Origin of the sequence: Paenibacillus sp. P13VS, from assembly GCF_015143645.1 — a bacterium.
Classification (GTDB): Bacteria; Bacillota; Bacilli; order Paenibacillales; family Paenibacillaceae; genus Paenibacillus; species Paenibacillus xylanilyticus_A.
Genome location: NZ_WYEV01000005.1, coordinates 1 through 230,686 on the forward strand (window position 1 = coordinate 1; position 230,686 = coordinate 230,686).

Here is a 230,686-nt window from a genome sequence, read left to right on the forward strand (position 1 = left end):
TGGCCGATCACCCTCTCAGGTCGGCTACGCATCGTCGCCTTGGTGAGCCGTTACCTCACCAACTAGCTAATGCGCCGCAGGCCCATCCTCAAGTGACAGATTTCTCCGTCTTTCCAGCTTCCTTCAGGCGAAGGAAGCAAGTATTCGGTATTAGCTACCGTTTCCGGTAGTTGTCCCAAGCTTGAGGGTAGGTTGCCTACGTGTTACTCACCCGTCCGCCGCTAAGCATCAAGGAAGCAAGCTTCCTATCAACTCCGCTCGACTTGCATGTATTAGGCATGCCGCCAGCGTTCGTCCTGAGCCAGGATCAAACTCTCCAATAAAGTATTGAAAAGAGCGATTAGCTCATTTTGAATCTGACGATTCGTTGTAAATCATAAGTTACTTTCCATTTGTTCAGTTTTCAAGGAACTTGTTGTCCGTTTCTGTTGATCATTGTCAACCGGACAGGATATTTATTTTATCATGTTAACCAACTAACTGTCAACACTCTTTTTCGTCATCATTCAAACTCTTTCGACAATCACTCGTTTGAAGCGACAAGAAATAATATACCATGTCTGAATTTAGATAGCAAGCATTTTTTAATTTTTTTTTCAAAGAGCATTTAATATATATAAGCAGCCAAAAAGCCATAAACCTTTCTTCTCATTTGTAATAAAAAGGGCCTTACCTTTATAACGCACTCTAATGTAACAGTTTGATGTGAGTGATCCAAAGCTTCTATAATGAGGTATATACAATAAAGAGAAAGCAATGACATAGCATCATTAAATACGTTCTTTATTTTCACCGCTTACTACATAGGAAGATTTACTGCTTATAACTTTATTTGAGGTGATCACTCTTGGAACAGTGGCTAAAAAAACTTCGCAAAGGGTACGGCAAGAAACTCGTGTCTCTCCACTTCTGGAATGCCTGGATCGTAGTGATTCTCGCCGTAACGGGACTCATGCTAGTCGGTGGATTCTGGCGTGAACTACTCGGTATAGGGCGCGTATGGCTAAAATGGCTTCATATAATTGTCGGATTGGCTATGTTAGCCCCTGTTGTATATTACTTGATCCTGGCGAGTAAACACTGGAAACAGCTCCGGAACAAGCCTTGGCAAAAAGTAAATACGATCATCGTGCTTGTTCTGCTGGTTGGCTGGTTAATCTCAGGCATTGTATTGTGGCAATTCAAACTCGCGGGACCAAAGTGGTCCAATGCTGCGTTACTAACTCATGATTTGTTAACCTGGTTGGGTCTGCCCTATATTATCTACCATTCCATTACCCGTACCAAATGGTTAAAAGATTCAACACGCCGCACGGTGAGTGCTGCCACATCAACGAAAGACATCCGCGGTACTGCCGATTCATTGGGTACATCTGGAGAAAATACAGCTGCTGCTGCAATTTCAACTCCTAGATCGGATCGTACTGCTTCGACAAAATCACCTGACCAACCTCAGAAACCCGAACCTGTGTATACACGGCGCGCGTTTATTCGGTCTGCTGTAGGTGTGGGATTAGCCGTTACACTCGGCCCTACCTTTGTCTCCTGGGTGGGACGCAATCTCAGTATCGATAACAGCATCGACAGTATGCTGGAGAACGACCCCAATCGGATGAGTCCGCTGCCGCAACCTGCGGCTGCTTCTTCCCCTCCTATTGGAGGAGGAGCTGAAGGGCATTTCCGAGTATACACGGTTACGCCCATCCCTTCCTTCTCGAATGAGAATTGGTCATTCCGGATTGATGGACTTGTCGAACGGGCACAGGTCTGGAATTGGGAACAGTTCGTTAAGCTCACTCGCACCGTACAGGTCAGTGATTTCCATTGTGTAACGGGTTGGTCCGTATACAAAAACACCTGGGAAGGCATTCCCCTTAAACATCTGCTAACCCAAGCCGGAGTGAAGCCCGGTGCACACAGTGTAAAGTTTTACTCTGGTGATGGGGTATACACGGATGCCATTACGATGGATCAAGCTCAGATGGATGATATCATGGTGGCCGTCATGCATGACGGCAAACCCATCCCGGCAGATCTCGGGGGTCCGGTACGACTTGTCATTCCCCAGATGTATGCCTATAAGTCGGTAAAATGGTTGAATCGCATTGAACTCATCGACAGCGAACATATTGGTTACTGGGAGGAACGAGGATATGACAAGGATGCGTGGCTTACTGGCGCAGCTCAGCGCATTCCCAATATCAGTTCCTAACGTTCACCCCCAACGATGTAGAGTCTATGAATTGAAAAACATCCTACAGACGCATAGCAAAAACCCCCGATCCACCTAATGTGGTTAATCGGGGGTTTCTTCATTTCCAAGCTTATGGGTTAGCCCTGCTGATTCAAAAGACGAACGAGTTCATCCTCATCCTCAATGGTTGGGATGCCGAGATCATGCGCTTTGGCCAGCTTGCTGCCCGCCTTCTCTCCGGCAATGACAAGATCAGTCTTTTTCGAGACACTGCCTGTCACTTTCGCTCCGAGCGCTTCCAGTCTTTGCGTTGCCTCGTCACGTGTCAGTTGATGCAGTGTTCCGGTCAGCACGACCGTTTTACCACTAAAGAAGGAGTCTTCGACGATCACTGCTGGTGCCTCCGGTGCCTGTGCTTTCACGCCCAAGTCCAGCATCTTTTCGATGGCAGCCTGGGTAAATGGATCTGCGAAAAACGTTACAATACTCTCCGCCACAATGCCGCCTACGTCTGGAAGTTCAACAAGTTCCTCCACGGTTGCATTCATAATAGCATGCAGATCACGATAATGGTCGGCCAGCATACGTGTCGTTGATTTACCTGTATTCGGAATGCCCAGCGCGTACAGGAACGATGCAAGGTCACGATCCTTACTATGCTCCAGCGCAGCGAGAAGGTTATTGGCTTTCTTTTCACCAAACCGCTCCAGCTTCACCAGATCATCAAATTGCAATGTATACAGATCAGCAGGCTCACGCACACTTAGCTCATCATACAGCTGAATCGCCGTCTTCTCACTGAATGTCTCAATATCCATGGCATCACGGGAAGCAAAATGAGAAATTCTTGCGACAGTCTGCGGTTTACAAGCCAATTTGTTATTACAGAACAGATGCGCTCCGCGCTGCTCCAGTGGGAATCCGCAAGCCGGACACTGCTCTGGATATATGATCTCTTCCCCATCACTCTCTTCCGTCACTTTACCCAGGATTTCAGGGATGACGTCATTGGAGCGGCGGATAAAGACACGCGTGCCCAAGGCAAACTTCAGATTTTTACGCTCAATATCGCCCACATTGTTCAATGTACAGTTCGACACCGTTACTCCCGCCAGTTCGACCGGTTCCACACGTGCCAGCGGAGTTACTTTGCCGGTACGGCCCACATTCCAATCCACGGATTTGAGTACAGTAGTGGTCTCTTCTGCTTCGAACTTGTAGGCTACAGCCCAGCGTGGGAACTTGTCCGTATAACCCAGCACTTCACGTGTGCGCATGTCGGTGATTTTGATAACGGCCCCATCAATCAGATAGTCCAGCTGTCCCCGATTCTCCTGAATGGCGGCAAGCTGTTCCATCACATCATCAAATTCATGGAAGTACGTAATCGACGGGTTCACTTTGAAACGGTTCTCACGCAGAAAATCCATCATCTCTTGATGATTGGCAAATTCAATGTCATCCGAGTACCCTACATTGTAAAAATAGGCATTGAGCCTGCGCTCTGCCGTCGTTTTCGGATTCAGATTGCGCAGAGCTCCGGCAGCTGCGTTACGGGCGTTTTTGAGCGGCTCTGCTGCGGTTTCATTGTACCGATTCAGTACGGACAGATTCATGATGCCTTCGCCTTGTACTTCAATTGTACCGTCGGTATACGGAATTCGGAGCGGGACGGATTTTATCGTTCTAACCTGAGCCAAAATCCCTTCGCCAACCGTTCCGTTCCCGCGAGTAGAAGCCTGTACCAATTCACCATTAGTGTATGTCAGGTTCAAGGTGAGCCCATCAAACTTCAACTCAATAACGTAACCAGGTTCCGGTAAAGGGTTGCCTGGATTTTTGCTGTTGTAGTCATTCACGAGCTTCAGTACACGAGTATTCCAGCTCCGCAGCTGCTCGATGTTTTGGGCTTTGTCCAAGCTCCACAACGGAGACAGATGGCGATGCGGGGTAAACCCCTTCAGCAGTTCGCCACCGACACGCTGGGTTGGGGAATCAGGCAAAACCATCCCGCTCTCCTGTTCCAGGGTAACCAGTTCGTCATACAGGAGATCATATTCCTTGTCACTGATCTGCGGCTGATCCATCGTGTAGTACTGATAATTATGCTGGTTCAGCTCGGTAACGAGTTGCTCCATCCGGTGCATCGGGTCCATACAGGGCCATCCCTCCGTTAATTTAATCTATGTAGAACGAACGTCTGAGCAACTCAGCGTTCGTTCGTTAACATTTATTCTACTTTGGTTATAGGGGCAAAACCGGCAAGCAGGCGTTTCACACCGACCGGAGCCGGGAAGGCAATTTGCAGTTCCGTGTCATTCCCGGTACCTTTTACCGCAACAATGGTACCCGTACCCCATTTGCCATGCTGCACTTTATCTCCTGCTTTGAAGCCAGCTTCACTATTCGAAGCTGCCGGCTTGGAGGCAGATGAAGGCGTAGCATATGTTGGACGCGAGGTACTTGTGGTCACACGGGAAGTTGGCGTGGACGAAGTAGCCGAGGAGCCACTTCTGCTCTGCTGTTCAAAGAGCTTGGCCGCACTTCCACCACCAAAGTTACTTCCGCCACTGGATCCCAGCCCACGTCCGCCATAGGAACCACCTGCATTGGCACCACGACGGTAACGGTCACGGGCAATGGAAGTATCTTCTTTTAGCTCATCCGGAATTTCATCCAGGAAGCGCGAAGGCGGGTTCGCCGTTGTGCGTCCAAACAAGGTACGCATCTGGGCACAAGACAGGAAGAGCTGTTCTTCTGCACGCGTAATCCCTACATAAGCAAGTCTTCGTTCTTCCTCCAGCTCTTCATTATCCATAAAGGCCCGGCTGTGCGGGAAGACGCCTTCCTCCATACCCACGATAAACACGACAGGGAATTCCAGACCTTTGGCACTGTGCATCGTCATCAGGGTAACCGCGTCGCTCTGATCCTCTTCATCATCGTTCATGCTGTCGATATCTGCAATGAGTGCCAGATCGGTGAGGAACGAGACGAGCGTTTTGTCTTCATTATTTTTCTCAAATTCCATGGTCACGGAAAGGAACTCTTCAATGTTTTCCAGACGTGCACGGGATTCAAGTGTATTTTCGTTCTGCATCTCAAGCCGATATTGACTCATCTCCAGAATCTTCTCGGTCAGTTCGGTTACAGAAAGGTACTCTACCATCTGATGCAGTGCAGCAATCATGTCGTAGAACTCTACCAATGCGTTCCGCGTGCGGCCCGCAAAGCCGAGATCGTCCACAACCTGAAGCACACGGAATATGGAAACTCCACGTTCTCCTGCTGCAGCTGCCAGCTTCGCCACCGTTGTATCCCCGATGCTGCGTTTAGGAACATTAATGATCCGGGTGAGGCTGATATCGTCGTCAGGGTTAGACAGCAGGCGCAGATACGCCAGAATGTCCTTGATCTCTTTACGATCATAGAACTTGATGCCGCCGACAATCTGATACGGAATATCAGACTTAATCAGAATTTCCTCTATAACCCGGGACTGGGCGTTGGTACGGTACAAAATGGCATGGTTTTGATAGGATTTGCCGTTCTTCACGTTTTTACTAATCTCAGAGGTAACAAAATACCCCTCATCATGCTCGGAGTCTGCACGGTACACCTTAATCTTCGAACCGCCCTCCTTGTCCGTCCACAGCTTCTTCGGCTTACGTCCGGAGTTCAGGCCAATGACCTCATTCGCTGCATTCAGAATGTTGGACGTCGAACGGTAATTCTGTTCCAGCAAGATGGTCTGTGCCTCTGGATAGTCTTTCTCAAAGTTCAGGATATTGCTGATATCCGCTCCACGCCAGCGATAGATCGATTGGTCACTATCCCCTACGACGCATATCCGGTGATGACTGTCAGCCAGCATGCGGCACAGCATATACTGCGCACGGTTCGTATCCTGATACTCATCGACGTGGATGTATTGGAATTTCTTTTGGTAAAAGTCGAGGACTTCCGGCACTTCTTTGAACAGTTGAATGGTTGCCATAATGAGATCGTCGAAGTCGAGCGAATTGTTGGCTCTCAGACGTTTCTGGTACATTTTATATACCTTCGCCACAATGCCTTCAAAATAGTCGCCAGCCTGCTTCTCATACTGGTCAGGACCGATCAGTTCATTTTTCGCGGTACTCATCATGGCCTGAACAGCTTTGGGTTCGAATTTCTTGGTGTCGATATTCTGGTCTTTCATACAACTGCGAATAACGGATAACTGGTCGGATGAGTCCAAGATACTGAAGTTCGAAGTAAAACCAATGCGTTCAATGTCACGTCGCAGGATGCGCACACACATGGAGTGGAACGTGGATACCCAAATGTCGCGACCTTGGGAGCCACCAACGAGCTGGGATACCCGGTCCTGCATCTCACGAGCAGCTTTGTTCGTAAATGTAATCGCCAAAATGCCCCATGGAGGTGTCTTGCGTGTTGCGATTAGGTAAGCAATCCGGTGTGTCAGCACCCGGGTCTTACCACTGCCCGCTCCGGCCATAATCAGTAACGGTCCATCGGTTGCCTCGACGGCTTGCCGCTGAGGGGTGTTAAGCCGTGCCACGGCATCATGTATATTTACAGGTTGCATGCATGCATGCTCCTTTCGTTGGTTGATCGGTATAACAGCTCTAACAGTTACACTTGGACTTCGATTGCAGAACCATCTTCCGATCGTTGTTATCCCCGGATTTTTTTGATTCCCTTCTTCAAAGGGAAAATCCTGTGATAAACACGACCACTTCGTTTCTTCAGATTGCTTCTGCACTCTCCGTTTCTGTGTAAACATAAACTTGTATACGAATTGCTTATTTAGTAGGGCAAAGTTCTATTTTAACAGATCGTAAGGGGAAATTGGGGGAATGGTAAACTAAACCGATTAAACGGTTCCTTTTACAGCTTGTACCGTCTCAAGTGCCTTCTTCAAATTGCTGTACACAATGTTACCCACGACGACGGTGTCTGCAACTTCGGAAGCTTGTGCTGCTTTCTCAGGATTGTCGATTCCCCCGCCATAAATGAGATGTGCGCGATCCAGTTGTCTATATGTCTCGCCAACCAGTTCCATATCGCCAAACGTTCCGCTGTACTCCATATATACAATAGGAAGATTGAGCAGCCGCTCTGCAGCTTGGGCATACGCCACCGCCGCACCAGTTGTCAGCTCTGTGTCTGCTCCGGTCAAACGCGCTACGGTGGAGTCAGCATTCAGCACGATATACCCCTCTGCAATTAGTAGATCCCACGGTATGAGGTAACCAAAACGTTCGATGGCCTGCTGGTGATGCCCAATCATCCATTTGCTATCCGTGGCATTCAGCACCATCGGGATCAGATATCCGTCAAAACCAGGGACAACCGCCTCCAGATCGGATACTTCCAGCACACAGGGCAGCTCATAGCGACGCACGCGGGACATCAGGTCTACCGTGTTATCATAGGTGATTCCCGAAGATCCTCCAACGATAATAGCATCGGTCCCCGACATACATACCAGATCGAGTGCTTCATCCGTGATTTCCCGGTCCGGGTCGAGCTTAAATACGTGTCTCCACTGCTTAATCATGTCTATCAACGAACATTCCTCCAGAGGTTCTTCTGCATCCTAAAAAGCTTGTAAACTAAGTCTAAGTCAGCAGGCAGTGAGTGTCAATGTTCGCATAAAAAGGGGAACAAAAAATCACCGACTTTTCCCTGTAAAGTGCAGGAATCGGTCTGTGATTTTAGGAGAAATGAGTTATATCAAAATTAATCAAACAATGCTCGAGTAATAATGAAGGGCTACTTTTCTAAATGAATGAAATGTTGATTTTCCAATTATAAATGCTATGGCTTCCAGGCAAAACGTGTATTCATCTGATCCAGCTCTTCTTCCGTCAGCACATCTGAATAGACGCCATATACGCCCCACTTTTCATAGTTGGCCACCTGGTCGGTATCATTGATGGTATGCACGTAAGTAACAGCGCCCGCCTTCTTCAGCTTGGCGACGAAGTTCTGATTCACTTTATATTCCGGCATGGTTACGGCATCAATATCATTCTTTTCCACAAAATCAACGACCTGTCCTTCCGTATCCTGCGTTGCATAAAGGGTATAGATAATGGACGGGAACGCATAGATTTCTTTCACGGTTTCCAGCATGGGCTCATTATAAATCTGCACGACGATGCGACTCAGTACAGATGGATCTTTCTTTTTGGCAGCGTTCACGAGAGAAGATAGCACCTGCTGAATATCCTCATCTTTCTGCTCCTTCGTATCCGTTACGATATACATATCGGGATATTGCGACAGCACATTAATGATGCCATCCGCGTCCATGGGTTGGTAGATGCCCAATATTGGGGTGTTCATAAATTCATCGTGCGTAAGTGCCCCAGCCTGTTTGTCTTCAGGAAGCTCCTCTTCCTGTCCCAGCAGTTTGCTCATATTGGCGGTCCATTCATGTCTGGCTACAGCTACGCGATCGGAGGTGAGCATGAAGTCGATCTCAAACACTCTTGTGCCCTTCTCGTAATTGGCGATCATCGCTTCATAAGCGTTGGTATAAGGCTGATCACGGATACTGCCCATGGCGTGAGCAATCAGTCGATAGGCTGTAAATCCGTCGTGCTGTTCCTCACTTTGACTCTCATAGGCAAAAAACAGGGTCCCCACGGTAACAATCAGTAGTGTAATGACGGCAGCGATTCGTTTCATATGATGTTCACATCCTTTAGGAGTGATATTAGGGAGAGGAATTTTATAGCTAAATAGATATGACAGTGTATGTGCGGGATTTCCTTTTTGATAGCTAACTACCCGAATTAATGAGGTGTAAAACAAAAAAGCTGCCCGGAGGCAGCTGTTAAATGGTGGTATGATTGATTAATTTGTTGGATCTAATACGCATTCTTGAGACCATTTCGGATGGTTTCCCAGATGATTTTGATATCGAATAATAAAGACCAATTTTCAATATAAAAGATGTCCTGTTCAATCCGATCCTCGATGGAGGTATCTCCTCTTAACCCTTTACTCTGCGCCAATCCCGTAATTCCTGGGCGGACGTGATGTTTAATCATATACTTCGGAATTTCATCCCGGAATTGATTCACGTAGTACGGACGTTCCGGCCTTGGGCCAACCACACTCATATGACCCAGCAGCACGTTGAAGAATTGAGGCAACTCATCCAGGCTGGTGCGTCTTATAAATGTACCGAATGCCGTTCGACGCGGATCATCCTTCGTGGACCAACCGGTATCAACTACACCTTCAGGAATGACTTTCATAGAGCGGAATTTAAACATCATGAAGTTGCGTCGATTAAGTCCAACACGTTCCTGTTTGAAAATGACCGGTCCAGGCGACGTCAATCGTACACCTAGCGCCACGATGACCATTACCGGGGAGGTCAGGATGATTGCGACGAGAGAGAACAGAATATCGAACGCACGCTTCATCAATCGGTTTACGGCCATATCGAGCGGGATATCACGCACGTTAATCATCGGCATGCCGGCGAAGTTGTCGAAATGCGGACGGGCCGGAAGATAATCAAAGAAGTCTGGAATAATCAGCGTCCGTACGCCGGCCTTCTCGCACACCTCAATAATATGCGGATACTTGTCGTGGGCATCCAAAGGAAGCGCAAGAATGACTTCGTCGATTATACGAATCGACAGAATTTCTTCCAACTGGTTGATTTGTCCCCTGATCGGCTTGTAGCGTTGCTGTTCCTCTTGATCCCATTGACGATAATCATCGAGAAAACCATATACCTCGTACCCGAGATCAGGATAACTACGGAGGTTATCATAGAACCGTTTGCCTAAAGAACCTGCCCCAAGGATCAATACGAATTGACGGTTGAAGCCCTTTTTGCGTAGTCTTCTCAGTTGAAGCTTTACGATGTAACGGTAGATTAGTGTGAAAACAACGTTGCCGATCATGTACATGGCCAGATATGCACGAGAAATGTCGACTTCCTTGAAGAAGAACATTAAGCTCATCAGCATAAAAAAGGCGATCCCATGGACCTGAATCAGTTTCATGAATTCATCTACAAAACGTTTCTTCCGCTTCGGCATATATAAGGAAGACATCACACCCGCTATAATTGAAAGTCCCCCGTACACTAAGCTCCATGCAAAATACTTTTCGATTGGCAACGAACCATGGTTGATAAGCAGGTCACTTTCAAACTTCATCCACCAAGCCATTAAGAAGGAAAACTGTATCACCATGAAATCTGCCGCAATATACAGTTGGGTCAGAAATTGCTGATTACGACGAATCATGCTTTCACCTCGGAAGATGCCTCTGTCTCACGAACTTCCGCATGACCAGATGCTAATTCTTTTTGGGCAGCCGGTCTAATCAGCTTATTGCGTAGCAGAGACAATGAGAATTTTAATGAGATACCGAGCCATACGGCTGTGTTGGTCAAAATACCATAACGCTTGGCATAATGCTTACGGTGGAAAACCCACATCGCTCTATGAAATTCATAAATGATTTTCATAGGTTTACGCCGGGCACTCGCACCCTTGTAGTGCACAATATATGTACGCGGGTAATAATAAATGCCCCAGCCCGCTTCTTTGATGCGATAACACCAGTCGATATCTTCACCGTACATGAAGAAGGTTTCATCCAAGCCCCCCACTTGGTCGATAGCTTCACGCCGCACGAGCATGAACGCGCCGACAAGACAGTCTACCGGATACTCATCATCCGGGCTGAGATGTCCGAGCTGGTACTGGTTAAACTTCGGACGATCCGGGAATATGCGTGAGATACCAAATGCATAATAAAATGAGGCCGATGGGGTAGGAAAGCCTCGCTTGCATGCTTTATCCAAGGAGCCATCAGGAAGGATCACCTTGCAGCCGGATGCTCCCGTCTCTGGATGGCGGTCCATGAATCCAATCATGATTTCCAATGTGTCTGGTTGCACAATCGTGTCTGAATTGAGCAGCAAAATATAACGCCCCTTGGCGATTTCCATGCCCTGGTTGTTGGCTACGGCGAATCCCGTATTGTCGCGATTGGCAATCATACGAACCTCTGGATAAGCTCCTCCGATCGCTTCCACGGATCCATCGCGCGAAGCATTGTCAACAACAATGACTTCATATTGAACGAAAGTAAGAGATTCATACACCGATGCCAGACAGTCCAGTGTCAGCTGGCATGTATTGTAATTTACGATAATAATACTTACATCTGGAATGTAGGCGCTATTATTTTCCAATCCTCCTCGTAAGGGAACATCTGCTGTTTCAACCATATTGTAATACTCCTAACTTTGGAATGCTGTGTTTAACTATTGAAAGTATAGCATATTATGGGCAAATTTGTTGAAGGCATAACCAATCTATACCTTATACCTTCTTCAAGACGTATATGAGTTTAAGAACAAGGTTATCAAGGGACGCTTGACGGTAAAAGGGCATTTTGGAAGCATAACTGATACGTTTAACCCAAGAGCTGTCTAATTGTTTTAAAAAGTGCCGTATGTCCCTTTGTTGCTGAGCAGATAATTGATCTTTATGGATTTGTAAGAACATCTTTGCTTGTTTGCTTAATATAAAATGATTTTTACCATTCATGAAGCGATTCCATCTGTTCTTCCATTTCATGATAAAACCTTCGTTGCTTCCACCCAAAACGTTATTTTGATGTTGTCGATACAAAATCATCGGCTCTCCATCAAAGATGACCTCACCAAATGCACTAACATAAAAATAGATCCACCAATCATGCATAATAACCTGAGTTAGATCGGAGGGAATGTTTGCCTTAACTTGCTGAAAAGCAATTGGATTCAGTACCATAGTGCAGCCCACGCAGCAGTTTTCGACCATGGCATTATACATGCTTAACGGCTTAGGAGGGAGGGTCGGCCACACATTTAGGTTGTTCAGATCCTGATCTACCATTTGTGTAGAAGAACAATACATCAGTGGTATATTTGATTGCCTCAATTGAAGTTTAGTTACCGCCCTTATAAGTTTTTCCGGCTTCCACACATCATCCTGATCGCAAAATGCGTAATAATCATACACAGGCTCCGTTTGGCGCATCAGTTCAAAAAAACTCCCGATCACGCCCAAATTTTCACCTTTAATAACTCGGATTTGGTCCGGATGAGACTGGGCATATTCATTTAATTTTTGTACAGTTCCATCAGATGAGCCATCATCCCTAATAATAATCTGGACGTCAACTTCATGTTGTGCGAGAAGGCTTTCCATCTGTTCATCAATGTACTTTACTCCGTTATATGTAGAAAGCATAATGCATACTTTAGATTTATTCACGTGCCACCTCAAAATCTGACTTTTCTTTATTATATACGAAAACTCCCGCCCATAAGTAAGAGCGAGAGTTACATCGTGCTACTATGGCCGTTCCTATTTCGACGACAATGAACTAATAAATTCACGCAGGCCCTCCCGCCATGGGCGGATATCCGTCAAACCATTGGTTCGAATGGATAGATGATCCATTACCGAATTACGCGGCCTGGGAGCTGGTCTGGGGAACTGCTCTGTCGTACAAGGCTCCAATTTTGCTTGGATGGTAAACCCGTCAACATTTCGAGCTTCCGCAAAGATCGCTTCCGTGAATTCATACCATGTACAAGTACCACTGTTGGAGGCATGATATACCCCATACATTTCTGTTTGCATAAGCTCTAGGATAAATCCTGCCAAATCAACGGTAAACGTAGGTGACCCCTTTTGGTCATGTACTACCTGTAGCTTTGGTTTTCCCTGACCCAATTTCAGCATCGTTTTGACAAAGTTATTCCCGTAGAGGCCGTAAACCCAAGAAGTACGCACAACAAACCATTTGGAGGACAACGACTGTACGAGCAATTCCCCCGCCCGTTTGGACTTGCCATACACACTTTGCGGATTCGTGTTATCGTATTCCTGATAGGGAGATGACGAGTTGCCATCAAATACATAGTCCGTACTAATATAAATTAGTTTAGCTCCAGCTCTTTCTGCTGCTACAGCAACATTGCGTGTTCCAACCGCATTCACCTTATATGCACCATCGATATCTGTTTCCGCTGCATCAACGGCAGTATAAGCCGCACAATGAATGACCGCTTCAGGATGATAGGAGGAAATAACGTCATTACACTGTGCCTGATTAGTTATATCCATCTGATCCCGATCACAAGCAAGAACAGCATGCCCCTCCTTCTCCAAAAGAAGAACGACATCCCGTCCCAGTTGTCCGTTTGCTCCTGTAACCAAAACCTTCATTACTCCACGTCTCCCAATCGAGATCCATATTGCTTGGCATAGTACTGTTGATACACGCCAGACTGAATACGAGTCCACCAATCTTTGTTATCCAGATACCATTGGATAGTCTCCTTGATCCCGGTTTCAAACGTATGCTTTGGTTTCCAGCCTAGTTCAGACATTGTTTTGGCCGGATCAATGCCATATCTGCGGTCATGCCCAGGCCGGTCCTGTACATATTTAATCAAAGATTCAGGCTTGCCGAGTTGCTCCAAAATAGTTTTCACGATGTGCACGTTAGTTCGTTCATTGTTGCCGCCGATGTTGTACACTTCACCGTTACGTCCTTGATGAATCACCAAGTCAATGGCGCTGCAGTGGTCTTCAACATAGAGCCAATCTCGAATGTTTAATCCATCTCCATACACAGGCAAGGCTTCATCAGCAAGGGCCAGTGAAATCATCAGAGGAATCAGTTTTTCAGGGAACTGGTACGGACCGTAATTGTTGGAACATCGTGTGATATTTACCGGAAGGCCAAAGGTCTCATGGTATGCACGCACAAGCATATCCCCACCTGCTTTCGAGGCCGAATAGGGGCTGTTTGGCTGCAACGGTGTCTCTTCCGTAAATAGACCTGTTGGACCCAACGAACCATATACCTCATCCGTCGATACCTGAACAAACTTGGTTACATTGTGTTTTTTAGCAGCTTCAAGCAATGCTTGGGTACCGTTCACATTCGTTTGCACAAACACACCAGGCTCCAATATGCTGCGATCGACATGAGATTCGGCTGCAAAGTTAACGACAACGTCCACACCTTGGCCAATCAGGCGATCCATCTCGGCAGCATCTGTAATGTCTGCTTTGACAAAAGTATGTTTTTTGTTGCCTTCAAGTGATTTCAAGTTTTCCAGATTACCTGCATACGTCAGAGCATCTACATTAATAATTTCGTAATCAGGATGCCGCTCTAGTATATACATCACAAAATTACTTCCAATAAAACCGGCCCCGCCGGTAACGAGCAGTTTCATAGTGTTGGAACCTCCTAATTACTTCACTTCGAAATTGAAATTGATCTCCGCATCTTGAAGTAAAGGATGTCTTTGGTCCTTATCTGACAAAATCGGACTAGATGTAGGCCAATCAATTCCAAGAGCCGGGTCACTCCATAATATGCCGCGATCGTTCTCCGGGGAATAGTATTCGTCCACTTTGTACAAGACTTGGGTGTTTGGTACCAGAGTACAAAAGCCATGAGCAAATCCTTTGGGTACCAGTAACTGACGGTGATTATGTTCACTCAAGATGAAACCCTCCCACTGCCCGAAGGTAGGGGATCCTTGACGAATATCCACGATAACATCGTAAATCAAACCCGAAATAACCCGAATTAACTTCGTTTGTGCTTTGGGATTAAGTTGGTAATGCAATCCGCGCATCACACCAGGTTGAGCAGATAAGGATTGATTATCCTGAATAAAGTGGTAATTAATTCCTCGTTGATTCATGAGTTGTTCATTGTAACTTTCCATAAAAAAACCCCGGTGATCCCCGTGAACCATCGGTTCAATCAAACAGGCGCCATTCAGCTTGGAAGGAGTGATTTTCAATTATTCCGCATCCCTTCTCTTCTATAACTTTAACTTTCCGAACTCGTCTCCGAATACAATATCTCTCGCTAGCTCATTGGCCCGTGCCAATGAGGCGTGAGTACCTGCGTCTGTCCACCAACCCTTAAGTATATCGTAGGTAAGATTTCCTCGTTCAATGTACGCATTGTTTACGTCTGTGATTTCCAATTCGTCTCTTGCAGAAGGCTTTAATGTCTTGATGATCTTAAAGACTTCACTATCAAACATATATATGCCTGTTACCGCATATTTGCTTTTGGGTTTTTGAGGTTTTTCTTCAATAGATACAATGCGATCGCCATGTAACTCAGGCACTCCGAAGCGATGAGGATCGTTGACTTCTTGTATCAATATTTTTGCTCCGGACTTTTGCTCCCGGAAATTAGACACATACTCAGTAATATCGTCCTCAAACACGTTATCACCAAGAATGACCACCATCTGCTCATTACCTGTAAATTGTTCTGCCAATCCAAGTGCTTGAGCTATTCCTCCTGCTTCATCTTGCACTCGATAAGTGAATGAGACACCTATATCACTTCCACTACCTAGAAGATTAACAACGTCTCCCATATGTTCTTTGCCGGTAATCACCATGATGTCGGTAAGGCCAGCTTGTTTTAACTTATATGCAGAATGGAAGATCATTGGATACTTTCCTACAGGAAGCAGGTGTTTATTAGTTACCTTCGTTAAAGGAAAAAGGCGGGAGCCTGTCCCGCCAGCAAGAATTACGGCCTTCATGGGTACACCTCATTTTTAGAAAGTAAATAAAAAATTACCAAAATAACATATACAGTTAAGAAGAATACTCATATTAAAAAGAAGCCACTAAAATAACCCTATGAGATATTGGAATAAAGGCGCAATGTTCATTCAGCATTAGAGAAATTTACCACTTTTTTTAAAGAAGTTCTTTCCTTCTGAACCTAAGATACAATACAATAATTCCAATTATAATATTATAAGAATCTAATGATTTCTTCTTAAAAGTGTGAAAATAAACAATAACGCGAAAGATAATAGCCACACATTAGTGCCACTATCCACAAATAATTAGAGCCATCCAATTTAGGAAGCAAAATAAGCCACAAAAATTGTATCAGTTATTATTGAGAACGGATACATATCGAATGCAGATAATGATATATCTTTAGTAACCAACTTCATGAATTTATTTTTAAATATCTAGGTTATATAAAATTAAAAAGAACAAGGTTGTTTCAATTAACTGTTATTCCCAGAACCTTCTCATCCGGGGATTTTGTGTAGCAGTCTAGTTTAATTTATATAGAATAAGATAATGTGTAAGCTAAGTTATATAAATCAATTTCTTTTTCCACTGATTGAGCAACACTTGTTAGTAGCTCATCAGATAATTCTTTTTTTTCATCTAATAGTATAAATTCCTTGTATTGATTGGCAATTATAGAAATATCCAAATTCATTTCAGCATAGTTTCTTGCGTTATTAGCAAACTCCTCAATTAACTGTCGATCATTAGTTAATTTCAATAGTTCTTGATAAATTAAATTCACTTCTGTTTCCATAGAAAGATTTTCAGGTGACGGTATCTTGATACAGCAAGAATCTGGAACTTCTGAAAAACTACCTATGTCTGTTACAATCACACATTTCCTCTTAGCAAGTATTCTCATTAGGCTGGCTGAAGTTTCCCCATTATAGGGGTGTCGCAGATTTAAGCAAATGTCTGTGGCATCAATATACTGCTCAAAAGAAACCATATCAGTATAACCAGTAATAATAACCTTATCTCTTAAATTATTATTATTGATGAAAATATTCATTTCATTCTCAATACTTTCAGCTGGCTTTCCTACTAGGTATAATAAAAGGTTGTTATTATCATTTGAACATAATTTCTCGAAGGCCCTTAAAATAGGAATAATTCGTTTTGTTTCATGAATATGACCAAATGCCGAAATGATTTGTTTATTAGTAGGGATATTCAAAATACCACGGGCCAGCTTTTGATTCTCTAAATCATCTGTTTTTGCATAAAGAAAAATCTTTTCGACTTGTCTAGTGAGGGATTTCTGGAGAAGTTTCTTCTTAGCATAGTCACTATGAACTATAATCTTGTTAGCATAGTTAGTTACTACACCATTAATAATCATTTTGTACAATTGGACAGACTCTTTACCAGCAGTTAACTTTTCCACATAGTTGTCTATCAATTCCTTTTCAAAATCTTCGTATAAATATTTTTTGTATAACTGATAGTTATTTTTACCCACTGATAAATGATAAATTAATCCATGTAGATTATTATCATGTAGAACTAACGTCCCTCTATACCGCTGAATATAATCAATCATGTAAGTGTGAAACTCGCTGTTACCCATCTGATATACTGTATCTAAATACTTATCCTTGTTATTTTTATACTTATCATGAGAAAATACTTCTACATTCCCTTCAAATTCACAATCAATTTTATACCCACTATCAATGTATACATCTATATCTAAATATTTTGATAGCTCATTTAATATATCAACACTGTAATCAGCAATTCCTGATTGAAGTGGGGGGAGCGGAGTAAAAAAGGCTATTTTCTTTTTCTCAATTTTTTCAAATTTTTCATTGTTGATTATTTCTAATCTATTTATTGCTTCTATTGTACGTTCAGCAACGATATCCCAAGAAAACTTTTTCACTCGATTCAACCCTTGAATTCTAAGATCGTTTAGATCCGTCTGCTCCAAGATCTCGATTAATCCTCTAGTAATATCATTTATTTCAAAAGGATCCACTAAAACTGCCGCACCTTGAGCAATCTCTCCAAGACTAGAATTGTTCGAAGTTAAAATTGGAGTTCCACACGCCATAGCCTCAACAACCGGTAAACCGAATCCTTCATATTGCGAAGGAAATGCCATAATATACGCCATATTATAAAGTTTTATTAAGTGATCTAAAGGAACAAAATTTGTTAAAATAACCCTCCCATTAACACCATGTTTCTTTGCAATATTATAGTAACGCTCCTCTGAGGCGTCACTAAGTTTACAAGCCACAACTAATTGATACTTATCTATTAATTGCTTAGGCATCTTAGAATATGCCTTAATTAATTCAGCGATATTTTTACGGTCGTCATCTCCTCCAGTACACATAATGAACTCATCATGTATTCTATATCTATTTCTGATTTCACTGACATCTTCGTCAGATAAATCTACTTCTTTATACCATTCATCTGTTCCGGCATAAATGACTTCAATTTTATTTTCTTGAATATGGATGTATTTGACGAGGTCATTTTTAACACTTTGTGAAATAGCCAAGATTCTATCCGCTTGTTTAATTTTATCGATCCAGTTCATATACTGATTATAAAAATATTTATCTTTTAGATATCTTTCTTTAAATAAATAAGGAATAATATCGTAAACAGTTGCAATAACTTGAACATTGTGCAACCATTCTGGTTCATAAGACATATTAGAATCAAAAGGAGAAGTAATATAGAAAACCTCTATATTATGTTCCTTAATAAAATTTTTCACAATATTCCCGATAATCCCTTTATAAGCAGGTTTTTTCAACAGTAAGTTATCCGGACCCGGATAGAAATAAAACTCCTGGACATTTTCTGAATAATTCAAAATACTTTTAAGACTGACATCTTCGTAAAAATTCAAAAGGAAATATTTATTTTCTTTATCCGTCTCAAAAATTCTTTTAAACTGGCTAGCATTATAATTACCTATACCTCTGTTTTTGGAATCCGGGCTTAAAATCGCCAAGACATCAATTGCTATGTTCATTACTCTCTATTCCCTCACCTTCAAAAACTTTCTATCTATAAAAATTGAGTTTATTCCAGTAAATGCATATTCATCATATTCCATACCGTCCAAGAAACTTGCTAATTCTTTATTCTTTGTTTTGTAGCTTAACGTTGTCGCATAATCAACCATTTCAACAACAATTATTACTGGTCTATAATTGACATAATCAATAGATTGTAAGATTTCCAAATCTTTACCTTCAATATCAATAGATAGTATTACCGGAGCTTTACCTAAATATTGTTCTACAATTGTCCGATAATTCACCGTTTTAACTATCTTTATGTCCGTAATATCTAGATTAGGGTTTATCTCACGAAATTTCTGTGCCGCCTGTTCATCTGACGTGCTCAATCCGTCCCCATTCATAATATAAAATTTCACATTTTTCTCGGATTCAATATCAATAGCATAATTTAATATTAGATCGCGGTGACGATAAAACTTTAGCTCTGGGATAAGTTCAGGGTTAGCCTCTACTAAAATTCCTTTTGCTCCTTTTTTATAAAAGAAATACGTATTACTCAGTTCTTTGGCATGATTTGCTCCCATGTCTATATAGTCTACTTTTTCAAAAGGAATTCCCAATACGTGAACAATATATGCTAAGATGCTATCTTCTCCAGATTGAGCATAGGTTTGTTTAATAAATACTGAATTTGAATCATCTTGTAAAATTTCATTTTCATACAGTTTATTAATACTATCCTCAATAGTATCTATTCTCTCTGAGTTCATTGCAGGCATCTTTTCAAGTTCATTTAGCTGAGAATACAGTTTTAACTGCTCGTTCAACAACGAATTTATTTGACTTCTCTGTTCTGATACTATAGATAGCAACTGATTGTAGTTTTGGTCTTGTTGGCCCAGCTGCTCTAATATTTTTTTACATTGCTGCTCTTGTCCTTCAAATCGTTGAACATACTGGTTATCAAACTCATCCGTTTTTGACAAAAGCTCTGTGGATAATTCTGTTAATTTACCGATAGAAGAGGTTGTAGCATTGTTGAATTCAGTTTGTTGTAGACTGATGGGCTCGATATACCATTTCAAAAATTTCCTAACAACCTTTTTCCCAAAAACTATAACCGGGCCTATAAATTTCCGCGTTGAAAATAGATGCCTATAGGCTGGATTCTCTCTTGTTTTTAGCATCTGATTAATATGAATATGCAGTTCACTCATATGCTTTTGTTCTGTTTGTTCAAAGTCATACAGATTACTTTTTAAAGAAGAGAGGTTATCTTCACCCTTTTTTTCAAGTAATTTCTTAAAGATAACTTCATGTTCAATACTTTTAAACTTCATTTATTCTCCCCCCATCTATTAAATTTCCCACTCATGTTCAATCGACAACACGCCAACAGATTTATCATTTGAGACAACAGTAAAGTCCATATAGAATTTAATAAAATCTAAAGCTCTATGATCTTTATCTACTACCGCAACATTGAGTTTATATTTACCTGACAAAAGTTCGCATTTTTTCACAAAAAACCTTACTGTTCCTGTAGAACTCAAACTATTAATAGTTAATTTATCTATTTCAGTATTATTTCCATAAACAAGGTATTTGTCCGCAGTGTAAAAACCGATCCCAAAGATATATTCCTTTTGCGGAACATTAATTTTATAATCAATTTCAATGGTTAATGGATTACCTGCCAAAACAGTATTTGTACTTTCTTTTTGACTGTTCAGGATTCTAGCAGCAATAATCTCAACATCCTTTGAACCCCAGCGAACATCTTCCGAAAATTCCGAATTATCACTTGTTTCACTCGGAGCAGTACTTTCTGGACGTAACTCCTGATGCTCACTATTGAATTCTTCCTGACGTTGTTCAACAAATTTCTGATTCATATGTTGTGTATATAGATCAACTACTCGATCAGGCTCCCCGATCTCAATAATTTCTCCTTTATCCATCCAAACAACCCTATCACAAATTTTCTCTATTGTTCCTAAATCGTGAGCGACAATAACTATTGTTGCTCCGTTGTTTTTAAAACTTTCAATTTTATCAAAGCATTTTTTTTGAAAGTTAGTATCACCAACTGATAAAATTTCGTCAATTAACAAGATCTCTGGATCCACATTAATTGCAACCGAAAAAGCAAGCCTCATGTACATACCCGATGAGTATGTTCTTACAGGATTCTCTATAAAGTCACCGAGTTCTGAAAATTCTATTATATCATTCAATTTTTCATTAATTTCTTTTGTTGACAATCCAAAGATAGCAGCATTAGTGTATATGTTCTCTCTGCCAGTGAAATCCGGGTGGAAACCCGCTCCTAGTTCAATGAGACTAGATATCCTCCCATTTACTTCAATCCGACCTTGATCTGGGTATAAAATTTTTGTAATTAGTTTTAATAGTGTACTTTTGCCACACCCATTATGGCCTATTAACCCTATCGTTTCTCCCTTTTTAATATCTAAATTGACTTTGTTAACAGCAAGAAAGTCACTATAGTTGTTACTTCGAAGACGCAAAATCTTCTCTTTTAAAGAGAGAGGTTTGTCATGGTATATTTTAAACGCCTTACAAACATTTTCTATTGAGATTGCAATTTGTTTGGAATTACTCATTTTAAAGTTCCTCCGCAAAGGTCTTTTCACTTTTCTGAAAAACAAATATGCCTATTATAGCTAAGGCAACACTAACTACGAGAGAGTACATTAAGGAACTCCAATTCGGCTGAACCCCATATAACAAAATATTGCGGAATCCTTCAATTATAGGAACCATCGGATTGTAAGAAATCCATTTAGCAATCGCTTCAGGAAAAATACTGATATCAAAAACAATTGGTGTTAAATAAAACCATATCATAGTAACAATGGATACTATGTGTTCCAAGTCTCTGAATTTAACAAATAATGCAGATAAGGTTAGAGCTAGTCCTAAAGCCAGCAAAAACTCAATAAAAAGTATTACCGGCAGCCATACAACAGTTAGTTTCACTGAAACGCCAGTTAAAATTAGAGCTGGAAAAACAATTATTAATCCAAAAATATAATTCATTAAATTTGTACATACAACAGACAAGGGAAGGATTAATCTCGGGAAATATATTTTTTTTACCAAGTTTGCATTAGCTACGATACTTGTTGTGGAGCCTTGTATAGAAGATGTAAAAAAAATCCATGGCAATAATGCCACAAAAAGAAACATTGGGTAGTTTTCCTGATTGTTTCTTAATAGAAAAGGAAAGACAATTGAGTAAATAGCAAGTTGGAGCAGTGGATTTACAAATGTCCATAAAAAACCTAAAAAAGAGCCTTTATAACGAGATCTGAGCTCTTTTCGCACTATACTTACTAACATGGGACGATATGCAATTATCTCCTTAAAAACAGTTAACATTTCACTAAGCCACCTATTTTTAAAAGTTTACAATTCAGTTAACCAGTAATTATATATTTCAGACAAACTATCTTTCAATTTATAATTCGGACGCCACCTTGTAATTTTATTCAATTTTTCATATGAACCATAATAAATTGGAATGTCACTCGGTCTAAGTTTTGCAGGATCAACTTCTACCTTAATTTGTTTTTCAGAAAAAGATAGGAGATAATCCAAAATTTCCTGAATTGAAATAGAAGATCCAGAGCAAATATTATAGACCTCACCCGAGATACCTTTCTCATCAAGTAATCGGTAAGCATCGACAATATCTCTAACATCTGTAAAGTCACGTTTGCTACTAAGATCTCCGACCCTTATTACCGCTTCTCTTAAACCTAAGTTAATTTCGGCAATCTGCTTAGCAAAATCACTCGTCACAAATCCTATTTTCTGACCAGGACCTATATGATTAAACGGTCTTGCATGAACAATATCAACACCTAACTTATAATATACAGAAACGAGTTTACTAATTGATAACTTAGAAATCCCATATGGGTTCGACGGATTGGTGAAAGATTCCTCTGTAATAGGGTAACTAGAGACCGGCCCATATTCTTCAGAGGATCCAATTGATATTATTCTAATTTTCTCAACACCCTCATACTTACCAACCTCTTCAAACAAATTAATAGTTTCTATAAGATTTGATTGAAAAGTTTCCCCCACTTTTTCCCAAGATTTTTTCACTGAACTTTGTCCTGACAAGTGAAATATAACATCTGGATTTATTCCTCTAATAATAGCACTGATATTTTCCTTATTAGCTAAATCTAACGAGATCATTTGAACGCCGTTTACACAAGAAGAGGGGACATTACGTCCCCCACCCCAAACTTCATATCCATTTCTAAGTAGATTCTGACTTAAATAGTTCCCTACAAACCCTCGCGCACCGGTTATTAAGGCTTTTCTCATGAGTCACACCTACTCCTCTTTATTTAATTGTTAACTTTTTTAAGTCACTCTCAACCATCATTGTTACGAGTTGTTCAAAACCTACTTCAAGATCCCAACCCAACTTTTCCTTCGCCTTAGTACAATCACCAAGAAGTAAATCAACTTCAGCCGGACGAACGAACTTCGGATCCACTACTACGTAATCGCGCCAGTTTAGGCCAACGTGGCCAAAGGCTATTTCCACTAACTCCTGGACAGTATGTGTTTCACCTGTAGAGATCACAAAATCATCTGGTGTGTCTTGTTGCAGCATCAGCCACATTGCTTTTACATAATCACCAGCGAAGCCCCAATCACGTTTTGCATCCAAATTCCCCATGCGAAGTTCATTTTGAAGGCCTAATTTGATTCGAGCTGCTGCATCTGTTACTTTACGGGTCACGAACTCTACACCTCGACGCGGTGATTCATGGTTAAATAGAATTCCTGAACAGGCAAACATATCAAAGCTTTCCCGATAATTAACCGTGATCCAATGCCCGTACACTTTAGCTACGCCATAAGGACTTCTTGGATAGAATGGTGTTGTTTCTTTCTGTGGAGTTTCTATGACTTTACCAAACATTTCACTACTTGAGGCTTGATAAAATCTAGCATCCGGTTTAATCAAACGGACGGCTTCCAACATATTTGTTACGCCGATTGCCGTAGCTTGTCCAGTCAATACTGGTTGTTCCCATGAGGTTGCTACAAAGGATTGTGCCGCAAGATTATATACTTCATCTGGATTAGACTTTTTAATTGCCTGAATAAGTGATCCTTGATCGAGCAAATCTCCTTCGATAAATTCAATTTCATTTTTAATATGCTCTATGTTCTCCATAATGGGTACACTCGTTCTACGGCGAAGGCCATACACTTTATATCCTTTCTCAAGAAGTAATTCTGCCAAATATGAACCATCTTGTCCTGTGATTCCTGTAATCAATGCATTTTTAGTCATGTTTTTAAGTTCTCCTTTTGTTGTGCAGTTATCATATATCAAAAAATTAAGTAAAGCCTATAAATATTCTTCCATCTTCTGCATTCTTAACTCTTTTAGAAGCAACTTCACTTCCTGCGCCTTTTCCTTGGTACAAATTAATGTCACATCTTCAGTATCCACTATAATTAAATCCTCAATGCCAAGAGTAGCAATCAATTTACCATTGCTCTCAATAATACACCGCTTGGTATCCAAGTTGAGAATATTACCACGGATCACATTCCCGTTTTCGTCCAATTCATTAATTCGTTCAAGAGCTGTCCAGCTACCTACATCATCCCAGCCAAAAACACACGGGATCACATAGATGTTACTAACCTTTTCCATAATTCCGTAATCGATAGATTGATCTGGCATTTTCAAAAATTCTGAACGTATAATTTTATCACAATTCTCAGAATCGAGAACGGTCTTCATAGTTTCAAGAATGTCATGCATCTCTGGCATCAATTCTTGTATGTAGCTTCTAATCGTTTCGACTTTCCACACAAAAATGCCACTATTCCAATAGAAATTACCAGCTTCTAAATAGGATTGAGCTGTAGCCAGATCAGGCTTCTCGACAAACTTATTGACCTTATTAACGGGAAGTTCATTGATCAGCATAACCTGGTTACTACTTTCGATATAACCATAGCCTGTTTCAGGGTAAGTAGGCTGAATACCTAGTGTAACTAAACTCCCATTATCCTGAGCAACCTCAGTAGCAGTTTTTAATATGTTCACGAAGCCTTCTTCATTCTCAATGATGTGATCTGAAGGGATTACAATCATTGTGCTGTCTGGAAAGCGATCCTCAATAATAACAGATGCCAAACCGATACAAGGGGCTGTATTTCGCCCAATAGGCTCTATGATAATATTTTCAGATGGCAGCGTAGGAATTTGGGCTTTAATTAATTCTGCATATAATTCATTAGTGACTATAAATATACGAGACATATCAGTCAGTTTTTCAAGACGAGCAATGGATTGCTGTATCATAGATTTGTTACCAGAAATATTCAAAAATTGTTTTGGCAGATTAGTTCTACTCTTTGGCCAAAAGCGCTCCCCTTTTCCTCCAGCCATAATAACACATGTAATATTCATTTCATCCTCCAAATTTCCATATAGAAATATACTCTAATCTTTTCTGAATCAAGCCCCCGATGGTTTGTGGAGAGAAGTGCTGCTTAATGTACGCCTCTCCTTTTGACGATAATTGTTCATAATAGTTTCTATCATCATAAAGTTTACGCATATAATAACTTGCATGCTCTATATCAGGGTCAGCCCAATGTTGATATGCTTTGTACGGACCGAAGTCTTGTTTCAAATTCACTAGGGTGTAGCTCACTAAACATGAATTATCATGATTCATAAAATCTAAGTTGGATGACCACCCTGTTCCTATAACTGGTTTACCCAGATACATAGCCTCAGCAAGTCCTAGGCCAAATCCTTCGCTCCGGTGAAGAGAAATGTAACTGTCTGTTACAGAGATCAAAGCATTTGTATCATTTCTTGTAAGGGTCTCTTCAATCAGATAGATATTCTTGTTTTCCCCTATGATTTCATGCAGTTCGTCTAAATCTGTTTGTGCATAACCAACTCCGTTTACTTTTACTACAAGGCCTACCGACTGATCGTCCGGTAAAAAGGCGGTTTGAAACGCTCTAATCGAAGCTTTCGGATTTTTTCTTTCCTGATAGCTTTTCAAGTCATACATCGTTAGAAATAAAAATGCATTCTGCGGTAAATTATAGTAGGCCCGGTCTCTCATATGCTGTATGGGAACTTCAATACTATGTGGAATCTTCACTACGGGTACTGGGCTTTTTTGTGCAATGGAATCTGCAATAAACGTAGAAGGAACCCAAATTTCATTAACTAGGTTAAAGCTCTCCTTCCAGTCATCCGGAAAATCGGGCAGTTCCCAGTGCCAGTAACCAATGTTATAACGGTTTTTAAAAATCGAATTTCCATACTGTGAATAAACTTCGATCATCTGCTCAGCATTTATATGAAACAAATTAATATTATACTTGGGTTCAGCAATCTCTTTGTGGATCCATGTAGTATCGTTCATTCTGGCTGAGTTGGTCCCCGTAAAATTGATAATTCCAAAATGCATATTATCCACAGCGGTAATACTCCGCGCAGCTATTCTGCAGGATTCCCCAATTCCCATCTCGGCACGGGCATAACCCACAAGATTTATACCTGAGATGCTCTCTATAAAATGCGTCGATTCGTCATTTTTCTGCAAAGGGAAAGCTGTCTTAAGTAGTCTATGCTTAATCTGCTGTCTAACCTTAGGTGAAAAGAACTTAACACTCAATGGTTTTAATCTAACAGCAACCTTGAAAAGAATCTTATATATTAATGCTTTCAGCTCTGCCATTTGACATATACTCGTCCTTTATATTTTCATTTAGTTTCAAAGTAATACACTTCTACCATAAGCGTAATAGGACAACCTAAACGTTCTATGATAAAATATTGTCGTATCTACAAGAAAAGGAGAATCATACCTTGTCGAATCCAGTATACGGGAAATCTAATAAGACGTCGAGACAATTGAATAGTCACTCGACTACGCCACTGCTATGGACATTGACCATAGGACTCATCTTATTTTTACTCTGGTCCTCTTTCCAAGTTGCGTTATTTAATGGGCAATTGCTCCAATACGAGGGCCCCATTTATTGGGCAGTAGTAATTTCAACCCTCCTATTCGTTATTTGGGCAGCTGCCTCTTTCAAGCACATTAAACTAGAAACACAGCAAGATTGGCTTAAAATCGCGGTGATATTACTGCCACTCACCTACGTATTGTCACTCATAAGTGCAGCATCAAAATATCTGGCAGTTAACATGATTCTTATCCAATGTATTTATGCCATGATCTTTGTGATGACTATGTACCTACTAAAAAACAACAAAACCAATCATATCATACAATCTTCCTTAATAGGAATTGCATATGTAATTGTCGGATTTGGATTACTAAATTGGTTTGGTGCTTTTAGTTTTGCGGGCAAGCTAGTTGGGTGGTTCTCATCCGGAGTTGTGAATGGCGTCTATAATCAAACCATCTGGAACGATTCAAACGGTCCTCGACTTGCATCCGTGTTTCAGTATCCTAATACATACGCCGCATTTTTGATGGCTTTCTTGTTTATTACCGTCTTTAGTATGATTCGCGCGAAAAAAGTATACAGCCAAATACTACATGGATTCATGCTTGTACCGATCATTCTGTCCCTACTTTTGACACTTTCTCGGACCGGGCTTGTTATGCTTCCAATTGTATTTGTTATTCTGCTATTGATGTTGAAACCTGCTAAGCAAATCCTGTGTTTTATCTATTTGGGGATAGCTGCAATTGGTACACTGATAGTGTTAAATCCAATAAATACAGCAGGACTTGAATTGCAACAACAGTTCACCAACTCTCTTGCAGTTAAAGGTTGGTTGTATTTAATTGCTGCATCCATGATTGTGGCTCTCGTATGTTGGGTTATCCAGCGTTGGATTGCACCGCGACTGGAGAACGGGCTTCAATCCTGGTCTGCTCGAAAGGGCTCCAGTTTATGGATTCCTCTAGGGTCTGTTATTTTGACAGTCATTGTTGCTGTGCTTCTGCTTGGTACGAGTGTGCGGAACATTTTGCCCGATAGCATTAGCACACGACTTGAAAACATCAATTTTCAACAGCACAGTGTGCTCGAACGGATTACGTTTTATAAAGATGCCACAAAACTATTTGCGGACTATCCAATCATAGGTGCCGGGGGTGGAGCTTGGACCACCTTGTATGAAAAGTATCAGAACAATCCTTATGTCAGCGCTCAAGCTCACAACTTCTTCATGCAGTACCTCGTTGAGGTTGGAATCGTAGGATTTATTATTTTTATGGCATTTATACTCTTTGTTTTCTATCAATATGTGCGTAGCTATATAAAAAGGAATGAGGAAGAGCGCGAATCTCATTTTGTGTACTTCATCCTGTCCATGTCTATTCTGGTATTGAGTATCCTTGATTTCAATATGAGTTATGTCTTTATTGGGATTCTTGTTTTCCTTGGTCTCGGTGGAATGGCTGCTGCGATGGATCCTAAGCCACTGCGTCGATTAAAGCTTAGTGACTCCACAGCACGTGGAATCTACAGCGCGATTGCCGGAGTAACTGTAATTCTCCTACTCATTATATCTGTTCGTTTCCTGCAAGCTAACCATTACGCTTTCGAAGCAAAAGAGGTAGCTCAAGTTAGCCAGGACTTCCAGGAGATCAAAGCTCCACTCGATAAAGATCTTTCTATCCGGAGCACACATACAGATTCATTGCTGATGCTTTCTTCCCTTTATCAACAGGGCTATCAGCAAACCCAGGACGATCAGTTCTATACAGCTTCTGTACAATTGCTCCAAAACGGTCTCAAAGCTGAGCCATTTAATAAGAGCATGGTTAAGCAACTCATGAATTTATACGAACTGAAGGGCGATAGTGACCAAGCTTACGCTCTTCAAAAAGAGTACGCTACAAACTATATCTGGGATATGGATTGGTATGAGACGCTAATCAGCCGTTCGTTCGATCTCGGATATCAGGCACTGGGACAAGGCGATACAGCTAAGAAAGAATCCTACTTCACATCAGGTCTGGATGCTTACCAGCATGTTGTGGATGGTGTAGAACACCTGAAGACTCTCCCTGAAGGACAGCTTCAAGGACAGCCATTCGAGCTTACTCCAACAATGATTCTAAATGCAGGAAAAATGAAATACATGTCAAACGATTCTGCCGGAGCTGTAACGATTCTTAAAGGTGGAATTGCTGAGGATCTGTCCGATGCGACCAACCGCGAAATTGCTCGTTGGTACCTTGCCGCTCTGACGAAAGACGGACAACAGGATCAAGCTGTGTATGATAAGCTTATTGCTGTTGCACCGAATGAGGCCGACGAAATTAAACAGATTGCTGAACTGAACTTCTAATATAAAAATGTCCTAACGATTCTATTAATAAATCATTTCACACTAAAAAAGGTTTGCCCTAGATGGGCAAACCTTTTTTCTCTAATCCTTTAGAAAGTAAGCTAATTCGACGACACGATCTTCTTCAAGTAATCAAGCAAATCACCCCTTAGATCCGGGCGCTGCAGCGCATAATGAATGGTCGTCTCAATAAAGCCTAGCTTCTCCCCAACGTCATGACGCAGACCTTCAAAATGATAGGCAAGGATCTGCCGCTGGTCGTTCAAGCGGGACAAGGCATCCGTTAACTGAATTTCTCCGCCTACACCAGCAGATTGCTGACCAAGAATATCAAAAATATCGGGTGTAAGAATGTAACGTCCCATGATGGCTAAATTCGAAGGTGCATCTTCCGTCTTCGGTTTTTCGATTAAACGACGTGCACGAAATACACGATCATCCGTTGGAGAAACGACCTCTCCGTCCACGATTCCGTAACGGGATACTTCGCCCCAGTCGACCGGTTGTACCCCTACGATCGGGGATTGCAGCTCGTCATAGACTTCCATCATCTGCCCCAAACAAGGTTGCTTCGATTCCACAATGTCATCCCCGAGAAGGACAGCGAACGGTTCGTTCCCGATAAACTTGCGAGCGCACCAGATGGCATGGCCGAGGCCCTTCGGTTCTTTTTGCCGGATATAGTGGATATCTGCCATATCAGAAGGTTTGCGAACTTCGTTGAGCAAGTCCCACTTCTGTTTGCCTGCCAGATTCTGTTCCAGTTCAAACGAATAATCGAAATGGTCCTCGATGGCCCGCTTCCCTTTACCTGTAACGATAATGATATCTTCAATACCTGAAGCTACCGCTTCCTCGATAATGTACTGAATAGTTGGCTTGTCAACGATGGGCAGCATTTCCTTCGGCATGGCCTTGGTTGCAGGCAGAAACCGAGTACCCAGCCCGGCAGCCGGAATAATGGCTTTGCGGATTCTCAGCTGAACCCACTCCTTTGTTAGATAGAGTCATATTTTAATATATTTAATGATGGAAAACTCCAATATGATTGGACTTCATTATACCATCAACAGCTCCCGAATATCCTGCTCGGATAAGGTTGTTGATCCACCATCTCCCGGTTCGATCACTTCCGCAATCAGATCCTTCTTCCGCTGCTGCAGTTCCAGAATCTTCTCTTCAATCGTACCTTCCGTAATCAGACGAATAACCTGCACTACTTGCTTCTGCCCCATCCGGTGGGCACGACCAATGGCCTGTTCCTCCACAGCGGGGTTCCACCACAGATCATATAGAATAACAGTGTCAGCGCCCGTTAAGTTCAGTCCGGTACCGCCAGCTTTCATCGAGATCAGGAATAGCTCACCTTCCCCCTCGTTGAATCTGCGGCACATGTCGACACGGCTCTGAGTCGGTGTCTGCCCATCGAGATAGAACAGATTCCTTCCCTGTGCGGCCAATGTCTGCCGAATCAAGTTCAGCATGCTTGCAAACTGGGAGAAGATCAGAATCCGTTTGCCTGCTGCCAGACAATCCTGAACCGCTTCGAGCAGCTGCTCCATTTTGCCGGAGTCTCCCTGATAGCCCTCCACAAACAGAGCCGGGTGACAGCACAGCTGGCGTAAACGGGTGATGCCTGCGAGTATCTTGATCCGATTCTTCTGGAAACCGTTCTCTTCCATATCCTTGGAGGTCTCATCCTGAAGCTGGGAGAGGTAGGCGGCATACAGTTTCTTCTGCTCCACTGTTAACTCAGAGCGCTGTACCGTCTCAATACGATCCGGCAATTCCTCCAGTACGTCCTTCTTCAGGCGGCGGAGAATGAACGGACGAACCATCCGGGCAATGCGCTCAGGCGGCAGATCCCGGAATCTGCGATAGCTTGGAAACAGACCGGGGAATATGGCTTCGAAGATGGACCACAGCTCATCCAGCGAGTTCTCTACAGGCGTTCCTGTAAGCGCAAAGCGTCGCGGGGCCTGAATCTGCTTGACGGCCTGAGCCGTCTGGGAGGAAGAATTTTTAATCGCCTGAGCCTCGTCCAGGATAAGCGTATGAAAAGTTCTTCCCAGATACATATCCAGATCTCGACGCAGTAATGGATATGACGTTACGATGACATCCGCCTGATTCATGTCTGCCAGCATGTTGGTGCGCTCTTCCTTTTGCCCTGCAGCGATTAGAACGCGTAGATGCGGGGCAAAGCGCGCAAATTCATTTGCCCAGTTGTAGGTCAACGACGCAGGTGCAACGACAAGCACAGGGGGATGAGTCGCTCGGCTTCGAATGGTTAGGCCATCCTGCGATATTCCCGACGCATGGGAATTCCCCCCAAGCCCCACCAGAGACGCTTCATCCCAAGGCAATCCGGTTGCAGGGTCAACCCCTGAATAGGCGGCCTCTGAAGCACCCTCTCGCAAATTTTTCCCGTAACGCTCTGATCTTCCAACATCTCCGTCTAAAATCGGGCTCTCACTTAGTTCAGCCGTGATATACGCGATGCTTTGCAACGTTTTGCCAAGTCCCATATCATCTGCCAGGATCCCGCCAAAGCGATAAAAGGCGAGTGTGCGCAGCCACTGATATCCACTGGCCTGATAATCCCGCAGCACGGAAGCGAGTCCATTCGGCATTGCAAAATCCATCCGCTCGGGATCACGAAGGTCATCCAGGAAACGCTTCAGGGAACCTCCCCATTTCACATGTCCGGAAACCTCATCCCGACCCGGAAGCTGTAACGCTCGAACAGCTGGCAGCCGAATGTAGCTACCTGTGATATCGCCCGCTCCAAGTCCCAGCGAGTCCGCCATGTGGGCGAAGCTGTCAGCTCCTTCATTTTCAAGCGATAGAAAGACACCGCTACGCAAGCGGAAATACGGTTTCTTTTCCACAATGCTGCGCATGATTTCCTGAAGTTCCTGCTCGTTCACGCCTTCCATTTCAAACGAAATCTCCAGCCAGTCCAGACCTTTCCCGAGATCTGCCCGGACTTTGGGAGGGGTTGGGTAGGATTGCATCATGGCCTTTACGGCATTCGGGACATAGATGTCCACCTGTTTCTCCAATTCAGGCACCAAATGATACATCACATCATAGATGGCATCTTCCCGTTCACTTGCCCACACACTGCCTTCCCGTTCCAGGAAGGAACGATCCAGTCGCTCAATCAGATTCCGCTCGGCATGACGATCACGCACCAGGATAACCTTTTTCTCTTCTTCATCGATCAGATACTCCGCCAGCGGGTTAATCACCATTACACCATAATCAAATTCCAGACGCGCAGTGATCCGCTCCCGGTAAAAATCAATATAGAGTTTCGGTGCAAGCTCCGGCTCTGCAATTCGTTCACGTACCTGAGAGTCGATCGACAGATGTCCAAGCGTACGCAGTTCCGGCACCACATGCTGCACGAACTCATCGACTTGCTGAGATGAAATATCGATGCTTTCCTTAATCCCATATGAGGTGAGCGCCCTGCTCAAGTCTTCCAGACTGCGCATCTGCATCGGCTCCAGCATATGAAGTTGTCCTTCGACCACAGCAGCATCATAGGCCGGAAGAAGAATCAACTCGCGTAAACCCGAGATCTCGAGCTGGTACCCCTCATTGTCCCCCTGGGCAATCCGGTAAAACAGAGGCAGTGCACCTTCACCCAATGTGAGCGGCCCGTTCGCGAGACCCGTACCTTCCATCCGGCTGTCGGCCTGAAGCAGCAATTCCAGCAGCGGTTTCCACACCAGCGGCGCAATCAATATATCCCGTCCATCCGAAGCACCCAGATAACCGGAGATGGATTCACGATACGCTTCCTCGCTCTGCCTCATACGAATCAGCATGGATAGAATCTCCTGATCCTGAGGGCTGAAATAATGCATCGAAGGGTCATAGAAAAACAGTTTGGTAAATGACATCGGCTCGCCCTTCTCGACGCAGTTCAGGAATTGCTTCACCTTTTGCACGACGTATAGCCGCTTACTTCCGACCTTAAGCTCCAGTGCGAGCTTGGCTCCTCCTTTGTGAACCTGAACGAGCTTGCATATGAACTGAACCTGAAGCTCTTCCCGCAGCGATGAGCGGGTGACAGGTGCTGTATATTTACGTTCACCGGCATGTAAGGGACTGCGTTCCTTGGCAAACATGGACAGAATCTGGTCAGCTGTGCGGTACGAAGGCTTGTCTGCTGAACGTCCCCAGCCTGGAGCTGAACTTGGACGGCCTGCCTGGGCAAAATGGGCAACCGGTTGATGATCCGCATCAGAAACGGAATTAAGCCCGAAAGCCGAGGATCCATTCTTTTGTGCAAAAGAATGAGATGTTGTACTCGTACTGGAGTCCATATACCGTTTGGAACTTGAACCTTCGTGTCGTTCCGGATAGTCATTCCTAGCCGAGTCTAAGGTTGAAGAAGAGTTGGGACGCTCCCACTCCTTCTCTTCCACCAACGTACCTACTCTGGAACCGGAGCCTATACCAGAGCGAGAAGGATTCCCTGAGGTAGGTTTGGATGATTCCTGCAAAGTACCGGTACCGGCAGCATTAAGCTCCTGCTGCTCACCCCATTCATGAATCGCCAACAGAACCGCTGCGACATGCTTGCAATAGTCATAATACCGGCCATCGCCTGGACAAGTGCAATTTGCCTCAACTTCCCCTTTTTCGTCTAAATCCACCTTCACCTGATATCGTTCCGTGCCACGCACCATGGCTTCATAATAACGCTGATCGTCACTGACAACCAGATTGCTCACCCTGCCGGATTGGTTATAGGCTTCCCCTCGTTTGAATGCCGTGACCCCGCACAGCAATTTGATATCCATCATGGTGAATGGCGCCACGTATTTCGCCTCCTTATGCGTTCTGACGGGTATGAATAACTCCCAATCCACCTGTCCCTTTTACAGAAAAAACCCCAAGAGCTCCGTAAAGCAGAGATTGGGGTTGCTTCATGCTTGTAACCTGTTGCTTACTACTATACTTATCGTCCTAATAGATATAACCTACGATCCGTTTATTTCACCAATTGACCACGCGTAACGCCCAGTTGGTTGGTTGCTTTCAGTGTTTTCCACACTTGTGTACCGCTGATCTCGCCGCGAAGTGCACGGTTGTACAGATCAATAACCTCCATAACCTGCTCCGGCGTCTCTTCCAGGAACTCGACGCGGTAACGGGATACACCCAGGTCCATGAAGTTGGTCAGGTACTCGGCACCCGACTGTTCCACTGCGTTATAAACGGTATTACGGCAGCCTTCATCCACACGTACCGGGTGGGACATGCCAATCCGGTCTTGCAGGGATGCACGCTGTTCTTCACAAGGGCGTCCACAGTTCGTATAATCCGTTCCTTCACTCATAAACGTACAGTACACACAGTGCTCCGTATGGAACATCGGCAGATGCTGATGGATAACCACTTCGGTCTGGCTTGTACGGGAGTTACCCAACAGATCAACCATTTGTTGAATGTTCAGGTCATAAGATGGTGTGATCCAGTCACATCCTGCTTCCAGGAACAGTTCAACAGCCTTATGGTTGGCGATGTTCAATGAGAAGTCACCGATCAGTTCCGGATGATCCGCATCCGGGTTCTCCATCCGGTGGCGCAGGTAGAAGTACAGCGCACCTGTATTACGTACCAGCACAGCGTCCGGCTTCAGACGCAGGATGTTGTTGTGGTATCCGTTCTCGCCAGGCATGTGAATGCGCGGCGTTGCCAAGGCAATCTTGCGGCCAGCAGCATGTACGGCTTCCACGGCTGCCGGGAACTGCTTGATGAATTCGAAGTCGGCGTAGATCATGCCGACACCCGCTTCCAGCGCTGCCTCGACTTGAGGCAGGCTGCGGCAGAGCGCGGTCAGCTCCGCTTGACCGCGAGCCACTGGCGATGCCGGTTTAACCGCATCGCCGTAAACTTCTACCGCCCGTTTCACGTAGACGGGCGGTTTAGGGCGCTCGCCCGCGAGCTGTTCCACCGCCTGACGGCGAATGTTATTCAGCTCGCGCATCGGGATGATGACGTCACCGTGCAGGTTGACGTCAAGCTCTTCCAGCTGGAACACGGTGCCGCCCAGACGTCCGAATTGCTCCTCGAGCAATTCATAGGTCATTGGACGCTTCTGGGCGATGTCCAGTTCCATCTCGGAATCGATCCGGACGGTCGTGCCTTTCTGCACGTCTGTCCACCAAGTGCTGAGCGGCTGCCCAGGGCTGCCGATGACTTTTACTTTTACCGGGAATACACGGTATGGCTTCTCGGTCTCGAAGCTCTGACGCAGACGTTTGTCCAGCGCAGGGTCATTCGTTTTCCACACTTTGTCGCCAACCTTCACGCGGCGCAAGTCCACGTCACTACGACCTGGCACGATGTCCACGATCCAGCCTTCACCGGCTTCGCCTTCAATTTTCACGCCTTTACGACGTACATCGTATACCCGTCCGCCTTCTTCCTTCTGCGTTGGATCACCAGCGTCAAACACGATGCCGTCTCCACGCTTTACCGGTGCGTCCAGCTTCAACACAACACCGTCACGCAGAACTTGATCCACGCGTCCGAGGTAGACACCACGGCTTTTCGGGAATGTACCGTCAACCAGCTGTTTGTTGTTCGTACCGTCCAGGAAACCGTGTGTGAAGCCACGGGAGAAGCTTTGCTGCAGCTCACGGATTTCTTCCTTGCTTGGTGGCGTATTGTCACCGTCGAAGTAACGGTCAATGGCTTTGCGGTATTTGCTAACCACGTTTGCCACGTATTCCGGGGTTTTGAGACGACCTTCGATCTTGAAGGAAGTTACGCCTGCTTCGATCAGTTCCGGCATCAGGTCAATGGCAGCCAGGTCCTTCGGAGACAGCAGGTATGCGACATCACCCATCGGCTTATGCTCTCCGTCGATCATCAAGTCATATGGCAAACGGCAAGCCTGTGCACATTCACCGCGGTTGGCAGAACGTCCGCCCCACATCTCGGAGGTCAGACATTGTCCCGAATACGATACACACAGTGCACCATGCACGAATACTTCCATTGGAAGCTTCGCCTGTTCACCGATCTTCTGAATTTGCTTCAGGTTGTTCTCCCGTCCAAGCACGACACGTTCCATATCAAACGGCTTCGTAAACTCAACCGCTTCCGGTGATGTAATCGTCATTTGAGTGGAACCGTGAATCGGGAAATCCGGTGAGATCTCGCGAATCAGTTTCACCAAGCCCAGATCCTGTACGATCACGGCATCTACGCCAGCATCGACACATGCGTCGATCAGTTCCTTGGCATCCGCCAACTCATTTTCAAAAATCAATATATTAAAGGTCAAGAACCCTTTTACGCCATAACTGTGCAAAAACGCCATAATCTCCGGCAGTTCTTCCATGCGGAAATTGTTCGCGCGTGCCCGTGCATTAAACTTTTCGACTCCGAAGAAAATCGCATCCGCGCCGTTGGCCACCGCCGAACGCATACAATCCCAGTCACCTGCAGGTGCCAGAAGCTCGACGTCTTCTCTTCGTAATGTTGCTGTTTTCATGTAGATCCTCCCCATAACCGGCCTTCGCCGGATTTCATCCCTGTTTCCTCTTACGTTTAGCCTGTACCTTCATCCCGTATGCCTGCATTGTCACTGTATCGCTATATCTATACATTATGTCTGTATTGCCTAATTCCCAAGCCTACAGTCATCTTAATTTATCAGATCAGCAGTCATAACTCCTGAACTAAGATATTGTACCACTTCTGCACTCACTCTTCTACGCTTTCCTGAAAAAACCGTTTACCATTTTCATTTCCATCTGTTCAATTATAATTTTACACTTTACCACTCCGATTGCAGTACCATCTTCCGATCGCTGTTATCCCTGGATTTTTTTGATTCCCTTTATAAAGGGGAAAATCCAGGGATAACGGGGCTTATGCTTCCGATGCAGCTTTCTTTCAGAAAGCTTTCAGCTTCGCTTCTTCAGATTGGTTCTGCGCACTCTTCGTTCCGTGTAATATTGGATTCATTTGATTGAAATAGAAAAACCGGAAGGTCTCAGACCCTCCGGCATTAACTTTATTAGTTTGTAAAAGTAAATGATTTCACCGCTTTTTCCAGTGCTGCAGTCTGCGCATCCGTTTTGTTAGCATCATTCAGTCCCGTTGTGATCGTATACGTCATTCCATTCTGTTCAAAAACAATCTGCTGCCCGGTATACGGTACTCCGTTGTCCAGTTCATGATACGTGAAGGAGAACGCCGGAACACCAGCAATGGTCGTCTCCCCACTGTTCAGCAGCTTGAAGTTTTTCCGCGTTTTCGCGGCTTCCTCATAAGCTTCTCTCAGCTGGCTGACCGTCATTTCGACCGATTGATCCTCGTTCACGCCAATCGAGAACTGGCCACCTGTGAACGTATAAACAACGGGAGAATACTCGAACCGGTCATTATACGCTGTCCAGTAACGCGGAATGTCGACGCTATAATGGTACCGTTTGGACGTGCGTGTTAAAGTCTTCGTTTTATCGGTCAAATACGGATCTTCATCCAGTTGTCCGAAGTTATCGGAGACGGTATCAAAATCAATTACAACACTATTCATCACCCGCTCAAACCATTCCCGATCCTGAGTCTGCTCCTCAGGGAATGTGTATTCGGCGTAATAGCGATAACCGTTCTTCTGCAAAAGTACATCGAACTCCGTCTGCCATCCGTCACCGAAGTTATAACGGAACTCATTGACCTCCGCCGTTTCGCCAGAAACGTCTATGGTATACGAACGAATTGGTTCATAACTTTCAGGTGTGAACGTTTCTCGCATCCACTTGTCCAGTTGACTGCTCCAGTCTTTTACGGTTGCCCCAGCTGGGGCTGAAGTCACGCGCATTTGCAGAAATGCGCCATCCTTGGACTCATAAGTCATCTGAGTATTATCCATGGACCAACCAGCCGGGACACTCAGTTCGATGCCGTAATCGTCATTCCATGCGGAACGCATGCCATTATCGACGGTGGACAGATCCTTGATGGTCCGGTCCGATTGCACGTAGGTAGGCTGGAATGAGTTAAGGAACGCTGCACGTTTGTTCAGATCCTTGTAGTTCAGTGCATCGTAATCCGCCAGGTAAACATCATATTGACGACCATTATTAATGTACTGGCGCATCTCCCATAACATGCCGTCCATATCTTTAACCACGATTCGGGCATAAGGCGTTTTGCCTTTGGCAACGGATTCCCGGTCCAGCACCGTATCCCCCGACTGCTTGGCCTCCTGCACCAGCTGCTGCAGCATGTCATCCGAATCCAGAGCCACATCCTGATCGCTAACATACACCTCAAGGTAGTAGCTGCTGTCCGCCGAGCCAAACGTCATCATCCGCTCCTGCTCACCTGTTTGCAAAACCATCAGATCTGCCGGGTAATTAATGGACCAGCCGTAATAGCTGTTGCCAATTCTTGTTTTGCCTGCGTCGAGATCGATGCCGCCCTCATCTTCATCCACGGAATCATCTGTTTGCAATAATCGGATGACCACTTCCCCGGAACTGCTTGGAGCGAGCGTCGCTCCAATGCCGGCAGCTACCGGACGAAGCGGGACCATAAGCACGCCATTCACCATTTTGGGAGCGGCACCCATTTCCTTTTTGACCCCATCCACCCAGGCAATGGAGCTGCCAACCGTTAAGGTGATCGTATGCGGACCTTCCTTCACCTTGACAACATCATTTTTCTCGAGCCGAATTTCACTGCCAAATGCCTTCTTGAACACACCTACAGGCACCATCGTCACACCCTTAGCCTTATACGGTTTGGCGATCGCTTGCTTGCTGCCGTTGATGTAGGCGCTCGTACTTCCGGCTTGGATCCGCAGCTCATTCGTCGTATATTCAGCTGCCCATACAGGCATGACAGCACCCATGGTCAGCATCCCGGTCAACACCCCTGTGCTCAGCACACGTAAAAATGACTTCTTCATTCCGTTCCATCGTCCTCTCTGATCCGGGTCGTTCACCGGGCTTTATTGTTCTTCATCTACCGGAAACAGCTCTGTATCCTCATCTTGGATATCTGCACGATCCGCAAGCACCAATGTACGTGTGACAATATCACCATCGGATTGCATTAGCAGTTTCACCTTTTGCCCGGGTACATATTTCTTGAGCAGCTCATTAATATCCACAACGGAAGAGACACGCGTACCCGCTATGCTGTATAACACGTCTCCTTCCTGGATCTTGGCTTTCTTCGCTTCACTGGACAGCACGCCCGTGATCGTCAATGGATCATCCGTAGGCAGACCCACAATCGCAGACCAGCTCTCTTCGAGCTGCAGACCGAGGCTTGCCCGTTTGATTTTGCCGTATTCAAAAAACTGATTGATAATATATTGAACGGTATCTACAGGAATCGAAAATCCCATATTCTCGACACCCACCGCTGAAAACTTCATGGAATTAATGCCCACAACCTCCCCCTTGAGGTTAACGAGAGGTCCTCCGCTGTTCCCCGGGTTAATGGCTGTATCCGTCTGAATTAATCGATAGGTTGCCTCCACTCCGCGATTCAGGCCGCTAATGACCCCCACGGTTGCCGAGTTTCGCAGGGAGAAGGAGATGGGTGTACCAATAGCAACAACCGTCTCGCCGACTGAAGTTTGGGAAGCTTTGGCGAACGTCGCTGGTTTAAGCGATTTGGCATTAATTTTGATGAGAGCCAGGTCACTCAGTGGATCGCTGTATTTTTTCGTAATTTTATATGTATTACCATCGGTCGTCACAACCAAGGCGTTGCTTAGTCCATCCATCACGTGTGCGTTGGTCACAATCCAGCCATTGGAGCGTATAATCACACCGGTCCCATGAGCCAGGTTATAGCGGTCTGTCGTGACCCCTTCCTGCCCTGCATCCGCTTTGCCAATGATACCAACAACAGATGGTGACACCTTCTCGATGACTTTAGGAATGGCTTCATTCCCCTTGTACTGATAGGTTCCTGTTTTTGCATCATACTGGCCATTCCCACCCATGGACTTAACCAGATCAGCTGCACTGACATACACTTGTCCGTCAACAACTTTGGCCTTCATGCCAGCTGCCTGCTCTGCTGCCCCAGCCGTAGACGCAACACTCACCCCGAGTACAGCAGCCATACACACCGCCATGCATTTTTTTTCCAACGATCTCATCTTTTCACCTAACCCTCTCCATATATCCTCCGTTATGCGACATCCTAGCATCCAACTCTATGGATTTCTTGTCTCTATCATCTGCTATACCGGTATCCTCCAATTTAACATACATATTCTTCCTGTACAAATGTTTTCAGTCCTACTTTTACTCGGAAAAACATGGCTTCACACATACCCACCAGTACACAAAAAAACACCCTCCGCCATGACCCAGGAAAGTGTTTTGTCTGTTTCCTCTACTATTTTCTGAACACCCTAACTAAACCAGTTCTTAATCATTGCATAGTCCGTCATTAGGAAGACAAGCAGACTGACTACTGCAAATCCGATCGCAAACAGATTCTTCTTCGGTGCTCGAAGAAGACGAACTACACCAATAAAAATAATGATTGTAAACAGAATGACAAAAATATCAAATGCATTAAAATTGGATGTACTCGCCGTGGCAGCTTCTGCAAACAGCATGGATAGACAGACCCCCTCACCATAGTTGAACAGCTAACGCATACCCTAATATCTTCCTCTATGTTATCTGTCCCCTGCTAGTAATGCAAGCCCTATCATCCAGAAAAATGAAAAAAATCCAGTTCAGACTCAGGTTGCTGTAATGCCTGCCCTACCTCATATGTAAACACTTTCAATGAAATAAACTATTATGCTAACTTCATTGAAAAAGGAATAACCCCTCTTTTGAATGGAGCAAGGCACTCATCGGAAAATAAATACCTCGCCCTTCATCAAAAGAAGGGTTATTGATTATAGAGATATCCACCCTAGTTAGCTAATCCACAATTTACGTTCCAGCTCGGCTTGTCGCCAAGACACAGATAAGTAAATGATATATGAATCTGAATCAAGTAGGGTGGATGGTCACTATGTTTTCATTTCATTTCAACGAACAATACTGTGCTACCTACTCCGTCAATTGCAGCGTTTTGCTTCGTTCCGTATCGCGTTCCAATACCGGTTTAAGGTACCTGCCTGTATACGAGGCTTCCACCTTAATAATATCCTCTGGTGTCCCTGTCGCCACAATCGTTCCGCCACCACTACCACCTTCAGGACCCAGATCCACGATATAATCAGCGGTTTTGATAACATCGAGATTATGCTCGATCACGAGTACCGATTCACCGGAATCCACCAGACGGTGGAGCACATTAAGCAGACGATCAATATCATCGACATGCAGACCTGTAGTAGGCTCGTCCAGAATGTAGATTGTTTTGCCTGTACTGCGACGATATAGCTCGGAAGCAAGCTTCACACGCTGTGCTTCACCACCAGACAAGGTCGTTGCAGGTTGACCAAGGTTAATATACCCCAGACCTACATCAAGCAATGTCTGCATTTTGCGATGAATCTTCGGAATGTTCTCGAAAAATTGTGTAGCATCTTCAACTGTCATTTCGAGTACATCTGCAATATTTTTGTTTTTATATTTAACTTCTAGGGTTTCCCGGTTGTACCGTTTCCCTTTGCAGACTTCACAAGGGACGTAGACATCGGGCAGGAAGTGCATCTCGATCTTGATAATTCCATCTCCGCGGCAAGCTTCACAGCGTCCACCCTTGATGTTGAAGCTGAACCGGCCCTTTTTGTAACCACGAACTTTTGCTTCATTTGTCTGTGCAAACAGATCACGGATATCATCAAAGACACCGGTGTACGTAGCCGGGTTGGAACGCGGTGTACGGCCGATTGGCGACTGGTCGATATCGATGACTTTATCAATATGTTCCAGACCCCGGATCTCTTTGTGCTGGCCGGGACGCACACGTGCACGGTTCAGATCCCGTGCGAGCGTTTTGTACAGAATTTCATTAATCAGTGTCGATTTACCTGATCCGGATACCCCTGTGACTGCAGTAAATACACCCACCGGAATTTTAACATTCAGATTCTTCAGATTATTTTCCTTGGCCCCGCGCACTTCCAACCACCGATCTCCTACGCTGCGGCGTTCCGTCCGTACAGGAATAAACTTGCGTCCGCTAAGGTACTGCCCCGTCAGCGAGTTCTCGTCATTCATGATCTCTTCCGGTGTACCCTGTGACATGACGGTACCGCCATGAATACCCGCGCCTGGGCCGATGTCGATAATGTAGTCGGCTGCCAGCATCGTGTCTTCATCATGCTCCACGACAATCAGCGTATTACCGATATCCCGCATGTGAGCAAGTGTGGAAATCAGACGATCATTATCCCGTTGATGCAGACCGATACTTGGCTCATCGAGAATGTACAGCACACCCATCAGACTGGAACCAATCTGGGTAGCGAGACGAATCCGCTGGGCTTCACCACCGGACAATGTTCCGGCAGCACGGCTCAAGGTCAGATAATCCAGACCGACATTGACCAGGAAGCCAAGACGGCTGTTAATTTCCTTCAGAATCAGTTTAGCAATGGCTTGTTCCTTCTCGGTAAGCTGCAGCGATTCGAAGAAACGTCCTGCTTCCCCGATGGACAGGCCGGTTACATATGCCATGTTGTGGTCATTGATGGTAACAGCCAAGCTTTCCCGTTTCAATCGGTTTCCTTTGCAGGTACCACAAGGCTTCGCACTCATGTACCCTTCAATAAACTCTCGGATCCCCTCGGATGCCGTCTCACGATAACGACGTTCCAGGTTATTAACGATTCCTTCAAAGGTCACCATGGCTTCCTTGCGCTGCCCAAAATCATTCTCGTAACGGAAACGGACCTTCTCCGAACCTGTACCATTCAACAGCTTGTTCATCTGATCCGCTGGCAGATCCTCTACAGGTACATCCTGTGGAATATTAAAGTGCTCGCATACTGACTTCAGGAACTGCGGATAATACGTGGACGTACCGCCTGTCCAGGCATCAAACGCACCTTCTTCAATCGTTTTGCTGCGATCCGGAACGAGCAGATCCGGGTCTACGATCATTTTCACACCCAGTCCATCACAATCAGGGCAAGCTCCGAACGGACTGTTGAAGGAGAACATCCGTGGCGCGAGTTCTTCAATACTGAACCCGCAAACCGGGCAAGCAAAGTTGGAACTGAAGCGAAGTTCTTCTTCACCCATGATATCTACTAGCAATTGTCCTCCGGATAGATTAAGTGCCGTTTCAATGGAATCAGCCAGACGTGCTTGTACATCTTCCTTCACTACGATCCGGTCTACGACCACTTCAATCGTGTGTTTTTTATTTTTCTCCAGCTGAATATCTTCTGACAAATCACGCAGTTCTCCATTCACCCGCACACGGACGAAGCCTTGCTTGGATACGTCGGCAAACACACTTTTGTGCTCGCCCTTACGGCCGGAGATAATCGGTGCCAAGATCTGCAACCGGGTGCGTTCCGGGTACTGCATTACGCGGTCTACCATCTGCTCTACGGTCTGGGATGTAATCTCTACACCATGGTCCGGACAGTGAGGATGTCCCACACGTGCAAACAACAAACGCAGGTAGTCATAGATCTCCGTAACCGTTCCTACCGTGGAACGCGGGTTGCGGCTTGTTGTTTTTTGGTCAATGGAAATGGCTGGTGACAGGCCCTCGATCGAGTCGACATCCGGTTTTTCCATCTGCCCGAGAAACTGGCGTGCATAAGCAGATAATGATTCCACATAACGCCGCTGTCCTTCTGCATAGATCGTATCAAAAGCCAGCGAGGACTTGCCTGAGCCACTCAGACCGGTCAATACGACAAAACGGTCACGCGGGATGGTAATATCAATGTTCTTTAGGTTGTGCGCTCGCGCACCTTTAATGACAATGTTCTCGCTCGCCAATGGTTATCCATCCTCTCAATAATGTAATTCCAACCTTTTTAAAAGGCTTTTCAAGCGTTTCGATCCCACCCAAACCCTCCCTTCCAAGGGAGGGCCCCATAGGGCGCAGCCCTCTGGACACCCGAAACAGGCTGTGCTTGGTGTGGGGTCGGGTCTTGCTATGTGAAGGTATGTCGTGTGCCCGCAGCTTCTTCCAGGATTCCGGCCTGCTGCCGGTCTCTTGGAAGGCTGCTCTACTGCGAGAGGGCGCTCACGGCTTCGCCCCGCTCGCGGTAAGTCGCCATTGCCTTTGGCTCGGCTCCACTGAACACCAAGACGCTCACGGCTCCGCCTCGCTCGCGGTATGTCGCCATTGCCTTTGGCTCGGCTCCACTAAACACCAAGCGCTCACTGCTTTGCCTCGCTCGCGGTAGGTCGCCATTGCCTTTGGCTCGGCTCCAATGAACACCAAGACGCTAACGGCCCTGCCTCGTTCGCGGTGGTCACCATTGCCTTTGGCTCGGCTCCCCTCTACACGACTTCCAAATGCTCTCCTATAAACCTTTTAACCAATTCAACATTTCTATCAGTATAGACCTGATTCCAGGTTTTCAACATGACTAATTATCGGTCATTCCTTGCCGGTTCTTTACTCAACAAGAGAACGGCCAACTGGCCGTTCTCTTGTTGCATATCTATTTATCAATTTACTCCGCTCGCAGCTCCAGCAACGCATCGCGAAGCTCTGCTGCACGCTCAAACTGCAAGTTCTTCGCGGCGTCTTTCATCTCAGCCTCAAGACGCTGAATAAGCGACTGCCGCTCCTTCTTCGACATCTTCTCGGCAGCGCCTGTAAGATACTCGTTCTTGGATTCGGCAACCTTGGTTGCCTCGATCACATCACGCACTTTTTTGCGGATCGTCTGAGGAGTAATTCCATGCTTCTCGTTATATGCTATTTGAATTTCACGACGTCGTTCGGTCTCTTTTATTGCTTTATCCATCGAATCGGTCACTTTATCTCCGTACAAAATAACCTTACCGTCGCTGTTCCGTGCCGCCCGGCCGATCGTTTGAATCAGGGAGCGTTCGGAACGAAGGAAACCTTCCTTGTCGGCATCCAGGATGGCAACAAGTGAAACCTCCGGTAAATCCAGACCTTCTCTGAGCAAGTTGATCCCGATAAGCACATGGAATGTTCCCAGCCTCAAATCACGCAGAATTGCCATACGTTCCAATGTCTTAATCTCAGAGTGCAGATAGCGCACCTTGATACCAATTTCCTTCAGGTAATCCGTCAGATCTTCGGACATCTTCTTCGTCAGCGTTGTAATAAGCACACGTTCGTCCTTGGCAATCCGATCATTAATCTCGCCGATCAAGTCATCGATCTGTCCCTTCGTTGGACGAAGTTCGATGACCGGATCAAGCAGACCGGTTGGACGAATAATCTGCTGCACCATCGTATCCGTATGCTCAATCTCATACGGTCCTGGCGTTGCCGATACGTAGATGATCTGGTTCATCTTCTCTTCAAACTCTTCGAATTTTAGCGGACGGTTATCCAGTGCTGACGGCAGGCGGAATCCGTGATCCACCAGAACAGTCTTCCGAGCCTGGTCACCGTTGTACATGGCACGGATCTGCGGCAGAGTCACGTGGGACTCATCGACAACGATCAGCATGTCGTCCGGGAAGTAATCCAGCAGCGTGTAAGGCGTATCACCTCGTTCACGGAATGTCAGCGGACCTGAATAGTTCTCGATCCCCGAACAGAATCCAACTTCCTTCATCATCTCGATATCGTAACGTGTACGCTGCTCCAGTCGCTGCGCCTCCAGCAGTTTGCCTTGTTCGCGCAGTACTTCAAGCCGCTCTTCCAGTTCACGCTCAATGTTGACAAGTGCAACCCGCATCGTTTCTTCCTGGGTTACGAAGTGAGATGCCGGGAAGATCGCAATATGATCGCGCTCACCGATCAGTTCTCCGGTTAACACGTCAATTTCCGTAATTTTCTCAATCTCGTCTCCGAAGAGCTCTACCCGAATGGCATGTTCACCCTTGGATGCCGGGAAAATCTCTACGACGTCGCCACGTACACGGAATGTTCCCCGTACGAAGTTGATGTCATTTCGCTGATATTGAATCTCAACCAATCGGGACAAGATCTGATTACGCGGCTTCTCCATGCCTACGCGCAGTGACAGCAACATGCTAGAGTAGTCATGCGGAGATCCCAAACCGTAGATACAGGACACACTCGCTACAATGATGACATCCCGGCGTTCAAACAGCGAACTGGTCGCGGCGTGACGCAGCTTGTCAATCTCCTCGTTGATGCTGGAGTCCTTCTCGATATACGTATCGGAAGACGGAATATATGCTTCTGGCTGATAGTAATCGTAGTAACTGACAAAATACTCAACCATGTTGTTTGGAAAGAATTCTTTAAATTCACTCGCAAGCTGTGCTGCCAGCGTTTTATTGTGGGCAATAATCAGCGTGGGACGTTGCAGCTTGGCAATCGTCTGCGCAATCGTGAAGGTTTTACCCGTTCCCGTTGCACCCAGCAGCGTCTGATATCTTTTCCCTTCCTGAACACCCTGCACCAGTTCTTCAATGGCAGCAGGCTGGTCACCTTGGGGAGAAAACTCGGACTCGATCTCGAACGTTTTGTCGCTCATTATAATATCGCTCATTGCCGTATCTCACCCTATCGTCTAAAATAATAGTCACTATATATTGTCGAAGTTCCCCGAATTTTCATATGGGAAAACTTATAGTAATAGGAATATTTGTTCCCGTATAATTATACCTCGTTCGTACATGTGATGCAAACGTGAAGTAAAGACAGGAGTGGGTTAATTTATGGATATTGCGACACTTATCGGCATTATTGCCGGGATTGCCGCAGTGATCAGCGGTTTTTTGTGGGAAGGCGGCCAATTGTCCGGCCTCGTGCAAAAAACAGCTGCTCTGATTGTATTCGGTGGAACAATTGCTGCAGTGGTTGCCAGCTTCCCGTCTCATCGGCTGCGCACCATTCCGGCAGCACTGCGCATGGCTTTTGGTCGGAATGACAATGATCCGCGCAAGTGGATGGAAGAATTGGTGGACATGTCCTCCATTGCCCGCCGTTCAGGTGTGCTTGCCCTGGAACGCCAGGTGATGGATCATCCGCATCCATTTCTGAAAGACGGTATCCAGATGGTTGTCGATGGCACCGATCAGGATGTAATCCGTCAGATCATGGAGCTGGAGATTGATTCCGTAGAACAGAAGCACGAGGGCTATGCCAAAATCTTCGAGTCCGCCGGAGGATACGCTCCAACCATGGGTATTATCGGTACAGTCATGGGACTGATTCAGGTTCTAGGCAGCCTGACGGATCCTACCGGACTGGGCCCGGCCATTGCGGTAGCCTTTACCGCAACCTTATACGGGGTAGCCAGTGCCAATCTTATCTTTCTGCCCATTGCCTCCAAAATTAAGTCCAGAGGTGCTGAAGATATTCAGATGATGGAGATGCTGCTTGAAGGTGTGCTCGCCATTCAGAATGGGGAGAATCCTCATCTTGTACGGAAACGGCTTGAGTCCTTCACGCTCACACATCGTCAAATCTCACGTCCTGTAATGAAGGAGGGATTGGATGAGTCGGCGCAGTAGAAGGCGCGGAAAACGTGAACCTGGTGACCATCGGGATCGATGGATGATTACCTATGCCGATCTCATTACGCTGCTGCTGATCTTTTTTGTCATCATGTACGCCATGAGCAATCTGGACTCCGGCAAATACGACGTGGTAACCCAATCACTGCAAAATACATTTAATCAATCTGATTCCATTCTTGACCTTGGCAATGGAGTTGATGAAACCGCAGGTCATACTATCACTGAAGTCCCTCCAACTGAGGTCCAGGGCGAAGATACAACATCTCCCGAAGAAGGTCAGCCACTAACTGAGCGGGAAGAACAGTTTCGATCCCAGGAAGAGGAGCTGCAGAATCTGTTCAATGTGATTACCCAGTATATCGAAGATAATAAACTGGAAAATCAGATTTTTGTAGCAGATAATCCGCAGGGGATCTCCATCACCCTGAGTGACCGCTTTCTGTTCGATCAGGGACAGGCCGCCCTCAAAAGTGACGCTGCACCTACACTCAGCAAGCTCGCAAGCCTGTTTCGTGACCTGAGCACTGTCGTCAGCATCGAGGGACACACCGACAATGTGCCTGTCGGCGCGAATTCCACATACAAAGATAACTGGGAGCTCTCCGGTGAGCGCGCACTGTCTGTACTGCGGTTTTTCCTGGACAAAGAAAATCTGGACCCTGACGGATTTCAATACGCAGGCTATGCAGACACACGTCCCACAGGTGATAATTCCACTGCAGCCGGCAGGCAAAAGAACCGCCGGGTCGAAATCACCGTACTGCGTCAGCTGCAACCCCAAACCTAAGTGCCAATCGGACGAGGCATCCCGTTACTTCACCAAAAAAGCACGTTCCTGCTGAACCGAATTCAGTAGAACGTGCTTTTGTGTCTTTATTTTACTGTAGGGACAAATTCAAATTCCAGTCCACTTTGTTATAAATGCTGTTCGATTGTACGAACAAATTCCGTACATAATTGATCTGACGCTGAACCAGCGGCTCGGCCGTTTGCTCCAACCAGTACAATCTGCCCGCCAGGAAAGCAACCGCGTACTCTTTCCACGAAGAATAAGCCGATTGCGCTTCAAGGGCCGCCTCCAAAATCAATTGTTCTGCTTCCACCTCAGTGATAAACCCGACATATGCACTCTTGCGACACAGGTTGGCGTATCTTCCCCAATCCCAGGCTGCGATGCCGGCAGGGGGCAGTTTGTACATATACGTTTTGACCACCAGATATTCATGATATCTCCCCGTTTCCGGATTAAGGGACTGAATGCACTTCCATTGATCGGCTTCCGATAATGCGTTCATAAAAGTCCTCATTTGTTCAAACGCAACCCGATGCCCGCCTTCCCGGATCCATTCCAAAGCCGACAGGAGTTCTTCCCTGTTATGAATACGCCATTCTTCCTCCAAAGAGGTACGGAATCGATCCTTTTCCTCTTCATTCTCATCATGCTCGTAATCGCTGCGTATATCCAGTCCATTCATCTCATCCATGATGGCGCTCATGCCCCGAAACCACAGCTGTTTGTCCGTAACACCCTGCACAGCCTGAGCCGCTCCTCTGTCCTGTCCCATGATCCTTGCCCTCCTCCCTACGTAAAATGTAAATCCATGACTTCATCTGGCTCCAGATGCTGAAGGGGTACAGTCGAAGGCCAAAGTTCATACGCCGGCTTGGATTTGCGAAGCTTTTTCAAAAAGGAAAATCCCCGTTCTGCCGCACGAGCAGCAATAGCGTTACGACGCACAACATAATCCGGGTGGTCTGGCTGACTGTGTATAGCCTCTTCGGCATAGGCGAGCGCCTGATCCCAATCATGTTTATCGTAATACACCATGCTCAGAGCACTGCACACATCGCCCCGCAGACCTGCACCGTAGGCTTTGCCCAGTTCAAGAATGGCTTGGTCCATATCTCCCGCATGATAGGCTGCAATCCCGGAATACAACCAGATATGAGGATCAATATCCTCCGGTTCTTCTCCGTCTACATATGCTTCCACATATGCTCGGACACTTGCCCAGTCTTGGACTTCAACCAGATATCGTGTAATGAACAGCAATCCCCACGTTTCGACCGTCTCCATGTTAGACATCATGTCCGCAAGTTTGTTCAAATGTGGCTCCTTGTCCTCCATATCAGACTCCATCACGCAAACGACCGCCATTTTAGCAAGCTCATATACGTTGGGATGTTCATTTAACCCGTTGACGTATGTATCGTGTGCCGGCATAAGCTGCCCCTGTAAACGCAGGATATCTCCTTCAATCAGAGGGCCGTCCTGGTCCCCCGGATTCTCGCTCCGGAATTGCCGGATATCGTGCAGCGCCTGTTCCATCTCCCCCAGTTTCGTTCGCGCAATGGCCAGATAATAATAAATGACCGCTTCATGCTCATGGACCAAAGAAGTTTCAAGGGATTGTACGGCCTCAGCATACTGCCCCAGTTTCAAATGTGCGAACCCTTTCCGGTACCAGGCATTTGCAAAATCATGCTCCTTAACCACAACAATCTCATAATCGGCAAGCGCTTCTTCATAACGTCCCATTCTAAAATAACAAAGTGCCCGCAGCGAATAATATTCATAGGGCTCGGGATTGAGCTCAATCGCCTGACCGGATAGTTCAATGGCAGGCTCAAGCTGATCTTCTCTTTGGTAAGCACTCGCCAGCAAATGCCTGACCTCGGCATGAGACGGATCCATTTCTGCTGCTCTACCTAGATCCTCTATGGCAGCCGAATTATTGTCCATGCGCAAATGCAGTTGCCCGCGTTCGAGCAATATCGCAAAGCTGCTGATTCCTTCTCTGCTCGCAGCAGCCTCAGCGTACTGAAGGGCTTCAATCCCTTCCTCGCCTTTGCCTATTCGAACAAAGCCCTGGGCCCAGAGCAGATATAATGCCGCATCCAACTCCTCGTTCACATTAATTTCGCCCAGATACTGAACAAGCTGCTCATCGTTCCACAGTTCAGCATACCCCTCGGCAGCCTCACGCTGCAGTGTGCGACGAACGACCGCATCCGCTTGCTGCTCAGCCGCTCTGATCTTTTGCTCAACCCGTTTCTGTTTCAGCTCCAGCAGCGTAATCTGCATCTCCAGATCATGAGGATACTGAGCGACGATCTGCTCAACCATGTGTAGTGCTGTCTCCAATTCCCCCTGCTCCTGATAGAACAAGGCCAATCCATTCAATGCATCCAGTTGATGAGGTTCGCGTTCCAGTACCTTGCCGTACAGCTGCTCAGCCTGCTCCCTCTGCCCGGCAGCATGCAGAAGTCTTGCGCTATGCAGCAGCCCGTCCACTGCATCTGGTTCGAGTGCAGCCAGCCTTTCAAACAATACCAGAGCGGCGTCTTCCTCCTTGTTCCATAGGCGGAATTTGGCGGCCAGCCGGATCAGGTCCGGGTCGTCCGGATAAAGTGCCATACCTGCATCAATGTGTGATGCGGCTTCCGCAATATCACCTCGAAGCATCAGTTGGAATGCAGTTTCACGCAGACGAATGAAGGTCTCATAGTCCACATCCCTGCCCGGATCAAACGTGTCATAGCGAAGCTCCCACGGACGCCCCAGTTCCATGCCAGGATAATCTGCGATTTCCTCCGGAAGCACCTCTTTCAGCTCTTCCCGCTGTTCCGTCCAGCCGAAGAAGTCATCCAACCGTCCCCAGACGGCTTTCGGTAAAAAAGGACGTTCATACAGCATCCGCAGCAATTCCGTTCCCGTATAAAATTTCACGTCCAGCTGCCATAGTTCCTCGCTCTGCAGCCAGTCTTCCCATACGGCGGAATCTGCCCGTTTGAATACATCCTCTACGATAGAACGTGCTCCTTCAAGCAAGTGGACTGTGTCATCCACGGAAGCTGCATCTTGAAGCGAATTGGCTGCTGTCTCAACAGGAGCATCCCAGTGATCCACCGTAAAGTAGACGGGACCCTCACCGGATTCGGAAGCAGCTTCTTGCAAAGGGCCTTCTGCCTGAACAGAGCGGAGCTCCATCTCGGACTGATTCTGTGCTTGCGGGCTGACCTGCTCCGCAAGCAGCTCCTGATCCGGCATCGGTTCTTTCGCAGCCTTCAGGGCCTGCTCGTAAGCTGACCGCAATTCCTGGAACCCCTCTGGATCGTCTTCCGGATGCGTACTTCGCAGCTGCTTCGCATACGCACGTCTAATGGCTCCGGTATCCTGCGTAGGCTCAAGCCCCAATCTTGTCCAGATGTCCATTCACATATCACTCCCGCACTCTTTCAATTTGATCCAGTACTTCCTTCAACTTTTCTGCTTCTTTCCTGATTTCACGGTCGTCCTGGCGTTTGAGCGTCTCTTCGAACTGCAGCATGGCCTCGGCTATAATCGTACGGTACTCGGCCAGTGATTCTTCATACATCCGTTCTCCGCGAGCCAGGAGCAATCGGTTCTCCATCCGATCCCGCGGATGGATCTTGATCGCTTCCAGCGCTTTGAATCGCTCGGCAATTTCCTCTTTGGACAAGTCACTTTCTTTGCCCTGTATGATCGCTACCTTTTTCTCCCCTGTCTCCACCGAAGACACTTCCACTTCCAGGATGCCGTTAATATCGTACGTGAAACGGATATCTACGGCCTGTTGCCCCGCGGGTGCAGGTGGTACCGAGATCGTCAGTTCGCCCAGCTTGACATTATTCTTCGCCAGCCGGCTCTCTCCCTGATATATATCCGCAGTAATGGATGCCTGATTGTTGTGCATGGTATAGTATCGCTCGACCTTACTAACGGGAATGACTGTATTCCGTTCAATGATCGGCGCAAACATGCCTGATTCGAAACGGCCATTACCAAGCGACATCGACACAGAGGTCCCCAGTGTATACGGGCATACGTCTGTCAGAATCACTTCCTCCAGATCGGCATGGCGTTCTTTCATTGCGGCCTGGATTCCCACACCGAGGGCTACAGCCTCATCCGGATGCAGATGGTTCGCAGGCAGTCTGCCGAACAATTTGCCTGTAAACGAATAAATAAGCGGCATACGCGTAGCCCCGCCTACCAGGATTACCGCATCCAGCTCATTGAGTTTGACTGAAGCATCGCGCAATGCACGCTCGACCGGTTTTTGCAATCGTGCCAGTAACGGTTTAGCCGCTTGATCAAATTTTGCACGGTCAACATGAAGTTCCTTTACTCCCTCTTCCAGCGTCAAGGACATCGTACCTTCTCGTCCATCAACAAGCGCACGTTTGCAAGATTCGGCCTGCTTCCAAAGGGCTGACTGTGCCTTGCCTGACAACGTATCCTGCTCAATCTGATGCTGCTCGGCAAACATGTCCGCCAGCAGTCTTGTGAAATCCTCGCCCCCCAGGAAGTTATCTCCGGCAACCGACTTCACTTCCATTATCTGATCAAACAGTTCCAGGACCGATACATCAAATGTACCGCCGCCCAGATCGAATACCAGGAATTTCGTCTCCGGCTGCTGCTGATGCAGACCGTATGCTATGGCCGCTGCTGTGGGCTCGCTGAGCAAGCGCTCGACCTTGAGACCGGCCAGTTCTCCTGCCCGCTGTGTGGCCTTGCGCTGGGCATCGTTGAAATACGCGGGTACGCTAATAACCGCTTCGGTCACGGACTCCCCCAAATAGGCTTCAGCATCCGCCTTCAGCGATTTTAATATAAAAGCCGATAATTCTTCCGGCAAAAAATGATATGTACCCAAATGAAATGTTCGCCCGGTCCCCATATACCTCTTGAAGACAGAAGCTGTCCGCTCGGGATGTGTTATCAGCCGCTCTTTGGCCACTTCACCAACGAGCATCTCCCCATTGTCGTCGACACTGACGACGGAAGGCGTCAGGCGGTTGCCGAGTGCATTTGGAATAATAACGGGTTCTCCGCCAGCCCAGCAGGATACCAGGCTGTTCGTTGTTCCCAGATCAATACCGATGATTGTCATGGAGTACTTACCCTCTTTCTGTTCAACATCTATAAAATGTACAGGACAATCCCACAGGCCTTGTTATATGCTGGCATATACAAGTACGGCATACCGGATGGACCTGTCTAATTCATTCCTTAACGAACAATTTATCATAGATTAACAACCTGAGGACATAGGTATAACTTCACTGATTTACCCAAAAGCAGGCACCACGAATCAGACCCTTGGCACCTTCCCTACCTGATTACAGCCCAAAAACCGGATACACAAATGTGCACCCGGCCGTTCGAATTTATGGAAGTCTTTCTAGTGATTAAATGAACCAATCCTGAATGGTCGCAGCACATTTCAATAGGTTATGCGTCCACACCTGGCTGATTAGGCCGGAGAATAACCGATCCGACCGTCAGCAATATGGCAGCCATGCCACACAGAATGAGCAGCGGCAGTTTGATGTCGGACAGCGTGCCGCCTGCAGAGATGGTTTCAACAGCTTGGATCGTCCATTTTTGCGGGACAAAGTTGGCCAGCTTTTGCATATAATCCGGCATAATCGACAGCGGCCAGAAGCACCCTCCGATCATGCAGGTTGGTGTGATAATAAGCGAATTCAGTACGTTTGCGTTTTTGGATTCACGGATCAATCCGGCCACCGTACTCGCAATCCCCATGGATACCAGCATAAATGCAGCCAGGATGAGGAAATGCACACCAAATGGAATACCTGCGTCATAGTGCAGCACCCACCTGCTGATCCCCAGCACAAGCACAATCTGAATCATGCCGATGGCAAAGCTGCCCAGGAAATTGCCGAGAGCAATTTCATATGCACGAACAGGAGCAGTGTACACTCTGGCCATCGTCCGCTGCCTGCGGTCTTCCATAATGACAGCTACTGCGCTGGTCAGCAGCCCCATCATGAACATGATTGTAAATCCGGTCACATTGTTCAGTCCTGGTTTGGGATACATCTGCAGGTCGGTAGCTTCACCGGAGACCTGATGTTCCGCCGTTTTCTGCAGCAGCTGTTCGAATGGCTCTTGAGTTGCTGCCGATTCTGCAATCTGTTCTTGATTTGATGCTGCACTCGTTGCCGCCATCACAACCTGGGCCGACTGATGAAGTCCGCCAGCCATCCCTTCCACTGCAGCCCGCAGCGTGTAGGAGCTCTCACTGACACGGAGTTCAACCAGCTCGATCGATACCTTCTTCCCTTGCAGCAAGTCATCCGTATAATGAGCAGGGATGATGATCCCCGCATTCCCCTTTTGCCGGGTAATGGCTTCTCGCAGTTCTGCCTCCGTGTTCATCGGCTTGAGCAGATATTCTTCCTTGCTCGCAAGTTCGTTCACAATCCATGCACCGGCTGCGCCCTGGTCCTCGTTTACATATGGAATAACGGCCCGCGTGGCTTGCTCGCTCCCAAATAACGCAACTGCTCCTGTGACAACAAGGCAGGGAAGCAGCAGGAATGCCATAAACCCCCGTTTGCGTCCTATGGTGCGTTTGATCATTAACCATGCAATATTCAGACTATTCATAGCGGTATCCCACCTTCCCGTAGATCACAGCTGCAATGGCAAGCAAGACGGCACTCACCACACCGAGCATGAGGATATTGTGCATAATCTCGCTCATCGATGCGTTCAGCATCATGCGCAGGAAACTTTGCAGAGCCCAGTGATTCACCGTAAATTCACCAATCCGCTGTACAAAATCAATGGCAATCGGGGTGAAGCCGCCGCTAATAAACGTCATGGCAATGATGATGCCCTGCATTAACGCACTTGCAGAAGCTGCACTTTTGCTTACGAGTGCCACAATTACACCAATCATCATTGAAGATATGGTGATCAGAACGCAGATCAGAACAATCAGCCAAGGATGTGACCCCCAATTCACGCCGTATAACCAATAGGTCATCAGAACAATAATCAGCGCCTGCATGAAGGCCAGGAGGCTGTTGCCCGCAATTTTTCCTGCAAAAATGACACCATTGCCTACGGGAGCAGCCTGCAGACGGGTTAAGGTTTTCTTGTCCCGCTCACTAAAAAGGCTGCTGCTCGTCGTCATGCCCGCGTATAACATAAACATGGCCAGCATGGATGCAGCATAATATTGAGAGGCACTGTATGAGGTACCTGCCGTCCCAGGATTGCTGACATTAACATAAGAGATATCGGCTGTGCCCTCATCAACCATGGATGTCACAGCCACGCTTGCTTCGGGTCCCAACACTTCCACTGTTGCCATATGCCTGTTCAGTTCATCCGTAAAGCGGGTAAACAACGTCTCACCTACGATGTTCAGTGTGCCGTCTTTCCCCAGAATCCATTGCAGCTTCGCCTCTTGCCCCTTCGCCATCCGTTCCTCCAGATCGGGCGGGATCAAGACTGCAAAATCGAGTTCACCTTGCCGGAGATCACGTTCGGCTTCCTCCTCCGACGTAAAATGCTGTACTTTCATCATGTCGGATACAGCCGGAGCCTCTACAAATGCGTTCAAGGCTTGCGTGACTGAACCTGAATTCGAACCTGTCTGAATCACTCCCACGCGTACCTGTCCAGGCACATTGTCCTTCCCCGTATCCATCGTACTGGATAACGCGGCTCCCAAAATAAAGATGAGCAGCAGCGGTAGAACAAACAGATTGAGGAGAACAGATCGGATTCTTAAAATCCGCCTTATTTCAAACATGCAAATATGCCAAATGTTCATCCATGCCACCTCCTAATCCCGCAGCGTTCGACCGGTCAGATTGAGGAACAATGTCTCCAGATCGGGCTCTTCAACCTGGAGCGACTGAATGGCAATCTCGTGTTTGCTGCAGATGAAAAGGATATCCTGTAGATCCTGCTGCGCCGAAGGCAGCGTAATGGTCAAGGTGTCTCCTGCCACTTCTACTGCACGCACACGCGGATGAAGCCTTAGTTCCTCAACGGCACCGGGGCCAATTCCCGAAGCGCTTAGCACGATTTTCTCCTCGGACGCTACCCGCTCTCTCAGCTCCGCTTCGGTGCCACAGGCAATGATGTGTCCCTGATCCATGATCGCCACCCGGTTACTGATTGCCGCGACTTCCTCCATGTAATGGCTTGTATAGATAATGGTTGATCCCATCTTGTTAAGCGTGCGCACAGATTCCAAAATATGATTTCTCGACTGAGGATCGATTCCTACCGTTGGCTCATCCATAATAATCAGATCCGGCCGGTGCGTAATGGCACATGCGATGTTCAGCCTGCGTTTCATCCCGCCAGAGAAAGTGGACGGGGCATCCTTCGCTTTATCCTGCAGCCCGACAAATTCGAGCGATTCCTGCACCCTCTCCTTCAACAGTTTCCCGCGCAGTCCGTATAGCCTAGCAAAAAAAGTGACATTCTCCGCAGCCGTCATCGCTTCATACAGCGCCAGATCCTGCGGCACAAGTCCTATCTTGCGTTTGACTTCAAGCGGTCGCTCCTTGACTGAGATGCCATTCAGCCGGATTTCACCCTGATCGATGCTGAGCAGACCTGCAATCATACTGATGGTGGTGCTTTTGCCTGCTCCGTTCGGTCCCAAGAGTCCAAATATCTCCCCCCGCTCCACACTCAGGTTCAAGTGATCGACCGAAAGCTTGCTGCCGTACCGTTTTACCACATGTTCCATTTCAAGAATAGCCATCGCTCATACACTCCTTTTCCATTCCAGCATCCGCCGCCAGATTTCATATCTGTATTGTACCGAATCCCATGGTCCCGCGAAGGTACGAAAGGTCATAAGATGGAGGTGACTTAAGTCATCTCCTTCATATCAAGCATGCTGTGCTATAATCAGGGGTGCATTACCCGTAATTTCCCATTCCATTTTTAAAAAGGATGTTTCTTACCTATGCCGATGCGTATACTGCAATACGGTTTAATTCTCGTTCCTGCGGTCCTGTACCTCTTGATGCTGCCCTTGGACCAGGAGGATTTATATACGCTCTTTATCATCATTGCGCTGGGACTCGCTGTCTGCAAGGACTTTGCCCGTTCTCGTTCTCGTGCTCGGTATGTGCTGCTCATCCTGGCTGAAATGCTCTGGAGCTGCTGGCTGATTGCTGTATACGGACCGTTCATGTTGTTCTTGTCCTTATCCATACTCTATGTGTATATGTATCGACTTGAAGGGACATCCCGCTGGTTGATGTTGGGAGCTCAGCTTGTCGCCACAAATATAGCGTTACACTGGCAATACGCTCCGCCTCAAGAGCTGCTTCCTTGGTTTGCCTCAGTTCCTACTGAATCTAAATTCCCCTTCCTGGAGGAGACAGCGGGAAAAGTGGTGGGAAACCTCATCCTTGTCCTTACCGCCGCACTCTCCTGGCAGGGTTCCAAAATGGCGAGCAGTCGCGGACAGCTGGAACAGGTATATGACGAACTTCGCAGTAAACATTACGAGCTTCAAGACGCTCGTGCACAACTGCTGCTATTCACGAAGCAGCTGGAGGGAGTAGCTCAGGAGGAAGAACGGACCCGGATTTCCAGGCAGCTTCATGACGATATCGGACACCGCCTCATTCGTACGAAAATGATGTCTGAGGCTGCCCTGTTGACCCTTCCTCTGGATACCGAACAAGGTACGGAAATGGTAAGACAAATACGTGATCAATTGGCAGCAAGCATGGATGACATGCGTGCTACCCTTCACAAACTGCGTTCCAGTTCGTATGTTTCCGAAGCCTACGCACTGGATCTTCTACTGGAAGAGGTAGGCAGGGAGACGGGGGTGAAAACGAGTTATGAAATCCGCGGCTCATCCCGTGAGCTGTATCCGAGCATGCAGATCGTCCTATATAAAAATGCCAAAGAAGCGCTAACCAATGCCCTGAGACATGGCAACGCCAGCACAATTACGGTGGAAGTGGAGTTCGGGGAACGTGAGGTCTGCATGTCCGTCAGCAATGATGGCGTAATCAAAGCGGAGCAGTCTGCGAAAGCACGGCCTGAGGGAGAGGGAGCACAATCGAACCGCAGCACAGCAGCAGATTCGGGCCCATCGGGAATGGGGCATGAAGGAATGCGACTTCGCACAGAATCCATTGGAGGCCGGCTCGAGATCCGGCAGGCTTACCCTTATACCGTAACTACACGTTTGCCCATGATGAAGAAGACTGATCTGATCTAAGAAAGAAAGGAAGTGATGATGCCCATGTCTGAACAAATGGAACCAAGTAACCATAACGAAGCTGAACAAATCCAGCCCATTCGGCTAATTCTCACGGATGATGACTCTTTTATTCGCGAGAGCCTGAAGGTCCTGCTCGGACTTGATCCCGGCATTATCGTCACAGGTACGGCCACCAATGGACGTGAGGCACTTGAACTGCTGGAGTCAGGAACCGCTGCGGACGTTGTATTGATGGATATCCGCATGCCGGACTGCAATGGCGTGGAGGGCACCCGAATCATCAAGTCCCGTTTTCCTGACATGCGTGTACTGATGCTGACGACATTTGACGACGACGAATATATTATCCAGGCTCTGCAGAACGGTGCTAGCGGTTATTTGCTCAAAAATGTAACTCCAGACCGAATTATTCAAGGCATCAAAACAGTACATAACGGTGATATGCTGATTCACCCCGATATTGCCCGCAAGCTTGCAGGGCTGCTTCGTCCGGCTGTGGCTCCCCAAACACATTCACATCAACCTCTTGATGCTTACGGTCTGACACGAATGGAACTGGCCGTTGCAGAAGCGATATCGGAGGGGCTGTCCAACAAGGAAATTGCGGCTAAACTATTCTTGAGTGAAGGTACGGTCAAAAACTATGTCACCGAAATTCTCGGAAAATTAAACCTGCGTGATCGGACACAGATCGCCATCTTTATGTTGAAGAATTAGATTCACATAGCACAAAGGGTACTTCCTCGCTTTCCGAGCGGTGAAGTACCCTTTATTGATTACATTTCTACTGATCCTTGTTCATTCATGCCCGGAGCCGGCAGCGCCAGCGGAGCGTCATCATTATGATTATTTTTGCGACGGGCAAACAATTTGAGAGTAATGATATGGAACAACGTCAGCGGACGCAGCTGTACTGCCCAAGCTTCATGGCTGACCGGAGCCATAAGCACCCCAAGCTGATGATGTTCACCTTCATAGATGGCCCGCTGCATAAATTTGCTCTCACCCTGATGGTTACGAACTTCCAGTTTGCAAAAGGCCGGATTCATCCGCAGTGCACGATGCAGTTCTTCGGGTGAATTTACCATCACACCGTTCACCTTATACAGCGTCTCTCCTGCTTCGATGCCCAGCTCTGCAGCAGGGCTATCCGGGATAATGCCAAGTACCTTTAAGCCGTGGACCGGATGCACATACACCGGACTGCGATGCTGTTCCTCGAACCCACTGTACCACACCAGAAATTCATGGCCGATAAATGCTGCCAGAGCAGCAACCACCATAAGTGGTGACCACCAAGCCGCCAAGAGACTGAGCACAAGCAGGCATGTCCCGTAGAGCAAGAGCCGCTTGGCGGATATTTGTACCTTTTGCCCAGGAAGCATACTTTGCGTAACTTCGCCGAATCCAAGCAGGATCGGAAGTGCCATTAACATATAGCCACCACCTGCATTCAAGAGAGGACTCCAGGCTAGTTCTGCTCCGCTCCCTGTTACGGGTACCAGAATCAGCATCGGAATCGGCCAGAAATGCTGCAGCTGGTATCCTCCAACCAGCTTGCCGCGCTTGCCTTCAAAGAGCAATGGCGAAGCCATGGATACCCCTTGCAAGCGAACAAGCATCGCTTCACCTAGATGCAGTAAGGCTGCCAGTACCAATAAGGCAGGCATGTCCAGCGCACGCAATGCCTCCGTGATACTGCCAAGCCATCCCTCCGGCTGCCAGCCTGAGGCCAGGTTCAGCCCAAACTGCACTACGCCAAGCAGCCCTGCCGCGTAGGCGAAACACAGATAGCGAATACGGAACAACGCCAGAATTAACGTTGCGGCCCATATGCAAATGACACTGGCAAGTGTAAGGTGCGCCCCGAGGAAGATGGATATTACCGAGACGATGATGCCAATGACGATACCTCCGAGTAAGGCACGGATCGTCTGGGTGATGGAGCTTTGCAGACGAACATGAAACAACCTACGTTCCTGTAATAATTGACGATGATAGATCAGTGCAATCAAAATGACCGCAATATAATAAAACGGCTGAGTAAACAACTGCAGCACTGCTTCCCCTAATGTTGTTAACCATGGCCAAGCCCATTCCATGATGGCCCGTCACCCCTCTCTTTCAGCCGGTTCAGAAAAAAAGAAGGCTGATAATCAGCCTTCTTAATGGCTTCGACACGACGGTCTAAATATCCTTCGAGACATTTTCGATCGCGCGCTTCAGCTGTGCATCATATTGAGGATTGGCAATACGTTCAATCAGAGCCGCTTCCAGTGATTCAGCGGTTTTCTCGTCGATCTCGCCGGTAACCTCAATGCCTTTCTGCTTCTGGAATGCTTTGACCGCTTCTTGCGTCTTCTGGTCATAGTATCCATCTACACGATCCGGCTTGAAGTCGAGTCCTCTCAGCATCGTCTGCGCACTTTTCACATCCGTGCTATTGCTGTCATATTTCAAAGGTAATTTCTCTTTGTTAATCGGTGCCACCGAGAAGTAATCCGGCTGGTTCACCGCTATATCCGGTTTGATGCCTTTTTCATGAATCCAGTCTCCATTCGGAGTCAGCCATTTCGCAATGGTGATTTTCAGCAGGCTGCCATCACCCATTTGCTTGTCATAGCTCGTCTGTACCGTGCCTTTACCAAAGGAGTTTTCGCCAACCAGCGTTGCGCCAGCCGACTGCTGCAATGCACCGGCCAAAATTTCCGAAGCACTTGCGCTTCCTTTGTTCATCAGTACTGTAATCGGGTACGACTTGCTGGAACCATTCGATTTGCTTTGCTCACGTTTGCCGTTTTTGTCCTCGACCTGCACGATCACTTTGCCTTTTGGAACAAACTGCTCGGCAATGTCGATAACGACTTGCAGTACGCCGCCCGGGTCATTACGTACGTCAATGACCAGACCCTTCATGTTCTGTTTCTCCAGATTGGCCAGCTCTTCCTTGAAGCGTTCTCCGGTATTCAGCGAGAATTGGGTGATGGTAATGACACCTACACCGTTATCCTCCATGTGAGCGTACACAGTCTCCAGATCAATATCATCACGCACAATGGTAAATTCAATCAATTCTGTAGAACCGGCACGCTTCACTTGCACCTTGGCTTCACTGCCCTTTGGACCTCTGATTTTGTTAACAGCCTTGTTTAATTCAAGGCCTTGCAGAGATTCGCCGTTCACAGACATGATCATATCTTTCGCCCGGATGCCTGCTTTCTCGGCAGGTGATCCTTTGATCGGGGATACGACAACGACGTTTCCATCCTGTGAGGATACCTCGGCCCCGATCCCGGTAAAGGATCCTTCAATGGACTCCTCAAACTGGGCAGCCGTTTCCTGTCCCATGTAGTTGGAGTATGGATCGCCAAGGGATTCCATCATGCCGTTGATCGCACCATCGATCAGCTTGGTCTTATCGACATCTTTATAATAGTTGCTTGAGATCAAATCCATTGCGGTTTCAATCTTCTTCAAATCGTTCTTCTGCTGCGTATTGCCGGTTACACTTGCCAGCAGGCCTTCACCCGAAGTGGTCTGATTGGCCACGCCGGGATAACTCATCAGTACCAGCGTAAGCAGGCTCCCTCCAAGGAGGGCCACAATGGCAAGCAGCAGCGCCGATCTTTTCTTCATCATCCGTTTGCTCACCGCCTTTAGTTTTGAAGCGTGTCAGATTCCATATGCCGAATCCATTCCCTGAACATGCCAGCTTAGTATATGTCTAGCTTGTACGGAATATGTCTTTTCCATTCCTTCAGAGTCAATCCATTACAGGTAATTCATTGGATTCACTGGCGTACCATTTTCACGAACTTCGAAGTGCAAGTGAGGTCCGGTTGAATTACCCGTGTTGCCTGACTCGGCAATAAGGTCGCCTTTGCTCACTGTATCTCCCTTGCTTACCTTAAATCCGCCTTCACGCAGGTGACCATACAATGTCCAGAGTCCGCCACCATGGTCTACGATAACGGTATAACCGTAACCACTGTACCACTCTGCCATGATAACGATACCGCCTGATGCCGCGTGAACTGAGGTTCCCACAGGTACAGCAAAATCGGTACCATTGTGCATCTTGCCTACTTCACCCGTAATAGGGTGTGTACGACGACCGAATGGCGAGGAAATGCGTCCGCCGGATACCGGTTTGGAGAAGATACCATTGCCCGCGGTATACACGGGTTCACTGCTGCCTGTGCTGACTTTCGTTGGCGCCTTCGCTGCTGCTGCAGCCCGAGCTGCTGCGGCTGCTTTTGCTTTGGCAGCGGCGGCTGCCTGCTGCTCACGAAGTTTGTTTTTTTCCTGAAGCAACGCTGAACGCTTGCTGGCGATCTGAATCAACACATCTTCCTGCTCCTGCGTCAGCTCTTCCGACTCTTCAATTTTAGCATCATAGGAAGCCAGAAGCACCTGCTTCTCCTGTTCCTTTTCATTTAACTGGGCTTTGCGTTGTTTCTTTTGTGCATATAGGCTTTTGGCTTCCGCATACTGCTTGTCCAGTTCAGCCTTTTTGTCGACAACGAGCTGCTTATCCTTTTTGTGCTCATCCAGCAGATGCTGATCCTGATCCACAATCGTTTTCAGCGAATCTGCACGTGTCAGGAAATCCGAGAAGCTTGTTGAAGACAGCAACACATCCAGATAGGATACGGCTCCATCGGTATACATCAGACGTACACGCGATTCCAGCAGTTTCTCCCTTGCGACAATGCGCTCCTCTGCAGCCTGGAGATCTTTTTTCGTCGTGCGAAGATCTTCTTCCGTGTTCTCAATTTCCAGGGAAACGTTCGCCAGTTCATCACTGACAACATTGATCTGCTCCATGACAACCTTCAGATAGGCGTTGGTTTTGTTCTTGTAATGCTGGGCTTCCTTCTTGTTGGAAGCAGCCTTTTTCTGTTCCTGTTTGGCCGCAGCCGCCTTGCTCTCCAGCTGGCTAATCTGTTGATCGATGTCACTAATGCTACTCTTGGCATATCCGTCCGAAGGTTGAAGCGTCAATCCGGCCAATAACGTAAAGGCCAGCAGCGAAGCTGTTTTTTTCAAAATGGTGATCCCCCATCCTATGAATTCACAAGAAAGCAACCTACACAGGTGGTGAACATCATGTTCTTATGCTTTCTTCCATCTAATTAAGAGTGCGTCTTCCCTACATATCGTCAAACAGCGTCCAATTGTGAACCTGCTTTGTCATTCTTTTTCGACAATTTCTGCAATTTCAGTAATAAAACCCTAAACCTTAAGTGACTTGCGAATGGACAGTGTACTTCCCAAAATACCTACCAGCACACCGAGTCCGATCAAAAGGGTTCCAAACAGCAACCAAATGTCGCTGAGCGGGATCAGGTTAAGCATCTGCATGAATACATCCTGACCAATGGTAGCCAGCAGTCGGCTGTAACCGAAGAACAAGACTGCTACCGTAATCATGGAACCGATGAATCCAATCAGCGCACCCTCAATAAAGAAAGGCCAGCGAATGAATGTATTCGTTGCACCGACGAGCTTCATGATGCCGATCTCCCGGCGACGGGCAAGAATCGTTACGCGAATCGTATTCGAGATCAGGAACATGGACATCAGAGCCAGTCCCCCGACAAAAATAAATCCGATATTTCGCACAAGGCGTGTAAATTTGAACAGCACTTCCACCGTTTCCTTGCCGTAGTTCACTTTCATGATCGGCTTCTCCGGGTGTTTTTCGTTCAGGGCTTCAATTTTTTGCGCCACAAAAGTGACGGTTTCCGGTTCAATGACCTCCACTTCAATGGTCTCCGGCAGCGGATTATTATCCACATCGAAACCGTCCAACACATTATTCGCACTGTCACCGAGACGTTCCCGGAACTCCTTGAGTCCCTCTTCCTTGGAGACAAAGCGAATCTCGCTTACTTCCGGCATGGCACTGATCTCCTGCTGCAGCGTATTGCGCAGACTCTCATCCACATTTAGCTCCAGAAACGTACTGATCTCCACCTGGCTGTCCACCTGGTTAGCCATGGAATTCACATTCAGCACGAGCAGCATAAATACCCCGAGAATGAGCAGTGACACGATGATCGACATGATGGATGCCACAGACATCCAGCCGTTGCGGAATACGTTTTTGAATCCCTCCCGCAAATGGCGCAAGAGAGTACTAAAATTCATAACCGTATTCCCCTCTCATCTGATCCCGTACAATCTGGCCACGCTCAATGGCGATAACCCGTTTACGCATCGTGTTCACGATATCCTTGTTATGGGTTGCCATGACAATCGTCGTTCCTCTGAAATTGATCTCGTCCAGCAGCTGCATAATGCCCCATGACGTCTCGGGATCAAGGTTACCCGTAGGCTCGTCCGCGATAATCACCGACGGATTGTTTACAATCGCGCGTGCGATGGCAATACGCTGCTGTTCCCCCCCGGACAATTGCGAAGGTTCACGATTCGCCTTGCTGCGCAGTCCCACCAGATCGAGCACTTCCATGACCCGTTTCTTGATGTGACGCTTCGGCGCCTCAATAACCTCCATGGCAAAAGCCACGTTCTCAAACGCCGTCATCTTGGGCAAGAGACGGAAGTCCTGAAACACTACACCGATGTTGCGGCGCACATAAGGAATCTTGCGTGGTTTCAACTTGCCGATATTAAATCCATTGATGGATATTTGTCCTTTGGTCGGAATTTCTTCTCTGTACATCAGTTTCATAAATGTTGATTTACCTGCGCCGGACGGACCGACGATATACACAAATTCATTGCGGTCGATCTTCACCGACACCCCTTGTAATGCGTGGGTCCCATTGGCGTAGGTCTTCCACACGTCCTGCATTTCTATCACATCATCACTTCCTGCTCACATAGTTAGCCATTATCATTTCGACACAATCCCGGCAATTCCTTTAAAAAGACCTGAAATTCATCAGGAGCAATCCATTTTACCCTTATTTCGATCCTCTGGGATGGAAACATATAAAATATATTGTAACAAATTTGTTACCTATTGAGTACCCGAAAGTTTTCATGCATTGGATCATATATATAGAAAGTGTTACGAAATGCGGAACATCAGAAGTGAAAAGGAGCGTACGGATATGAAAAAAATACACTTGACCGTCATTGTTGTGTTCTCGATTCTCTTTATCGGCTCCGCTTCCTACGGATTGTTGTATATGTATGTGAATCAGCCCGCTTTGCCGGGTAAGGTGCAGGTTGGCGGCTGGCAGGTCGGCGGCGTGAATCGGAGTGAGGCTCTTCGGGGACTGGATGAACGTTTGAAAAAGCTGGGGGACTGGCCTGTTACGCTGGAGGTGGATGAGCCCTCCCTGACGCTGAACATGACTGCGATTGAAGCCGGTGCAGATTACAGTGCAAACGCCTTTCTTACGGCGGTACATGAGCTGGACGAAGGGAATGTGTGGGAACGTGCGTATGCCCGTTATCATTTCGCGGAGGAATGGCCTCTGGAACACAGGTACAATATCCAAGCCCTTAGAACACGTTTGAGCCCTGAGTGGGAAAAGGAAACCTTCGGCACACCCGCAGACGCTGTCCGGCGGATCACCTCAAACGACAAGGTCCAGTACATCCCGGAGAAGGGCGTCCGGCGGATCGCCTGGGATGAAGTGGAGGCCAGGCTGCTGGCGAAGCTTCCCCATGATTTCACCGTGCTGGACAATGGGGATAAACCTGCCGCACTGTTTATTCAGCTGCCGCTATACACCCAGCAGCCTGAAGTCACGGTGGAGTCTTTACGCAAGGAAGGCATTGAGCGGAAGATCATCCAGTTCTCCACTGGGCTTGGCAGCAGCACGGAAGGACGCATACATAATGTCAGTGCAGCAGCACAATCCGTGAACGGCATGATTTTGGAGCCTGGGGGCATATTCGACTATGAAAAAATCATTCAACATGCCGAGAAGGAATACGGCTTCCGCGAAGCCCCGGTTATTGTTAGGGGGCGTCTCACCCCGGGGATTGGCGGAGGCATATGCCAGGTGTCCAGCACCGTATACAACGCAGCCTTGTTAACTGGACTTGATATTGTCGAGCGGCGTAACCATTCGATACCCGTCAAATATCTGCCGAAAGGACTGGACGCCACCTTTGCTTCGGGCGCTATCAATTTCCGTTTCAAGAACAATACGGGCAAATCCCTGCTGATCCTTGCTGAAGTGAATAACCACCAGTTAACCGTCAAATTTTTTGGTACTTTTCCCGAGAATGTCAGCTACGCACTCGAATCCCACACCATCGAAACGCTAAGCGCCCCTGTAAAGTATGTATCCAGCAATGTGCTGCCGGATGGTGCCCAGCAGGTTTTGCAAAACGGACAGCCTGGCTACATCGTGGAAACTGTACGTATCAAGAAAGTGGATGGCAAAGTGGTGGAGTCCAAAACCATTTCGCGAGATACCTACAAAGCTCAGGATCGCCTTATCGCACGTTCAGGTCATAGCAGCCTGCCAGATCCGGAGGAGCCTTCTGTTGTAGAGGACGGCGTGAGTGATACCAAACAGCCATAAGAGTTGTTGGACAAAGCAAAAGACACACCATTCCATTGCTCCCATTGGAGACAGAATGGTGTGTCTTTGTTGTTCACTTCATATTAATGCCCTGCTGTGTATTCTCCCTGTTCCTCGCCGATCACCATCTTTTCTTTTCCCATAAAGAAAGCAGCAATCAGAGCCAGAGCAGCCGGAATAGCCGCCCAGGCAAACAACTGCACGATCGAGGAGGATAACGCATGAGTGATGGCCTCCAGCACCTGAGGTGGAATGGCCTGTCTAAGCTCCGGAGAGAGCAAGGCGTGCGGGTCGCTCAGATTCAAGCCCTCCGGCATGCCGCCTGCTGGCACTCCGGCTCCTGCACCGCCCGCTTCTGCAGCCGGACCGGCCAGGGCATCGTTCATTTTGCGCGTAAATACCTGGCTCTGAACAATCCCAAAGATTGTAATCCCCATCGTCATACCAAGGGACCGCAAAAAGTTAAGCGTAGAACTTGCGGCACCCCGTCTCTGTGGTTCGAAGGCATTCATGGCCGCATTGCTGAGCACGGAGAACGAAGCTCCCACACCCAGACCAACGAGCACCATAAATACACGGATCGTCCATAGGGACGAGCTTTCGTCCAGTGTCGTCAGCAACCCAAGACCAAGAACCAGCAGCGCCAGTGTCGGGATCATAATGTTCCGATATTTGATCTTGGTCATCAGCACCCCGCCCATCGAAGCGGTGACGACTGACCCCAGCATCATGGGCAGCAGCACAAGACCCGAATTGGTCGCTTTACCCCCGAGTACACCCTGTATGAAGATGGGAATGTACACCGACGCCGTGATAAATGCCGCACCACTGAACATGGCAATGACATTACTGGACCAGTACACGCGGTTGCGGAACATGTTAAAGGATATAATCGGCTCCTTCGCTCTCGATTCGGCAAATACGAACAACAGCGCCAGCACTGCAAATCCGGCGAACAATCCGAGAATTTGCCACGAGTTCCAGGCATACGTTTTGCCACCCAATTCAAGGCCGAAGATCAAACACACAACAGCACCAATCAGCGTTACTGCACCCAGCCAGTCAATCTGCTGGGATTGATGCTGGTGAGATTCCTTGTAGAAAAAGGCAATAAACACAAACGCGATCAATCCGAGCGGCAGGTTAATATAAAACACCCATTCCCACGTGGCATACTGTGTGATGTATGCACCCAGCAGCGGTCCGAACACGCTGGATAATCCGAAGACAGCTCCAAACAATCCGCCCAGTTTGCCCCGTGCTTCCGGTGCAACCACGTCAAACATGATGGTAAACGCAATCGGCACCAAGGCACCTGCACCAATCCCCTGAATGGCTCTGTACATGGTCAACTCCACAATGGATGTTGCTGTGCCACATAACGCCGATCCAAGCATAAACACGATAATTCCGAATACAAAAAACTTCTTCCGTCCGTACATGTCGGACAATTTACCGAAGATCGGCATGCCTGCCATCTCGGCGACCATGTAAGCTGAAGTCACCCAAACAAATTTGTCGAGGCCACCCAGCTTCCCGACGATATCCCCCATCGCCGTTGCCACGATGGTGTTATCCATCGAAGCCATCAGTATGCTGAGCAGCAGCCCTGCCAGCACCAATCCAATACTGTTTTTACGTGCAACCATTGTACTCAATCTCTCCATTCACGCTCTATTCATATGACTGAAATAGTATATCCGAAAAGTCGCCCCCAATAATCAGTCCATGGACCGATTGCGCTGAACCAAAACTTCGGATTGTGAATGGATCTGCAGAGAAGAACGGTATTCAACTGTACCAATTCGGCAGCCTGGGCCAATTTTTATTTTATCTCCCCGGACAACCTCGGCTACCGTGTTCTCTAACTCAATGTCATCTCCTTCAATCATGTTTGCCTTAAGGATCGATTGATTATTCGAGAACAAGCCTTCAAGCAGCTTCCCCCGGCCGGTCTTCACAGAGATGATTGAACCGCCAATTTCCCTCGCTTCAGACGGACCCATAATCTTAAGTGTCATTTGTTCTGCGGTAAGCATACCTCCGACCGTGAAACGACCATTGAGTTTGAGATTCTCCGCCTGACAGTCACCCGGTAGATGAAACTCACCTACCACTTTCATTTTTTCAGCTTTTGCATGAAAGCCGGATACGCCACTCCCACTCTCATCTTCAGCGCCGACAGCTCGTTCTGTTAGAGTTAGCGTTCCCGTAATTTTAATATCGTCTGATTCAAGAGATCCGTAGATGACCGACGTGCCCGTACATTTGAATTGATCACAATATAAGTCATGATTAAAGGAGGAATCTCCTACAACCTTGACCTTGCCGTACACACCGCCAGCGGAGCTTCCTTCACCGATAATGCTGATGTCATTCCTCTTGTCTGATGGACTAACGTTATGGTTATTCAAGCCGCATCCCATTCCTTTCTATATCAATCCCACTTAAATCCGCTGACTGCTGCCCACCTTGGCATCTGGATCAATCTCAAGCTCGCCTGAGTATTCAACAAGTTTGATGCTGCAGCCACGGCCGATATATACTTTGCTTCCACGAACAATATCAGCCTCCATATCTTCCAATACGATCTCATCCCCTTCAATTAAGGATGTTTTGAAGGAGGGTGTACCGCCCAGACCGATACTTTTCCAAAAGCCACTTTGTTCCTTTCGACGAATATCAATACGTTCTCCGCCAATCTCTTTGGCTGAAGAAGATGTATGCAGCTTGATTTCAACGGATCCTGCATTCAGGAAGCCACTAATTTTGATGTTGCCCTGTACGTTCAGGGACTCACATTGTACATCGCCATCAATCGTGATCATGCCGCCAATATCGATGCGTTCTCCATCCACTCGCCCACGTACGGTACACTTGCCGTTTACTTCAAGCTCAGGACTACTGAGGTTTCCATGAATGGTTGTCAGGCCATCTACACGAACACGAGAGCTGTTCAGGGGTCCGTTCAGCGTGCACATGCCGTTGATGGTTGCACTTTCCGCACTTAAGGCTCCATGCATCTTCAACGTCCCATTCACACTCAAGGAGGTACAATCCAGATTGCCGTTTACTTTGGCCATGCCATCAATGGAAACCCGGTGAAAGGCTCCACCTGCTGTTTGACTCAAACCTGATACATTCAGGTCATTTCTCAAATGACGTTCTTCCATGCCCATTCTCCCCTTATCCCAATTTAAGTTTCAGCTCTTCCATAAACGTGCCCAGCGGAATTCTCAATACCACTTTGACGCCCTGATCAAAATAAAGCTCTGATCCTGAACCAACCAGCATGAATGTCGGTACGCCCATCTTGCGAATAAGCAGCAGCTCACTTGCTCTGTTTGCAAAACGATAATAGTGCTCAGACATGACATCTATCAGCAATGAGCCCTCCTGACGGGTGATATCCCCGCTGAGCAGCAGCTTCTCGAGGACATAGAGCATCATAATCTGCTCCAGAGCATACATGGGTTGTTCCCGTCCGGCCTCTTTTACCAGTTCAAGCGAAGGCAATGAAACAATGTTTCGGTCCATTAATTGCTCCGCAGACATTTCAACCTCACCCAGTGTGGGCGAAAATACGTCCGCCAGCTCATCCAGTGATAGTCCATCCTTCATATTGAGGATCTTATCGATACGTGTCAGCATCTGCTGTTTAGGAAAAAAAGTTTCCTGACCCGTGTATGAAGACTTCCGAATAAACCATTCCTCCGGAATAAGGTTTTTCCGCTTCCAGCGGTATAACTGACCATAGGAAATCCCCGTAAGGTCCAGCAAGTCTTTTTTGGAGATCAATTCATCCGTCATATATGCTCCCCCTTTGTGTTGATGCAAGTGTAACATAACATTGTTACGTTGTGAAGCCTAGAAATCATTTTGCTCAACATGAACCTCAATTAACCGCTAAATAGTTAACTTTTTATTGAACACTGCCTGACCTCGTTAACCATCACTTTCTTTTGCTATAAATGTTGTTGTTGCAATGGACGGGGTTTGGGTATAACCTGTGTGATAGAAACGAAGGAGCCATTAACTGTGACCGCATTCAACTCAGGCAGGACATTCAGTTAATGAATTCATGAAAGGGGTTACTTTGTAGAGATGGCACTCATTAAATGTGATTTTTACTCCGACACGCTAGGACTCAGCACGAGCATGCATGTTATTCTGCCACAGCAGACCCATAATCAGATTGGGATGGATAACGTTTCAGGCAAAGGACTTCATCCTACGCTGTATTTGCTGCATGGCCTATCGGATGATGATTCCATCTGGCTGCGCCGGACATCCATTGAACGTTATGTGGCAAACCTCGGAATCGCTGTTGTCATGCCGCAGGTGCATCGCAGCTTCTATACGGATATGGCCGAAGGTGGGCGTTACTGGACGTTCATCAGCGAAGAGCTGCCGGCCCTGGCACGCTCCTTCTTCCCGCTGTCTTCCAAACGGGAAGACAACTACGTTGCCGGCTTGTCCATGGGTGGTTACGGGGCATTCAAACTGGCCCTGCGCAAACCGGAGCAATATGCCGCAGCAGCAAGCTTATCGGGGGCTCTGGATATGGCTGCACATATGGATAACAAAATTCTCTCTGCACTGCAGCAGACCGAAATGGAGCGCATCTTCGGACCAGAGATCAAGGGTTCGGAGAATGACCTGCTTCATTTGCTAAAAGAAAGTCAGACAAGCCAAGGGCCACGTCCACTTCTCTATCAATGCTGCGGCACGGAAGATTTCTTGTATGAAGAGAACCAATCTTTCCGTGAGGCTTGCGCACAGACCGATTTTCAGTTGACCTATGAAGAAGAACCTGGCGGACATGACTGGGCATACTGGGATGAGAAGATTCAGAATGTGCTGCGGTGGCTGCCACTGCCTGAACGGAACTAAAGGGAAGCTTGGTGCAATGAAAGAAAGATTCCTATTGAAAGAGCGTTCATGTTCAACTTGATTTGTAATTAAAAAAACGAAAAAAGAAGCACACCATGGAGGAATCTCCACTGGCCTGCTTCTTTTTATATAATTCAACCTTTTGTACTGCCGGGACAGCCATGGCGTTAGCCGCGGCTTGTGATCCATTGCGCCGTAATTTCCAGCACCTTTTCACTGCGTGCGATGGCTTCAGCCACTTGTCCGGAAGCTGTGCCACCATATACGTTACGTGCGTTAACCACCGCTTCCGGTTGGAGCACATCGTAGATGCGATCATCAAACAGCGGGGAGAACTGACGGAACTCATCAATGCTCAGATCCAGCAAATACTTGCCGTTCTGGATGCAGTACAGCACCGTTTTACCGATGACTTCATGCGCCTGACGGAAAGGCAAGCCTTCGCCCACGAGGAAGTCGGCAATATCCGTAGCGTTGGAGAAGTCCTGGTTCACCGCTTGGCGCATCCGGTCCTTGTTCACTTTCATGGTTGCAATCATCGGTGCGAACAATTGCAGTGCACCTTCCAGCGTAGCAACGGTATCGAACATGCCTTCCTTGTCTTCCTGCATGTCTTTGTTGTATGCCAAAGGAAGAGATTTCAAGACGGTCAGCAAACCGATGAGGTTGCCGTATACACGTCCGGTTTTACCACGAACAAGCTCCGGAACATCCGGGTTCTTCTTCTGCGGCATAATGCTGCTGCCTGTGCAGAACGCATCGTCCAGCTCAACAAAACCAAACTCGGTACTGCTCCATAGCACCAGTTCTTCACTCAGACGGGACAGGTGAGTCATGATGAGGGAAGCAGCTGCCAGGAACTCCACGATAAAGTCACGATCACTAACCGCGTCCAGACTGTTCTCGTACACACCGTCGAAGCCGAGCTGCTCGGCCACGAAGTGGCGGTCAATCGGGAATGTTGTTCCTGCAAGTGCACCTGCACCCAGCGGCAGAACGTTAATCCGTTTGTAGCTGTCCATCAGACGCTCTGCATCCCGTTGGAACATGGAGACATACGCCATCAGGTGATGGGCGAACAGAATCGGTTGTGCACGTTGAAGATGGGTATAGCCTGGTACGATTGTATCCAGGTTGTCCTTGGCCTGTCCGATCAAAGCCTCCTGCAGCGCATGCAGCATACCGACAAAACCAACTACACGCTCACGCAGGTACAAATGCATGTCTGTTGCGACTTGGTCATTCCGGCTGCGACCTGTGTGCAATTTGCCACCGACAGGGCCAATGGTTTCGATCAGGTTTTTCTCAATGTTCATGTGGATGTCTTCATCCGAAACGGAGAATTCCACTTCGCCTGCACGGATTTTGTGCAGTACGGTAATCAAGCCTTCCTTAATCGTCTCCACATCTTCCGCAGGCAAAATACCGCATTTGCCCAGCATGGTTACATGGGCGAGACTGCCTTGAATGTCTTCCTCAGCCAAAGCTTTGTCAAAGTTGATTGATGCCGTGTATTCCTCAACCAGATGATTGGTTTGTTTGGTAAAACGTCCTCCCCACAGCTTGCTCACGGTGAGTTCTCCCCTTTCGTTCATGGACAAAGCCGCCCCTGCCCGATGTGCAAGAACGGCCTGCCCTGTAAAGTTATATTGGTCATGATATGAGGCTATTTTAAAGTATTATTTCTTGTTTTGTTCCACGCCGGAATTAACTTTCAGACGCAGGGCGTTCAGGCGGATAAAGCCGGTTGCATCTCCTTGATCATACGCTTGTGTCGGGTCAGCTTCCATCGTAGCGATGTCCGGGTTGTACAGGCTGACAGGGCTTTTCACGCCTGCGCCAATGATGTTGCCTTTGTACAGTTTTACACGTACGGTACCTGTTACGTTTTTCTGGCTTTCGCTTACCAGCGCTTGCAGTGCCAGACGTTCCGGTGCGAACCAGAAGCCGTTGTACACGAGTGTGCTGTAACGCGTGATCAGGCTATCACGCAGGTTCATCACTTCACGATCCATGGTGATGGATTCCATTTTACGATGTGCCGTAAACAGGATCGTTCCACCTGGTGTCTCATATACCCCGCGGCTCTTCATGCCAACAAAACGGTTCTCGACCATGTCGACACGGCCAATGCCGTGCTTGCCGCCCAGTTCGTTCAATTGTTCCATCACTTGAAGCGGGCTCAAACGCTCGCCATTCAGGGCTACGCAGTTGCCTTGTTCGAATTCCAGTTCAACGTATTCCGCTTGATCTGGTGCATCTTCCGGTGCATTGCTGAGCAGGAACATGTCTTTGTTCTCGTCTGTGCTTGGGTCAAACCAAGGATCTTCAAGCACACCGCTCTCATAGCTGATATGCAGCAGGTTACGGTCTGTAGAGTAAGGCTTAGCAGCAGATGCCGTTACCGGAATACCGTGTTTCTCTGCATAAGCAATCATCTCTGCGCGTCCTGGGAACTGGTTGCGGAATTCTTCCAAACGCCATGGCGCAATCACTTGAACGTCCGGTGTCAGCGCAGCTGCGTTCAATTCGAAACGAACCTGGTCATTTCCTTTGCCCGTAGCGCCGTGAGCGATCGCAGTAGCGCCTTCTGCACGAGCGATGTCGACCATGCGTTTAGCAATCAGCGGACGAGCGATACTTGTGCCGAGCAGGTATTGTCCTTCATACAGAGCACCCGCTTGGAACATCGGGTAGATAAAATCTTTCGCGAACTCGTCGCGCAGATCATCGATATATACTTTCGAAGCGCCGGTAGCGAGTGCTTTTTCCTCGAGGCCGTCCAGCTCATCCTTTTGTCCGATATCTGCAGTAAATGCGATAATCTCTGCATCATAGGTCTCTTTCAACCATTTCAAAATTACAGATGTGTCCAGCCCGCCGGAATAGGCGAGTACGATTTTTTCCTTAGCCATGTTCGTTGGTCCTCCCCAAATTCAATTGCCAATAAGTTAAACAAGCTATGCATCTGCTAAAAACTACGAGCCAGAAAACCCTCCGATCGCTCTTATTCCCAGTTCCATCGTTTCTTTTTATATAGATAGCCTTTTAGAATGTTACACTACAACACTCCGATTGCAGTACCATCTTCCGATCACTCTTATCCCCAGATTTTTTTGATCCTCCTCTAAAGGGGAAAATCCGGGGATAAAGGCGAACGCTCCGCTTCTTCAGATTGGTTCTGCACTCTCCGTTATCGTGTTATATTCAGGTTCAACTTATATAAATTTGAAAGACGTCCCAGGATAGATATAAATCGTTCATTTCTAAAGGTCATTTCTGTCTCTCCGTTTTTGCGAATGCACCAATTTATCTTATTTTAGAGTATAAATAGATGAATCTATCATCGCTAACCCTGCGCCTAAAATCAACTCATTTAGACAAACAGCGGCTATTCGCTCATTAACGCAGCCATCAAGGCCTTTTGTGCATGCAGCCGGTTCTCTGCCTGATCAAAGATCAGGGAGTTTGGTCCATCAATTACACCCGCACTTACTTCTTCCCCGCGGTGTGCCGGCAGACAATGCAGGAACATGTAATCTGGCTTCGCGCCTTTCATCAGTTCCTCATCAACCTGGTACGCGGCAAAGGCCTGCTCACGAATCTTCTGTTCCTCTTCAAAGCCCATGCTTGCCCATACATCGGTATAAACGATATCCGCATCCTTCACAGCTTCCTGAGCACTGTACGTCACAGTCACTTCAGAACCGCTTTCCTTCGCAATGCTGCGCGCCTGCTCTACCACGGCACTATCCGGCTCATACCCTTTTGGCGTTGCTACAGCAACATGCATGCCCATCTTCGCTGCCCCCAGCATGAGAGAGTGTGCCATGTTATTACCATCACCAACATAAGCCATTTTCAGGCCAGCCAGTTTGCCTTTGTGCTCCAGTACCGTTTGGAAGTCTGCCAGCACTTGGCATGGATGAGCAGCATCGCTCAGTCCATTGATGACCGGGATATCGGCATGCTCCGCCAATTCAGTTACATTATGGTGTCCAAAGGTACGAATCATGATGCCATCCAGGTAACGGGACAATACTTTAGCCGTATCATGAGTTGTTTCCCCTCGACCAAGCTGGATATCGTTTTTGCTCAGGAAGAGTGCGTGTCCACCCAGCTGGAACATGCCTACTTCGAAGGATACACGCGTACGTGTGGATGACTTTTCAAAAATAAGTCCAATCGTTTTGCCTTTCAGCGGCTGATAGGCTACGCCGTTTTTTTGCTTGCCTTTGATCTCAATGGCCAAGTCCAGCAAGTAGCGGATCTCTTCGGCTGTGTAATCGGTAAACTCAATAAAGTCACGGCCTCTAAGATCAATCTTCTGGATTTTCTCCGTTTGTTGTGCTGTCATGTGAATGTTGTCCTCCTTATATCCGGTTCCCTGCACCCGCTCGGGCAGAAGAGAGCAGCCGTGGCAGCCCATGCTCAGGCAGCCTATGGCGCTTACTTTAATCTTCCGCAGTTCTCCACGCGGCTACAGGGATTCATCATCTAGTTCTGCGCCAGGGCCATGAAAGACCCTAGTACAGCATGCTTTTCATTTTGTCAAAATGGATTGATTAGGCCTTCTTCGCTGCTACATGCTCTTCAATCAACGTTGCTACCAGGGATACCGCTTCATCGATCTCTTCCTTGCTCACATACAGATTCGGAAGCAGACGAATGACATTCGGCCCTGCGTTGACGAACAAGATGCCACGTTTCTGTCCAGCCAGAACGATGTCGCCTACCGGCTCTGCACATTCGATTCCGACCAGAAGTCCCAATCCGCGAACTTCCTTCACAAATGAATTGCCTGCCAAACGCTTCCGCAGCGAGCTCATCAGATAGTCACCCATCTCAGCAGCACGCTCCGGCAAGCGATCTTCCAACATCGTTTCAATCGTGGCAATCACTACGGACGAAGCTAGTGGCGTCCCCCCGAATGTCGTTGCATGGCTGCCTGGCGTAAACGCATCCCGCAGGAAACCTTTACCCAGCATCGCACCTACCGGGAAACCGCTGCCGATCCCTTTGGCCACCGTAAACACATCTGGCTCAATGCCATAGTGTTCATGTGCGAACAGCTTGCCTGTACGTCCCATTCCGGTCTGTACTTCGTCTACGATCAGCAAGAGACCATGCTCATCACACAGTTTCCGCACATGCTTGACGAATTCCGGTTCGACCGGATATACACCGCCTTCGGCTTGAACCATTTCCAGCATAATTGCTGCTGTTTTAGGACCAATTGCCGCTTCCAAAGCTGCAATATCATGCAAAGGAACGGTCACGAATCCCGCTGGCAATGGCAAAAATCCTTCTTTCACCTTATCCTGCCCTGTTGCTGTCAGTGTTGCGAGTGTCCGTCCGTGGAAGGACTGGGCAAACGTAATCACTTCATAACGGTCGTTCCCTTTCACCTTCTGGTGATAACGACGTGCGACCTTAATGGCTGCCTCATTGGCTTCCGCCCCACTGTTGCAGAAGAATACGGCATCAGCACATGTATTGGCTGTCAGCAAAGCTGCTGCTTTCTCCTGACCCGGAATTTGGAACAGGTTGGAAACATGCCACAGCTCATCGATCTGAGCTTTCAGCTTGGCTCCCACTTTCTCCGGTGCATGGCCAAGGCTCGTTACAGCGAGTCCGCACATGAAGTCGAGATAACGGTTGCCCTGATCATCCCATAACCAGCTGCCTTTACCCTTGACCAGACTGATTGGATAACGCGCATACGTTTGGAAAAGAGAGCTTTCCGTCTGTGCCGCTGCACCTGTTGCTGCTGCTCCCGCTACTGCTGTGCCAGAACCTGGCTGTTCATTGCCTTTTGCCATCACCTTTCACACTCCTATTCCTTTTTGTAAGTATACCGGTACTCATATAAGACAAACCAACCTACACAGAGCCACTCCGATTGCAGCACCATCTTCCGATCGCTGTTATCCCCGGATTTTTTGATCTAATTTTTTAGAGGTTAACATCCGGGTATAAACGCGAACGCGTTGCTTCTCCAGATTGGTTCTGCACTCCACGTTCTTGTGTAACGTTGCTATTCAACTTATATAAATCCGTACAGAATATTAATCTATCTGTTTTGAAATTCACCTTATTGCATGCGGATAATTCGGGTTCCGATCGTTTCACCCTTCAGCACGCGGCTCAGGATCTGTGGCTCGCTTCCGTCCACGATGATTACTTCACGTACTTTACCATGAATGCAGGCAATCGCTGCACGTACCTTAGGGATCATGCCGCCGTAGATTTCACCGGTCTGGATCATGTCCTCGATTTCCTGTACAGAGACCGATGGCAGTACTTTTTTCTCCCCGTTAACGGTCTTCATGATTCCAGGTACATCCGTCACAACGATCATCCGGCTTACACCAAGGTGGGAAGCTACCGCACCTGCGGCTGTATCTGCATTGATATTATACCGTTGTCCGTTTGCATCCACGCCCACCGGCGCAATCACAGGCATATATCCCATGTTCACTATGCCTTGAATGATTTCTGCTTGAACGCCTGTTACGTCTCCAACCCAGCCGATCTCTGCATGATTTGCCACAGGTTTGGCTTGGATCAGACCACCGTCTACGCCGGACAAGCCCAGCGCATGTCCTCCGACACGCTCTATCAGGCGTACGATCTGTTTGTTGATACTCCCGGCCAGCACCATCTCCACGACATCCAGCACAGGTTCCGTCGTTTTGCGGAGTCCATTCACGAACTCGGTTTCAATGCCCAGCTTCGCCAGATTCTCCGATATCGCCGGGCCTCCACCATGCACGATGACGGGCTGAGTTCCCTGGGACTGCAAGTCACGCAAATCCGCAAAAAAGGATTCTGGCAAAGCCGCGAGCGTGCTGCCTCCGCATTTCATGACAAACGTCTGCTTCTCTGCACCTTTTTCCACTCCGGCACTCTCATTTTGCAATGTTGAATTCATGAGGAGCACTCCTTTCGTGTTTGTGTTCTATATAAAAACAAACCTTTTACATTTGCCACTTCGATTGCATCACCATCTTCCGATCGCTGTTATCCCCAGATTTTTTTGATCCCTTTTTTAAAGGGTAAAATCCAGGGATAAAGGCGAGCGCTTCGCTTCTTCAGATTGGTCCTGCCCTCTCCGTTACCATGTAAAATTGCAATATTTAATATTGAATAACACAAGATAGTTTAAAGATCGTTTATTAAGTGCGGTATGCCGCGTTGATTCGTACATAGTCATAGGTCAGGTCACAGCCCCAGGCTGTAGCCTTTCCTTCGCCGTGGTGCAGATCCACCACAATGCGAACCGTATCGGTTTGCAAATAGGCCAGCGCAGCTTCTTCGTCGAATACAACTGGGCGGGACTGCTCAAGTACCGAGATATCTCCCAAACGGATATCCACGGTGTCCGGGTTAACTGGCTGTCCTGCACGCCCCACGGCTGCAATAATCCGTCCCCAGTTTGCGTCCGCACCGAACATCGCTGACTTCACCAGGCTGGAGCCGATAACCGTTTTGGCAATCGCCTGTGCCGATTCATCACTCACTCCACCCGTAACCTGCACCTCGACCAGCTTGGTTGCCCCTTCACCATCACGTGCAATTGCTTTGGCCAGCACTTCACACACATAAGTGAATCCTGCAGCAAAAGCGTCCCAGTCCGGATGGTCCTTGGTCAATTCTTCGTTCCCCGCCATCCCACTGGACATTGCAACCAGCATGTCGTTCGTGCTCGTATCTCCATCTACGGTGATCATGTTAAACGTATGGTTGGTCGCCTGGCGCAGCAAACTCTGCAGCGCTTCAGCGCCAATGACCGCATCACTCGTCATAAAAGCGAGCATCGTCGCCATGTTGGGATGGATCATGCCTGATCCCTTGGCTGCACCTGCAATCGTAACGTTCTTGCCGTTTACAACGACAGAAACGCAGGCTTCCTTTTTCACCAAATCGGTCGTCAGGATCGCTTGAGAGAATTGCTCCGCTTCATTGGCTCCCTGCCCCAAGCTTGCCGGCAATGCGCTGATGCCCGAATGTACTGCGTCCATTTTCAACAACTCACCGATCACACCAGTCGATGCCACAGCAACATCCTCTTCAGCTACACCAAGCTCACGTGCGGCTGCCGAACGCATCGCATATGCATCCTTTTCACCCTGCTGCCCGGTACAAGCATTGGCATTACCACTGTTAACCACAACAGCCTGAAGGCGTCCATTGCTCAAGCTCTCGCGAGTTACCTTCAGCGGTGCAGCCTGGAATACGTTCGTCGTATACACGGCCGCTGCCGTGGCTGGCACTTCACAACGGATCGCTCCGATATCGTTGCGTGATGTTTTTTTCAATCCGCAATGAAGTCCGCCAGCAGCGAACCCGCGCGGGGTTACAATCGTTCCGTTTTCCACTACGGTGTAAGCCTGTTGCTTCACATTTGTTCCCATATGTTATCCCCCGTGTGCGTTCGGCTGCATGCCGATTAACCGCCTGCTAATCCCGATTCCGATGGTCTCCTGAACGGTTCCGGAAGTGCATCTGCTTGCTCTCCCGTTCCCTTTCCTTACGGATATACCGGCGTCATGTTCAGCCCGAGGTTTTCCTCCCATCCCATCATCAAGTTCATATTTTGAATCGCTTGCCCGGAAGCACCCTTCACCAGGTTGTCGATGACCGATATGATTGTTAAGCGTCCGGTTCTTGGATCAACTGCAAATCCGATATCACAGTAGTTGGAGCCTTGCACTTCTTTGGTCGAAGGCCAGATTCCAGGTTCACGCACTCTCACAAAAGGTCGATTCTCATAATACTTACGGTACAGATCCACCAGGTCCCGATCACTGTGTTCTCCCACCAGGCTGGCGTACATCGTACTCATGATCCCACGTGTCATTGGCACCAGGTGCGTCGTAAATGTCACCGTTACCGGACTTCCGGTAATATTGCCGAGCACTTGCTCAATCTCAGGTATATGTTGATGTTTGTTGAGTTTATAGGCTTTAAAATTTTCGTTCATCTCTGCATAATGGTTCGTCAGACTCGTTCCCCGTCCAGCACCGGATACACCGGATTTGGCATCGATAATAATCGTGGATGGATCGATCCATCCTGCTTCCACTGCAGGAATAAGTCCAAGAAGGGTAGCTGTAGGATAACAGCCTGGGTTGGAAATAAAGTTTTTGCCTTTTACTTCATCCCCGTACACTTCGGCCATCCCGTATACAGCCTGTTCCAGCAGATCACTCGGCGGAGCCGGATGTTTATACCACTGTTCATACACGGCTCCATCCTTCAATCTGAAGTCACCAGACAAGTCAATTACTTTCAGCCCTGCTTCGAGCAGGCTTGGAACGAGCTTCGCGCTTACTCCGGATGGGGTAGCTGTGAATACCAGATCTGCACGTTCTGCAATCTCAGCTGGAACTACGCCATCCAGTGGCCTGCGAATCACATCCGTCAAATGCGGAAAACCATCTGCAATAGACTCTCCGCTGCTGGATGAAGAGATCACCGAAGTGATTTCAACCTGTGGATGGTTCTGAAAAAAACGAATCAGCTCCACCCCGCCGTAGCCGGTGGAACCGACAATTGCCACTCTCAATTTGTTACTCACTCTCGCTCCCCCAATCCTGTTGTATGCGATACTTATACGATGCTTACGCCCTCAAACGGCCCTCACACTGTAATTCCGTCGCTTCTATGCATATTTGTGTATTATTATACGACTCTAGTTATATAAATACAACACTCTACCATCAATTTCACATGGATTCTTATCAAATCCGAACATATCTTTCCAATATCTGCGGACGAACCCGAATACTTCTGCTAAAATACGTTTTATAGGAAACATTACATACCAAGGTCTTATTCATAACAAATTCTACACGAGGAAGGGTTTATGAATGGATTCACGTTGGTCATTACGAGACATGGGGGACTACAGTGCATATCGAATCCATTTTACTTATGATACTCCTGGGCCTGAATATTATCTTCGCTGCAGCAGTCGTGTTCTTCGAACGCAAGGATGCCAGTGCATCCTGGGCTTGGCTGCTTGTATTGAACTTTATTCCTGTGCTTGGGTTTGTACTTTATCTACTAACAGGTCAGAATCTGACCCGCTACCGGCTGTTCCAATGGAAAGAGAGAAAGAAGCTTGGTCTGGAGGAACGCATCGCCGCACAACTCGAACAGCTGCATGACAATCGGACGCCATTCAACAACAGAGCCACCGAAAGCAGCCAGGACATGATCTATATGAATCTGAAACAGAACGGTGCTCTCCTTACGGAAGACAATGCTGTAGAGATCATCACGGATGGAACGGACAAATTCCAACGGTTACTCGATGATATCGAAGCCGCGCAGGATCATGTTCACGTGCAATATTACATTTACCGGGGCGACCGGCTGGGTAAACGCATTCGGGATGCCCTGATCCGCAAAGCGCGGGAAGGCATCAAGGTTCGTCTGCTGTACGACGCGCTTGGTTCGCGGCGGGTGTCGAACCGCTTTTTCAAAGAATTGCGGGAAGCAGGCGGTTTGGTGGAAGTCTTTTTCCCATCGAAATTCAGTTTGATCAACCTGCGCATGAACTACCGCAACCACCGTAAAATCGTCATCATTGACGGTAACCTCGGTTATACCGGCGGATTTAATGTGGGTGATGAATACCTCGGGTTGAATTCCAAATTCGGTTATTGGCGTGATACTCATCTGCGTATTCAAGGCAATGCCGTTCATGCGCTTCAGACGCGCTTCCTTCTCGATTGGAATGAGGCATCCAAGCAGCATGACACCCCATATGTTCCTGAACATTTCCCGCATATTGAGGGTACAGGAACGACGGCGATGCAGATTGTCTCCAGTGGACCGGATGCAGAGACGGAGCACATCAAGAACAGTTATCTGAAGATGATTAATGGAGCCAAACATTCCATTCTGATTCAGACGCCTTACTTTATCCCGGATGCCAGTGTATTCGAAGCCATACGTCTCGCGTGCCTGTCAGGTATTGATGTGCGCATCATGATTCCCAATAAACCGGATCACGCCTTCGTATACTGGGCTACACTGTCTTACATTGGTGAACTGTTAAAAGTCGGAGCAAAAGTATTTATATACGATAACGGCTTTATCCATGCCAAAACGCTCATTATCGACAGCATGGTCGCATCGGTGGGTACCGCCAATATTGATTACCGCAGTTTCCGGTTGAACTTTGAAGTGAATGCCTTTATGTATGATGAGGTCATCGCCACGGCATTGGTCGATACCTTCGAGCATGACCTTAAGGTGTCCCGTGAGATGACGCAGGAGGAGTACAACAAGCGCAGCCTGAAGATTCGTTTCAAAGAAGCGATCTCCCGCTTACTTTCTCCAATTTTGTAACAGTAAAATAGGGTAATTTAAAACGTAAAAAGCAGGGACATCCTCCGCCATCTTTGGCTGGAATGGACATCCCTGCTTTTTTATTTTATAGCGAAACTTTAAGGTGCACTAACTGAAATAAATTATGCCTCGTCTCGCTTAAAGCCTTCGCCGAGCACTTCGTGCGCATTACTGATAATAACAAAAGCCTGCGGGTCCACAGACCGGATCAGTGCTTTCAGTCTCGGCACCTCATTTTGCCCAACCACGACCATTAATACAGTACGCTGGTCGTCCGTGTAACCACCCTTCGCCTCCAGCTTCGTTAATCCACGATCCAGATCGGCAAGGATGACTTTGGTGATCGGTTCCGTTTTGTTGGAGATAATGTATGCAACCTTCGAGTAACCAAGTCCCATCTCCACGGCATCAATGACTTTTCCGGTAACGTATAGCCCAATCAGTGCATAAAGTGACTGTTCCAACGACAATACAAACGCAGCCATAATAATAACCGTAGCATCCATGATCACGACGCAAAGAGAGTAACTAAGTCCACTGTATTTCTGTACGATTCTGGCGAGGATACTCATCCCACCTGTTGAACCTCTTCCCCGGTATACAATGCCGATGCCGAGCCCCACACCGATACCTCCATACAGAGAACCGAGCAAAGGATTCGTCGTGGGAATGGCCCAGTCTTTCGTCAGATATACAAACAGGGGCAGCACAATGCTTCCGAGCACCGAACGGATCCCGTACTGTTTCCCAATAAGCAGAAACCCTGCGATGAGAAGCGGAATATTGATGGCCCACTGCGTGTATGCGGGTTCAAGCCCCAGCCATTCCTTTCCGAGAATAGACAGCCCGGATACTCCACCTGAAGCGATCTGATTAGGTAATAAAAATAAGTTAAAGGCTACTGCAATGAGAAACGAACCAATAATAATGGATGCCGTATCTACTACGTTTCTCCAGGGTCCATTCAGAGGGATAAGGGTGGCTAACCTCTTTTTGCGGTTTGGAACGAAATGCTGATGCTCTTGCATGGTGGTCGTGCTCTCCTTTTATATGACTGATAAGTTGCTGAATTCTCTTCCCTATTTGGGCTCAAAAAAAAGCCCCTGTATACACCAGCATACGCCTACACGTATCCGGTCCATACAGGAACTTTGATTACTCGGTTTCTACTTTAATCTGGCTGCGCAAATAACCGTCGATGAATGCATCGAGGTCGCCGTCCATAACTGCACCTGTATTTCCTGTCTCTACGCTCGTACGGTGATCCTTTACCATACTATAGGGATGGAATACATAAGAGCGAATCTGGCTTCCCCATGAAATATCCGACTGATCGCCTCGGATTTCATCCAGCTGTTTTTGCTGCTCTTCAATTTTACGCTCATACAACTTGGAACGAAGCATCGTCATCGCACGCTCACGGTTCTTGATCTGTGAACGTTCGTTCTGACACGTTACCACCACTCCGGTAGGATTGTGTGTAATACGTACAGCAGAGTCGGTGGTATTGATGTGCTGTCCACCCGCGCCACTCGCACGATACGTATCGATCTTCAAATCCTCTGTCCGGATGTCCACTTCTACCGTATCGTCGATCTCTGGAACAACGTCACAGGATACGAAGGATGTGTGCCTGCGGCCCGATGAGTCAAAAGGAGAGATCCGCACCAATCGATGGACACCCTTCTCTGCTTTCAGATAACCATAAGCATTATGTCCCTTGATGGATAACGTAACACTCTTAATTCCTGCTTCATCACCTGGCAGATAATCGAGCACCTCTACCTTGAAGCCGCGTTTCTCAGCCCAGCGAGTGTACATCCGGAGCAGCATTTGTCCCCAGTCCTGTGACTCGGTACCGCCGGCACCCGGGTGAAGTTCAAGAATGGCATTCATTTTATCGTATGGTTGATTCAGCAGAAGTTGAAGTTCAAACTCTTCCAACTTACCTACGATGGCCGTAACGCTGCTCGCAACCTCGGCAGCCAGGTCTTCGTCGCCTTCTTCATCAGCCAGTTCAACCATCATTAGGGCATCATCGTAATCCTGCTGGAGTTTGGCGTATTGATCAACCGATCCCTTCACCGCATTCATCTCAGCAATCACCGACTGTGCCTTCTCATTGTCATCCCAGAAATCGGGAGCTGACATCTTCTCTTCAAAGTTCTCAATCATTTCCTGTTTGAGATCTAAGTCAAAGAGACCCCCTAAGGTTTGTTAGTTTCTTGCCTATTTCACGCAGGTCCTGCTTCACGCTTGGATCAATCATGTGCAATTCCTCTTTTCATTAAGATAAGCTCCCCGCAAACCGGGCACTTCACCAGATCGGGTGTCAGGTGCTTCACCTCGGTGTCCAGATTACCATTATAGCGGCAATTCTCTTCACCTGGATCATGGCTGCATAGTTATAACTATGCACCAATCACCGGTTATGCATCCTTCATTTGATCATTTGAAATGCCCGGCTGCAAGGAGCCGTTCATGTATTCTATAGGGTGTAAACGAAAATAGTTTAACTATTCTTGGCCGTGGCAGTGTTTATACTTTTTGCCGCTGCCGCATGGACAAGGATCATTGCGGCCGATCTGGTCGGAGACTTTTACCGGGCGCTTCTCAGCAGGTTCTCCGCTAGTCGAGATTTGGCTCTCTTCCACTACCGCCTGACGCTCCTGATTGCTCTCGATTTGAGCTCTCATCACATAGGTTGCCACTTCTTCCTGAATCGAAGCAATCATCTGATGGAACATTTCGAAGCCTTCAAATTGGTACTCACGCAGTGGATCTGTACCGCCGTATGCACGAAGGTGGATACCTTGACGCAGTTGATCCATCGCATCAATGTGGTCCATCCACTTGCTGTCGACTGCACGAAGCACAACGACTTTCTCGAACTCACGAACCATTTCTTCACCGATACGCTCTTCGCGTGCATTGTACTTCTTCTGCACTTTATCAAACAGGTACTCGATGATCTCTTCGGCTTCCTTGCCCCACAGTTCGTCTTTGGTGATCGCACCATCATCCAGCAATTTGCTGTTCATATAGTCCGCCACTTCCTGCAGCTCCCAGTTCTCTGGAATATCGTCACTGCAGTGTGCTTCAACAATACGTTCAATGGAAGGCTTGATCATATCCATAACGATCTGTTTGATATTTTCGGATTCAAGCACCTCGCGGCGCTGTTTATAAATAATTTCACGCTGTTGGTTCATGACATCATCATATTGAAGAACGACTTTACGTACGTCAAAGTTATTTCCTTCAACACGCTTCTGCGCCGACTCAACTGCACGGGTAATCATCCGGCTCTCAATCGGTTGGTCCTCTTCGAAGCCAAGACGCTCCATCATGTTCAGTACATTGTCTGCACCGAAACGTCTCATCAGCTCATCACCAAGTGACAGATAGAACTGTGTTGAACCCGGGTCACCCTGACGTCCTGCACGTCCACGCAGCTGGTTATCAATTCGGCGTGATTCGTGACGCTCTGTACCGATGATATGAAGACCGCCTACCTCGGCTACGCCTTCACCCAAGATAATATCCGTACCCCGTCCAGCCATGTTGGTTGCGATCGTTACCGCACCTGCTTGACCAGCACCTGAGATAATTTCTGCTTCTTCCGCATGGTACTTGGCATTCAGTACCTGGTGTTTGACACCACGGCGTTTCAACATGTCGGAAAGGCGCTCGGAATTCTCGATCGACACCGTACCCACCAGAACCGGTTGGTTTTTGCTGTGGCGTTCCACGATCTCCTCAACTACAGCTTTAAACTTGCCATCAATGCTCTTATATACGACATCCGCCATATCATCCCGTTTGTTCGGACGGTTGGTTGGAATTTGCAATACTTCGAGACCGTAGATTTTCTTAAACTCTTCTTCCTCGGTTTTCGCTGTACCTGTCATTCCCGCAAGCTTGCGGTACATCCGGAAATAGTTCTGGAATGTAATCGTCGCCAGCGTCATGCTCTCGTTCTGTACCTCGATGCCTTCCTTCGCTTCAATCGCCTGGTGCAAACCATCGCTATAACGACGTCCAGCCATCAGACGGCCCGTAAACTCATCGACGATCATGACTTCTTCTTCGCTGACTACGTAGTCGACGTCACGACGCATAATTACGTTTGCTTTCAGCGCCTGCACGATGTGATGGTTAAGGGTAACATTGGCGTGATCATACAGGTTTTCAATACCAAATGCTTTCTCCGCCTTAGCCACACCGCCTTCAGTCAGGGCAACGGATTTCACTTTGATATCTACTGTAAAATCTTCTTCCGGTGTCAGACGTTTCACGAAACGGTCTGCAGCATAGTACATATCCGTCGACTTCTGTGCTTGTCCCGAAATGATCAAAGGCGTACGAGCCTCATCGACCAGGATGGAATCCACTTCGTCAATGATACAGAAGAACAATGGACGTTGTACCATTTGCTCTTTGTAGAGCACCATGTTGTCACGCAGATAGTCAAATCCGAATTCATTATTCGTTCCGTACGTAATATCGCAAGCATATGCATGCTGTTTCAGCGCATGGTCCATACCGCTTAGGTTAACCCCAACCGTCATGCCCAGGAATTCGTAAATTTGTCCCATTTCCTGGCTGTCACGCTGTGCCAAATAGTCATTGACCGTAACGACGTGTACCCCTTTGGACATCAACGCATTCAGGTAGACCGGGAGGGTTCCCACCAGGGTTTTACCTTCACCTGTTTTCATCTCGGAGATGCGACCCTCATGCAAAGCAATACCACCAAGCATCTGTACGTCATAATGACGTTTGCCCAGAACACGGCGGGATGCTTCACGTACCGTTGCAAATGCTTCTGGCAGAAGCTCGTCCGTTGTTTCCCCTTTTTCGATACGGGCACGGAATTCCTCGGTTTTGGCTTTCAGTTGCTCATCAGACAAAGCCTGAAATTGTGGTTCCAGTTTATTGATCACATCGACCGTCTTCATCAGACGTTTAACATCACGTTCGTTCATGTCGCCGAAGATCTTTTTGACAAGTCCTAGCATGGTATACCCCTTTCGTGCAAAACAGAATAGACCCCCTGCTGCCGCCATGCGACACCATCGGATGGATGTACATCCACTTGCCCGGGGGTGACAAACGATATAAAACATTAATATGGATGAATCAACTCCAGGCTTGCCCAGGGTTACTCATGAAGCTGATTCGATATTCACAGGATTCACTCCTCGTATATAAGGGCAAATCCAAACCTTACGAATCATGTTCATGGTGCTGTGCCTGTCATTGATTATGATTACGATCATTCGTTGACAATTCCTCATCAGGACAATGATTCTCTTGCATAAATTGTAACAGTTTGTAAGGGTCGCCGCAACACGCCGCGGCACACTTCTTTGAACTTCTGAAGCCCCTTCGCACACGTTTAAGTGCAAAAAATCATAGCCGTTAGCGGAAGCCTTCTCTTTCGCTGCTATATTTTCAGATCATATGGTTAGAATAAGAAAATGTTAGTGGTAAATTTGGAACCAACTCTCAGCTTATTATGGCTATCATGAATCTTCGTTATTTACGCAGTAGGCGCGTAAATGTTCATTTTCTTGGTGCACAGCTATGCTCTTTCCTACTCTCTATTAGACGCAGCAGTATGGGAAATAGTTTCATTAAACTTGTTTGCACAAATTTTCCCCAGCGGCATCCATGCAGAAAAGAGCCCCATCCCATAGGGGACAGAGGCTCTTGTTAGTTTAATCATTAATTCATACAGGATACTAAAGTGTCCGGTCGTTCATTTTTTCGTAAGTAGTCACTTTCCCTTAATGGTTCATTCAGTTTCATCGTTCAAGGAGATTAACCTTGTTCAATCAAACCATATTTGCCATCGTTCCGTTTATACACGACGCTGACTTCTTCATTCTCAATGTTGGAGAATACGAAGAAATTGTGGCCGACCATGTTCATTTGGAGGATTGCCTCTTCCACGTCCATCGGTTTCAACATAAACCGCTTGGTCCGTACCACTTCAAAATCATCGTCATCTGTATCCACGTCCAGTTCAGCAGTAGCTACTGTACCTGTTGGATCTTCCACGAAGAGTGTTTTCAAACTGCCTTCCTGGCGGAACTTCCGGTTAACTTTCGTTTTGTGTTTACGGATCTGACGTTCCAGCTTGTCTACCACGGCGTCAATGGAAGCATACATGTCGTCGCTCTCATCCTCGGCCCGGAGCACAATGCCTTTCAAAGGGATCGTCACCTCAACCGTATGCAAGCCTCTCGTCGTGCTCAATGTAACAGCACCGTCAGAGTTAAGGGGTGCATCGAAATACTTCTCGAGTCTACTCAACTTTTTGTCGACATAATCTTTCAAAGCATCGGTAACCTCGATTTGTTGACCTCGAATACTTAAATTCATAGGGCACTCCTCCTTTTCCTTTGCGACTTCATTATAACACGAATGTAAGCGCCATGTAAAAACTCCCGGTGACCGAATCATGACATCTGTTCAAGCCACATCAGCCCACCTACGCGTAACGCCATATTTCGCGATATTTCATCATAATTAGGCGAAATCCTGTATTTACAAGATTTTAATATTAGGCGCTTGATGATGTAATTAACCGTTTTCGTCATCCCTCAATCTCGTGTGTAATATCTTAAAATGAATCTATTAGAAAAACAAAAAAAGACCCCGGAAAACCGGAGTCTATTGCTAGCGATAATTCAATTGGTAACCATCTAACCATATATGTAGGTCGGATTGTCCGGATGATTATAATTTGATTACGTTAGCGGCTTGAGGTCCACGTGCGCCTTCGACGATGTCGAATTCTACGGATTGACCTTCTTCCAAAGTTTTGAAGCCTTCGGATTGAATTGCGGAGAAGTGTACGAATACGTCGCCGCCATCTTCAGTCTCAATGAAACCGTAACCTTTTTCTGCGTTGAACCATTTTACTTTACCTTGCATGCACTAACATTCCCTTCGTCATCAAATGAAGTGAAGCTCTGGCCAAGGCCTTAGCCCACAATTCAGACTATACCATCCAGACTTATCCATTGTCAATTGGTAAAGAAAATGTTTTATTGGTATTATTTTGTAGAAAAATGTCACTTTTAAAATAAATATAATTTAACAGAGAAAACATTGTTAGAATATCTAAGGAAGACAGGGTACAAATTCTTCACCTTTTTGTACTTATTCCTATAGAATTCAAGTGGATTTAACCTCTTCACAGAGCAGATGGAACTCCTCTAATGTGTTGATAGGAAACAACTTCGGGGCAAATTCTTCAAGTTCCTGTTTACTATATTTTAGAAGTATATTTATTACGCTCGAAGAAATAGGTCCAAATCGTTTTTCGATATATAATAGTAACATATCTCTGATTGCCTTTACCTCAGATTGATATCTTATAATCTCACTCTCAATATCAATAGAAGATAAACTATCCGTATAAAATCCACCAACATTCATAGCCACATATTTCTTGACATGCTCCATATCATTAATTGTATGTAGCACAACCTCAACTCCAAGAGATTTTAATTTCCTTCCAAAATCGGAAGTATATCTATCAGGAAACATGGTTACAGCTCCTATAGGTTTACCTTCAACAAATCGAATAATCTCATCATCTGAAGATTGTGTTGCATATAATGAGTATATGTAATTAGGGAATGGGAATATCCCCTCAATAATTGAATACATTTCCTCCGAATAAATTTGTGGCACAATGCGCATAAGGACTTCGCACCTATTTGGTTCTGCAGCCGTAACGATTCTCTTAAATTGTTTTTTTATCGTTTCCGGCTCCAGATACTTGGTATCAGTTATGAGGTATACATCAGGAGTGCTAACCATGAGTTCGTAGATGTCTGTGATTGTAAGCGGAGTGTACTCATTTAACACCTTTAGTTCTTTAAATTGCTCCGACGACAAGGGCTGTTTCTCTTTTATTCCATCAGGTCGTTGTTGCATCAAATGACCATATAAGTAAGCCTGCCAATCAAGTCTGGCAACCAATTCCTGATCCGAAGTCAACTCTAAATCTATTTCAAAATTACGATGTCCTCTAACTTTGTAATTCCACTCTATCGCTTCTTTACAATTTGTATAATTAACCCCTTGGAATTTACCACCAGCACGACTTACAACGCTAAAATGGTTATTACTATATCTCAAATTGGGAGGTATCGCTTTAAATAAACTACCTTGCATGTATATTGTTGAGAACGTGTCGCAATTAGTCGTGGATATTTCGGTCACTTCTTTCCAACTCACAATATTCATACCACGAAGATTCATACTTTTTTCAACATCGTTAATCATTATGCTGCTATAATTACCTGCATTTGATCCGCCACTTTTTATCAGTATATTTTCACCACCTACTTGCCCCTCCCAACTTAATTCTTCAGGAGAGCATTCTTCATGCAACACCTCATAGCTAGCTTCATCAGTTTTGCGAGCCAACCATATATAGCTACAACGGAGCTTACTTTTATCAATTAATGTAATCCCTAATTTCTTAACTTCTTCTAAGGTTATCTCTTTAATTTGCTGGCTACCGTCATCTTTAATTGAAATTATAACATACGACCCGATTTCAACTTCCTCCAGATATTGTGGTAAAGATTTGCCTTGTGCAAGCTCAACATTATAATCATAGCGATTAAATTGAGGTATATAGATGCTTGAATAAAAAAATATAGGATTCCTATTCGTTTCTAGGTTCAGCATAGAAAAATTTCCAATCCATATTTTGTTTTTCCTATAAAACTCACTAATATATGCTGCATATGTTAAGCTAATCTGATTTTTAGTATAAACTGATGCCGGAATGTAAATTGCTCCATCATCCAAGTTCGAGAAGTCTAGTTCAACATTCACAATTCCGCCTCCTCTGGATATCCACAATATATTGTATTATCTTCATAAACACTAACAAATGTATCCACCCTATGAACTCTTTTGACTTTAGAATCCATCAGGTCATATACTACAACATTCATCCCGCGTAAATCAGGAGAATATTCCTTCCCCTCCACTCTTATACTTGAAACATTCCCACTGTTGTATCCCGCACTCTTAATTTCCAAATGAATCGGCACTGTAAACCCCTTGATTTTGTGACCTGGCTTGAGCGTCTTAGATATTACATTGTCAGAAACTTCTTCATAAAGACTAATATAATCTCGCTCCCCCTTCTTCCAGATCACGTTAATGTAACTCGAACGCAGATATTCACGAGTCAACTTATGAACACCGTAATTTGCAAGTTTTTCTTGCCATTTATGATTTAAAGCTTGAGAACCGTCGTCCTTGACGGATAGAAATATTAATGTAAACGGAGCAACCTCGCTGAGTATGTCTGTAAAACTTCTCCCTTTTACCACTTTGATATTATATCCTTTCTTCCAGAGTAACGGCATTAGAACAGGATCATCAAAGTGTATTGCAGGTCGTTCTACTTGAAAATCAAGATTACTTTCCTTAACCACAGTTACACCTTTACTCCTACAACCCCCCTCAAATTCCTTGTATCCCTCTGCAGCTCGATACCATCGTGGGTTGAAAACAATTTTAGACTCTAACTTGAGATCACCCTCTAACAATTCATACCAATCCGAAAAAATAGCTGGGTTACTCTGTACGGAGTTGTCATACACTACTAAAGGCTGTTCTTCTTTTTCATCTAAACTTATTGGAGTATGTTTTTTTTTACTTTTCACTGAAAAAGAGACCAGTAAGGAAATCCACATGAGAGCAAAGGCTGCAGCAATTATATTCAAATTAAGTAAAAGCATGATCCTTAACCCCCATCTACTGCTTCACTTTTAGTAGCCCTATACATTCCATTATTCACTGTTGTATTTGAATATGTGTCAGCACGAACCGATTTTAATATTTTTGATGTCTTCATATCTACAACCACAATATTCAAGCCACGCATATTTAAACTATAGGGAACACCATTAACATTGATTTCAGAGCGATTTCCAACAAGTGCCCCCTTACTAATAGCACTAAGATTAAAAGGAATATAGAATCCATTAAAGAACTGATTTTTATTCAAATGAAGTTCCAATGCCGTAATTGACCCTTCTTCAAAAAATGAAGTAAACCCCTTATTCTTATAGATCAGATTAATGTAGCTAAAGCGGTAATTAAGACCTTTTTTCAATTTTGATATTCCAAATTTTTCGACCTTGCTGTGATATGCCTCATTAATTTGATTAGAAGCATCATCCTTGGCAGTAACTACAATACAAACATCATCAGGCAAATTATCTAGGAAACTCTCCAATGAGATCGATAAGGCATGATCAACAAAATATCCTTTATCTCGTATAAGATCAATGTACTGAGGGTCTTCAAAAAAAATATCTTTAATATTATTTTCAAAATTGATTGTTGAGAAAAACTTAACATTACGATTTGTTTGTTTAAAATAATATTTCTCAAGGTTGTGCAGAACTGAAGGATTATCCTTTGTTTGTCTTGTATAGATCATTTCCAGGTTTCTGGACACTGGTATTATGATAGCTTCATGATCTGCGATGGATAAGAGTTCTTCTAATTTAGAATTGAGATCTATTACATACCCATCGTCACCCTCCTTCTCAGATTGGTTACCTATAAGAAGATCCCCTGTGATCAGATACTCTGACTTAATAATTTGTTGTTTGCTAAAATCAAATTGCTTTTCTTTTTCTCCAGATACCGGTAATATCATTCTGTTTATTTTACGATCAAAAAAGGTGCTTTCACTATAATTTCCAGAGGAAGAAGCGTAGCAGAAAAAATCCTTGGATACAAATGATCCCAAAGGAAACTGTATTAACGGGATTGTTCTGTTCGGAGATGATGTAAATAAACTTTCTCCCATTGCATAAGAGATTTCTGGTAGTCCCATTAAATGAAGCAAGGTTTGACTTATATCCAATGTGCTACCAATTTTAGGCGAAGAAAGATTTATGACCTGATCCGGATCGGCTGTTGATAAAATAAAAGGTACTTTAGCCGCTCTTTGTTGATTAACAGTCTTCAAAATGTTCATTTGCTCAAATTCTAAGATGTCAAATAACTCTGGGAGATTCTCCAGTGTTACTCCCTCATGATCCCCGTAAAAAGCAAACACTGTGTTTTTGTGTAACCCTTCCTTAACTAACTGATTATAAAAGTGCTCTAGTGCCCGATCAGTATAGTTGGCACTCTGATAATATCGAGACATGAAATTAGTCTGATCCTTTTCTAACTTCAGCCCCCAGTATTTCTGTTCCAATTCAAAAGGAAAATGTGAGGTTAAACTTATCATAAATGAGAAAAATGGTTCTTTCATGTTTTTAATTTTATCGACAGATTGTTTAAAAAAAGAACTGTCAGACATCCAGGTAGAGGCCCTTTCTGAAGAATTGAAATCCTCTTCTGCATAGAAGGAATCAAATCCGTGAGTTTTCATCATAATTCTTCGATTATAAAAATCGCCTTTAAACCCGTGAAGTGCCGCGGTCTCATAATTATTTTCCTTAAAAATATGTGCTAGACCACGGTACTTCTTATCAAAGTGTTTAAAATTAATAATCTCATTCTTCAATGGATATAACGAATGCAAAGCCGCAAACTCCGCATCGACAGTATGTCCCATAGCAAATTGGCTGTATACTTCTGTAAATTGTATATTTTCACGAGCCATGCGATTAAGAAATGGCGTTACTTCTTGACCGTTAACCTTGTGATGAATAAGGAACTGCTGGAATGATTCTAATTGTATAAGAATCACATTTTTACCCTTCCACTTTCCGAAAAACTCATCTTTTTGTCTTTCTTCCTTTTGTTGCGATTCTTCGAAATTCGTATCATGATCCTTTTCTTCTTCAAACATTTTAAATAGGTTTTCGTGCTGTTCCTTCCTCTTCTGCTCATTCAAATATGCGAAATAATAAGAAAAGAACACACCAAATAAGTAAGGATTAACTCTTCCTTCTTTAATCTCCCTGTATTTAAGACATGTAAGGATGATAAGTGAAACTAACACAATATTTATCGCCACAATGCTATAAACTGAAATAATAACTTCTGCCTTAAAAAATATGATACCTGTCGCAGTGATGACATAAACAAATAAAAGAATCAAATCAACAGATTTCATTAATCCTTTGAGTGCCTGAACTAACATATCTCCGCCTGCGGCAGTAGTTTTGTTCTTTGAGAAAAACTCCTTTATCTGGACCCAAGGAATCAGATGTCCGAAAAAACGAACATGAATTAAATTAATATAATAAAGCAAACTAAAAAATGAAATCACAACAAGCAGTGAAACCTTACTCAGTTGGTAAACAGATTCAGATAACAATCCTATCAGTAGGCTCATAAGTAGTATATGAACCCATGATAGAGTTTTGTGGCCTAACGCTTTATTAATCGTTAAATTCCAAGAAAAATGCCAAACAAACACTAAAACAGAAATGATCAAAGAGGACATATACATTCCCTTTCTCTAAACAAACTTCTTCACAACGTCTGGCTCAAAATAAACTTCAGCATCTAGAGGTAGCCACTGTATTCTTGCAAAATTAAGATCCAACTCCGGTTTTTGTCCCGATCTTATAAAGACTTTCATCCCTTGCTTCAAGCACTGTATAACATATGGAAACCATTTACTTTGTCTTACATTTGGACCGATTACAATCTCAATTATCTCATTTTTTGAATTACCTGCTGAATTATGATCCCATTCCACTCCTTGTTCCTGAAGCAACTCTTTAACTACATCTTTCCAACGTTTTTTCCAAATATCTTTATTAAACGCTTTGGAGACTTCAATAGCATTCTCACCAATTTTTTTCATTAGTTCAGGGTTATCCAAACAAGTTCTTACAGCTTTCTCAAGTGAAGCTTGGTCTGGGTGAATCAGCAACCCGTTATGATGGTCAATAATGATATCTGTGAGCCCACCTACCCGGGTAGCAATTACTGCATTCCCCGTTGCACAAGCTTCTAAACAAGATAGACTGGTACCTTCACTGTATAGGGTGGGGATCAATACAATATCTGCTTTCTTATACACAGCGTGCATATCCTCAGGTTCACTATGATAACAATATATTCTTCCCGTCCATTGCTCCATCTTGTCATATATTGCTTGCAAGTCTTCCGGAAATCCTTTTCCTACGAAATGAAACTCTGCATTAGGATAATCATTTAATATGTTATCAACGATAGCAAGAGTGATATATAAACCTCGTGGTCTATAAAGCCTTCGCGGATATACAATTCTTATTTTCCCATCTTCTTTCCTCTGCACCGGAAAGAATTCAGTTCGATCCACGTAATTAGGTATTGTTTCTATTTTTAAGGAGGTGCCATATGAAACGGTTTGGAACCAATTAGCTGTATTAGTATCCACTGATACAACTTTTTGCAGATCATTTGCACTCTGAATATATCTCTCATTAACATTCCAGAACTGAGTACCATTTTCAAACTGGCTATGCGGAGAGTCCCACGCAACCCCGTGACTGATCCCTATACTAGGATGTGCTATATTAGGATAGGATTGAAAAAAAGCAGAATAAATATTCAACATGGAATGCCCTTTAGCCATATAATCAAATCTCCGACTAAAAGATAAGAGATTTTCCATGGTGAATTCATCCATATCTAGCATTTCATGGCCTAAGCTATACACATCTATATCCTTGTATTTACGGTACCATGAAAAGTTTCCATATTGATAAATGTTCAGTTTCAACCCCAAATCTTCACACACCTCATGAAGGTCTACTAGATAGCGTTCCGCTCCACCTGAATAATAGTTTTCTCCTTTGTAATCCAAAAATGTAGCTGCAAATACATTAACTTGTGTTTTGTCATAAACCCTATTAGCAAGAACGGGTAGAAATGCTGGTATTTTCTCTAAAACATCCAAAACAGTCGACGTTCTTTGGTTCCACTGATTTTCTCGGGCAATCTTGCGCAAGTGATGGATTGCGTTCGATTCCATTCTCCAAAACGAGGGTTCCAAAGATACAAACTCATCCGTATTCACTAAAGTGATACCAGGTCCCTCGTACTGCAATACTTCCGCAATAGGGGTAGTAATAATAGGTTTACCTATTGCACAGTATTCAAAAAACTTTACAGGGGAAACCGCATTTGTAAGATCATTTACCAAAAAAGGTATAATCATTGCATCAAAAAATGTAGTATATTGCTTCAGTTCTGAATATGGTTTTGGTCCCAATAGATGTACATTTTCCGGAAATTCGATCTCAGTCAGGCCGCAATAACCAATCAAAATAATTTTAATGTTTTTCTGATTCGCCAATTTTGATATGAGTTCAACGTCAAACCATTCTTCAATTGCACCATAATAACCAATGATCTTGCTTGTTCCATCTATTAAAGGTGATAGATCTTCAGGCATAACATTTTTTTGATTTATTATAACAAAATCTTCAAAATTCACAGCGTTAGGTAGATACACTGCATCTTTGCGTTTAGAGACATATTCTGATAAGGCTTGTGCTGAGTACGTAACAATATCGGCTTCATATAGATTTTGATAATGTGCCGCTAACATACCTTTATCATAGAACGAGAAAAAATCAACCCGATCTAAAACGTCATACCAAATTGTTTTATGAGGCAAATGCTCAATCCAGGCATTTTGCATCAACCAAGAATTCAATACTAACACATGATACGTTTGTAGCGCTTGAAGCAGATGACCCTGATTGGATATAACATACATCCCCTCTTGCTCCTTATGTATGTCAATACTCTGCGATGTATCGCAAAAGAAACAAAGGTATCCTCGCTTAGCCAAATCCAACATCATTTGCTGTGGTCTTTGTACTGGATTCCAATGTACAGCATTAGGGTACACTACAATCCCAGTATATTCATATTTCTGTATAATCTTAATTATTTGAATTGCTTCTTCAGAGATGGGAGACTCAACAACTGTTTTATAATATTTATACTGCGCATTATACTCTGTATAATATAACAAATCATATTTTGCTAGCTCATAATTTTGAGTAGTCACTCTTTCATTCAGCTGCTCGATAGCTGCTTTCTTTTCAATGACCGTTATTTCACGGTTTAAAAATTCCGAATTCAAGCTTTCCAGTTTCATCTGCTGATTTTCTTTAATAAGTTCCATCTGCTGTAAAGCTGCTTGCACACTGTTAATTTCCTGACGAATGATTGAGTATGGTTTAGCACTGTTTTTATTTATCATGATTGAAGGACTCCCCAAAAATCATTTTAGTCAACACTTCATAGGATCCTTCACAAGGTTTCCATACCATTGAATCATTTCTTGAGAGAGTGTATCTCTTCCACCTTCGATTAGAGTACGTAACCATATCCGCAACTTCGAGCAACTCAAAATGTTTCATTTTGGAAGTTGCTTGTTCCCCCCACAATAAGTCGCCATCATTACATATGTCATACCAAATATACTTTTTGTCAATCAAATCTAGCAATGCTGTTTGCTGTACAGAATTCACCAATATTAGAGGTACGATGTCTATTGATTTTAACCAACTTAATAGTTGAACTTCGCTTTTATATGCATAGTTATTTTTTGAAATGCGCTCAACATCATTTTCTATATCCCTTTCAAAATGAAAACATACATACTCTCTCTCAGCCAAATCCTCCATTAGTTCACTAGCTCTCTTTATTTGGAAATCCAATCCATCCAATGAGATAAGGACCTTCATAAGTTTTTCATTTTCTAATCCAATTAGGTTAAAACATTCAGGGTCAACCGATTCGTATGCTGCTTGATAATAACTCTTTCTATTTAAATAATCATTTTCGAATGGAACCTGGGATCTAGCATTATTTAAAGAAATTTCCATACTATCAATCTGAACTTGTAATATCTGCAATTCCTGCATATAACCATTAATTTCCAGATCGATGTTGGTTAAATTCTCAAGAATCGCTTCCGTTTGCTTTTCTAGTTTAAAAATATCGAATGTCTTTTTTTTATATACAGATTTCAAATTTTCTAATTGAATCTCCAAATGTTCCTGATTTAAACGTTCATCTCTGATAGCATCAATATTCATTTGATTAATCAACTAACTTACCCCCTGGTTAAACAAAACTCAGATATATCCACTTTTTCTTCAACTTCTCATGTAACTCGTTCCAACCACCATGACTGCCCAATTCAATTTTGGACGAAAGAGATCCTTCATGAATTCTGTAGTAATAGAGGGGTTCGGAATGATAAATAATTTTACCTTGCAGTGCAATTCTGATAGCAAAATCTCTATCTTCTATCCCAAATAGTGATTCGTCAAAAACCCCTGACTTACGTAGTATTCTCGTTCTCCAAAAAAATGAAGGCCCACTATTCTGTAATCCATTAAGTTTATAGTAGGGTTCCTTTTTAGTACCAATAATGATTCCGTCCTCATCCACATGATAATATGAAGAGTAAGCAGCCACTGCCGTCGGCTCGCTCTCCAGTCTTAAAACCATTTTTTCTACCCATCTCGAGTGAGTGAAATTGTCAGCTGATGTCCATGCCATAATGGATCCAACAGCTTTAGTGATCCCGTAATTTATTGCGCTAGGAATTCCTGAATTATTCTTTATTCTAAAGTATTTAATTCTACTATCATATTTATATCTATCAACATATTTCTTGACATCATCAGTTGATCCATCGTCAATGATAATCAACTCCAAATTAACGTAACTTTGCGAGAGTATACTCCTAATGCTTTCAGACAAGTAATGGGTATCATTGTAAACAGGTAGAATGATACTCACCAAGTTATCTTTTTCAATAGCGGAGATATCCAAAGCGGTAGTGATATCTTCCCTCTTAAACAATAAAGCCCATTCTTGGAGATTTAAATAATCAAACATTAGTCCTAAAACTGATTTACCATTAGGAGAATCTTGGAACACCCCTAATATGGTTCGTACAACCGTGTCAATACCATCATCTTTGAATTGCATTTGGATTACCTCGACTAAACGATATGCGCACTCCAAGTTTTTAAACGAAGAAACTTCCAGACTTTGACGAAAGGACTTAATGGCTTGATCCACGTCACCTATTTGCCAATACAGCTCTCCTGTCTGTGCCCACCAATGAGTCTCCAGAATCTTTAGGTGCTTTGTCTCAATAATAGGATTCGATTCAAGCACGTCTGTTAATAATTGTATTGAGTCCTTTTTCATTTCATCAACCGTTACATTTTGCGCAAGCTTACTGTGTAGATAAATAAAATCAAAAACATCTTTATCTGTTAAATCATTATCTATCATGTCATAAACAATATTTGCTGCTTCATCAATTTGCTCCAGACAAATATAAGCAAGTGCTTTGAAAAATTGAGAGGATATCCAAAAATCCTCTTCACTAGCAGTTGATTGTTTAATTACTTCTTCATACCTCTGACACCCAAAGTTTGTCAACATTCTATTGAATCCAGACTCCATTGAGACTCTCTCAATATAATGCTTCTGTCGCTCTTTGGGGACCATGAGGGGTTTTTCTAAAGCAATCATGTTTTCGTGATAGTTATCTCCATTATACAAGGAGTTTTTTTCTACTCTAAAATCGTTATATTCAGTATGGCTTACATCCCATATACGTTTTTCCTGCCACGAACAGCCTACTCGTTCAGAAAATCTATTTATAACGACCTCATTTTTATAATTATTAATATGATGGGTAAATGTTTCTAAGTTAAAGTCTGATGTTAATCGTTCGTTAGCTTCCCATTTCCATAAGTACTGAGTGTTATTCTTTTTCACAAAACTGGAAACTGTTTTTTGCCAGTCCGCTTCATAAAAAGTTTGAATTTTATTTTCTCTCCATAACAACTTAATCTGTTGATCGACTTGGAATTTCTTATCACACCATACCCCAATATGATAATTTACATCTCTTAGCTTCTCCTTAATGTGAAGGACTAACTCTTCCCAATCATATTCTAGTTCAGGGTAAGTAATCAAAATTGACAGATTCATATCCTTTACCTCTTTCATAGATATACTCCCATTTAAATTTCTATAAGACTCTTGTCTTCGTTTATATATTTGTTTTCTTTGTGATATAAAATAGTCAGGAAACATTTGTTTTTCCTGTTTTACTGAATCAAACCATGAGTCATACCATTCTAGAGCTTCTTCCCAAAGTGACTGACTAAAGCATAATTCTCCAGCAATACAATACGGGTCCGAGTAATGAGGGAGTTCAGCAATACAACGTTCTATCATTTCCCGAGCTTCATTTGTTTTGTTTAAGTGTACGTTGGACATGATACTATAAAAGTAGGATTGTGCTCTACTGTATGTTCCAGTAAGTGGGATCAACTCCAAGGCCTTTGAAGCGTTCAGGAGACTCTGATTGTAATCACCAGAATTATAAGCCTCATTGGCTATGTATCTGAAAGTTAATGGATTAGAGGGGTTCTTAGTTAATTCATTTTTTAAAAGTGCCATATTTCTTTGATGCTTTCGCTCTTGAAATTCGGGAGAGTATCCAGAATGTATTACCCAAGCATATGGACAGTTTTGAACTGTTTTCTGAAAACCATCTTCTGCAACACAAATTATATTCTCATGTACGCTCCCTGTATATCGAAAGAACATTGGTGAAAACAATCTTTCCGCATGAGTAAGAGCCATCACTTCCTGTGGCTCTCCGGTTCGTATATGTCTTACTTCAAGCAAAAGTACATCCGTTGAATTAAAGAACTTGTCCTGTAACCAACCTTTAAAACTAACGTCATTTGACCAGACAAATTCTTCATCTGAATCTAACCATAAAACCCAGTTGTCATTTCGGACTAATTGAAGACAAAAATTTCTTGCTTCCGAAAAATCATCACACCAAGAAAAAGAATGAACTTCTGCTCCTAGTTCCGAAGCAATTAAAACCGTAGAATCATCCGAACCTGTATCTGCAACAATTACTCTATCTACATGATTTATCAAACTACTTATAGCCAGACCTATTGTATCTTCGTTATTCTTTGTAAGTATACAAGCAGAAATAAACATATGTTCCCCCTATATTTCAGGATCACCCCAAAGTCGCTACATATTGTAGCAACTTTGGGGTGATTAAATTAAATAGACGGGTCACTATTGGAGATTTTTTCTCCTTTGTTGAGCAAATCGTTAGCGGATTGTTTGTAAGCTTCAAATTTTTCATTTTTGATGAAACTGTCCGTAACTACTGCTACCTCTTTACGAGTTACCTGTTTTTTTGGGTTGAACTTGCCACTGTCAAGAGGAAGCAATTTAGCATCAATTGCAGCTTGTACATAAGCTCTCGCCCAAGGGCTAACACTGTCTTTATCAGAGAATGTGAGATTATCCCCTTTTCCAACAATGCTTGTTTGAGTAACACGCACCAAGATTACAGCTAGCTCTTCTTTAGTGATTATATCATTAGGTCTGAACTTGCCAGATGAACCTGTGATTACACCCAGTTTCTCCAAAGCATGGATGTATTTCAACCCCCAACTGTCAGAGCTTACATCCTTAAAGCTAATGTCAGGGTTGTCAGACAATTTGAGGTTTAGAGATCTAGCTAAAATCGCCGCTACTTGAATGCGAGTCAATTTACCATCCAGATTCATGTCCCCATTTTGGTTTCCAGTTAAAATCCCCTTGTTCATGAGTTCTTTAACTATAGTCTGAGTTACATCAGGTGCTACTTTTTCATCAGCAGCATATACAGATGCTTGCCCCGCCAAAGAAGTCGCCAAAAGAGTTGATGAAAGAACATACTTCGTGATTTTATCCTTTTTTCTTTGCAACATGCCATCCTCCCAAGTTCTACTATGTATGTTTGTGGAAACATCAAGGTAATCGTAACATATCCTCCTATAATATTCCTGTAAAAACGCAATTAAAATCCCAATTAGTTACATTAAATTTAAGGTTTTTTTAAGGTTGTTTAATTTTTGACAAATTGTAATATGAAATACGACAACTTCTGGAACTAAATAAAAAAACCATCGCTTGATTTGTATAGAATGAAGGTCCCCACGCCATATTCACACTAGAAAGATCCAGCATGAGTTACACATTTTTAGTACAATCGGGCAGCAAACCATAACTCCCTAAAAACAAGGAAAAAGTTCGAGGATTATGGCAATAGAGCTGGTAGTCGTATTTTAACCATTGTCGTGAGTTGGAGCGAATGGTTTCATTGCAACCTTATCAGCCTTTAGATGCCCTGAACCCTTATCAGGAAAGCCGTTAAACTCCTATCTACTCCGGTGAATGGTCAGACCCTCCAGTTACTTCCTTGATAAAAAAACTCTAGGCAACTCTTTTTTCCAGAACAAATTATAGAACGTTTGCGTATCGATGGCCCGCCTGCGATCACGGCCTCCCACAGGAACAGCCTCCCAGCCATCACTGACCGCGGAAAGGTGCTTGCATTCAATGCGAGTCTGGAGTTTATCATAACCTGCAGCTTATTTTTGCCCCGTATTCTTCCCGAAATCAAGCTCCGACGAAAATGCGAATGGGTTACTACGAGAGTTCTATCTCAAGGATAGTGATTTGGGCTCAATTAGTGTATGATATCTTACCAAATCGAATAACTTCTCTCTGTGAACGTTTGGCCTTAGTACTGAATATGTATCGACTTCTCTTATCTATAATGTCAGTTGCCCACCATGCTGATTGTTGCCTCCATACCCTAGTTCCCCCTACTTTATAAGGATATCTGTCTTCATATCTATTGGAATGAAGTTTTGATCTATAGTAGGTAAGATGTACAAAAAAAACCGTCCCCTTTCAAATGGTTGAGTGGTACTCCATTTTACCAAGGAACGGTTTTTTAGTTTTACAAATTGGAATAAAGGACTGCCTCTAGTCATTTTTTATGAATTATAGTAAAACCCCTTTTTTACAAGACGGATTGTAATATGAAGTTCGACACCCACTGGGAATAAATAAGAAATGGCCCATGACCGGATTCGTGTAAAATGAAGGTTCCTACACCACATTCACACAAGGAGAAGCCACCGTGAGCTACGCACATCTTAGCATAATCAAACGCAGCAAGCTGGAAATCCTTCACCGGCAAGGCAAAAGTTCACGCGCTATTGCAAAAGAGCTGGGTAGGCATCTTTCGACCATTTGCCGTGAACTCGGGCGCGCGGTTCCATCGCAACCCTAATTACTCCGAGAGTTCCACCCCAAGGGCACGGATTTCTCTCAAGTAGAAGATGAAGAACTCGCGCACTCACTGGATCCAATTAACCACTGGCCTCGAACATGCTTGGGTTGGAGAACCGCTCACGAATCTTTCACAGAGGAACTGTCGCACTTGGCTTGACAATCTGTCACAAGATATAAATATAAAACAAACAACTCACTGAAATTCCTGATTCATAATAAGCGATCTTCTCGATTCAAGTAAAACATGAGGGTTTCTTGGTGAAAATATTATTTCTTTTTGTCCATCAAAAAACTATCTGGCGTATAGCCGGACTCATAGGCATTTCGTTGTGTCTTAGCCTGTCCACGCTTATGGAGCCAGTCTTGAGCTTCCAATCGAAGAACATTCATACGCGCTACGATCTCGTTATCATTGCCCAGAAGTTGTTCTATCTCCATCTTTTCAGATAAACTTGCAGGTTGTGATGAAAACTCCTCTACGAGTCCGTCAATAATAACCTGACGTTCCTCAACAAAGGCTTCAAGGTTCTCATAATCGGCTTCATATAACTCTTCCATAATAGTGCTCGTTAGCCGCTGCAGCCGAGTCATATACGTCAATCTATCCATGAGCACTTTCCGTAGAAACAGGTGGCACTTCCTGTCCTGCAACAATTTTGGATGCTTGCAGCCACGTATCACGAAGCTCAGCCAAATATCCTACAGCCTCTTCAACCTTCGTTATATCTTTACGGATATTGGCTTCTACTAGCAGATAATTGGTGTACTCATACAGAGCGAACAAGTTTTTTGAAATATCATAGGAACGATCCAATGTACTCATAAGCTCACTTATGATTGTCTGTGCTTTCCCCAAATTAAGACTAGCTTTTTCATGATCCTTTTGTGTCAACCCTTCAATAGCCGTTCTTGCAAAACGAATCGCACCGTCATATAACATAATGACCAGTTGCGCAGGATTTGAAGTCTGAACGGAGGATTGACGGTATTTGTCATATGGAGATTTAATCAAAAGTCTCACCCTTTACTCTATTATTGAGAAGTCATACCTAAACTGCTAAGAAGACTGGACGACTGAGACTGGTATTTACTCATTGCTGTTTCCATAGCTGTAAATTGTTTGTAGTATCGTTCCTCAGCACTGGTTAATCGGGTTTGCATCTCTTTTATTTGCTTGTTATAGTTCTTTAGCCTTTTACCCATAACACTTTCTTCTTTGTAAATACTATTCAAATCTGTAGAAAACTTGTCTGTACCTGCCTTTAATGAAATTTTGTCTAAAGCCGCATTCACTTTATCGGCGAGTTTATCAAGAATACCCTCATTAGGCGCACTTAATGGTCCTTGTAGAATATCCACAATCTTTTGTGGATTATCGGCTATTGCTTCCTTAAGTTTCTTTTCATCTATTTTAAGTTTCCCGTTCTCATAGTACTTGCCTGTTGTGATCCCTATTGAACTTAGTGGACCTAATTGGCTAGTTATGGTTGAGCGCATTTCAGTTATTAAAGAACTCAGTATATCATCATTCTTGAATAGTCCACTTTTAGCCTTCTCAGTCCACTTTGTAATATCATCTTCTTTCATCTCTACCTTTTGCTCATCTGTTAACGGTAAAAAATCACGATATTTTTCTTCGGAGACCTTCGAGTTCAAAAACCCCAATAAATTGTTGTAATCCTCAACCAACGATTTAATTGAATCTAAGGCATTCTGAGAATCCACCTGTGTCTTAATTTTTGAAACAGGGTTGTCCACAGTACTTTTATTCAACAGAGTAAGTTGGACACCATTAACAGTAAAAATGTTACTGCTTTTCTCCATCAAAGTTCCGTTAATTTCAACTACTGCATTTACTCCTGGCTTAGTATTAACGAGTGTACCATCATTAAGCTCAACTTGTTTGATACCTTTAAAAACATCTAATAGTGTATTCTCTTCACTTCCCGTTCCAAGTGCCACCTTACCTTCTTGGCCACTTGTTTTCGAGCTAATAATCAATTTACCAGTAATCTCGTCAAAGCTGGCAATAACATTCGCTTTGCTATTACCATTAATAGTTGAAATAACTGTTGCAATGGAGGTCGCTCCGTTAAACAATGACTTACCTTCTTTATCTGTGAATTTCACTCCATTTACTGTAAAATTATATTCTTTAGCTTTATCAGCTTCTGTTACTGTAGTTGAACTACCACTAGCAACTAATTCGGCAAGTGTTGTTTTAGTAGTAACACCTTGTCCCACCCCGTTAGTTTCAACTGAAGCCTTAGTTGCTAATTGATTCACTTTCACTTCCATATCAATTCCAGTAGCATTAGCAAAGGCTTCTGCCTTAACAGCATCTGTATTGCCAGTAACTACAGCCTTGTGAACATTTAACGCAGAGGAGACCCCATACTTATCAATTAATTTACTTGTACGAAAGTCAACAAGCTTACTATTGAATTCGCGATAACTATCACGTGTCCACTGAAGTAACTGTTTTTGTTGGTTTAGTTTATCCAATGGAGCCTTCTTGGCAGTCATTAAGCTTTTTACCATACTATCAATATCCATACCTGAAAATCCGTTAATTCTCATTATCTCATCTCCTTATCTATAATATTTATATCTTTTCATCCACTATAATACCGGCGATCTCCATAAGATTTGCTACTAGATCCAGTGTTTTCTCAGGAGGTACTTCACGAATAATCTCTCCAGTCTCTCTGTTCAATACTTTAACCATGATATCATGAGTCTTTTCATGAATACTGATATCTAGTGTCGTTTGAGGGCCTTCAAGTGCCTTTACAGCACGTTCTATATTTTGAATTAACTGCTGCTGACCAAGAGTCAGTTGAACACCCTGCAATTCTTTATTTCTCATTTCTTTGGCATTCTTTATATTAGCAATCTGTGCCTCAGACCTCAAAGAACTATCAGCTTGTTGTACATTTGTGATGTTACTTTTAACCGAATTAGCTGCAGGCAAAGAAATTTGAAAGTTCATCTTTGGACAACCCCTGACTTTTCATTTAAATTATATATCGGTTTTTTCCAAATCCTTGATTAGAAAAATCCAAAAAAAGATTTTAATAAATCTATAACAAAAAAGCCCCGAGGCTTAAGCCTGGGACTTTTTTGTTATAGAAGTTAATCTTAACGAAGCAATTGCAGAACACCTTGTGGTTGTTGGTTAGCTTGCGCCAACATAGCTTGTGCAGCTTGTGCAAGAATGTTGTTCTTCGTTTGGCTCATCATTTCTTTAGCCATGTCTACGTCACGAACACGGGATTCAGCAGCTGAGAGGTTCTCGGAAGAAGCACCCAAGTTGTTGATTGTGTGTTCCAGACGGTTTTGGTAAGCACCCAATTTAGAACGTTCGCCAGATACTTTGCTCAATGCATTGTCAATGGTAGTAATAGAATCGCTAGCAGTTGTTGCATTGCTAACATCGATGTTATTAACTCCAAGTGCACCAGAACGCATATCTTGGATAGCAATATTAATTTTTTGGCCTGCATTAGCCCCAATTTGGAAATCAAGACTATTGTCAGCAACAGTTAATTCTACGGTGTCATTTGCAGCAGTTCCAGCCGTGTCAATTTTAGTTCCATCCAGTGCTCCACCAACAAATGTTACTACTGAACCATGTTTTGCATCTTCAATTGTTGCTGTCGAACCTGCAGGTGCACCAGTTACTACCGCATTCACCCCAAGAGTCTCATCACCAATAATAGAAGAAGCAGTACCTGTTGCTGTCAGTTTATAGCCAGATCCAAAGTCATTCGCAGCGAATGTAACTTTTGCACCAGCAACTGTAGCAGTGAAACCAATTTCTTTGGACTTTGCATTAATAGCAGCAGCAACATCAGAAGCTGAGGTATCCTTCGCAAAAGTAAAATCTACACCATTCAAAACTAAGTTTGTTTCTCCTACCGATGTTGCTGCAGTTACATCAGCACCATCATTGGCATAGGCAGATTTAGTAGCAGCTGTTCCAATTGTGATTCCGCCATAAGTCCCTCCAATTGCGTTAGCTCCAGTGGAGATAACTTTAGCAAGATCACCAGTACCTGTCTCAGCCGTCACCAAAGCATTTTTACCAGAGCGTCCATCCAAAAGTTTTTTTGTATTGAACTCAGTTGTATCACCGATTCTGTCGATCTCTTCTTTTAATTGTGTGATCTCTTTTTGAAGCTCAGCACGGTCGGAATCTGTATTAGTATCATTGGAAGATTGAACAGAAAGTTCACGCATACGTTGCAGGATGGAGTGAGTTTCGTTCAATGCACCCTCAGCAGTTTGAATCAAAGAGATACCATCTTGAGCATTACGGGAAGCTTGATCCAGACCACGGATTTGACCGCGCATTTTTTCGGAGATTGCCAAACCAGCAGCGTCGTCACCAGCACGGTTAATACGAAGACCGGAAGACAGTTTCTCGATATTTTTGTTTGTGTTAGCTGTGTTAGTGGACAGTTGACGATGAGTATTCATCGCTGCGATATTGTGGTTAATAATCATTTGATATTTCCTCCCTGAAGATAAGTTAGTTCCACATCCTTGTGGTAAACGCCGCGACATTAAGGTCGGCCGCCCTGCCGAAGCAGCGTCTAAATTATATATCGACGGAAGGTGAACAACTGTTTATAGCAAATTGGAATTTTTTTAATCTTTTTTTATTTCTGCACTTCTCAGTCTTTCCATAAAGGCTTCAATATCGGCTTCTAAAGGTGTAGCAGACTCACGATTAGCTTCTTGAATGGAAGCGTAAATCTCCTGCCTAAAAATATCAATATGCTTGGGTGCAGAGATCCCGATGCGAACTGTATCCCCCTCAACTGCGAGTACAGTTACCTCAATTTGATCCTGAATGATAATGGACTCGCCTTTTTTGCGTGATAATACTAGCATTTTAAACTCCACCCTTCGGAGATTTGGCATCTTCTTCTTTCCAGATGAGGTGACGAGTTTCATAAGGAGAGTTGTGAAGTACGATCTGCTTACCCAAACGTTGTTCCGGATTAAGCACAACAGGTGCGAGCAAATTCATTGTTGATTTATTCGTTTGGGAGTGGATCGTGACCATGGAATATACAGAAACTTGCTCCACGATTCCTAATTCTTCTTTATCTATCGCACCTAGCTCAAAACTATAATCCGGTACAAATACAAATGGACTCACCATTAAAAACGATAAATTTGGTTCTTTTAATGACTGTAAATAACTAAAAGGTGTACCGTCCCATGGAATGACAGCAAATTTCGTCTCTTCTTCAAATCCAGGTAATCCTTTGGGAAACTGATAAATATCTTCCTCTTTAATTTCCAGCTGTCCCCACATGCTTGTATGAATATTGATAATAAACGCCTCCTTGGCAAAGAATTTATGCAAAAAGAGCTATAGATGTCTAAGATCAAGACCGTCTATAGCTCTACTTTATAATAATTAGAATCCTACATCTATGGCAGGCGGAGTAAATTGAATTGATGCATACTGCTTCACATAGATATCAAGTTTCCCTCTTTGATACTCAATCTCAGGTCTATTCACAATGACGTTCATCTCCGATTCTGCAGGTTGGAAGCTTATATCCGGTGCCTGTGTTTCAACCCGAGTCTCTACATTATCGAACGAGGCTGGTGTCCTGATCTCTGGAAATGGTTTTGCTTGCCAATCTGAGCCAACAATATTTGCAACCGTATTGCCTGGTTTGTGTATGGCAGCCAATTGATTTCCTTGTTCAACTCGATCAGCCATATTCTGAAGAAAGAGCTGCTGAATACCTGAATATATTCTTGCATTCATATCAATCATATTGCCACCATTATAGGCTGAAAAAGCCTTGCTCTGATCCACACTCAGTCTAATTGGATGACTTTCCACCGTTAGCTTGGCAGGTCTGGTACTCAATTGGACGTCTGCTTTCGGCTGGCGAATGGAGAACTGGCCCGGATCAGAATCAATACTTAATAGAGATGGCGTTGTTCTAATCTGAACTATAGGAAGGGTCTTCAAAAGCTAGCTCCCCCTTTTTTTATCTTAGGAAGTCAACAAGAGATGGAGAAATAATTTTGGCACCCGCTGACAAGGAAGCATTATAAATATTTTCCTGAATTTTGGATTGCATGGATAATTCCGCATAATCCGCATCTTCAACCTTTGATTGGAGATCAGTCAAGTTAATACCCAAATCATCCAAACGACCCATCATCAAATCAACTCTATTCGTTTTGGCACCAATTTCGGAACGAATTGCTAACATTTTATCTGTTCGACTGTCAATGTTGTCAAGTTGGTCTGACAGTTCCTTCTGATTGCCATCCGTTAATGCTTTCATAATTGTATTCACAATCACAAACAGATTGTCATCTTCAGCACCTGTCCCAAATACTTCATTTCCGCTTACATTAATAGGTAACTGTACACTTTCGCCCACTATAAAATTGATTTTCCCCTTGTCCGTTACAACAGATGCTGCATTGGTTGTATCTAAAGAGCCGTCAGGATTAGTCGGGAAATCATACGGCTTAACATCATAGGTTTCACCGTTGAAAATATACTTACCATTCAATTTACTGTTAGAAATGTCGATTAATTGCTCTTTTAATTGTTTCACTTCTTCATTGATACTGTCCAGTGCAGATTGAGGGTTCGTTCCCGTCGATGCCTGTACTGTCAATTCACGCAGACGCTGAACTACACTTCCCGCTTGATTCATGACCGTATCGTTAAAATCAAGCCATGATACGGCACTATCTACGTTTTTCTGATACTGCTCATTAGATGACAGTTCCGCACGATAACGAAGGGAGTATGTGATTCCTACTGGATCATCTGAGGGTTTGTTGATTTTCCGGCCTGTCGCCAGCTGAGTTTGGGTATTGTTCATCTGCTGTGCATTACGGTTAAGATTCAACAGCAGTTGTGAACTCAACATATTATTGGTAATTCTCATGATCGTTTATGTCACCCCTTTCTATTATCTGCCTACTACGCCAGTAGAGTTAATCAATTTATCAAGCAGTTGGTCATATGTGGTCATAAAACGCGCTGATGCGCTATAGGCGTGCTGGAATTTAACCATATTGGTCATTTCTTCATCCAATGACACACCACTCACCGACTGGCGACGCGTGTCTACTTGCTCTACAAGAAACTCAGAGTTAGACGTCTGACGTGCAGCTTCTTGTGACTGGACCCCGAGTTGTCCCACAATTGCACTAAACTGTGCACCAATCGTTGCGTTACGTAAACCATCTGCTGATTTCATCGGTGTGTCCTTAAGGTTAGCAAGTAAAATGGCAAGTGTATTGTTCCCTTTGATTACAGTCTCTGTGCCAGACGCATCCGTAGTACGCAAAGAAGTAGCAATCTTGTTCGGATCAGCCAGAATTTCCGCATTCAATGAGATATTTCCAGCTGTAATCGCAGTCCCACCACCAGCTGCTGTAAAGAACGGCACTCCTGGTGAATTGGTTCCGTCCATGCTGTACCCAAGCTGATGCAGACCGTTCAATCCTTTGACCGTAACCTTCAGATCTGTAGTCAACGTCCGCGCCGCACCAGTATATGTAACACCATTGAGGACAGTATTATCTGGCAATACAGAACCCGCTGGAAGCGTAATCTCAATATCTCCGTTGGCAAGCGTGTTAGCCAGATCGTCCATTTGTTTCTGGTAGTCACTGACTAATGTATCTCTGGACTTAATCATGCCGTGGACTTCGCCGTTGGTAAGATTACCTGCCGTGTAAGCCGCATTGAGGTATGCCGGGTCAACGACCGCCTGAACCGCTCCACCTGTAACCAGAGCTTGTCCGTTCATTTGAATGGAGTATCCTTGTGGTGAATCGGTAACGGTAACATTCATAATTTTGGACAGCTTGTCCGCCATCAGGTCACGTTGGTCACGCAAATCGTTGGCATTGTCGCCTAGCGACTCGATTTTCACGATGGCACTGTTGAGGTTGGCAATATTACCAAGGTAGCCTTGAACTTCGTTCGCTTTCACAGCAATATTACTGTCCAGATCCTGACTGAGCGCACCCAGTTGGCGGCTGATCTGATTCATTGCATCTGTCAGAGCCAGAGTTGTCTCTTTTACGATTCGACGTGCCGTTACATCCTCGGGATTCTTGCTCAGATCGGACCAGGATTTATAGAAGTTATCCATAACTGTCCGAAATCCGGTATCGGATGGTTCATTCACAATAGCTTCAAGCTTCTCAAGCGTGTCTCGCTGAATGGACCAACTTCCGAAGTTGGTGTTTTCATTGCGGTATTGGTCATCCAGGAATTTCTCGCGCACACGGGTAATGGAGTCGAACTCCACCCCTGTTCCGAGTTGTCCTGGTGTTGTACTGTGCAGAAATGCAAACGGCTCCATCGGAATGGATGCCTGCATGTTTACCTTCTGGCGGGAGTACCCTTCCGTGTTGGCATTCGCCACGTTATGTCCTGTTGTGCTAAGCGCAGTCGTCTGTGTGAACAAGCTGCGTTTAGCGGTTTCGATTGAATGAAAAGTAGATGTCACCTTGTTTCCCCCTAATTAATCAGGCACGTGTATCAAAAAGCCCGATTCGCCCTGGATTACCGTTCTTATCAGCAGGATGCTGATATGTGGCATCCTGTTCCGGCCGAGAAGCAAATATGTCCATTGAGAGATCAATAAACATCAATGATTGCTCGATCAGTTTTTGATTCAATTGATTAATTTCTTTCAGTTCCTGCAATGTTCCCGCTAGCTTCTTCTGGACTTCAAGCAATCGCTGTTTATCAGCCGGATCAAAGATCAGCTTGGAGATCTCTGTGATATTCAGGTTAAGCATCGACTTAATGCCCCGCTCCTGAAGCAGTTCATGAACTGCACTCAATCGTTCACTCTCCAGTAGCTCCTGCTGTTTCATAAACTTGGATTCCTTATTCATTACAGCAATGAGTTGATCCACATCGTTTTTGACAATGACCTGTCTCTTGATCTCGCTGAGTGCCAGCATCTCGCGGTGACTTTGTTCCATTTGCTGCAAAACTGCAATTAATCTGTCCAGTGCTGCCATTACGTGATCACCTATTCCTTATCAAAAGACTTAAAATACGGTAGTAACTTGTCAGCAAGCTTGCTGCTGTCCACTTGGTAAGTTCCCGAACTTACCTGCTCTTTCAGTTCCTGTATCCGTTGTATACGTCCTGCATCCTGTGTACGACCTTGTTCCTCAAGCATCTTCATCGCCTCCGGAGAAATGGATACTTCGTCCTTACGGCGGCTCTTTTTGGCATCAGCCTGCTGATTGGATTCAACGTTCCTCTGATATGAATTGATTGCACCAATTCTACTCGGTTCATTGATTTTCATACGAATTGCACTTCCTTCCACCCTTAGGATTTTTCACATTATCTTTATGTTATCGAACGATTAGGATAATAAAAAAAACCGATAATCTTTAATAAGTTTATCGGTACGTTCCAAAACATTTGTTATAGCAAAACTTGTATTTAAGCCCTCGTTCCTATGAATCCCGTAGTTTGTCGAGAGCATTGTAGGTTCGTCCGCCTATATTTCCGTTATCCTTCTGACCTACTTCACGAGCTGCCCCAGCCAAATCTTTCGTCAAACGATTCCGGCAGGAGTCACACATATGTCCTTCACGAATTAGCGTTCCGCATACTTCACAAGGATACATCATATTCGGGGCGTTTTCGATGGAAATCCGTCCCTCCCGGATGAACTTGGTAATCTGTTTGATAGATACCTCTGTTGCATCGGATAATTCCTGTATATTTGCACCTTTTTGTTCACGCAGATAGTCTACGCAAACCTGATATTCTTGTTCTATTTCCTTAATACAATTCGAGCATACATCCCGAAAGTTCAACGCATATAATCTACCACAGCGAGGACAATTACCCAGATTCATCGCTTAAACGCCCCTCTCAAACTTCCACATTCCGAATGGATAATAACTATACATTACCTTATTTTCTCACATCAAGTCCATAGTCATATTACGAATACATCATGAGGAAAGTATGCATGTATGCGCAATTCAATACGCTCTTTAACTACATAAATAATGAATTAACTCGAAGCCAAACTCATTAGCTGTTAAATCACCTTTTTTTATTTGCAAACTAACTACTTGAGCGCAATCCTATTAAACTTAAAATATAGGACTACCAATATGGTCCATATGTCATTATTATTACTAGGTAAGAATTACTATTTATAGGCATTATAGATCACCTATATTGCTCAAGATGAGGAGATAGAGAGTCAGATGATTATAACTTCCTTGATCGTCGCAGCCACTTTATTGGTAGGAGGTACGTTAATCGTAACCTTCTGGAATGAAACCATTTCGTGGTTAAAGCGATCCATCCAAAAAGTTCAAGAATGGATTAAACGATCAATTTATGGGACCAAGCTGTTTTTGCGTAAACTGGGCAGTGGCTTCCAAGAGACATCGAAGCATTATGTGAAAGATCACAATGACCGCTGGAACGAAACGGTGACTACGCGGGAAGTATCAGCGGATGAAGTGCCGCCTGAAATACGGCAAATGGCGCACATGGGCGTGGAACGGGATATTACTAACGAGTTGGCAGCGAAGCTCCATACATAAATATGATGAGAGGAGGAATTCGGAATGGCTATCATACTGGGTATCATAGGCATTGTTTTAGGGATCGGACTCATTGTGTTTCTGATCAGTCTGGTCATTTCTCTAGTTAAGCTCGTGTTTGTTGCGCTGTATTACATTGTGAAATGGGCACTGATTATAGCAGTTCCTGTAGCAATTATTGCCTTCTTTATATATTTGTTTACTGTCATTGGTGCTTGGGCACTTCTAGTCATTGCTGCCTGCGTCTTAGCTATTTGGCTAATCCGATATCTGGGTCCTGAACCTTTGGAAATCCGCGTGACCCGGGTTTTCCACGAGAATGAGATCGCATCAATGGAAGATCTGCTCAACAAGGTAGAGGGCGCTCCTGGCAGACAGGCTCTTGTGAACGTACTGGAGCAATTACATCAACAGGGCAAAGTGGAAATCATAGAGTTCGGATTGGAAGGCAGCATGCTGTTCCGTTGGACTGAACAAAGGGATTATCCGCAGGGAGTCATCACTACACATTTTATCGTAGATTAATGAGTCTGCCTCAGCAAAAATAAAAGGAGTTGTACATATGGCCATCGGTAAGAGGGTAGATCAACAAGCAGTCCATACGGAGATTTCAGCAAGTTCAGGTTCGGAAGCAAGGCCTGAAACTAATGTTTCAAGGGAAAATCAAGAAAGCAGACAAGTGGAGAACACCCCCTTCTCTTTTATTCCTGTTCCTCCCAAATATAACTTCAACGATGTTATTTTGCCTGAGAAAACACTAGATTCGATTCGAAACGCTCTTGCAATTAAAGAAAAAGGAGATTTGGTCTTTGGGGATTGGGGTCTTTCGCAAACACACAAAGATGCCAGCAAGATCGGCATCAACCTGTACGGCCCCCCAGGCACAGGCAAAACGATGGTGGCACATGCAATTGCTAACCATTTGAATATGCCGCTGATGATTATCAACTATGCGGACATTGAGTCTAAATACGTGGGCGATACACCCAAAAACTTAACCAAAGCGTTTCAGACGGCCGAACAAACTGGCAGTGTGCTTTTTTTCGACGAAGCAGATGCCATTCTTAGCCGCAGAGTCACTAATATGAATAATGCTACAGATACGAGTGTGAATCAAACACGTTCTGTAATGCTGACCCTGCTTAACGATTACAAGAGTATTATTCTATTCGCAACCAATTACATATCCAATTTCGATCCTGCCTTCATGCGGCGCATATTGGCCCATATCGAGTTTGAACTGCCAGATGCCGAGGGTCGTGCCCGGTTGCTTCAGAAGCTGATTCCGCCGCAAATGCCTACTGACATTCGGATTGAAGAAGCTGCCCGACAATTTGATGGTATCTCGGGCAGTGACATTTCCAATGCCGTTCTGATGGCCGCATTCAAGGGTGCGAGCACTTCGGAACTTATTGTAAGACACGAACACTTAATCGAAGCGCTAAGCTCTATTAAGAAAAGTATCCAGGCCAACAACAATGTCACGATTGAAACCAGACCGGTTAGCGAAGCATATGTGAAGCAACAGCTTGGCAGTCAATTTATCCGAGGAGGTCAGAATTAATGATATTTACAGCATTGTTAATCGCAGCTGCAGCAGCAGCAACGGCAGGAGTTATCGCCGCATTTTGGGATGATATCAGAAAATGGCTGAATACGCTGGTCAAGAAAGTGATGAAGGCAGTCAAGGCTGCGGTCATTGGCGTGAAGGTCTTTGCCAAGAAAATAGCTGAAGGCTTTCAGGAAATTGCCAAGAGCTATCAACTGGACGAGGAAGGCAAATGGCATGAGACAACCATAACCAAAACCGTTCCGGAATCTGAGGTGCCGCCGGAAATTCTGGCAAAAGCGAAGAGAATGAACCAGGAAGTCGATATCTCGCAGGACCTCGAGAGAGAACTGAAGCTGGTAATCTAGAATAGCAAATAACGTTGAATAGATGGAGGCGGAAAGATGCAGGAGCCTGCGGCGAAGTCCCATAAAGGGATTATTGATCGATTTGAACTGTTAGAGAAGTATGTGCGGGAAGAAGTAGTGAAACGAGTATACGACAACACTAAAAAAAATTATACCATTGATGAACTTGCGCAATTATATGATAAATCAACGGATGACTTGATTCTGAACGCGGTACGCAGAGAAGGCCTCGTCTTTGTCGGCGGAAAGCTGTATATCGCGATTACAGAAGATGAGCTTGGTTATGTGGTCGGCGTGGAGGCTTATTTCAAGCGGCCTGACGGAGAATGGGTTGTCAAGAAAAACCAGTCGGCGGCAATGCCGCTGAATATCATGCTGCTGGACAGCATGAATGAACTTAAGCGGTTGAAGCAGATTGAATTTGAACTTACAGAACCGGAAGCAGGGGGCGGAATGCATGTTTAGTAAAGTGATTGCCATTGGGGGCGCGCTGCTTGCTGTTACTGTGACCTATGCACTTTTTAGAATAAAACGAGTGAGTCCTATCCTTCTGCATGAACTGGCAGATCGGTATTCCGAAGGAAGCGACAAAATCATTCTGGCCGAGATGGAACGCGGAGAATTAACGTTTATTTCGGGCCGTCTGACCTTTGATTATGTGCCGGATAGCCGCAGAATAGCTGTGAAAACAGAGTTTTATTTTCAAAACCTCAAGGGTGAATGGATCAAAAAAATGCATGATGAAGTATTGTCGAGCCGTGTACTAACCAAAGAAGCAATAAGCGAGCTGGTGGAGGTTCAGCGGGTCGTTTATGAGATCGACGCCCCCAAGCAGACGGCCGCAAACGTTGCGTACTAAGAGGAGGCAGAAATAATAGATGGAGCCCGCAATACTGACAACAGCAGGAATCTTGACGGAGAAGGCTGCTGAAACAACTGCCATGCAGGAGACAATACAAAAATCACTGGAAATCAGCTATAAAGCAGCGGAATGGAACGGTTCCGCAGAACTTGCACCAAGTCAGGAAACGATGGAGAAGCTAAACGGCCTGCTGGACAATGAAAAGTATCGGAAGCTAAGTGAATTTCGTGAGCTGTCTGAGGCTAACCCTGAGGCTGTTCAGGAGGCATATAACAATGTTCAGCTTAAGGGGCAGATGGGCGAAAGCCTTATGGAGGCGAAACTCTCGCAATATGGTGAGATGCGCTCCCAGATTCCTGTCCAGCTTGAGAATGCAGCTGGCGGGAACCGAATTGATCTGCAAATAATGGAGTCCAATGCTAACCTGAGGCAGATCGAGATGAATGTTCAGGGTGGCGAGATTACACTCGACCGTAATTATGACCTCATGAAAGGTGAATCCGCCTCCTTCGAAGTGAAGAATGGAGGACTTCCCTATCTCAGGTCCGAGTTGTTAAACGGAGAACTCCAGCAGCAGATCGCCGCAGGCAAGCAGATATCGGACCATTCGTTTGTTGTAATTAACGAGAATACAGCAAAAGCGCTGCTTCAAAACCCGGATCTGGCGGCCAAGGTGATTACGGAGATCGAGGAAGCAGGCGGCAAACTCATTGCAGGACTGCCATCCCAGAGTGTGCAGCTGGCGATATTTATGAGCTAAAGGAGAGCTGAAACAGTGAATGAGCAGATGATCATCCTCGTAATTAAAAGTAAAGATATAGAGCTCAAAAAACGATACAGTAAATTTAGAGAATACGCGTCATTGTCTGTGAGCAGGGAAATTTCCTTTGAAGAAAGAGTTGGCATCCTTGAGAGCATGGGCAACTGGGCCGAGAAAGTGCAGCAGCAAATTGCAGCGCTCTCCGAAGAAGGCGTATCCGTAGAACGCATTGAGGATTCGGTTATCAACCGGCTGCCTGCGGGAGAAGTTCGTGCGAAGCTTTCGAACGGTCTGTTTAACAAAGCTGATCTGCTGGACCTGATGCAGCATCAAGGGGATCAGCTTCCTGAAGAGTTCACCGATCTTTGCTGCAGCCTCGCGGATCAGCTTGGTCAAGACGAATACATCCTGTTCTGGAATATGGGGGAGCTGGAGGCACATGCCCTACTATCGCATTAGACAATTCGCTGTACAGGACACTCAAGAGAGCTATTATGTATACCAGGGAAAAGAAGAGATCGAGGTCCAACTGAACGAAGGATATTCGGCGGTCCGCGATATGCTCGATTACCTGCATTACGCCGGCACTGAAGGACAGTCGGGTTCGATCGTAATTTATTATCACGAAGAACAGCTGCATTATTATGTGCAAATGGACGAAGATGCAATGCAACCGGTACTGCAGCATTGGGTCCCACGTTGTGATTGGGTACAGGAAGTCTTTGTACCGGATACCTCTTTTGCCAAAGAAAAGATGACGCTTCGGGGTTCTGCTTCTCCGTTAGTATTAAAGGAACGCGAGGAGAACCTGCTGGATGAGCTGATTCGGGCCCTACCGCGTGAGACCTTCCTGCTTCAGATTAAGCTAGGTGCGGCAGACGATGATTCAATAGCGGGGCAGATTAGCCTATTGGAGCAGACGATCAATGATATGACACAGAAGGCAACGGTACAGATTGGAGAACAGAACAAGCTGTTTGATCAAATTAAGAAGACGTTGATGGGTGGAGACAACCGTTCCTATGAACTGGTGAATATTAATGTGAAGCAGCAAATGGACATTCTGGAAAATCACCTCTACACCTTGAATAGCCAGGGAGCGGTTTTCAGTTCGGCTGAGTTTACAATCTACGCCGGACAAGGGATTGCTTCGTTAATTGCCTCCAAAATGGAGACATTTACCCGACGTTCCGGTTCCCAGTCGCTCTACCGACTGCGTAGAACACAGGACGCCTCCCCCGTAGAGTTTTTGAACTATGTTAATGTCAATAACCTTGCGGCATTGATAGCGTTTCCAATGAAGCCAATTCCGGGCTTCCAACAAAATCGCAAGGTGATCTTCGGGGCGGATATCGCCGGGGACGCCGCTGATGACAAGAAAGCGATTAGCCTGGGACGTCTGATCCTTACGCACGAAACCAGAGTCCCTGTAAAACTCCCTTTGGCTGACCTGACGAGACATGCATTTGTGGCAGGAGTTACGGGTAGCGGCAAAACCAGTACGATCAAAAGTATACTGATGCAGGTATATAAGCAGAAGAAGCCCTTTTTGGTTTTGGAGCCTGCCAAGACGGAGTACAAATATCTGGATACGGCAATTCCTATGCTGAAAAGATATATCCTCGGCATTGAGGGGGCCTTCAGCCTAAAGATCAATCCTTTTGCCTTTCCTGAACATATTCACATCCAAACACACTTGGACCATTTGAAGTCGGTGTTTATCGCTGCATTTCCAATGTATGGGCCGATGCCGTATATCTTGGAGACAGCTTTTTATGATATTTACCGCCGTACAGGATGGGATTTCATTTCAGGACGGAATATTTATGAACTCGGTTTGCACAGGGATCAGCTGTTTCCTACACTGGAGGATTTAAATGGAGCTATTGATTCCGCTATCGAAGCAGCAGGTTATTCTGCGGAATTGTCCAGTGACCTTCGCGGCGCATTGAAGGTTCGGATCGGCAGTTTGTTGAGCGGTGCCAAAGGGAACATACTGAATTGCCGGAGTGGGATATCCATCAAAGAGCTGCTGCAGACACCGACCATCATTGAGCTGGAACATATCGGAGATGACCAGGAAAAAGTTTTCCTTATGGGGCTGCTGCTCATTTCAATCTATGAATACTATGTGTCCGAAGGTCTTCACAGCCAGGATCTGCAGCATCTGCTGGTAATCGAGGAGGCGCACCGGTTACTCGCAAATGTACAAGCCTCTGGCAATCAGGAGCAGGCTGACATGAAGGGCAAAGCGGTGGAAACCTTTAATAATATGCTCTCAGAGATCCGCACCTATGGTCAAGGCATGTTGGTTGCCGACCAGATTCCAAGCAAGCTCTCGCCGGATATTATCAAGAATACCAACCTCAAAATTGCCCACCGCCTGTTCGCCAAAGACGACCGTCAAGTTATCGGTGATTCCATCGGTCTCCAGGACAATGAAATGGATGAGTTGATCCGACTGAAGCAAGGAGAAGCGATTATCTTCCATGGCGATGTGGATACGGCCATGAAGGTGAAGGTTGACGTAGATGCGGCCACGCTGGCCTCCAACCGTAAGGATGTGCAGCGTCCGAATGTCACCTTGTTTAGTACGGAGGATTATCTGCTGCAGCAGGATGTTTTTATTGAGGATTGCTACAGGATGATTAATACCTGTCTGTTATTTCCTGAGTTGCAGTCCGCTGTAGAGCAGCGTTTGGCCGAGATGGCGGAAGAACGGTTTGGCCTGCTGCTGCAGTCTGCCAATCGGAATTACTGGTGGAGCAAGCTTTTGGAACGGTATTTCAGATCCAAGCTGTTTACCGAGCATATTCCGTATATAAAGCTTGTTCAATTAATCGAAGAAATAGAAGCAAGTACCGATCCGCTGGTCTATATGGTTCATAACATCAGAGGGCTGTTCCGAAGCAGAAGCATGGAACACCCGATGCATAAGTTCTCTGCGGTTTACGATAAATATCAGAGTTTTCGGTTCCTGCTGCCGATCAGCATTCAGGAGCTTATGAGCTTTATTGCCGCACAAAGTAAACCGGTGCACTATGAAAGTCTGCTGCTGGTCGATCAACTGCTGAAGAAAGCCAATTTGTCAGGACATATCCATACAGAGCTGATGAAGCCTGATCATCGCAAACAGTTGTGCTATGCAATGATGATTGCGGAATTTGGCGATCAGCTTGATCTGCTCGAGGTATTCTTCGGAGTAAAAAACTTAAGCCCCGAAGGATGGATCGAAAGACAAATATACTAAAATCCGAGACAGTTACTGTACAGCAAGCTTCCATCTTTCTTGTCTGCTGTAATTCATATAACTTAGGGCCCATGGTAAATTTTCGAATTCATCATGGACCCCTTTTTATTTATCCATTGAAGTTGAACCCATAATCTTAGCACTACACCGCTAAGATTGCAGTACCATCTTCCGATCACTGTTATTCCCGGATTTTTTGATTCCCTCCTGCAAAAGGAACATTGGGGAGGTAAACGAGACCACCCTGCTTCTCCAGACTAATTCTACACTCTTCGTTCTCTGTAAATGTTTAAGTTCATCTTATACAGTAAGATACTCAGCTCATGTTACAATGCCTAGGATCTTGCCAATGTTAGTGTATAGATCTCTATGGGAATATTGAGAGTCAAACCGGCATTTAAAATCACTCTCCCGCATGCATCCAGGGTGCTCCCTGTCGTATAAATATCATCGATTAGCAGCAATCGGAGTGGAGAAGAGTGTATTCTCAGACGATTAGGTGCTGCTTTTCCCATATAGATCTCCCTCAAGATATCCACTGTACCCCGGTTTATTGAAAAAGCCTCCTTCATGGTCTCGATCCGCTCACCGCGTGTCTTGAAGCTCTGCTTGGTGGTGTTGATGCGGCGCTGCAGCAGATCAACCACGGGTAGGCGGCAGGCTGCGGCGAGTCCGGCTGCGAGCCGCTCGGCCTGGTTGAAGCCGCGCTCGGCAAGGCGTTCGCTGCTGACGGGGACGTAAGTCACCGCGTCAGGCCGCCATCGCGGCTTAGGGCTTTGGAGCAGCGACTGCGTATAGCGTGTCGCTGCTTGGGGTTGGTCCCGCACAACTGTTGATGTGTGCGGGCTAGATGGTTGAACGCGCGCATAAGTTGTGGCGCGAGGGCTCGGTGGATGTATGCTGACATCCACCGGAGGTAAAGCAGAGGTGGCGGGATGAGCCACGGGAGCTTGGGTTTCTTTTGTCACACCCAAACTCAGTTCTTCACTCATGGCTTGAAAGGCTTGAATGAGAAGCGACGTTAACAGCGGCGCGTAGCGTTCATGGCCTCTGAATTTGTACATACCGATCCATTCTTTCATAAGGGCATTGTACTGGACGGCACTGCGGTTGCAGATGAACGAGCGGTTCTGCATATGTGGACGGATACAGTCCGGACAACCGACAGCTCGGCCACAGCGCTGACAGCGGATGGAGCGAATCCAAGGAATCTGCTCCACACAGCGCGTACAAATCCCTGGGTAGGTTGGAGATAGTACGGCACGGGTGCCACAGGTCAGGCAGGTTGAGCCAGGCGGGGCGAACAGGTTATGTATGCGATGGGCCAGTTGGTGAACAAAGTCGGTTATATCGTTAAATCGATTGAGCATTGCGCCGTAACCTCCTAGGGTGGAATGGATTTATGGTTGGTTCTGCTCGTGCAGGTAGCCCTTGCGATGTGCAATGGTGTTCATTTTCCGGATCTGTGCCACCGCCTTGACCTGAGATCGTGTGCGCCGGGAGGATGCAAAGACGACTCTGCCTGCCGGATCATCCATGGATCGCCCTGCTCTGCCCGCCATCTGTACCAGGGAAGCCTCATCGAAGAGCCCATTATCCGCATCCAAAATAAATACGTCGCTGCGTGGAATGGTCACTCCCCGCTCCAGAATGGTGGTCGTTACCAACAGACGGATGTCTCGTTCGCGGAATGCCATCACTTTGCTCGCCCGGTCCGTATCTTGGGATGATGTCCCTTCGATATGGATTTGGGGGAATATACGGCGCATCAGGTCAACAAATGCCTCAATCTGAGCAATGCGCGTTACAAATACAAACACCTGCGCTTCACGCTGCAGAGAGGTTTGGATGCTACTCTTCAAAGTGGCGGGAAGACTGCGCTTTTTAATGCATTCAGCAACAGTTGGCATCTTGATTAATTGAGGCACAGGCAAAGGATAGCGGTGAAAGCGTACCGGCACTCTGGCATGGGTGAGCTTACCCTGTGCCACTTCTTTTTGTAGCCGGGCTGGTGGGGTAGCAGACAAATATATGAAATTCCCATCGGACTTGCATGAAGCTGCTGCGGCATGAGCGAGCATGGGATCATTGTGATAAGGAAATGCGTCGAGCTCGTCGATAATAACCAGATCAAACCCTTGGTAAAAACGCATCAACTGGTGCGTGGTCGCGAGGGTGAGCTGTGCGTCTTTCCACCGTTCGGTGCTGCCTCCGTACAGGGTAGCCAGCGTAACGTCAGGGAAGGCTTTGGCCAGACGTGGCGCCAGCTCCAGCACCACGTCTCTCCGCGGCGTGGCGACAAGCGCTCTCCCTCCGCGCTCCACGGTGTGCTGGAGCAAGGGGAAGATCATTTCCGTCTTGCCGGCCCCGGTCACGGCCCACAGCAAGAAACGTCCCGGCCCGTCCTCTGCGGAGGTAGGGCGGGACAAATACGCCAGCGCCGCAGAAGCTGCCGCGCTCTGCGCTGCGCTTAGCCCCCACCGGGCAAGTACGCCGCCGGTGGGGAGAGCGGCCGTGCCCCGCACGGCCGCAGGCGCTGCACTGCGCAGCAGCAGCGCACAGGCACGGCTGCGCCCCAGCGCGAGGCAAGCCTCGCAGTAGGCGCACGCCGCCAGGCCGCAGGCAGCGCAGGGCACGCGCTGCCTGGCAACGCTGCCGCACCGGCGGCAGCGGGGCGCGCCATGCGCGCTCAGCCACGCGGGCCGGCGGCGCGTGGGCAGTTCCAGGGCGGCTGTGATGCTCAGCCGCCCGTGAAGGCGCTCGAGCTGCGCAGCCGCGCGCCAGGAGGCCAGCTGCGGGACGGTGTCCGCCAGCAGCGCCTCTGCCTCGGCCGCCAGCAATGGGCGGCCGCGAAGCCGCTCAGCCAGCACAGCCGCTCCCCGCTCCAGCTGAGCCCACGCATCGGCGGGATAAGCAGTAGCAATCCCGCCCAACCCAGCTCCCCTGGAGGCAGCAGCCATCCCACTTGTCCCAGGCCTATGTTCTGCGGCAGCTATCCCCGCTTCTCCCCCCAAACCTGCACCTTCTCTTCTGGCTGCTTGTTCTCCCGACAGCTTGTCATACTCCTCCACTTTACGGCGCATATATGCCAACCAATGTCCCTCATTCCACTGATCCATTCCGCGCTCCGGCTCAAAATGTTCAACCAGCCAAGACGCCTGACTTAGCGGCATCGCTTCATCCAACAACAACCAGCTCAGCACCTTCTGACCACTCGCTCCTTCCAACCACCAAGTGACATCCACCCGCAGATCCAAGGACAATAACATGTTCCACCTATCCCTTACTTGACATACATAAAGCGCAACTCTCATCCAATCCCCTCCCAAACTTAATAATTTCTAGAAACGCAAAAAAAGCACACGCTTACCCGGCTATCTGCCGGAGCATGTGCTTCATGTCCTGATTTCATCCAATGTCTTATCTTATTGTCTTTTTACTATATCAATTGCTCCAGTGCAGGACAAGCTTTGGGAAATTAAAATTCAGGTTTTAGGCCCATTTTACCAATTTAACGAATACCCCAAATCAATCTTATAAAATGCGAAACTTTTCCCAATCGGTACCGTCTATACTTTTAAGTTAAGATGTACGGTTTCAAATCGCTTCTTACTTCAAACTCGGCAGCCGGACATTCAAACAATAACCATAGATTGCATAAAAACCCATTTTTAATTTAACAGCAGACTTGGCTACAATGAACAAAAAAGATTACAGCTATGCTGTAATCTTCATGTGGATCTATGGAAACCAATTCGATTCAGGCTTTAAATAAAATTAATGCTCTGGCTCACGCAGATCAATCAATCGAAACGCACGATCTCCATTTGGTTTCTGACGTTCCATATCGGGTGGTACGGTTGCCAGGTATGAAGGCTCCATCCCCTGCTTGCGCATCAGCTTTTCAATAATCCGAACCGTTTCCGATTCCATTCGATCAGCAACAACTGTCAATGTGAAGCTCTTTCCACGGTAAAACAGCTCCCGGCAAAGTGCTCTTACAACGCCTTCGATCCGCTGTTCCTGATTCGAAGGAATGAGCAGAATCTGCTCGTAACCCTCGGGTTCCGGACGAGAAAGATGACGCTGGTGCATGGCATGAACGGCCACTGCCGCCAGGAAGTATATGAGCAGAATCATAGTCAAATGAGCAACCATGGCAACTGCACCTCCTCGGAAGGTCATGCTCACCCATGGCGAACATCCCTGTATACGACAGTATATGCCGTACTCCCGAAAGGGTTACACCTGCACATTGCAAGCGCCATATTTCTTTTGGCTGACATCCACCAAGGAAACGACAGGCCAGGTCATTCATCCATACTCATACCAAGCTTGAGCAATTGTTCCTCACGATTCCACACTCTGTTCCTATGCAGTGATAAAGTCCATTAACCCGCAGACCAATCCGGGCAATCGGGAAGGGTGCGAGTGAACAGATATCTATGATACCATTCTTATTTTATTAACAGGACATCTTATACTTGTATTAGAGCGTAACCCAACCATACTTGATCGAGTTGATAACGGCTTGTGTACGGTCGTCCACTTCCATCTTCTGCAGAATGCTGCTGACATGGTTTTTCACCGTTTTTTCACTGATGAACAGGAATTCACCAATCATTTTGTTACTCTTACCTTCAGCCATCAGACGAAGCACTTCTGCTTCACGACGAGTGAGCGGATTGTTATCGCCAGCGACAAATTTAACCCCAGCTTCTTTTGAAGCACCCTCGCTCATCGCACCTGTTTCATTAAGATACGTCATACGACGCAGCTGCATGATCAGTTTGCCAGTTACTTTAGGGTGAATGAACGCATGCCCCTCATGAACGGAACGAATCGCATTGATTAGGGATTCAGCTTCCATATCCTTCAGCAAGTATCCGTTGGCACCTTTACGCAAAGTCTCAAATACATAACTTTCATCATCATGAATGGATAGAATAATGACTTTAACGTCCGGGAACAGCTCACGCAGTTTCTCCGTCGCTTCAACCCCGTTCTCCACAGGCATGTTGATATCCATCAGAACGATATCCGGCTTCTCCTGGTTGCAGAATTCAAGCACCTGAATCCCATCGCCACATTCGCCGATGACCTCAATATCGTCCTCCATGTTCAAAATGCGTTTTAGCCCTTCACGGAACAGCTGATGATCGTCAGCCAAAAGAACTTTAATTGATGTATTACCAGTATCACGGTTTTCCATCCTGCTACTCCTTTCCCTTATCCACGTTTGTCGGGATATGAATCACGATTTTGGTTCCTTGATTTTCTGCGGATTCAATCTCTATTCTGCCTTCCAGCAGTTCAACCCGTTCTCTCATCCCAATCAGACCGAAATGGTTGTGATCCTTGCTTTTCTTCGCAAGAAGCTCCGGTTTGAAGCCAAGCCCATTGTCCTGAACGACAATTTTAACGAGCTGAGCCTGGTATGTAATTTCCACTACAACATGAGTGGGATAAGCATGCTTTGCAGCATTGGACAGACCCTCCTGCACGAGACGGTAGATTGCAGCCTCCATTGCAGAAGACAAGCGGTGTTCCTTGCCTCTTGTTTCAAAAATCGAGCGAATTTTTGTTTTTACTTCAAAATCCTGCACGTATTTCCGAAGCGTTGGAATCAATCCCAAGTCATCCAGTGCCATAGGACGCAAATTGAATATTACTTTTCTCATTTCTTCAAGACTGGAACGAACCTGGCCTTTCAAATCTATTATTTCGGCCTGGACCATCTTAAAATCCTGCTTAATAAGCATTCTTTCTACAATTTCCGTCCTAAGTACTAGATTAGCGAGCATCTGCGCAGGCCCGTCATGTATCTCACGAGCAATACGCTTCCGCTCTTCTTCCTGGGCCAAAATTATTTTCAAACCAATCATTTGTCGATTCTTGGCGGATTCAATGATCCGGGTCACTTGACCCAGCTCCCCCGACAAGTACTCCAGTACGACCCCCATCTGCGAACCAATCGTTTCGGCACGCTCCACAGAAGCCTCCACATTTTTGGCACGCTTCTGCAGATCATCCCGACGGGCCTTCAGATACATTTCCTTCTCACGATAAATCATCAGGTCCAGCTGCAACTGCGTCGCTTTCTCATACGCCTGCTTGATATCATGCTCGGAATAACGGACGAAGTCACGGCTAACCTCAGTCAGACGGATCCGGGAGCGGCGGTAGTTGAGCTCCAATTGATCTACTTTCTCGATCGTTTCCGCCGTCTCCTTCAGAACCGACTTCAACTCCTCATTTAGAGTTTTTAGCTCCTCACGGGTTGAGTCCATGATTTCGAACATTTGATATTTGCTGTTTTCCATGACTTGTATGGCGTTTTTAATGACGCGGTCTATGGCATCGGCTTGTAAATCCACGTTAGTTCGACTCCATTTCTATCGTTTCCGGTATATATCATACCATATCACGATGAGATGGTAACGGTCTTCGTTTTCTGTTCCCATTTTACAGTCAATCCAAGCTGCTCGGAAACGAGTCGAAGAGGGACTAAAGTCCTACCTCCGGATACATATGGGGCTACTGTTGCGCTCTGTCTTTTTCCATTCAAGATGAATTCTTTCTGTCCCACGACCAGATCAATCAGTTTCCCCCCGCGAATAACGGTGATCCGCTGATTTTTGCTATCCCAGCTTGCCTGTCCGCCAAAGGCATCCAGTACATGCTTGATTGGGACATATGTTGTACCGTTTTTCAGTACGGGTGCTGCATCAATTGCCTTTTTCGTTCCGTTCACGGTCATCGACTTCTGCCCAAGTACCAGGGAAGCTGTTCCTGTAGGCAGTCCCACTTCACTGGATTTCGATGGCATAGTGAAGGCAATGTTATCAAATCCAACGGTACCTGTCATGGCGCGCTCATCCTGACCCTCTTCTACATTGACTACATAGACACGTTTCAGCTTGGCTGGATAAGAAATATTCAGACCGCTCAGGTCCACGTTCACTTTTTTCCAACCGCTCCAGTCAATGGCCTTCGCAAGATCGGCATATACGGTTTTTCCATTGGCATCCGTAAACTCTGCTCGGAGCCAGTTCAGGCTCTTGTCACCCATTACATCCATCGACATGGACGTTGCGGCTGAAGATACTTCTCTGCCTGTTGTCCCGTTCAATTGGGCATATGCATACATTTTCCCTGTACCTGCAGTCATGTCGTAGCTCAGCTGAAGCACTTTGGAGCCAGCCTTTTCACCTGTACCCTCGGTTACGGCTGCTGAACCAGTTACGCCAGAGGCGTTCGTTGTAAAGTTGATCGGATAACTTACATTCTCGAAGTTCTCCCAGGTGGTTTCGCTGTCAGCAGCCGTAAGAACAACGACCGTACTGTAGCCGTCATAACGACCGATTGCATATCCAACCTGTGCTCCTGAATTTACAGAAGATACTGTTAATTGATCACCAGTCACTTTACCTTTGAATCCGATAAATTCCCATGTCAGCGAATCAGCCGGAACGGTTACACTTTGCCCATCTTTCGTCTTCGCAGTTACAGGGATCGACATGGTCGCTCCCGCTTTCAGCGAGCCAAGGCCAGAACCCGCAGTCAGAGAGGATAGCTCGCTTCCACCGAGCACCGTTACTTTAATGGTAGAAGATGCCCCGTTGCTTGTTGCTGTGAGCGTAGCCGTTCCTGGTTTAACCCCCTTGATCACACCATTACTTACGCTGACGATACCATTGTTGCTTGATTTCCAGGTCAGCTTGATGTCTCCGGTCGCAATCGGGTTGTAATACGTGTCATATCCTTTGGCTGAATACTTGCCCTCTTGTCCTATCAGCAGCGTTTGGCTGCCACTTACAGCGAAGCCTTTCAGCTTGCCTTCCGGAGCGGTAGAGAATACACCTAGCGTGTTTACGACCTGACGCTGCTCTGTGCCATATTCTGTGTTGAACGTGAGACTTGCATTTTCTTCCCCAAGCGGACGTGTCACCATGGTAGTGGAGCCGCCGCCGTCCAGGTTCATGCCTTTCCATACGCCGATACTGGTCATGAAGGATTGCATTTCAGTCAGCGACATGCCGCTGCTATTACTGTTTTTCTCTGCCGCAATAATATAGACATATCGACCATCCTGAGAATAGCCTACCGCAGTTCTCGCACGAATACCTCCAATACCGGAAGAGGCGATATCACGGGAGAACGTAGCTGCTTTACCTCCATTGACAAGGATGGTATGACCACCAATCATCATCTCGAGATTACTCGGATCAACCGATTGTCCGGTTGTTTTGGCTACGAGTTTGTAGTCCGCACTGAGCGTCTGTCCCACAGAGAGATGGGTCATAATCCAGGCAGCCGCTGTTCCGTGTGCACGCAAAATGTACCCGTCTTCCGGCACCGTCATGTTCAATGCTTTTTTGTCAGAAATTTGCGTAATGACGCCGTTCTGCACCAGCACCTCTGTCGGGGTGGTAGAAGGATCGTTCGGACGTTTGGTTGATGTCCAGGCTGATGTATAAATATACATCGAGTTGGCATGACTGTATTTGACCGAGCCTGACTCTACCGTGTAATCCTCCTTGTTCATTCCGCGCAGCGCAAACGTTGAACCGTCATCAGCCTTCACTGTACCGTCGAAGGAGTATTCATCGATCATTGGTTTGCCATCCTTAGTCACGGTGAGAGCATACATGCCCGTTAGTTCCGAAGGTGTGGAGATCAGAACCCCGTCAGAGACCTGTCCACCAATGGGAGCAAGCTCCCCGGATACGTTAAAATAATCACCGTTCACGGCAGCAACTGCACCATTTTCCTTGGCCATGCCGCCTGTGCTTTGTTTACTGTTTAAGTTGCCGCCCTTACCTGTCATCACATCGAGTTTCACATAAGGGTTTTGCAGATCTACCTGAATTACGTCTGCCAGCACATTCACTTTCGTGCCAGATCTTGTGGTTGTATATTTGTATTTCATGAGCTTCGCGCCGGAAGTCAGAATTTCCTCACTTAACTTGCTTGTACTTGTAGATGCTGCAGCAGCTACCGACTGCCACGTCGTTCCCGACCAGACCTGCTGCCCTGCTCCCAAGACCGGTGCAATCCAGATCACACCTGCCAGTGTCACAATTGCCCATTTCTTCGCCTTGCTGCCTTTAACGTCTTCCAGCTGTTTCCCGTGTTTCCCCAGCATGTTTGAAACGTCTCTCCCATCTTGTATATCAATCTTAGACATCACGTGTCCTGCCGCCAGATGGCAGAGAACAGCCAGATCCCTAGTATACTCTACTATTAATAGACTGCTTTTCGTGGAAAAAGTTACGCCCGCAGCCAACTTTGAGGGTATTCCGCACAAAAAAAGACCCCAAGCATGGCATGGAATTGCCACACTTAGAGTCACATGTTAAATCATAGATTATAGTTTATACTGCTACTAACTTGGAAAAAAAGAGAAAATCAATCCGATAAACTGTCACTCTCCATATTAACTAGATAGAACAGTCTAATCCGACTCGGATTACAGATAACCCAATTTGTTCAGGACACGTTTCAACATTACTGCTGCTTGTGCACGTGTTGCATTACCTTGTGGTACAAACGTCTTCGATGTCATTCCCTGAATAATGCCTTCCTGTACGGCCTTAGCAACAGAATCCTTGGATTGAATCTTGTTACTATCCTTAAACTTGGACAGTGTTGATGCTGCCGAAGTTTTGAGTACGGTTGGCTGACCTGCATAATCCAAAGCCCGAACCATCATAATGGCCATCTGCTCACGAGTCACGAGGCTATCCGGTTTGAAAGTACCGTCCGTATTACCAGTAACGATACCCGCTTTAGCCGCTGCACCAATATATGCACCTGATATATCACCATAACGAACATCCTTGAATTGTTGAGCACTAGCATAGTCGCCTGGCAACCCCAACCCTTTTGCCACTAAAGTAGCAAATTCTGCTCGTGTTATTTGCTGATCAGGAACATACAAGGTTCCATTTTGTCCATTGATAATCCATTTTGCAGACAACTCACCAATGACGTCCTTAGCCCAGTGTGAAGCAGTATCCCGATATGAAACGGGATGGGATGCAGCCACAATAGCCTGATTGCCTCTCAGTTGTCCTGTTATAATAACCGCTCCAGTTGCATTGGAGAAATGATGAGGAATATTAGCCAGAGCTGAAGTACCTTGATCAATGTAGACCAGACCCGTAGCCGGTCCCGTTGTCGTTGAAGGCAACCTGAGTGCAATTGAACTCTTCACCAGTTGTTCTGCACGCTGGCCACTGTAGCCATTATATGCTGATAGATAAACATCCGTAATGTCAGATACTCTTTGTGCTCCAGCAGATGCAAGCATACCGTCCATTGTACCGGAGACCGTTACAGGAACCGATTCGAGTTGAACATAAAAGTATGAAGAGCCCGAACCTGCATTCACGCTTTGAGAAATACTGGAAGGACTCAAATCCGACAAAGGCACTGACCACAGACGATCTCCATATTTCACCCCAATAAATGAAAAACGTTCACGGGAAGCGATTTCTGTTAGCTTGTCTATTGGAAATCCTACATAAGCTGATGCTTCTGTTGAAGGAACTTCAAATACGACCATTCGACTTGAATTGTTGCTTAAGCTTGCATATTGAAAAGCCTGATTTAGCTTGCTAGCATCCACATTAAACTGACGGGTAGAGCGACTATTGCGCGACTGGGCAGAAGTTGTTGTCGCTGCTTCCGTGCTCATGACATACATGGACTGGTTAAAAGCCGATGTGTCCGATACGGTTAGCCATGATGGCAGATTGCCACTTAAATTTCCAGTATTGGTAGTTGAACCTGTGCTTTGAGTCTGACTAATCGATAAAGGTCCAAATGCCTCAACAATGACGTTATCAAGCGTACGCAGCGGGATTATCCCTGGTGCATAACTTACCGTTCCTGATTGGCCGTTGGTGCCCGAGCTGGACAACTTCAGAGTTAGGGTTGTACCAGTTGATGCTGCAGAAACCACACTTACCTGTGAGCCCCCTAACTGTACACCGAATTGAGATGGGGTAAGCAGCGTCTGTGACTGTAGAGATTCTCTAAAAGTAATAGTTAGGGTATCCCCTTGCAATATAGCTGATTTCACCATACCATTACCAGCTGTGTAGCTTACAGGTGTTAAGTTGATATAACCAGCAGGATTCCCGTTTAGGTCTGTCAAACGCAATGCACCAGGTACATAAGAAAGTGTTACATTCTGGTTCGTACCTACGGCTGAAGCCAAAGTCAGCGTGACGGTTTCATCTTCAATATCCGTGTCGTTTACAAATAAAGGTTTACCATCTACAAGGACAGAATACTGGCTTTTTAACGGTTTGTTGGTTGTTCTAAGTGGCTCGTTATAACGAATCCATAGCTTGGAGCCACTTATTTCGGCACTCTGAAATTCAGGCGCCTTGGTATCGATGCTATTCCGAACATAGAAGCCGCTGAATCCCGCAAGAGCTTGTCCCCGACTGTCTTTTACAGGAGAAGAGCCAGGTGCATACGAAACACGAACCACTTCCCCATCAGTAATGGAACGGCTCAGATTCAATGTCACCATTGAACTATTAGTTAAGGATATGCTGTTAATTCCTACCGAAGACTGGTTTGCAGTCACACTAAATTGTGACACCGCATCACTGGAGTTGATATATACTGTCTCCGGGTAGTATAGATTAATTGTACTGTAATATACAGTACCTTCCCGTGGTTTGGACATGACGGAGTCCAGTGTATTTTCCACATCTCGTGCTGCGAACGAAGCAGCCGGGTTCAGGGAAGCATCCTGTATAGGACGCAGTCCAGGCGTATACCCAATCCGGACAACCTGCCCTACAGCTACACCTGTATCAAGTACGACATATACACTATCTCCTGATACATATGCAGTGCTGACATTACGTGCTTCCCCATTTACTGTTACGGTGAAGCTGCTATAAGCTGGATTCGCACTGAACAAACTTTCATCGTAAGTAAGTCTAATCGTATTGTTACTATACATCTTAACTGTTTTCAGAACCGGGGCCGTAGTATCTCTGCTAAGCGTCTTAAAGCCCCATGAACTGGTACCTGTCAATCCTGTAAAGAGGTTACCAGCCTTGTCCCTAAACACATTTGCCGGAATATCTACATAATAATTCGTGTTGCTTTCAAGAGCACTCTGCGGAACAATTCGCAGCTGTCTATTGTTTGAAGGGTTAATGGTTGTTGTTACAGCTACGGTTCCACCATTGGCCTTCCTCAACGTTGCATTGCCTGGATAATTGGTATCAAGCTCTTTATTAAATGTAACCGTTAGTTCTCCCGTCAAAGGTGCATTTGTCGTACCGTTCGTTGGGGAAACAGATGATACGGTGAGAGCCGTAGGATCCGAAATGACGCCAAAACCCCACTCGGTTCCTGTAATTCCACGGGTGTCGTTCCCCAGTTCATCCCATAAAAGACCTTCTGGCATAACAACATAATATGTGCTGCTGCTATTCCAGTTTTTTTCTGGATCAATCACAATGGAATTCGTCCCCAAACCATTAACACGTGGAGAACCTGCATTCACAGGTATTTCCTCATATAATGTAGTCCCTTGAAAAATCTGCAGTTTCCCAGCACCTGCAAAAACCTTTTTATCAAATGTCATCGTTATATTAGATGAAGGTGATACCTGCATTGCTGCATTCGCAGGAATCTTCTCTACCAATGATGCTGTGCCTACACCTTGTGTATGGAACGTCCATTCTTTGCTCAGTCCGTTGAAAACAGTATTATTCTCATCCGCGTATACAAATGAATTTTTATCAATTTGAACATAGTATGTTCCTCCTGGCAGAGGAGCATGATTAATCGTCACTTTTCTCCCTACATCCGGAACACTGGCGTCATCTGGTGTAATGCTAATATTACTTGATTCCGTTGGGTCCACTAAGATAGGTGGAATTACCTCCGTATCATCTGACACACGTTTTATTGATATGTATCCACTGGCAGTCCCCGCTGCTTTTCGAACAGGTTGGCCAAATTCGATCTCCAATGGGGCTGCTCCATTTACGTTCTTTTCCCCTGCCACAGGTAACGTTGCCGTGACCCCTAACGTAGTTAAGTCATCTGCTGCATAAGCAGTGTTTTCCACTCCAAGCAGACCTGTTAGCAAACCTTGGGCAGTTAATAGTACGATTAAAAGCCCGATTGTACTTTTCATGGCCATTCGTTTCAAACGCACCGATTCGTCCCCCTCATCTAATATTTCTTCTCCTGTCTCTAATGAACAGACCTCATTATGTATGTCGGTTAGAACAGACATTTTATTTAGCCAAAAGGGAATAAAAGGAATCTTATTTCGTTTATAAAACCTCCTACTTAGCCAACTACTTATGTACGCAAAAAAGCCCCTGATTCCTGATCGGAACCAAAGGCTTTGATCTATCGCAATGAAACTTACAGACCCGCTTGAGCTTTCAAAGCATCTGCTTTGTCCACTTGCTCCCAAGGTACATCCAAGTCAGTACGGCCGAAGTGACCGTAAGCAGCCGTTTGTTTGTAAATGGGGCGACGTAGATCCAACATACGGATGATGCCAGCCGGACGCAGATCGAAGTTGTTACGTACCAACTCAACCAGCTTCTCTTCGCTGACTTTGCCAGTTCCGTATGTATCCACGTTGATCGATACCGGGTTGGCTACACCAATCGCATAAGCGAGCTGGATTTCCACTTTGTCTGCAAGACCTGCAGCAACGAGGTTTTTCGCTACGTAGCGAGCCGCATAAGCAGCGGAACGGTCTACTTTTGTTGGATCTTTACCGGAGAAAGCACCACCACCGTGACGTGCATAACCGCCGTAAGTATCTACGATGATTTTACGTCCAGTCAGGCCTGCATCTCCTTGAGGTCCGCCAATAACGAAACGTCCTGTTGGGTTGATGAAATATTTAGTCTGCTCATCCAGCAATTCAGCTGGAACAACAGGCAGGATAACTTGTTCTTTAATGTCTTTTTGAATCTGCTCAAGGGTAATCTCTTCAGCGTGCTGAGTGGACACCACAATTGTATCGACACGAACGACTTTGTCGCCGTCGTATTCGATCGTTACTTGAGTTTTACCATCCGGACGGAGGTAATCCAGTGTACCGTTTTTACGTACCTCAGCGAGGCGGCGTGCAATACGGTGGGACAATGCGATTGGCAATGGCATGAGTTCTGGTGTTTCATTCGTTGCAAACCCGAACATCAGACCTTGGTCACCCGCACCGATGTTTTCTGTTTCGCGAGCGACTTGAGCCGGATCACGGTTCTCCAGTGCTGCGTTAACCCCTTGCGCGATATCCGCAGACTGCTCATTCAGAGAAGTCAGAACAGCACAAGTGTTGTAGTCAAAACCATATTTGGCACGTGTGTACCCGATTTCCTTAACCGTGTTACGTACAATGGCCGGAATGTCTACGTATTCAGAAGCTGAACTGATTTCACCGATGACAAGCACTAAGCCTGTAGCCACGGAAACTTCGCACGCTACGCGAGCGTTTGGATCATTCGCCAGAAACGCGTCCAATACGGCGTCCGAGATCTGGTCGCAAATCTTATCCGGATGTCCTTCGGTTACAGACTCCGATGTGAATAGATGTCGGCCTTTAACAGACATGAAGTTTCAACCTCCCATAACTAGTAGTATGGCGATTGCCCGAACAAAACATTTACGGTGATTCGTTCACTGTACCCTCGAAAGCTTTCCGGGCGGAATAAGGACGCAGGGTCCGCAGTTACGAAGATAAGGATTTTTCAGGTAATTGCCTTAACAAAAAATCAACCTTTTCCTCCTGGAAAAGGTTGCATACCTCAAATGCCATCTTATCGCATTTGTCAAGCCGTGTCAAACCATGTGGGATAAGGAAAAACCTTATAATAACTGCTTTTCTGCCTGACGAATCAGCCTTTTCGTGATCTCGCCACCAACCGATCCGTTCTCACGGGATGTCAGATGGCCCCAGCCTTTGTATTGACCATAGGAATGATCACTCACTGCGCCAAGCTCAGAACCAAACTCAGTATCAGCACCAGCAAGGGCACTTTGACCATACCCTACATTTAGACCAAATTCGGCAGCAATCTCATATTTCATCTGATCCAGCATCTGACGACTTTCCGGTACCACTCTGCGGTTACTTCTAGCCATGATTCCTGCACCTCCGTTAATTGGTTTTGTACAATTATAGAGTGAGCAGGAACCCTCATGGCTAGCCGTATAAATGTTTGTTAGAACTGGTTAATCTACACATATGAAATGAATAAAAATGCGAATAAATGCATAACCTATTTCAAAGTGTATCCGCCGCGAACCATAACCGTCAGGCTGTACTTGTTCCCATCCAATACCGTTATGCCCCGTCCATCCCTTGGAAAAGAGAGCAGGTGATTGGTCGGCGCTGCCTGTCCATTCGTCAGGTCAACCCCATCCGTCAGATCAGCTACACCGTTCGTACCTTCACTGACGATCACAGCCTTGCCGCTGCGTACGATGAACTCCGCGCCAGAAGCACCGATCAGCTGTTGACCCGGCTTCACGGTAACGATCTCTACCGCATCAGATGCTCCGGATACGACCGGTGGAAGCGAGGTGTCACCACCTGTACTGCCTGTCCCGGTAGATCCGCTATTACTGCCTGCGGAGCTTCCCGATCCGGCATTAGTCCCTCCGTTTAAAGCCTTTTGAATCTGTTGATCTACATAACTCTTCGTCACAACCGGATCATCCGCTGTGCCTGGTTGACTGGTTCCTGCACCGATAGCTGTGTTGCTGTATACAGACCCAACCCACACGCCAACACCAATAGCCAGCGCAGCCAGGGATACTTTCATATAAGGTTTCATTGCTTTGTTTCCTCCTCTGGTAATCTATCTATTATTTACTATAGAGAAAAATACCCAGTGCGACAAGCAAAACCTCGCTCCCATGGATTTGGAAGCGAGGTTCTCTAGTAGATTATACGAGATAAATGGTTCAAAACTTACCTAAAATCTTCTGGTTCTTCCTTTGGTAGCTTAGTCAGATCGTATCCATATCCCTGTTCAGCTAGGCGAATACGCTGTCCTTGGAATTGGTCATATACGGTTAAGCGATACGAACCACCACGCAATTTCTCGAAGAAGCTGTCTTCTATACTCCAGCTTAACGTTTGATTGGTACCAGCCTTCAGATCCGTTCCTATGGCCAGCTCTTTCTCGAATGTTTTACCAGCCTGATCAGTTAATGTAAGAATGAGTTTGTGTTCATTCTCACCCATCTCAATCTCTTCATTACGGGACAAGCTGTAATTCATCTCTACCTGAACTGAAGAACTGCCTGCCAGATATGCACGCACACTGTTCGCAGTGAATGTATATGGATACAGATCAATATTAGTTAATGTGCCCAATACATTAATAGACGTTGGCGGCACCTCAAAGGCTAGGGCATTCACATAGGCAGTTGCCTCACCTTCACCCGTAACAAACTTGCTATCCGCAATGCCCTCTCCCACAATCAGACGCATATCCGAGAATGTGCCTGATTTCGGAACCTTGGCCCAGAACGTAACAATCGACTTTTGCCCAGGTCCAGGCAATCGTTCAGATTGTTTGGCGGTTGCTCGGTAATATTGACCGTCCGAGGTTTTGAAGTATCCGACCAGCTTGCCAAGACCGCTCTGACGGAGCGATTTATTGGTCATCTCGAATTCGGTATACACAATATCTGATGAAGTGCCCGGATAACGAATGGTTCTTCGCACACCCATCTCCGTCTCTTTATCCGCTGTACCGGACGTATATGTCTTACCTGTGCCTACATAAGAAATCGGCTGAATCAGCCCTGATGTATTCAACGTAATCCATTCATTTGTTTCTTCTTCACTGACTTTCTCAATTAAACTTACTTCCAGTCGGCTCATACGAAGCTCAGAAGGAATCTTGGTTAACAGATAGGCTTCTGTCGTCATACCCGCTCCCAACAATTTGCCGCTCTGCGTGTAGATCAGCTTCTTGTCTCCATCAACTTGAGCGGAGTCAATGGTAAACATGGCTTCCAGCTCAGGTAACTGTACTGTTTTGGAGCCTGCATTACGGATGGTAACTTTGGCTGCGACAATATCACTGTCCAACCAAGGCAGACGCTGTAAAGACCCTAGAGAAACACCAAAGGTTCCTTTATTGTTTTTAATCACACTTTCTGTAGTTAACCCATCACCACTGGAAGCTGCTTGCGGGATGGCATAAACACCAACAGGGTAGGAAAATTCAAAGCTATTAGATGGAGTCGTTGATTCTGTGCTTTCGCTTTTATTCAGCGGACTCATCGCGTACAGCTTAATCTTGCTTGTATCTCCGTCTCCTTGAAGACTCGTATTAAGCTTGATCGTTTTAATATCTCCAGGATTCAGCTTAAGAGCATCCAATGCTTTTGTTTCTATTGGATACACAGTTCCATCTGCGGTACGGACCTCAAAAGTATATGTTGGTACTTTGATCGCTTTCTTACCTTCATTCTTAAGCACCAGCTGCATGTTGAGATCGTATGCTCCATCATCTACTCGGACCTTGGCAGACTCTAGAAGTGTGGACAACCGCTGTCCTTCAACCGATATGATATTCGGCTGATTCGCAGCCACCTCTACGTTCGTTTTACTGGCTTCTGGCAGTTGTAATGCAGCAACAGGTAGTACCGTTTTCTCCTCACCCTGTTCTTCAACTAGAAGGAGTTCCGATTTTTGCAGTTTAACTGAAGTTGGTAGTGATGCCATTAAGCTGAGGGCTTTATTCGCCTGAGCCTGAATGCTCACACTTGTACTATCCTTATCTGGAGTAAGCGGATAATTGGTTCCGCTCGGTGTACGCAAAATCCACTTGATGTTCGGGTTTTCAAGCAATTTATAACTAATATTGTTTAAATTCACACCAATTTTCACATACTGATTCTTATCTTCCCCTGGGAATACCTTAATACCAGCGACCTTTACCTTTACAGCTGAGTCACTAAGTCGAACGGTTTTCGTTTTCCCTACGGGTGTCGTAATACTATAGGAAGCGGGCACATTAAACTTACCCAGCGTTCGTTCATAATTCGCTTGACTGAAATCCCATTTAACGATCAGAAAATTCAGATCGCTCAGCTTAACTTCACGTCCAACTTTCATAACGTACGTTAGATCTACGGTAGATCCAGGGGCAACGGTTTTCTTCTCCTGATCCTTCGCAATCAGTTTAGGTGAGAAAAGCGTTCCGCCTTTTGTTTTCACTTTGCTCCAGTAATCCAGCATCACCGTTGGTGTGCTGTCATTATTTTTATAAGTCAATGTATACGTAACCACGTTGCCATCATCCTGAGACAGAATGTTCACATCCGTTAGTTTCACGGTGCTGCGTGAGGTTACTTTAACAGGGGATAAGTTACTTAGTGTATGTACAGCCTTGTTCGTTGTTGTTGCTTTCTTCGTTGAGGTGTTGTTTGAACTGTTGGCTGACGTTTTATTGGTTGTGCTCGCTGCCATCGCAATTCCAGCGGTTGAGCTAATCAACATGGCGCTGACGAGTAAACTTACAAACATTTTTCTTCGATTCACTTCCAAACCTCCCATAAGTTGCTTGTTGCACTTATAGTATAAACGTTTAATAGGGAGAGAAAGTTACGATGTTGTTGTGTTTTAATCTCCTGAATTAAGCCAATCGACTAACTAGATCCATAAATTAGTTCTTCGAAAAATAAAAAACCAACCCAACATAAATCATGTTGGGTTGGTTTAAAGAAATTAAGATTATTTCGCTCTTACACTTGCATAGAAGTTTTCAGCAGCATTATTAGCTTCGTCTGTTACGAACGAACCAGTGCTGTTGTTAACCAGTTCAACTTCTACCAATTGCTCAGGAGATACTGCTTTTTCAAGTGTCAAAGTCAACACATCACCAGAAGCAGTAGCATTTGTTACATTAACTTTAGTTCCATCTACAACTACAACGTAAGCAGCTGGTGTAAAGTTAGATTTCACATTTTCAGTGAATTTCAATGTAACTGTTCTACCAGTTGCAGAGATTGCATTTGAAGCACCGTTAGCATCTTTGGAGTCTTTAGCGAATACTGGTTTGATACCATCCAGTACAGGTGTGCCAGTAGCCAAAGCTTTAAGTTTGCGGCCAACAGAATCAGTAGATTTAATATCTTTTGACTCTACAGTCGCCAGAGTTAAGCCAGAGCTATAAGGGATAGCTGTATCTTTCACGAAAGTAAACTCAACAACTGATTTACCATCTACTACTGATTGGTTAGTAATATTGAAATCAGAGTCAGTACCAGTGAATTTAAAGTCAGCTTTATTCACAAATGTCAATTCGCCATCGAATTTAACTTCAACTTTGTTTTGAGCTTTTGCGTATACTGAATCTGTAACCACTCCAACTGTAGATTCGTTTTGGGAAGTGAACTTCACTGTACCACCATTAACGAAGTTACCATTTGTATCAGCAACGTTAACTACACGCAGATCAGTAGCTCCAGTCAGATTCACATCATCTTTAGAAACAGTCAACAATACTGTATTAGCATTGTACAATTGTACTGTAGTAGAAGATGCTGGGAAAGGCTTGTAAGTAGCGTTAGTCACAACATAATCATATTTGTTAACATCGAGTGCGTTACCGTTACCCGAAGTTGCTACAGGTCTATTGAATTGTACATATACTTGGTATTCGTTGTTCGCTGAATCATCATTGAACCATGCAGCATTTGCTTCCAACGCACCAGTTTGTGTAAGAGTGAATGGTACGGATTGAGGAATAATTGTGTTACCAATAGCTGCTTGGTCACGTACTCCGGAAACTTCAAGAGTGTAGTTACCAGCTGGCAATGTTCCACCAACAGAAGTAAGTACTACTTTAGTTTCATCAAGTTTGCCGTTTTTGTCTACAACGTATTTAGGAGCTACAGAAGGGTTACCTTTAGTAGTGAATCCTTTACCAGTGTAGATTTTACCAGCAGAGTCTTTCAGAACATAGTTATCAACTTTATTGTAGTCTTCAGTGCTGATTTTCTCGGAGAATTCAACAGTCAATTCTGTTTTACCATCAACAGCTTTAGATGTAACACCTGTAACTGTTGGACGAATTGTGTCAAGTTCTGGAGTCACTTTTGCGTTACGATCAGCAGAGTTATTGCTGTAATCTGTAACACCGTTCAGGTAAACTGTGGACTCACCCAAGCTCAGACGGTTTGCATCAGAGAATGTCAACGTTACAACGTTATCTTTGATGGATACAGTTGCACTCTTGTTGCTCGAAGTTTGGTAAGCGCTGGATACAGACTTAACTGGCTCATTAAATTCTACAACAACTTTCTTAAGATCGTTGGTAGTAATTTTAGTGATTTCTGGCGCAGTTGTATCTTCAGCGATTGTGAATTTAGTTTCAGCAGCTGCTGTGCTAAATCCAGCGAAATCTTTGATTCCGGAAACTGTCAAAGTATGTTCTCCAACAGGAAGATCAGTTGTAATGAATGCTACGTTAGGGTATGTGTATTTAACAAAACCAGAAATAGCATTTCCATTAACTTTGTAGTTAGCCAAGTTTGAAGCAGTTGCAGCTGTTACAGGCTCAGAGAACTCAACACGAAGTGCTTTTGTTCCAAGACCTTGAACAGATTTAACTTCTGGCAATTGAGTATCTACTGCAGTGAACTTAACTGTCTCATCGAAAGTTTTAGTTCCAGTAGCATTTTTAACACCTTTAACTACAAGGTTAGTGTCTCTTTGTTGTGGTAATTCTGTTGAAGTTTCTTCAACAAGAAGTGTTACTGATTTCTTGTCAGCAGACAAAGTTGCGGATTCGAATGTACGACCGCTCACAGTGTAGTTTGCAGTGTTTTCAGCTGTAGTAGCATCAACTTCACCATCAAACTTCACAACCAGTTCTTTGTAGTTGCTAGCAGTAGCACCTTCAATTTTTGTTGCTGCAGTTACTACATAAGTAACTTTCTCAGTGAACTCTTTATCTTTGTAAGTGAATTTCACTTCAGTTTCTTTGTTAGCTTCGAGAGCTTTATCCAAAGTTACTTTTACAGTTTCGCCGTCGCTGATTTTGAACTCAACTACTTTACCAGCTTCGGATACTGTGTAAGATTCTACTTTCAAGCTTTGAGCTTGATCGATAGAGTAAGCTGCACCTACCAACAATTCGCGGGAAGCGTTAGCGCCAAAGTTAGCGTTAGCGTCGATCAGACCAGCGTTGATCGCTGCTTGAACATAACCTTTAGCCCATGCTGCTGCGTTGTTGTTAGTTTCAGTTGGGATTTCCAGATCCAGTGCACGAGTCAGGATTGTAGCCATCTCAGCGATAGTTACTTTACCGTTGAAGTCGAAGATTTTCTTCTCAACGTTTTTACCTTCCATGATGCCTGCAGCTGTTACTGCTTCGATGTAAGGAGCAGCCCAGTTTTTAGCGTTGTAGTTTTTGTCGTTGTAAGAGTACACACCAGTGATCTCTTTCAAGCCGAGCAATTTAGTGATAACTTTTGCGAACTCAGCGCGAGTCATCTCTTTGTCCAGACCAGCTGTGCCATCTGGGTAACCGTTGAAGATACCTTTAGCTTTCAATGCATCAAATTGTTGTTGTGGTGTAACTGCTGTATCACCGAATGCTACAGATGCAAACATCGAGAATGCCATTGCTGTAGACAAAGCGACGGATAAAATTTTCTTCATAACCTTTTTTTCTCCTCCTTGGGCGTTCATAACATGGGAATTTTCTTTAATAGGGTCGCTCGTGTTCCTCATTCTATTGTCGCACCCCCTTTCCAGAGTCATGAGCAAGTTAATATAAATGATGTCTGTGAGCTTATCACAGAAACTTGTAAACTAGAATAATAATAGAACCATACGAAAATAGAGTAGTTTCCTAATCCTACCTTACGTATTATACAATGGGTCTCTCGTGCCGTAAAGCAATTTTTTCTAATAAATAGACAAGATTCTTCACGAGGTCAATCTTGGTAAGAGGACCAATGTTTTTGACTCTACATCTTAAACGCAGTAGATTTCAAAAAGTTGCGGATTCTTCAAAAAAAGTTTTGAACTAATTTATGTATTGATACAACGCGGGTCTGGGACAGTTCAAAACCATGTAATGTTGATCAAATCAATTGCGGTTAATGCTTATACTCTGTGTTTAATTTGATGGAGACGTTTATTTATACCCTTAATTTTCCTCCATGAAGCGACAATTTGTATGATATGTAAAAAAATAAAAAGCACCCCTATAGGGATGCCTTAAGTAATTCCTCGTTCTATGGCTTAACGAATTTTCATCGCAAGATCAATAATTTGAGCACGCATTTTAGGATCACTGTTCAATTTCAGATACATATCGTCAATGGCCAAACGGTTCTCCCGGTATGTTTTCTCATGCTTCATGGTGGTGTGAGACCATTCAATCAATTCATTCTCAGCCAGCACCAATTGGTTATATGCATCATGGAAGCCAGTCGTCTGTACGAGCCCTTCCATAACCTCTTGAGAGATGTCTTGCGTCTTGCGTGTATCTTCCAGCTTTTTCTCCAGAATGACTGCCTGCTTCTCGAACTGAGTCTTTGCCTTCATATAGCCCAACTGGGCCTTCGAATAAATCGGTTTCATTAGCTAACTTCACCCTCTAGATCATTGTGTATTTACCGTTATTGTATCTTAAACTCTAGCAAATTACAAAAATAGTTATTGGTAAAAAACATCTTTCTTCTATTATAAAAGTGTTCTTTTGCCGTTTCCTTTACAGTCAAAAAGACCCGCCCCTTTAGCACAAGGGACAGGTCCTTCCAATAATGCATAAATGGACTTGGATAAATTAGCTCAAGTTTTTAGGGAATACTTTGGTGCTTTTCTTGAGCAGTTCAACAGCAATTTTACCCGCTTCTGCACGAGTCAAATTACCTTTTGGATTGAAATTGTACTGTGGCTTCTTCTGGCCCGGAACCGTTACAGCGGCTCCTTCCATAATTTTGGCTTTAGATACAGCCACAATGGACGGTCCTGCATACGTTTCAATGCGTCCAGAATCTAGGAATGACTTCGCTAATGTAGCTTGCAGCTTACTATCATTGTTAGCAAGCTTCAATTTTAATGCGCGAGCAATCATTACTGCAGCCTGTTCACGTGTAAGCGGCTGATCCGGTCCGAATACTCCATCAGTAAGTCCAGTGACGATACCTGCTCTTGCCGCTGTTTCAATATGGTCGTAATCCCATGTCGCTGAACGTGCACCCGGCACCAGATCTGCGAAGGTTCGGTTGCTGTCAGAATTAATCGGAAGACTGAGCCCCTTAACCAACAAAGTAGCAAACTCACCACGTGTTGTTTGATCATCTGTTCCGAATTGTTCAAATCTCAGATTGTTCATGAACCCTTTGGAATAGAGCCCATTCAGGATATTACGTGCCCAGTTATGATTCGTAATATCATTGTAACCACGGTTCAATTTCATTACTTTGTAATATCCAAACTCATCAAACGGAACAGTTACTGTATGGCTCTTCGTATCTACTTCCCCACCAATGTTTTCCCACTGGCGCTTGTCTGTGTACCGGTACACTGTGATTGTCGAACCTGCTTCGTCGACCACATTAGGATCAAACGATAGCGTCAACTCACCACGGTTAGATGGTGTAATTTTACGTTCAACCGGTGTCTGAGGATTACCAAACAATCCTTCCAATGAATACGGAGCTAAACCATTCGTAGGCGCTTTGTATGTTGCTGAACCTGCGTCACCACTCTCACCCAACCCACCATTAATCCAGTAAATTTCTGAGATTAATCCAAAGTTTCTGGAGGCGGTGGTTGAGCCAAAATTAAGAGTGTACTCGTCCGGAATACTCCAAGAAGGCGCACCACTGTCTTCACCCGTCCCTGGGAATCCAATAATATTACCATAGTCATTGCGTCGCTCTACAATACCTGTCACTGAATCAGCAATACCAAACAATAACTTGGTATCCGGATAGTACTTTGTGATCCCTCTAGGGGTCGTACTCTGCATTACAGTTCCTTTGGGAAATGTCAGTTGCAGTCCTTTGTTAAACACAGTGTATTTGTTAGCCACCTTAGGTGCCATATATTGAGCATCCACACCAACAGTTCCCGTGTAAAATACATCTATGGTATCGGTGTTGCTTGCACCTGTACGGTTAATAGTAATTTTGATTTTGTTTGACTTGTCCTGTTTTAATCCTACATAGTCGTAGACAAAACGGTTTGGCCCCAGATCCGTGCGTTTGACAGCTGGCTCTTTACCAATGAGTACAGATGTTGCACCTTCGGCTTCAATGTCAAAATGTACAAAGTTTTTATTGACGACTATTTGATCACCCACCGTTGGCTGCGGAGCAAGAATACGATATGCACTTACTTCTCGCACAATTTCTAATTTTCGGGATGTTTTAGCTCCCAGTTCGTTTACTAGTTCTAAGGTGTATACGTATGTTCCTGGTGAATCTGAAGTCAGATCCTGAATTCGCATCATGAAGTCTTTTTGGTCCCCCGCAAACTCGTAAGTGTATCTGGTATCCGCAAAAGTTACTACAGGATTACCCACTGCAGTTGCCGGAATATCTACTGAAAGTATATTTTTCGTCCCCATGTTCAGGTTCAGCTTCGCGGCCCCGCTACCACGCAGAACGAGGTCATACTCCTTCAAGGAAGTTGTATACTTATTATCATTAAAAATAAATTCAGGTGTAAGATTGAAAATGTTTTTTACAACTTCACTCTCTCCACTATATACTTTTGGAGGGAATGTTGGACGGTCTTTTCCCACTGCAGGTTGAAAATTCACAACCGTCGACACGTTGTTGTCAACCACATATATCCGAAGTTCTTTTCTAACTTCACGGGCCTGTCCTGTATCGTCCTTTCCTGTACCCGTAAAGATAATTCGGTTTTCACCGTAGACCAGCGGTCCTTTATCAAGTGATATTGGAAGACTGAATTCAAATTCACCTGTATCTGTATCTAACCAGTCTGGAGTTTTGTTCTCTGCTGGTTCTGTCGAATACTCCTTAGCACCGTTCACTAGTACTTCAGCAACAAAATAGTCGCTTTTCAACGTATCGAAATCAATATATTGTCCTTTTACCAGCATGCTTTTTGATGCCGAGGAGTCTACATTGTATGTCTGTCCATCTGTCAGATTCTCAACATAGATGTAGTTCTTGGACGCATAAGAAATAGTTGCATCCATATATGCTGTGGATTTTTCATAATTGAAACGTACAGTCTGATTCCCGTTCTTCAATCCCTCAATTTTGTATACATATTGAAGTTTTTTCGTAGTTACGTCAGTAGGTACTGTATAAATGTATTTAACAGTTATTGAGCTAGTACCCAAAGGCAAATAGTTTGCCAATAATTTTTCCAAATCTGCTGGTGTACTATTAGTTTCGACTAGGATATAAAAATCTCCTGAATCCACTTTGGCATTGTTCAAAGGTTCTCCTGAAGGAACGTTTGCTTTATTATCTTCAGAATATCCTTTAAGATATTTCAGATTCGTAATTACCGTCTGACCTTCCATATATTGAAAGTCCATCGGTTTGCTTATTGTTTTCGTACCATAACTTACAGAAAGTGTATGATTTTGATCAATATCTACAACATTATTGGTCTTGGTAAAAGGCACTGCATCAATGTCAAATGACGCAAGCCAGTAAGAAGGGGTATTATCCTTCAAACTTGGAATAAACAGCTCTGTCACGTTGGACGGTGTTATCGTTTTGTCGTCTACTGCAATAACCGCACCATCTTTAAAACTTTTCTTGGTAACTTCATCATTTGGAACCAACATTTGTACGTGTACTTTGGCAGATTCCGCTTTCTCAGTAAATACGGGTTCTTTACCAAGCAAGCTTTGTGCATTATTTAGAGAGTCCAAAATATCAAGTTTAACAATGGGATTTTTCTCATCATAAAAATAAAGGGAATAATTAAATGTGAGTTTATCCGATCCATTCTCCACAATGAGTTTAAGATCATTCACGCCCGGATTCATTAAAAGCTGAGGTGAAAAGAAGCTACCATTTTGTAGTAAAGAGGTTCCTTCAACATTTCCTCCATTCACTTGAATAGTTACCTTCGTTGCGTTAACTGCCGTACCTTCGAGTGTGATCTCATCTTTGTTAATTACAATCTGAGTCCCCTCGTTCAATTCAAGGTTATCAGATCCACCTAGAACTTGAAGTCTCTCAACATAAGGCACTTTGTCGAATAGAACATAGAAAGTTTCGGATCGTTCATTCTGCCCTTGTGCTCCCGTGAAAGTAATCTGGTTCATCCCCGGATACAAGGTTACATTTGCCTTAAAACGATTATCAGGCTGATCCGGATCAATCGTCACTACAGCTGGAGCAACTCGAGCCGGATCCTTAATCCACTTTTTTTCAGTTTGATCATAATTCACCAACTGAATATTGGCTCCCAATGTTGATCCTGTAACTTTGGTGAATGTTCCTGTAATCAGTTGCTCCGCACTGGTTACTTTATATACTTTTTCTCTCGTGACCTGATTCGTACCTTCTAGGGTAAGATCAACCGTATTTCTAAGATCAGATACGTCCGGAGTAAAATAACTAGTCTGTTTGTCCGCCGCCGATGCGACTGGTGTCAAGCCTGCCGGTATCAACGATACGACCAGTGCCACCATCATAAGCCAAATCATCGGCTTCTTCGTACGCTGCATGCAATCATCTCTCCTCTTTTTAAGTCAGTTACCTCTTATATCGGTGCATAGGTTCCAATTATTTAGTAAAAACAGCAAAATAAACAAAAAAACCTTATCCACATTGGATAAGGTTTGGGGCTGGATAATATTCAAGAATTGCAGTAAACGAGCGTATCTATTTAGGATTTCGAGCGAGTCTCCGGATTAATTTTGACGCGCATGCGCATCAGGAAATTAATAACCGGTCGTCTGGTTTTACTTACAAGTCCAATGACTTCTGCACCAACCTGCAGGAAGAACATCATGATACAGATCACGACAAACGTTACCCAGTTGGCTTCGAACATGGCTGCTGATGATTGAATGATCGCTAGAACACCGAAGAATGCGGCAATGCCGTAGATGATCAGCACTGTCTGACGGTGGCTGAATCCAAGTTCACGCAGGCAGTGATGCAGGTGACCTTTGTCCGGTGAGAAAATCGGCTTCCGTTGTACAGCACGACGGATGATCGCGAAGAAGGTATCCGAGAGTGGTACACCGATAATGATCAGCGGCGTAATGAAGGACACGACTGCAATTTGTTTAAACCCGAGCATGGATAGCATCGCCAGAGAGAAACCAAGGAATAATGATCCCGTATCTCCCATGAAGATCTTGGCCGGGTGGAAGTTGAAGAACAAGAACCCGATAATGCTTCCCAGCAACACAAGGCACATCAAGGCGATCATCGTATTACCCATCAAGAAGGACATCACGGCAATCGTACCAATTGCAATACCGGATACACCGGCAGCAAGACCATCCAGACCGTCAATCAGGTTAATCGCATTCGTTACACCAACAATCCACAGAATCGTCAGCGGAATAGATACCCAAGCTTCCAGTGAGGAATACGAATCCTGAAAAGGAATGTTAACGAAATCCACTCGGATATTAAATCCGAATACGACTACAGCAGCAGCAACGAGCTGCCCAAGCAGCTTTACTTTGGCTGACAGTTCGAAGCGGTCATCCAGTGCGCCAATCAGAACGATAATGGATCCACCGATCAGAAAGGCACTGACAAAGCTCATATCTCTTGTTGTAAACCATGCAGATACAAATGGAAGAAGTGCAGCTACTGTAATTATAAAAGCAAGAAAGATTCCCAATCCACCGAGACGTGGCATGATCCGAGTGTGCACTTTACGCGCATTCGGTGTGTCCATTGCACCTATTCTAACCGCGAACTTTTTGACAAGCGGTGTCAGGGCAAGAGCCAGTCCCATCGACACGATAAATCCAATGATAAAGATCGCTACCATTTGAACATTCGACCCCCAATTATAATACCCATACGAAATTATAAATCCCCTGATCTCTTTTTTATATATAAAGAAATATTGTTAGCCATATTTAATGAATACACTTGCACTACAACGGAGAAGTCAGAAATAACCTGTAGAAGCGCAGCGTTCGCCTTTATCACCGGATTTTATCCATTGAGATGGATATCAAAAAAATCTGGGGATAAGAGCGATCGAAAGGTTGTTCTGACGTCGGAGTGACACGGTGCAAATAAAAGTTTGATTCATTCTTGGCACACATGTAATCCGGAATGAATTATACGCTGATCACACGCGAAACGCCAACCTCAATTTTTAGCAAAAACGTGCATTTTTCTCGTAATAGCCTGTATTTAACGGGCTTTAGTCACGTTTTCTTTGTCCTGGATCACTTTAATCGCGAATTTTGGAAGCGCAAGCATGCGACCTGCACGACTCGGTTCGCGGAGCAGTCGGTAGAACCACTCCAGTCTTAGCTTCTGGAACAGTTTTGGGGCACGTTTACTTTTGCCGGAAATGACATCAAAACTGCCGCCAACGCCCATGGTTACGGGAACCTGAAGCGCCTCCTTATACTTGTGAATCCAGGGCTCCTGCGTATCTGCGCCGCGTGCCACAAACAGCAGATCAGGTGCAGCTTCGCGTATGGAAGCCACCACTTCTTCGTCCTCAGCCGGGCCAAAATAACCGTCGCGATAGCCTACAATACGGATCGCCGGATATTGCTGTTGTAACCGAACTGCCGTTTCTTGAATCACCTCAGGGGTGGAACCGAGCAAATACACACCCCAGCGATAGTTTTCTCCAACCCGCAGCAATTCATGTAAAAGCTCAAATCCGGGTACTCGCTCCGCTACAGGATCCCCACAATAATTGGCAGCCCACACAACACCTGTACCATCCGGTACAATCAATTCAGCAGACTGCATCACTTGCATCATGGACGGATTCTCCAGTGCTGCCATCACCATGATCGGGTTCGCTGTAATGACCTGATGCGGCTTCTTCGACAACACGGCTTCCCGGAGAGTCTCCACCGTTTCTTTCATTGTCAGTTTGGAAAAAGGAATGCCATAGATCGAAACGGTAGGTATTGGTCCGGTCTGATTCATCTTTATCTCACCCTTTGCGGCCTAAATAGTTAATAATTTGCTGTGCAGGCACTCTGGCCTCCTGCTTCAGTTCGGTAATGCGATCTTCGTTTTCCTTCAACCACTGTGAACGTTGATCCAGAAGAGAGGCTACGCTCTTCGCCAGCTTGTCCCCATCGAGTGCAGTCGTGCTTCCTACGGGGTCACTATCCAGACGAAGCATGAACTGATCGATTTTGGGATCATATGAGATAGCCACAGGTGGCACATACTGCGATGCGGCATAGATCAAACTGTGCAGACGCATGCCAATAACAACATCACACTTGCTGACTTCCTCCAGCATGAGCTGTGGATCAGTCAGATTCGGAGTTATGCTGATCTCACTGCCTTTACTGGTGACGTCTCCGAGCATCTCCATAATAAAACGGGAGGCCTGTTCGTCTTTCGGCAAATGAAATGGCATAAAACGCAGATGCACTGCTTTTTTGGCACATAGCTTTTTCAGTCCCGAGGCAATCGCCGTCAGTTCCTTCCGATCAGACTCCCAGAAACGTACGGAAACACCGATGACCGGAAGCTTCGTATGTCCCGCAGATGAAACATCGCTCAATTGATCCGGCACAGTCCCCGTCGTAACATCCTTTTCTCTGCTACCCGCAGGCAAAGGCAATCCCATAACCGGGTCTGGCACCACATGAATCTGATTCCACTGCAGCCCAAGTCCGCGCAGATAATCAGCGGATTGTTCATCCCTCACCGATATATACTTACAACCCTTGAATACAGATCGGATCATTGGATTAAAGAATTTACGATTAACGGGCCCGATTCCCTGAGCATAAATAAACGTAGGTTTTTTCAGCCACTGGGCCAGCTTGATTACACCCAAATAGTAGGGAATGGATTTCAGTCCGGTCGCATCCTGCAGCAAACTCCCGCCGCCGCTGATCAATCCGTCACTTTCCTTGATCGCTTCGCGAACTTCCTTCAATTTCATACGATGAACGGAACGAACCCCATACATGGCGGTTGTCGACTCCGGATCGATGGAGAGCACGATCGGCTCAATGTTGACGCCAGATCTGTGACTCTCCTCTTCCAGTGCAGTCAGAATCGACTTAAGTACCGCTTCGTCTCCGCTATTGCGGAATCCGTAATATCCCGAGATGACTAACTTTTGAGAAGTGGTGACCATTTTTTCCAACATCCTTCCGCTACTTGCCACACACCCACAGCAATGATACCGAAGATTAAGCCGATTCCGAGTCCCATCACTCCGCGAATGAGAGATAATACAGCCGGTGTATGGATATGCGCAAACGTATCCACCATGGACAACTGTCCAATTGCTGCAATAATGAGTACAAAGATGACTTGACGATATTTTAAAGCGGCGAACACGCCAACGATAAACAGCGGGTGTCCCAGCACAAATTCTTTGAACCTTGGTCGTACGCCAAATGTATCTTCCAGCGTTGTACGCAGGAACATCTCAAATGGGGTTACTGAACCCGAGTTCCCTGTACGTGTCAAATAATAATATCCAGCTGCGGCTGCAACAACCGCCAGAACAACCATCAGTACATTAACCGGTGTACGCAGAATTCCTTTGAGCTGCTTAATGGAAATCGTACCCGATCCACGATAAAACAAGATATAAATAGCTACCAGTCCCATTGGAGCAAAGTGCAGCAGGCTCACGCCCCTGAACTGGTTAATGACCAAACTATACGTAATACTGTTGAGCAATGCGATCATAAACGGCACGGCAAGGAACGACAGAATGGACGTTCTTACATATAAGATCAACGTTTGTGCCAATCGACGACCCGCAGATGCATTCGGTTGACGCTGCTGCTGATAATTCACAGTTCTCACCGCAAGCACCATCGCGATGGTTGGTGCGGAGATCGCAACGAGCAAGGCAATCCCCTGCTCAAGCAAGGTCGGTTTCAGGAGGAACAAGCCCGCACTTCCAACCAAACCTAATACAAACACAAGCAAGGTCAATAGTGGTACGAAGTATGACACCATCAAGGTAATCATGGCAATTGCACCAACTAGCGCAACCAGCTTGGCATAACGCTGAATTGAAGATTCTTTTACTGTAAATGCCTCAGCCTGTCCAAGCTCGAATCCGCGCTTCTCCATGCGTTCAATGGCATGCCCTGGCTCACCCAGACTGTTAATCAGGTTCTCAATCGGATCCGTAATCATGGCTTTGGCCGTGTTCCGGCTAGGCCCTGCATTCAAATAGAGCATGCGGATGTTACGGTCTTTGGTAGCGAGCACAAAACGGTCCGCAATCACGTCTACATCCAGGTTAGCATCTCCCTCACTTAACGAATACAAACGAGCAACGTTGTAGTCCGTTTTGTAGGCAAGGGCTTCAAATCCGGATTGAGGTTTCTTCAGATTTTCAATCGCTGCAAGTCCAATGTCATGTTTGTTCAACAATTGTGCGAACTGATCGAGACTCTTCATCTCTGCATTATCATTGTACCCTTTCACTGCATCGCCATCAAACAGGATGCGTTTCACGCCATTCTCTTCGAAGAAGGTCAGCAGGCGCTCCATGGATTCCTGGCTGTATGGCACGCTATCCGCGATCCTTGGCAAAATGTAAAAGCCTTTATCACGCAGCATTTGGATGGCAACCGGATCCGGCTGCATCGGCTGCATGTTGGCATTCTCCGGAGGAGTCTGCAAAATCAAGCCGCTACGACCTTCAAATTCCCATGGTACCACCGGAATCTGACGATCCGCGAACGTTTGTTCAATGATGGGTGTATAGGTTTGGGCATTTTCTTCGGATGTGAACAACACATACGTGAAGTTCTCGTTAGGAGAAACCACGTTCTGCGTCAGGTTAGCAACATCCTGCCCGTTATATACTGTCAGTTTCCGTGACTTTCTAAGCTCATCCAGCGTACTTTCGAATACGGCCATCGTTGTGACGCCGGCATCTTTCAGACGAGTCAATTGCTCATTCATAAAATCCTGGGGATGGGCTTGATAAGCCGATATATCCAACAAACCTCTATAATTGAATACAAGCTCCACCTTTTTGGCGGACGATTCCGTCTGTACCCGATCACTGATGACAGGGATGGAAGCGATCAGTCCTATAATGACAACAAGCCACAGCCACTTCCGGGAAGCGGTATTCCAATAAAGCCATTTTTGACGCACTACATGTACCTCCTCAAGTGTTGGAACCAAATCCACGTTCAGCTCAAGTAATTCATTCAAATAATTAACGGGTATATACACAGCTTGTGTCAACAAGCCTTCGAATATCCGATCAATCTGCTTCTGACTCTGTAAAAATCACACCTAAAAGAAAAGCCCCTCCGCCAACCAACCTTACGGTGCGGAGAGGCTTTTAACCATTCGTGCTTCGTACAACAATCGTACTTATTGTGCGTCTACTCGCGACATTACCGTGGAAGCCAAACGTTCAATGCGGCCTTCCGCATCTTCCAGGCTCTCACCACGTACTGCGAAGTACACTTTGATCTTCGGCTCTGTACCGGAAGGACGCAGGCAGAACCATGATCCATCTGCTAAAATGAACTTCAGGACATTTTCCTTTGGCAAGCCATCCAGACCAAGAGAGTAATCGAGCACATCTTGTACTGCGATACCCGCTACTTCTTGTGGCGGATTGGAACGCCAATCCGTCATTTTCGCCTGGATTTGCGCTACGCCATCCTTGCCTTTCAACGTACGGGACTCCAGCTTCTCCAGGAAATACCCGAACTGGCTATAGAGCTCCTGCAGCACATCGTACAGTGTTTTACCTTGGTTTTTGTAATATGCAGCAGCTTCTGCAATGAGCATCGAAGCCAGGATGGCGTCTTTGTCACGGGCATAGCTGCCTGCCAGATAGCCATAACTCTCTTCATATCCGAACAAGAAGGTATGACTACCGGTTGCTTCGAACTGGTTCATTTTTTCACCGATATATTTGAAGCCTGTCAGGGTGTTCATCACTTCTGCACCGTAGTGCTCCGCAATGACTGCTCCCATCTCACTCGTTACAATCGTTTTGACGACTGCGCTGTTGCTTGGAAGCTTACCTGTCTCTTGCAGACGGCTCAGCACATAGTGCACCATGATCGCACCGGATTGGTTACCAGACAGTACGAAATACTTGCCATCATTGTCTTTCACAACTGCACCCATGCGGTCTGCATCCGGGTCCGTACCAATCAGAATGTCAGCACCTACGGATTCACCCAGTTTCATGGCAAGCGTGAAGGCTTCGCGTTCTTCCGGGTTAGGGGACTTCACGGTGGAGAATTCAGCATCTGGCTGTTCCTGTTCTGCCACAACATGTACCTGCTCAAAACCGATCTGCTCCAGCACACGACGAACCGGGATGTTTCCTGTGCCGTGCAGTGGCGTAAAGACGATTTTGAAGTCTCGGCCTACGCCTGATTGAATCAGGTCACGACTCAGACTCACGCTGGCAACTGTATCAACAAATGCCTGATCTTCCTCTTCACCCAGCCATACCAGCAGGCCTTGCGCTTCAGCTTCTTCTTGGGTCAGCTTTTTCACATCAGCAAGGGAAGGAACTTCCTGAATGTATTGGATGACTTTCTCTGCTTCGTGCGGTACCAGTTGGCCACCTTCGTGGTTGTACACTTTGTATCCGTTATACTCCGGTGGGTTATGACTTGCCGTTACCACAATACCGCCCGTCGCTTGCAAGTGACGCACACTGAATGACAGCTGCGGCGTAGGGCGCAGGGATGTGAACAGCTTGGCCACAATGCCGTTTCCGGCAAGAACCAACGCAGCATCCAGCGTAAATTCAGGCGAGTAGTGACGGGAGTCATGGGCAATAACCACAGAAGGTCTGCCCTCCTTGTCCCCATGCTGTTCGAGCAGATAACGTGCAAAACCTTGAGTCGCCCGACCAACAGTGTACTTGTTCATCCGGTTGCTTCCGGCGCCAATGACCCCGCGCAATCCACCTGTACCAAACTCCAGATTTCGATAGAAACGATCCTCCAGCTCTTTCGGCTGATCCTGCAAATCACGAAGCTCCTGTTTCGTCGCTTCATCAATCGAAGCATCCTCCAACCACTGCTGTAACGTCTGTGCTGCTGTTCCGCTTAACTGTTCCATTCCTATAAACCCCTTCCGTCTATATAAATTCAATGGTTTGCTGAGCTGCTTCAGCATTTTGCATCAATCCGTTATATACACACTCTGACTGATGCAAATGCTCATGGTTGTAATCAGCTTGGGTCAGACAGTGCAAACATGATTTCGCCTTCAGCGACGACTTTGTCTTCCACACGGGCTGTCGCTTTGCCTTTACCAATCGAACCCTTCAGACGTGTAATTTCCACTTCCAGCATCAACGTATCTCCGGGCACAACTTGTCCACGGAATCGGAAATTATCCAGTCCCGCCAAAAAGCCGATTTTGCCTTTATTGCTCTCCACGTTAAGAATCGCTGCTGCGCCTACTTGAGCCAGTGCTTCGGTGATCAACACCCCTGGCATTACCGGATATTCCGGGAAATGACCGATGAAGAACGGTTCGTTGATCGTTACATTTTTCAGACCAACGGCGCGTTTGCCATCCTCCATTTCTACAATCTTGTCCACCAGCAGAAACGGGGGACGGTGCGGGATAATGGCTTGAATCTGTTTGCTATCGAGCACAGTGTAATCTCCTCTCAAGGTCATTTATATGTTAATCATTCCCTACATAATTGCCTGTGTGCGCGGTGGCCGTTACGGTTACGGATCGTTCTTCCGATCGCTGTTGTCTCCAAATTTTCTCAATCCATTTTTTAAAGGTAAAAATTTGGAGACAAAGGCGAACGCTTCGCTTCTTCAGAATCGATTCCGTCCCCTCCACTACGTCGCTAAAACAAAACCATTATGCTAAATGCATTACATATAAATGTGGTTATTTTTTATTTGGTATGAAAAACGCATTTTCGGTTAACACTACTAATATCCTTCATGACTGCAGTAGTGAAGGTTGAGATAAGGGGTCTCTCTTCGCGATGACATTCGTCTTTCGCAGGGGAGGCCTCTTTTGACGTCAAACGTCATCCATCATTATACTGTTTTCAACGCGAAAAAGAAAACTCCTGCCTGCGCAGGAGTTTTCGCTATTTCACGATCATGAAGCGAACACCAGATCATATACATGTTTCCAGGTACTCCACTGGAACACGGAGCCAATATCCTGTTTGCCCAGTACCACATAACCAGCGACCATGCCGCCAGCGAGGGCAAGAACAAGCAAGACCGGGATCAGGAACCATCTGGCGACGCGCCATCCACTCTTTTTCTTCTTCTTGACTTCCTTCTCCTCCGGCTTGCTGTTCTGCTTCTGTGTATCTGTCATCGCATTCACCTTTATGCTCTTATAGTGTTGGCAAGACCTGCCATCGAATCACTTGATGTCAGTGCACGTGCTGCCAGCTGATAGGTCCGCTGTCCTTGCATCAATAGTGCCATCTCCTGTGTCAGATCCACGTTGGATTGCTCCAGAAAGCCCGCACGAATTGTAGCTACGGAATCACGTGTAGCCGCATTAGCGCCAAACACATCATCCTCGGTCAATCCGGCATCCAGACCAAACAGATTATCTGCGTATTGCACAAGTCCTTCCGGACGTTCGATGTCTACAAGCTGCAGCTGGGCTCCAATCGTTGCATTGGCTTCATTGCCGCGACGAATCAACAGATTACCTTTCTCATCGAAGGCCACTTTACTATTGTTCGGAGCCGTGATTCGGTTACCTTGACGATCCAGCGCGAAATAGCCTTCCCCATTAACCAACACCATCATCTGAGGTGCATTGGGGTTCGGGTTAGGTGTTGGATCAGGGACAAAATGGAATGCTCCCTGACGTGTCCACATTTTCTGACCATTCGCTTCAACGGCAAACATCGCGTTGCCTTCAATAGCCAAATCCGTTGGATTGCCTGTCTCATTCAGCGTCCCCTGAGACATATCCTTCGTCACGCTCGTCAAACGGGCACCAAATCCCAGATTATATCCCATTGGGGTGGAACGTCCATCGAGCTTATACTTGTCCGGTTGCTGCTGCACCCGGGTCAGTACATCCTCGAACGCCGCCTGCTTGCTTTTATAGCCTGCCGTATTCACGTTGGCAATATTATCGGAAATGACATCCAGACGTTGCTGTATCGCGGTCATCGAGACCTTCGCACTAATCATGGAATTATTCATTTAGTAATTCATCCTCTCTATTGCCGCGCGTTATACACGACCTACATCATTGACAGCTTTGTCCAAACTTCGATCATAGAACTGCACAACCTTCTGATTCGCTTCATACGCACGATAAGCGGCATTCATATCCACCGTAGCTTGAGAAGCATCCACATTCGATCCTTCCAGGTAGCCCTGACGGATCTGCACATTATCTCCCGCAGCCATCATTCGCGCTGTAGCACCTTCCTGGTCATACAGACTAAAATTACCGTCACCCTCACGAACCAGTTGGTTAGGCTGATCAATGACGCTGATTCCAAGCGTAACCCCCGTTGGTGCACCCGTGACCGCATCCACAAGACGGCCTTGCTCATCCACTTTAAATTGGTCCACTGAGCCTGTCAACACAACGGGCTGTCCATTATTATCCAAAACCTGCGCTCCCGTTGAGCTTAATAGTTCTCCCGTTCCGGTAACCTGGAAGTGACCATCACGTGTATATCTTGTATTACCTTCCGCATCCTGCACCGTAAAATACGCTTGAGGCTGGTAGATCACCGTGCCATCAGCTCGTACAAATTTGCCTGAACCGTCAAAAGCGACAGGTTGTCCCGTCTGCGGATCATTAACGGACAGATTGGACGAGATAGCAAAATCACTCTTTTGACCACTCTCCATAATCGCCCCCTGCAAATTCATGGACAAGCTCTCTTCCGCGAACACCCCTGTGTTCAGCCTGCCCAGCCGCTTCGTCGGAACATTGGCATCTCCACCGACCAACGTAATGAGCATTTCCGGGAATGAACGGCTTACGCTGTTCACCTGTTTATATCCCGTCGTGTTGGCATTAACAATATTTTGAGTCGCTGTGTCATGGCGGCGTTGCTGCGTAATCATTCCCGCGGTAGCGGTGTACAAACCTCTTAGCATGAATAAACCCCTCTCCTCAAGCGCTTGTCCTGCACTGCAGGATCAATGCTTGTCCATTCTAATGCCGAGCATAGGCGAACCTTTGATACTTATATCGGCAGATCAGAACTTTTTCTTAACCACTTGATCCAAATTATTGAGCATAATGCCTGTCCCTTTTACGACACAATGCATCGGATCCTCTGCAACCCATACCGGTACATGCAGTTCATTGGACAAAAGCTCGTCCAGACCATTAAGCAAAGCGCCTCCGCCTGTCAGCACGACACCCCGGTCAATAATATCCGCCGACAGCTCTGGGGGCGTCCGCTCCAATACCGATTTTGCTGCAACGATAATGGATTGCACGGAATCCCATAGCGCTTCCTGTACTTCACTTCCCGACACCGTTACCGTAACAGGCAAACCGGATACCATATCCCGTCCACGAATGTCCATCTCGGTTTGACGTCCAGCCGGGTTTACGGAACCAATCGCAATCTTCAGATCCTCGGCCGTGCGTTCACCGATCATGAGTTTGTACTTGGCTTTGATAAACTTGATAATCGCTTCGTCGAACTTGTCCCCTGCGACTTTAATAGAAGAGGCGGTGACTACGTCGCCCATAGACAGGACTGCAACGTCAGTCGTTCCGCCGCCGATATCCACGACCATATTGCCGCTCGGCTGAAAAATATCCATTCCTGCACCAATGGCTGCCGCTTTTGGCTCTTCTTCCAGAAATACTTCTTTGGCACCGCTGCGCTCCGCAGCCTCACGGATCGCCTTCTGCTCCACGGAAGTAATATTCGTCGGTGCACAGATCAGAATACGCGGGTGGCTGTACCAGCTTCTCGCCCCCACACGATTAATAAAATGTCTGAGCATCGCTTCCGTAATTTCGAAGTCCGCAATAACGCCGTCACGCAGCGGTCGGATGGCAACAATGTTACCCGGAGTACGCCCCACCATACGACGCGCTTCTTCCCCAACAGCAAGGACCCGCTTCGTATCGCTTTCAATGGTCACGACGGAAGGTTCATCGAGGACGACCCCACTTCCTTTCACGTGAATAAGCACGTTCGCCGTGCCAAGATCAATACCGATATCCTTGCTTAACATAAAAGAGCCCCCAAAGTGATATTATTTGGTCAGCGTATCCTGTGAAAAAGAGTCCCTTATCACGTCACCGCTCGTTCGACAAAGTGCAACATATATATGTAAAAATCGGGCTGATAAGATGTCATAATTCGATCCTGTACCAGCTTTTAACATATCATACTTCAGGGGAGGGATTCAATCCATGTGTGAGCTTTTTGGCCTACGTCTTTTCGCGATGGTTACGATTTAGCGGAAGCCAGAACTTCACGCTTTTTGCCGCTTGTTTTTTTGTATTTGATTTTCGTTGCTTCGCCGCCCCGCAAGTGGCGGATGGACTTGTGGTACTCCAGGATATGTTTCACCTGGTCAGCAAGATCAGGGTTGATTTCCGGCAGACGCTCCGTCAGGTCCTTATGCACCGTACTCTTTGACACGCCGAATTCTTTGGCAATGGTACGGACCGTATTCCTCGTCTCGACAATGCAGCGACCTATTTTTATGGTCCGTTCCTTGATGTAATCGTGCACGCTCCCGCCTCCCTACTGTGTGGATAGTTTGGTACATTATATGAGGAGCATGCCTATATATTCGCGGTTTAGAGGTGTGACAAGCTTCGGAGGTCCCAATAATTTCTGAAAAACACAAAAAAAGCAGAGGAGATTTCCCTCTGCCCTTTTCATTCTGCGTTAAAAATCATTTATTTTTCCGGAAGATATCCTTGCGGGTTAACGGGTTGACCGTCTTCGTATACTTCGAAGTGCAGGTGGTTGCCGAGCGTTTTTTCCAGTTCATTTACGCCAGCGGATGCAATTGCATCTCCCTGTTTCACTTCATCATCCTGTTTCACTTTGACGTCAGACAGGCTTTGGTATACGGTTTTGAGGTTATCACTGTGCGTGATTTCCACAACTTGACCCGTCAACGGATTTTGCTCCACCCGTGTCACTTTACCGCCGAGTGCTGCTTTTACTTCAAATGATTTGTTATCCCCACGCGCCAGGTCTACGCCTGTGTTTGGAATAAACGTATCGTTGTACTGCACCATTGCGGCTTCATGTTCTTCGGTAGAGCCTTCGTTCTCATAGAACGGTTTAACCACAGAGACTTCCGACGGACTTGCTACTGGCCAAGCAAAACTTTCCGACTGAGCGACAACTTCCACACTTTCTTCTCCACCAACTGCTGTTTCTTCTGTACCCGATGCTCCTGTTTCTACTACTCCACTAGCAGGATCGGAGTTCAGCGTTTTCTCGCCTGTACCCTGATAGACCCACACTAATGTTAGTATAATGCCTGCTGCTGCGATGTAGGCTGCCGGGAAGACCCAACGTTTGGACATTGCTCTTTTCCATGAAGAGGGCTGGCTGGCCGGTACTCCTTGAGTTGTTTTAGGAGTTTCTTCTTGGACTGTTTTTTTGTTTTGTTCATTCATCTTGATCACCTCAGTAACAAGTGTTACCGGGTGCAACTCTTTTATACACGGGCGACTCTAATTTTTTTCACGGAGGTTTCAGAGAGTGCTATACATTTCAAAATAAGTGATAGATACGTGCGCCGCTTCGGGGCCAGAAAACCTTTCGACCGCTGTTACTCCCAGATTTCTTCTACCACCTTCTTCAAAGGTGAAATCCGGGAGTAAAGGCGGACGCTTTGCTTCTACAGGTCTTTTCTGTCCCCTACGCTCTCCATACACTCTCACTTTCCGCATATATAGCCGAATCTCGAAAGCTCCAGAATGGGCGAGGGCTAGAGTGTTGATTGGGTTTAATATCCAATCTTATTGAAATATAGTGAACCTTTTTGAGATAGAGTTCTATGATGTTGGCACTCATGTGTGATGTCGTAGCATAGCATTTTAATTGGTTCAGATGAGGCGGGGTATGATTGAATGGCTCAATTATTAAATTGCTGATGTACAAATAATATTCATAACACTATTGTTTTGCCAGCATCTTCGATGCCTGTCCGAAGGAGATACCTGTATAGTAGTGTTTCAGGATCTGTGTCGCGGTGTGTCCCTCCTGCGCCATGCCATTCGCTCCCCACTGGCTCATACCCACGCCATGTCCGTATCCATAGGTCGTAATCTGAACCTCGTCACCCTCTGTCGTCCAGCTGAATTGACTGGATCTCAATCCAAGCAGCTTGCGCACCTCTGGTCCACTGAACGTTGAACCTGCGATCTGCATCTCCTTAATCCGGTGACCTTCTGTTGTAGACAGCACTTCCATCCATGAGCCACCTTCCTGGGCAGTGACCGGGATAGCACTGGCACTCAAATTCAGCTTCTGGAGAATTTCACTGCGCTGCATGGTGACGGTCTCCTTGAATCCCGGAGCTAACTTTTGGTCCCATGGACTTGCAACACTTTTCAAGTAGGGTACGACATTTCCCCATACATCCTCAGCGTTCTCCGTATAACCGTTACTTGTAGAAAAAAAGGACGCTGTAATCGCCTTACCCTGATATGTCATCACGGCGTCCCGGCTTTCGCGGATGGCCTGCTGTAACTTCTGCCATTCTTCCGCTTTCCCCAACCGTGTCCATTCCTTCTCCACCTGATCCGGCGGAATAAACACCTGATGACTGACCGTATCCGTTACATCTGCATCGCCTGAAGGTACACCGCTGGTATCGTGTGCTGCCAGCCTTCTGACGATAAAGGTACGTGCGGCAATGGCCTGTGCCTTCAGTGCCTCAAGCCTGAACTCGGCAGGCATCTCTGCAGCAACAACACCCGTCACGTACTCCTCAAGCGGAAGATTCATTGTTGTTCCCGTTGCCGACAGATACACTCTTACATTGGGTTCTGGGTATGTCACTGGCACAGCCGGGACTGGGACGGTGTTCGTTACACTGCCTGTTGATGGTGCAACAGGAATTGGCTTCACCGGATCACTTGCCCGGGGCCACACTAATATAGCAGGGATAAGGAGTGCCAGCGCCAGGAGCCCTGAAACAGCAGCAGCTGGTTGCCAGCGCCAGGATCCGCTTGACCACCTGCGTCCTCTTCCGAATGTCCTCATCCGGCGTCTCTTTACGGGACGGAACTGATCCAGTTCTATGACCGGTCCGCGGATTCCTCTTGACTCACGCTCAGACGGGTCTGATGCTCCTGTTGAGTTTGGATTGATTGTTCTTTTGGCCTCGGCAGCTGAACTTCTGGTACTCCTCGCCGCGAGCTTGTCTTTCTCCATTCCGGCATCCGAAGTCAGCTTGGACTCCTCCATCATTGGACGGGGGACAAGGGGCACCTTAACCTGTATACGAGCTTCTTTCATTTCGACATACCCTCCGTTGTACATAGGCCGTCATAGACCGGTCCTTTTGTTCAAATCCATAGTTTAGGGTATGAGCTGTTTCGATCTGATAGAACCTGATTTGAGAGAAAGACAGAGCTTTTGGTTCTTTTTAATGTTAGATTAACATTGCTCTGCTATAGTTGAAAAACCGCCGCTATACAGCCATTCTGGACTTGCTTACCCATGCACCGCATTCTCTATTGATGTTCTTTTATTCCATTGTATATATTCAAAACTTGGACCCACAGTTCTTCCATTAGGACCAGCTATTAATAGAATCAGGTACTGAATTATTGGCCATACTTTTAATAGTATCGTGTCAAAAAAGGGCATAAAAAAAAGCCAAGCCAGATGGCTTAGCTTTTTACTAAAAACATGATTTAAGCCCAAGTCGGTTGTACCTTGAACATCGGCACTTCTTCCTCAGCTTTTTCGGTTGCAGGCTTAGCTGCGTCCAGTTTCGGTTCTTCAACCGAAATACGGTAAATGTCGGCTCCCAGTCCATTCAGCTTTTCAGCCAAGTGAACGTAGCCACGGTCGATGTGATGAACACCGCCGACTTCAGTTGTGCCTTCAGCAACCAGACCCGCAATAATGAGTGCAGCACCCGCACGCAAATCGGTAGCTGTAACTTTGGCGCCCTTCAGTTTGGCATTACCTGTAATGATGGACGAACGGCCTTCCACTTTGATCTCCGCATTCATCAACTGGAATTCATCCACATGCATGAAGCGATTCTCAAACACCGTCTCTGTTACGACACTTGTTCCTTCTGATGCCAGCAAGAGCGCCATCATCTGGGACTGCATGTCAGTAGGAAATCCAGGGTATGGTAAAGTTTTCACATCTACTGCCTTGAGTGGACGGTCGGCAATGACACGTACCCCATTCTCATCTGGCAGGATGGTCACTCCCATCTCTTCCATCTTGGCAATAACCGAACCCAAATGATCGGAGATAGCACCTTCGATGTACACGTCGCCACCAGAAATTGCAGCAGCAGCCATGTAAGTACCCGCTTCTACCCGGTCAGGAATCACGGTGTGCTTCACTCCAGTGAGTTTCTCCACACCTTCGATACGAATAACTCCTGTACCCGCTCCACGGACTTTGGCACCCATTCCGTTAAGGAAGTTGGCCAGATCCACAATCTCAGGTTCTTTTGCTGCATTTTCCAGCACGGTTACACCGTCAGCCAGTGTTGCAGCCATCATAATATTTTGAGTAGCTCCGACAGAAGCTACATCCAGATAAATTTTTGCACCGCGCAACCGTCCTTGGCTGCGAGCTTCGATATAGCCTTGGCCCAAGCTGATCTCGGCACCCATGGCTTCAAAACCTTTCAAATGCTGATCAATCGGCCGTGTTCCGATGGCACATCCACCAGGAAGCGAAATTCTCGTATGACCCATACGCGTCAATAAAGGCCCCATGACCAGAAAAGACGCCCGCATTTTACTTACCCATTCATACGGGGCTTCACAGGAAGTAAGTTTTTCCGCATTCACAGTAATCACTTCGTCCCGGTATGTAACACCCGCTCCCAGCGATTCCAACACTTTGTTAATCGTCATCACATCGTCTAGAGGAGGTGCGTCAATAATAACGCTTTGTCCTTCTTCCCCTAGTAGAGAGGCAGCGATGATCGGAAGAACAGAATTTTTAGCGCCGCTAACTTTGACACTTCCGGTCAACCTTTTGCCACCGCGGACGATAAATTTGCTCATCATGGTTCCCTCCGCGCTTTTATTCCCTTTTCTTCATTCCGGAATACGTAAGCCCTCTGTGTTAGAAAGGACTGTTGCTGTGTGTGGAATTTCGACATTGCCCGGCAAAAAACGCCTGATGTCTGTTCAGAAAAGAATTGGTTTATAATCCAAAATTGATGATAACACTTGCCGTGCTGATTGCCTGCAAACTTGTAAATTAAGGCTTACAGGTCAGCAAAACATCAGGACAGACGGATTGGGATAATTTTTAGCCGGTAAATACCGGGGATCCCGTTTATAACCTAAGGTTAAAGTGAACAATAGTTAATTCCCTAACTTCCATCATAACATTTTTGAATTGTACGATACAAGCATTTTTACATAAAACATCTCAGTTCAACCAGTTATACGTCACACATTTTTCTTAATTGTTAACAGGTTGGCCATACTCTAATTGTTGACACAATCAATCGATGTTATTCGACAATCAGGCTTCATGAAGAACCTAACAGATGATTAACCAACCATCTCAACATTAAAACAAATGACGCAACATTTGGGTCCATGATAAATAATCAATAACGAACCCGGATACGGCATGACCCAGAATAATGGCAAGCAGCAAATGCAGCAATCTTCCCTGAGCGCCCTTCGGCTGTCTGATAATCAGATCAAGCTTCAGGTTTTGCAGTGCCCACCATGCGAGTGCTATACACAATAGCGAAACGACAATCGAAACTAACCCATTTGTGCTTAATGACTGGTTCAACTGATTCGTCAGATCAATATCCATATATTCATTACCTCCACATTTGTTGCAGCAACCAGCGCAATTTTGCTTGTCACCCTTAATTCAAACTCATAAGAATGATTTGTTCCAGCAGAACACAACTGATTCACCGCTGAAGTACCCCATATGGAGATCCTTCGTGTTGCCCACTCTTCGAGCAGCACCATCTGGCTGTGAATGATCATGGAATTCATCTTCGCAGCTGCATTCTCTGCTGACTCTATGGAATATAGGCTCTTTCATCATACATTGTCAATTACATTGATTTCCACTTTGAAAATATTTTAATTTTAAATCATCGGGATTTTGTGACTAAAACGACATAAAAGAGCGCTATTTCGATATCAAGCTTGTCATTTCCTCGGAAATAATTTGGTTTGAACTGGCCAAAAATGGGTCTATTAGTGGTAACTATCACCACTACTATAGTCCTATACTATATTCAATATCACACGAACGGTGATCGTTGTTTACAAAAATTAACGGAGAATCTACATAAAATCATCCAGTAAATTGCGATTACATTAAATAAATATGGAAGTCATTTCTGCAAAACACAGCAAAAAAGCCCGGCAGACCAAGCCGCCGGGCTTCCTTTAATCGTTTATTTGCCGTATACGTTGATCCGGTTAACCGCTTTTTGCAGAGCAATCTCTGCCCGGCGGTGATCAAAGTGGTCCTGGTTGCTTTGGCTGCTGAGACGGCGTTCTGCCCGTTCTTTCGCTGCACGCGCACGATCCACATCGATATCTTCCGGGAATTCGGCACTTTCTGCAAGAACAACAACCTTATCTTTGCGGACTTCGATAAAGCCGCCGCCAATAGCGACCTGCTTGTTCTCTTTTCCGTTTTTGATAATAATCGGTGCAATCTGCAATGGAGTAACCATAGGGATATGGCCTGGCAATATCCCCAGTTCCCCTTCTATACCACGAGCGATGATGCTATCTGCTTGCGACGAATAGACCAAACGCTCAGGCGTTACGATTTCCAACAAAAAGGTGCTCAATTCCATCCCTCCTGAAACTATCCGAAGGATAGCTCGCTTCATAAGGACAATCCTGGATTCAGATTATACCAGTGTTTTAGCTTTCTCCACTGCCTCTTCAATCGTACCCACGAAGAGGAATGCTGCTTCCGGCAGATCGTCATGCTTGCCTTCGAGAATCTCTTTAAAGCTGCGCACCGTTTCTTTAACCGGAACGTATTTACCCGGAATACCGTTAAATGCTTCAGCAACGTGGAAAGGCTGGGACAAGAAACGTTGAATTTTACGAGCACGGTAAACGAGCGCTCTGTCTTCTTCACTGAGCTCGTCCATACCCAGGATCGCAATGATATCCTGCAGTTCATTATAACGCGCCAAGATGCGTTTAACGCCTTGAGCTACGCTATAGTGTTCTTCACCTACAACTTCTGGTGCCAAGATCCGGGAGCTGGATGCGAGTGGATCTACCGCAGGGTAGATACCCATCTCGGAAATTTTACGCTCCAGGTTTGTTGTTGCATCCAAGTGAGCAAACGTTGTTGCAGGAGCCGGATCCGTATAGTCATCCGCAGGTACGTAGATCGCCTGGATAGATGTAACCGATCCTTTTTTCGTGGAAGTGATACGCTCTTGCAATTGACCCATTTCTGTTGCCAGCGTAGGCTGGTAACCTACCGCGGAAGGCATACGTCCGAGCAAGGCAGATACTTCTGAACCCGCTTGGGTGAAACGGAAGATGTTATCGATAAAGAGCAACACGTCACGGCCTTCTTCATCACGGAAATATTCCGCCATTGTCAGACCTGTGAGGGCAACACGAAGACGTGCGCCTGGAGGCTCGTTCATTTGTCCGAAGACCATTGCTGTTTTGTTGATAACGCCGGAATCACTCATCTCGTGATACAAGTCGTTACCTTCACGTGTACGCTCACCAACACCCGCGAATACGGAGATACCACCGTGCTCTTGCGCAATGTTGTTGATCAATTCTTGAATTGTAACGGTTTTACCTACACCGGCACCACCGAACAAACCGATTTTACCACCTTTGGCGTAAGGAGCCAGCAAGTCGATAACTTTGATACCGGTCTCCAGCATTTCTGCTTGAGTCGTCAGTTCATCGAATGCAGGAGCAGAGCGGTGAATCGGGTTTTTATGTTCAGCAGCAACAGCACCGCCAGTATCAATTGCTTCGCCAAGTACGTTAAATACACGACCCAGTGTCGCTTCCCCAACAGGTACAGAGATTGGAGCTCCTGTATCTACTGCTTCCATCCCACGTACGAGACCGTCCGTGGAGGACATCGCGATACAACGTACCCGGTTGTCACCCAGATGTTTCGAAGCTTCGAGTGTAAGACTTACACTTACGCCGCTTTCGGTTACTGTAGTGATCGTAATGGCATTGAGGATTTCCGGCAGACCGCCGCGTTCAAACTCGACGTCAACAACCGGACCCATGATGCTCACAACGCGTCCTTTGTTCATCTTAACGTTCCCCTCCTACAAGCCTGCTACTTTGACAAAAATAAAGTTCCGTTCGTTTATCTTTGCAGTGCAAGCCTTCATTAAATAAATAACGGTTAGCCTTGTGCTGCGTTGGCACCTGCCACAATTTCCGTAATCTCCTGCGTGATTGCTGCTTGACGGGCACGGTTGTAAGTCAATGACAAATCATTAATGAGCTTGGATGCATTTTTGGTTGCATTACCCATCGCCGTCATTTTCGCGCCTAACTCACTCGCCTTACCGTTCAGAAGCGCACCGTAGATCAATGTCTCCGCATAACGCGGAAGCAGAACCTCCAGTACAGCCTCGGCTGACGGCTCGTACTCGTAGCTTGCAGTTGGTCCATTCGCAGCAGATACCTCAGGTGTATCCATAGGAAGAAGACGTTCTACCGTAGGAATCTGGGTCAACGCATTTACAAAGCGGTTATAACAAATGTACAATTCATCAAATTCAGCCAGTTCAAATCCACGAACAGCTTCGTGTGCGATAGATTTGATATCTGCAAATGAAGGCGAATCCGACAGATCAGTTGTCGTGGAAGCCATCGCAATCTCACGGCGTCTGAAGTAATCGCGTCCCTTACGTCCGATTACGAACAACTCATAATCATTCTGTGAGTTATGGCGTTCTTTCAGTGTCTGATTAACCTGACGCAGAATATTCGCATTGTATCCACCTGCAAGTCCGCGGTCCGATGTAATGATCAGATAAGCTGTCTTTTTGACCGGACGGCTCTCTAGCATCGGATGCTGGATGCCTTGCGTGCTGGATGCAATACTAGCCACAACTTCTTTCAGTTTCTCCGAATAAGGACGGGCTGCCTCAGCTTTCTCCTGCGCTTTACGCAGTTTTGCAGCTGCAACCATCTCCATTGCTTTGGTGATCTGCTTGGTGCTCTGTACGCTTTTAATTTGCCGCTTAATTTCGCGCATGCCTTTTGCCATGATTTCACCACCTCAAAACTTTGGCGGAGCCAAAGTTACTTCGTAAGCATCAACACAAGTTTTGACGTAGTCAAAACTACTTCGTAAGCATTATCTTACTTTGAAAGCATCAAAGTTTTACATGCAGACATGCGGAATCGGTTAAACAACTCCGCAGCTGCAATCATCTATTTAGACAGAGACAGCGAAGCTCTTTCTGAACTTCTCGATTGCACCTTTCAGTGCATTTTCGTTGTCTGCAGTCAATTCTTTTGTATCACGGATGGACCCGAGAATTTCCGGATGGTTGCTCTCCATGAACGCAAGGAACTCACGCTCAAAGCGAGTAACGTCACCTGTTGGAATCTCATCCAGGAATCCTTTAACCGCTGTATACAAGCTCACAACCTGCTGTTCAACAGGCAGAGGCTGGTTTACACCCTGCTTCAGGATTTCCATCATGCGTGCACCACGGTTCAGGCGGGCCTGAGTCGCTTTGTCCAGATCGGAGCCGAACTGGGAGAACGCTTGAAGCTCACGATATTGAGCGAGGTCGAGACGCAGGGAACCTGCAACCTTTTTCATCGCTTTGATCTGAGCAGAACCACCGACACGGGATACGGAAATACCTACGTTGATCGCCGGGCGTTGTCCAGCATTAAACAAGTCGGCTTCAAGGAAGATTTGTCCGTCTGTGATCGAGATTACGTTCGTTGGAATGTAGGCGGATACGTCGGAAGCCTGTGTTTCAATGAATGGCAGAGCGGTTAAAGAACCACCACCAAGTTCATCATTCAGCTTCGCTGCACGCTCCAGCAAACGGGAGTGCAGATAGAATACGTCACCCGGATATGCCTCACGGCCCGGAGGACGACGAAGCAGCAAGGAGAGCTCACGGTATGCTGCCGCTTGTTTAGTCAAGTCATCATAGATAACGAGAACGTGCTCGCCTTTGTACATGAAGTACTCACCCATTGAACAACCGGAGTAAGGTGCAATGTACAAGAGCGGGGATGGATCAGATGCTGCTGCAGTTACAACGATTGTGTACTCCATTGCGCCTTTACGACGAAGAGTTTCCACAACTTGAGCAACCGTAGATTGCTTCTGACCGATAGCAACGTAGATACACTTCATGCCGCTGCCTTTTTGGTTCAGGATAGCATCGATCGCGATCGATGTTTTACCTGTTTGACGGTCACCGATGATCAACTCACGTTGTCCGCGACCGATTGGAACCATTGCGTCAATCGCTTTGATACCAGTTTGCATTGGCTCATGAACCGATTTACGATCCATAACGCCTGGTGCTTTACCTTCAACCGGACGGAATTCCGTTGTAGCGATTGGCCCTTTGCCATCCACAGGAATACCGAGCGGGTTCACAACGCGTCCAATCAATGCTTCGCCAACCGGCACTTGCATGATTTGACCTGTACGTTTTACTTGGTCGCCTTCACGGATGTCAGAGTAAGGTCCCAGGATAACGACACCGACATTGCTCTCTTCCACGTTCATGGCGAGGCCCATAACACCGCTTGGGAATTCAACCAACTCGTTGGACATGACATTCTCAAGTCCGTATACACGGGCGATACCGTCACCAACCTCAATAACCGTCCCGACTTCGACTACATCGATATCGTTCTTGTATTGTTCGATCTGGCTCTTAATTAATGTACTGATTTCTTCTGGTTTGATACTCAAGTGTCCTCACCCCAATCTACTGTACTCGTCTGTTAAAAGACTGCTCAAGACGTTCGAGCTTGCCAGCCAAGCTGCCGTCATAGATCGTATCGCCAATGGCGACTTTCAATCCGCCCAGCAGAGTCGAATCGACAATGTTCTCGATACGGATCTTTTTATTCACACGGCCTCCGAATTCACGGGCTACCGCTTCTTTTTCTTCATCATTCAATGCATAAGTCGAGTAAACACGGGCATCGGCAATGCCGAGCGAGTCGCCCTCGATCTTCAGATAATCACTCAAAAGAGCTTCCAGCAGTTCAACACGGCCACGCTCAATCAGGAGCAGAACCGTACGCAGAACAGGTTCGGACACTTTGCCTTCAAGGCTCGCTTGGAGCACGTTCCGTTTGGCTTCATCAGAGATGTTCGGAGATACGATGAACTTGATGATCTCAGCATCCTCAGTCAATCCACTGACAACCGCACGCAGCTCCTGTTCAACTTCAAGTACCTGCTGCTGCTGGAGAGCGACTTCGAACAATGCTTTCGCATAACGCTTGGCAACAATCGTATCGCGGCTCATTGTCGGCCCCCTACCTCATTGAGGTATTGGTTCACAAGCTCTTCTTGTGCTGGACCGTTCTCAACTTCTTTTTTGATCAATTTGGAAGCAATCTGAACGGAAGCTGTACCCAGTTCGCTGCGAAGCGCTGCAACTGCTTTGTTCTTCTCGCTTTCAATTTCACGTACCGCATCGTCTTTCAGACGATTAGCTTCAGCTTTTGCGTCAGCCAGAATTGACTCAGCCTGTTTGCCGCCCGTTTGTTTGGACTGTTCAATGATGTCGTGAGCTTCTTTGCGCGCTTGCTCCAGAGCTTGTTTTTGTTCCTCCACATAGGCAATGGCCTGTTCCCGAGTCTGAGCAGCCTCATTCATCTGCGTCAGCACGAGTTCGCGACGTTTTTCCATGATGGAGAACAAAGGACCGAAAGCATAACGGCTAAGCAGCCAATATAAAATTGCAAATGCGATAATCGCAAGAAGCGTATTTTCCCATACGAAACTCAATCTGTTCACTCCTTCCTGGAGGTATCCTTGAAACGTTCATCCGCATGAACGGACATTACCTAAAAAGAAGGCGCGGATGGCTATGGCCTTCCCCGCCAAACCTTATCAATTTAATTAAGCCGCACCGTAGAACATGAACGCGAGTACCACACCGATGATCGGCAATACCTCGATCAGACCTACCCCGATAAACATTGTTGTTTGAAGAGTGGATTTTGCTTCCGGTTGACGGGCAATTCCTTCTACTGTCTTGCTGATTACCATACCGTTACCGATACCTGCGCCAAACGCGCCCAGTCCTGCAACAATTGCTGCTGCGATTAATGCCATTGCTCCCATTTGTATATCCTCCTTAAAATTATAAATCAATTTTTTTATTGTTCAGCCTGGTGAAGAAATCTTCGTAGGGCTTGGAACTTAATGTTCGTCGTGCGTCTCGATGCTCTGTGAAATGTACACCATCATCAAGATTACAAAAACAAATGCCTGGATCGCGCCGATAAAGATACTAAAGCCTTGCCACACCATCAGCAACGGAATGGCAGCTATTGCGCCAAACACTTTAAACGTGGTCAGCTTCAGGATCGTTGCGATCAGTACCTCACCCGCGAAGATATTCGCGAATAGACGCATACCGTGAGTCAGCAGCTTGGATGCCGTTTCAATCAAGTTGATGGGCAAGAACAAGGCGAATGGCTGAAGGTAGTGCTTGAGATAACCTCTCGTGTTGCGGAACAATCCGAGTCCATGAGATACCATGAACGCAACAAGTGCTAGTCCCATCGTTACCGACAAGTCAGCGGTAGGTGATTTCCACCAAGCCAGCTCAACGTGTGGATGTGCTTCAGGATCTTTGGCATGCGCTTCTTCAAACGCATCGACCGCTGTAACGATCGGTTGATTGAACACCTGTGCCTGACTGACCTCTGTAACTTCCGTAACTGCCTGGAACGGAAGACCCAGCATGTTACCGACAAAGATGAACATAATCATGGAAAGTGCGAGAGAGATAAAATGTTTCCCTTTCTTCATATCCATCGTGCTGGAAATCAGATTGCGGACGAATTCGACTGCCCACTCCATAAAATTTTGCAGCTTGCCGGGGTTCTCAACGGACAATCTCCGTGTAGCCAGGACAGCAAAAATAAAAACGAGGGCACCTGTAACGACCAACATTAACACAACCGATAGATCCAGTCGAAATCCGCCAAGCATAATAATTGGAGCTTCATGCATATTTTTCTCACCCCTTTCTCGACTTGAAAGCTGCAGCACCTAACATCATTCTGCTCTGCGGGAATAGACGATCCCTATAATCAGTAAGGAAAATTGCGCAATGACCAGACCGCCTGCAACCGCATATGTATTGAAATACTGCGGAAAGCGCATCGATATATATATACCGAGCACTGCGAGTGCCGCTCTTGTCAAAAATCCCAGGTTCACACGCTTCAAGTTACCTTCTGCCGCATCATCTGACATTTTCCTTACTTTGTAGCCCAGGTAAAATGCATTGATCCAGCTAATTCCTGTACCCAGGGCCAGTCCCAAAGCAATTGTCTCCACACGTGGCATAAAGGCCGCTGCGAGAAAACAAATCATAAGAAAGTACATGATGGAAACAGTCATCCATCTGCGGTATCTGGTTAGTTCACTCATCACTTTCCCCCATGAATTTTTTCGCGATAAAGTAGATGCTCACTCCACCTGCCGCCAGAAAAAAGAGAACGCTTACGGCGATCCATATTCCGTTACCTCCAATGGTCTTGTCCAACCAGGAGCCAGCGTAATATCCGGCAACAGCGAGAACGGCAATCTCGATCCCAAAAGCTGTCACGAGCCCCATCGCTTTCCATACATTGTTGTCATGGTTACGGGATGAATTTGGTTTGTTCGAATCGGCCATTTTCCACGCCACCCTTGCAATCCCAGTTAATTTTACTGAATGATGAGAGCCTTTGTCAATTGAATGATTTTAGTGTTTTAAAGGGTAAAACGACGGGTTTACAGGCCCCCGGGAGCCCGTAAACCCGCGTAAACCGTACAGTTTAACTGTATGCTGTACCCTTTATGATTCAGTCAGAAAAAACGAATTATTTTTTGAATTTTCTGTGAAATGATTCCGGACGTTCACTATTTACGCCAAAATGGTGCAAAATCGCATTGACAATTCTTTCCGATGCATGTCCATCACCGTATGGATTGGCAGCTTGACTCATGCTTGCATACAGCGCATCATCCGTAAGCAGAGCTTTGGTCCGTTCATAAACACGTTCCTCATCCGTACCCACCAGCTCCAACGTTCCAGCCTCGATGCCTTCAGGACGCTCCGTTGTATCCCGCAGAACCAGCACGGGCACACCAAACGAAGGCGCTTCTTCCTGCAAACCGCCTGAATCGGTCAAAATCAAGTGAGTATGCGGATAAAAGTTATGCAAATCCACCACGTCTAGTGGATCAATTAATTGAATACGGGGGTGATTCCCCAAAATCGCGTGAGCCGGCTCCTTCACAGCAGGACTTGGATGCACCGGGTACACGATGGCAATATCTTCGAACTCGTCGGCAATCCGTTTGACGGCCTGGAAAATGTTGCGGTGAGGCTCGCCTTGGGATTCACGGCGGTGAGCTGTCATCAGCACAAGACGTTTGCCTTGTGCCCATTCAAGTACCGGATGTGTGTAATCCTGCCGTACTGTATATTGAAACACATCTGTTACCGTGTTGCCTGTGACATAGGTACTAGACTCCGGTTTATTTTCTTTGGCAAGGTTGGAGAACGACCAATCTGTCGGTGCAAAATGCAAGTCCGCAAGTACGCCGGTCAACTGGCGGTTCATTTCCTCCGGATACGGTGACAGCTTGTTCCACGTACGAAGACCTGCTTCCACATGGCCCACCTGAATCTGCTGCAGAAACGCTGCATAGCTGGCTACAAACGTAGTCAGCGTATCCCCGTGAACAAGCACGATGTCGGGTTTCGCTTCGCGCAGTACGGGCTCCAGGCCACCAAGCACACGAATCGTGATTTCATTCAGCGTTTGGCGATCTTTCATGACATCCAGATCATAGTCCGGTTGAATGTTAAACACTTCCAGAACCTGATCCAGCATTTGACGATGTTGTGCGGTCACACAGACGATGGATTCGATAGATTCGGGATGTTTCTGAAGTTCCAAAATAAGCGGAGCCATCTTAATGGCTTCCGGACGAACTCCGAATATCGTCATGACTTTAATTTTCTTGGACATTCAAACAAAGCCCCTTTTCTATTCAGCATGCAGCATGCTTATTTAGTGCCGTACAGACGGTCTCCTGCATCTCCCAATCCGGGAACGATATAACCGTGATCATCCAGACGATCATCCAGTGCAGCCACGTAGATGTCCACATCCGGGTGCGCGTCCTGAACTGCTTTTACACCTTCAGGAGCTGCTACAAGGTTCATCATTTTGATTTGGGTGCAGCCGCGTTTTTTGAGCACGTCAATCGCAGCAATGGCAGATCCGCCAGTTGCCAGCATTGGGTCGATAACAATCAGCTCACGCTCCGTAACGTCTGTAGGCAGCTTTGTGTAGTATTCAACAGGTTGCAGTGTTTCCGGGTCACGGAACAGACCAACATGTCCTACTTTTGCCGCAGGAAGCAGTTTAACAACGCCATCCAGCATACCCAGACCTGCGCGCAGGATTGGTACCAGACCAAGCATACGACCAGAGATGACCTTTCCTTGTGTTTCAGCTACAGGTGTTTGCACATCAATAGACTCGAGCGGAATCTCTCTTGTAATCTCGTACGCCATCAGCGTAGCCACTTCATCCACCAGTTCGCGGAAATCTTTCGTATTCGTACGCATGTCGCGTATAAACGTCAGTTTGTGTTGAATCAAGGGGTGATCACATATTACTAATTTTCCCATCTAATTTGTCCCTCCGGTAAGTTCTTCATGTACAGCATTACCAATAATGCCTAATTATCATTCATAGGCCCGATAAATCCTGTATATTATATCATCACCTACACCGAATTACACCATCAAAGGACATGTAATCATTACAGAAAACCGAATACTATAAAAATAGGACCGGAAACTTGGCATGTTCCGGTCCTTTTTACTCTAGTTGTACAATAATTCCATGTGCCTGTGGACTAGTATTTCAGATCTGTGTACAGCGGGAATTGGTCTGTCAGAGCCGTTACTTCCGCGCGGGCCTCATCCAGCTTCGCTGTATCTTTAGGATTTTTCAATGTTTTGGCAATGATTTTACCGATAGCAACCATGGCTTCTTCGTTCATGCCACGGGAAGTAGCTGCCGGAGTACCAATTCGAATGCCGCTCGTTACAAACGGACTTGTCGGATCAAATGGAATTGCATTTTTGTTCACGGTAATACCGATGGAATCGAGCACATGCTCAGCTTCCTTACCTGTGATGTTCACGCTGCGAGTGTCGATCAGCATCAAGTGGTTGTCTGTACCGCCGGATACAATGTTCAATCCTTCAGCAATCAGTGTTTCAGCCAAAACCTGAGCGTTCTTCACTACGTTTTGTGCATAAGTTTTGAACGAAGGCTGCAGGGCCTCACCCAGTGCTACCGCTTTGGAAGCAATAACGTGCATCAAAGGTCCACCTTGGGAACCTGGGAATACCGCTTTATCAATTGCAGCTGCCCAGGATTTGCGGCACAGGATCATACCGCCACGAGGTCCGCGCAGCGTTTTGTGTGTTGTCGTTGTTACGAAATGGGCATGAGGAACCGGGCTCGGATGCAATCCGGCAGCAACCAGTCCTGCAATGTGGGCCATGTCCACCATGAACAATGCACCTACATCGTTTGCGATAGAAGCGAGTTTTTCAAAATCAATCGTACGCGGGTATGCACTTGCGCCTGCAACAATCAGACGAGGACGGTGCTTGAACGCTGCTTTGCGCACTTCATCGTAATCGATCAGGAAAGTATCTTCCTGTACGCCATAGGCCACGAAATTGTAGAGCAAACCAGATGCATTCACTGGGCTACCGTGAGTCAAGTGTCCACCATGAGCAAGGTTCATGCCCAGCACCGTGTCACCAGGTTTCAACGCTGCAAGATATACTGCCATATTCGCTTGTGCTCCCGAGTGAGGCTGTACGTTTACGTGCTCAGCGCCAAACAGTTCCTTCGCGCGGTCACGTGCGATATCTTCCACAACATCCACATGCTCGCAGCCACCATAATAACGTTTGCCTGGGTATCCTTCAGCGTACTTGTTTGTCAGTACAGATCCAAGTGCCTCAATTACCGCTTCACTTACGATGTTCTCGGATGCAATCAGCTCAATGTTGTTCTGTTGGCGTTTCAACTCCAAATTCATCGCTTCAAGTACTGCAGGGTCATTCTTACGCAATTGTTCCATGTTTAAATTCCTCCCAGTATATTAGTGAAGTTATAAAGCAAAATTAAAAGGTTACACTCGCCACTCCGAACGCAGCACAATCTTCCGATCGCTGTTATCCCCAGATTTTTTGAATCCCCCTTTAAAGGGGAAATCCGGTGATAGCCTATGCTTCCGATGTAGCTTTCTTTCAGAAAGCTTTTAGGCGAGCACTTCGTTTCTCCAGATTTGTCCTGCAGTCTCCGTTTTCGTGTAAACATTAATTTCGCTTTATAGTAGGTTGAAGATTTAGTCGCAAAATGTCGAATCTGGTTGCTCTTCCATCTGATACACCGCACGTTCGCCGCCAATCAGCTTCGGACGGGTCAAGGCTGTCGTCACACGGGCTTCCCCAATGTAGCGAAGCGCTGTACGGAAGGGAACTGCCACATGCCGTAAGTGCATGCCAATCATGGTTTCCCCGATATCCACTCCCGCATGAGCCTGCACATGTTCAGCCAGGCAAGGATCACTCAGCGAGCGATAAGCTGCGGATGCCATGGAACCGCCTGCCTTGGGAACGGGCACGGCACCCACTTCAGTCAAACCAAGACGTGTGAGCAATGAACGCTCCATCACCAGTGCGCGATTCAAGTGTTCACAGCACTGGAACACAGGCTCGAAGCCGAATTCCTGCTGTACCTCGCGGATCCCTGCAAGAAGCTGCTGTGCTACATCAACGGCACCACTCGTACCGATCTTCTGGCCTGCAACCTCGCTTGTGCTTGTACCGATCACAACAATCTGTCCAGGTCCAAGCTTTCCGGCAAGTGCCAGTTCACGCAGAATGGATGCGGTCTGTTCCTGCAATCCGGGTTGTTCCGAATCTAACTCAATAGTCATCCTATCGCCTCCCGATAAAATCATGCCTGACTTCCTCACGGCAGCCCGCTCTTGTATTCATGCACGGCATCTCAGGTACTATTATAGCGAATAATCAGATGAAAGACGAAAAAAAGAGCAGTCTGCGGGTATCGCAGAATTGCTCTTTTGCCCAGGCGACCGGCCGTTTGTTCCGGTGCTCCATTGTGGTTGTGCCCACTTCGTCGCCAGTTACACCGGATCCCTGTTTTCCCCTTCATCATAAAACAACCCACGCTTAAAATCAACGGGTAATTTACACTACATGTTCGTTTTTGCATATAAAAATAAATTTGGAAATGGTTCATCACTGCCCAATTACATTGCCCTGCATAATCCCGGTTTATCCCAACTTGTCCAGAAGCCGATCCAATGCCGTCCTGATCTCTGCAGCAGCAATATTATAATCGTCACGACTGCCCCCGAATGGGTCGGATATATCAAAGCTTGGAATGCGCTGGCGGATCTCGATCACGCGCTCACGCTCTGATGCCAGAATCTCCTGACCGAGTGCACGCTTCAGTTCCAGTGTGGCGAACAGGCTGTCCAGTTCCTGAAGATCATTCAGAACCTGATCATCATTCTCCACATACTCTTTCAGCGTGTACGTCTTGTGTACCGAATCCGGAAAAACCTGCATGACATGCTGTTTATGGCTTCGCGTTAACGTAAGGACCAAATCCGCCCAGCCAATCAGGCTCGCGTCAAGCTGGGTAGATTGACCAGGCCCTTCCGCCTGGTGATCTCTTAATACAGCTTCGGCATGACGGGAAATCGGCATTCCCGATGCTGCCGCCACACCTGCAGAACGAACCTCTACCTGAATGCCCCGTTCCGCTGCGAGCTTGCGCAAAAGCCCCTCCGCCATGGGGCTGCGGCACGTATTTCCTGTACATACAAACAAAATATGTTTCATTGTGATAGCCTCCCCATTTCGCAAATGTTGTCGAATGATGCAATATTTTAATTTTAAATGATGAAAATTTAAAGAGTATCGTTATGACTGCTCAAGGGCTGCAACTGCTCCGCTCTATGACTATTAAAAAATAAACAACAGTCCAAACGCAAGCAGGATGGCTCCGCCAATCGCTTCACCATAATCACCAAGGTTCTGGCTCACTCGTCTTCCCAGCAGCAGACCCATGACGGACATGATTCCACCGCATGCACCAAAGGCAAGTACAGTCAGTACCAGATCACTGCTAAACATGCCGAGGGATACCCCAACGGAAAACGAATCCACACTCACACTGAGTGAAAATAAGATCACACCCAGCATGGAGCGATGGTCCACCAGCTTGGTGTCACCTTCACGAAATGCATTCAGAATCATGTGACCCCCAAGCAAAACGAGCAATCCGCCTGCAGCATACGTCGTGATGTCCCCAAGAAGTGAACTGACGTATTTCCCCGTGTACATACCGATCAGCGGCATGATCACATGGAACAGGGCCGTAACCAAGCTGATTCGCAGCACATCACGCAAACGAATGCCTTTCATGCCAATCCCAATGCCCAGCGAGAAGGCATCCAGCCCGAGGGCGACGGCCATAATCAAAATGGTTACCAACTGCCCCAGATGGGCAGACACATCCCACATTCCCATACCCCCAAGTCACGTAAAGGTTCTTGTACACGATATGCGGACAAGGACACAAACATGACGGGAGATAGAGAATGAATAGTCAGAGAGATGCAGGCAGGCGTGTCAAAAGGGGACTCTTCTAATCGGCAGGCCGTGGTTGGTGGTGCCTGCTGCCACGGCCTGCCGATCAGGTGGACCGGAGAGACGTCGTCAGCTCCGGTCATGGTGTTACTGGTCCCCAACCTGTATAAGTTGGTGACCAGCAGCCTTGAGCAGCCGATTCATGACGGCTGCGCCCAGCCCTTCGCGTGAGCAGGCTTCAGCCACAATGTATGTGGCGCCCTGCTCATCGCAGCTGCGCAGCGCGGCGTACAGCCGGCGCGCTGCTTCTTCAAGCTCGCTGGCATTGCCCAGCGAGAATACGGCATCGGCACGGTACTGCTCCGCGTGCTCGGCGAACGCCAGCACCGCGGTGCGCTCTCCGCGCTGCGCCGCCTCCGCGAGGGCGGCGCTGATCCAGGCCGCCACGGCTGGCGGCGGCCCCTCTACCACGCACAGCGCCCCTGTGGGCGCATAGTGCGTGTACTTCATGCCCGGCGAGCGCGGCGCCGGGCTGCCTTCGCCTTCGGACCCACCCGCGAGAATCGCCGGGTCCGTGGCGACATGGGCGGCAACGGCGGACAACTGTTCCGCCGTAATGCCGCCAGGGCGCAGGATGGTGACGGTACCGTCGTCACCGACCTGCACTACCGTGGACTCGACGCCCACACCCGTGGGGCCGCCGTCCACAATGCCGCCGATGCGGCCAGCCAGATCCTCGCTCACATGTGAAGCGAGCGTGGGGCTCGGCCGCCCGGAGCGGTTAGCGCTCGGCGCAGCCACTGGGCACGCCGCCGCTGCGAGCAGCTGCAGAGCAACCGGGTGATCCGGCATGCGGACACCCACCGTATCCAAGCCAGCCGTAACCCGCGGGGATACGGCACCTGGCTTAACAGGCAGCACAATGGTGAGCGGACCTGGCCAAAAGGCCTCAATCAGCGCTTCTGCCGCCTCATTCACTTCCGTAACCAGTGAATCCAGCTGATCGCGATGTGCAATATGCACAATGAGCGGATTGTCTGACGGGCGGCCTTTGGCTTCAAATATAGCCTCTACCGCGGCTGTACTGCGCGCATCCGCGCCCAAACCGTATACCGTCTCTGTCGGAAACGCAACGGTCTGGCCTTGACGAATGCAGGCAGCAGCAGCCTGCAAGTCAGCGAGCGCCTGCTGGTAGGCGCTCTTTTTTTTCTCATCGGATCCCTGTGCCTCAAGTTCACCCATAACCAAATTACCCACAACATGCAGCTCGTTCTCACTCATCAATGCTCTGACATCCCACACCGACGTAAGCAATCCTTCTGGTTTTCCCGAATCTTTGTTTCCTGTGTATTGCTCTTGTTCTCTACTCATATATCCCATCATCCCTAAACTTCAATAGGTTAGTAACCGCGGGGCCTCGACCTTGGCGGTAGCTGTCTTGCTTTCATTTCGAATACCTATAATTATAGCATATCTGTTCAACCTAAGAACGGGCTCGCTATCTCTCTTGTAAACCCCATCCGTTAAGCATGACAGCCATTCATTAAAAAATGGGGCAAAAGGGCAGCTTCCTGTATCGAAGTCGCCCTTCCCTATCATTCTCACAATATTAAGCAAACAACCCGGCTACCCAACCCCATAGTTTAACCGCCAGATCCACCAGGAAAAAACGGGCTTCCGGTGTTGCTCCCTGGACAGATGCTTCAGCATCTCCAGGCTCAGCAGCCGCTGCAGATACCGTAGACGGATTGGCCAGCGCATCCCCTGTGCTTGCATCAATGAAGCATAGCGGCGGAAACAGCACACACCACCAATTTTGACCCTTTCCTTCTCCCAGTGTTATACGCACTGCTTCATAATCACCTGCGGGATATACCGTGCCTCCGTATAGTTTGGTAGGGAACGGAACGACACCAAGCTCCACTTGATATGGATAGTCCAGTCCACGGCTGGCCAGCTCTTCTCCCACCCGATCTTCGATTTCAGACAAATGCTCACGAATGACATGGCGTGCATCATCCAGACTTTGCGGATTATCCAGCTCTGTAACCCAATCACTCATCTGGGCAACCACAGCATCCCGAATCTCGCGTTTCACCAGTTGGTCCCCTGGCGCATCCGAATTCGCTAGAATCCGCAAACGGATGGATTGCTCCGGAATTGCTGCAGCAGCTACAGCTGCATCCGTCTTCTGACCTTCCCACATCATAATAATCATCATAAGACAAACGATAATTAGTCCCATTTGTTTCACTGTTCTTCTGCTCATCCCGTTCTCCCCCTCGGCTCCCGTGATCATGTTCCCTGCAACTCTCTCATGTCTATCAGTATGCCCGGAAGAGACAGAAGTAAACCTAGCAAAAATCATGAATCTAGCAAATTCATTCTTTCATTTTAACGTGGTTGAGCCGGATTAAGAAAAGGCCGACCACATCTGTTACCGATGTGCATCAGCCTTGCTTAAGATCTATCAAACCTAACTGTTAATATATAACCCAATATATAACCCTATTCGATGATTACAACGCGCTCTTTTCTTTTCTCAGCAAATGCAGTAACCGGTCTGGCAAACCAGGCTTCTGCTCTCCAAGCAGCAGGTCGTCTTCCTCTTCATCTCCATATAATTTAATGCTCATGACCAGTCCGATACAAGCCATATTAATAAGCAATGAAGTCCCCCCATAACTGATGAACGGAAGGGTAATCCCTGTTAGTGGCATCAGTCCGAGGAACGCACCTATGTTTTCAAACACTTGGTATAAGAGCATGCCAATAATGCCTACAATAATGACCGGTCCCGCCCGATCCTTGCATTCCATACCAATGAGAACCATTCGGTGAATCAGAATGAAGTACAGCAGTAACAGCACCGACGCTCCTACAAAACCGAATTCCTCAGCAATAACGACAAAGATGGAATCCGAATAGGTATACGGCACGCGTCCACTTTGGACGGAGGTTCCCTGCAAATACCCTTTGCCGATAATGCCTCCGGAGCCTATAGCCAAGCCTGCGTTTTTGGTGTGCCATGTCGCCTTGGATGTGGCCTTTTCCGGTACGAGCCACGGATCTATCCGTTCCGCCCAGTGTTCACGGCCTACCTTCTCGAGAAAGGTAAAGATTTCATCATGATACGTCGTGTAGGCTTTGACGAAACCAAAGAAAGTTACGGCTACAATAACAAGGCCAATGATTGCGTGTTTTAGCTTGATATTACCGATCCACAATACCGCGGCCAAGATGACGACGTAACCCAGCGCGTTGCCCAAATCATTCTGAATCATGACGAGTGCAAACGGAACGAACGCCCAACATCCGATGGGAATGATATCTCTCCAGAACCCGAGTGTGTTTCGTTGGCGTCTCACAAGCAAATGTGCGAGAAATAGAATCAGGATCATCTTGAACAACTCCGCAGGTTGAAACGAAAGATTGTCCCCAAGCTTGATCCATCCATTGGCATTATTGATTGGTCCACCCACAAAGTTGACGAGAACAAGCAAAACGATGCCTAAGGCATACAGATAAAAAGCATATTTCACATACAGTTTGTAATTTACTAGTCCGATGCCCACTACTGCGACAAATCCGACAATATAAAACAACAAGGTTTTGATATGATGCCTGGCCAAAGTGGCATCCGTCTGCGTACCACTATAAATGACAAACACACTTGCAACCATCAGCAAAAACAATACAAACAGAATTACACCGTCCATCTTTTTCAGCATTCTCCACATCACTACAATCGTCCTCCCGGATACCTATACGCATTTTCCAAATTGACTTATAATTTCCATTGTATAAAATAGAGAGATAAATTGGAAATTTTAATCACCGCGTGGAGGATGGAGCCCAACTTACGAAAATTATTAGAGAAAATCCAGCAAAAGAAAAACCCTGGAAGCATCAGATCCAAATAGCTTGGATTGATCTTTCCAGGGTTCTATGACTCACTTGTTTTGTTTCCTGTACCTGATAAAAGGAATTACTGTTCCTGCTGGGACGGTTTCCTTCTGAACAACTTGAGGACAATATCCGTAATTCCCGGTTGTTCTGCAGAGCCCAAAATATCCTCGTTCTCTTCCGTATGAACCTTGATACTCATGACGATACCCATACTGATCATATTCAGTACAAGCGAGGTCCCCCCTGAACTGATAAAAGGCAGCGTGATCCCGGTCAGCGGCATTAAGCCGATGAACGGACCGATGTTGACAAAAATCTGGTAGAGCAGCATCGCTATAATACCGACGATGAGGTAAGGCCCTGCGCGATCTTTACATTCGAGAGCTATCAGGACCAGCCTGTGGATGAGAATAAAGTACAGCAGCAGCAGCACTGAAGCACCTACAAACCCAAACTCCTCCCCAATCTGCACAAAAATCGAGTCGGCATAAGCAAGCGGTACCCGATTGGATTGAATCGTTGTACCTTCCAGGTATCCTTTACCACTAATGCCACCAGAGCCAATCGCCAGCTTCGCGTTATAGGTCTGCCAGAGTACGTCTCTGGAGGTCTGATCCGGCACGAGCCATGGATCGAAGCGATCCGCCCAGTGAGAACGACCAATGTCCTTCAGGAATTTGACGATTTCATCATGATAGTGAATGTAAGCCTGTGTCCCCCCGACAAAAGCAGCCACAGCAATCATAAATCCAATGAGGGCATGGCTGAACTTGATATTGCCAATCCAGAGCAGTCCTACCAGAATGATCACATAGCTCAGTGCGTTCCCCAAGTCATTTTGCAGCAAGACGAGCAGCAAAGGTGGCAGTACGCAAAGTGAAACCGGTACGACATCACGTCCAAAATAAAGCGGTCGGTTCTTCTTTCGGGCCAGAAGGGCCGACAAGAACACAATGAGACAGAGCTTGAATAACTCTGCGGGCTGCAAACTGAAGCCAAAAATGGACAACCAGCCCTTGGCGCCGTAATATTCCTGACCTATAAACATAACCAGAATAAGCAGCACCATGCCTACTCCATAAATATATAAATAGTTTTTGATAATAACCTTGTAATTGATCATCGATATTCCAAAAAAGATCACGAAACCTAGAATATAAAAGATAACAGCGTTTCTCGTGAGCCCCTCCAGCTTCGGACGGCCAAAGGTCGTACTATAAATGGACAAAATACTGATGACCATCAGGATCAGTAAGATGAACACAATCGAGTAGTCTATCTTTTTGAATTTATGCAGCATGTAGTTATGTTCCCCCAAGCATTCAGCAATCTTCGGTATATCCCATTGTAGAGGATTTCGCGGCAAAAAGAAAACCCGCAGAACCTTACATTTTCGTCACCTGTTCCGAAGTACGAACACCCAGGACATGCCGCTCGATCCCGGCAAGGTCCGGAACAATGATAATTTCCGGCCAGTGTCCGGCGGATTCAAGCAATGCGGCGATGTCGCGAGCTTGTCCCTGACCGAGTTCAAAACCTATGACCTGCGGCGGCGCAGGCAGCAGTGCCAGCTGTTCCAGCATGACCCGGTACGGTGCCAGTCCGTCCGGACCGCCGTCCAGTGCCGTGCGCGGTTCATGATCGCGCACCTCAGGCTGCAGCCCGGCGATATCCGCCGCCGGGATATATGGCGGGTTGGACACCAGAATGTCCACCCGCACCCCTGCGAACGGGGCCAGCAGATCGCCTTCACGGAAGTCGATCTGTACCCCGTTCGCGGCCGCGTTCCGTGCGGCCACTTGCAGCGCCGCCGCCGAGATATCTCCGGCGCCGACCTGCCAGCGCGGGCGCTGCGAGGCGATCGTCACCGCGATCGCACCGCTGCCCGTGCCAATATCGACGGCGAGCGGAGCGCCGCCGGGAAACACGCGGTCGGCTTCGCGCAGCACAGCCTCGACCAGCAGCTCCGTCTCCGGCCGCGGAATCAGCACGGCCGGCGTGACCTCAAACGGCAGCCCATAGAATTCCTGGCTGCCGATGATATACTGCGCCGGCTCACCCGCAGCCTTGCGCGTGACGGCGTCCTCCCAGCGGCTGCGCAGCTCGCTGGGGAAGGGCTCCGGCTGCATCATGTAATACGCGGCGCCATAGACGCCGAGTACATGCTCCAGCAGCAGCCGGGCATTATTCTGCGGCTCGTACACGCCGCTCTTTTCCAAAAAAGAGGAAGCCTCCACGAAGGCTTCCCGACAGCTCTGTTCCGGCGTCATCACAAACTGCGCGCGGGTCACAGCATTATTCTCCTCTATCCATCATCTCCGTCTGCTCGGCAATCGTCAGCGCAGACAGGATTTCTTCAATCTCTCCGTTCATGACCTGATCCAATTTGTGCATGGTCAGACCAATGCGGTGATCGGTTACACGGCTTTGCGGGAAGTTGTACGTACGAATCCGCTCACTGCGGTCCCCTGTACCCACTTTACTCTTACGTTCCCCAGCAATTTTCGCTTCTTCTTCCTGGCGCATCATATCGAAGATCCGGGTACGCAATACTTGCAGCGCTTTTTCCTTGTTCGAGTTCTGCGATTTACCATCCTGACATGTCGCTACGATTCCGGTTGGAACGTGCGTTACCCGTACAGCAGATTTCGTTGTGTTAACCGACTGTCCGCCGGCACCGCTGGAACAGAACGTATCCACGCGAATGTCTTTGTCATGAATTTCAATATCGAAATCTTCAGCTTCTGGCATAACGGCAACCGTTGAAGTAGAAGTATGAATCCGTCCACCTGATTCGGTTGTCGGGATACGTTGTACACGGTGTGCACCACTCTCGTACTTCATTTTGCTGTATGCACCGCGGCCGTTGATGAGGAAAATAACCTCTTTGAATCCGCCGACATCATTCGTATTGGCATCCATCAATTCCACGCGCCAGCCTTGATTGTCGGCATAACGTGTGTACATGCGGTATAGATCCGCTGCAAACAATGCCGCTTCATCTCCACCCGCTGCTCCGCGAATTTCCACGATGACGTTTTTGTCGTCATTCGGGTCTTTCGGCAGCATGAGAACACGAATCAGTTCGTCCAGCTCTTTCTGACGGGCGCTGAGTTCTTCGATTTCCATTTTGACCATTTCACGCATCTCGTCATCCAGCTTCTCGCCTTGCATTTCTTTTGCTGCTTCGAGATCCTGACTCACCTGTTTGTACTCATTGTATGCTTCGTACGTCGGCTGCAGATCGGATTGCTCTTTGGAATACTCACGCAGCTTTTTGTTATCGCTTGCCACATCCGGGTCACAGAGCAGCTCGCTAAGCTTGTCATAACGGTCCGCCAATGCCTGTAATTTATCCAACATATATAGTCACCTCACGATTTATTTTTGGTAATGCGCTGCACGTCTTCTCTGGGCAGACGCTCCATGTTCATTATTTATATCATCTATTTTCATAACGCATAGGTTCTCAGTTCAACCGAAACCTGACCGTAACATTCATTAATGACCGACGCAACATCGCTACAACGTCATCAAATCCTTTACTTTTAAGTTATATAAAAGAACCCATGTACCTTACGCGGAGCTCTGCTTAAGTCTTACAAAAAGCGAGCTAAATTAACCTAGGTACACGACTCTTAATTATAGCATATTCTTCTCAACCTGAACAGATGCTTTTCCATCTGCCTACAGGTTCGCTTTAGATTATGGCATAAGTGACAATGGGCTTTATTCCATTATGTTACAATGTAACATCAACTACAACAAGCCATCTTCAAGCTGCTCAAGCACCAGGCTCCACCAGGATTTTTCATTCGATAAACTACCCGGATCCTGTTCGGCAAAGAATGCCCGGAGTTCGCTTATGGCCTCTTTCCGGCCGGAACCATGAATCTTTTTCTTTCCAGGTATGAGCTCTCCCCTTTGAAAAGCTGCCAGCTTGGCTTGGGCTTCTTCGAGTGTCATCACACTGGGCTCATGCACTTCCGAGAAATTCTCAATGAATTGAGCGTAACGCTGGAGAAATTCAAGAAACCGAAGCAGACTGGTGTTGATCAGCCCGTATTCCCCTGACGATGCATCTACCGAGTAAACTGCGCCCGTTCCTGTCTCCACACCGAGCAAGGCTGCCGTTTCCTCCCATTCATATCCGATCGGCAGAAGCGTAATGCAGCCACCTTCATGCTGTACTTGAATCAAGCCTCGTTCCGGCATGGACCGAAAATGGACACCCAGCAGATCGTTACCCTCATCGCGTAACTGAGGTAATCCCTTAACAAGAAGCAGATCACTAATCTCTTTCGGTAAATGCATCGCTCTCACATAGGCTTCATCATATGGAATACGAGTTACTGCATCCTCCATTGTCCATCCTCCCCCATGCCCTTTTCCTCTATTATATCCACACCGCGCAAACAATCCAGTATAAGCAGAACAAGCGGGTCGCCATCACAAGTCCTTCCCTGCTGTTCTCACCTACTCCCTCTAATCTGCCACTCTACCTTCATTCCAAATAAAAACCCTGCCATCTTCGGAGAAGACAGCAGGGCTGTTCATGTCTATCATGTACTGCTTGAATTGGTTATAAAATTATACGTTGAAACGGAAGTGCATAACATCTCCGTCATTGACAACATATTCTTTACCTTCCAAACGAAGCTGTCCGCGTTCTTTGGCACCGTTCATGGAACCAGCTGCAACCAGGTCTTCGTAGGAAACGACTTCTGCACGAATGAATCCGCGCTCGAAGTCCGTATGAATTACACCCGCTGCGCCCGGTGCTTTTGTACCCTTGCGGATCGTCCACGCACGAACTTCCTGTACACCTGCCGTGAAGTATGTGTACAGACCCAGCAGCTTGTAAGCAGCTTTGATCAACAGGTTCAGACCGGAATCCTCGATACCGAGCTCTTCCAGGAACATTTGTTTATCTTCGCCTTCCAGCTCGGAGATTTCTTCTTCGACTTTTGCACTGATCGGCACCACTTCTGCATTTTCAGCAGCCGCGAATTCTCTTACTTTTTGCACATAGGCATTGTTCGCCACATCACCGATCTCATCCTCGGCTACGTTAGCTGCGTACAGCACCGGCTTCAGGGTAAGCAGGTGCAGATCACGTACGATCAGACGCTCTTCGTCTGTCAATTCCATGCTGCGTGCCGGCTTATCTTCGTACAGAACTGCCTTCACTTTCTCCAGTACTTCCACTTCTTGAGCAGCCTGCTTGTTGCCGCCCTTCATGTTTTTCTTGGAGCGTTCGATTTTTTTCTCAACACTCTCGATATCCGCCAGGATCAGCTCCAGATTAATCGTCTGGATGTCGCTTACCGGGTCAATTTTGCCATCTACGTGAGTGATATTCTCATCAACAAAGCAGCGTACCACATGGACAATCGCATCCACTTCACGAATATGGGCAAGGAACTTGTTACCCAGACCTTCGCCTTTACTTGCGCCGCGTACAAGCCCTGCGATATCTACGAATTCAAACGCTGTAGGTACTGTCTTCTTCGGTACAACGAGTTCTGTCAATTTGTCCAAACGCTCGTCCGGTACTTCAACGATCCCCACGTTCGGGTCAATCGTACAGAACGGATAGTTTGCCGACTCGGCACCTGCTTGTGTAATTGCGTTAAACAGAGTGGATTTACCAACGTTAGGCAGGCCCACGATTCCAGCTTTCAAAGCCATGTATATGACAACTCCTCATTCATTACTTGTTCGGTATGGATAATCCTATACATTATATATGACAAACCCGGAGGCATCAAGGAACTTCGGGTTTCGTTTCTGCCTGGCTACCGTTTAAGTTCCTTGTACATCGTCAGATCCGTGATCTCGTACCCCATCTTGCGATACAAGCTGCTCGCCCGCACATTATGTCCAAACACATGCAAACCAATTCGATCCACCTGAAGACTGTGGGCCCTTTGTTCAAGTGCTTCCATCGTTTCGGTACCATACCCTTTGCCCCGATATGCTTCTTCCACAACAATATCGAGCAAGAAGGCTTCCTTACCCCGGCGATTGTCCGTAACGTTAAACCAGATGTACCCCACATTACCGTCCACTGGATGCACCAGGTTATAGATGTAGGCTCCAGGCGTATTCAGTCCTTCAGGCAAATAGCGATCATAAGATGCCTCAGCGAGCTCCTGCGCTTCTTCCTCCGCCCATGTCCCTGCTTCTACTTTCTCAACAGCAAAATCTGCAATGGAACGCTTACGAAAATCTGCAAATTCCTGTTCATTCATGGATACAAGCTCCATCGTATTCCCTCCCCGGTTCAAATTCCGTATTCGATTTTTCTAAGTCTTTATCTGAATGAAACAATTTATTATTCATCATACCTGAAGTGGAAAAAAATCTGCATAACTTTTATCAGACTTCCATTGTTTATTAACCATAACGAGAGGAGCAGATCTAAATGAACAGACGTCGCAAACGACCTTCAAGGAAAATCATCATTCTCTTGGCGGGTGTGGTTATCTTCATTGGGATCATTATAGGCATGGCGTATCCCACCATAGACCAATTCCGATCACTCAGGATCACCATCCATAATCAATCAGACTTCGATCTTACAAATGTTAATGCAAGCCTGGTCCAAGGTGAAGGCCCGGTTAACAGTGAAAGAGATGGCTCCGTGTACAAGCTGAAGAAGGATATTGCCAGCGGTAAAAAAGTAAAGTTCGCTCCTAGACTTAGTCCTTCCGGGGAATCATCCGTTCACCTGCAATTTACGGATAGCCAAGGGGAAATTCATACCAAAGTCGTCTGTGGTTATACGGAGTATCTATCCGGCAATACCTATGTCAACGTAACTAACGACAATATTACGGTAAAAGAAGAGTGTTGGTAATCCTTCTGTCTTTTTATAATAAAAAAGGGACTTCCCCAATGTCATCAGCATGAACATGACAGGATGCCCCTCTTCCGTATTAACGCCGCTCGACCAATCGCTCTGTCTGCTGCAAATCTTCGATTCGCCCGGCTCCGATACCGAACATGACCGTACGAAGTTCGAACTCCACCTGCTCGAGCCGCCCTTCCAGCGCTTCATCTGAAGCCACTGCGGATTCGAGCAGGGAACGGCCGAAACCGGCCAGGTCTGCACCCAGCGCAAGCGCTTTGGCTGCATCCACCCCATGATGAAGTCCGCCGCTGCCAATCAGTACTCCTTCTGGATTCAGTGCTCTGACTTCCCGGATGCACTCGGCAGTCGGAATGCCCCAATCGGCAAAAGCCTCGGCTGCTGCCCTGCGAACCGGGTTGTTGTTCCGGTATTTCTCCACCTGTACCCAGCTGGTGCCTCCTGCTCCGGCCACGTCGATAAATGCTGCACCTGCATCATACAGGCGCTGTGCTGTTATTCCATCAATGCCCCAGCCTACTTCCTTCACTCCAACGGGTACATCCAGCCTACGGCACAGATCTTCAATCCGGTTCAACAACCCGCTGAAGTCCGTATTGCCCTCCGGCTGGAAGATCTCCTGCAGACCGTTCAGATGCAGTACCAGCACATCCGCACCGGCGATCTCAACGGCACGCTGGAAGTCGGCCGTGTTGAAGCCGTAATTCAACTGCACTGCACCCAGGTTGGCAATCACCGGGATGTCAGGGGCCCAGCGCCGTACATCGAAGGTCGGCGCCAGTTCAGGTTGTTCCACTGCTGCCCGTATGGAACCTACTCCTAGCGCCCAGCCTCTGGCATTGGCCACGCGGGCAAGCCGCTCGTTAATGGCCCCGGTCGTTTGGCTTCCACCCGTCATTGAACTGATGAGCAGCGGTGTGCGAACCTCTTTTCCCAAGAACACCGTGTTCAGACTGACCTCATCAAAATTCAGTTCAGGCAGAGGGTTATGACGAAATACGTACCGCTCCATTCCGCTCGTGATCCCTTCTCCTGCCACATTCTCTTCCAGACAGAGGCGCACATGCTCCAGCTTCCGTTCCCCCGTAGCCACCTCGGGAAGCAGCCGCTTGCCGGCTCGCTCTTGTTCATTCATGATGAGACCTCCTTATGTGAGAAATTGTGCGGATGGACAGGGACCCCCTGCCGGTTCCGTTCAATTGAAATACTGCACTTGTTTGCTTATATTTGCTCATATGTAACGCACAATTCTGCATGTAAAAAAATTCCTATAGAGTCTTCGGTGATATCTTCCACGCATCAACTCTACCCAGTATACCGTTCCGGACATGCTAATGAAAGGGCGCACCCGTTCATCTCTGATGAATCATATGAGAACGGATGCAAGCTGCTCGCCCACCAGCTGCCCGGATAGCGTTACGATCGGCGTCCCGCCTCCCGGATGCGTCGTTCCACCCACGTACCATAACCCCTGTACATCCCTGCTTTTGTTTCCGGGGCGAGAGAAGGTCTGCCTCACTGAATTGGAGGATATCCCGTAGATCGACCCTTGATGCGCCAATGTATCGCGTTCAATATCCTGTGGCGTGTATCGTATTAATACATCGGATTGCCTTAATCCTGTAATTCCCCGCTCTGCAAGCTTATCTAGTACCAACTCGCCGTAGCGTTCGGTTTGCTCTTCCCAGTTCCATGCATCCGACAGATATGGGGCGTTCACCAATATAAACAGATTACTCGCTCCGGCCGGAGCCATACCTGCCTCCGAATAACCGGAATAACAGATATAGATGGTCGGATCCAGCGGCATCCTGCGTTCACGGAAAATATGTTCGAACTCCGGTTCATACCTATCCGGGAAAAAGACAGTATGGTGCAGCAGGGAGTCATACTGCTTCTGCACGCCAGCCAGTGTCACATAACCGGAAATGGACGGCTCATATTTGCGAATCCTGCCATCACTCATCTGCTTGCGATGTTCCGGTGCAAGCAGGAGACGGTTTACACTGAGCACATCCCCGTTGGCCACCACCTGATCGGCTTCATGGAATCCCTGATCCGTATCCACACCGATGACCTTGCCATGACGAACAATAATCTGCCGGACCTCGATGCCCGTCATGATCCGTACTCCTTTTTCCTCAGCAAGCTTCGCCATGGCTTTGATCAGCTCGTAGGTTCCGCCTTTTACACCATACACCCCTTCATCTGCTTCTACATGACCCATCATGGCGAAAATGGATGGTGCCTGATAAGGCGATGAGCCAACATAAGTCGCGTAACGACCGAACATCGCCAAGGTGTTGGGATGACTGAAATACGACCGCAGCAGCTGATTAAGCTTCACGGCCGGGCGCACGCGCAGCAAGCTGCGAAGCATCTGGAGATTGTACTTGTCTTTTGCGGTCAGCAGCAGTTTACCAAGAAAATGACGATCGGCTTCCGCATAAAGCGCTGCAGATTCATCCATGAATGCATCGTATCGCAGTGCATCTTCCGGACTGTATACTGCAATCTGTTCCTCCATCCATTCGCGCTTGCCGGACAGATCCACCACGGTACCGTCTGCAAATACATTGCGTGTTCGGGGCTCCAGCTCATACAGCTGGACGTAATCCTCCATTTTGGTACCTGCATGCTCAAAGACCGAGCGGAAGGTGGAAGGCATCGTAATCGTACTTGGACCGCGGTCAAAATGATATCCGTTTCGTTCCACTTGCTGCAGTTTGCCACCCACATGTGTCTGACGCTCCAGCATGGTTACCTGTATCCCTTGGGATGCAAGGCGAATGGCACAGGACAAGCCACCGAAGCCTGCGCCAATAATGACCACCTTTCTGCTCAACTATACCGCCTGCCTTTCCAAACGTATCCTTTTCCTGAGCGACCAGCCCGCCAGGATGCCATTCCAATACCAATCACGCAGGCCATGCTGACAGATTGCAGACATGCAAGCCACCAGGGTTGGCCTCCCGTTTGGTCTGCCACCCTTTTCACCCCCATGCCCAGCAGTGTGCCAATGAGTCCATACGTAATAGCTGCAGAGCTTCCTGACAGTAATCCGAACAGCAATCCAAGCGGAGGGACAAGGTACATTAGGGTATACATGACCAGGGTGCCCAGCAGGAGCACATCCCTGCGTCCCGTTCCTTCGTACATGTTCTTCTTATATCCGTTCCATACTTCGGTCCCATTCTGATACATCCGCGTGCTGACCAATTCATGCACATCCGCCAGCATAACCGGATGACCTGCACGCTTGACCGCCTTCGCCAGACTCATGTCATCCACCAGATCTCCCTGGATGGCTGCATGGCCACCGGAAGCTTCGTAGCTCGAACGATGAATCAGCAGGAAGGCTCCAGTCGCTGCTACAAATAGCGGACTTGATGATCTGCGTATCATGAAAATAGGAAGATGACTGATGATCGTGAATACCATCATCGGTACGACCAGCTTCTCCATCCAGGTCTTGGCCACCTGATAGGGAAACCCTGTCACCAGACCTCTTCCCAACTCACAGCCGGCAGCTACGGTCTGCCGAATAGCCTCTGGCTCAAGCCGTACATCCGCGTCAACGAACATAAACCACTCGCCTTTAGCCTCCTGAACCAGTTGGTGGCACGCATATGACTTGCCCATCCATCCAGCCGGCGGCTCTGCCCCATCAAGCAGTCGTACACGGGCATCCCGATTCGCAATCTCCTGAACCAAAGCCGCCGTTTCATCCTCGGAACGATCATTCAGTACCAGCACTTCCATCCGGTAGCCGGATGTGTTGCTTGCGAGCACACTCTCCAGGCATCCTTCAATATGTAGTCTTTCATTCCGAGCGGGAATCAGGACAGATACGAGCTTATCCTGGTGCAGCAGCCTGTCTGCAGGGAACGAACGAATTCCGGGAAGACAGGTCGCATTCCAGAGAGCAAAAATCAACTGCACACCGAGTGCAGTTGTCAATATGATCCATAATATTTCGGATGCACTCATGTTAACGGACCCCCCGCTTTCGTGCTGCATCGTATTTTTCACTTGTAGATCTTCCGTTACGAATCAGGGAAACTGCCCCCGGCAGACTCCCTTGTCCGATGCGAACCAGCTCAGACTTATGCTCGTCTAACTGTTGTTCCAGCACCCCGCCAAGTCTGGCTGCAATCTCTTCGCTCTTCCATACATGCCAGTCTTCCATTAGAGGCGCACCGGCGAGCATCGAAACCTCCGGCATATCATGCTGAACCATACCATGACACAGGGTCACAGGAACGGCTAGCGTCTGCGGGGAACGTCGAAGCAGTAAGCCGATGCCTGGGCGAAACCGAATGGGTCTTGCATCCTGATGCAGAATTTCACCCTGCGGAAAGATCCACACCCTTTTGCCGGATTGAAGCAGCCCTGTTGTGTACTGCATGGTCTTTCGGATCGCAGAAGCACTCTCCTTGTTGATGGAGTATGCGCCGAGCTTGCGAAAGAAGGCATACTGCTTCAGCTGCCTCTCTTCCATCATGACGTAATGGTCCCCCATTGAAGTACGGCGGGATGCATGATAGAGCAGCAATCCGTCCCACCAGGAGCTATGATTCATGAAATAGAGAACAGGCCGGTTCGGGTCAATGTTAGAGCCTGACACGCTGTCAAACTGTGGATCCAGTGTCCCCGATAGCGTGAACGAACGAAAGCGACGACGCAGCAAGTAATACTGATTGTATAAATAAAACATTCGGTTAAACGATTTTGACTTTGCGGCGGGGATCATAGAACCAGCTCCCTTCTGCTAGCAGCATGCCCACAAGCGCAATGATGAAACTGCCTGTGATGCCTTCTTTCCATGCGAGCAGACCGAATAGCAGGATGAACAGCTGGTAAAGCCACTTGGCCCGCAGCAGCGAACTGCGGTCAGCAGGCATGGCTGGAAGAAAGAGCGACAGGAACGCACCCATAATGAACCAACTGATGTAATTGGTCCAAGGGACGCCATAGAAGCCACCGGGGGCTTCCCAATGCCAGAAACCTCTGGCGTGCGCAACCGGATCCAGTACCAGATCCAGCAAAATGGCCCAGAAGCCGGTCTTGATTGCCCGAATCAGCTTGCCCTTCCAGGTCGAACCCCCGCCGCTTAACAGTGCAGAATTCCCGACGACGGCAATCCAGGCAAATCCCAGGGTAATCGGCACACTGAACAAGTGAACGCCGAAGAAGTCTGAATAGCCATATTCACCAAAGGGCCAATTCGTATGGACACCAATCCACTCTATTCCCATGCCACCCAGCCACAGAATGGCAGAAGACACCCACAGTCCTGGCTTCTTCCATATGACTGACTGGTCGGACATTCCATTTCTTCTTCGTCCCTGATAGATCAGTTCCACGACATAAAGTGCATAGAACACCAGAAACAGTCCGTTGGAAAATGATAATTGTTCAGGTACTCCAATGGTTAGCATTAGCGTGGCGCCAATGATGTACCATGCCCAATACAGACCCTGAATCATCAGGAGACCGCCGTACGGGAAGCCTGATAGGCGAGTACCGGATAACGTTTCACAATGGCTCCAAGCATCTCCAATTTCAGCTCATCGGTCACAAATGCCCGTTTGTTATACACGTCATAATCGTTACGTTCTACCGCATGCAGTATGGTGGAGTAGAAGGCTGCCGCCAGTTCAATGGCAAATGCACTTTCTGTAGGATAGGTCTCCAGCCGATCCATGCCAAGACGGAACCATTCGAGTGCTGAGGCTTTCAATTCCTGAATGATGGCTACAAACCGTTCGTCCACAATACCATCTGCCCAATCCTGTTCGGAGTACCCATGCTTTTCCATGATTTCGAGCGGAACATAACGGCGCGCTCTTGCCCGATCTTCCCCCACGTCACGAATAATGTTGACGATCTGCATGCCCTTGCCAAGAGCAATGCCGTTTACAGCCACTTCGGCACCATTGTCATCACGCAGCACAGGAAGCAGCATCTCCCCTACCGTTCCTGCTACAAGATAGCAGTAATGTTCCAGATCCTTCATCGTTGCATAATGAGTTACCTCCAGATCGGTCATCTGTCCATCCATCTGCCGGAAGAAAGGTCCTTTGTCCAGGTGGGGGAAGTTCGAGAATAACCATCTCAGTGCAGGCCAGATAAAATGACCTTCCGCCTCTTCCAGGTATTCAAAATGATCCCGAATCTCATGTATGGTATACATCGACTTCTCTGGTTCATCCACGCTGTCATCAATGATGCGGCAGAACGCATAGATCACATATACCGCTTCACGGCGCGGACTGGGCAAACCTCTGAAAGCCTGATAAAAAGAAGAAGATCCCTTCTGCATCAACTCTTCGCACCTGTTCAAAATCATTTCATTCATGTTCCCATCTCCTTCATGAGTAGATTGACGGCCATGCGTGCACTTTGCATTACGATTGGAACGCCACCGCCTGGATGCACCGATGCTCCTGCTGCGTACAATCCGCGTATCGTCGGAAACGGCTTCGGCTGCGGCCGATACACGCCTGATTGAAACAGAATTGGTGCAATACCGAAGCTTCCACCGCCGTAGAGTCCATCTCGCTCGGCATCTGCGGGTGTGCGTACTTTTTTCCATCTGATTGCTTCACGAAGTCCAGGGAAACCGCGTTGTTCTGCCTCCTCCAGCACCCGTTCTACCAGAGCCTCACTTTCTCTGGACCAGTCCACACCTTCTGCGTCTGGCACCGGAACAAGGAAATACAATACACTTTGACCGGCTGGCGCAGCGGAATCATCTACAGCTACCGGGTTAAATACATAAAATGAAGGCTGTTCAGGAATACGGCGCTGATTGAATACTTCCCGCAAGCTTCCATCAAGACTGGGTGGCAGGAAAAATTGATGCGTCGTTGCATCTTCCCAGGTCTTGTCGACCCCAACATAAATCAACACACAACCAGATGAGGGACGATAGGGTTTCTTTTTGCGCACTGCTTCCGGTATGCCGCCCAGTAGACCCGTCAGATGAGGGAAATCGCCATTATAGATAACTGCGTCCACATCTTCCGAACCTGCGGCTGTTTCAATACCTCGGCAAACTCCTTGTTCAATACGCAGTCCCGTTACTTCCGTATTCAGCACAACACGCCCTCCACGTGCGATCAGTTCGGATTCCAGAATCCCCGGTAATGCAGCATATCCGCCCTTCACCATCCAGATTCCATATTCATGCTCTGCATAAGGAAGAAGGGAATAGATTCCCGGAGTCCCGAACGGCGAACCGCCAATATACAGACTCTGAAGTGAATAGGCATCAACCAGTTCCTCATGATGAAAATAATCTCCCACAGCTTTACGTACGCTTTTGTGTGCACGAAGCCTGCCCATCAGGGACATGAGAGACGGTGTGAAGAAATCCCTTTTCCGCGGAAAAGCTCTTTCCAGGAAAGCCGACCGTCCTGCCGGGAACAGGGTATCCATGTCCTTCATGAATCTTGTGAATCCCCCGCTCTCTCCCGGGAATAAACGCTCGATCTCGTCAGCCTGCTGACCGCGATCCGTCATCTTGGTCATGACACGTCCGCTGCTGTAGTGAACCCTGTATAACGGATCACAGCGGAGCAGCTCCACTTTGGAGCGATCCACGCCAGCCTCTTCCAGAATGCCATGCAGCATGTCGGGCAGAAGTACGATGGTTGGACCCTGGTCAATCCGATATTCCCCGTTCTGCTCATAGCCGATGCGTCCGCCTACCCGGGAACCCCGTTCGTAAACGGTGACGTCCCAGCCCTGCCGGTTCAGCAGCAGTGCCGAGGTCAGCCCGCCAATGCCTGCTCCTACAATGGCTGCCCGCTTCATGAATGACCTCCAGCTTCAGCAGTCTTCACATAGGAAGACCGGTTCGAGCGGGTTTTGGCATCCTCTTCCTGGATCAGCCTGACACTAATTCGAGCAGACTCAAATATCGTAGGCAGTCCGCTGCCCGGATGGGTTCCACCGCCGACCAGCCATACCCCTTTAAGTTCTTCGAACTGGTTATGCGGACGCAGATACATCATCTGACCCAGATTGTGAGCCATGTTAAATGTCGCACCGCGGTACACATCCAGTTCATTTTCCCAGTCAAGCGGGGTAAACATCATGGACTCTTCAATGCGGCTCCGAATGTCTGCGAGCTCCGGAATCACTTCAAGCCGCTTCATCATCGCCTCGCGTACATTCTCCCGTTCCACATCCCAATCAATGTCCCCTGTAAGGTTCGGCGAGGGCATAAGCACATATAATGCAGATTTTCCTGCAGGTGCGAGTGTCGAATCGAGCTTGGAAGGGTTATGAATATATAGAGACGGGTCAGCGGACAACACTTTGTGCTTCGTGATCTCATCCACGTTCAATCGGTAATCTTCAGGAAAGTAGATCGAGTGATGCGGCAGATCAATCTCTCCGTCTACTCCCAGATAGAGCATTGCAGTAGAGCAGGAGTACTTCTTGCGTTTCATTTTTTCCGGCGTATATTTCTTAAGCACACCCGGTTCGAACAGATGATTCACCGCATGGGCAAAGTCTGCATTAACGACCACGTGATCCGCTTCAATGCGTTCTCCGTTCTCAAGCAGCAGGCCCTCCGCACGGCCATTGTTCACGATAACCTTCTTCACCGGGCAGGATGTATGTATACGTCCACCATATTCATTTACAATGTCAGCCATGCCCTGGAATACGCGATTTACACCGCCAATCGGATGAAACAGCCCATAATGGTGCTCAATGAATGACAGAATCGTGAATGTACCCGGACAATCCCAGGCAGACATGCCCAAATATTTGGATTGAAACGTAAAGGCCCAGCGCAAACGCTCGTCAGTAAAATAACGGGACAGGATGCCATAGACGGTATTGTTCACGTCCAGCTTCGGGAGAGCCGTTAGCGCATCCTTGCGCAGATAATCTGTCAGCTTGCCGAAAGGCCGGCGCAGCAAAGGCATGACTTTACCAAACTTGACTTCCTCATCCTGCATGAACCTCAGGTAATGTTCTTCGTTACCAGGGAACAATTTCTTGATCTGAGCAGCCGTATCTTCACGATTACGGGAAGGGGTGAACACCTTATCGCCGAAGTTCAGGGCATACAAGGGGGTCAGTTCCTTCAGCTCCACGTAATCGGACAGTTTGCGTCCTACCAACTCGAACATCTCTTCAAGCAGCCCGGGCATCATCAGAAACGTCGCGCCCCGGTCGAATCGGTATTCTCCGAGCTCCAGCCTGGCAGAGCGTCCACCAATGACCGGTTGTTTCTCATAAACGTCCACTTCATATCCCTGACCGGACAATAACATGGCCGCTGCAAGCCCGCCTGGACCCGCGCCAATTATAGCCGCACGTTTACGTTGCTGATTAGATATCATGCCACTCACCTTTCTTATGGTCCAAAACGCACTTATACCATTCTTAGTCTATTATTAAACCATTGAAGTATCACCGAAGCGGATTATAGCCAAAACGTTATACAAATATAATACAAATATTATACGAGCTTGTAAACATAAATATGACTCATGGGTCAAATAACTGCAAAAATGATCGTTAATATCAAGAAAAGACACCCCCTGACGCACTTGCGTCAAAGGATGCCTTTTCAATTATAACCAACACATTATTATGGGATAACATTCGCTCGTTAAACTCTTCGTCAGAGACAGTAATCGTCCGATGAACGGCTGCTTATCCCTGTGTTCGGGTTGGATTGTCTGTCAGATACTCGCGCTCAAGCCATGCCTGCCAGTCTGATGAATCCTCCGGCATGATCCACTCCGGATAAGCTGCATTCTCATTGCGCTCATAACCCTTGCCTCCAAGGATAAAGCGCATATGCGGAAACTCGGTCATAATGCGATCGACAAGCCGGTCACTCTGCTCGCTTAAGGCTGGGTTCGTAATGGAGAGACAGACCAGTTTGATCTTTTGCTCCCGGATTATGGGAAATACCCCTTCCTCGGGAGTATTGGCACCAAGATATAATACTTCGGCTCCATTTTTGCGCATAAACAACGAGAACAGCAGCAGTCCCACCTGATGATGCTCCCCCTCCGGACAGAGTGCCAGAACTTTGGGCAGATGCGGATAGATCGGGAACAGATGGAAAAACTGGTAGAACCGCTGTGAGATCAGCTGGGTCATAAAATGCTCCTGTGCGACTGATGCTCTGCCCTGCTCCCATGCATCCCCCACACGAATGAGAATAGGTACAAGCACATGGTAAAACATCGAATCATATCCATACATGGTAAACCCAAAATCAATCAAACCGTTGGCACGTTCACCTTGGAAATGGTAGAGCGAGTCGTATATCTGATCGGCCATGCGTAAGTAGGCCTCTTCCATTGTGGGAACAGGCGCAGTAAGTGGGGCCGGAATGACCGCTTCTGGCGGTGCTGCTTTATTTTCTTTTAACATGCGTACGGCTTCTGATATGTTGGTCTGATGCTGTTCAACCTGCTCCTTCAGCCAACGCAAATCTTCAACATTTTCATCCGTGTACAACCGATAACCCGATTCCGTCCGTTCAGGGGTTACCGCACTGTACCGATTCTCCCAAGCCCGGAGCGTAACCGTTGGAATGTCCAGCATGGCAGCGACTTGTTTGATGGAATACACTTGATTACCTACTCTCTTTTCTGAAATATCCCGACCGTCAATAGGTTAACGAATACTTCCTCCGCCCTTGTCAGGTATATGGAAATCCCAACATTCTACAAAAATAATACACTCATTATACACAACGGCCACACAACTGTCGATTGCATTCAGGCAAATCACATTTGGATAAAATACATTTCTCACTGTCCTTACGCAGCCTGCGTCAATGCTCATGACAGAGTGGTAATAGTAGTCAGCACGTTTACAGAAAGGGGATATGCCGTTGTTTAATACAAGGCGCTCATCATCAGAACACCAAACATCCAGACGTCGTTTTCCATACATACGAACAGCTCTTGGACTCCTTATTCTATGGCTTGTGGCCGTCATGTTATATCAAACCTATAAACCACTGCCCGCTGGCATTTCCTACGAAAGCCCAGAATATCGCGTAGACGAGGTCGCATTCCTTCATGATCTCACCTATCCGTCCGAAGACGGGCAGATGGAACACGAGCAGCAGATTTTTCAGCGCATGCTGCAGATTGTGGAGGAGGCGGAGCAATTTGTTGTGGTGGATATGTTCCTGTTCAACAACTATCAGCATAAGGGTCAGCACTTTCCGCCGGTTAGCGTAGAATTCACAGATGCTCTGGTCGCCAAAAAAAAGCAGCATCCGAACATGCAGATTCTGTTCATTACGGATGAAGTGAACACCAATTATAATTCGGCACCTAATGAACTGCTCGAACGAATGAAGCAGGCTGGCATTGAAGTTGTGATTACCAATGTGGATCCGCTCCGGGATTCGACGCCCGTATACTCGGCTGTGTGGCGTACGTTCTTCCAATGGTTTGGCCAGTCGGGAGATGGCTGGATTCCGAATCTGATGGCAAGCGATGGCCCGGACGTTACGATGCGCTCTTACCTTAAGCTGCTTAATGTAAAGGCCAATCACCGCAAGGTGGTGGTCAGTGAGAAAAAGGCAATTGTCTCCTCCGGCAACATCCATGATGCTAGTGCCTACCACTCCAATGTGGGGTTTGAAGTTACAGGACCCGTCATTGGAGATATCCTTCAATCGGAACAAGCCGTACTGGACATATCAGGGGGAGGTCAAGTTCCTTCCTACACAGCTCCTTCCACCGATCCAAACCAAGGCGATCTGCGCATCCGCTATCTGACCGAAGGAAAAGTGAATGATGCTGTACTGCATGAGATCAATCTGACGGAAAAAGGGGATACCTTATGGCTGGGCATGTTCTACATTGCTTCTCCAAAAGTACTGGACGCATTGCTTGATGCTTCCAAACGGTATGTAGATATCCGGCTTGTGCTTGATCCAAACGAGAATGCATTTGGTCAGGAGAAAATCGGTATCCCGAATCGGCCTGTAGCCGCCGAGCTGCATGATAAATCGGATGGCAAGATCCAAATCCGCTGGTACAACACAACCAAGGAGCAGTATCACACCAAAATGTTGTATATTTCCAAAGCCACCGGGGATCATATCGTGCTTGGTGGCTCAACCAACCTTACGCCCCGAAACATGAATGACTATAATCTTGAAAATGAACTATGGGTCGCTGCGCCTGCGGATAATGAGTTCAGTCGCAATGTGGCGGATTATTTTGAACTTGTGTGGAATAATGAGGATGCCGAGTTCACTCTGAACCTGGACGAATTCCAGGAGAAAACCACTTTCCTGAAGGGAATCCTCTATAAACTGCAGCTCATACTGGGATTTACTACGTTCTAAGCTGCCCTGAGCTGTATATTGGTCGCCTGTGAAATTTCTGCAGGCGGCTTTTTTGAATGGACTTGACATCTGATGTAAAATATGAAAATATGGTCTCCTAACGACCGTTAGGAAGGTGAATAAAATGACAGCACAATCCATACGTAATGCGGCCTTGTTCCACTTTGCCAGAGATGGATATGAAGGGGCATCCCTTCGGGCTATTGCTGACGATGTAGGAATTAAGAAACCATCCATATATGCTCATTTCAGCGGCAAGGAAGACTTGTTCCTCCAGGCACTGGCTCATGCTTTTCAAGAAGTAAAACGCCATACATTGGAATATTTCCGCGATCATGCCGAACTTCCCCTGGAAGACAGACTCAAGGGAGTGTTTCCCTGGTTCGAACAGGAATATAACGCCAGCCCTTCAACACGCTTGATGCTGCGCATGTCCTACTTCCCCCCTCCCGGACTGTACAACGAAGTCATGGACATCGCGCATCCATTTCTTGATGGCATGGAGCGATCACTGAACCGGCTCCTGCAGCGAGCGGTACGTCATGGAGAATTACCTTCCATTCCAACGGAACAAGCTGCCATTGCCTTTATGACCTCTCTCGACGGGATTACCGTGGAAATCATTTATGGGAGCTCACGTCGGTACAATAGACGTCTTGAGGCGGCATGGCCTGTCTTTTGGCATGGCATTCATCATTTGAACGAAGAGGCACAGAAGATCGTGCCGGAAGGAGAAGCATCATCATGAACCGCAACTGGTTATACGTATTTATCGGAGGCATCATCGAAATTGTCTGGGTAAGCGGACTGAAGCATGCCTCCAATCTATGGGAATGGGCGCTGACCGCTGCAGCTATTATCATCAGCTTCGCCCTGATCATCGCAGCCTCCAAGAGATTGCCGGTGGGCACGGTCTATGCCGTATTTACCGGAATCGGTACCGCAGGCACCGTGCTGGCGGAAATGCTGCTGTTCGGGGAGCCATTCCGTCTGGCCAAAATCCTGCTGATCGGACTGCTGCTCTGCGGCGTAATCGGACTGAAGCTCGTGACGGATCAACAAGAAGAAGCGAAAGAAGGTGTGGCATAATGGCATGGTTAGCAATTGTAGGCGCAGGCATCTGCGAGATTTTCGGCGTAATTGGAATCAATGGCGCTTCGACCAAAAAGGGCTGGCCTTATATCGTGCTAATGCTCATTTCCTTTGTATTCAGCTTCTCACTGCTGTCCTATGCGATGACCTCCATTCCGATGGGCACCGCTTACGCTGTCTGGACGGGCATTGGTACAGTCGGCAGCACACTTACGGGCATGTTCCTGTTCGGTGAGCGCAAGGAGGCCACAAGGCTGCTGTTCATTGCCATGATTCTGGTGGCTGCAGTCGGATTGAAGCTGATTACGTAAAGATTGTATTCATTTTGTAAAAACTAGGGCGACTTCCATCTGGAAGTCGTCTTTTTGGTATATCATGTAAATAGGCATATGTACTCTGTGAATGTGGAAAGGATGACTGGTATGAAGAAATGGTTGGTCCGTCTCAGCTCGCTTGCAGGCTATTCATTCCTAGCCCTCCTGGCTGCATTTTACCTGGCCGCACTGACAGTCATCATTATTCTGGCCATACATGCCTTCGGGAATGGAGCATAGTTCTTTACACGTTCTTACGTTTATCCACGGCAATGCTCACTTCCACCTCTCTCTCCTCCTTGAAAAACCGAACTGCTCTGATTGTTTAAATTTCCAATTCCCTCCCATTTGAATTCGCCCTTCCACTTCGTTTATACTTGTTTTGACCCTGAAGTCAATTCAAGAACTCATAAGTTCCGCAGATGAGGTGAAGGTATCGTAAATGAATCCAATTCATGAAATGAATGAGAAGAAAAAACTCATTATAACGACAGCTCTCAAGCTGTTTTCTGCCAAAGGTAGTGCTGCAACGTCCATGCAGGAAATTGCGGAGCTATGCGGCATGTCCAAGGGAAGCCTCTACCTGATTTTCAAATCCAAAGAGGAATTGGAAGCCAGTACGATGGAGTACTGCATCTATACCCTGCTGGATGAAATGTCACAGATTGAACATGAGGCTGGCCTCACATCACGAGAACGTCTGCACAAGCAGATTGAGACGCTGCTTCTTCATGTATCCGAATTAAAAGAATTCCTTCGGGTGCAGCTGCGCAGCATGATGATGGATGATGAGCAGCAGCATCCCAGCAGAAAATGCGACCCGCATCACAGGGATATGGAGATCCGAACCCTGCACTGGTTCAAGGATAAGCTGGAGGATCTGTACGGTCCCGAGATTGAGCCATATACTGTGGATCTTATTTTGCTGACGCACGGCCTTTTCCTGTCCTACATCAAGATCTGGTTTACGGAGATGCCTTCCCTTACCGTATCCAAAATGGCCACGAATCTGCTGCAAACGATGGATTATGCAGCGTACGGTTTGCTGGATCAGCGACCTGAGCCTTTGATTAGCTTGGAAAACTGGCCGGCATGGACCAGCGAATCCAAAACGGATTCCACCATGATGCGTCACCCCATTCACATCATCAAACAGATGCAGGATATCGTAACTACCGATCTGTCTGCAGGACAATCCCGAAACGATGCGCTAGAAACCATCGCCATTCTCAAGCAGGAAATGATGGAATTCACGCCGCGCCGGGCGATTATCCTGGGCATGATGCACAACCTGGAGAACATTCCAGCCATCGAATCGTTGCACTCCGAGCTTCAGCATATTCTGGATGCCATGTATAGCCGGTTCATCCAGGCTGACTCGTCAAACAAATAGAAACAGGGAGAACAGAGAGGAGAAGAGACCATCGTATGAAAGGAATCATTAATTTTTCACTGAACAACAAGTTTGCGATCTGGATTCTGACCATCATCATTTCCTTCGCTGGTTTGTACAGCGGACTGACGATGAAACAGGAAACCATCCCAAACATCAATGTGCCATTTCTAAGTGTCACGGCGATTGATCCCGGAGCGGCTCCAGAAGGTATCGTAGAGGATGTGACCAAGCCGCTGGAACAGACTCTGCGCAATGTGGAGGGAATCAAGACACTCACTTCCACATCCATGGAGAATGCGGCTTCCATCACACTGGAATTTGATTATGGAACAGATCTGAACAATGCTACTGCAGCTGTTCGCGAGGCGCTAAATGAAGTGCAGCTTCCGGACGGTGTACAGAAACCGACCATATCCAAATTCAGCATCAATTCATTCCCGGTTGTCTCACTGAGCTTGTCCGATAAGGATGGCGGAGATCTGGAGCAGTTGACCAGACTCGTTGAATCCGATATTCAGCCTGCACTCGAAGATATCGACGGTGTAGCCCAAGTTCAGGTTTCCGGTCAGTATGTCAAGGAAGTTCAACTGAAGTTCAACCAGGACAAAATGAATGAACTCGGCCTGACAGAAGATACCGTTAACGGCATCGTTCAAGGTTCCTCTGTCCGCGTTCCACTCGGATTGTTCGAACTGGACGAAGCACAAAAAGCCGTTGTGGTTGATGGTAACATCATTGATCTCGATGACCTGAAGAACCTTGCCATTCCTGTGGTACCTAGCGGCGCAGGTGCAGCAGCAGATCCATCTGCTCAAGCAGGCGGTGCTGCAGGCCAAGCAACAGCTCCGGATGCCGCACAGGGATCGACCCCGTCTGCCGCACCATCCGCGGGTGGAAATGCAAGTGCAGGCAGTGCTTCCGATGCAGCCAATGCCGCAGGAATTCCTACGGTGAAATTAAGCGAGATCGCGAACATTGAGGTTATCGGTCAGGCCGAATCCATTTCACGGACAGATGGCATGGAGTCCATCGGTATCTCCATCGTGAAATCTAATGACGCCAATACCGTGGATGTCGTGAATGCCGTTAAAGACAAAGCGGAGGAATTGCAGTCGCAATTCAAAAATGCCCAACTGACGGTATTGCTTGACCAAGGTAAGCCGATTCAGGATTCCGTCAATACGATGCTTGGCAAAGCGGTCTTTGGTGCCCTGTTTGCCATCCTGATCATCCTGTTGTTCCTGCGCAATATTCGTTCAACCATTATCTCGATTATCTCGATCCCGCTCTCCTTGCTCATGGCATTGACTGCGCTCCTGCTCATGGACATTACACTGAACATGATGACTCTGGGCGCCATGACCGTTGCCATTGGACGGGTCGTGGATGACTCGATTGTTGTTATCGAGAACATTTATCGCAGATTGACCCTTAAGGGAGAGAAACTGAAAGGCCGTGAACTGATCCGGGAAGCAACTCGTGAAATGTTCATTCCGATCCTCTCTTCCACCATTGTAACCATCGCCGTGTTCCTGCCACTGGCACTCGTTAGCGGTATGGTAGGCGAGCTCTTCATGCCATTTGCATTAACCATGGTATTCGCGCTGCTGGCATCCTTGCTCGTGGCTATCACCATCGTTCCGATGCTGGCTCATACCCTGTTCCGCAAAGGCCTGAAGAACAAGCAAAATCATGAGGAAAAACCAGGGAAGATGGCTGAGGGTTACAAACGCCTGCTGAACTGGACACTTTCGCACAAAATCATTACCGTCGGCATCGCCGTTGTCTTGCTCGTCGGCAGTTTGTTCCTGTATCCGTTCATCGGTGCAAGCTTCTTGCCAGAACAGCAGGACAAATATGTGACGATCACGTACAGCCCGGAAACCGGCTCCCTGCGTGAGGACGTTGAAAAAGAAGCGCTTGCTGCTGAAAAATATTTGCTGAAGCAGCCTGGCCTAGAGAAAATGCAGTATTCCATCGGCGGCAGCAATCCACTGAGCAGCATGGGTGGAGGAAGCTCGAACTCGGCACTCTTCTATATCGAATACAATGAAGATACCAAAGATTTCAGCCAAGTGAAGGAACAGCTTGTAGAAGGTTTGCGTAAAGAAGTTCCCGTAGGTACCTGGAGTGAGCTGGATATGTCCGGCGGTCTGGGAGGCAGCAGCCTGAGCATCTCCATCTACGGCGACAATGTGGAACAGCTTAAGCCTGTCACGGATGAAGTGTTCAAGCTGGTTGAAGCAGATACCGAAAACTTCGAAAAAGCTGACACCACACTCTCTGACACGTATGGTCAATATACCCTCGTTGCAGATCAGGAAAAGTTGAGCTCGCTCGGTCTGACTGCAGGACAGTTGGCTATGGCACTGAGCCCTGTACAGGAACGCCCGGTGCTGACGGAAGTGGATATTGATAACAAAACCTATAAAGTGTATGTCGAGACAGATCAGAAGACATTCGACAGCATCACTGACATTGAAAATGAGACCGTGACTTCTCCGCTCGGCATCCAAGTACCGATCAAGGATGTTGCAAACGTTGAAGAAGGCACTTCTCCGAACTCGATCATGCGCATTGACGGCAAAGTCGTTGCACAAGTTTCGGCTACCATCCTGGCTTCCGATGTGCAGAAGGCTTCACAAACCCTGCAGGATAACATCGACAAGCTGGACCTGCCCGATGGCGTTGAGGTGAAATTTGGCGGTACAACCGAGCAGATCAATGACACCTTTACCCAGCTCGGTCTTGCCATGCTGGCAGCCATCGCCATTGTATACTTTGTACTTGTCGTTACATTTGGCGGCGGTCTCGCACCATTCGCCATCCTGTTCTCCCTGCCGTTTACCGTTATTGGTATCATGGTAGGTCTGTTCCTGGCTGGCGGCACCATTGACGTCTCTGCCATGATGGGTGGACTGATGCTGATCGGGATCGTAGTTACCAATGCCATCGTCCTGATCGACCGTGTCATTCACATGGAGAAGGACGGCATGTCTACGCGTGAAGCCTTGCTTGAAGCAGGGGCAACACGTCTGCGTCCAATCCTGATGACTGCTCTTGCAACAATCGGCGCTTTGCTGCCACTCGTTACTGGACTGGAAGAAAGTGCGGGAATTATCTCGAAAGGCTTGGGTATTACCGTTATCGGCGGTCTGATCAGCTCTACGCTGCTCACCCTGGTTATTGTGCCGATCGTGTATGAATTCCTGATGAAATTCAAGAAGAAAAGAATCGAAGATTAAGCTGCTCAATTGAATTTCGGTTCATAAAGAGCAATACGGAATTATAAAAAACCTCCTGGTTCTCCATTGGAATGATTGACCATTTCAATGAGATCAGGAGGTTTTTTGGTTTGACCATTAAGGGGCACCTTCCCTAAATGTTAGGTAAAACGACACTAATCTGAACCTGGATTATTCCAGATTACAAAAAAAGGAGTCTAGTTTGTGATGTAAAACAAATCAGCGTTAGATTTCAGCCCATCACCGGTAAACAGACTTATAATATAGCTTAATTATGTAAGTTAACGGATTTTAGACAGGTCATCCAGCTCGTACATCACAACATAACAGACGCTCTTCAGAAACCTGCATCATGAGGCGGGATTGCAATCGGCATGCAATTGGGGAAGGACGGTGGTTGTATGGGGGAAACGACGCTCCAACTTCAGATGAGAGACATGTTGAAACGGCCTGTATTTCGCAAGGCAGAGGTACTGGCCAGTGAACGGGCACTGGAGAGGTATGTCCGTTGGGTCCATATTATGGAGGTACCGGATGTGGGCGATTTGTTAAATGGGGGAGAACTAGTACTGACTACCGGCATCGGCTGGCAGGCTGATGAGCAGCAGGGTTTGTCTTTTCTGCGGCAGTTAATTGCCCGTGGTGCGGCTGGACTCTGTATCGAACTGGGGACTCACACCAAGGCACAACTTGGAGCAATGAAGGAAATCGCAGCAGCAGATGACTTCCCACTGATCTGGTTCCATGAACAAGTCCGCTATATTGATATTACACAGGACCTGCACTTCGCCCTGATTCGCAGTCATCAGCGTATGCTCGCCGAACTCGACAATCTGACTACCTCGTTCAACCAGCTCCTGCTAAACGGAGACGGCGTACAGCCGCTGCTTCGCTTGTTATCACGCACAACCGGCTGCCCGGTTGCATTATACCCACTCGAGGGGGAAGCCAGCGCTGTTCCTTATTGTCCACCAGAACAATTGGAGAACCGCAGAATAGCTTGGTTAACCCAGCGCAACCATTCGCCTGAGTCAGGACAATCAAGCCATTCCCATCGTTTGGAGCAGCCCATGAATGCCTATACCCTGCCTGTTCAAGCGCTCGATTACACCTTCGCAGACCTGGTGCTCTTTCTCGAGAAACTTCCCGAAGACGAGCCCGAGTCACTGCGTCACAAACCTACTGATGAATTTGTCATTCAGGCACTGGAGCGCTGCGCGGCAGCTATTGCACAGGACTGGATGCGAACCAAATACATGGAGGAGAAGCGTCGTTACAAGGAAGATATGTGGGTCATCGACTGGCTGAACGGACATCACACGGCCAAGGAAATTCAAGAGTACCTGTTCGCCAGCCCCCAGCTTGCTGCCAGCAAAGGCACCGTCGTTTTGTTTGACAGTAATCCGAATTATACCGACAGCCTCAAGCTGCAGAAGCTGCTTATCCAGCGCAATATCGTCGCCCGCTCTGTATTCTCCAGGGAAGGGTTCTCCCTGTTCAGCACGGTATTGAATCATCAGATCATCCTGATCATCCTCGATCCTCAGCCAGGTCCTCAGCGCAAAAGCCAGCTCTGGCGCTGCATAGAGCAGCTACAGCAGCACGAAACGGACCAAACCCATCGTCTGTTCTCGGGTCTGCTGGGCATCGGTCACAGCTGTGCCGATTTGTCACGACTCAAGGACAGCCTGGATACGGCCAAGGAAACGCTGCGCATTCAAAAGGATACCGGACCCATGCAGCAGCCGTTTTACAGCAATCTCCATGGTTACCGCATCATCGCCGGGATGAAGCAGAGCGGTAATCTGGAGGATTTTATTGAGGAATACCTCGGCCCCGTCATCCGGCACGATGCAGAGAAAGGCGGCCAGCTGCTGCGCACACTCAAGCAATATTTCGTGCTGTGCTGCTCCAAACAGGAGACCGCTACTGCCCTATTCATTGTCAGACAGACCCTCTATCACCGGCTCGACAAAATCGAAGCTTTGCTCGGAGAAGACTATATCCTCCCCGAGAAACGCGTCGCCATTGAACTCGCCATCTACGCTTATGAATACGTTCATGGCCCAATTGCATAGATGGCAAGAGGACTATGCCCCCCGCTGTTCCTGAAGCTGCCGGATCAGAAAGTGGACGAACCACTTTCGTCCGGACGCTGTACCCACATGCTGCTCTTTCATTTCGCCCGGATGTTCAGGATGTTCCCATACGACACTGGCACCCTCCAGATGCTCTTGAACCGAATAGATTCGATATCCCAGCGCAACCATTCGTTCGATCGCCACTTTCTCCGCTTCAAATGCTTCATTCTCCAGCATTCGCCTCAACCTCCCGTCACTGTCGTAACCGCCTGCCGCCCAGGCATGGGGGCACCTGCATCGTATTTGGCACGCTTCACATACTGGCCCGATCCTGCCGCACCTGCAAACTGACGATCCTTAATGACATACTCCCCCCGGCACAGCACGGTAACGGGACATCCCTGTACCTGCATGCCTTCGAAGGCACTGTAATCCACATTCATATGATGTGTACTCGCCGATATCTCCCTGGAGATGGAGGGATCGAAAATAACGATGTCCGCATCAGTACCGACGGCAAGCGTTCCTTTCTGCGGAAACATCCCAAACAACTTGCTCGCCCGGGTAGAACACAGATCTACCCATTGATTCAATGAAATGCGTCCCTTGGCAACTCCCTCCGAATATAAAATGCTAAGCCGGTCCTCAATGACAGGCCCACCATTAGGAATTTTGCTAAAGTCATTCTTCCCCAGATCCTTCTGCCCCTTGAAATTAAAGGAGCAGTGATCGGACCCAATCGTCTGCAACTGGCCGCTCTTCAGTGCGTTCCACAACACCTCCTGATGGGAGGCTTCCCGCAGTGGCGGGGACCAGACATACTTCGCCCCTTCAAAATCAGGCTGATCCATGATGGACTGATCCAGCGTCAGATACTGCGGACATGTCTCGCCCCAAATCCGGTAACCCATGTCACGCATGCGTGCAATCTGCTCCACAGCTTCGGCACACGTCACATGCACAACATACAGCTGCGAATCCGCAAGGGCAGCCAGACGTGCAGCGCGTCCTGTCGCCTCTCCTTCCAGGATGGAAGGACGGGTAAGGGCGTGATGAATCGGCTCAGTCCGTCCTTCGGCGAGCGCCTGCTGCACAAGCAGATCGATGACATCGCCGTTCTCGGCATGCACCATGACCAGGGCACCGTACTCCTTGGCCTTTTGCAGCGTCTGATAGAGGATGCCATCATCCGCCTGGAACTGGTTTTTATAGGCCATGAACACTTTGAAGGAAGACACCCCTTCTTCCTCAATGACCTGCGGCAGTTCCTCCAATACCTGGTCATTCATCTCCCCGATCATCAGATGAAATCCATAGTCGATGGCAGCCTTCCCCTTGGCCTTCGCATGCCATTCCTTCAGGGATTCGGTGAGCGGTTTGCCTTTCTGAGTCAGACAGAAATCAAGGATTGTCGTTGTTCCGCCAAACGCTGCGGCTGCAGTTCCCGTTGCAAAATCATCCGCGGTCACTGTCCCGCCAAAAGGCATATCCAGATGTGTATGCGGATCAATACCGCCGGGAATGACATAACAGCCGGAGGCATCCACGATCTCCGTTCGGTCATCCGCCACCATGCCCATGCCAATCTGCGTGATTTTCCCGTTCTCGATGAGTATATCTGCTTCAAATGTGTCCGCTGCCGTGACCAATACGCCATTCTGAATCAGTTTGCGCCCACTCATGATATCGCCTCCTTGGTTGATTGATCTCGAATCGATTGCAGCACAGCAATCGCAGATTGACGTTCATTCCAGGTTAATGGAGTCTGTTCAGGTGTTACCTCGACCATTTCAATGGCCCCGTCCACCGGACATACAATCGAGCATAGGTTACATCCCACACAATCTTCCTCGACCACTTCCAGATAGGCGCCGGAAGGATCGGTCAGCATATCGATACACTGGTGCGATGTGTCCTCACAAGCGATATGGCACTTGTTGCAGTTAATACAGACATCACGGTTAATGCGGGCAACCACTTTGTAGTTGAGATCCAGATTACCCCAGTCCGAGTATCGGGGAACGGTCTGGCCCACAAGTTCCGCCACACTGCTCAGGCCCTTCTCATCCAAATAATCGTTCAGCCCGTCAATCATATCCTCCACGATGCGAAAACCATGATGCATCGCTGCCGTACATACTTGCACGCCTGTCGCTCCCATGAGCAAAAACTCCGCTGTATCCCGCCAATCGGATATGCCGCCAATTCCCGAGATGGGCACGCCCACTTCCGGATGGCGGGCACATTCGGCCACCATGTTGAGGGCAATCGGCTTCACCGCTGGTCCGCAATAGCCGCCATGGGCCCCTTTGCCGCCTACATGGGGAACGGTATTCCACGAATCCAGATCCACCCCCGCCAGAGAGTTAATGGTGTTGATAAGAGAAATGGCATCCGCACCCCCGCGCACTGCGGCCCGGGCTGTTGCCGTAATATCCGTAATATTCGGTGTCAGCTTCACGATCACGGGGGTCGTCGCGACTTCCTTCACCCACATCGTCTGCAGTTCCACCAGATCCGGCTGCTGACCGGAAGCCGCCCCCATGCCCCGTTCGGCCATTCCATGGGGACAGCCGAAGTTTAACTCCAGTCCGTCTACCCCGACGGCTTCCACCTTTTTGACAATTTCATGCCACTTCTCCCGCTTCGGTTCTACCATCAATGATGCAATGACCGCGCGATCCGGGAAGCGCTTCTTGGTTTCAGCGATCTCCCGCAGATTGACCTCCAGTGGACGATCGGAGATCAGCTCAATATTGTTGAAGCCCGCTACCCGCTGTCCGCCAAAATGTACAGCGGCAAAACGGGATGACGTGTTAATGATCGGTTCACCCAGCGTCTTCCACACCGCACCTCCCCAGCCTGCCTCGAAGGCACGCTGCACCTGATATCCCGTATTCGTCGGCGGCGCGGATGCCAGCCAAAATGGATTGGGTGATCGAATACCTGCCAGATTTATCGATAAGTCAGCCATAACGATCCCTCCTTGGTGTTGTTTGCATATATGGTCTTGCTCTGCACTCGGTGGCTTCATGGTCTGAACACCATACGAAGCACAAGCTCACCTCAAGCCGTCTCCTCCACCTGTCCAGGCAGTGCCTTCATCAGTGCGGCTGCAGCCAGCTTCCCCTGCTGGGCAGCCGAGACAACCATGGCCTCGCCTTGCCCCTGGCCGAAAATCACATCCCCTGCTGCATAGATCTGTGGATGAGACGTTCGGTAGGTCTGCTGCTCCACCTCAATAACGCCCCAGTGATGACGCAGACCGAAGGCTTCAATGAGAGGCAGCAGCCGGTTCTGTCCGATTGCCCGGACAACGGTGTCACATTCAATCACGAACTCTGTCCCTTCTTGGGGTACGGGTAATGCACGCCCGCCTCCTGGGGGCGTAACCAGCTCCATTTTCACACACTCCACAGCCCGGACTCGCCCATTCTCATCGCCAATAATGCGCTGCGGCATCGTAAACCAGCGAAACTCTACCCCTTCCTGTTTCGCAAACGCATATTCAAACGCATAGGCCGTCATCTGACCCTCTCCGCGCCGATAAAGCATCTGTACACGTTCTGCTCCCAGACGTACCGAGCAGGTGGCTGCATCCACTGCCGTGTTGCCCGCACCTATGACAGCTACTCTTAGACCATTCAATGCAGGCGGTACGCCCTGTTTCGTGGATTCCACCAGTTCGATGGCATCGTACACCCCTTCCAAGCTCTCTCCTTCGATCCCAAGCATCGGAACAGAACCCATACCACAAGCCAGAATGACAGCTTCATGCTGTTCCAGCAGTTGTTCAGGAGACAGATCCACGCCTATGCGTACACCGTACCGGATGTGTACTCCCAGCGCTTCAACCTGTTCCACTTCCCACAGGGACACTTCCTGGGGTAAACGAAAGGAGACGATCCCGTACGTATTTAATCCACCACCCTTGGGCTTCGCTTCATAGATCGTCACCTCGTACCCTGCACGGCCAAGCTCTCTGGCTGCGGACAAGCCGGCAGGCCCGGCGCCAACAACAGCGATGGAACGGCCATTGGAGGGGGCTGCCTGAAACAAAGGTTCATTGGCCTCCCGTGCCCAGTCCGTGGCATATCGCTGCAGATCACCGATGCGAATGGGCTTCGACGATTCGTTCAGTACACAGGCGCCTTCGCACAGTTCCTCGGTTGGACAGACTCTTGCACAGCTGGCTCCTACCGGATTGGCATCCATAATGGTTCGGGCCGAGCCTTTCAGATGACCTGTCGAGATTTTCCGAATAAACGAAGGGATATTGATGTCCGTTGGGCACGCCTTGATGCAAGGTGCATCGTAACAGTACAGACAGCGGTTGGATTCCTCCATCGCTTCCTTGCCTGTCATGGCGGGTTTCATCTCGGCAAAACGGCTCTCCCATCCATAATCGGATAACGCTGCTCCCGTGCTGTTTATCATGAACATGCACCTCCTAGGGATTGAATTAGGGTCCGGGTTCTTTTTTGAATACAACCTTTCAAATGCCAGTTACAGGTTAACCAGATGCTCATACGTCTCAGGGCGCCGATCCCGGTAGAATTGCCACACATTGCGCACTTCACGGATGATTTCGGTATCCATCTCGCCGATGACAATCTCATCCTGATCCCTGCTGCCCATGGCAACCATTCGTCCGCGCGGGTCCACCAGATACGACTGACCATAAAATTCACCCATATTCCAAGGCGCCTCCACGCCTACCCGGTTAATGGCAGCCACGTAATAGCCGTTGGCAACGGCGTGGGCAGGCTGTTCCAATTTCCACAGATATTCCGATGTACCCGCCACCGTAGCTGACGGATTGAACACAATCTCCGCTCCGGCGAGTCCGAGCAGTCGGGCTCCTTCCGGAAAGTGCCGATCGTAGCAGATGTACACGCCTACTCTGGCGTAAGCCGTATCAAATACCGGGTATCCCAGATTCCCGGGCCTGAAATAATACTTTTCCCAGAAGCCGTTCGTGCCCTCGCCTGCTTCCACATGCGGGATATGGTGCTTGCGGTACTTGCCAAGATAAGAGCCATCGGCATCAATGACGGCAGCCGTATTGTAATACGATGCAATGCCCTCTACCTCGTACACAGGCAAAATGATCACAACGCCAAGTTCCTTCGCAAGCGCCTGAAAACGCCTGGTTGTCGGTCCCTCCGGCACCGGTTCGGCAGATGCGTACCATTTGGGATTTTGTTCGGTGCAAAAGTAGGGTCCATAGAAGACCTCCTGCAGTCCGATAATCTGCGCTCCTCGTGCTGCAGCCTCACGGACCAGGGTGATATGCTTCTGAATGGCAGCCTCCTTGTGCTCTTCAACCGGTGCCGATCCTTCCACTTCATGCGAAGCCTGAATCAGGCCTATATTGATTTTCCCCATACGCCAGTAACGCCTCCTTCTACCCAGATTAGGATGTATTAGAGATGAATCCGATCGTTCATCGGTTCCTTTTTCATATCAGAAAAGGTGAATCAGCCCTCCGATTCATCGTCAGCATGCAGCTGCCCGCATATCTGCCGAATCGTGCGGTATAATACCTCCGTTCCCAGCGCAATGTCCTCCGGGGAGGAATACTCACTCGGATGATGGCTGATCCCATCCTTGCTGCGGACAAAAATCATGCCATAATCGCACACATAAGATAGCGCTAGTGCATCATGGAACGGACCACTCATGAGCTCCGGCAAGGACAAGTCCATCTCCTCTGCTGACGAGCGAATGGCTGCCTTAATTCGTTCCGCACAGTAGCGCGGTTCACTATTGGTATCTTCAGTCACGGAATAGGTAAGCCCATGCTGACCGCATACTTCAGCAAGCACATTCATCAGCCGGGCTTCAAGCTGGTTGCGGCGATCCATCTCCATATCGCGCAAGTCCAAGGTGAAGCTGACTTCTTCAGGGATGATGTTGCGCGAGTCGGGGAACACCCTCAGACTGCCCACCGTACCAACCGTGGGGGCAGCCGGATCTGCTCTAACCATGTCGTCAAACGCTGCAATGACTCTGGCACTGCCAACGAGCGCATCATGACGCATGGCCATCGGTACCGAACCGGCATGCCCTGCCATGCCCTTGATCGTAATCGTTAGCCATAATGGACCGGAGATACCTGTGACCAGTCCCACCGGGGCATCCAGCGATTCCAGCACAGGGCCCTGTTCAATGTGCAGCTCCAGATAGCTGCCGATGGAATCAGGTGCATAGACTCCTTCAGCGAAATTCTCTACCGAGCATCCGAAAGCTTCCAGAGCCTCCCGGCGAGTCACCCCGTTCCTGTCCTGCCGCTCCAGTTCTCCATCTTCCAACTGCCCGGTCATTCCCCGGGAGCCGAACAGGCCTTTGTTGAATCGGGAACCCTCTTCATCGCAAAAAGCAACAACCTCTATTGGCATCCGGGGCTGAATGCCATTCTCCATCAGGCACTGCACAGCTTCCAGGGCACCCAGGACACCAATGGCACCATCATATCGACCGCCATAAGGCTGTGAATCAATATGCGAGCCGATCATCAAAATGGGCTGCGCAGGATCAGCACCTTCCAGGCGGCCAATCAGATTCCCGAATGGATCCAGACGGGTCACCAGTCCGGCTTCTTCCATCCAGAGACGAACCTGGATAATGCCTTCCATATCTTCAGGGGTGAGGGCAAGCCGGCAAACGCCCGTCTCTCCGATTCGTCCAATACGGGACAATTGTTCAATTCGTTCATTCAACCGAAGATGGTTAATGCCTATTCCGGTTGTGGTCTGCATCTTCCCTCGCCTCCACATGGTTTATTTTTCAAACGAGTCATACAAGAGTCATTCCTGGAATTATCTATCCATCCACTATCCTGCCTCCACACTCCGCAGTGCCTTAAGCAAACTTTCCGCAATCAGCTCCAGCTCATCCTCCGTGGTGACAAAAGGCGGTGATATCGTCAAAATGTTGGCGAACCCGGGCACCGTGTCCCCGTTTTTACCAATAAGAATACCGTCCTTCTTACAACTGGCCAGCACATGTGCAACCTTCCCTGCATCTGCCGGGGAGCCGTCCGCTTCGATAAGCTCAATGCCACAGGCGAACCCAAACATTCGAACATCTCCGACCATGGGCAGCTCCTGCAGCGGCTCCAACTTCTCACGAAGGACTCGCCCCAGTTCATCCGCACGCTCCACCAGATTTTCACGCTCCAGGATTTCGATGTTGGCCAGTGCTACCCGGCAGGAGACCGGATTGCCGCCGAAGGTGTTCACATGGCGAAAGTGAGCATCTGGTCCGGGTTCCCGGAACGTATCGTACAGATCCGCTCGTACGGCTGTAGCCGATAACGGAGAGTACGCGCTTGTCATTCCCTTGGCCATGGTGACAATATCCGGCTGCACGCCGTAATTCTGGTGTCCGAACTTCTGTCCGGAACGACCGAACCCGCAGATCACTTCATCCACGATCAGCAGCACACCGTAACGCTCACAGATCTCCTGCACAGTGCGCATGTAGTCCGGAGGCGGGACAATCATACCGCCCCCCGTAATCACCGGCTCCATGATCACCGCAGCCACGGTCTCGGGGCCTTCCCAGCGAATAACCTCTTCATAGATGGTTGCACATTCGAGTCCGCACCCCTCCCTGTTCCGTCCAAACGGACAGCGATAGCAATATGGGGGTGGAACATGGGAGAAGCCCACACCCAGCGGCTCGTACTTGATCTTGCGGGCAGCTTGCCCGGTGGCACCGAGTGCGCCCATGGAGTTGCCGTGATAGGCCCGGTGACGGGAGATGAACTTGTGTCGGGTTGGCTCACCATTCTGGTGATGAAACTGACGGGCTATTTTGAACGCCACCTCATTGGCATCCGATCCCGAATTGGAGAAAAAGATTCGATAGTCCCCCTCCAGCCATTCGTTCAGCTTCTCTGCCAGCAAAATCGCCGGCTCGTGGCTCTGGGTCATCGGCACATAAGCGAGTGCTTTCATCTGCTCATATGCACTCTTTGCAATCTCCTCCCGTCCATGCCCCACATTCACGCACCATAACCCGGACATGGCATCCAGATACCGCGTTCCATCCTGATCCGTGATCCAGCTGCCTTCCCCGCTGACCGCAATCATTGGATGATCATTATGAGGCGAGATGTGATGCCACACATATTTGCGGTCTTTCTCCCGCCATTCTTCCTTGGTACCGCCAAGCGGCTGAGGTTGCTGATCCACGGAGCTCATTTGCCATCCTCCTTCGACTGCCTTATTTCACCGCTTCTTCGTAAATGCTCTTCTCCAGCGCTTCATCCAGATTGGCTGCCTTCTTGATCAATCCATAATTCAGTGCAATATCTGCTGTACGGGCAAACGATTCATCCACAAAGCTGCCCACCTGCTGCTCCGTAAATCCTTCCGGACGAATCAGCTTCGCAATCTCCTCCAGCATCGTAACCTGATGTTCACGGGTCGTACTGCCGTCGGTCACGTTGCTCATGACGATATCCACGGTTTCCTCCTGGTTGTCAATGGCATAGTTCCAGCCTTTTAGAATGGCACGGGTGACTTTAACGGCAAGATCGCGGTTGCCATCGACCCAGTCCTTCTTCGCGATCAATGTATCTTCCAGCATGCCTACGCCCGCTTCCTCAATGTTGAACACATCCAGATCGGACTCCTGTACGCCGCTCTCCAGCACAACGTGATATTCGTTATATATGGTTGCTGTCGCGACATCCACCTGGTCATTGAAAAACTGATCCATCGTAAACCCCTGCTTCACCAGCTCAATATCCTTCTTCGGATCAAGTCCGTTCTTCTCTATAAAAGCGAGGACCTGGAACTGCTGGCTGCCGAACCATGTGCTTACCTTTTTGCCTTTCATCTGGGCCGGATCAGTTATTCCTGCTGACTTCTTGGCGATCAGGCGATAGCTGCTCTTCTGTGAAATCTGGGCAAGGGAGACCAGCGGCAGACCGTTGTCACGGCTCACCAGCAGACTGTCTACCCCCGTGATGCCGACATCGGCTGCGCCGTTCACCACCTGCTGTTCAATGACGATATCCGGGCCACCCGGAATAATCTCTGCATCAATGCCTTCATCTTCAAAAAAACCTTGTTCCTTCGCGGCATAAATTCCGGCGAACTGGGCCTGCGGAACCCATTTAAGCTGAATTTTCACTTTCGTTAAGGACTGTTCTGCGTCTCCTCCTGAACTTGCAGCAGCAGGTTCGGCAGACGGCTCCGTCTTCGCGGAACATGCGGCCAGCAAGGCAACCGCGAGCATCAGCACAACGACCATCAAACCCGATTTCAACGTTTTGTACATATACAAAAAACCCCCTGTTTATATAAGAATTCAATCAGGTACTGCAGCGGATCTGTGGTATTCCCGCACGATGGTGAGGGTTATACGTTAGTGCGCACACGGTTCCATGGAATGAGCCGCTTCTCCGCCAGTACAACGGCTTCATAGAGCACGATGCCGAGAGCGGCAGCAATGACGATACAAGACCAGGCAAGTGGCATGTTGGCGAGCCGAATCTGATCCGACAGCAGATATCCAAGACCTTGGGAAGCGATAAAAAATTCACCCACAATGGCACCGATAATACTGGTGGACATGTTGATCTTCAGTCCGGCAAAGAGGGACGGCAAGGCGTGTGGCAAACGCAACTTCAAGAACACCTGCATACGGCTTGCAGCGAGTCCGTCCAGCAATTCACCGTACTGCGGCTGTATGGAAGTAAGCCCTTTGAACAGACTGACTGCCATGGCAGCCATCGTAATGACGGCCACTACGGCAATCCGTGACCAGATGCCGTCCCCAAACCAGTTGTTCATGATGGGCGCCAGTGCAACAATCGGCACTGCGTTAAGAGCCGACATCACCGCGATCCCTGCCTTGCCGCTGATCGGGAAGAACGAAGCACCTGCGGCTGCGACAGCCCCCAGAAGGGAACCCAGCAGGAAACCACCCAGCATTTCCGTTCCACTATATAGAGCATATCGGAAGAGCATTTCCGCGTTATCCCGGATGGATGCTGCAATGGCTGAAGGTACAGGAAGCTGGTAACTTTCCAGTGAGAATAATTGATGAAACAACCGGAACTGCCACATGGCGAGAAAACATAGGCCGGCCAGCCAGGGGAGCAAATGCAAAATGGTCCACTTTTTCCGCGCAGTACCGACTGGCCGTTCCTGTTCTGCTTGTCCCTGCTGCCCCTGAATCTCCGAGCTAGGGACCGAAGCAGCCATAGCTGAACCTGGCATAGACGCAGAGCTGGACACAGCAGCTGTTCCGTTCTCATCCCGGCTGCGGTTCACCATTACCCCTTCGCTCATACCGCGTTCCCTCCCTTCGCTCTGAATTCGGGCTGCCAAGGCGTTAACCACCGTTCGGCCAGGCTGATGACCAGATACGAGATTAGACCAATGCCGATGCTAAGCATAATCGTAGCCCAGAACATGCCGACTTGAGCACTGCCATAATACAAGGAACTGACCATCAGGACACCGAGTCCATCGGGTGCACCCATCAGTTCAACGACGATGGAAGAAGTGACCGCTAGCGGGGCAGCGATTTTCATGCCGGAGAACAGTCCTGGCAGAGCTGAAGGCAGCAGGCATTTGATATATCTGGCCGTCAGCGAGGCTCCGCACGAACGCATCAGCTCCAGATGCTCCGGTGCGGCGCTCTTTAACCCTTTTAGCGTGTGAATGACAATGGGGAAGAATGTAACATAAGCCGCCATGACGATCCTGGCCCACTCGGCATGATGAATAATGCCGTATACAATCGGTGCGAGACCGATAATTGGGATCATCTGCGAGGAGATAACATAGGGAGACAATGTCCGTTCCAGCCAGACGGCCGCACTCATTAGAAGCGCCAGCATCAGCCCCAGTACTGCTCCTCCCGCGAATCCAATCGCTGCATTGCCAAACGTCACTGCCCCCTGCTCAGCGAGAGTGCCCGAGTAGCGAACCAGTGCGGCGAGAACATCATGAAGGTAAGGCAGGCGAGATGCAGCCTGCTGCGGTGACATCCACATGTGGAGAATCCAAGCTATACCCTCCCACAGCAGCAATAGCGATAAAATCCAGATCACGATCCAGGATCGGTAATCCAGTTTAAGTGAGCGCAGGGACATGGCCCGGATCACGCTCCTCATGAAAACAATTGCGAATGGTCGTCAGCATGTGGTAGAAGTCTTCGGTCTCTCTCAGTTCATTGGTTCGATCCAAAGGCAGCGCCACAGAGTGAATGGAATGTACTTGCCCGGGATGTGCCGAGAGGACAATAATGCGATCTGACAGGAATACGGCTTCGGGGATACTATGCGTGACAAAGAGGAAGGTTTTGCCCGTGGACCGCTTGATCTCAAGCAGTTCCAGTTGAAGCTTCTCTTTCGTGAATTCATCCAGCGCAGAGAACGGCTCATCCATCAACAGCAGCGGCGGATCCAACGAGAGCGCACGGGCAATGGATACCCGCTGCTGCATGCCTCCACTGAGCTGCCAGGGATAGTGGTCAGCAAATCGCGTGAGCCCGACCATCTCAAGCAGTTCACTACTGATGCGGCGGCATTCTTTTTTGCTTGTGCCCAGGATCTCCAGCGGCAGCTCTACATTGTGACGTACCGTGCGCCAATCAAACAGGGCTGGCGTCTGGAATACGATACCGAATTGTCGCTGCAGGCGCGCCTTTTCAGGTTCCGAACCTGCAATGCGGACGCTGCCCGAAGTCGGCTGCAGCAGATCGGCGATGATCCTGAGCAATGTCGACTTGCCGCAGCCTGAGGGACCAAGCAGCGAGACGAATTCATTGGATTGGATATGGAACGACACATCAGACAGTGCGGTGACCTGTTTGGTTCCAGTACCAAAAACGACGGATACATGATCAATTTCAATGTGGCGATTTTCGGGGACGTTCATGGATGACATAGGCATTCTCCTTTTCGCGGGGGAAGTTAGGTTTCATTTCACACCAAGGCCGAATGGAAGGTTTGCGTTCACGAACGTAACAGGTTTTTCTGGTTAGGTAATACTATAAATCATTGGGCGGAGATTACATTATACAGACTGTTTTGAGTATGGGCCTGTTCATGTTACACAGTGTAAAATGAGAAAAATTCTCATTCGGAACGATGTCAGCCCATGGATGGTTTATCTGACACCACGTTATTCGATATGCATATATTGCCTGTATTTCAAAGTTCAATATAGCCGGCTAATTCGTGCATGTATATCGAACTGGGTACGGATTCCAGTACAATAAGACCTATAATATAGGTCCTTCGCATGCCTGTCCTTCTTAAAAAGCGCATGTTTCTTTGTATTTATTGAATAAATATTCGGAAAATTTGACATATACCCTCGTATTCTTGTCGTTTTTCTTGTATAACGTTTTATATGGAAAAGATAGGAATGCCCTACTTTTAGAAATGACAGAATCCATATCGTTTATCAGGAAAGGGCTTTGGTAAATAAGGCTTTCAACTTCAAAGATCGGAGTGGTCTGTATGTTTGATTGGCTTGGCTGGAAAAAAGGGTGGCCGTTATGGCGGTCGTATCGGTTGAACGCACATATCAAGAATGATGTGGAGCAGATTTTTGAAGGAATTGCCGAAACCAGGCGGCAGCTTTTACTGGATTGGGCAAACGAACAGTGGCGTCATATGGATCAATTCGTGCATCAGATCCAGTCAGCGGGACTTCTGGACACAGCACAGATCGTACAAAATAGCAGCAAATGGGATGCATGCTTCAAAGCAGCGTACATCCGGGCAGCAGATAGCACAGAGATTTTTATGTTGGACGAACAGAATCAGGTTGTATTTTCTACATATAAAAAACATATTGGACAGATCTATGAAGTTAACGAAGCTTCCATTGGACCAGGCTTGAAATATACCAGAGCAGATGCGGCCGGGAAAAGATGTCTCTATGGTCCCTATTCGGACCCAGTGACCTTGGAGATCGGGCCTCGCTCCTCCTCTTTTCACGATGATGTCACGCTCATGTTCATTGAACCCATGCTGCAGGAAGGACGCTACATCGGTTCACTGTGCTGCCGAATCCCCAATGATGTGCTCGGGGACTTGATCCAACGGGAGTCCGGACATGTCTATCCCGATTCGGGAGATAATTATCTCTTCATGGCCGAGTCGAAACTGCGCCCGCATCTGCAGCCAGGAACTGCTCTGTCTCGCAGCCGATTTGAGGATCATACATTTACACATGGCGAAAATCTCAAGGATGGTGTCACCACCAATTGGGGGATTGTATCCGTCAAAGAGCATACCGAACTGGAGTTGATGTTCACCGACCCTTCCACTGGGGAGCTGCATCCCGGCGTTGCTAATACCATTCGTAACGGGTCAAATCTGTTTGCAGCCTATCCAGGCTATTCCGATTACCGTCACATCTCGGTTATTGGCAAAGGCATCACCTTCCAGCTTCCCCACTGTCCCGATCGATGGGGCATGATGTGCGAAGGTGATCTGGAGGAAGTATACCGGGTACGCAGTATCGGCTGGCGTCAGTTCAAGCTGCACAGCCTGTTTATCGGTTTATCAGGCATTGGGGGAGCTGCCCTCGTATATGCCTTATCAGGAAGTGCATGGAGTGCAGCAGCTCTGGCGGCGTTTAATATCATTCTGGGTTTGGTCACAGCAGATCAGCTGCAGCGGAGACATCATCAACGTGTGCACGAGGACTTGCGGCGCATCAGCCGGTTTATACGGATTAACGCGGAGGGTCAGGGCGATCTGACCCAGCGGCTCGATACATCCGCTTTTGCACAGGATGAATCCGGTGAACTTGCAAAATGGATTAATAACATGATTGACTCGCTCGAGGGCATCATGCTCAAGGTTCAGGTTGCCACCGTGGATGTAATGAACAACCAGTATCAGATGCGCACTTCCACCGAAACGACCCAAGTTACGACCGAACGTGTCAATCATAAGATCGGATCCATGATCCACGGCATACGTGAACAGCTGGAGGATCTCGATCAAGCCAAGCTGGCTGCCGATCATATGCGTCTTACCCTGCAGCAGCTGGAGGCCTCGGCCACAGAACAGATTGATGTTGCTCGTCAGGAAGTGGAGCGCATTGGCGGCAAAATGACGCAGATCTCGGGCACCGTCAAGGATACCAACCGTACAATTCTTTCCTTTATGGAGACCATGCAGGACATTTACCGTGCACTGGCAGCCATTGATGAGATATCCGCTCAAACGAACCTGCTTGCGCTGAATGCATCCATTGAAGCAGCACGTGTCGGAGAACATGGCCGCGGTTTCGCTGTCGTTGCCGGGGAGATTCGCAAGCTGGCCGAGCTGTCCCGTTCCTCTACCGAGGACATCCATCAGATTCTGAACAATATCACTACCGCAGCCGATACCGCTGCCCGCTCCATTCATGAGGGAGATCAGGTACTGGCTGAAGGCAGCACACTGGTTCAAGCAGCTGCACAACTGCTGCAAAGTGCGTCTGCCGAAGATTCGCAAAGGACACAGGTCGTGGATCAGGTCGTTAGACTTATGGAAAATATCGCTGCCATCAGTCATAAAAACCGCTCCACGTCCGCAGAGGTGGAGACCGAGATGATGGCACTGCTCAGTGACATGATGCATGTTCAACAGTCTTCGCATAATGTGGAAGCCATCACGGTATTTCTGCAGCAAATCGTGGGTCAATTCCAGCTGACTCATCCCGAAAAAATTGCTGCCACCTGACGTTATCGTTGACGTGGATTGGAGAAATAGCTAAAATTTGATGCAACTGTTCTTTTGAATTTCGACATTGTCGTATCGTTCATTTTATAGAAGCTTTCCAATCTGAATCAATGAAAGGGTGGTCTGCATGGAAATGCTCCAGGATTCGTTTGGCAGGATCCATGACTACATCCGTATTTCCGTTACGGACCGCTGTAATTTGCGTTGTGTGTACTGCATGCCAGCCGAAGGCATGGAGTTCGCCCCGCATGATGAAATTATGAGCTACGAGGAAATCACCCAGGTGCTCAAGGTGCTCGCCCCGATGGGCATGCGCAAAGTTCGCCTGACTGGCGGTGAACCTCTGGTACGCAAGGATCTGCATAAACTTGTTGGCATGATCTCGGCCATCGACGGGATTGAGGATATTGCGCTGACAACCAATGCGCTCCTGCTGGATAAACAGGCCCAGGCACTGAAAGACGCTGGGTTAAACCGGATTAATATCAGTCTCGATTCCCTTCATGCGGACCGATTCTCCATGATTACCCGCGGAGGAGACGTCAACAAAGTGCTCAAGGGAATTGAAGCTGCAACGGCTGCCGGACTTGCGCCAATCAAGCTGAATGTGGTTCTGATGAAAGGCATCAATGATGACGAAATCAAGGATTTCATAGCGATGACGATCGATCAACCGCTGCATGTGCGTTTTATCGAATACATGCCAATCGGACATGCTTCGGATTCATGGCGCAAATCGTATCTCCCGCTGGAAACCGTCACCGATGTATGTGCGGAAGCCGGCTGGACCGTAGAGAGCACATCCGGACCGGCAGGCAATGGTCCTTCCCGCAACATGAAGATTGCTGGTTCACAGGGAACCTTCGGACTGATTCACCCGGTTAGCGATCACTTCTGTGATAATTGCAACCGGCTGCGCCTGACGGCAGACGGACACATCAAGGCCTGTCTGTACTGGTCGGATGAGTACAATGTTCGCCGCTATGTTGATGATCCGGATGCAATGGCTGCCCTCTTCCTCAAGGCACTTGGCACGAAGCCAAAGAACCATGAGATGGCACTGGCGCTCGAGAAAAAAATGCAAAGCCATACCCCAACCGTACGGCGCATGTCCCAGATCGGCGGGTAGGCCTTCTTTTGAACCGTATAATGGGTTCGAACAAATGAAGGAATTCTGTGAATGGTAAGTGAGCTTAACCAACGTTGTGCTACCAATACTAGCTTGTTATGAAGCTGCGAAGGAGATATCCTTTGCGGCTTTTTTTCATGAAATCCTAAGACGATGACTCTATAAAATAGGACTTCCTTTTTCCTTTCTGCTACTGAAATTGTTACAATAAGAAAAACTGAATATATATTTCTCTCTAGGTCTTCATAATCTCATTGATCTGGACGATGTATAGTCAAAGAAAAAATCAAACAAATATACCGCACTTAGGAGCTGACTGGATGAACATTGTTGAAGCCATGGTCGCAGCAAGTCCATATTTCAAAATCATGCTTAAGGGACAAAATCTGATGATTGCTGTAACCGACACCGAGAAATTCTGGTATTATGCACCAAGTGAAGATCTTGACCTCGGCATTAAGGCAGGTGACCCCATTTCACTTGAGGATCCGACATTACGCCGTGCCCTCATTAACGGTGAGACTTCTGCCAATCATATTGAAGCACAGCATTACGGAACAGCCCTTAATTCCACAGCTACGCCTCTACGCGATGAAGCGGGAAACATTGTGGGTACCCTGGCCATTGGTTTCTCCCTCAAAAACGAAGAGCAGCTTGGACATTTCACCGAATTAATCAGCAGCATCAGCGGCAGGCTGACAGACATGGTCCAAACTGTAGCGGCCCAATCCGAAGAGCTGACTGCCTCCTCTTCACAAATTCTGGACAATACCAAGGTCGCCGTTCAAAATGCAGCGGAAGTTAATAAAGTGGCCTCATTTATCCGGGAAGTCTCTGAACAAACCAATTTACTCGGCCTCAACGCGGCTATTGAAGCGGCACGAGCGGGTGAAGCGGGCGCAGGGTTCGGTGTAGTGGCCTCCGAAGTGCGCAAGCTGTCCACCGGAACGAAGGAAGCTACCGTGAATATCGAACGGTCCCTTCATGACGTTCAGCATTCCATCCGTCAGATGGAGCAGGAGATTGCATCCATCTCCCAGTCCAGCACGCAGCAGGCTGAACTCGTCACGGAATTTAGCGAGGTTATTGACCAGTTGAATAATGTGAGTGAGGAACTGAAGTCCTTTATTCAATCCATGATTCTGAAGACAGAATAACGATACACAAGCATGACCGGATGTTACGACTTGGCTGCAGCTCAGCTTGTAACACAATGTACCCCGCACGAGACCGTGCGGGGTTTTTCTGAGCAAAAATTCCCGGAACATTACATACGAATTAGTTTCCACAGCATCATGGCCGCCATCACGATCATCACCACTGCCGATAACCGGTTGAAGACCCGACTGATCCGTCCAGTGGTATCTGTTCTGCCCATCCACCTTCCAGCACTTGCGAGTCCAAGGAACCATACCCACGAAACTGCCGCTGCCGTGATGGCAAAAGCAATCCGGTCCATCCCTTCATACTCAAGTGAGCTGGTGCCAATGACAGCTACCGTATCCAGCAGTGCATGCGGATTAAGCAGGGATACGGAAGCGGCGAAGGCAATCTGCCGTCCTGCACCCATCGCGGATGCTGACCCACTCACGGTTCCGGATGACTTCCATATGCTCCATGCCATATACAGCAGAAATGCACTGCCGCCTGCATACAGCACACCGGAGAGCAGCGGCCACTGCAGCAAAATGAGGGACACTCCTCCGACCGCAGCTCCAATTAATAATGTATCGCTAATACCAGCAGTCACTACTGCCGGAAGTGCACGCAGTAAACTTCGCTGGCTCATCCCCTGGTTAAAAATAAACACGTTCTGCACGCCAAGTGGCAGGATCAGGCCAAACGCCAGTACCACGGCGTGAATAATTACACTCATTGTACATCCCCCTTGTATATTCTCTATATTAGAGGGGATGACTTTCCGTGTGACCAACCAATTGGATGGTAAGGAGACCAACCAAAATGATATAGTTGTCGGTATACCATTTTGGTCTATAAATTCGGTATACAACTAAATGCCTGAATCATCTTATCCCACTGGAGGCTAGCTCCGTATGAAGCATCCCGATCCAAGACAGGGCATTGACTGGAAACCTGATCCTGCAATCCCCCTGCCTTTATTCCGTCAGATTGAAATATATATCCGTGAAAAAATAACGACCGGAGAGTGGACCGCGGGCTACCGCCTGCCTTCCCAGCGTGTACTGGCTCAGTCCATGGGCGTCAACCGCAGTACACTGGTCGCAGCGCTCGACAACCTGATCGCTGCCGGCATGATTGAAGGCAGACGAGGCGGAGGAACCTATGTCTCCGGTTCCGGCTGGCATGCACTTGCCCACGGGACGCCGCCCAACTGGAATGAAGCTATTGAGGAAGGCTGGTATTACCCCAACCTTCCTGAAGTACAGCTCATTAACCGAGCTGAGTTCCAGCCTGGCATCATTCGGCTCGGTACCGGAGAACTTGCGCCTGAACTAATGCCGGAGGAGGCCTTCAATGACATCCTGCGTTCCCTCTCGGAACGCTCCCGTACGTTAAATTACCTTCAGCCTCAAGGCAGCCTGGAGCTCCGTGAGGCCTTGTCTGACTATTTGCTGACCTGCGGCATTCAGGCGTCTCCCAGTGCCATTCTAATTGTCTCGGGCTCGCTGCAGGCGCTGCATTTGATATCGGTGGGCCTGCTTCCCCGCGGGTCGGCTGTCCTGCTGGAGAAGCCCTCCTACCTCTATTCCATACATGCCTTTCAATCCGCAGGATTAAAAATGCATGGTGTTCCCATGGATGCAGGTGGAATACACATACCGCGTCTGGAAGATATGGTTGAGGGAGGCACTCATCAGGGACATCCTTCGCCGCTGCTCTACACCATACCGAGTTTTCACAATCCAACAGGTTCCGTCATGAGTGATACTCGCCGAAACGAGTTGATGTCTGCAGCTCGTGCCGGAGGCATATCCATTCTGGAGGATGCTGCCTACACGGACCTGTGGCTGGACACGCCCCCGCCGCTATCGTTAAAAGCGAAGGACACCGATGGCCGCGTGCTTCACATGGGCACACTGTCCAAGG

184 protein-coding genes, 1 rRNA gene and 1 riboswitch (1 of these 186 cut by a window edge) are annotated in these 230,686 nt (G+C 47.1%); of the genes, 33 read left to right on the forward strand and 152 right to left on the reverse strand.

The window, feature by feature from the left end; all coding sequences use genetic code 11:
- Positions 1-323: ribosomal RNA gene (locus GUA98_RS13895) — 16S ribosomal RNA — on the reverse strand; the annotation flags it as partial.
- 524 nt (positions 324-847) lie between these two features.
- Between GUA98_RS13895 and GUA98_RS13900 the strand changes: the two genes are divergently transcribed.
- Complete coding sequence (locus tag GUA98_RS13900; RefSeq protein WP_193723447.1) at positions 848-2,212, forward strand: molybdopterin-dependent oxidoreductase; 1,365 nt, start codon at positions 848-850, stop codon at positions 2,210-2,212.
- Positions 2,213-2,331: 119 nt separating this feature from the next.
- Here the strand turns inward: GUA98_RS13900 and ligA are convergent, their stop codons facing one another.
- The 19 genes from ligA to GUA98_RS13995 all read right to left on the reverse strand — a co-directional run bounded on the left by ligA (position 2,332) and on the right by GUA98_RS13995 (position 26,653).
- Entirely contained in the window at positions 2,332-4,350 is a 2,019-nt protein-coding gene (gene ligA, locus GUA98_RS13905; protein ID WP_193723448.1) for an NAD-dependent DNA ligase LigA, read from the reverse strand.
- A gap of 74 nt (positions 4,351-4,424) precedes the next feature.
- Positions 4,425-6,785: a DNA helicase PcrA gene (gene pcrA / locus GUA98_RS13910; protein ID WP_153980077.1), complete on the reverse strand. Its 2,361-nt coding sequence runs from the start codon at positions 6,783-6,785 to the stop codon at positions 4,425-4,427.
- Positions 6,786-7,073: 288 nt separating this feature from the next.
- A complete protein-coding gene (locus tag GUA98_RS13915; protein ID WP_193723449.1) occupies positions 7,074-7,769 on the reverse strand; it encodes a heptaprenylglyceryl phosphate synthase in 696 nt (231 codons plus the stop codon).
- Positions 7,770-8,020: 251 nt separating this feature from the next.
- Complete coding sequence (locus tag GUA98_RS13920; RefSeq protein WP_193723450.1) at positions 8,021-8,896, reverse strand: phosphatidylinositol-specific phospholipase C/glycerophosphodiester phosphodiesterase family protein; 876 nt, start codon at positions 8,894-8,896, stop codon at positions 8,021-8,023.
- 182 nt (positions 8,897-9,078) lie between these two features.
- The gene (locus GUA98_RS13925) at positions 9,079-10,479 is read right to left on the reverse strand and encodes an undecaprenyl-phosphate glucose phosphotransferase (RefSeq protein WP_193723451.1); all 1,401 of its coding nucleotides are present in this window, start codon (positions 10,477-10,479) and stop codon (positions 9,079-9,081) included.
- Complete coding sequence (locus GUA98_RS13930; RefSeq protein WP_193723452.1) at positions 10,476-11,471, reverse strand: glycosyltransferase family 2 protein; 996 nt, start codon at positions 11,469-11,471, stop codon at positions 10,476-10,478. Before GUA98_RS13930 ends, GUA98_RS13925 begins: the two co-directional genes overlap by 4 nt.
- Positions 11,472-11,565: 94 nt before the next feature.
- Positions 11,566-12,504 carry a glycosyltransferase family 2 protein gene (locus GUA98_RS13935; RefSeq protein ID WP_321573880.1) on the reverse strand — a complete coding sequence of 313 codons (939 nt, stop codon included), beginning with the start codon at positions 12,502-12,504 and terminating at the stop codon, positions 11,566-11,568.
- A 93-nt stretch (positions 12,505-12,597) separates the two neighbouring features.
- Entirely contained in the window at positions 12,598-13,464 is an 867-nt protein-coding gene (gene rfbD, locus GUA98_RS13940) for a dTDP-4-dehydrorhamnose reductase (protein WP_193723453.1), read from the reverse strand.
- The gene (rfbB, locus tag GUA98_RS13945; RefSeq protein WP_193723454.1) at positions 13,464-14,486 is read right to left on the reverse strand and encodes a dTDP-glucose 4,6-dehydratase; all 1,023 of its coding nucleotides are present in this window, start codon (positions 14,484-14,486) and stop codon (positions 13,464-13,466) included. Before rfbB ends, rfbD begins: the two co-directional genes overlap by 1 nt.
- A gap of 18 nt (positions 14,487-14,504) precedes the next feature.
- The gene (rfbC, locus tag GUA98_RS13950; RefSeq protein ID WP_193723455.1) at positions 14,505-15,065 is read right to left on the reverse strand and encodes a dTDP-4-dehydrorhamnose 3,5-epimerase; all 561 of its coding nucleotides are present in this window, start codon (positions 15,063-15,065) and stop codon (positions 14,505-14,507) included.
- A 21-nt stretch (positions 15,066-15,086) separates the two neighbouring features.
- Positions 15,087-15,830, reverse strand: a complete 744-nt coding sequence (locus GUA98_RS13955; protein ID WP_193723456.1) for a sugar phosphate nucleotidyltransferase — start codon at positions 15,828-15,830, stop codon at positions 15,087-15,089.
- 542 nt (positions 15,831-16,372) lie between these two features.
- The gene (locus GUA98_RS13960) at positions 16,373-18,880 is read right to left on the reverse strand and encodes a glycosyltransferase (protein ID WP_193723457.1); all 2,508 of its coding nucleotides are present in this window, start codon (positions 18,878-18,880) and stop codon (positions 16,373-16,375) included.
- Positions 18,881-18,886: 6 nt separating this feature from the next.
- Positions 18,887-20,212: an FkbM family methyltransferase gene (locus tag GUA98_RS13965; protein WP_193723458.1), complete on the reverse strand. Its 1,326-nt coding sequence runs from the start codon at positions 20,210-20,212 to the stop codon at positions 18,887-18,889.
- Positions 20,213-20,230: 18 nt separating this feature from the next.
- Entirely contained in the window at positions 20,231-21,499 is a 1,269-nt protein-coding gene (locus tag GUA98_RS13970; protein ID WP_193723459.1) for an ABC transporter ATP-binding protein, read from the reverse strand.
- Between the two features lies 1 nt (position 21,500).
- Positions 21,501-22,277, reverse strand: a complete 777-nt coding sequence (locus GUA98_RS13975) for an ABC transporter permease (protein ID WP_193723460.1) — start codon at positions 22,275-22,277, stop codon at positions 21,501-21,503.
- A gap of 27 nt (positions 22,278-22,304) precedes the next feature.
- Entirely contained in the window at positions 22,305-23,240 is a 936-nt protein-coding gene (locus tag GUA98_RS13980) for a GDP-mannose 4,6-dehydratase (RefSeq protein ID WP_193723461.1), read from the reverse strand.
- 19 nt (positions 23,241-23,259) lie between these two features.
- A complete protein-coding gene (gene gmd, locus GUA98_RS13985; RefSeq protein WP_193723462.1) occupies positions 23,260-24,225 on the reverse strand; it encodes a GDP-mannose 4,6-dehydratase in 966 nt (321 codons plus the stop codon).
- A 57-nt stretch (positions 24,226-24,282) separates the two neighbouring features.
- Positions 24,283-25,359, reverse strand: coding sequence for a mannose-1-phosphate guanylyltransferase (locus GUA98_RS13990; RefSeq protein ID WP_193723463.1), 1,077 nt, complete (start codon positions 25,357-25,359; stop codon positions 24,283-24,285).
- A 1-nt stretch (position 25,360) separates the two neighbouring features.
- On the reverse strand, positions 25,361-26,653 hold the full coding sequence (locus GUA98_RS13995) for a glycosyltransferase (RefSeq protein ID WP_193723464.1): 1,293 nt from the start codon (positions 26,651-26,653) through the stop codon (positions 25,361-25,363).
- Positions 26,654-26,784: 131 nt separating this feature from the next.
- Between GUA98_RS13995 and GUA98_RS14000 the strand changes: the two genes are divergently transcribed.
- On the forward strand, positions 26,785-29,250 hold the full coding sequence (locus tag GUA98_RS14000) for an O-antigen ligase family protein (RefSeq protein ID WP_193723465.1): 2,466 nt from the start codon (positions 26,785-26,787) through the stop codon (positions 29,248-29,250).
- A 101-nt stretch (positions 29,251-29,351) separates the two neighbouring features.
- Here GUA98_RS14000 and galU read toward each other — a convergent pair whose 3' ends face one another.
- From galU to uvrB, 8 genes are all read right to left on the reverse strand, one after another.
- Positions 29,352-30,230, reverse strand: a complete 879-nt coding sequence (gene galU, locus GUA98_RS14005; RefSeq protein WP_193723713.1) for a UTP--glucose-1-phosphate uridylyltransferase GalU — start codon at positions 30,228-30,230, stop codon at positions 29,352-29,354.
- 78 nt (positions 30,231-30,308) lie between these two features.
- A complete protein-coding gene (locus tag GUA98_RS14010) occupies positions 30,309-34,088 on the reverse strand; it encodes an SNF2 helicase associated domain-containing protein (RefSeq protein ID WP_193723466.1) in 3,780 nt (1,259 codons plus the stop codon).
- A gap of 173 nt (positions 34,089-34,261) precedes the next feature.
- Complete coding sequence (locus GUA98_RS14015) at positions 34,262-36,775, reverse strand: U32 family peptidase (RefSeq protein WP_183526814.1); 2,514 nt, start codon at positions 36,773-36,775, stop codon at positions 34,262-34,264.
- Between the two features lie 528 nt (positions 36,776-37,303).
- Positions 37,304-39,202: a stalk domain-containing protein gene (locus GUA98_RS14020; protein ID WP_193723467.1), complete on the reverse strand. Its 1,899-nt coding sequence runs from the start codon at positions 39,200-39,202 to the stop codon at positions 37,304-37,306.
- Positions 39,203-39,244: 42 nt separating this feature from the next.
- Positions 39,245-40,411, reverse strand: a complete 1,167-nt coding sequence (locus GUA98_RS14025) for a S1C family serine protease (RefSeq protein ID WP_193723468.1) — start codon at positions 40,409-40,411, stop codon at positions 39,245-39,247.
- A 258-nt stretch (positions 40,412-40,669) separates the two neighbouring features.
- Complete coding sequence (locus tag GUA98_RS14030; RefSeq protein ID WP_095291462.1) at positions 40,670-40,879, reverse strand: DUF2759 family protein; 210 nt, start codon at positions 40,877-40,879, stop codon at positions 40,670-40,672.
- A gap of 448 nt (positions 40,880-41,327) precedes the next feature.
- Positions 41,328-44,186, reverse strand: a complete 2,859-nt coding sequence (uvrA, locus tag GUA98_RS14035) for an excinuclease ABC subunit UvrA (protein WP_193723469.1) — start codon at positions 44,184-44,186, stop codon at positions 41,328-41,330.
- Between the two features lie 686 nt (positions 44,187-44,872).
- Positions 44,873-46,864: an excinuclease ABC subunit UvrB gene (uvrB, locus tag GUA98_RS14040; protein WP_095291456.1), complete on the reverse strand. Its 1,992-nt coding sequence runs from the start codon at positions 46,862-46,864 to the stop codon at positions 44,873-44,875.
- Positions 46,865-47,033: 169 nt separating this feature from the next.
- Here uvrB and GUA98_RS14045 point away from each other — a divergent pair, with 169 nt between their 5' ends.
- Together GUA98_RS14045 and GUA98_RS14050 are read left to right on the forward strand one after the other, a co-directional pair.
- Positions 47,034-47,831, forward strand: coding sequence for a flagellar motor protein (locus GUA98_RS14045; protein ID WP_095359886.1), 798 nt, complete (start codon positions 47,034-47,036; stop codon positions 47,829-47,831).
- Entirely contained in the window at positions 47,815-48,624 is an 810-nt protein-coding gene (locus tag GUA98_RS14050; RefSeq protein WP_127540965.1) for a flagellar motor protein MotB, read from the forward strand. The genes GUA98_RS14045 and GUA98_RS14050 overlap by 17 nt, the downstream gene beginning before the upstream one ends.
- Before the next feature lie 91 nt (positions 48,625-48,715).
- On the opposite strand, the gene GUA98_RS14055 is transcribed toward GUA98_RS14050, so the two are convergent.
- From GUA98_RS14055 to GUA98_RS14080, 6 genes are all read right to left on the reverse strand, one after another.
- Positions 48,716-49,402, reverse strand: a complete 687-nt coding sequence (locus tag GUA98_RS14055) for a DUF1266 domain-containing protein (RefSeq protein WP_193723470.1) — start codon at positions 49,400-49,402, stop codon at positions 48,716-48,718.
- 17 nt (positions 49,403-49,419) lie between these two features.
- On the reverse strand, positions 49,420-52,053 hold the full coding sequence (locus GUA98_RS14060) for a J domain-containing protein (RefSeq protein ID WP_193723471.1): 2,634 nt from the start codon (positions 52,051-52,053) through the stop codon (positions 49,420-49,422).
- A 7-nt stretch (positions 52,054-52,060) separates the two neighbouring features.
- Entirely contained in the window at positions 52,061-53,758 is a 1,698-nt protein-coding gene (locus GUA98_RS14065; protein ID WP_193723472.1) for a molecular chaperone HscC, read from the reverse strand.
- A gap of 341 nt (positions 53,759-54,099) precedes the next feature.
- Positions 54,100-55,284 (reverse strand): ABC transporter permease, encoded by a 1,185-nt coding sequence (locus GUA98_RS14070; RefSeq protein WP_193723473.1) that lies wholly within the window; start codon positions 55,282-55,284, stop codon positions 54,100-54,102.
- Complete coding sequence (locus tag GUA98_RS14075; RefSeq protein ID WP_193723474.1) at positions 55,277-56,461, reverse strand: ABC transporter permease; 1,185 nt, start codon at positions 56,459-56,461, stop codon at positions 55,277-55,279. The genes GUA98_RS14070 and GUA98_RS14075 overlap by 8 nt, the downstream gene beginning before the upstream one ends.
- Before the next feature lie 12 nt (positions 56,462-56,473).
- Positions 56,474-57,409, reverse strand: a complete 936-nt coding sequence (locus GUA98_RS14080) for an ABC transporter ATP-binding protein (RefSeq protein ID WP_227779661.1) — start codon at positions 57,407-57,409, stop codon at positions 56,474-56,476.
- 207 nt (positions 57,410-57,616) lie between these two features.
- Between GUA98_RS14080 and GUA98_RS14085 the strand changes: the two genes are divergently transcribed.
- The gene (locus GUA98_RS14085; RefSeq protein ID WP_193723475.1) at positions 57,617-58,894 is read left to right on the forward strand and encodes a sensor histidine kinase; all 1,278 of its coding nucleotides are present in this window, start codon (positions 57,617-57,619) and stop codon (positions 58,892-58,894) included.
- Between the two features lie 36 nt (positions 58,895-58,930).
- The gene (locus GUA98_RS14090) at positions 58,931-59,614 is read left to right on the forward strand and encodes a response regulator (protein ID WP_415753031.1); all 684 of its coding nucleotides are present in this window, start codon (positions 58,931-58,933) and stop codon (positions 59,612-59,614) included.
- A 59-nt stretch (positions 59,615-59,673) separates the two neighbouring features.
- Here the strand turns inward: GUA98_RS14090 and GUA98_RS14095 are convergent, their stop codons facing one another.
- The 5 genes from GUA98_RS14095 to ftsE form a co-directional block, all read right to left on the reverse strand.
- A complete protein-coding gene (locus GUA98_RS14095) occupies positions 59,674-60,999 on the reverse strand; it encodes a PDZ domain-containing protein (RefSeq protein WP_193723477.1) in 1,326 nt (441 codons plus the stop codon).
- An 85-nt stretch (positions 61,000-61,084) separates the two neighbouring features.
- Positions 61,085-62,536 carry a S41 family peptidase gene (locus GUA98_RS14100; RefSeq protein WP_127540983.1) on the reverse strand — a complete coding sequence of 484 codons (1,452 nt, stop codon included), beginning with the start codon at positions 62,534-62,536 and terminating at the stop codon, positions 61,085-61,087.
- Positions 62,537-62,668: 132 nt separating this feature from the next.
- The gene (locus GUA98_RS14105; RefSeq protein WP_127540985.1) at positions 62,669-63,946 is read right to left on the reverse strand and encodes a murein hydrolase activator EnvC family protein; all 1,278 of its coding nucleotides are present in this window, start codon (positions 63,944-63,946) and stop codon (positions 62,669-62,671) included.
- Positions 63,947-64,132: 186 nt separating this feature from the next.
- Complete coding sequence (gene ftsX / locus GUA98_RS14110) at positions 64,133-65,050, reverse strand: permease-like cell division protein FtsX (RefSeq protein WP_193723478.1); 918 nt, start codon at positions 65,048-65,050, stop codon at positions 64,133-64,135.
- Positions 65,040-65,726, reverse strand: coding sequence for a cell division ATP-binding protein FtsE (ftsE, locus tag GUA98_RS14115; RefSeq protein WP_095291427.1), 687 nt, complete (start codon positions 65,724-65,726; stop codon positions 65,040-65,042). The genes ftsX and ftsE overlap by 11 nt, the downstream gene beginning before the upstream one ends.
- A 253-nt stretch (positions 65,727-65,979) precedes the next feature.
- On the opposite strand from ftsE, the gene GUA98_RS14120 reads away from it, so the two are divergent.
- On the forward strand, positions 65,980-67,410 hold the full coding sequence (locus tag GUA98_RS14120; protein WP_193723479.1) for a VanW family protein: 1,431 nt from the start codon (positions 65,980-65,982) through the stop codon (positions 67,408-67,410).
- Between the two features lie 83 nt (positions 67,411-67,493).
- On the opposite strand, the gene GUA98_RS14125 is transcribed toward GUA98_RS14120, so the two are convergent.
- The 4 genes from GUA98_RS14125 to GUA98_RS14140 all read right to left on the reverse strand — a co-directional run bounded on the left by GUA98_RS14125 (position 67,494) and on the right by GUA98_RS14140 (position 71,220).
- A complete protein-coding gene (locus tag GUA98_RS14125) occupies positions 67,494-69,059 on the reverse strand; it encodes an MDR family MFS transporter (RefSeq protein ID WP_193723480.1) in 1,566 nt (521 codons plus the stop codon).
- A 72-nt stretch (positions 69,060-69,131) separates the two neighbouring features.
- Positions 69,132-69,824: a hypothetical protein gene (locus GUA98_RS14130; RefSeq protein WP_153980120.1), complete on the reverse strand. Its 693-nt coding sequence runs from the start codon at positions 69,822-69,824 to the stop codon at positions 69,132-69,134.
- A gap of 33 nt (positions 69,825-69,857) precedes the next feature.
- On the reverse strand, positions 69,858-70,583 hold the full coding sequence (locus GUA98_RS14135; protein WP_193723481.1) for a polymer-forming cytoskeletal protein: 726 nt from the start codon (positions 70,581-70,583) through the stop codon (positions 69,858-69,860).
- Positions 70,584-70,596: 13 nt separating this feature from the next.
- Complete coding sequence (locus tag GUA98_RS14140; RefSeq protein ID WP_193723482.1) at positions 70,597-71,220, reverse strand: YhbD family protein; 624 nt, start codon at positions 71,218-71,220, stop codon at positions 70,597-70,599.
- 294 nt (positions 71,221-71,514) lie between these two features.
- Between GUA98_RS14140 and GUA98_RS14145 the strand changes: the two genes are divergently transcribed.
- On the forward strand, positions 71,515-72,303 hold the full coding sequence (locus tag GUA98_RS14145) for an alpha/beta hydrolase (protein ID WP_193723483.1): 789 nt from the start codon (positions 71,515-71,517) through the stop codon (positions 72,301-72,303).
- A gap of 167 nt (positions 72,304-72,470) precedes the next feature.
- On the opposite strand, the gene argH is transcribed toward GUA98_RS14145, so the two are convergent.
- From argH to argC, 7 genes are all read right to left on the reverse strand, one after another.
- On the reverse strand, positions 72,471-73,874 hold the full coding sequence (gene argH, locus GUA98_RS14150; RefSeq protein WP_193723484.1) for an argininosuccinate lyase: 1,404 nt from the start codon (positions 73,872-73,874) through the stop codon (positions 72,471-72,473).
- 108 nt (positions 73,875-73,982) lie between these two features.
- Positions 73,983-75,218, reverse strand: coding sequence for an argininosuccinate synthase (locus GUA98_RS14155; RefSeq protein WP_095291411.1), 1,236 nt, complete (start codon positions 75,216-75,218; stop codon positions 73,983-73,985).
- 476 nt (positions 75,219-75,694) lie between these two features.
- Complete coding sequence (gene argF, locus GUA98_RS14160) at positions 75,695-76,660, reverse strand: ornithine carbamoyltransferase (protein WP_095291410.1); 966 nt, start codon at positions 76,658-76,660, stop codon at positions 75,695-75,697.
- 208 nt (positions 76,661-76,868) lie between these two features.
- The gene (locus GUA98_RS14165) at positions 76,869-78,125 is read right to left on the reverse strand and encodes an aspartate aminotransferase family protein (RefSeq protein WP_193723485.1); all 1,257 of its coding nucleotides are present in this window, start codon (positions 78,123-78,125) and stop codon (positions 76,869-76,871) included.
- A 272-nt stretch (positions 78,126-78,397) separates the two neighbouring features.
- Entirely contained in the window at positions 78,398-79,237 is an 840-nt protein-coding gene (argB, locus tag GUA98_RS14170; protein ID WP_153980127.1) for an acetylglutamate kinase, read from the reverse strand.
- A 244-nt stretch (positions 79,238-79,481) separates the two neighbouring features.
- Entirely contained in the window at positions 79,482-80,720 is a 1,239-nt protein-coding gene (gene argJ, locus GUA98_RS14175; protein WP_193723486.1) for a bifunctional glutamate N-acetyltransferase/amino-acid acetyltransferase ArgJ, read from the reverse strand.
- 116 nt (positions 80,721-80,836) lie between these two features.
- Positions 80,837-81,886, reverse strand: coding sequence for an N-acetyl-gamma-glutamyl-phosphate reductase (gene argC / locus GUA98_RS14180; protein ID WP_153980129.1), 1,050 nt, complete (start codon positions 81,884-81,886; stop codon positions 80,837-80,839).
- A gap of 332 nt (positions 81,887-82,218) precedes the next feature.
- On the opposite strand from argC, the gene cls reads away from it, so the two are divergent.
- Positions 82,219-83,667, forward strand: coding sequence for a cardiolipin synthase (gene cls, locus GUA98_RS14185; RefSeq protein WP_193723487.1), 1,449 nt, complete (start codon positions 82,219-82,221; stop codon positions 83,665-83,667).
- Positions 83,668-83,789: 122 nt separating this feature from the next.
- Here cls and GUA98_RS14190 read toward each other — a convergent pair whose 3' ends face one another.
- The 12 genes from GUA98_RS14190 to GUA98_RS14245 all read right to left on the reverse strand — a co-directional run bounded on the left by GUA98_RS14190 (position 83,790) and on the right by GUA98_RS14245 (position 103,460).
- Positions 83,790-84,695, reverse strand: a complete 906-nt coding sequence (locus tag GUA98_RS14190; RefSeq protein WP_095359914.1) for a YitT family protein — start codon at positions 84,693-84,695, stop codon at positions 83,790-83,792.
- 127 nt (positions 84,696-84,822) lie between these two features.
- Positions 84,823-85,936, reverse strand: a protein-coding gene (prfB, locus tag GUA98_RS14195) for a peptide chain release factor 2 (protein WP_193723488.1) whose coding sequence is annotated in 2 segments (ribosomal slippage) — positions 84,823-85,863 and positions 85,865-85,936 — 1,113 coding nt in all. Because the reading frame shifts where the segments join, the coding sequence is not laid out codon by codon here.
- A 247-nt stretch (positions 85,937-86,183) separates the two neighbouring features.
- Positions 86,184-88,688 carry a preprotein translocase subunit SecA gene (gene secA, locus GUA98_RS14200; RefSeq protein ID WP_193723489.1) on the reverse strand — a complete coding sequence of 835 codons (2,505 nt, stop codon included), beginning with the start codon at positions 88,686-88,688 and terminating at the stop codon, positions 86,184-86,186.
- 805 nt (positions 88,689-89,493) lie between these two features.
- Positions 89,494-90,057, reverse strand: coding sequence for a ribosome hibernation-promoting factor, HPF/YfiA family (gene hpf / locus GUA98_RS14205; RefSeq protein ID WP_095291396.1), 564 nt, complete (start codon positions 90,055-90,057; stop codon positions 89,494-89,496).
- A 357-nt stretch (positions 90,058-90,414) separates the two neighbouring features.
- Positions 90,415-90,612 carry a cold shock domain-containing protein gene (locus GUA98_RS14210; RefSeq protein ID WP_024631599.1) on the reverse strand — a complete coding sequence of 66 codons (198 nt, stop codon included), beginning with the start codon at positions 90,610-90,612 and terminating at the stop codon, positions 90,415-90,417.
- Positions 90,613-90,855: 243 nt separating this feature from the next.
- Entirely contained in the window at positions 90,856-92,535 is a 1,680-nt protein-coding gene (locus GUA98_RS14215) for an interleukin-like EMT inducer domain-containing protein (protein ID WP_175394700.1), read from the reverse strand.
- On the reverse strand, positions 92,532-93,452 hold the full coding sequence (locus GUA98_RS14220) for a hypothetical protein (RefSeq protein ID WP_193723490.1): 921 nt from the start codon (positions 93,450-93,452) through the stop codon (positions 92,532-92,534). The genes GUA98_RS14215 and GUA98_RS14220 overlap by 4 nt, the downstream gene beginning before the upstream one ends.
- Positions 93,453-93,457: 5 nt before the next feature.
- Entirely contained in the window at positions 93,458-96,130 is a 2,673-nt protein-coding gene (locus tag GUA98_RS14225) for an LTA synthase family protein (protein ID WP_175394698.1), read from the reverse strand.
- Between the two features lie 15 nt (positions 96,131-96,145).
- The gene (locus GUA98_RS14230; protein WP_193723491.1) at positions 96,146-98,893 is read right to left on the reverse strand and encodes a glycosyltransferase; all 2,748 of its coding nucleotides are present in this window, start codon (positions 98,891-98,893) and stop codon (positions 96,146-96,148) included.
- Positions 98,883-99,746 (reverse strand): hypothetical protein, encoded by an 864-nt coding sequence (locus tag GUA98_RS14235; protein WP_193723492.1) that lies wholly within the window; start codon positions 99,744-99,746, stop codon positions 98,883-98,885. Before GUA98_RS14235 ends, GUA98_RS14230 begins: the two co-directional genes overlap by 11 nt.
- A 16-nt stretch (positions 99,747-99,762) precedes the next feature.
- The gene (locus tag GUA98_RS14240; protein WP_193723493.1) at positions 99,763-102,693 is read right to left on the reverse strand and encodes a glycosyltransferase; all 2,931 of its coding nucleotides are present in this window, start codon (positions 102,691-102,693) and stop codon (positions 99,763-99,765) included.
- Between the two features lie 68 nt (positions 102,694-102,761).
- Positions 102,762-103,460: an S-layer homology domain-containing protein gene (locus GUA98_RS14245; RefSeq protein ID WP_193723494.1), complete on the reverse strand. Its 699-nt coding sequence runs from the start codon at positions 103,458-103,460 to the stop codon at positions 102,762-102,764.
- A gap of 1,220 nt (positions 103,461-104,680) precedes the next feature.
- Here GUA98_RS14245 and GUA98_RS30290 point away from each other — a divergent pair.
- A complete protein-coding gene (locus tag GUA98_RS30290; protein ID WP_193723495.1) occupies positions 104,681-104,833 on the forward strand; it encodes a helix-turn-helix domain-containing protein in 153 nt (50 codons plus the stop codon).
- Positions 104,834-105,102: 269 nt separating this feature from the next.
- Here the strand turns inward: GUA98_RS30290 and GUA98_RS14255 are convergent, their stop codons facing one another.
- The 13 genes from GUA98_RS14255 to GUA98_RS14315 all read right to left on the reverse strand — a co-directional run bounded on the left by GUA98_RS14255 (position 105,103) and on the right by GUA98_RS14315 (position 114,738).
- Positions 105,103-105,444 (reverse strand): flagellar protein FliT, encoded by a 342-nt coding sequence (locus GUA98_RS14255; protein ID WP_193723496.1) that lies wholly within the window; start codon positions 105,442-105,444, stop codon positions 105,103-105,105.
- A complete protein-coding gene (gene fliS, locus GUA98_RS14260) occupies positions 105,437-105,847 on the reverse strand; it encodes a flagellar export chaperone FliS (protein ID WP_193723497.1) in 411 nt (136 codons plus the stop codon). The genes GUA98_RS14255 and fliS overlap by 8 nt, the downstream gene beginning before the upstream one ends.
- Before the next feature lie 20 nt (positions 105,848-105,867).
- Positions 105,868-107,415 carry a flagellar filament capping protein FliD gene (fliD, locus tag GUA98_RS14265; protein WP_193723498.1) on the reverse strand — a complete coding sequence of 516 codons (1,548 nt, stop codon included), beginning with the start codon at positions 107,413-107,415 and terminating at the stop codon, positions 105,868-105,870.
- Between the two features lie 25 nt (positions 107,416-107,440).
- Positions 107,441-107,827 (reverse strand): flagellar protein FlaG, encoded by a 387-nt coding sequence (locus tag GUA98_RS14270; RefSeq protein WP_193723499.1) that lies wholly within the window; start codon positions 107,825-107,827, stop codon positions 107,441-107,443.
- Between the two features lie 149 nt (positions 107,828-107,976).
- Positions 107,977-109,344 (reverse strand): flagellin, encoded by a 1,368-nt coding sequence (locus GUA98_RS14275; RefSeq protein WP_193723500.1) that lies wholly within the window; start codon positions 109,342-109,344, stop codon positions 107,977-107,979.
- Positions 109,345-109,488: 144 nt separating this feature from the next.
- Positions 109,489-109,734: a carbon storage regulator CsrA gene (gene csrA / locus GUA98_RS14280; protein ID WP_193723501.1), complete on the reverse strand. Its 246-nt coding sequence runs from the start codon at positions 109,732-109,734 to the stop codon at positions 109,489-109,491.
- 1 nt (position 109,735) lies between these two features.
- A complete protein-coding gene (fliW, locus tag GUA98_RS14285) occupies positions 109,736-110,164 on the reverse strand; it encodes a flagellar assembly protein FliW (RefSeq protein WP_227779665.1) in 429 nt (142 codons plus the stop codon).
- A gap of 105 nt (positions 110,165-110,269) precedes the next feature.
- Positions 110,270-110,839 carry a DUF6470 family protein gene (locus GUA98_RS14290; RefSeq protein WP_193723502.1) on the reverse strand — a complete coding sequence of 190 codons (570 nt, stop codon included), beginning with the start codon at positions 110,837-110,839 and terminating at the stop codon, positions 110,270-110,272.
- Positions 110,840-110,858: 19 nt separating this feature from the next.
- The gene (flgL, locus tag GUA98_RS14295) at positions 110,859-111,779 is read right to left on the reverse strand and encodes a flagellar hook-associated protein FlgL (RefSeq protein WP_193723503.1); all 921 of its coding nucleotides are present in this window, start codon (positions 111,777-111,779) and stop codon (positions 110,859-110,861) included.
- Positions 111,780-111,803: 24 nt separating this feature from the next.
- Positions 111,804-113,357: a flagellar hook-associated protein FlgK gene (flgK, locus tag GUA98_RS14300; RefSeq protein ID WP_193723504.1), complete on the reverse strand. Its 1,554-nt coding sequence runs from the start codon at positions 113,355-113,357 to the stop codon at positions 111,804-111,806.
- A 19-nt stretch (positions 113,358-113,376) separates the two neighbouring features.
- The gene (locus tag GUA98_RS14305; RefSeq protein ID WP_193723505.1) at positions 113,377-113,880 is read right to left on the reverse strand and encodes a flagellar protein FlgN; all 504 of its coding nucleotides are present in this window, start codon (positions 113,878-113,880) and stop codon (positions 113,377-113,379) included.
- An 11-nt stretch (positions 113,881-113,891) separates the two neighbouring features.
- Positions 113,892-114,176, reverse strand: coding sequence for a flagellar biosynthesis anti-sigma factor FlgM (flgM, locus tag GUA98_RS14310; RefSeq protein ID WP_053779526.1), 285 nt, complete (start codon positions 114,174-114,176; stop codon positions 113,892-113,894).
- 154 nt (positions 114,177-114,330) lie between these two features.
- On the reverse strand, positions 114,331-114,738 hold the full coding sequence (locus tag GUA98_RS14315) for a TIGR03826 family flagellar region protein (protein ID WP_193723506.1): 408 nt from the start codon (positions 114,736-114,738) through the stop codon (positions 114,331-114,333).
- 360 nt (positions 114,739-115,098) lie between these two features.
- On the opposite strand from GUA98_RS14315, the gene GUA98_RS14320 reads away from it, so the two are divergent.
- Genes GUA98_RS14320 through GUA98_RS14360 form a run of 9 tightly spaced genes read left to right on the forward strand, consistent with a single transcriptional unit; the run spans position 115,099 to position 122,232 of the window.
- A complete protein-coding gene (locus GUA98_RS14320) occupies positions 115,099-115,443 on the forward strand; it encodes a hypothetical protein (protein WP_175394672.1) in 345 nt (114 codons plus the stop codon).
- A 24-nt stretch (positions 115,444-115,467) separates the two neighbouring features.
- Entirely contained in the window at positions 115,468-115,968 is a 501-nt protein-coding gene (locus GUA98_RS14325; RefSeq protein WP_193723507.1) for a hypothetical protein, read from the forward strand.
- 37 nt (positions 115,969-116,005) lie between these two features.
- On the forward strand, positions 116,006-117,007 hold the full coding sequence (locus tag GUA98_RS14330) for an ATP-binding protein (protein WP_193723508.1): 1,002 nt from the start codon (positions 116,006-116,008) through the stop codon (positions 117,005-117,007).
- Complete coding sequence (locus tag GUA98_RS14335; protein ID WP_193723509.1) at positions 117,007-117,360, forward strand: hypothetical protein; 354 nt, start codon at positions 117,007-117,009, stop codon at positions 117,358-117,360. Before GUA98_RS14330 ends, GUA98_RS14335 begins: the two co-directional genes overlap by 1 nt.
- A gap of 36 nt (positions 117,361-117,396) precedes the next feature.
- Positions 117,397-117,825 carry a hypothetical protein gene (locus GUA98_RS14340; protein WP_193723510.1) on the forward strand — a complete coding sequence of 143 codons (429 nt, stop codon included), beginning with the start codon at positions 117,397-117,399 and terminating at the stop codon, positions 117,823-117,825.
- A complete protein-coding gene (locus GUA98_RS14345) occupies positions 117,818-118,219 on the forward strand; it encodes a hypothetical protein (RefSeq protein WP_193723511.1) in 402 nt (133 codons plus the stop codon). Before GUA98_RS14340 ends, GUA98_RS14345 begins: the two co-directional genes overlap by 8 nt.
- Before the next feature lie 19 nt (positions 118,220-118,238).
- Positions 118,239-118,982: a hypothetical protein gene (locus GUA98_RS14350; protein WP_193723512.1), complete on the forward strand. Its 744-nt coding sequence runs from the start codon at positions 118,239-118,241 to the stop codon at positions 118,980-118,982.
- Positions 118,983-118,997: 15 nt separating this feature from the next.
- Positions 118,998-119,441, forward strand: coding sequence for a hypothetical protein (locus tag GUA98_RS14355; protein ID WP_193723513.1), 444 nt, complete (start codon positions 118,998-119,000; stop codon positions 119,439-119,441).
- On the forward strand, positions 119,422-122,232 hold the full coding sequence (locus GUA98_RS14360; protein ID WP_193723514.1) for an ATP-binding protein: 2,811 nt from the start codon (positions 119,422-119,424) through the stop codon (positions 122,230-122,232). The genes GUA98_RS14355 and GUA98_RS14360 overlap by 20 nt, the downstream gene beginning before the upstream one ends.
- Before the next feature lie 335 nt (positions 122,233-122,567).
- On the opposite strand, the gene GUA98_RS14365 is transcribed toward GUA98_RS14360, so the two are convergent.
- Positions 122,568-123,059, reverse strand: a complete 492-nt coding sequence (locus GUA98_RS14365; protein WP_227779666.1) for a ComF family protein — start codon at positions 123,057-123,059, stop codon at positions 122,568-122,570.
- A gap of 216 nt (positions 123,060-123,275) precedes the next feature.
- Here GUA98_RS14365 and GUA98_RS14370 point away from each other — a divergent pair, with 216 nt between their 5' ends.
- Positions 123,276-123,488, forward strand: coding sequence for a hypothetical protein (locus tag GUA98_RS14370; protein WP_193723516.1), 213 nt, complete (start codon positions 123,276-123,278; stop codon positions 123,486-123,488).
- Between the two features lie 144 nt (positions 123,489-123,632).
- On the opposite strand, the gene GUA98_RS14375 is transcribed toward GUA98_RS14370, so the two are convergent.
- From GUA98_RS14375 to GUA98_RS14645, 55 genes are all read right to left on the reverse strand, one after another.
- Positions 123,633-125,546, reverse strand: coding sequence for a helicase-related protein (locus tag GUA98_RS14375; RefSeq protein ID WP_193723517.1), 1,914 nt, complete (start codon positions 125,544-125,546; stop codon positions 123,633-123,635).
- 463 nt (positions 125,547-126,009) lie between these two features.
- Positions 126,010-126,378 carry a hypothetical protein gene (locus GUA98_RS14380; RefSeq protein ID WP_227779667.1) on the reverse strand — a complete coding sequence of 123 codons (369 nt, stop codon included), beginning with the start codon at positions 126,376-126,378 and terminating at the stop codon, positions 126,010-126,012.
- Positions 126,379-126,721: 343 nt separating this feature from the next.
- Positions 126,722-127,444, reverse strand: coding sequence for a response regulator transcription factor (locus GUA98_RS14385; RefSeq protein ID WP_095291355.1), 723 nt, complete (start codon positions 127,442-127,444; stop codon positions 126,722-126,724).
- A 4-nt stretch (positions 127,445-127,448) separates the two neighbouring features.
- Complete coding sequence (locus tag GUA98_RS14390) at positions 127,449-128,609, reverse strand: sensor histidine kinase (protein ID WP_095291353.1); 1,161 nt, start codon at positions 128,607-128,609, stop codon at positions 127,449-127,451.
- Between the two features lie 47 nt (positions 128,610-128,656).
- Positions 128,657-131,380, reverse strand: coding sequence for a stalk domain-containing protein (locus GUA98_RS14395; protein WP_193723716.1), 2,724 nt, complete (start codon positions 131,378-131,380; stop codon positions 128,657-128,659).
- A gap of 324 nt (positions 131,381-131,704) precedes the next feature.
- Positions 131,705-135,433 (reverse strand): SwmB domain-containing protein, encoded by a 3,729-nt coding sequence (locus GUA98_RS14400; RefSeq protein ID WP_193723519.1) that lies wholly within the window; start codon positions 135,431-135,433, stop codon positions 131,705-131,707.
- 215 nt (positions 135,434-135,648) lie between these two features.
- Complete coding sequence (gene metK, locus GUA98_RS14405) at positions 135,649-136,851, reverse strand: methionine adenosyltransferase (RefSeq protein WP_127537226.1); 1,203 nt, start codon at positions 136,849-136,851, stop codon at positions 135,649-135,651.
- A gap of 255 nt (positions 136,852-137,106) precedes the next feature.
- Entirely contained in the window at positions 137,107-137,382 is a 276-nt protein-coding gene (locus GUA98_RS14410; protein ID WP_193723520.1) for an alpha/beta-type small acid-soluble spore protein, read from the reverse strand.
- 137 nt (positions 137,383-137,519) lie between these two features.
- On the reverse strand, positions 137,520-138,077 hold the full coding sequence (locus GUA98_RS14415) for a hypothetical protein (protein ID WP_193723521.1): 558 nt from the start codon (positions 138,075-138,077) through the stop codon (positions 137,520-137,522).
- 137 nt (positions 138,078-138,214) lie between these two features.
- Complete coding sequence (locus tag GUA98_RS14420) at positions 138,215-140,803, reverse strand: hypothetical protein (protein WP_193723522.1); 2,589 nt, start codon at positions 140,801-140,803, stop codon at positions 138,215-138,217.
- A 192-nt stretch (positions 140,804-140,995) separates the two neighbouring features.
- Positions 140,996-143,929: an S-layer homology domain-containing protein gene (locus GUA98_RS14425; RefSeq protein WP_227779668.1), complete on the reverse strand. Its 2,934-nt coding sequence runs from the start codon at positions 143,927-143,929 to the stop codon at positions 140,996-140,998.
- 588 nt (positions 143,930-144,517) lie between these two features.
- The gene (locus GUA98_RS14430; RefSeq protein ID WP_193723524.1) at positions 144,518-144,859 is read right to left on the reverse strand and encodes a hypothetical protein; all 342 of its coding nucleotides are present in this window, start codon (positions 144,857-144,859) and stop codon (positions 144,518-144,520) included.
- Between the two features lie 205 nt (positions 144,860-145,064).
- Entirely contained in the window at positions 145,065-148,949 is a 3,885-nt protein-coding gene (locus GUA98_RS14435) for an S-layer homology domain-containing protein (protein WP_193723525.1), read from the reverse strand.
- Positions 148,950-149,110: 161 nt separating this feature from the next.
- Complete coding sequence (locus GUA98_RS14440) at positions 149,111-150,238, reverse strand: glycosyltransferase family 4 protein (protein ID WP_193723526.1); 1,128 nt, start codon at positions 150,236-150,238, stop codon at positions 149,111-149,113.
- 374 nt (positions 150,239-150,612) lie between these two features.
- Entirely contained in the window at positions 150,613-151,371 is a 759-nt protein-coding gene (locus GUA98_RS14445; protein ID WP_095359951.1) for a WecB/TagA/CpsF family glycosyltransferase, read from the reverse strand.
- A gap of 7 nt (positions 151,372-151,378) precedes the next feature.
- Positions 151,379-152,548, reverse strand: coding sequence for a polysaccharide pyruvyl transferase CsaB (csaB, locus tag GUA98_RS14450; RefSeq protein WP_193723527.1), 1,170 nt, complete (start codon positions 152,546-152,548; stop codon positions 151,379-151,381).
- Positions 152,524-154,545 (reverse strand): DUF5693 family protein, encoded by a 2,022-nt coding sequence (locus GUA98_RS14455; RefSeq protein ID WP_193723528.1) that lies wholly within the window; start codon positions 154,543-154,545, stop codon positions 152,524-152,526. The genes csaB and GUA98_RS14455 overlap by 25 nt, the downstream gene beginning before the upstream one ends.
- Before the next feature lie 225 nt (positions 154,546-154,770).
- Entirely contained in the window at positions 154,771-156,492 is a 1,722-nt protein-coding gene (locus tag GUA98_RS14460) for a phospho-sugar mutase (protein ID WP_110758619.1), read from the reverse strand.
- Between the two features lie 113 nt (positions 156,493-156,605).
- A complete protein-coding gene (gene fabZ / locus GUA98_RS14465; RefSeq protein ID WP_095291326.1) occupies positions 156,606-157,037 on the reverse strand; it encodes a 3-hydroxyacyl-ACP dehydratase FabZ in 432 nt (143 codons plus the stop codon).
- A gap of 469 nt (positions 157,038-157,506) precedes the next feature.
- Positions 157,507-157,734 carry a DNA-directed RNA polymerase subunit beta gene (locus tag GUA98_RS14470; RefSeq protein ID WP_193723529.1) on the reverse strand — a complete coding sequence of 76 codons (228 nt, stop codon included), beginning with the start codon at positions 157,732-157,734 and terminating at the stop codon, positions 157,507-157,509.
- Positions 157,735-157,745: 11 nt separating this feature from the next.
- Positions 157,746-158,585 (reverse strand): flagellar hook-basal body protein, encoded by an 840-nt coding sequence (locus GUA98_RS14475; protein ID WP_153980158.1) that lies wholly within the window; start codon positions 158,583-158,585, stop codon positions 157,746-157,748.
- Between the two features lie 30 nt (positions 158,586-158,615).
- Complete coding sequence (locus GUA98_RS14480) at positions 158,616-159,500, reverse strand: flagellar hook-basal body protein (RefSeq protein WP_193723530.1); 885 nt, start codon at positions 159,498-159,500, stop codon at positions 158,616-158,618.
- Between the two features lie 102 nt (positions 159,501-159,602).
- Positions 159,603-160,601: a rod shape-determining protein gene (locus GUA98_RS14485; protein WP_095291319.1), complete on the reverse strand. Its 999-nt coding sequence runs from the start codon at positions 160,599-160,601 to the stop codon at positions 159,603-159,605.
- Positions 160,602-160,819: 218 nt separating this feature from the next.
- Positions 160,820-161,107, reverse strand: a complete 288-nt coding sequence (gene spoIIID / locus GUA98_RS14490) for a sporulation transcriptional regulator SpoIIID (RefSeq protein ID WP_024632710.1) — start codon at positions 161,105-161,107, stop codon at positions 160,820-160,822.
- A gap of 170 nt (positions 161,108-161,277) precedes the next feature.
- Positions 161,278-162,012, reverse strand: coding sequence for a M23 family metallopeptidase (locus tag GUA98_RS14495; RefSeq protein ID WP_193723531.1), 735 nt, complete (start codon positions 162,010-162,012; stop codon positions 161,278-161,280).
- Between the two features lie 502 nt (positions 162,013-162,514).
- Positions 162,515-163,861 carry a stage II sporulation protein D gene (gene spoIID / locus GUA98_RS14500; RefSeq protein WP_193723532.1) on the reverse strand — a complete coding sequence of 449 codons (1,347 nt, stop codon included), beginning with the start codon at positions 163,859-163,861 and terminating at the stop codon, positions 162,515-162,517.
- 401 nt (positions 163,862-164,262) lie between these two features.
- Positions 164,263-165,609, reverse strand: coding sequence for a UDP-N-acetylglucosamine 1-carboxyvinyltransferase (gene murA / locus GUA98_RS14505; protein ID WP_095359959.1), 1,347 nt, complete (start codon positions 165,607-165,609; stop codon positions 164,263-164,265).
- A gap of 517 nt (positions 165,610-166,126) precedes the next feature.
- Positions 166,127-166,384, reverse strand: a complete 258-nt coding sequence (locus GUA98_RS14510; protein ID WP_095291312.1) for a DUF1146 family protein — start codon at positions 166,382-166,384, stop codon at positions 166,127-166,129.
- Positions 166,369-166,575 carry a hypothetical protein gene (locus GUA98_RS14515; RefSeq protein WP_153980162.1) on the reverse strand — a complete coding sequence of 69 codons (207 nt, stop codon included), beginning with the start codon at positions 166,573-166,575 and terminating at the stop codon, positions 166,369-166,371. The genes GUA98_RS14510 and GUA98_RS14515 overlap by 16 nt, the downstream gene beginning before the upstream one ends.
- A 410-nt stretch (positions 166,576-166,985) precedes the next feature.
- Entirely contained in the window at positions 166,986-167,390 is a 405-nt protein-coding gene (locus GUA98_RS14520) for a F0F1 ATP synthase subunit epsilon (protein ID WP_153980163.1), read from the reverse strand.
- A gap of 63 nt (positions 167,391-167,453) precedes the next feature.
- The gene (gene atpD / locus GUA98_RS14525) at positions 167,454-168,857 is read right to left on the reverse strand and encodes a F0F1 ATP synthase subunit beta (protein WP_193723533.1); all 1,404 of its coding nucleotides are present in this window, start codon (positions 168,855-168,857) and stop codon (positions 167,454-167,456) included.
- Between the two features lie 95 nt (positions 168,858-168,952).
- Positions 168,953-169,825 (reverse strand): ATP synthase F1 subunit gamma, encoded by an 873-nt coding sequence (atpG, locus tag GUA98_RS14530; RefSeq protein WP_153980164.1) that lies wholly within the window; start codon positions 169,823-169,825, stop codon positions 168,953-168,955.
- Positions 169,826-169,996: 171 nt separating this feature from the next.
- Positions 169,997-171,511 carry a F0F1 ATP synthase subunit alpha gene (atpA, locus tag GUA98_RS14535; RefSeq protein WP_153980165.1) on the reverse strand — a complete coding sequence of 505 codons (1,515 nt, stop codon included), beginning with the start codon at positions 171,509-171,511 and terminating at the stop codon, positions 169,997-169,999.
- 16 nt (positions 171,512-171,527) lie between these two features.
- Positions 171,528-172,076, reverse strand: a complete 549-nt coding sequence (locus GUA98_RS14540; RefSeq protein ID WP_193723534.1) for a F0F1 ATP synthase subunit delta — start codon at positions 172,074-172,076, stop codon at positions 171,528-171,530.
- A complete protein-coding gene (gene atpF / locus GUA98_RS14545) occupies positions 172,073-172,561 on the reverse strand; it encodes a F0F1 ATP synthase subunit B (RefSeq protein ID WP_095291225.1) in 489 nt (162 codons plus the stop codon). Before atpF ends, GUA98_RS14540 begins: the two co-directional genes overlap by 4 nt.
- Positions 172,562-172,675: 114 nt before the next feature.
- Positions 172,676-172,900: a F0F1 ATP synthase subunit C gene (atpE, locus tag GUA98_RS14550; protein WP_090922866.1), complete on the reverse strand. Its 225-nt coding sequence runs from the start codon at positions 172,898-172,900 to the stop codon at positions 172,676-172,678.
- 78 nt (positions 172,901-172,978) lie between these two features.
- Entirely contained in the window at positions 172,979-173,797 is an 819-nt protein-coding gene (gene atpB / locus GUA98_RS14555; RefSeq protein ID WP_127537241.1) for a F0F1 ATP synthase subunit A, read from the reverse strand.
- A gap of 45 nt (positions 173,798-173,842) precedes the next feature.
- The gene (locus GUA98_RS14560) at positions 173,843-174,220 is read right to left on the reverse strand and encodes an ATP synthase subunit I (protein WP_153980167.1); all 378 of its coding nucleotides are present in this window, start codon (positions 174,218-174,220) and stop codon (positions 173,843-173,845) included.
- A complete protein-coding gene (locus tag GUA98_RS14565) occupies positions 174,213-174,467 on the reverse strand; it encodes an AtpZ/AtpI family protein (RefSeq protein ID WP_153980168.1) in 255 nt (84 codons plus the stop codon). Before GUA98_RS14565 ends, GUA98_RS14560 begins: the two co-directional genes overlap by 8 nt.
- A gap of 187 nt (positions 174,468-174,654) precedes the next feature.
- Positions 174,655-175,812: a non-hydrolyzing UDP-N-acetylglucosamine 2-epimerase gene (wecB, locus tag GUA98_RS14570; RefSeq protein ID WP_193723535.1), complete on the reverse strand. Its 1,158-nt coding sequence runs from the start codon at positions 175,810-175,812 to the stop codon at positions 174,655-174,657.
- Positions 175,813-175,850: 38 nt separating this feature from the next.
- Positions 175,851-176,480 carry a uracil phosphoribosyltransferase gene (gene upp / locus GUA98_RS14575; RefSeq protein WP_127537245.1) on the reverse strand — a complete coding sequence of 210 codons (630 nt, stop codon included), beginning with the start codon at positions 176,478-176,480 and terminating at the stop codon, positions 175,851-175,853.
- A gap of 230 nt (positions 176,481-176,710) precedes the next feature.
- On the reverse strand, positions 176,711-177,958 hold the full coding sequence (gene glyA, locus GUA98_RS14580; protein WP_095291213.1) for a serine hydroxymethyltransferase: 1,248 nt from the start codon (positions 177,956-177,958) through the stop codon (positions 176,711-176,713).
- Between the two features lie 267 nt (positions 177,959-178,225).
- On the reverse strand, positions 178,226-178,819 hold the full coding sequence (locus GUA98_RS14585) for a TIGR01440 family protein (protein WP_127537246.1): 594 nt from the start codon (positions 178,817-178,819) through the stop codon (positions 178,226-178,228).
- A gap of 142 nt (positions 178,820-178,961) precedes the next feature.
- Positions 178,962-179,043: riboswitch (ZMP/ZTP riboswitch) on the reverse strand.
- A gap of 137 nt (positions 179,044-179,180) precedes the next feature.
- Positions 179,181-179,753, reverse strand: coding sequence for a low molecular weight protein arginine phosphatase (locus tag GUA98_RS14590; protein ID WP_193723536.1), 573 nt, complete (start codon positions 179,751-179,753; stop codon positions 179,181-179,183).
- Positions 179,754-179,876: 123 nt separating this feature from the next.
- Entirely contained in the window at positions 179,877-180,437 is a 561-nt protein-coding gene (locus GUA98_RS14595; RefSeq protein WP_095291207.1) for a manganese efflux pump MntP family protein, read from the reverse strand.
- The gene (locus tag GUA98_RS14600; protein ID WP_193723537.1) at positions 180,401-180,646 is read right to left on the reverse strand and encodes a hypothetical protein; all 246 of its coding nucleotides are present in this window, start codon (positions 180,644-180,646) and stop codon (positions 180,401-180,403) included. Before GUA98_RS14600 ends, GUA98_RS14595 begins: the two co-directional genes overlap by 37 nt.
- 4 nt (positions 180,647-180,650) lie before the next feature.
- A complete protein-coding gene (locus GUA98_RS14605) occupies positions 180,651-181,874 on the reverse strand; it encodes an L-threonylcarbamoyladenylate synthase (protein ID WP_193723538.1) in 1,224 nt (407 codons plus the stop codon).
- Between the two features lie 238 nt (positions 181,875-182,112).
- Entirely contained in the window at positions 182,113-182,772 is a 660-nt protein-coding gene (gene spoIIR, locus GUA98_RS14610; RefSeq protein WP_193723539.1) for a stage II sporulation protein R, read from the reverse strand.
- 250 nt (positions 182,773-183,022) lie between these two features.
- Positions 183,023-184,243 (reverse strand): FtsW/RodA/SpoVE family cell cycle protein, encoded by a 1,221-nt coding sequence (locus GUA98_RS14615; RefSeq protein ID WP_193723717.1) that lies wholly within the window; start codon positions 184,241-184,243, stop codon positions 183,023-183,025.
- Between the two features lie 248 nt (positions 184,244-184,491).
- Positions 184,492-185,712: an FtsW/RodA/SpoVE family cell cycle protein gene (locus GUA98_RS14620; RefSeq protein ID WP_193723540.1), complete on the reverse strand. Its 1,221-nt coding sequence runs from the start codon at positions 185,710-185,712 to the stop codon at positions 184,492-184,494.
- Between the two features lie 85 nt (positions 185,713-185,797).
- Positions 185,798-186,682 (reverse strand): peptide chain release factor N(5)-glutamine methyltransferase, encoded by an 885-nt coding sequence (prmC, locus tag GUA98_RS14625; protein ID WP_193723718.1) that lies wholly within the window; start codon positions 186,680-186,682, stop codon positions 185,798-185,800.
- Positions 186,683-186,707: 25 nt separating this feature from the next.
- Positions 186,708-187,775 (reverse strand): peptide chain release factor 1, encoded by a 1,068-nt coding sequence (gene prfA / locus GUA98_RS14630; RefSeq protein WP_095291198.1) that lies wholly within the window; start codon positions 187,773-187,775, stop codon positions 186,708-186,710.
- A 396-nt stretch (positions 187,776-188,171) separates the two neighbouring features.
- The gene (locus GUA98_RS14635) at positions 188,172-188,777 is read right to left on the reverse strand and encodes an SUKH-4 family immunity protein (protein ID WP_193723541.1); all 606 of its coding nucleotides are present in this window, start codon (positions 188,775-188,777) and stop codon (positions 188,172-188,174) included.
- Between the two features lie 225 nt (positions 188,778-189,002).
- Positions 189,003-190,103 (reverse strand): redox-regulated ATPase YchF, encoded by a 1,101-nt coding sequence (gene ychF, locus GUA98_RS14640; protein ID WP_127537255.1) that lies wholly within the window; start codon positions 190,101-190,103, stop codon positions 189,003-189,005.
- A gap of 107 nt (positions 190,104-190,210) precedes the next feature.
- Positions 190,211-190,681 carry a GNAT family N-acetyltransferase gene (locus GUA98_RS14645; protein WP_193723542.1) on the reverse strand — a complete coding sequence of 157 codons (471 nt, stop codon included), beginning with the start codon at positions 190,679-190,681 and terminating at the stop codon, positions 190,211-190,213.
- Positions 190,682-190,839: 158 nt separating this feature from the next.
- Here GUA98_RS14645 and GUA98_RS14650 point away from each other — a divergent pair, with 158 nt between their 5' ends.
- Positions 190,840-191,274: a hypothetical protein gene (locus tag GUA98_RS14650; protein ID WP_193723543.1), complete on the forward strand. Its 435-nt coding sequence runs from the start codon at positions 190,840-190,842 to the stop codon at positions 191,272-191,274.
- Between the two features lie 79 nt (positions 191,275-191,353).
- Here the strand turns inward: GUA98_RS14650 and fni are convergent, their stop codons facing one another.
- The 9 genes from fni to GUA98_RS14695 form a co-directional block, all read right to left on the reverse strand.
- The gene (gene fni, locus GUA98_RS14655; protein ID WP_193723544.1) at positions 191,354-192,421 is read right to left on the reverse strand and encodes a type 2 isopentenyl-diphosphate Delta-isomerase; all 1,068 of its coding nucleotides are present in this window, start codon (positions 192,419-192,421) and stop codon (positions 191,354-191,356) included.
- A gap of 231 nt (positions 192,422-192,652) precedes the next feature.
- Positions 192,653-194,131: a phytoene desaturase family protein gene (locus GUA98_RS14660; RefSeq protein WP_193723545.1), complete on the reverse strand. Its 1,479-nt coding sequence runs from the start codon at positions 194,129-194,131 to the stop codon at positions 192,653-192,655.
- Positions 194,128-195,276 (reverse strand): glycosyltransferase, encoded by a 1,149-nt coding sequence (locus GUA98_RS14665; RefSeq protein ID WP_193723546.1) that lies wholly within the window; start codon positions 195,274-195,276, stop codon positions 194,128-194,130. Before GUA98_RS14665 ends, GUA98_RS14660 begins: the two co-directional genes overlap by 4 nt.
- A gap of 1 nt (position 195,277) precedes the next feature.
- Complete coding sequence (locus GUA98_RS14670) at positions 195,278-196,039, reverse strand: lysophospholipid acyltransferase family protein (protein WP_193723547.1); 762 nt, start codon at positions 196,037-196,039, stop codon at positions 195,278-195,280.
- Positions 196,008-196,775 (reverse strand): carotenoid biosynthesis protein, encoded by a 768-nt coding sequence (locus tag GUA98_RS14675; protein WP_193723548.1) that lies wholly within the window; start codon positions 196,773-196,775, stop codon positions 196,008-196,010. The genes GUA98_RS14670 and GUA98_RS14675 overlap by 32 nt, the downstream gene beginning before the upstream one ends.
- Positions 196,775-197,647, reverse strand: coding sequence for a phytoene/squalene synthase family protein (locus tag GUA98_RS14680; protein WP_193723549.1), 873 nt, complete (start codon positions 197,645-197,647; stop codon positions 196,775-196,777). The genes GUA98_RS14675 and GUA98_RS14680 overlap by 1 nt, the downstream gene beginning before the upstream one ends.
- A complete protein-coding gene (locus GUA98_RS14685) occupies positions 197,644-199,107 on the reverse strand; it encodes a phytoene desaturase family protein (RefSeq protein ID WP_193723550.1) in 1,464 nt (487 codons plus the stop codon). The genes GUA98_RS14680 and GUA98_RS14685 overlap by 4 nt, the downstream gene beginning before the upstream one ends.
- Positions 199,104-200,654, reverse strand: coding sequence for a phytoene desaturase family protein (locus GUA98_RS14690; RefSeq protein WP_193723551.1), 1,551 nt, complete (start codon positions 200,652-200,654; stop codon positions 199,104-199,106). The genes GUA98_RS14685 and GUA98_RS14690 overlap by 4 nt, the downstream gene beginning before the upstream one ends.
- Before the next feature lie 316 nt (positions 200,655-200,970).
- The gene (locus GUA98_RS14695) at positions 200,971-201,903 is read right to left on the reverse strand and encodes a MerR family transcriptional regulator (protein ID WP_193723552.1); all 933 of its coding nucleotides are present in this window, start codon (positions 201,901-201,903) and stop codon (positions 200,971-200,973) included.
- 265 nt (positions 201,904-202,168) lie between these two features.
- Between GUA98_RS14695 and GUA98_RS14700 the strand changes: the two genes are divergently transcribed.
- From GUA98_RS14700 to GUA98_RS14730, 8 genes are all read left to right on the forward strand, one after another.
- The gene (locus GUA98_RS14700) at positions 202,169-203,644 is read left to right on the forward strand and encodes a phospholipase D family protein (protein ID WP_415753027.1); all 1,476 of its coding nucleotides are present in this window, start codon (positions 202,169-202,171) and stop codon (positions 203,642-203,644) included.
- 124 nt (positions 203,645-203,768) lie between these two features.
- On the forward strand, positions 203,769-204,392 hold the full coding sequence (locus GUA98_RS14705) for a TetR/AcrR family transcriptional regulator (protein WP_193723554.1): 624 nt from the start codon (positions 203,769-203,771) through the stop codon (positions 204,390-204,392).
- Positions 204,389-204,733 (forward strand): DMT family transporter, encoded by a 345-nt coding sequence (locus tag GUA98_RS14710; protein WP_110758598.1) that lies wholly within the window; start codon positions 204,389-204,391, stop codon positions 204,731-204,733. The genes GUA98_RS14705 and GUA98_RS14710 overlap by 4 nt, the downstream gene beginning before the upstream one ends.
- Complete coding sequence (locus GUA98_RS14715) at positions 204,733-205,047, forward strand: DMT family transporter (RefSeq protein WP_193723555.1); 315 nt, start codon at positions 204,733-204,735, stop codon at positions 205,045-205,047. The genes GUA98_RS14710 and GUA98_RS14715 overlap by 1 nt, the downstream gene beginning before the upstream one ends.
- 111 nt (positions 205,048-205,158) lie before the next feature.
- Complete coding sequence (locus GUA98_RS29980; protein ID WP_265333591.1) at positions 205,159-205,290, forward strand: hypothetical protein; 132 nt, start codon at positions 205,159-205,161, stop codon at positions 205,288-205,290.
- A gap of 202 nt (positions 205,291-205,492) precedes the next feature.
- Positions 205,493-206,443 carry a TetR/AcrR family transcriptional regulator gene (locus GUA98_RS14720; protein ID WP_193723556.1) on the forward strand — a complete coding sequence of 317 codons (951 nt, stop codon included), beginning with the start codon at positions 205,493-205,495 and terminating at the stop codon, positions 206,441-206,443.
- 35 nt (positions 206,444-206,478) lie between these two features.
- A complete protein-coding gene (locus GUA98_RS14725) occupies positions 206,479-209,691 on the forward strand; it encodes an efflux RND transporter permease subunit (protein WP_193723557.1) in 3,213 nt (1,070 codons plus the stop codon).
- A 401-nt stretch (positions 209,692-210,092) separates the two neighbouring features.
- Complete coding sequence (locus GUA98_RS14730; protein WP_193723558.1) at positions 210,093-211,769, forward strand: PucR family transcriptional regulator; 1,677 nt, start codon at positions 210,093-210,095, stop codon at positions 211,767-211,769.
- 12 nt (positions 211,770-211,781) lie between these two features.
- Here GUA98_RS14730 and GUA98_RS14735 read toward each other — a convergent pair whose 3' ends face one another.
- The 11 genes from GUA98_RS14735 to GUA98_RS14785 form a co-directional block, all read right to left on the reverse strand.
- Entirely contained in the window at positions 211,782-212,009 is a 228-nt protein-coding gene (locus tag GUA98_RS14735) for a hypothetical protein (protein WP_193723559.1), read from the reverse strand.
- A gap of 5 nt (positions 212,010-212,014) precedes the next feature.
- Positions 212,015-213,454: a dihydropyrimidinase gene (gene hydA, locus GUA98_RS14740; protein WP_193723560.1), complete on the reverse strand. Its 1,440-nt coding sequence runs from the start codon at positions 213,452-213,454 to the stop codon at positions 212,015-212,017.
- A complete protein-coding gene (gene preA / locus GUA98_RS14745) occupies positions 213,451-214,746 on the reverse strand; it encodes an NAD-dependent dihydropyrimidine dehydrogenase subunit PreA (protein WP_193723561.1) in 1,296 nt (431 codons plus the stop codon). Before preA ends, hydA begins: the two co-directional genes overlap by 4 nt.
- Before the next feature lie 92 nt (positions 214,747-214,838).
- Positions 214,839-216,209, reverse strand: coding sequence for an NAD(P)-dependent oxidoreductase (locus GUA98_RS14750; RefSeq protein ID WP_153980195.1), 1,371 nt, complete (start codon positions 216,207-216,209; stop codon positions 214,839-214,841).
- 69 nt (positions 216,210-216,278) lie between these two features.
- Positions 216,279-217,160: a nitrilase-related carbon-nitrogen hydrolase gene (locus GUA98_RS14755; protein WP_127537276.1), complete on the reverse strand. Its 882-nt coding sequence runs from the start codon at positions 217,158-217,160 to the stop codon at positions 216,279-216,281.
- Between the two features lie 92 nt (positions 217,161-217,252).
- On the reverse strand, positions 217,253-218,533 hold the full coding sequence (locus tag GUA98_RS14760) for a M20 family metallo-hydrolase (protein WP_193723562.1): 1,281 nt from the start codon (positions 218,531-218,533) through the stop codon (positions 217,253-217,255).
- A 75-nt stretch (positions 218,534-218,608) separates the two neighbouring features.
- Entirely contained in the window at positions 218,609-219,982 is a 1,374-nt protein-coding gene (locus GUA98_RS14765) for an aspartate aminotransferase family protein (protein ID WP_193723563.1), read from the reverse strand.
- A 22-nt stretch (positions 219,983-220,004) separates the two neighbouring features.
- The gene (locus GUA98_RS14770; protein WP_193723564.1) at positions 220,005-221,066 is read right to left on the reverse strand and encodes an ABC transporter substrate-binding protein; all 1,062 of its coding nucleotides are present in this window, start codon (positions 221,064-221,066) and stop codon (positions 220,005-220,007) included.
- Between the two features lie 80 nt (positions 221,067-221,146).
- Positions 221,147-222,082: an ABC transporter permease gene (locus GUA98_RS14775; RefSeq protein ID WP_227779670.1), complete on the reverse strand. Its 936-nt coding sequence runs from the start codon at positions 222,080-222,082 to the stop codon at positions 221,147-221,149.
- Positions 222,079-222,891, reverse strand: coding sequence for an ABC transporter permease (locus GUA98_RS14780; protein ID WP_153980200.1), 813 nt, complete (start codon positions 222,889-222,891; stop codon positions 222,079-222,081). Before GUA98_RS14780 ends, GUA98_RS14775 begins: the two co-directional genes overlap by 4 nt.
- Positions 222,872-223,687, reverse strand: a complete 816-nt coding sequence (locus GUA98_RS14785; RefSeq protein WP_321573882.1) for an ABC transporter ATP-binding protein — start codon at positions 223,685-223,687, stop codon at positions 222,872-222,874. Before GUA98_RS14785 ends, GUA98_RS14780 begins: the two co-directional genes overlap by 20 nt.
- A gap of 578 nt (positions 223,688-224,265) precedes the next feature.
- On the opposite strand from GUA98_RS14785, the gene GUA98_RS14790 reads away from it, so the two are divergent.
- The 3 genes from GUA98_RS14790 to GUA98_RS14800 all read left to right on the forward strand — a co-directional run bounded on the left by GUA98_RS14790 (position 224,266) and on the right by GUA98_RS14800 (position 228,774).
- A complete protein-coding gene (locus GUA98_RS14790) occupies positions 224,266-226,488 on the forward strand; it encodes a methyl-accepting chemotaxis protein (protein WP_153980201.1) in 2,223 nt (740 codons plus the stop codon).
- A 127-nt stretch (positions 226,489-226,615) separates the two neighbouring features.
- Positions 226,616-227,617 carry a GTP 3',8-cyclase MoaA gene (gene moaA / locus GUA98_RS14795; protein ID WP_193723565.1) on the forward strand — a complete coding sequence of 334 codons (1,002 nt, stop codon included), beginning with the start codon at positions 226,616-226,618 and terminating at the stop codon, positions 227,615-227,617.
- A 320-nt stretch (positions 227,618-227,937) separates the two neighbouring features.
- A complete protein-coding gene (locus GUA98_RS14800) occupies positions 227,938-228,774 on the forward strand; it encodes a methyl-accepting chemotaxis protein (RefSeq protein ID WP_153980202.1) in 837 nt (278 codons plus the stop codon).
- Between the two features lie 110 nt (positions 228,775-228,884).
- Here the strand turns inward: GUA98_RS14800 and GUA98_RS14805 are convergent, their stop codons facing one another.
- A complete protein-coding gene (locus GUA98_RS14805; protein WP_153980203.1) occupies positions 228,885-229,493 on the reverse strand; it encodes a LysE/ArgO family amino acid transporter in 609 nt (202 codons plus the stop codon).
- 178 nt (positions 229,494-229,671) lie between these two features.
- On the opposite strand from GUA98_RS14805, the gene GUA98_RS14810 reads away from it, so the two are divergent.
- On the forward strand, positions 229,672-230,686 hold the 5' portion of the coding sequence (locus GUA98_RS14810; RefSeq protein WP_193723566.1) for a PLP-dependent aminotransferase family protein. The gene runs 476 nt beyond the window's last position; the window shows 1,015 of its 1,491 coding nt (coding positions 1-1,015); it begins with the start codon at positions 229,672-229,674; its stop codon lies beyond the right edge, outside the window.

What these genes read in the sequence shown, in the direction of transcription:
- ligA (WP_193723448.1), bottom strand. Translation starts at nt 4,350, where the DNA reads ATGGACCCGATGCACCGGATGGAGCAACTCGTTACCGAGCTGAACCAG.
- pcrA (WP_153980077.1), bottom strand. Translation starts at nt 6,785, where the DNA reads ATGCAACCTGTAAATATACATGATGCCGTGGCACGGCTTAACACCCCT.
- GUA98_RS13920 (WP_193723450.1), bottom strand. Translation starts at nt 8,896, where the DNA reads ATGAAACGAATCGCTGCCGTCATTACACTACTGATTGTTACCGTGGGG.
- GUA98_RS13925 (WP_193723451.1), bottom strand. Translation starts at nt 10,479, where the DNA reads ATGATTCGTCGTAATCAGCAATTTCTGACCCAACTGTATATTGCGGCA.
- GUA98_RS13930 (WP_193723452.1), bottom strand. Translation starts at nt 11,471, where the DNA reads ATGGTTGAAACAGCAGATGTTCCCTTACGAGGAGGATTGGAAAATAAT.
- rfbD (WP_193723453.1), bottom strand. Translation starts at nt 13,464, where the DNA reads ATGAAGGTTTTGGTTACAGGAGCAAACGGACAACTGGGACGGGATGTC.
- rfbB (WP_193723454.1), bottom strand. Translation starts at nt 14,486, where the DNA reads ATGAAACTGCTCGTTACCGGCGGGGCCGGTTTTATTGGAAGTAATTTT.
- GUA98_RS13955 (WP_193723456.1), bottom strand. Translation starts at nt 15,830, where the DNA reads ATGAAGGCCGTAATTCTTGCTGGCGGGACAGGCTCCCGCCTTTTTCCT.
- GUA98_RS13960 (WP_193723457.1), bottom strand. Translation starts at nt 18,880, where the DNA reads ATGAACATAGCAATTGATGTCTTGGCGATTTTAAGCCCGGATTCCAAA.
- GUA98_RS13965 (WP_193723458.1), bottom strand. Translation starts at nt 20,212, where the DNA reads ATGAAGTTTAAAAGTATTGAACATGAAGTTATCTTTAAGAAATTACTT.
- GUA98_RS13970 (WP_193723459.1), bottom strand. Translation starts at nt 21,499, where the DNA reads ATGAGTAATTCCAAACAAATTGCAATCTCAATAGAAAATGTTTGTAAG.
- GUA98_RS13975 (WP_193723460.1), bottom strand. Translation starts at nt 22,277, where the DNA reads ATGTTAACTGTTTTTAAGGAGATAATTGCATATCGTCCCATGTTAGTA.
- GUA98_RS13980 (WP_193723461.1), bottom strand. Translation starts at nt 23,240, where the DNA reads ATGAGAAAAGCCTTAATAACCGGTGCGCGAGGGTTTGTAGGGAACTAT.
- gmd (WP_193723462.1), bottom strand. Translation starts at nt 24,225, where the DNA reads ATGACTAAAAATGCATTGATTACAGGAATCACAGGACAAGATGGTTCA.
- GUA98_RS13990 (WP_193723463.1), bottom strand. Translation starts at nt 25,359, where the DNA reads ATGAATATTACATGTGTTATTATGGCTGGAGGAAAAGGGGAGCGCTTT.
- GUA98_RS13995 (WP_193723464.1), bottom strand. Translation starts at nt 26,653, where the DNA reads ATGGCAGAGCTGAAAGCATTAATATATAAGATTCTTTTCAAGGTTGCT.
- GUA98_RS14015 (WP_183526814.1), bottom strand. Translation starts at nt 36,775, where the DNA reads ATGAAAACAGCAACATTACGAAGAGAAGACGTCGAGCTTCTGGCACCT.
- GUA98_RS14020 (WP_193723467.1), bottom strand. Translation starts at nt 39,202, where the DNA reads ATGAAGAAGTCATTTTTACGTGTGCTGAGCACAGGGGTGTTGACCGGG.
- GUA98_RS14025 (WP_193723468.1), bottom strand. Translation starts at nt 40,411, where the DNA reads ATGAGATCGTTGGAAAAAAAATGCATGGCGGTGTGTATGGCTGCTGTA.
- GUA98_RS14030 (WP_095291462.1), bottom strand. Translation starts at nt 40,879, where the DNA reads ATGCTGTTTGCAGAAGCTGCCACGGCGAGTACATCCAATTTTAATGCA.
- uvrB (WP_095291456.1), bottom strand. Translation starts at nt 46,864, where the DNA reads ATGAGCGATATTATAATGAGCGACAAAACGTTCGAGATCGAGTCCGAG.
- GUA98_RS14045 (WP_095359886.1), top strand. Translation starts at nt 47,034, where the DNA reads ATGGATATTGCGACACTTATCGGCATTATTGCCGGGATTGCCGCAGTG.
- GUA98_RS14050 (WP_127540965.1), top strand. Translation starts at nt 47,815, where the DNA reads ATGAGTCGGCGCAGTAGAAGGCGCGGAAAACGTGAACCTGGTGACCAT.
- GUA98_RS14055 (WP_193723470.1), bottom strand. Translation starts at nt 49,402, where the DNA reads ATGGGACAGGACAGAGGAGCGGCTCAGGCTGTGCAGGGTGTTACGGAC.
- GUA98_RS14060 (WP_193723471.1), bottom strand. Translation starts at nt 52,053, where the DNA reads ATGGACATCTGGACAAGATTGGGGCTTGAGCCTACGCAGGATACCGGA.
- GUA98_RS14065 (WP_193723472.1), bottom strand. Translation starts at nt 53,758, where the DNA reads ATGACAATCATCGGTATTGATCTGGGAACAACGAACAGCCTGGTATCC.
- GUA98_RS14070 (WP_193723473.1), bottom strand. Translation starts at nt 55,284, where the DNA reads ATGAATAGTCTGAATATTGCATGGTTAATGATCAAACGCACCATAGGA.
- GUA98_RS14075 (WP_193723474.1), bottom strand. Translation starts at nt 56,461, where the DNA reads ATGAACATTTGGCATATTTGCATGTTTGAAATAAGGCGGATTTTAAGA.
- GUA98_RS14080 (WP_227779661.1), bottom strand. Translation starts at nt 57,409, where the DNA reads ATGGCTATTCTTGAAATGGAACATGTGGTAAAACGGTACGGCAGCAAG.
- GUA98_RS14085 (WP_193723475.1), top strand. Translation starts at nt 57,617, where the DNA reads ATGCCGATGCGTATACTGCAATACGGTTTAATTCTCGTTCCTGCGGTC.
- GUA98_RS14090 (WP_415753031.1), top strand. Translation starts at nt 58,931, where the DNA reads ATGGAACCAAGTAACCATAACGAAGCTGAACAAATCCAGCCCATTCGG.
- GUA98_RS14095 (WP_193723477.1), bottom strand. Translation starts at nt 60,999, where the DNA reads ATGGAATGGGCTTGGCCATGGTTAACAACATTAGGGGAAGCAGTGCTG.
- GUA98_RS14100 (WP_127540983.1), bottom strand. Translation starts at nt 62,536, where the DNA reads ATGATGAAGAAAAGATCGGCGCTGCTGCTTGCCATTGTGGCCCTCCTT.
- ftsX (WP_193723478.1), bottom strand. Translation starts at nt 65,050, where the DNA reads ATGAATTTTAGTACTCTCTTGCGCCATTTGCGGGAGGGATTCAAAAAC.
- GUA98_RS14120 (WP_193723479.1), top strand. Translation starts at nt 65,980, where the DNA reads ATGAAAAAAATACACTTGACCGTCATTGTTGTGTTCTCGATTCTCTTT.
- GUA98_RS14125 (WP_193723480.1), bottom strand. Translation starts at nt 69,059, where the DNA reads ATGGTTGCACGTAAAAACAGTATTGGATTGGTGCTGGCAGGGCTGCTG.
- GUA98_RS14135 (WP_193723481.1), bottom strand. Translation starts at nt 70,583, where the DNA reads ATGGAAGAACGTCATTTGAGAAATGACCTGAATGTATCAGGTTTGAGT.
- GUA98_RS14140 (WP_193723482.1), bottom strand. Translation starts at nt 71,220, where the DNA reads ATGACGGATGAATTGATCTCCAAAAAAGACTTGCTGGACCTTACGGGG.
- GUA98_RS14145 (WP_193723483.1), top strand. Translation starts at nt 71,515, where the DNA reads ATGGCACTCATTAAATGTGATTTTTACTCCGACACGCTAGGACTCAGC.
- GUA98_RS14155 (WP_095291411.1), bottom strand. Translation starts at nt 75,218, where the DNA reads ATGGCTAAGGAAAAAATCGTACTCGCCTATTCCGGCGGGCTGGACACA.
- argF (WP_095291410.1), bottom strand. Translation starts at nt 76,660, where the DNA reads ATGACAGCACAACAAACGGAGAAAATCCAGAAGATTGATCTTAGAGGC.
- GUA98_RS14165 (WP_193723485.1), bottom strand. Translation starts at nt 78,125, where the DNA reads ATGGCAAAAGGCAATGAACAGCCAGGTTCTGGCACAGCAGTAGCGGGA.
- argB (WP_153980127.1), bottom strand. Translation starts at nt 79,237, where the DNA reads ATGAATTCAACATTGCAAAATGAGAGTGCCGGAGTGGAAAAAGGTGCA.
- argJ (WP_193723486.1), bottom strand. Translation starts at nt 80,720, where the DNA reads ATGGGAACAAATGTGAAGCAACAGGCTTACACCGTAGTGGAAAACGGA.
- GUA98_RS14190 (WP_095359914.1), bottom strand. Translation starts at nt 84,695, where the DNA reads ATGCAAGAGCATCAGCATTTCGTTCCAAACCGCAAAAAGAGGTTAGCC.
- secA (WP_193723489.1), bottom strand. Translation starts at nt 88,688, where the DNA reads ATGCTAGGACTTGTCAAAAAGATCTTCGGCGACATGAACGAACGTGAT.
- hpf (WP_095291396.1), bottom strand. Translation starts at nt 90,057, where the DNA reads ATGAATTTAAGTATTCGAGGTCAACAAATCGAGGTTACCGATGCTTTG.
- GUA98_RS14210 (WP_024631599.1), bottom strand. Translation starts at nt 90,612, where the DNA reads ATGCAAGGTAAAGTAAAATGGTTCAACGCAGAAAAAGGTTACGGTTTC.
- GUA98_RS14220 (WP_193723490.1), bottom strand. Translation starts at nt 93,452, where the DNA reads ATGCTTTTACTTAATTTGAATATAATTGCTGCAGCCTTTGCTCTCATG.
- GUA98_RS14225 (WP_175394698.1), bottom strand. Translation starts at nt 96,130, where the DNA reads ATGTCCTCTTTGATCATTTCTGTTTTAGTGTTTGTTTGGCATTTTTCT.
- GUA98_RS14230 (WP_193723491.1), bottom strand. Translation starts at nt 98,893, where the DNA reads ATGATAAATAAAAACAGTGCTAAACCATACTCAATCATTCGTCAGGAA.
- GUA98_RS14240 (WP_193723493.1), bottom strand. Translation starts at nt 102,693, where the DNA reads ATGTTTATTTCTGCTTGTATACTTACAAAGAATAACGAAGATACAATA.
- GUA98_RS14245 (WP_193723494.1), bottom strand. Translation starts at nt 103,460, where the DNA reads ATGTTGCAAAGAAAAAAGGATAAAATCACGAAGTATGTTCTTTCATCA.
- GUA98_RS14255 (WP_193723496.1), bottom strand. Translation starts at nt 105,444, where the DNA reads ATGGATAGATTGACGTATATGACTCGGCTGCAGCGGCTAACGAGCACT.
- fliD (WP_193723498.1), bottom strand. Translation starts at nt 107,415, where the DNA reads ATGAGAATTAACGGATTTTCAGGTATGGATATTGATAGTATGGTAAAA.
- GUA98_RS14270 (WP_193723499.1), bottom strand. Translation starts at nt 107,827, where the DNA reads ATGAACTTTCAAATTTCTTTGCCTGCAGCTAATTCGGTTAAAAGTAAC.
- GUA98_RS14275 (WP_193723500.1), bottom strand. Translation starts at nt 109,344, where the DNA reads ATGATTATTAACCACAATATCGCAGCGATGAATACTCATCGTCAACTG.
- csrA (WP_193723501.1), bottom strand. Translation starts at nt 109,734, where the DNA reads ATGCTAGTATTATCACGCAAAAAAGGCGAGTCCATTATCATTCAGGAT.
- fliW (WP_227779665.1), bottom strand. Translation starts at nt 110,164, where the DNA reads ATGTGGGGACAGCTGGAAATTAAAGAGGAAGATATTTATCAGTTTCCC.
- flgL (WP_193723503.1), bottom strand. Translation starts at nt 111,779, where the DNA reads ATGAGAATTACCAATAATATGTTGAGTTCACAACTGCTGTTGAATCTT.
- GUA98_RS14305 (WP_193723505.1), bottom strand. Translation starts at nt 113,880, where the DNA reads ATGGCAGCACTGGACAGATTAATTGCAGTTTTGCAGCAAATGGAACAA.
- flgM (WP_053779526.1), bottom strand. Translation starts at nt 114,176, where the DNA reads ATGAAAATCAATGAACCGAGTAGAATTGGTGCAATCAATTCATATCAG.
- GUA98_RS14315 (WP_193723506.1), bottom strand. Translation starts at nt 114,738, where the DNA reads ATGAATCTGGGTAATTGTCCTCGCTGTGGTAGATTATATGCGTTGAAC.
- GUA98_RS14320 (WP_175394672.1), top strand. Translation starts at nt 115,099, where the DNA reads ATGATTATAACTTCCTTGATCGTCGCAGCCACTTTATTGGTAGGAGGT.
- GUA98_RS14325 (WP_193723507.1), top strand. Translation starts at nt 115,468, where the DNA reads ATGGCTATCATACTGGGTATCATAGGCATTGTTTTAGGGATCGGACTC.
- GUA98_RS14330 (WP_193723508.1), top strand. Translation starts at nt 116,006, where the DNA reads ATGGCCATCGGTAAGAGGGTAGATCAACAAGCAGTCCATACGGAGATT.
- GUA98_RS14335 (WP_193723509.1), top strand. Translation starts at nt 117,007, where the DNA reads ATGATATTTACAGCATTGTTAATCGCAGCTGCAGCAGCAGCAACGGCA.
- GUA98_RS14340 (WP_193723510.1), top strand. Translation starts at nt 117,397, where the DNA reads ATGCAGGAGCCTGCGGCGAAGTCCCATAAAGGGATTATTGATCGATTT.
- GUA98_RS14345 (WP_193723511.1), top strand. Translation starts at nt 117,818, where the DNA reads ATGTTTAGTAAAGTGATTGCCATTGGGGGCGCGCTGCTTGCTGTTACT.
- GUA98_RS14350 (WP_193723512.1), top strand. Translation starts at nt 118,239, where the DNA reads ATGGAGCCCGCAATACTGACAACAGCAGGAATCTTGACGGAGAAGGCT.
- GUA98_RS14360 (WP_193723514.1), top strand. Translation starts at nt 119,422, where the DNA reads ATGCCCTACTATCGCATTAGACAATTCGCTGTACAGGACACTCAAGAG.
- GUA98_RS14370 (WP_193723516.1), top strand. Translation starts at nt 123,276, where the DNA reads ATGGCCTCTGAATTTGTACATACCGATCCATTCTTTCATAAGGGCATT.
- GUA98_RS14375 (WP_193723517.1), bottom strand. Translation starts at nt 125,546, where the DNA reads ATGAGAGTTGCGCTTTATGTATGTCAAGTAAGGGATAGGTGGAACATG.
- GUA98_RS14385 (WP_095291355.1), bottom strand. Translation starts at nt 127,444, where the DNA reads ATGGAAAACCGTGATACTGGTAATACATCAATTAAAGTTCTTTTGGCT.
- GUA98_RS14395 (WP_193723716.1), bottom strand. Translation starts at nt 131,380, where the DNA reads ATGCTGGGGAAACACGGGAAACAGCTGGAAGACGTTAAAGGCAGCAAG.
- metK (WP_127537226.1), bottom strand. Translation starts at nt 136,851, where the DNA reads ATGTCTGTTAAAGGCCGACATCTATTCACATCGGAGTCTGTAACCGAA.
- GUA98_RS14410 (WP_193723520.1), bottom strand. Translation starts at nt 137,382, where the DNA reads ATGGCTAGAAGTAACCGCAGAGTGGTACCGGAAAGTCGTCAGATGCTG.
- GUA98_RS14415 (WP_193723521.1), bottom strand. Translation starts at nt 138,077, where the DNA reads ATGAAACCTTATATGAAAGTATCCCTGGCTGCGCTGGCTATTGGTGTT.
- GUA98_RS14425 (WP_227779668.1), bottom strand. Translation starts at nt 143,929, where the DNA reads ATGAAGAAAATTTTATCCGTCGCTTTGTCTACAGCAATGGCATTCTCG.
- GUA98_RS14430 (WP_193723524.1), bottom strand. Translation starts at nt 144,859, where the DNA reads ATGAAACCGATTTATTCGAAGGCCCAGTTGGGCTATATGAAGGCAAAG.
- GUA98_RS14435 (WP_193723525.1), bottom strand. Translation starts at nt 148,949, where the DNA reads ATGCAGCGTACGAAGAAGCCGATGATTTGGCTTATGATGGTGGCACTG.
- GUA98_RS14440 (WP_193723526.1), bottom strand. Translation starts at nt 150,238, where the DNA reads ATGGTAGCGATCTTTATCATTGGATTTATCGTGTCGATGGGACTGGCT.
- GUA98_RS14445 (WP_095359951.1), bottom strand. Translation starts at nt 151,371, where the DNA reads ATGAATCAGACCGGACCAATACCTACCGTTTCGATCTATGGCATTCCT.
- csaB (WP_193723527.1), bottom strand. Translation starts at nt 152,548, where the DNA reads ATGGTCACCACTTCTCAAAAGTTAGTCATCTCGGGATATTACGGATTC.
- GUA98_RS14460 (WP_110758619.1), bottom strand. Translation starts at nt 156,492, where the DNA reads ATGGAACAGTTAAGCGGAACAGCAGCACAGACGTTACAGCAGTGGTTG.
- GUA98_RS14470 (WP_193723529.1), bottom strand. Translation starts at nt 157,734, where the DNA reads ATGACAGATACACAGAAGCAGAACAGCAAGCCGGAGGAGAAGGAAGTC.
- GUA98_RS14475 (WP_153980158.1), bottom strand. Translation starts at nt 158,585, where the DNA reads ATGAATAATTCCATGATTAGTGCGAAGGTCTCGATGACCGCGATACAG.
- GUA98_RS14480 (WP_193723530.1), bottom strand. Translation starts at nt 159,500, where the DNA reads ATGCTAAGAGGTTTGTACACCGCTACCGCGGGAATGATTACGCAGCAA.
- GUA98_RS14485 (WP_095291319.1), bottom strand. Translation starts at nt 160,601, where the DNA reads ATGTTAAGCAAGGATATCGGTATTGATCTTGGCACGGCGAACGTGCTT.
- GUA98_RS14495 (WP_193723531.1), bottom strand. Translation starts at nt 162,012, where the DNA reads ATGAATGAACAAAACAAAAAAACAGTCCAAGAAGAAACTCCTAAAACA.
- spoIID (WP_193723532.1), bottom strand. Translation starts at nt 163,861, where the DNA reads ATGAAAGAAGCTCGTATACAGGTTAAGGTGCCCCTTGTCCCCCGTCCA.
- murA (WP_095359959.1), bottom strand. Translation starts at nt 165,609, where the DNA reads ATGAGCAAATTTATCGTCCGCGGTGGCAAAAGGTTGACCGGAAGTGTC.
- GUA98_RS14510 (WP_095291312.1), bottom strand. Translation starts at nt 166,384, where the DNA reads ATGGATATTGATCTGACGAATCAGTTGAACCAGTCATTAAGCACAAAT.
- GUA98_RS14515 (WP_153980162.1), bottom strand. Translation starts at nt 166,575, where the DNA reads ATGAATTCCATGATCATTCACAGCCAGATGGTGCTGCTCGAAGAGTGG.
- atpD (WP_193723533.1), bottom strand. Translation starts at nt 168,857, where the DNA reads ATGAACAAAGGACGCGTTGTGAGCATCATGGGTCCGGTTGTTGACGTC.
- atpG (WP_153980164.1), bottom strand. Translation starts at nt 169,825, where the DNA reads ATGGCAAAAGGCATGCGCGAAATTAAGCGGCAAATTAAAAGCGTACAG.
- GUA98_RS14540 (WP_193723534.1), bottom strand. Translation starts at nt 172,076, where the DNA reads ATGAGCCGCGATACGATTGTTGCCAAGCGTTATGCGAAAGCATTGTTC.
- atpE (WP_090922866.1), bottom strand. Translation starts at nt 172,900, where the DNA reads ATGGGAGCAATGGCATTAATCGCAGCAGCAATTGTTGCAGGACTGGGC.
- atpB (WP_127537241.1), bottom strand. Translation starts at nt 173,797, where the DNA reads ATGCATGAAGCTCCAATTATTATGCTTGGCGGATTTCGACTGGATCTA.
- GUA98_RS14560 (WP_153980167.1), bottom strand. Translation starts at nt 174,220, where the DNA reads ATGAGTGAACTAACCAGATACCGCAGATGGATGACTGTTTCCATCATG.
- GUA98_RS14565 (WP_153980168.1), bottom strand. Translation starts at nt 174,467, where the DNA reads ATGGCCGATTCGAACAAACCAAATTCATCCCGTAACCATGACAACAAT.
- wecB (WP_193723535.1), bottom strand. Translation starts at nt 175,812, where the DNA reads ATGTCCAAGAAAATTAAAGTCATGACGATATTCGGAGTTCGTCCGGAA.
- upp (WP_127537245.1), bottom strand. Translation starts at nt 176,480, where the DNA reads ATGGGAAAATTAGTAATATGTGATCACCCCTTGATTCAACACAAACTG.
- glyA (WP_095291213.1), bottom strand. Translation starts at nt 177,958, where the DNA reads ATGGAACAATTGCGTAAGAATGACCCTGCAGTACTTGAAGCGATGAAT.
- GUA98_RS14585 (WP_127537246.1), bottom strand. Translation starts at nt 178,819, where the DNA reads ATGACTATTGAGTTAGATTCGGAACAACCCGGATTGCAGGAACAGACC.
- GUA98_RS14590 (WP_193723536.1), bottom strand. Translation starts at nt 179,753, where the DNA reads ATGAAACATATTTTGTTTGTATGTACAGGAAATACGTGCCGCAGCCCC.
- GUA98_RS14595 (WP_095291207.1), bottom strand. Translation starts at nt 180,437, where the DNA reads ATGTGGGATGTGTCTGCCCATCTGGGGCAGTTGGTAACCATTTTGATT.
- GUA98_RS14600 (WP_193723537.1), bottom strand. Translation starts at nt 180,646, where the DNA reads ATGACCGGAGCTGACGACGTCTCTCCGGTCCACCTGATCGGCAGGCCG.
- GUA98_RS14605 (WP_193723538.1), bottom strand. Translation starts at nt 181,874, where the DNA reads ATGAGTAGAGAACAAGAGCAATACACAGGAAACAAAGATTCGGGAAAA.
- spoIIR (WP_193723539.1), bottom strand. Translation starts at nt 182,772, where the DNA reads ATGAGCAGAAGAACAGTGAAACAAATGGGACTAATTATCGTTTGTCTT.
- GUA98_RS14615 (WP_193723717.1), bottom strand. Translation starts at nt 184,243, where the DNA reads ATGTGGAGAATGCTGAAAAAGATGGACGGTGTAATTCTGTTTGTATTG.
- GUA98_RS14620 (WP_193723540.1), bottom strand. Translation starts at nt 185,712, where the DNA reads ATGCTGCATAAATTCAAAAAGATAGACTACTCGATTGTGTTCATCTTA.
- prmC (WP_193723718.1), bottom strand. Translation starts at nt 186,682, where the DNA reads ATGACGCCGGAACAGAGCTGTCGGGAAGCCTTCGTGGAGGCTTCCTCT.
- prfA (WP_095291198.1), bottom strand. Translation starts at nt 187,775, where the DNA reads ATGTTGGATAAATTACAGGCATTGGCGGACCGTTATGACAAGCTTAGC.
- GUA98_RS14635 (WP_193723541.1), bottom strand. Translation starts at nt 188,777, where the DNA reads ATGGAGGATGCAGTAACTCGTATTCCATATGATGAAGCCTATGTGAGA.
- ychF (WP_127537255.1), bottom strand. Translation starts at nt 190,103, where the DNA reads ATGGCTTTGAAAGCTGGAATCGTGGGCCTGCCTAACGTTGGTAAATCC.
- GUA98_RS14645 (WP_193723542.1), bottom strand. Translation starts at nt 190,681, where the DNA reads ATGGAGCTTGTATCCATGAATGAACAGGAATTTGCAGATTTTCGTAAG.
- GUA98_RS14650 (WP_193723543.1), top strand. Translation starts at nt 190,840, where the DNA reads ATGAACAGACGTCGCAAACGACCTTCAAGGAAAATCATCATTCTCTTG.
- fni (WP_193723544.1), bottom strand. Translation starts at nt 192,421, where the DNA reads ATGAATGAACAAGAGCGAGCCGGCAAGCGGCTGCTTCCCGAGGTGGCT.
- GUA98_RS14665 (WP_193723546.1), bottom strand. Translation starts at nt 195,276, where the DNA reads ATGAGTGCATCCGAAATATTATGGATCATATTGACAACTGCACTCGGT.
- GUA98_RS14670 (WP_193723547.1), bottom strand. Translation starts at nt 196,039, where the DNA reads ATGATCCCCGCCGCAAAGTCAAAATCGTTTAACCGAATGTTTTATTTA.
- GUA98_RS14675 (WP_193723548.1), bottom strand. Translation starts at nt 196,775, where the DNA reads ATGATTCAGGGTCTGTATTGGGCATGGTACATCATTGGCGCCACGCTA.
- GUA98_RS14680 (WP_193723549.1), bottom strand. Translation starts at nt 197,647, where the DNA reads ATGAATGAAATGATTTTGAACAGGTGCGAAGAGTTGATGCAGAAGGGA.
- GUA98_RS14685 (WP_193723550.1), bottom strand. Translation starts at nt 199,107, where the DNA reads ATGAAGCGGGCAGCCATTGTAGGAGCAGGCATTGGCGGGCTGACCTCG.
- GUA98_RS14690 (WP_193723551.1), bottom strand. Translation starts at nt 200,654, where the DNA reads ATGATATCTAATCAGCAACGTAAACGTGCGGCTATAATTGGCGCGGGT.
- GUA98_RS14705 (WP_193723554.1), top strand. Translation starts at nt 203,769, where the DNA reads ATGACAGCACAATCCATACGTAATGCGGCCTTGTTCCACTTTGCCAGA.
- GUA98_RS14710 (WP_110758598.1), top strand. Translation starts at nt 204,389, where the DNA reads ATGAACCGCAACTGGTTATACGTATTTATCGGAGGCATCATCGAAATT.
- GUA98_RS14715 (WP_193723555.1), top strand. Translation starts at nt 204,733, where the DNA reads ATGGCATGGTTAGCAATTGTAGGCGCAGGCATCTGCGAGATTTTCGGC.
- GUA98_RS29980 (WP_265333591.1), top strand. Translation starts at nt 205,159, where the DNA reads ATGAAGAAATGGTTGGTCCGTCTCAGCTCGCTTGCAGGCTATTCATTC.
- GUA98_RS14720 (WP_193723556.1), top strand. Translation starts at nt 205,493, where the DNA reads ATGAATCCAATTCATGAAATGAATGAGAAGAAAAAACTCATTATAACG.
- GUA98_RS14725 (WP_193723557.1), top strand. Translation starts at nt 206,479, where the DNA reads ATGAAAGGAATCATTAATTTTTCACTGAACAACAAGTTTGCGATCTGG.
- GUA98_RS14730 (WP_193723558.1), top strand. Translation starts at nt 210,093, where the DNA reads ATGGGGGAAACGACGCTCCAACTTCAGATGAGAGACATGTTGAAACGG.
- GUA98_RS14735 (WP_193723559.1), bottom strand. Translation starts at nt 212,009, where the DNA reads ATGCTGGAGAATGAAGCATTTGAAGCGGAGAAAGTGGCGATCGAACGA.
- hydA (WP_193723560.1), bottom strand. Translation starts at nt 213,454, where the DNA reads ATGAGTGGGCGCAAACTGATTCAGAATGGCGTATTGGTCACGGCAGCG.
- preA (WP_193723561.1), bottom strand. Translation starts at nt 214,746, where the DNA reads ATGGCTGACTTATCGATAAATCTGGCAGGTATTCGATCACCCAATCCA.
- GUA98_RS14750 (WP_153980195.1), bottom strand. Translation starts at nt 216,209, where the DNA reads ATGATAAACAGCACGGGAGCAGCGTTATCCGATTATGGATGGGAGAGC.
- GUA98_RS14755 (WP_127537276.1), bottom strand. Translation starts at nt 217,160, where the DNA reads ATGGGGAAAATCAATATAGGCCTGATTCAGGCTTCGCATGAAGTGGAA.
- GUA98_RS14760 (WP_193723562.1), bottom strand. Translation starts at nt 218,533, where the DNA reads ATGCAGACCACAACCGGAATAGGCATTAACCATCTTCGGTTGAATGAA.
- GUA98_RS14765 (WP_193723563.1), bottom strand. Translation starts at nt 219,982, where the DNA reads ATGAGCTCCGTGGATCAGCAACCTCAGCCGCTTGGCGGTACCAAGGAA.
- GUA98_RS14770 (WP_193723564.1), bottom strand. Translation starts at nt 221,066, where the DNA reads ATGTACAAAACGTTGAAATCGGGTTTGATGGTCGTTGTGCTGATGCTC.
- GUA98_RS14775 (WP_227779670.1), bottom strand. Translation starts at nt 222,082, where the DNA reads ATGAGCGAAGGGGTAATGGTGAACCGCAGCCGGGATGAGAACGGAACA.
- GUA98_RS14780 (WP_153980200.1), bottom strand. Translation starts at nt 222,891, where the DNA reads ATGTCCCTGCGCTCACTTAAACTGGATTACCGATCCTGGATCGTGATC.
- GUA98_RS14785 (WP_321573882.1), bottom strand. Translation starts at nt 223,687, where the DNA reads ATGTCATCCATGAACGTCCCCGAAAATCGCCACATTGAAATTGATCAT.
- GUA98_RS14790 (WP_153980201.1), top strand. Translation starts at nt 224,266, where the DNA reads ATGTTTGATTGGCTTGGCTGGAAAAAAGGGTGGCCGTTATGGCGGTCG.
- moaA (WP_193723565.1), top strand. Translation starts at nt 226,616, where the DNA reads ATGGAAATGCTCCAGGATTCGTTTGGCAGGATCCATGACTACATCCGT.
- GUA98_RS14800 (WP_153980202.1), top strand. Translation starts at nt 227,938, where the DNA reads ATGAACATTGTTGAAGCCATGGTCGCAGCAAGTCCATATTTCAAAATC.
- GUA98_RS14805 (WP_153980203.1), bottom strand. Translation starts at nt 229,493, where the DNA reads ATGAGTGTAATTATTCACGCCGTGGTACTGGCGTTTGGCCTGATCCTG.